This window comes from Pseudooctadecabacter jejudonensis, from assembly GCF_900172275.1.
Lineage (GTDB): Bacteria > Pseudomonadota > Alphaproteobacteria > Rhodobacterales > Rhodobacteraceae > Octadecabacter > Octadecabacter jejudonensis.
The window spans coordinates 509,194-736,831 of the sequence record NZ_FWFT01000002.1; the positions used below are offsets into that span (position 1 = coordinate 509,194).

Genomic DNA, 227,638 nt, shown 5'->3' on the forward strand with positions numbered 1-227,638 from the left:
GCATTTCCAAAAACATAGGGCCAAACCTCAGCCAGTTCTGTCGTCGTCTCCCCCCGAAAGAACGCCACGGGGTTTTCCAGATCGCGGTAAAAAGCGCGGTGATGCCGGACCATGGCGGACAAACCGGGAACCGTTGCGAACGCCGCTCCCTGACGGGTGAGTTGGACCTGTTTGCCACGCAGCTTCAACATCCCGATCGCCGCCCCGCCGCGCATCAGAATGTCAAACCTGTCCTCAGGGACATGGGCCTCCTGTGCCAGATCAGCGATGGGTCGCGGACCTGCCAACAGGGCCTCCGGCACGTTCAGCTCCGCCAGTGCCATCAAGATCTGCGAATGACAAAACCCTGCCATCACATCAAAGAGCGCCTGCCCCTCTCGGCGCACCAACGCCCGCGTAAATGGAAACCGCGCAGCCCACGTCTGAAACCGGTCGGACGCCATCAGACGGTTGCGCAGCCCTTTGGGTGCCGTTGCTGTCAAACCGGATGAAAACTGTGCGCCGTCGGCCATGTTATTCACCGGGCACGCGGTTGACCTTGCCTTCTGGGATCAGCTTTTTCGCCGTAGCCTGCACCAACTGCGCCAAGGCCGCTTCCCCGGGACAGGACGGAATCGATGCGATAGCGCCGCCCAAGATATCTTTCAGCCGCGTCACGGCCCCGTCCACGCCCAATTCGGTCACAGCGTTGGGTCGGTTGTGAATTTCGTCTTGGCCCACAGGTTTGCCCAATTCAGCCTCATCATAAAGGGCGTCGCGCAAATCATCCGCAACCTGAAACGCCTCCCCGATGCGGGCGCCAAGCTCTTCCCATGGTTCGGGGTCTTGGCCTGCAGCGATGGCCCCCATTTGGGTCGCCGCAATAAACAACGCGCCGGTTTTGGCGCGGTGATAGGCGCTTAGATTAATGCTGCTTTCGCTTTCCCACCCTTGCCCGGCACAGATGCCAAAGGGCGTGCCGGTGCGGGTGGCCAGATGCCGGATCAACGGCAAGGCGCGATCAGGGTCTTGCCGCGACAGCAGGTCAAACGCCAGCACGATCAGGCTGTCACCGGTCAACAACGCCAAAGGTTCGGAATACGCGACATGCACCGTGGGCTTGCCCCGCCGCACATCCGCATCATCAAAACATGGCATGTCATCATGGACCAAACTGGCGCAGTGGATGATCTCCAATGCCGCTGCCGCCGCATCTGATACTGCAGGCCGGTCATCACCGCACGCCATCGCAACGCTCAGAAGAATGGTGGGCCGGATGCGCGCGCCCCCGGGGGCCGCGGCATAGGACACAGCACCCGTCAAAAGTTCGGGCGGTGTGCCCTTCTGGGTCAGAGACATCGCGGCGGACATCGCTGTTTCAATCCGGTGACTGAACATTCGCAAGGGCATTGGACCTCCAGACTGTCTGTATTGTCAGACAGTTTATATGTAAATTATAGTGGACACATTAACAAAACGAGTCAACCAGAGGGTCGATGAACAAGAACCGACACATTATCGTGGTGGGCGCAGGCATAGGCGGTCTGGCGACAGCGCTGCGACTGCTGGCCACGGGCGCCCGCGTCACAGTGGTTGAGGCCGCCGCAGACGTTGGCGGCAAAATGCGCACGGTCCCGTCAGACGCGGGACCGGTGGACGCAGGCCCGACGGTTTTGACCATGCGCTGGGTGTTTGACGATCTATTCGCCGCCGTTGGCGAACGCCTGTCGGATCACGTGACATTGACGGCTGACCCCACCATCGCCCGCCATATTTGGTCCGACGGCACCACGCTTGATCTGATGGCCGACCCGAACATGTCCGTGGCGAATGTCGCTGACGTCTTTGGCGCCCGCGCCGCGTCCGAATTTCGCGCCTTTTCAGCCCGCGCCGAACGGCTCTTTGCCGCTTTTGATGGGCCCATGATGCGCGCCGCCCAGCCCAGCGCCATGGCATTGACCGCGACCGTGATGAAATCGCCGTCGCTTATCGGCGCTATGGCCCCGCACAAAACCCTCGCTTCGTTGTTGCGCGCATCCTTTACAGACCCCAAGTTGCGGCAGCTTTTCGGGCGCTACGCCACCTATGTCGGCGGGTCCCCCTATGCGTCACCTGCGCTTTTGTCCCTGATCTGGCACGCGGAAAGCACGGGCGTCTGGGCTGTAAAAGGCGGCATGCATGCCTTGGCACAGGCGGTGCATCGGTTGATCGTTACGCTGGGGGCAGAGGTCCGCCCAAACACCCCCGTGACCCAGATCAGGCCCACGGACAGCGGTGTGACCGTTCACACGGCCACCGAAACCCTCAGCGCCGATGCCGTGGTTTTCAACGGCGACCCACGTGCCTTGGCTGTGGGGCATCTTGGGCCAGAGGTCGCCAGTGCGGCCCCCCAAACCATCACCACCCCGCGCAGCCTCTCCGCTGATGTCATGGCCTTTGCCGCGGTGCCCCACGGCGTGCCGCTGGCCCATCACACCGTCTTTTTCGGCGACGATCCCCGCGATGAATTCGACCCCATCGCGCGGGGCGAAATCACGTGCGATCCAACCCTTTATGTCTGCGCCCAAGATCGGGGCGCAGGCCAAAGCCGAACCGGGCTTGAGCGGTTCGAGATCATCATGAACGCAGCCCCCTGCGCGCCCGACGCGCAGCTGTCCCAAGAAAGGGCACACCAATGTCAGACACGTATTCTGGACCGCCTGCAAAGCATGGGGCTGACGTTCTCCCCCGCGCCGGACGCCTCCGCCCTGACGCAGCCCGTGCAGTTCAACCGGATGTTTCCGGCCAGCCTCGGGTCGCTTTACGGGCAATCCCCGCATGGGATGACAGCGGGGCTGAAACGTCCGACGGCACGAACCCCGATCAAGGGCCTTTATCTGGCGGGGGGCGGGGCGCATCCGGGGGCGGGCGTGCCCATGGCGACCCTCTCCGGACAGCACGCGGCAGAGGCGATCATGCAGGACCTTGCTTTAACATCGCCGTCCCGCCAAATGGCTACGCCTGGTGGTACATCGACGGGATCAGTCATGACGGCACGCGCGCCGTCTCCGTCATCGCCTTCATAGGGTCCGTCTTTTCGCCGTGGTATAAATGGTCCGGCCGCCGTGACCCCGAAAACCACGTCTGCATCAATGTCGCGACCTATGGACCCGGCGGGCGGTTCACCATGACAGACCGGGGCCGCAGCGCCCTGCGTCAGACGAACGACACGTTCACCGTTGGACCGTCTTCGCTGCATTGGGACGGCACTGATCTGATCATCGACATCAATGAAATTTCGGCCCCTCCCATCATCAGCCGTGTCCGTGGACAGATCCGCGTGACGCCTCGGGCCATGACCGACATGGAACTCCTGCTGACGAATGACGGCGCCCATGTCTGGCGGCCCTTCGCGCCGATCTCTGACATCTGTGTCGATCTGGAGGCTGAGGGCTGGCAATGGGACGGCCACGGCTATTTCGACAGCAACTTTGGCACCCGCGCGTTGGAGGAAGATTTCAGCTTTTGGACCTGGGGCCGCTATCCGACATCTGACGGCGCAGTCTGCATCTATGACGCCGAACGCCGCGACGGCACGACGCTCGACAGCGCAATCGCCTTCACGCCCGACGGCGACATGGCCTATACAGACGCCCCGCCGCGCACGCGGTTCAAACGCTCCCTGTGGCAAGTGCGCCGCGAAACGCGGGCGGATGCTGGCACGATCCCGCGCCAAGTCCTCCCCATGCTCGATGCACCGTTCTATTCCCGTTCGGCGGTAGAGACGACATTGAACGGCGAACGGGTCACCGGCGTACATGAGGCGCTAGATCTGAACCGCTTCGCCTCACCCTTGTTGAAACCCATGCTTGCCTGTCGTGTCCCGCGCCGCGCGAAATGGCGCTTCTAGGGCTGATCCTGCAAGGCCACCGGTTCGACATTGGGGTTGCGCGCGGCAACGGATATGTTCAGCGCGCCTGCCACAGTGACCCATGCCAGATAGGGCACGAACGCAAGCCCCGCGAGCGTGTCGATTTGCCAATGGGTCACCATGCAGCCGGCCACAGCAACCCATAACAACGCCATGATCGGCACGGCCTGCTTCAGCCGCCGCAACCCGAAAAACACCGGCGTCCAGAGTGTGTTCAACGCAATTTGCGCCGCCCAAAACGCCATTGCAAATCCACTGCCGTCTACCCCCGCGACACGAGCACCGGCAAAGGACATCAACAGATAAAGCGATGTCCACGCCACCGGAAACATCCAATTGGGCGGCGTCCATGGGGGCTTTTCGAGGCGTTCATACCAATGCCCCGGCGGAAACATCGCACCCGTGGCCCCCGCTGCAAACGTCGCGCCAAGGAAAATGAGAAACACTAAAATATCCATCATAGGGCCCTTTCCGTCAGCCCTTTGACTTAGGCGGGGTTTGACGTCTGTCCAACGGTGCTGTCCTGACGTTGCAACTGCGCCAGCACATCCAAAAGGGCCGCCGTCCGCCCCTGCGGTTTGCCCTGATGGGACGCCGCATCAACCAAAAACGCGACCTCATCCAAAGGCCGCGCGTGCAGGACGGGCGATTGAGGCGTGATCAGGCTAACGCCCGTGCGCACAATCGCCTGACCCATCCAACCGAGCTTTTGTGCAGTCGACGTATGCGCCCGTGTGCTGATGCTGTCGTAACCTGCCCGCCGAACCTGAGTGCCAATCCCGCCATAGATGAATCGCGCCGCATAAATCCCCATGCGTGAGGGCCTTGGCAAAGCAGGCACGCCCGCCTCGGACCGCAGATAGAGCCTGTGCGCCTCAGCCAGCAAGCGCCGCGCCATGCGGCGCACATCAGGTGTGGCCTCAGGGGTGTGCAGGAAGGCATCGACATCCATCCCCGCCTCCTCCAACCAGTCAAGCGGCAGATAAATTCGCCCAGCGCGGGCGTCTTCCCCGATGTCGCGGGCAATATTTGTCAGCTGCATCGCGACGCCCAAATCACAGGCCCGCGCCAAGGCATCCGCATCGCGCACGCGCATCAGCACGCACATCATGACGCCCACAGCAGAGGCCACCCGCGCCGAATAGGACCGCACGCCGGACAAATCCGCATACCGTCGCTCCTGCGCATCCCACGCCAACCCTTCCAAAAGGGCATCGGGCAAGGCCTTCGGCATCTCAAATTCTTCCACAACAGAGGCAAACGCCCGATCCTCAGGCGCATCTTTGGGCTGGCCCGCATAGATCGCATCCAACCGCTGCTGCAAAGACAGCACAGCGCGACGTTTGTGATCGCCCTCGTCCACCTCATCATCAGCCAACCGGCAAAACGCATACAGCACCAACGCCGGGTCGCGCACCGCAGCGGGCAACAACCGTGACGCTGCGTGGAAGGAATACGACCCAGTGCGAATGGCCTCGCGGCAGTGGTCCAGATCAGCGGTCAGGATCATTCGGCGGCCATCCGTTCAGTGACAAAGGTTTCCGGCGCGTCGGGCACCAATTGCCCCAACACCTCAGCACTGGACACAACGCCCGGCAGGCCCGCGCCCGGATGCGTGCCCGCACCGACAAGATACAGCCCCTTGGCCTCTTCGCTGATGTTATGTGGCCGGAACCACGCCGATTGCAGGATGCGCGGTTCAATCGAAAACCCGCTGCCGTGGGGCGACAAATAGCGGTCGCGGAAGGTTTCGGGCGTGAACGTCTCGGACGCGCTCAGATGGTCACGGAACCCGGGGATCGTTTTTTCCAGCACCGCGGCGACCTTCTCTTGATAGATCGCAGCTTCGCTCGCCCAATCCACCCCATTGTCGTGACCCAAATGCGGGACGGGGGACAAAGCGTACCACGTGTCATCGCCCTTGGGCGCGACACTGGGGTCCGTCACAGACGGGCGGTGCAGATAAAGGCTCATGTCATCCGACAGTTTGCCCTTGATAAAAATATCGCGCAGCAGGCCTTCGTAGCGCGGCCCGCTGAGGATCGTGTGATGTCCCACGTCGGCCCATTTGTCCGCTGTATCCCGCGTTCCGAAATACCACACGAACAACCCCATGGACCAACGGCTGCGCTTCAGTTTTTGGCTGGTCCAACGTTTGCGCGTGTGATTGCGCAGCAGGCGGTCATAGGTGTGGCCCGCGTCCGCGTTGCTGACGATCACCGGCGCATCCAATTGCGCCCCATCAGCCATCGTCACGCCAACGGCGCGTCCTTGGTCGACGCGAATCTCGTCCACCTCAACGCCGTAACGGACCGATCCGCCCTGCGCCTCGATCACCCGCACCATCGCGTCGGCAATCGCCTGCACCCCGCCCATGGCGTAATGAACGCCGTATTCTTTCTCAAGATAGCTGACGAGGGCGTACATCGACGTCACGTGCATCGGATCACCGCCGATAAACAGCGGATGAAACGACAACGCCATGCGCAACCGCTCATCCTTCACATAGGCCCGCGCATGCCCGAGGATCGATCGATCCGCCCGCAGCTGCGCGAACTTCGGCAAAACCTTAACCGTCTCCCACAACTGATGCATGGAGCGCCGGCCCAGCCCCTCGAACCCGACTTTGTATCGGGCCTTGGCGCTTTTCAGGAACTTGTGAAATCCGGGCACGTCTGACGGAGACAGCTTGGCCACCTCAGCGACCATGCCATCGGTGCTTTGCTGGGCTTTGAACGAACTGCCGTCCTCCCACCGGATCTCATAAAACGGATCCATCGGGCGCAGATCAACGTCGCGGTGGAAATCACGCCCGCAGGCGGCCCACAGATCCTCAAACACCTCTGGCATGGTGACAATCGTTGGCCCCAGATCAAACCGGTGCCCGTTCTGGGTCACGGACGATCCACGCCCGCCTGCACGATCCAATTTATCCAGAACCTGCACGCGGTAACCCTTGGCCCCTAAACGCATGGCCGCAGAAAGCCCGCCCAGACCCGCACCAATAACCAAAGCGGCGTCGGGCGATTCGTATGAGGTGTCTTGTGTAAACATATCTTTACAGTAATCCGACGTAGTCTCTTTTACAACGCATCCTTTAATCGCTGTGTATGCGAAACCCTTCCCAAAGCAATAAAAATATGTAAATCTAAATTGACACCGCAAAGGGAACCACGCGTGTGAGCCAGATCGTCACCCTCAGCCTGTTCCGGTTTGACCGGACCCGCGACCGCCTATGGGCGTTTGCGATGATGGGGGCCGCGCGGCTGTCACTGCCGCGCACGCCTGACATCGGGTTTTGGAAACTCTGCGGGTCTGGCACAGGCGAAGGTTTTACGCCGATTCCCAATTTTGGCGTCTACGCCATCCTCGCCACATGGCCCGACCACGACACCGCCCGCGCGCGGATTGCCACGGCACCGATCTTTCGGAAATACCGCACCCGCGCGGCTGAGGATTGGACTGTGTTCCTCACCCCGACCTCCGCCAAGGGCGAATGGTCGGGCACCGCACCCTTCACCGTGGGGGATGCACCTGAAAACGGCCCCCTCGCCGCTCTCACACGGGCGACCGTCAAACCCAGCGTTGCGGCCCGGTTCTGGAAACGCGTGCCTGACATTTCAACCGTGATCGGCGCGGACCCGAACGTCGCCTTCAAAATTGGCATCGGAGAGGTGCCGCTGCTGCATCAGGTTACGTTCTCCATCTGGCCCGACGCCAAACGCATGGCGAACTTCGCCCGCACCGGCCACCATGCCGACGCGATCCGCGCGGTGCGGTCCGGCGGCTGGTTTCGTGAAGAACTCTACGCGCGGTTCGCCGTGACCTCTGACATGGGCACGTGGAACGGTGCCTCCCCCCTCGCTCATCTGGATATGCCATGAAACAGCCCTTCCCGTTTTCCGCCATCGTCGGCCAGGACGATATGAAACTGTCGATGATCCTGACGGCCATTGACCCGACCATTGGCGGCGTTCTGGTCTTTGGCGATCGCGGCACAGGCAAATCCACCGCCGTGCGCGCCCTTGCGGCCCTGCTACCGCAGATCCAACGTGTCGAAGGCTGCCCCGTGAATTCCGAGAAAGCCGAGGACGTGCCCGTCTGGGTCGAGATGGCCGACAAGAAAATCTCTGCCGCGCCGACCCCCGTGGTTGATCTGCCGCTTGGCGTGACCGAAGACCGCGTGACCGGCGCGCTGGACATAGAAAAGGCTCTATCCAATGGCGAAAAGGCGTTTCAGCCGGGCCTGCTGGCCCGTGCCAACCGCGGATATCTCTATATTGATGAGGTGAACCTGCTCGAAGATCACATCGTCGATCTTTTGTTGGACGTCGCCCAATCGGGCGAAAACGTCGTGGAGCGTGAAGGCTTGTCCATCCGCCATCCGTCCCGGTTTGTTCTGGTCGGGTCTGGCAATCCCGAAGAAGGCGAATTGCGGCCGCAGCTTCTTGACCGGTTCGGCCTGTCCGTTGATGTGACCTCCCCCACAACGATCGAAGACAGGGTTGAGGTGATCAAACGGCGCGATGCCTATGAAACCGATCATGAGGCATTCATGGTCCGCTGGAAGGCGGAAAATGCCCTTGTCCGGACCCAGATAGAAAGCGCAAGACAGTCTCTACATCACCTAAAAACCACCGATAGCGCCCTGACAGACATTGCCGCCCTTTGTCTGAAACTGGGGGCAGATGGGTTGCGCGGGGAACTCACCTTGCTCAAGGCCGCACGGGCCTTTGCCGCCTATCGTGATGATACGGCCATTGGCCGTGATCACATTCGCGCTGTGGCCCCGATGGCCCTGCGTCATCGCCTGCGCCGTGACCCGCTGGATGATGCGGGCAGCGGGGCGCGCGTGGCCCGCGTTGTCGAAGACGTCCTGGCCTAATGCCTTGGGATCGGGCCACCCTTGCGCTGACCCTTCTGGCGATTGACCCCACGGGGCTGGGCGGGGCGAATATTCGCGCCCGCACCGGTCCTGTCCGCGATGCGTTCCTTGAGGCTTTGGCCGTCTTGCCCAGCCCCGCATCCAAACTCCACCCCGCTATGGATGACGACAGTTTATTTGGCGGTCTTGACCTGACCCGCACCTTGCAAACCGGTACGTTGACCCAAAACAAGGGTCTATTGCGCCAGTATCCGACACATGTCCTGACTATGGCAGATCGCTGCGAACCCGACCTTGCGGCGCGGTTGGCCATGGCAATGGACGCCGGAACCTTGCAAACGCTGGTCACCCTCGATGAAGGGGCCGACGCGGATGAGGCCGCCCCCGCCGCCTTAACCGAACGGATGGCGTTTCATATCACCCTCGATCTTGCCACCCGCGACATCGGCCTCTTGCCCGACGAGGTCGAGATCACGCGCGCACAGCGTCTGCTGCCATCGCTGGCGACCCCTGATGATACAATCATGACCCTGTCGCAGATTTGCATCTCGCTTGGCATTGACAGCGCCCGCGCGCCCATCTTCGCCCTTCGTGCGGCACGCGCCCATGCGGCGTTGCGCGGCGACACGGCCATTGCACCGCAGGATATTGAAACAGCCGCGGCACTGACCCTCGCGCATCGCGCGACCATGCTGCCCCCAACCGACCTCCCCCCCGAAGAGCAGGAGGCCGACCCGGCGCCGCCACCCTCACCCCAAGACATCGGACAGCTCGAAGACCGCGTTCTTGAGGCGGTGATGACCCATCTTCCCGAAGGTCTGCTGGATCAGATCAAGGTGACAGGGCGTCTTGGGTCAGGATCCGGTGCGGGGGCCAAACATCGGGGCAATCGCCGCGGCCGGCCCAAACCTGCCCGCCCAGGGCGTTTTTCGGGGCGAAACAGGCTCGATCTTATGGCAACCTTGCGGACCGCCGCGCCGTGGCAAAAGCTGCGCGGGGGTGGGCAGGGCCACATCAAAGTCCAACCATCCGATTTCCGCATCAAGCAGTATGAAGACAAATCAGACCGCGTGTTGATCTTCACCGTTGATGCCTCTGGCAGCGCCGCGATGGCCCGTCTGGCCGAGGCAAAGGGGGCCGTCGAACTTCTGCTGGCAGACGCCTACGCCCGCCGGGATCACGTCGGCCTGATTGCCTTTCGGGGGGAGGCCGCAGACACACTGCTGCCCCCAACACGATCCCTTGTGCAGACCAAACGTCGACTGGCCGCGTTGCCCGGCGGTGGCGGAACGCCCCTTGCCGCCGGCCTGCTCGAGGCGATGGCCATGGCCGAAACCACCCGCAGGCAAGGCATGTCCCCCTGCATCGTGATTCTGACCGATGGCCGCGCCAATATCGCGCTGGACGGCACGGCAGACCGGCCCAAGGCCTGTAGTGATGCCGATGCTGTTTCAGCCCAAATCCGAACCAACGGGATCGATTCAATCGTCCTTGATCTTGGGAACCGCCCGTCCCGCTATTTGTCCGAGCTCGCGGCCCGTATGGACGGGATGTATATGCCCGTGCCCCGCGCGGATGCACACAAAATGTCAGGCGCGGTGTCTGCGGCGCTTAAGGATCAGACGTGAAGTGGCCAGAGGATGCGACGGGTTGGCCCATGGCCGATCATTCCCGCAAAGTTCTCTGCCGCCCCCACCGCTGGCATGTGCAAGAGGCGGGCACAGGGGACACGCTGCTGCTGATCCATGGCGCGGGCGGGGCGACACAAAGCTGGCGCGGTATCTTCCCGATCTTGCGCGAAACACATCACGTCGTTGCAGTTGATCTGCCCGGTCAGGGGTTTTCGGAAAACGGCGCGCGGGCCCGTTGTGGCCTGGCGCATATGGCCGAAGATTTGGCCGCATTGATCCAACAAGAGGGATGGACGCCAAACGCCCTGATCGGGCATTCCGCCGGTGCCGCGATCGCCCTTCAGATGGCGCGATCTGCCCCTTGTCATGTCATCGGGATCAACGCCGCCCTGTCGAATTTCAAAGGGGTCGCCGGGTGGCTTTTTCCGATGATGGCCAAGGCGCTGGCCCTCAATCCGATCTCTGCGGCTTTGTTTGCCAAAACGACCACTCCGGCTGGGGTCCGGAACCTTATCGCTGGAACAGGGTCGAAATTAAATGCGGAGGGGGAAGGCCTGTACCTGCGGTTGGCACAAGACAGCGGGCATGTGGATGCGACGTTGTCCATGATGGCGCAATGGTCCCTCGACGGGCTGACGGCCGCCCTGCCGGACATCCAGTCGCGCGTCGATCTGATCATCGCCAATGGGGACAAAGCCGTGCCCCCGTCATCAAGCCGAAACGCCGCCCATCGCCTGGCAGACGCGCACCTGCATGAGGTCACATCGCTTGGCCATCTCGCCCACGAAGAAGACCCCAAACAGATCGCTGATGTCATTTACGACGTGCTTTAGGCCGCGGCCCGCGCACCGATCATCCAGGCGTCCAACGTCGCGATCTCATCTTTCGACAACCGCAGCCCCAATTTGTTGCGCCGCCAAACCACATCTTCGGCGCGGCGGGCGTATTCCTTGTCCATCAACCAACGCACCTCGGCTTCGGTCAGGGTCGCCCCAAAGGCTTGGCCCAAATCGTCCAACGTCTTCGCCGCCCCCAAAACCAGGGCCGCATCGGTCCCGTAGGCCCGCACCAGCCGTTTGGCCCAAACGTGATCGACAAAGGGATAGCCCGCCTCAATCTCAGCGATCAACGCGTCCACACCGTCAACTGGAAAATCCCCACCGGGCAGGGCAACGCCGGCGGTCCAGTCGCCTGTCACGCCGTCAAAAAACGGGCTGATCTTTTCAAGCGCACTTTGCGCCAACCGCCGGTACGTCGTGATCTTGCCCCCAAAGATGTTCAGGATCGGTGCCCCACCGTTGGTGTCCACCTTCAGCGTGTAATCCCGTGTTGCGGCAGTCGCGCTTTGTGCGCCGTCATCATAGAGGGGCCGCACGCCCGAATAAGTCCAAACCACATCATCAGCTGTAATGTCCTGTTTGAAATATTCATTCGCAAAGGCCACCAGATAGTCCCGTTCCTCGACCGTGCAGACCGGCTTGGCATCCGGATCCTCATGTTCGGCGTCCGTCGTCCCGATCAGCGTGAAATCCGTTTCATAGGGAATGGCGAAAATGATGCGTCCGTCGGTGCCTTGGAAGAAATAACACTTGTCATGATCAAACAGCCGCTTGGTCACAATATGTGACCCACGCACCAATCGCACCCCTTCGGTGGAATTCAAACGCACCTTTTGCTGGATGATATCACCCACCCAAGGACCCGCCGCGTTGACCAACATCTTGGCCCGCACAGTCCGTTCTTTCCCCGTCTCAACATCCTGCAACTGCACCACCCAATGATCATCGTGACGCAAGGTCGACACCACTTTGGTCCGCACCATGATCTGTGCGCCGCGGTTTTGGGCATCCCGCGCGTTCAGCACCACCAAACGAGAATCCTCGATCCAGCAATCGGAATATTCATAGGCCTTTTCAAACCGGTCCTCGATTCCCGCCCCTTCAGGCGCGGTCCGCAAATCGACGGTCGTGGTGCCGGGCAAGATCTTACGCCCGCCCAGATTGTCATACAGGAACAGGCCCAGCCGGATCAGCCACGCAGGCCGGCGGCCCTTCATCCATGGCATCACAAAATTCAACAGCTTCGACGTGGGCGTCGATCCTTCGAACCGCATGTCCTTGTGGTAGGGCAGCACAAACCGCATCGGCCAGGAAATATGCGGCATCGCGCGCAGCAGGGTTTCGCGTTCGATCAACGCCTCGCGGACCAAACGAACCTCAAAATATTCCAGATACCGCAGCCCGCCGTGAAACAGCTTCGTCGACGCGCTGGACGTGGCAGAGGCCAGATCGTTCATCTCAGCCAGACCGACAGACAGCCCACGCCCCGACGCATCCCGCGCGATGCCACAGCCGTTGATGCCGCCGCCAATAATGAAAAGGTCAAAATCTGTCTCTACGTCCGCCATCGGGTCACCTGACTCGTCAAAATCTGATCGTCGCCTGATCTAGCGTACTCCCCATGAAAGAAAAAGAACGAAGTTTATTTATGTTCGTTTCTGGATAAAGCGAACATTCTTCATTATGCTCATGCCATGAATTTCAGACACACAAAAATCCTCGAACGGGCGCGCAGCCAAGGCAAAGTCACCGTCGAAGGGCTCGCTGCAGAATTCGATGTAACCTTGCAGACCATTCGTCGCGATCTGACAGATCTGGCGGAACAGGGTCGATTGGAACGGGTGCATGGCGGGGCTGTCCTGCCATCGGGCCAACGCAACATCCGCTACGAGGACCGCCGCCGCCTGAATGAGGCCGCCAAGGCACGCATTGGTTTGGCCTGCGCGAACGAGGTGTCGAACGGCGCGTCGATCTTTATTGGCATCGGCACCACCTGTGAGGCCGTGGCCCGCGCCCTTGTCCACCACGAAGGTCTGCGAGTGATGACAAACAACCTCAACGCCGTGCCCATCCTGTCCGCAAACAGCGCGAACAGTGTTCTGGTGACAGGCGGCACCTTGCGCGCGGCCGACGCAGGGCTGGTGGGGGCCCAAACCGCGCAAAGCGTGCGTCAGTTCAAATTTGATCTGGCGATCATCGGGTGTTCCGGCCTCGACCGTCGGGGCGATCTGTTCGATTATGACCTGGATGAGGTTGTCGTCAGCCAGACCGTCATCGAAAACAGCGCCGCCACGGCCCTTGTCGCCGATGCCACCAAATTTGCGCGCAAGGCCCCTGCGCGCATTGCACGGATGTCGGAGCTTTCGGTGTTCGTAACAGACACTAAACCGCCTGAATTGGCCCATACCCCACCCCGCACGATCATCGCGGGGCGCGGTTGATCACCACTCAAAGGCGTCGACGGTTTCGCGCTCACATAAGGTCATGATGTCCGACACATGGACCATCGGGGCAAGGTCCACGTCCGATTGCCCCTTGCGCACCAGATCCGCCATGCGGGCATAAAGCGCGGGATATTCGCCAAGCTCCGCCAATGATTGGTCTGCACCATCCACGATGCACCGGTTGCCGCCCTCTTTCAGCTGCACCGCCGTGCCATCGGTGGCGGTCAACGTCATCTCCCACAGCTGCTCACCCTGCTTCAGCCAATCGAATGACGCAGTGACACCGCCCGTGAACGACAGTTCCGCCGCGACGGGCGTCTGCCTGTTGCGGGGCACCTGCACTATCCCGCGACGCAGATGAACCGGCGCTGGCAGTATCTCTGTCAGGATCGACAGCGCGTTGATGCCAGGGTCCAGCACGCCCATGCCGCCTGGTTCCCACACCCAGTCCTGGCCTGGATGCCATTTGCGCACGTCTTCTTTCCAATCGATGTGCGCTGTCTCAATCGTCTTGCCCGTCAGCGCCGCTTTGGCCGCCGCCACGCCCTTGGCCATCCGGCTGTGCCATGTTGCAAACAGCACGACACCCGCCTCTTCCGCCATCGCCTGCAGGGCGTGGACCTCTGCCACTGTGGCACCGGGCGGTTTTTCCAGCATCACATGCCGCCCCGCGCGAATGCAGGCTGCCGCGTAATCAAACCGGGGCACAGGCGGCAGGCAAAGGCTCACGACATTGATATCGAGGTTTTCCGCCAGCATAGTGTCTATTTCAGTGTAGGATGTGACCCCGTCAACTGTGCCGGACCGGCTGACTGTAGCGTCCAAATCCCACTCATCCGATGCGGCAATCGACGGGACGTGCTGATCTACAGCGATCTTGCCAATGCCAACCAATGCAACCTTCATACCCGCCCCTCCTTAATGGGATTCACGGGCGACGTCGCTGCCACGGCGGCCCACCAGAAAATCGAAATCCGCCCCCTGATCGGCGCGGTTCACCTTGTCATGATACAGCTGTGCATAGCCGCTCGTGGGGCGCTCCACGGGGGGTGTCCACGCCTCCAATCGCCTTGCCAGCTCTTCGTCGGAAATATCCAGATGCACGCGGCGGCCTTCGACGTCCAATTCAATCATATCGCCGTTTTGCACAACGGCCAGCGGGCCACCGGCAGCGGCCTCAGGGGCGGTGTGCAGCACCACGGTGCCATAGGCCGTGCCCGACATCCGCGCGTCTGAAATGCGCACCATATCCCGCACGCCCTGTTTCAACAGCTTGGCGGGCAAAGCCATATCACCGACCTCCGCCATGCCGGGATAACCCTTGGGGCCGCAGTATTTCAGGACCATGACGCAGGTCTCATCAATATCCAGATCAGGCAGATCAATGCGCGCTTTATAGTCGTCGATGTCTTCGAACACGACAGCCCGCCCACGGTGCTGCATCAAGTCAGGTGAGGCGGCAGAGGGCTTCAAGATCGCACCATTGGGCGCCAGATTGCCCCGCAACACCGCGATGCCACCGGATTGGCGCAGCGCCTTTTCGGTCGGGACAATGACATCCTCGTTCCAGTTCTGAACGTCCTTGACCTCATCCCAAATGGGCCCGCCCGATACCGTCAGCGCATCCTTGTGCAGCAGCCCCATTTCACCCAGCCGTTTGAGGACGACAGGCAGGCCACCCGCGTAGAAGAACTCCTCCATCAACCATTTGCCCGACGGCAGCAGGTTCACGATCGTCGGCACGTCCTTGCCGCAGCGATCCCAATCTTCAAGCGTCAGATCGACCTCACACCGACCGGCCAGCGCCTGCAGATGCACCACCGCATTGGTCGATCCACCAATCGCGCCATTGGTGCGGATCGCGTTCTCAAAGGCATCCTTGGTCATGATGTCGGACGGCTTCAGATCATCCTTCACCATCTGCACGATGCGTCGTCCGGTCAGCTGGCTCATCATGCGGCGGCGGCTGTCGACGGCGGGAATCGCGGCATTGCCGGACAAGGCCATGCCCAGCGCTTCGGCCATGGACGCCATCGTGCTGGCCGTGCCCATGGTGTTGCATCCACCTGCAGACCGCGACATCGACCCTTCGGCCTCAACAAATTCGTCCGGCGTCATCTCACCGGCCTTCACGGCCTCATTGAACCGCCGGATGTGGGTGCCCGACCCCACACGTTCCCCCCGAAAATGCCCGTTCAACATCGGCCCGCCGGACACGACGATGGCAGGCAGATCAACAGAGGCCGCCCCCATCAACAACGCGGGCGTGGTCTTGTCACAGCCCGCCATTAGCACAACGCCATCAATCGGCTTGCCGCGTAGTGCCTCTTCGACGTCCATCGCACACAGGTTGCGGAACATCATCGCCGTGGGGCGCAGCGCGCTTTCCGACGGGCTGAACACCGGAAATTCCACCGGAAAACCGCCCGCCTCCCAAACACCGTTCTTCACCTTTTCGGCCAGTTCACGCAGATGCCCATTGCAGGGCGTCAGGTCAGACCAAGTGTTGCAAATGCCAATCACAGGCCGCCCGTCGAACAGATCGTCAGGGTAGCCTTGGTTCTTCATCCAGCCACGGTGATAAATCGCGTCCTTACTGGTGCCGCCGAACCATTCCTGCGACCGCAACTTGCGGGGCCAAGGGGCAGGTGTAAATGTCATGGCATCCTCCAGTCGTTGGGTTGGCTACGTTTCACCCCAGACCGCACCAGATGCAAGGGGCCGCGTCAGGGCGACCACAGGATCAGCCGTCTTGCAGGATCGCATCTTCCCATTCGCGGATGAAAATCGCGCGCTTCATTTGGTCCAGATAGGTCATCAAAGCCGGATCGAGGGAAATGATCGTGGGGTTGCGCTGGGCTGCGGTCAAAGACGGCAAAGGAAACCTCTCCGCGTCGCCCGACGCCTGAACCGCCAGCACATGCCGCACGAAAGCGTCCGCCAGATCCGGCGCACGCGTCTTGCCCGAGACCAAAACCGTCCGCATCATCGTGGTGGGAAACTCAGACGGCAGGATAACCAACAAAGCGTCCTCCTCTTCAGCCCGCGCCTCGGCGTAACTGCCCAAAACATTATAGGCGACGACCAAATCGCCGGAGACCAGATCATCAATCATTGCGCCTGAACAGCAGTACAAATGCGCACCCATCCGGCCCATAACCTCAATCAGGCGCCAATAGGTTTCAGACGCGCGCGCGTCTTGCGTGGCAAACAAATACCCCAGCCCAGATTGCCGCACATCATAGGTGCCCACGCGGCCCTCAAAAACCTGGCTGTGATCGCGCATCAGGGCGATCATGTCCTGCCGTGTCTGCGGCACAGGCAACGCCCCCAGCCCCCGCCGGTTGATCACAATCGCCGCCGGTTCAGCGGTGAAGGCAAACAGGCTGTCGCGCCACTTGGCCCAGGCGGGATGGCCCGTGTCTGACACCTGCGCGGCAAACCCGTCGTTGGCCAGTTTCAGCTGCAGGTCCATGGCGCTGGAAATGACCACATCGAACCCGTCGGGGGCCGCGCGAAAACGGGCGTCCAGATCGGCGGTGCCCGTCACCAGATATTCCACCGACACATCTGTGCGTCCGCGCAAGAAATCCTCAATGATCGGTGCAAAAAACGACGTATCCGTGCTCGACAAGATCCGCAGCGACACATCGCCCGCGCCAAAGACCTGTCGGTCCTCCCAGTCCTGCGCTGCCACCATCCAAGGCAGCAGCCATAGAATTAAAACTGCACCAATGCGCATGCGCCGCCTCCCTCACGGTTGCCAAGTGTCATCTGTCCGCCGTGCGCCTCTGTCACGGCCTGCGCGATGGTCAGCCCCAAACCAGACCCCACCTTATTGCCCGTATCACGTCCCCGCACAAACCGGCCCGACAACGTCTCAATCTCATCCAGATCAAAGCCGGGACCGTTATCCAAAACAGAGACAAACACGCCTGAATTGTCCCCAACTTCAATCTCCACCACGGTCTCGGCGGGGGCATATTTCAACGCGTTGTCGATCAGATTGCGAAACGCATTTTGCAACAAAATCGGATCACCCAGAAGATGCGCAGACCCTGATGCGCGCAACTCCAAACGAATGTCTTTCATGTCTGCAATCGGTGTCATCCGTTGCACCAATTCCGCCAGCAAGGCGGCGATATCAACCTCAACCCGCTCCAGATTCTCGGCCCGAAACGTCACCATCGCATGATCCAGCAACTGCCCCGCCGCGCGGCTGCTTTCATCAATCGCACGCACCATCGACAACAAGGCCGTGCGGTTGTCGGGGCGATCAACGCGCTGCAACGTGGCCTCCGCATGGGACCGAACGGTGGCCAGCGGCGTGCGAATGCGGTGGGCGGCCTCGGCGATGAAGTCTTCCGACTGGGTCAACGTATGATCCAACCGCGACATAAAGGTGTTCAATGATCCGACCAGCGGCACCATCTCGGATGGAACGGGCCGTGCCACAGGGCTCAGGTCTTGCGGGCCGCGCCGCGTCACCGATGTTGTCAGCCGACGCAACTGCGCGGACGTGTCTGATGCCGCCCAAGTGGCCAGCGCCGTGGCCAGCGCGAAAAACCCCAACCCCAAAACCGCGACATTGCGCGAAATGCCGTTCAACGTGTTCGACAAGGCGTCCTGCGTTTGCGCGACAGACACCGACACCGTGCGCTGCCCATCTGCGGCAATCAACCTGCGTGCGCCGGTCGCCACGCGCACGGGATCGCCGCCCATGACCGATGTCGTGAAAATCTGTCCTTCGGGCATGGCGTCGGGCACCTCCAGATCGCCATAGCCAGACAGCAACTGACCATCCTCACGGATCGCGTAAAACACACGATCATCCGCATCCGTCGTCAGCATCGACAAGGATGAATACGGAAAATCAAGCGACACTTGCCCGTCTCTGATCACGGCCGAATCCAGGATCGACGACATCGACGCGGCCAACACGTTGTCTTGCCCTTGCTGCGCGATTTGCGCCGACAGCGCGCGCACGGCCACATACAGGATCACCGCCAGAACCGCGGCGCCGCCCGTCAGGATCAACGCCAGCCGTGTGCGCAGTGATCCGCGCGCGTTCACCTCAGCCGTCATGGTCCAACCTATAGCCCAGCCCGCGTAACGTCTTGATTTGCACGTCGGACCCATCCAGATGTTTGCGCAGCCGCCCGATGTAGACCTCAACCGCGTTCTCGGACACATCGTCATCGTATGAGAACAGACGATCCACCAGCTTTTGCTTGGAAAACACCTGGCCTCGCGCGTTGATCAACAGCTCAAACAACCGCAGCTCCCTGTTGCGCAGCTCAACCGGTTGGCCCTTGACGTGCAGCTGCCCGCCCACCGCGTCAAATTCCACATCTCCCACCTGCAGAACCGACCGCGCCGATCCGTTCTTGCGCCGCAAAACCGCCCGACAGCGCGCCTCAAGTTCTGCGTGATCGAACGGCTTGGTCACGTAATCATCCGCCCCCAAATCCAACATACTGATTCGATCAGACACCTGACTGCGCGCGGTCAAAACGATGACCGGCGTGTCATTCATCGCCGCGCGATGCTGCTTTAGGAAGGTGCGCCCATCGCCATCCGGCAACATGATATCCAGCAGGATCAGGTCGTATTCCCCCGCCTGTGCAAACCCCACCGCATCTGCAATTTTGCTTGCATGATCAACGCTGTGCCCGTCCAGCCGCAACCGCGACGTGACCGCCTGGGCAAGTTCTGCGTTGTCCTCAACCAACAGGTATTTCATCGCGCATTCACCTTTTTGGGCACGTGACAGGTCTGTGTCAGGTTGCCGTGCTCATACTCTGCCACCAGCCATGAGGAGTGGCTACCAAAAGGGAGAGACCAATGAAAATGATGAAACTGGGCCGCCGCGCCCTCATGGCGACAGCTGTCGCGACATTCGGGTTTGGCACCGCTGCCATGGCAGACGGCCACCAGATCCTGGACGAAGTGCACTTCCTGATCCCAGGCGGCGCTGGCGGCGGCTGGGACGGCACCGCGCGCGGCACGGGTGAGGCGCTGACCGAAAGCGGCCTCGTCGGGTCCGCGTCTTACGAAAACATGTCCGGCGGCGGTGGCGGCACAGCCATCGGCTTCCTGATTGAAAACGCCGAAAGCAATTACGGCACGCTGATGGTCAATTCGACCCCCATCGTGATCCGGTCGCTGACGGGCGTCTTCCCCCACAACTTCCGTGACCTGACGCTCGTGTCCGGCACCATCGGTGATTACGCCGCCTTGGTCGTGCCCGCAGACAGCGACGTTTCCGACATGGAAGGGTTCCTTGCCATGTATGACGCCGATCCAAACGGCACACCCATCGGTGGCGGGTCCGTTCCGGGCGGCATGGACCACCTCGTCGCCGCAATGGTGATGGAGGCCTCTGGCCGTGACGCGCTGGGCGTGAACTACATCCCATACGACGCAGGCGGAACCGCTATGGCAGCCCTGCTGTCCGGTGAGATCAAGGCGCTGTCCACAGGCTTCTCCGAAGCGGTCGATCTGGCCAACCAAGGCGAAGTCAAAATCATCGGCGTGACCTCTGAGGACCGTGTGGATGCGGCCCCCGACGCCATGACCATGATGGAACAAGGCATCGACACCACCTTCGTCAACTGGCGTGGGTTCTTCGCAGCGCCCGGCCTGCCCGATGACCAGCTTGAGGCGTATAAGGCCGCCATCGCCGCCATGTATGACACCCCCGAATGGGAAGCCGTGCGCGCGCGCAATGGTTGGGTCAACATCCACAACCCCGGCGACGATTTCCTGACATTCCTTGAAGGTCAAGAACAGGTGATCGGTGATCTGATGACGAAGCTCGGCTTCCTCTAAGACATCGCAAACGCATATCGGGCGGGGCAGATCATGCCCCGCCTTTTCCTTTTGACACGCAGGAGACCGGCCATGGCCCTCGATCGCTGGATCGCACTCATTCTGTTGGGGATCTGCCTTATCTACGGCTACACCGCATGGTTCACGATGGACGAAAGCCTCGCCCCTTTCATGCGCCGCAACCCCATCTGGCCCAGCACCTTCCCCAAGGTCCTGTCCATCTTCGGCATCATCGCCTGTTTTGTCATCCTGTCGGGGCTTGAGAAAGGCGAACAAAAGATCGGTGATATCGACCATCGCCGCCTGACCGATTATTTCCTTGGCCAGGCGATCCTGTTGCTGGCCCTCATGGTGGTCTATGCGCTTTGCTTGCGCCCCCTTGGCTTCCTCGCCTCCACCAGCCTGTTTCTGATCCTCGGATCCTTCATCTTGGGCGAACGCAAGTTCCACATCATGATCCCCGTCGCCCTGATCGCGACCGTCGCCGTCTGGTACCTCGTGCAAGAGGTGTTGGGCATCTTCCTGCGCCCCCTCCCCTATTTTCTAGGAGCCTGACCCATGCTCGAAGGTATCCTGATCGGCCTGCAAACGGCCCTGTCCCTGCAAAACCTGATCGTCGTGATCGGTGGCTGCCTGATCGGCACATTCATCGGCATGCTGCCCGGCCTTGGGCCCATGTCCATCATTGCCATCATGATCCCCGTCGCCATCACCATGGGCGATCCGTCTGCCGCCCTGATCTTACTGGCCGGTGTCTACTACGGCGCAATCTTTGGCGGCTCGACCTCGTCGATCCTGCTGAATGCCCCGGGTGTGGCAGGCACCGTAGCATCGTCCTTTGACGGCTACCCGATGTCGCAACAGGGCAAGGCGGGCAAGGCGTTGACCATCGCCGCCATCGCCAGTTTCGCGGGCGGCACCATCGGGGCCATCCTGTTGATGATCTTCGCGCCCATGCTGTCCTCGGTCGCGCTGCTGTTCCATTCCCCCGAATATTTCGCCCTGATGGTCGTGGGCCTGTCCGCCATCGCGGCCTTCGCAGGCCCAGGCCAAGTGACAAAGGCGCTGTTGATGACGATCTTGGGCCTGATCATGGCCACCGTGGGCGAAGGCGCACTGTTCAACCTGCCACGTTTCACCGCCGGCATCATGGATCTGCAATCGGGCTTTGGGTTCATCACCCTCGCCATGGCCATGTTCGCCCTGCCAGAGGCCGTGTTCCTTGTCCTCAAACCCAAAAACCTCGGTGACGACGGAGGAGAGATCAAAGACCTGCGCATCACACGCGCCGAGGCCCGCGCCATTGCCCCCGTCATCGGCCGCCAATCCGTGCAGGGGTTCTTCATCGGTGTGCTGCCCGGTGCTGGCGCCACAATCGCGTCGTTCCTTGGTTATGCCGTCGAACGCAACATCGCGCCCAAGGCTGAACAGGACGAGTTCGGCAAAGGATCGATCAAAGGCCTCGCCGCGCCGGAAACCGCGAACAACGCGGCCTGCACCGGGTCGTTCGTGCCCCTGCTGACCCTCGGCATCCCAGGGTCTGGCACCACGGCGATCCTTCTTGGTGCCCTCATCGCGCTGAATGTCACCCCCGGCCCGCGCCTGATGGTGGATGAACCGCAAATCTTCTGGGCGGTCATCATGTCCATGTTCATCGGCAATCTGGTGCTGCTGATCCTGAACCTGCCCTTGATCCCCTACATCGCCAAACTGCTGGCGATCCCGCGCAATTACCTGATCCCGTTCATCCTGTTCTTCACCCTCATGGGCGCCTACATCGGCCAGAACAACGCGACTGAACTGCTGCTGCTTGTCTTCTTTGGCATCTGCGGCATCGCGCTGAAATTCGCGAATTATCCATTGCCGCCCCTTCTGATCGGCTTCATCCTTGGCGGCATGATGGAGGACAACTTCTCACGTTCGATGCAGCTTTATGGCGGGGTGAATTTCGTGTTTGAACGGCCCATGACGCTTGCCCTTTTGCTGATCGCGGCCGCCCTGATCATCCTGCCCATCGTCCGCGCCCGCAAAGCGCGCAAAGCGGCAGCATGATTGCCTATGTGACCATCGGGGCGGATGATCTGGACCGCGCACAGCGGTTCTATTCCGCCCTGCTGATCCCACTTGGCTACGGGCTGGAAATCGGGCCTGAGGGGCTCAGTTTCGCGCTGCCCGTCCCCCACGGCCAAACGCCCGTTCACCCGGAATTCTACGTCAAACCCACCTTCAACGGGGCCCCTGCCACGGCAGGCAATGGGTCCATGACCGCATTTGAGGCTTCCGATCAGGCGCAGGTCCGTACCCTTCACGCAGCCGCGCTCTCTGCGGGCGGGACAGACGAAGGCGCCCCTGGCTTTCGCCCCGATTACGGCCCTCGGTTCTACGTTGGCTATCTGCGCGACCCGCAAGGCAACAAGATCGCATTGTTTTCGTCCAATCCGAACGATCCATCACGGAACGATTGACCCAATGCAGTCTATCAAGGGGGCTGCGGGCCCAAGGTTTTGCGCCATGGCTTGGCACTGGCACAGGTTGATAGCTTCTTCCAAGTAATGATGGACGTCCCACCCGCACCCTATGCGTTAGGAGAACGGGTTTAGGCGGTGATCCAATGCTGCTGCGCTCTCGCCCACGCGGTCCGCTGATGTCGTCGGCTAAGGGGGGATCATGACAGAAAGGTCGATACCAAGCACATCAGTGTCATCATGAAAGCTTGGTAGAAGTGGTGCCGCTGAAGGGACTCGAACCCCCGACCCCATCATTACGAATGACGTGCTCTACCATCTGAGCTACAGCGGCCACGGCGCGGTCTTTAGCACCGCGCCATGACTTGGAAAAGCGTTATTTTTGCTCTTCGGTGTCGGGTATCTCTTCGACGATCTCGGCTTCGACAAAATCCGCGTCGTCCTCTTTTGGCGCCTCAATCTGTCCGACAATCAGCGGCAACATCTCAGCGCCCGCTGGCATGGAAACTTCGCCCATTGGCGGCTCGCGCCATGACAGCGTATCGAAGCCGCCGCAGTTGGAACACACCGGCTCCCATGCGCCATGGATGTGTTGGCAGTTGTCGCAAATCCACTGCGGTCCGCGCGGTGCCGTCAACGCCTTGGCCAGCCAACCGCGCACAACGGCATCGGCGGATCCTTCGCCCCGTTCAACGGCGGCCATGATCGTCAGGCTGCGGGCCGTCGGGGCCTCTGCCACCAGTTCGGTGATGTCACGTCGTGCCTGCGGGAAATCCTCCGCCGCGATGTGTAGTTCGGCCAGCAGCATCTTGGTCTCTGGATGATCAGGATGCTGCTTTGTCAGCACACGGAACCGTTTCAGACGCGCATTGGCATCCTCCTCCGGTTCGATCTTGGCAAAGGCCGCAGCCAGATCCGGATGGGGGGAGACCTCCCACGCCTTTTTGATCACCCGCGTTGCGGCCCGCTTGTTGTCCTTTTCCACGTAGGTCTCAGCGGCCATGACAGCGGCAGGGATCAGATCGGGCGACATGCGGTTGGCCTCAATCGCGGCCTCCTGTGCCTCAACCGTTTGCCCGTCCTGCAAAATGCCCTTCGCCTCGGACAGGGCCAAGACCGCATCGCGGCGTTTGTGGACATTCCGTGGCAATTGCCCCGTCTTCAACTTTGCCGTCAACGTCTTGCGGGCACCGGACCAATCCTCTTTCTCCGCCTGAAGGCGCAGCAAGGTGTCCTGTGTCTCCACATGCTTGGGCTTAATCGCAAACGCCTTTTCGGCCAGCGCCAACGCGGTATCTGTATCGCCGTCTTCCAACTTTTGTTTCATGATGCCACGCACACCCACGAACCGCGTGCGCTCATCTTCCAACAGCTTGCGATAGGTCTGTTCAGCCGTGCGGCGGTCACCCGCCAACTCAGCCGCCTGCGCGGTCAGCAAATTGGTCAACTCCGGCCGTTCCAGATACTTCTCCGCGCGGCTTGCCTTGGCCATCGCCAAACGCCCTTCGCCGGACGCCAGCGCCATCATCCCCTCTGACAAGGCCTCAAACCCTTTGCGTTCGCGGTTGCGTGAGAAATAGCGAGAAATCGCCGTTTCGTCGCCGTTCAAAAACTTGAACGTCGCGATCGCCAAGCCAATCAGTTTGAACGTCAGCCACACCAGCACCACCAAAACGATGAACGCGATAAACAGCTCCAACACAGACAGCGTCGCCGCCTGCCCGCCAATATCGAAGGTCGCGCTGCCTTCCATATCCATCAACATCGTCGCGCCAAAGGTCGCGGCCATGACAACCGCAACAAAGGCCAAAATCTTAATCAGGGACCACAGCATAAATAGGCAGCTTTCGTTTATTGATAGGTTTCAGACAGGGACGACAAAGCATCCAGAACATCGGATCGTGCCTGCGCGCGGGCCGTCCAGTCGGTCATCTCGGCGCGGGACACTTCGGGCAGCGCTTCGATCTCCGCCAGCGCATCCGCGATCCGGCCTTCCTTGACCGCAGCCTCAGCGCGCGACAGGACCGCATCAGGGCCAGGCCCCTCCTGGGGGGAGGTAGACCGCACATCAAACTGGCTGCGCAGGAACCCGCCAAGGCCCCCCTCGTCGCCCGACACACCCTCAGACCGTGCGGATGCCAGCGCCGCGCGGGCCACCGCAGGGAAATCCGCCACCAGTTCTGCAGTGGTCGCAACACCGATCTCCGCCGCCGCAGTCAACGCCGCAGGGGCCTCCCCGTCAAACGACGCCAAAGCATCGGCAAAGGACGCACCTGTATCAACAGCAGTTGCAATGCGGTTGATCGCGGCGCGCGCTTCAGCAGCCTCAGCCGCGGCCAATGCCTCTTGTTCCAATCTTTCCGCCTCCGCACGGGCTTCGGCCAGATCGGCCTCTGCCTGTGCTGCGGCTGTCATCACGGCACCTTGTTGGGTTTCCAACTCAGCCCTCAACGCGTCCAATTCCGCCTGATACGCGGCCAGCGCAGTGTCCGACAACGTGCCATCCGCATTGGGCTGACGTTCCACTTGCGCCAAACGCTCATCCAGTTGGGTGATCTGCGCCGTCAACGCCTCAACAGACGCAGCGACAGTCGCGTTGACCTCGGTTGCGACATCTTCAATCCGGGCCTCAACGCCTGACAAATCCACCGGCGGAAGATTATCCAAACGGTCCTGCAGGGCGGCAATCTGCTCCGCCTGTGCCGCAATCATCTCAGCACTGGTGTCCGTATTGGTGTAGGTCGCGATGCCATAGCCGATCGCACCAGCAGCCACACCACCCAAAAGCAGCATCAAAAACCCGCCACCCCCGTTTGACGGCGCAGGCTGGGGTTCAGGCGCAGGCTCTGGCAAAGTCTCAGGCGTGTCCTCAACAACGTCTCCGTCAATCGACACATCGTCTTCCACGGTCGCGTCTGACGTCACATCCTCGTCTTCCACGATCTCCGCATCTTCAACAGACGTCAGATCGTCCTGCGTCTCAGACACATCCTGATCCGGCTTTTCCTCAGTCTCACTGATCGGAGATTTGGCCACGTTCGCCACCCACTACCTGTTTATCTAACCATTCGACTGTACAGCGCACCTGACAGACCCTCAAGCGATCAAAGCAGCCACAGCCTGTGTCATAGACGCCAAATCAGGACGGTCAGCCACCGTGATATTTTGGGGCGACATCTGTTCCGCCGCCTGGGCCACCGCCGCACTTATGGCAACGATATGCATCCCCTTTGGTTCCAACGGCCAATCCAAAAATAAAGACACTGTTTCAGCGGAAAACGCGGGAAAAATGATATTCCGGTGCGCCCTCAACAGACCGCCCAATTCAGCAGGGGGCGGACACGCGATCTTGCGATAGTTCACCACCTCCGCACAGGTCACACCCGCAGCCGTCAGCCGCTGGCTGACGTCGCCGCGCGAAATTTCCCCGCGCAGGTGAACCAACCTTCCGCCCGTTTGTTCCGTGAGAATCAGGTCGATGAGTGTGTCCGCATCGCCCGCCGCACTGCGCGCCTCATACCCAGCGGCCCGCGCGGCCTGCGCCGTTGCGTCGCCCACACACCACGCAATCCGGCCCTCCCCTTCGGGCGCAAAGGCCACGCCAGCTTTCGACGTGAAAATCGCCTCGTCGAAACACGGGACAGAGCGCGCCACCTCTCCAATCTCAAAAACAGGCGCGATCACGGGTTCGAATGCGCCAGCATGCTGTCGCAGACCCTCAACAAAGGCCTCCGACGCCGCCCTCGGGCGCGTGACCAACACGATCGGATTGTCAAAGCGGACCATAGACGCCACCCCCAGCCATTGTGGCGATTGCGGGCAAGTGTTACCTGCAAGGCATCCAGACGCAAGCAATGGGCACACCATGTCCGCATCCCGCACCATCCTCGGCATCGAAAGCAGCTGTGACGACACCGCCGCAGCCCTCGTCCGTGGGTCGCCAACGGGCGCCGAAATCCTGTCGAATGTGGTCTACGGCCAAACGGACGCCCATGCCGCATTTGGTGGTGTCGTGCCTGAAATCGCCGCGCGGGCCCATGCTGAAAAAATCGATCTTGCGGTGAAACAGTGTCTATCTGACGCCGGATTGACCATCAAAGACATCGACGGCATCGCTATCACCGCCGGTCCTGGATTGATCGGGGGCGTCTTGTCGGGCGTCATGTGCGCCAAGGGCATCGCCGCCGCGACAGGCCTGCCCTTGATCGGGGTCAACCACCTCGCAGGTCATGCGCTGACCCCACAACTCACCGATCACATTGAATTTCCATATCTGATGTTGCTGGTCTCCGGCGGGCATTGTCAGTTTCTGCTGGTCGAAGGCCCGGATCGCTACACCCGTTTGGGCGGCACAATTGACGACGCCCCGGGGGAGGCGTTCGACAAAACCGCGCGCATCCTTGGCCTACCCCAACCCGGCGGCCCCTCGGTTGAGGCCACGGCCAAAACAGGTGATCCCAAAGCCATCAAACTGCCGCGTCCGCTTTTGAACCGTGATGATTGCAACATGTCGTTCTCCGGTCTCAAAACTGCAATCCTGCGTGCGCGTGATGATCTGGTCGCCCAACATGGGGGTCTGCGCATAGGGGACCGCGCCGATCTTTGCGCCAGCTTTCAAGCAGCGATCACGGATGTTCTGGCCCACAAAACCCGCCGTGCACTGGCGGTTGCCCGCGCGAAAAACCCCGCTGTTCACACCGTCGCGGTGGCGGGCGGCGTTGCCGCGAACTCTGCGATCCGCGCAGAACTTCAGGCGATTTGTGCTGAAACAGGCACTGATTTTGTCGCACCCCCCCTCGCTCTGTGTACCGACAACGCCGCGATGATTGCCTTTGTTGGCCTGCATCGTCTGGCATCGGGCGATATCGATGACATGTCTCTGTCGGCACGCCCCCGTTGGCCACTTGATCAGACCAGCCCAACACTTTTGGGCAGCGGCAAAAAGGGGGCCAAGGCATGAAAATCGCTGTCGCCGGAGCGGGCGCATTTGGAACCGGTCTTGCCATCGCTTTGGCGGCGAACGGTCCTGTCACGCTCTGGGCGCGTGACCCAAAGGCCAGCGCCGCCATGCAAGCGACCCGCATGAACGCCGCGCGGCTGGACGGCTACACCCTGCCGGAGTCTGTCACGGCAACCTCAGACCTCAACGCTGTGTTTCAGGCAGACACCATTCTCCTCGCCATTCCGACGCAAAAACTCGGCGCATGGCTGGGCGAGCATGCGGAAAAGTTGCGCGGCAAACGCCTTGTCGCCTGTTGCAAGGGCATTGATCAAACGACCCTGCGCGGCCCCGTCGCCCTGATCGAAGCGACCGTGCCCGACGCCATCGCTGCCATGCTCACCGGCCCCAGTTTTGCAGCCGACATCGCGGGCCAGCTTCCAACCGCGCTCACCCTCGCCTGCGCGGATGAAGGCGAAGGCCCCTACCTTCAAGGCTGCCTGTCCACGCCCACCTTGCGCCTCTACCTCAGCCCCGATGTGATCGGCGCGGAATTGGGCGGGGCGCTGAAAAACGTCATCGCGATTGCCTGTGGTGTGTGTATGGGCGCGGGCTACGGCGAAAGCGCGCGCGCCGCTGTGATCACACGTGGCTTTGCGGAAATGCGGCGCATTGGCAAAGCCCTGGGCGCGGATCCGGAAACTCTCACGGGGTTGTCGGGGTTCGGGGATCTGGCGCTGACCTGCACGTCCGACGGATCACGCAACTACCGGTTCGGCCAATCCATCGGGGCGGCGCAAGATTTCGATCCCACCACCACCGTCGAGGGCGCCGCAACAGCCATATCAGTGTCTAACCTTGCCAAAAAGCATGATCTTGACCTACCGATTTGCACAGTGGTCGCTGCGCTTTCGGATGGGTCGATCACGCCGGACACGGCCCTTGCCACCCTTCTCTCCCGTCCTCTTCGAAAGGAATAACCATGCGTTTTGCCATCATCACCCGCGACAAACCCGATGCCCTTCAAATCCGTCTCGACACCCGTGAGGCGCATATCGCCTACCTCAAAGACACCGGCGTTGTCGAAATGGCGGGCCCGTTTCTGGACGCCGATGGCACCATGTGCGGTTCTCTCATTATCCTCACCGTGGACAGTCTTCAGGCGGCGCAAGATTGGGCCGACAATGATCCCTACGCCAAGGCGGGTCTGTTCAAACATGTTCGTGTCGAGGAATGGAAAAAGGTCATCGGGTGATGCGCTATTGGCTTTTTAAATCCGAACCCTCCACCTGGGGCTGGGACCAGCAAACCGCCAAAGGCGACGCAGGCGAAGAATGGGACGGCGTGCGCAACTACCAAGCACGCAATTTCATGCGAGAGATGTCGGTGGGCGACCGCGGCTTCTTTTATCACTCCCAGAAAGAGCGCGCCGTCGTGGGCATTGTCGAGGTCTGCGCCGCCGCCCACCCCGACAGCACGACAGACGATGACCGATGGGATTGCGTTGATATCAAGGCCGTCCGCCCCTTCACCACGCCCGTCACATTGGATCAGATCAAGGCGGATGAACGTCTGTCCGATATGGTTCTCGTCAAGAACTCTCGCCTGTCCGTACAGCCAGTGACGGACGCGGAATGGGCCGTCATTTGCGCCTTGGGCGACACCGATCCGTAAAAAAGACTAGGCAGATCGCCCTTTGGCGGGCACACTTTGTGCAGCCAACAGAGGGACTAACTATGGGAATTCTAGCGATCGTCGTTGGGGCAGCCGTGACATTTGCGTTCGGCGCGTTTTGGTATGGGGTGTTTTCGGACGCCTGGAAAAGCAGCAGTCAGGTGCCGTTGGACGCGGAGGGGAACCCGCAAAACATGCGCAGCCCAGTGCCATATGTGACCTGCGCCATCGCGCTGATCCTTGTCGCGGGGATGATGCGGCACAGCTTTGCAACAGCTGGCATCGACACGTTCGGCAAAGGTATCATTTCGGGCGCTGGCGTGGGCCTGTTCTTTGTCACACCGTGGATTGCCCTGTTTCACGGGTATTCGATGCACTCACATCGGCTGACGCTGATCAACGGCGGCTACGCAACCATCGGCTGTGCGCTGATGGGGGCGGCTTTGACGGTGCTTTGAACGAATGAAAGGGCCCAGGCACCCCGCCTAGACCCTTTCTCTCACCACGTGCACTCCAAAAAGCCACCACACGTATGTCTGAAACTGATCTAGGCCATCCTGGCCAACGGGGTTTGGATACACAACTGTCGCAATTTCACCAAACAAATTGCCCGTAAAATTTGCCTCAAAACAAAAACGCCCGCCGATACAGGCGGGCGTTTTCATTGGACTATGTGCGGCTTAGCCGTAGACGGCTTCTTTGCCGAAATGCTTGGTCAGCATGTAATAGATCACAGCGCGGTACTTATTGCGCTCCGATTTACCATAGGTCTCGATGACAGAGTTGATCGCTTCCATCAGCTGCGGGCCATCCGCCAGACCCAGCTTTTTCATCAGAAAATTCTTTTTGACCGTCTCAAGCTCGGACTCTTGGCTTCCGGCCACGGTCGACGCATCTGCGTTGTAAATGGATGGACCGCACCCGATGGTGACTTTGGTCAACAGATCCATATCAGGCGTCATGCCGCACTTATTCTTCAGGTCATCCGCATATTTTGCGATCAAATCGTCACGTTTGCTCATGGTATTCTCCCACCTTTGGTCTCACCGTACATCGGCGCTGCACATAGGTTAATGGCAGATGGGCCCATCTCAAAGGGGAATTGCGCAGGAACGACAGCCCTATCCGACCACGGCGGAACTTGGACGTTCCGCACAAAAAACGCCCGGTGATCCTCTCACCGGGCGCCTTTTTTCGTCAATCGCGATTAGCTGATGACATAGTCCCCCTCGAGACCTTCCAGCTCACTTTCATCGATCTCCGGCATCGCTTCCAGCTCAGCTTCGGTCGCCTCATCAAGGATCAATTCACCGTCAATCATGGCAAAATTGCCCAGCGGCAATGCCACGGTGTATTCGCCCAGACCAAGGAAACCGCCAATGCCGATCACGGCCTTGTAGTCCATCCCGTCGGAGATCACATAATCGATCTCACCGACGTCCTCGCCATCGGCGCTCATGACATCAAGGCCCACAATCTGGTCAACGGTCATGCCGCTGAACTGGGAAATCTGCTCCAGTCCTTCGTCTTCCATGGCCATGTCGGCGTCGGCTGTCAGTGTGCCTTCGCTGTCCATGTCCGCCTCACCGTTCAGGGTCTCTGCGGTGACTGTCATGTCGTCTTCACCGTCACCGGCCAGCGTTGCATCATCTGCGGCATCGGCCGTCATCATGTCGCCGTCTTCACCTTCGACCTCGGTATCGACGTTGGCAAACGTCTCTTCCATTTCCACGTCCATTGCCGTGTCTTCAGTCTCTGTTTCGGCAAAAGACGGCGCTGTAAGCGCAATGGTCAGGGCAGTGGTCGTCATCAGTGTCTTAAACATTTTCAATCTCCTGTGTTGAGTTTGATATTGCCTGAAGAACACAAAAAACCCCGCAGCTGTTCCGCTGCGGGGTGTGAAATTTTGATCGGAACCAAACGCCTCAAACGGCGTTAACGGCGTATTTAGTAGCGGTAGTGCTCCGGCTTGAACGGCCCCTCAGGGGACACACCGATATAGGCGGCCTGATCTGGGTCCAGCTTGGACAGCTTCACGCCGATCCGGTCCAAATGCAGACGAGCGACCTTTTCGTCCAGATGCTTGGGCAGGATGTAAACACCCGGCTGATATTCGTCGCCCTTGGTCCACAATTCGATCTGCGCCAACACCTGGTTGGTGAACGACGCGGACATCACGAAGGACGGGTGGCCCGTTGCGTTGCCAAGGTTGAGCAAACGGCCCTCAGACAGCAGGATCAACCGGTTGCCGTTCGGCATCTCGATCATGTCCACCTGTTCTTTGATGTTCGTCCACTTGTGGTTCTTCAGGTTTGCCACCTGAATTTCGTTGTCGAAGTGGCCGATGTTGCCGACGATCGCCATATCCTTCATCTCGCGCATGTGCTCGATCCGGATGACGTCTTTGTTGCCGGTGGTGGTGATAAAGATGTCCGCCGTGCTCACAACCTCATCAAGCGTCGTCACCTGGAACCCGTCCATCGCGGCCTGCAGCGCGCAAATCGGGTCCACTTCCGTCACGATCACGCGCGCACCGGCACCGGCCAAGGACGCAGCAGACCCTTTGCCCACATCGCCATAGCCCATCACAACCGCGACCTTACCGGCCATCATCGTGTCCGTGGCGCGGCGAATGCCGTCGACCAGCGATTCCTTGCAGCCGTATTTGTTGTCGAACTTCGACTTGGTCACACTGTCGTTGACGTTGATCGCAGGGAACGGCAGCTGGCCTTTCTTGTGCAGATCGTACAGGCGATGTACGCCCGTTGTCGTTTCCTCGGACACGCCTTTGATCTGCTCGCGCATTTTGGTGAACCAACCGGGGCTGGCCTTCATCCGCTTTTCGATCTGCGCCTTGATCACGGCCTCTTCTTCGGACTGCGGCACGGCGATCACATCCTCACCGGCTTCCATCCGCGCGCCGAACAGGATGTACAGCGTCGCATCGCCCCCATCATCAAGGATCATGTTTGGCCCGTCGTCGAACAGGAACGACTTGTCCAGATAATCCCAGTGCTCCTCCAAGGATTGCCCCTTGATCGCAAAGACAGGCACACCAGCTTCGGCAATCGCGGCCGCCGCGTGGTCTTGCGTCGAGAAAATGTTGCACGACGCCCAGCGCACATCGGCGCCCAGCTCAACCAGCGTTTCAATCAGAACGGCGGTCTGGATTGTCATGTGCAAAGACCCGACGATCCGCGCACCCTTCAACGGCTTGCTTTCACCGTATTCCTCACGACAGGCCATCAGGCCCGGCATTTCGGTTTCGGCGATGTCCAGCTCACGGCGGCCAAACGCGGCCAGTTCAATGTCTTTGACGATGTAGTCTTTGGCCATCACGGCTCTCCTTGCATCCATGTTGCCGCGGTGACTATCACCCGCGCCCCCTCTCGACAATCGGCTAGTTTGCGCCTTAGGGTCGCGCTTTGGTCAAGGGGGCACAATGAAACAAACGCGCGCATGGCAAAGGATGCTGTCCGGCCGCAGGCTTGACCTGCTGGACCCGACGCCGATGGACATCGAAATTGAGGATATCGCCCATGGGCTGGCCTTCGTGGCGCGCTGGAATGGGCAGACGCGGGGTGACTACGCCTATTCCGTGGCCGAACATTCATTGCTCGTGGAACAGATTTTCGGCCAGATGAATCCCAATGCGCCGGTCAAATGGCACCTTGCCGCTTTGCTGCACGACGCCCCTGAATATGTCATCGGGGACATGATCAGCCCCGTGAAGGCCGCCGTTGGGCCGGGCTATGAAACGCTGGATGATCGGCTGATGGCGGCCATCCACATCCGTTTTGGCTTGCCCGCCCAAGTGCCCGCTGCGATCAAAAAGCAGATCAAAAAGGCCGACAAAATCAGCGCCTGGCTGGAGGCCGTTCAAATCGCCGGGTTCACCGAAGCCGAGGCTGATAAGTTCTTCGGAAAAATCGACCCTAACACGGCCCAAACTGCTGAAATTCGCCTGCGTCCCCCCGTGCAGGTCCGCACCGATTTCACCGCGCGCCATGCCCAACTGATGGACCAGTTATGACCCTCACCGCCCGTTCCATGACCGCAGCAGACATCCCCGCGTGTTGCGCCATCATCAACCACACGATCAGCCTTGGCGGCACCACCGCCTACGAAGATCCGTATTCCGAGGCCGATCTACAGGCGCATTATCTGCACGAGGCGCGCGTCTCAACCGTCGCCCTCGACGGGGATCGCATCGTGGGCTTTCAGGCCGCGTTTGAAATTGAACCGGGCGTCTTTTCAATTGGGTCCTTCACCGATCAGCAATCCCCCGTGCGCGGTGCAGGCGCCGTGATGATGGAGAAAACAAAATCCGACTGCCGCGCCGCTGGCGGCACCTCCATCATTGCGAAAATCACCTCCGACAACACGGGCGGCCTCGCCTATTATTCCAAAATGGGGTTCGTTGACGAAACCGTCCTCACCGGTGAATTCACCCGCAAGGACGGCACCGTGGTAGACCGCGTGATCAAACGGTTCATGCTTTAGGTCGGTTCAGGGAAACCGCCCCAATCACTACAATTGCCAGTACGGGCTCAGGACTGCGCGCACTCGAAGATCATTTTGGCCTGTCCCTGATGACCCGTGAGGGGCGCGGTATGGCCCTCACCGCCGACGGGCAACGTCTGGCCCTCGCCCTGACGGAGGCCTTCGGCACCATCGCCACCGCAAGCCGTGATTTGCTCGATCAGTCCAAAACCCGCGCGGTTCGTGTGGCGACAACCCCGCCTGATGGCCGCCGGTCATGTCGCCGTAGCCGCGCCATCCTATATCGGGGACAGGCCCGTGACCTGCCTTGGCGATTTAAAGGGCAGTCGCTGGGTCGTCGATGGGATGCGCTCGGAAGAGCGAATGTGGATCGCAGAAAACGGGATCGACCTAAACGAGGAAACCGTCACCCAATTCCCGACCAGCCAATTCAGTCGGGAGGCCGCGCTGTCCGGCCTCGGCATCACGGTGCTGCCCGCCCCGATTGCGGACCAGTTGGAACGCGACGGCAAAGTCATCAAACTGTGCGAAGAAGAAAACTCCGACATCGCCTACCACATCCTCACCAGACCCGAAATCGTGTCGCCCACGCGGGACGTTTTCGTGAAATGGTTAAGGGCGGCTGCCAGCCTCTGAGCCATACGGCTGCCATACGCAAGCCATACGCAAGCCATACCAGCAAAACATGGAAAAAACGCGAAGGTTAACGGGGGCTACGCTTCGCCAAAATCCGCTGCAACGTCCGGCGGTGCATGTTCAACCGACGGGCGGTTTCAGACACGTTCCGGTCGCACAATTCATACACCCTCTGGATATGTTCCCACCGCACCCGGTCCGCCGACATCGGGTTTTCCGGCGGCGGCGGAAGCTCATCATCCTTGGACAAAAGCGCGTTCATCACATCCGCCGCATCAGCGGGTTTCGACAGGTAATCAGTGGCCCCAATTTTCACCGCTGCCACCGCTGTGGCGATGGCGCCATAGCCCGTCAAAACAACGATTCGGCTTTCAGGCCGCCGTTCTCGCAAGGTCTCGACCACGTCCAGCCCCGTGCCGTCCTCAAGCCGCAGATCGACAACCGCATAGGCGGGCGGACGCGCCGTCGCAATGGCCTTACCCGCGGCAACACTGTCAGCGGTTTCCACTGCAAAACCACGTTTTTCCATAGCCTTAGCCAGCCGCCGCAAAAACGGCTCATCGTCATCCACCAACAGCAGGGAGGGGTCTTCGCCAATCGCGTTCTGTTCCATACCTTACCTCATCTTGTTGGTTCAGAGGTAGCGCCGACATACCAATCGGTCAAACCAACGCGTCAACTTGCCCGATCTGCAGCATCCACAAAGCACGCAAGGCTCTGTGCCATATCCTCTGGCGGCACGTCCCGGCGAAAGAATTCAACAAAACCATGATCGGGGAAAACAAGGTATGACAGCGACGTGTGATCCACGAGGTAGTAGTCATCATCGCTGTCTTGTTTGGCGTAATAGGTCCGATACGCCTGCGATGCAGCACGCACCTGTTCGGGAGACCCCGTGAGGCCGATCATGTCGTCGCTAAAGTTATCCGCAAAGTCCCGCACCACATCCACGGTGTCCCGTTCCGGATCAATCGAAATGAACACAGGGGTCACTGTGTCGCCCTGTTCTTCCTCCACGATTTCAACGGCTTGTGCATTGCGCAACACATCCAGCGGGCAGACGTCGGGGCAGAATGTATAGCCGAAGTAGATCAAGGTCGGCCCGGTGATCACATCTTGATCCGTCACGGTCACACCGTCATCGCGAACCAGTTCAAACGGGCCCCCAATCGCACCCCCGGCCGCTGTCGATGCGCGGCACTGGGCAAACACGTCATCAGATCCGTTGATCTGGGTGGCCGCGAACGTTCCACCCAAAAGGGCAACAACGACTGCTCCGGCGGCGATGGCATAAGTCTTGGACATTGGACCCCTTTATAAAAAGTCTCGCAGTTGACGTCTTCCTATGCGCACCATCTATCAGGGTGAAATCACAACAACGTAACAGGGCAAAATGGCGCAGATCGAAGCCGAGGTTTTTCAGAACGAAAATCGCAGCAACTGGCTGCGGATGCGCACACTTGTGGTGTTGCGGTGGTTTGCCATTGCGGGCCAGATCGGGGCGGTTCTCGCCGCCCTTTATATCTACAATCTCACGCTTGAGGTCGGCTTGATCGCGGTGGTGATCGGCGCGCCTATTCTTGTGAATCTGTTCTCGGTTTTCCTCTACCCTGAAAACCGCCGGCTGTCAGAAAGTGAGGCGGATCTCCTCATTGGGTTTGACCTCGTTCAGCTTGGGTTTTTGCTCTATCTGACGGGCGGTCTGAACAATCCCTTTGCGTTGTTGATCCTTGCCCCGATCACCGTCGCCTCAACGATCCTTCCCTTGCGCAGCAGCCTCATTCTCGGCGGTATGGCGCTGGTTGTCGTAACAGTCCTGCGGTTTTTCAACATCCCCATCATGACAGAGAACGGCGCGCCACTGTTGCTGCCGGAAATCTTTGTCTTCGGCTTTTGGCTTTCCCTTGTGATCGGGGTTGTTTTCGTGGGCATTTATGCGCGGCAGGTCACCCAGGAAACCCTCTCAATGGGGGAGGCTCTGGTCGCCACGCAAATGGCCCTTGCGCGGGAACAAAAGCTGACCGACCTGGGCGGGGTCGTCGCAGCAGCCGCCCATGAACTTGGGACACCGTTGGCCACCATCAAACTGGTCAGCAGTGAGCTGATGGATGAACTGGAAAGCGGAAGCGACCTTCAAGATGACGCAAAGCTGATCCGCGACCAAGCCGACAGGTGCCGTGACATTCTGCGATCCATGGGACGGGCCGGAAAAGAAGACCACCTTCTAAGGCAGGCCCCGATTGAAACCGTTGTACGTGAGGCAAGCGAACCCCATCTTGACCGCGGTAAAGTGGTGGATATTGAAACCCTTCCCCCAGAAAACGGCCCCGTCCGCCAACCGGATATCTTTCGACGGCCTGAGGTTATTCACGGTCTTCGGAACCTCGTTCAAAACGCCGTCGACTTTGCGCATGCCACTGTCCGGATTGAGATCAGTTGGTCAGACACCATCATCAGTGTCCGCATCAGCGACGACGGGTCGGGGTTTCCCCAGTCTGTCCTGGGCCGGATCGGGGATCCCTTTATGAGACGACGGCGTTTGTCCGAAACGCGATCACAACGGCCCGGCTACGAAGGGATGGGCCTTGGGTTGTTCATTGCCAAAACCCTCCTTGAAAGGTCGGGCGCAACATTGGGGTTCGCCAATGGTGGGGCACGGGCCTTGTCCGGCTTGCGCGGTGGTGCCATCGTCAGCGTTCAATGGCCGCGGCCCGCCATCGAAGCAGGGGCGGAAACAAGCCGTGGCGCATTGGGCCAGAATACTCCGATCACCTAAGCTTTAACGGCAAATTAACCTATTGAGAGCACCTTGAGATGACTGAGTCGGAGGCTGCTTATGGGTCAGGACATTTTGGGTGTGGTCGGCGCGCTCCTCATCGGGGGATGCTTCGCCACGGGCCTGATCTTTTATTGGATCAAATCCACATCAAGCGATTCCAAAACCCTGCGCACCTTGATGCATGAGGCGGAGGGGTCGATCACATTCCTCTTTGACGACACACTGCTGGTCGATGCGACGCCCCGGGCATACGAACTGTTGCGGGCGTCCAAAGACGACCGGTCAGATTGGGAAGCTTTCCTGACATTGCTGTCTGCGCGCTTTCCCTTGCTGCGGTCACAACTGTCTACCTTGGCGGAAAAGGGGCACATGAAAATTGCCCCGTCGGACAACCAAACAGGTTGGATTGATGCCGAATACTGGCGCGGTCTGGCACGCCTGACGCTCGTTCAAGATCGCGATCATCCGAACGAAACCGTTGATCCCCTGACGGCTGCCGCGATGGAACATGAACTTGAGACGTTGCGCGGGATCGGTGAAAACTCCCCCATGTTGATTTGGAAACGAGACGCCGAAGGTGTTCTGGTTTGGGCCAATCGTGCCTACATCGAACTCAGCGAAACCATATTTCCCCTCGACGACAATGAAATCCGCCCATGGCCTCCGAAAGAGATTTTCGTCGATGCGTCCAAGCCGGCGGGCACGGCCCCGATCATCGAAATGCATCGCATTGATTTTATGGACCATACCGCCCCCACCTATTTTGAAATCACCAGCCTGAAACGCGGCACAGACACAATCCACTTTGCCGTCGATTCAACGGCGGTCGTCACAGCCCAGGACGCCCAGCGCAACTTCGTGCAGACCCTGACAAAAACGTTCGCCCAACTGTCTGTCGGTCTGGCCATTTTTGATTCTGACCGCAGGCTGGTCATGTTCAACCCGGCGCTGCTGGATCTCACCGAACTTCCGTCTGACTTCCTGATCGCGCGCCCGACGCTCTTCGCGTTTCTGGACAGGCTGCGGGATCAACAAAGGATGCCTGAGCCCAAAAACTACTCCAACTGGCGCGACAACATGGTTGAGCTTGAAAATGCGGCCGAAGAGGGCAGCTATCACGAAAGATGGCTCTTGCCCAACGGGCAAACCTTCAGGGTTTCCGGAAAACCTCATCCTGATGGCGCAATCGCATTTCTGTTCGAAGACATAAGTGAGGAGATTTCGCTCACGCGGAAATTTCGCTCCCAGATCGACGTAAGCGCTGCTGTCTTTGATAACCTTGACGCGGCGATTGCCGTTTTTTCGTCTGCGGGATCCCTGATCATGTCCAACACAGCCTATCGCGCCCTTTGGGGTGGGGATGCAGACGGTATTTTGGCCAGCCGCGAATTTGAGGATGAATTGAAGGTCTGGCAGGGGATTGCGTCGCCCTCACCCGTCTGGGTCAAGTTAACCGAAGCCGTCAACCACGCCTCCAAAGATATGGTTTGGGATGACATCATTCGGGTGGGGCAGTCCCTCAAACTCACCTGCCAATATGCCGCTTTGCCCGATGGCAACCACCAGATCATGTTTTCGCGCCTCGAAGAGGCTGAACCCGAGGGCTTGGAATTTTCCAGCCACAACATCGCATTGTCCCGCAAGGCCTCTGGCTGATTGCTCTTGCGGGTGTCAGCCCAGACTTTAATGATGCGGCATGACCCTTCAAACGCTGGACATCCCGCTTTGCGACGCTGCTGCCACAGATGCCCTTGGTGAAAGGCTGTCAGCTGCTGCACAGATTGGCGATTGCATCCTCCTCAAGGGTCAAATTGGCGCCGGTAAATCAGCATTGGCCCGCGCGTTCATTCGCGCGCGCCTTGGCCCCGACACCGAAGTTCCGTCGCCAACCTTCACCCTCGTCCAAACGTATGAAACCGCCGACGGTGACATCTGGCATGCAGATCTTTACCGGCTTGGCGACACGCAAGAGGCTGTCGAACTTGGCCTAACGGAAGCCTTCGACACCGCCATCACTCTCATTGAATGGCCGGACATTTTGGGTGAGATGACGCCTACAGATGCTCTCATCGTTGAACTGTCAGTGCGTGAGGACGACCACCTCGCACATCTTGTTTTTTCGGACCGCTGGGCCCAACGCATCCAACAGATTGCAAACGATGCGTGACGCTGAAATTGCAGATTGGCTGGCCGCGTCGGATTGGTCCGACTGGAAAAGAACCGTTCTTGCGGGCGATGCGTCTGCCCGCCGATATGAACGTCTGTCAAAACAGGGGGAGACCGCCATTCTGATGAATGCGCCACCCCTACAGTGCGGCAGTCAGAAACCCTTCGTTGCAATCGCGGAACACCTCAGATCCCTGGGTTTGGCTGCGCCGCACATATTGGCATTCGATGAGGCCTTAGGTCTGATGATCCTCAGCGATCTGGGAACATCAGACGTGGCGCAACACCTGCGCATCCGCCCCCAAGATGAGGCACTGATCTACGAGGCCGCAACCGACGTTTTGGCGCATCTGTCCGCCTCACCGGCGCCAACCGGCTTGATGATCATGACACCACAGGTCGGGGCGGACATGTTGGACCCGGCGTTTGACTGGGCTTGTGTCGATCAAAGCACTGATCTGAAATCGGACATCAAGGCACAAATGGCAGATGTCTTGATGCAGGTGTCACCTGATCCCAAAACACTCTCTTTGCGTGATTTCCATGCGGAGAACCTGATCTGGAGGGCGGATAAATCGCATCCTGATCGCATCGGACTGCTTGATTTTCAGGACGCGTTTGTCACGCATCCGGCCTATGATCTCGCCTCTTTGATCCGTGACGCGCGACGGGACGTTTCCCCTGATCTTCTCCCGCGGCTTGTCGCAAGGCTGGCAAAAGACGTTGATGAAGACACGATGACCGCCGCATTCCACACGATGGCGGTTCAGCGCAATCTTCGCATTCTCGGGATTTTTCACAAACTCGCCAAACAGCAAGGCAAGCCGCGCTATCTGGATTTACTGCCTCGCGTCAAACACCACCTATGGACCGATCTGCAGGTGAACCACCTTGCAGACCTCCGCCCCCTTGCGCGTCGCGCTTTTGGATTGAACGACGGATGACACAGCCTCCCACCTCCATCCTCCTGTTCGCCGCAGGCCGTGGCACGCGCATGGCACCGCTGACCGACACCCAGCCAAAGCCCATGATCAAAGTCGCGGGCCGACCCTTGCTTGATCATGCCCTTCAGTTTTGCGGCGGCCTCAATCGTGTGGTGAATGTCCACTACCTCGCCCACCAGATTGAGGACCATCTGCGCGGCACTGACATCAAAATTTCCAACGAACGGGATAAACTGCTGGAAACGGGAGGGGGGTTAAAAAAGGCGCGTGATCTGCTGGGCCCTGACCCCGTTTTTGCCATGAACACCGATGCTGTTTGGGCAGGGCCGAACCCTCTCGACCTTCTGCAAACGGTATGGGACCCTGATCACATGGACGGGCTTTTGTTGATGATCCCGCGCCCGAACGCGACCGCGCATATCGGAACGGGCGATTTCAACATTGCCGAAGATGGCCGCATTTCGCGCGGGTCCGATTTTGTGTATTCCGGTGTCCAGATTATTCGGACGGACATCTTGGACACCATCGACGAAGACGCGTTTTCGATGTGGTCGCTCTGGACCCCGATGCTGACGGCGGGTCGCCTGTTCGGGGCCGTGTATACCGGTCAATGGTGCGATGTGGGCCGCCCCGAAAATATCGCAACGGCTGAACATATGTTGGGGGCGTCTCATGTTTGATCCAACATCAACCCCGCGGCTTTATGCGGTGCCCCTTGGCCACGACTTTTCGCTTGAGCTGTATCGCGGCCTCCGCAGCAGGTTCGCTGGAATGTCCCCCACGGACGTCGCGCGGGTCGAAATTTACGTCAACACCCGCCGCATGGCGCGCCGCCTCACCAGCTTGTTTCACCAAGGCGACGCCAGCCTTCTGCCCCGCATCAGGTTGGTCACCGATCTTGCCCATGATGTCATTTCCCACTCCATCCCGCCTGCGACTGCCCCCCTCAAACGAAAACTCGAAGTCGCGCAGCTGGTCAAAGGCCTGCTAGAGGTTGATCCGACTTTGGCGTCCCAAGATTCGGCTTTTGATTTGGCCGATAGCCTTGTGGCGCTGATGGCCGAAATGCAGGGCGAAGGCGTGGCACCGGGAGTTCTTTGGTCTCTCAACATTGCGGATCAATCCGGTCATTGGGATCGTGCGTTGAAGTTCGTAAACCTCGTCCAGAAGTTTTTTGTCGACGATCAGCTGGATGGCGAAGGCCGACAACGACGGGTGGTCGAAACGCTGATCGATCGGTGGACATCCAACCCACCAACCCATCCGATCATCGTCGCAGGGTCCACCGGATCGCGGGGCGCCACATCCCTTTTCATGCAGGCGGTCGCAGGTTTGCCGCAGGGGGGCATCGTTCTGCCGGGGTTTGACCGTGATATGCCCGCCGAGGTTTGGGATATGCTTGACCCTGACGAAGGTGGAGAAGATCACCCGCAGTTCCGGTTCAAAACCCTCTGCGCCTCACTTGGCGTTTCGCCACAACAGGTGCCCACTTGGGGTGACGAAGCAGTGTCTAATCCCGCGCGAACCGCGCTCATTTCCCTCTCTCTCCGCCCCGCGCCGGTCACGCACCAGTGGATCAAAGACGGCCCAGGTTTGAATGACCTGCAAGGGGCGACTGAAACAATGACGTTGATTGAGGCCCCGACCCCACGGGCCGAGGCTGACGCGATTGCCGCCCGCCTGCGTCAAGCGGTTGAAGACGGGCAGACATCCGCCCTCATTTCACCTGACCGGATGTTGACCCGTCAGGTGACCGCCGCGTTGGACAGATGGGGCATCACACCGGACGATTCCGCAGGTCAGCCCTTGCATCTGTCAGCCCCCGGGCGGTTTCTGCGTCATGTCGTTGATATCATGGCCGAGGGTTTGGATGCGGAACGTCTTCTGATTCTTCTGCGCCATCCGCTGACCAATTCTTCCGCCGCGCAAACCCGTCACGCGCTTCACACCAATGATTTGGAATTGCGCCTGCGCCGGTATGGCCCCGCCTTTCCTGACCGCGACAGCCTGCTGGAGTGGGCGAACAAAACCTCCGACAAGCACCCGGATCGCGTGGCTTGGGCGGCCTGGGTCAGTGAGTGTTTGACCCGCCCGGTCGCACAATCAGACGCGCCTCTCCCCGATCACATCGAAACACACCTCTCCATTGCGGGCACCCTTGCCAAAGGGCCGGATGGTGATGGAACGGGGGGCCTGTGGCTGAAAAAAGCGGGCAGTGAGGCAAAGCGCGTCATGTCTGATCTAAGCCACCACGCCGAACACGGTGGCACGATGTCCGTGCGGGAATACCGCCGCCTTGTTGGCAATATCCTAGCGGCGGGCGAAGTGCGTGACCGCGACGAAGGGCACCCGAACGTGTTGATCTGGGGCACGCTTGAGGCGCGGGTGCAATCCGCCGATCTGGTGATCCTGGCGGGTCTGAACGAAGGCACTTGGCCAGAGGCCGCGGCGCCTGACCCATGGCTCAACCGGCCTTTGCGCAAGGAAGCGGGGTTGCTCTTGCCCGAGCGCCGCATCGGGCTGAGCGCGCATGACTATCAGCAAGCCGTCTGCGCGAAAGAGGTCATCATCTCCCGTGCTGTTCGGTCGGATGAGGCGGAAACCGTTCCGTCCCGTTGGGTGAACCGTTTGATCAATCTGATGGGTGGCTTGATCGACCAAGGCGGCCCCGCCTGTCTGTCCGCGATGCGCAGCCGCGGTGATCATTGGCTTGCCTTGGCGGCAACCATTGCCGCCCCGACCACAAAAACACCGTCCGCCCCGCGTCCGTCCCCCCGTCCGCCAACCCATGCGCGGCCGGATCAGCTGTCTGTCACCCAGATCAAAACCCTGATCCGCGATCCCTATGCGATCTACGCGCGCAAGGTGCTGGGCCTCAATGCGCTTGACCCGCTGGCGCAGTCCGCCAGCGCGCCCTTGCGTGGGATCATCGTTCACAAAATCCTCGAGCGGTTCATCACGCAAGGCATTGACCCATCGGATACGGATGCCGAAACGCGGTTGATGGAGATCGCAGATGACGTTCTGCAAACGGAATGTCCGTGGCCCGCCACACGCGCCCTTTGGCGCGCGCGCATTCAAGGGTTTGCGGCCCATTTTCTGACCGAAGAAATCGACCGTCAGGCAAATGCCAAGACCATCGGCACGGAACTGTGGGGGGAACAACGGCTTTCATCCGTGGCCTTTACCCTGACAGGAACCGCCGACCGCATCGATCTGTCTGATGAGGGTGAGGCGCTGATTTACGACTACAAAACAGGCACTGTTCCAAGCGAAAAACAACAACTCCACTTCGACAAGCAACTTCTGCTTGAGGCGGCGATGGTCGAAAAAGGTGCGTTCAAAAAGGTGGGGTCTGTCCGCACCAAAGCCGCCGTTTATGTGGGCCTCGGCTCTGCCCTGAAAAACCAGGCGGCACCGCTGAAAAAATCGCCCGCACTGGAAACATGGGACCGGTTTGAGGGCTTGATCGGCAAATGGATGGACCCCGCGAAGGGCTACACCTCCCGCAGCGCCAATGAAACGACACGGTTCGAAGGCGCATATGACCATCTGGCGCGATACGGCGAATGGGACGAAACCGATGATCCATTGGTGGAGGACATGGAATGATCCCCGACGACGCCACCCGCCGCCAGATTGAGGCAGCAGATCCCGCGCGCTCCACATGGCTGAGTGCCAATGCGGGGTCTGGCAAGACGCGTGTTTTGACCGATCGTGTGGCACGGTTGCTGCTTGCGGGCACGCGGCCGGAGAACATCCTTTGCCTGACCTACACCAAAGCCGCCGCGTCCGAGATGCAGAACCGTCTGTTCCAACGACTGGGCGAATGGGCGATGATGCCAGCGGACAAACTGCGCGATGATCTGCGTGATCTTGGGATCAGCGATGCGTTGGACCCGAAATTTCTTGCCACCGCACGCACCCTGTTTGCCAGCGCCATTGAAACGCCGGGCGGTCTGAAAATTCAGACGATCCATTCGTTCTGCGCAGGCGTCTTGCGCCGCTTTCCGCTTGAGGCTGAGGTCAGCCCCCAGTTTAAGGAAATGGAAGACCGCGCCGCACAGCTGCTGCGCGAAGACGTGTTGGACGACATGGCGACAGGGCCGGACAAGCCCGCCCTCGACGCCTTCGCGACCTATTTTACCGGTGCTGATGTGGGCAAATTTTTGGCGGATGTTTCGGGGCGCAAAGCGGCCTTCGCCACCCCGCCCAGCGATGATCAACTGGCCGGGCGGCTGGGTCTGATCCACGGGATTGATCGCGATGCGGCGCTGAAAATTGCGTTCATCGGGGGCGAAGATGATCTTGCCAATGATCTGTCAGACGCGGCCCCCAATGCCTCCGCCTCCTACGTGAAGTTCGCGGCACGTTTATCGGGCCTGAACCTGAAATCACCTGATATGGCCGTGTTAGAGACGTTATTTGAGATGTTCCTCACAAATGGTCAGCGCCGCAAATGGCCCGCGTCCAACCATAAATCCGCGTGGGAGGCGTTTGAGGATATCCTTGATGATGTCTACGCGTTCATGGACCGTGTCGCAGCGGCTTGGGATTACCTCAACGCGATTTCGGCGTTTCACAAAACCCGCGCGCTTTATACCTTCGCGCAGCCCTTCATCACCCGGTACGAGCGTAAAAAGCTGGAACGAGGTGCCCTCGATTTCGATGATCTGATCGGTAAAGCAAAGGCGCTGTTAGAAGATCCAGCCGTCGCCCAATGGGTGCTGTTCCGGCTTGATGGCGGGGTGGACCATGTGTTGGTGGACGAAGCGCAGGATACTTCCCCCGATCAATGGGACATCGTGCGCCTGCTGACGCAGGAATTTTCCACCGGGCTTGGGGCCAACCCTGACCGTGACCGCACTGTGTTTGTGGTGGGCGACAAAAAACAATCGATCTATTCCTTTCAGGGCGCAGACCCGGAAGGCTTTGACCGAATGCGCGAATATTTCGCCGAAGAGTTGGAGAAGGTCCAAAAGCCGCTGCAAAAAACCGAACTCGAATACTCGTTCCGGTCTTCAGCGGCGGTGCTGCAATTCGTTGATCAGACGTTCAAAGGCGACATGGCCGAAGGTCTGGATGACCGGATCAATCATCTGGCGTTCAAAGATGATATGCCGGGCCGCGTAGACGTTTGGCCTGTCGTTGAACCCGTCACGACGAACGATGATCGCGAATGGGATGATCCTGTCGATCTGAAAGGCGACACCAATCACGACGTCGTCTTATCACGGACCATCGCTGCTGAAATCAAACGCATGATCGACCATGAAACCCTGCCGGTGAAGGCGAAGGGCGACAACGATTGGACCCGCCGCAAAATCACGCCCGGTGATATTCTGATCCTCGTTCAGCGACGGTCTGATCTGTTTGGTGAAATCATCGCCGCCTGCAAATCCGCAGGGCTTGATATTGCAGGCGCCGACCGGTTGAAGCTGGGCGGTGAGCTTGCCGTCAAAGACATCTCGGCCCTGCTGCAATTCCTTGCCTTGCAGGATGATGATTTGTCCCTTGCCGCCGCGCTGAAATCGCCGCTGTTCGGCTGGTCCGAACGCGATCTTTACGCCCTCGCCCAGCCGCGCAAAAAGGGTCAAACCCTGTGGGAGGCGCTCCGCACGTCGGGCAAGCACACCGCAACTGTCGATGTTCTGACAGACCTGCGCAACCAATCCGATTTTCTGCGCCCCTACGATCTGATCAACCGCGTGCTGATCCGCCATGACGGACGACGCAACCTGCTGGCGCGGCTGGGTCATGAGGCAGAAGATGGCATCGACGCCTTGCTGTCACAGGCGCTGGGCTACGAACAATCAGATGTGCCAAGCCTGACGGGTTTCCTCAGCTGGCTGCAGACCGAAGACGTGACCGTCAAACGCCAAATGGACACCGCAGGTGACCGTATCCGCGTAATGACGGTGCATGGGGCCAAGGGGCTTGAGGCCCCGATCGTCATTCTCCCGGACACGAGCACCCGCAAACGAGAGGTTAAAGGCGATTTCCTGATCGACGACGCAAATGTCTTTTGGAAACCGGCCTCGCCTGTCATGCCCGACGTTCTCGATGCTGTGAAACAAGACATGCTGACGGCACAGGATCGCGAACGCAGGCGGTTGCTCTACGTGGCGCTGACCCGCGCCGAAAGCTGGCTGATCATCGCCGCTGCGGGCAAAACAGGTGAGGATCGTGACGACAGCTGGCATGCAACCGCCCTGTCCTCCATGGCGCATCTGGATGCGGTTGATCTCATCACACCCTTGGGTGGTGGAAAACGGTTCAGCCGGTGGAACTGGGATGCCGGTGAGATAGCCGCGCACACCGCACCCGCTGCCAACTCCAACGCGACCCCCGGTTTCGGCGCAATGTTGCCCCCTGTTCCCGAACGCCCCAAAACGCTGTCGCCCTCGGATCTTGGCGGGGCCAAGATCATGCCCGGTGAAACCCATACCGATGACAGCGACCTGGCGCTGGCCTACGGACGCCTCATCCACCTGCTGCTTGAGGTTTTGCCGGATGTTCCCCCCGATCAACGACAGACCCTTGCGACATCGTTGATCCAGAACCAACCGGACGCAGGTGTGGTCGGTGACATCACGTCCCTCATTGCCGAAGCCCTCGCCGTGATTGAGGATCCGCACCTCGCATGGGTGTTCCAGAATGCCTTGGTTGAGGTTCCAATCTCCGCCGACCTGCCCCACCTTGGGCCGGATCGCACCTTCGGCCTCATCGACCGACTTATCGTCACCGAAACCGACGTCATCGCCGTCGACTACAAATCGAACCGCGCCACGCCCCCCACAGCCGAGGCCACACCCGATGGACTGATCCGTCAGATGGCCGCCTACCGCGATGCCCTGCGCCTGATTTACCCCAGCAGACGTATTCGCACCGTTCTGTTGTGGACCAAGACCCTCCAAACCACAGAATTGCCCGACGCTGTGCTTGACAGTGCTCTCAATGATGTGAGGTCGCCTTGACGGCCCTGCCCCCCGCTCTTAGGTTCCCACTCCAAACACATCTTCAGGAGCAAACAGATGGCCACCGTAGCAGTAACAGACGCAACCTTTGACGCCGAAGTGCGCCAGTCCGACATTCCCGTGGTCGTAGATTTCTGGGCTGAGTGGTGCGGCCCATGCAAACAGATCGGCCCTGCCCTTGAAGAACTGTCGTCCGAGATGGACGGCAAGGTGAAGATCGTCAAAGTGAACGTCGACGAAAACCCCAACTCTCCTGCCCAAATGGGCGTGCGCGGTATTCCTGCGCTGTTCATGTTCAAAAACGGCGAAGTCGTGTCCAACAAAACAGGTGCTGCCCCCAAGGCTGCCCTGCAGGGTTGGATCGAAGAAAGCATGTAAATCGCCCATGGCGATGGTTCAGGGGCGTCCCATCGGGGCGCCCTTTTTCGTTGGAACCTTGCAGGCACAGCCCAGCGCCGCCATATAAATCCGTGAATGACGAAAGGACGACCCATGGCAGACGACAGCTTTCCCAACTGGCACGGCACAACGATCATTGGCGTGCGCAAAGGCGGCAAAGTCGTCATTGCAGGTGACGGGCAGGTGTCCGTGGGGCAAACCGTTATGAAAGGCACAGCCCGCAAGGTGCGACGCCTTAGCCCTGGCGGAAATGACGTGATTTGCGGGTTTGCCGGATCGACCGCCGATGCTTTCACGCTGCTCGAACGGCTTGAGAAAAAGCTGGAGGCCACGCCAGGCCAACTGGCCCGCGCCTCCGTCGATCTGGCCAAAGACTGGCGGACCGATAAGTACCTGCAAAAGCTGGAGGCGATGCTGATCGTCAGCGACGGAACCGATCTGTTCGTTATCACCGGCGCGGGCGACGTGTTGGAACCCGAACATGACGTTACCGCCATCGGATCTGGTGGCAATTATGCGCTCGCCGCAGGGCGCGCCTTGATGGATCAGGATCTGGATGCAGAAGACATCGCGCGGCGCGCCATGGCCATCGCCGCTGACATCTGCGTCTACACGAACGGCAATCTGACCGTCGAAACCATCGCACCATAGACCCAGAGTTTCCTCGAAACTCTGCCAACAAAATCTCAATGAGATTTTGCCTCCGAAAGGATCAACATGACAGACCTAACCCCCCGCGAAATCGTCTCGGAACTGGACCGGTTCATCATCGGCCAAAAAGACGCGAAACGTGCCGTTGCGGTTGCCCTGCGCAACCGTTGGCGCCGCAAACAGCTGGGCGATGACCTGCGTGATGAGGTCTACCCCAAGAATATCCTGATGATCGGGCCCACCGGCGTCGGCAAAACCGAAATCTCCCGCCGCTTGGCAAAACTCGCCCGTGCGCCCTTCATCAAGGTTGAGGCGACGAAATTCACCGAGGTCGGCTACGTTGGCCGCGACGTGGAACAGATCGTCCGTGATCTGGTCGAAGCCGCCATCGTAGAAACCCGTGATTACATGCGCGAGGACGTGAAACAAAAGGCCCATGAGGCCGCCGAGGAACGTGTGATCACCGCCATTGCCGGCGACGACGCGCGGTCCGGCACCCGTGACATGTTCCGCAAAAAGCTCAAGACCGGTGAGTTGGACGATACGGTTATCGAACTTGAACTCACCGACACGTCGTCTCCTTTGGGCGGCATGGAAATCCCCGGTCAACCGCCCGGCATGGGGGGCATGGATCTGGGCGCGATGTTCGGCAAGGCCTTTGGCGGACGCACGGTGCGCAAGAAGGTGACCGTCGCACAATCCTATGATCTGCTGATCGCGGATGAGGCGGACAAACTTCTGGACGACGAAACCGTCACCAAGAAGGCGCTGGAGGCGGTTGAGCAGAACGGTATCGTCTTCCTGGATGAGATCGACAAAGTTTGTCGCAACGCCGACGCGCGTGGCGCGGATGTCAGCCGCGAAGGTGTGCAACGCGATCTGCTGCCCCTGATCGAAGGCACCACCGTCAGCACCAAACACGGGTCCGTCAAAACCGACCATATCCTGTTCATCGCATCAGGCGCATTCCACATCGCGAAACCGTCCGATCTTTTGCCCGAACTTCAGGGGCGTCTGCCGATCCGCGTCGAACTCCGCGCCCTGACGGAGGACGATTTTGTCCGCATCCTGACAGAGACCGACAACGCGCTGACACGTCAGTACACCGCCCTCATGGGCACCGAAGAGGTCACGGTGAATTTCACCGACGACGGCATCGCCGCCCTCGCCCGCATCGCGGCTGAGGTGAACGAAAGCGTCGAAAATATCGGCGCGCGGCGTCTTTACACGGTGATGGAACGCGTGTTCGAAGACCTCAGCTTCACAGCACCTGACCGGTCCGGCGACACAATCGACGTGAACGCCGCCTTTGTCGAAGAACACCTGGGCGAACTTGCCCGTTCAACAGATATCAGCCGCTACGTGCTTTAGGGCTTTCGCATATCCGCGAAGACGTCCAACAAGGACGGATGAGCGATAGCGGTTATCTGACCTTCATCAAACAAAACGCGCCCTTCCTTGCGACGGGCGCGCTTTTGTCGTTCCTCAGCAGTTTTGGGCAAACCTTCTTCATCTCGATCTTCGGCGGAGAGATCAGACAAAGCTATGGCCTGACCAACGGGGAATGGGGCGTGATCTATATGATCGGCACCGGCGCATCGGCCGCTGTGATGGTCTTTGCAGGCGGCCTTGCTGACAGGTTCCGTGTGCGGCAACTGGGCATCACGGTCATCCTTCTTCTCGGCCTGTCGTGTGTGTTGTTGGCCCTCAACCCCATCGCAGCCCTGCTGCCGCTTGTCGTGTTTTGCCTGCGGTTTTTCGGCCAAGGTATGACAACGCATGTGGCCACTGTCGCCATGTCCCGCTGGTTTGTCGCCACGCGCGGGCGCGCCTTGGCGGTTGCGGCCATGGGATTCATGCTGGGTGAGGCGACGTTGCCTTTGTTCATGGTCTGGCTGAAATCCCTCATAGATTGGCATCTGATCTGGATCGGCTGTGCCGTGTTTTGCGCGGCCATGGCACCCGTTCTGTTCTGGCTTTTGCGTCTTGAACGCACGCCCCAGTCGGTTGCGAATTCCCCGCAGGCCACTGGCCTGTTCGGCAAACACTGGACCCGTGCTGACGCCCTGCGCCATCCGCTGTTTTGGGCGATGGCCCCCGCTGTGATGTCCTTTTCCGGCTTTGGCACAGCATTCTGGTTTCACCAGGTCCATTTCGCTGAGATCAAAGGGTGGTCGCACCTGTCACTCGTTGCGGTGTTTCCCTTGGGCACGATCACCCTCTTCGCCTCTACCATCGGCTATGGCTGGTTGGTGGATCGCATCGGGGCCGTCCGCCTTTTGCCGTTGTATTTGATCCCATACATCGTGGCCTTCATCCTGCATTGGTACGCGCCCACATTAGGCTGGACGGCTTTGGCCGTGATCCTGATGGGGGCCGCGGGTGGCGGCCAGGCAACCTTGTTGAACGCTTGCTGGGCGGAGTTTTTCGGCACACAGCACTTGGGATCCATCAAAGCAGCCACGACCGCCCTCATGGTTCTTGGATCTGCCCTTGGGCCAGGGGTATCCGGTTGGTTGATAGATATCGGCGTCGGGTTTGAGGTTCAGATGCTGGGCTATGCCGCGACATTCGCCATCGCCGCTGCCCTGCTGATATACCCCGTCCGCCTTGCACGGGCGTCAGCGGCTGCGACGTAGATAAACATAATAGGCCCCGCCGCCCCCGTGGCGCACGTGCGCCTCACTCACCTGCAGGACCAAAGCAGACAATGGCGCCATCGCCAGCCATTGCGGCACCTGATGCCGTAAAACGCCGAACTTCGTGGGGATCGGCCCCCCATCATCGCGATGTTTACCCTTGCCCGTGATCACCAAAACCAGCCGATATCCCGCTTGCGCCGACCGCAGCACAAACCCCGTCAACGCCGGATGCGCCTGCGCCAAGGTCATGCCATGCAAATCAATCCGCGCCTCTGGTTTCAGCTTGCCGCGTTTCAGCCGCCCATACGCTTTGTTGTCCATCTGAACCGGGGCGGACCGCATCTGCTGCGCCAATGACGGCATCAAATCATGGTCCGCTGAATGATCCACCGATTGTCCGACCTTGAACGCAGGCATCTTGCGGGGGGCGACAGGGGCCGAAACAGCTGGCGCTTTGGGTGCGGGGCGGACGACCTTTGCCTTGGGCTTGTCCAACGGGTCCGCCCTTTGGGCGACCATATCCCACAGGGCTTTTTCCTCCGCCGACAGATGGCGCGGCTTTCTCATTCGATGACATCCGGCAAAAGCGCGTAGGCTGCCTGCAACGGCATCAACACCACCATGCGCCCACCGTCTTTGATCCGGCCAGCGTCACGCCCCGCGCGGTCGCCTGTCCCAAAGAAAATATCAGCCCGCTGCGATCCCTTGATCGCAGAACCGGTATCCTGCGCCACCATAAGGCGGTTCAACGGATCAGCGCCCTGCTTTTCGATCCAGACGGGCGCGCCCAAAGGCACATAAGCCGGATCAACCGCGACAGTGCGCATCGTTGTGACACTGCGGTTCATGGCACCAAGGGGCCCCTGATCTGCGGGGACTTCGTTCACTTCACGGAAGAACACAAAGCTTTCATTCGCCCACAACAGCTTTCGCCCCTCTTCCCCGTTGGAGCGAACCCAATTTCGGATCACATCAGCGGACACTTGGTGCGGCTGGTAAATGCCACGATCGACCAAGGCCAAGCCGACAGACGAATACTCCCGCCCGTTGGCCCCGCCATAACCCACGCGCAACCAACCGCCCGTGTCCAACCTGACGCGGCCCGATCCCTGCACTTGCAGGAAAAACACATCCACCGGGTCGTCAATCCAGGCGATTTCCAGTCCTTGATTGGCATACGCGCCCGTTTCTTCGATCTCACGTCGGGAATACTGGCCCGGGTTTGAGGGCAGCCGATACAAGGGGTACTGATACGGGCCGCCACGGGTCAAAGACCCGCGCAGCTCCGGTTCAAAATATCCCGTAAACAAGGCGTCTTGCCCATCATCGATCAGAACCGGCGTAAAGAAACGTTCGAAGAATCCGCGCGCTTCCTGGCCCTGCCGCGCGACATCACACAGGCCCTTCCAATCCGCACTGCGCATATCGCCACAGGTGTTCAAAAACACCTCCAACGCCGCTTGATGATCGTCCTCGGCCCAACCGGCCAGATCGTCAAACTGCAAAAGCTGATAGGTTGGTTGCGCCATTGCTGCCCCCGCCGACATCAGCGACAGCCCAAGGGCTGCCGCGCGCAGGATCATTCGCCCGTGGCGACGAGGAACCAGTTCGGATCGCCCGTGCCCATCTTGCGGCCGAACGTCCAGACGTCGCGTTGTTTCTTCACATCTGTGGGCGATCCTTCGATCAGATCACCACCTTTGTCGTAAACGGCAGATGTGCTTTCACTCAGGAATTTGACCGACACTTCGGCCTCTTTCGTTGCTTCGTTATATTCCGCATCCACGAGGGACGTCTCAGAAATGCCAACGAAGGTAAAATCGACGCTGAGCCCGTTTTTCTCCCGCGCGTCTACGACACCGGCAAAGGCCTCATACACGTCGTCGGACAGAAACGGTTTGATATCCGCCAGATCGCCATTTTCAAAGCCCGTCAAAATCATCTCATAGGCGCCACGCGACCCACGCAGAAATTCACGCACGTTGAACGACCGGTCATCCGCCTTCATCTTTGTCAGGGCGGCGGCGGCATCACTGCCTTCGTCCACATAATCTGTGATGTCGGGATCAGGCCCACCCTCGATCACGTCAAAATCCGGTTGGGCGCGACGTGATGGCTCGGGCGCCTGCACGCGTGGCTTTTCGAACCCTTCACGGGTGCCCAGTACGCTGCGCAGACGAAGGATCAAAAAGATCGCAATACCGGCAAGCACCAAAAGCTGAAGGATAGGCGAATTCATAAGCGTTTCTTTCCTATAAGTGGTAACAAGCTGTTTCGTTTCTTATGTAGGGTTCGGGCGGGTGCAAGTCCACCGCTGCCCCACGGATTCATAGCCAGGCGGAGGCCACATGTTACTCCTTTTGCTGTTTATCGGCATTCCCTTGTTGGAAATCACGCTGTTCATTCAGGTCGGCGGTGCCATCGGATTGGGCTGGACCCTTGCGATCGTGGTGCTGACGGCCTTTTTGGGCGCATGGATGGTGCGCAGTCAGGGCGCGCGGGCGATGTTGAACCTGCGGTCCTCCTTTTCCAGCCTGCAAGACCCGACAGAGCCTTTGGCCCACGGGGCGATGATCCTGTTTTCGGGCGCGCTGTTGCTGACACCTGGGTTTTTCACCGATTTCGTCGGCTTTGCGCTGTTGGTGCCTGCCGTCAGATCAGCGGTCTATCGACACCTGCGATCCCGCGTGAACGTGCAAAGTTTCCAAATGGGCCCCGATATGCGCACCCAACACAGACCCACCGGCCCCCGCGACCGCGTCATCGACGGTGAGTTTGAGGAGGTGGATCCTAAAAATCCGCCCCAAAACGGCCCATCCGGCTGGACCAAACATTGAGGCCCAGCGCCTGCCCTGATACACAAGCCCGAATTTATAGATATCCGGAGAGCCACATGGCCGAAGAGACAACACCCCCCGCAAACGGCGCAGCAGATGCCACCGCCACACCCCCCCAGATCAAACAGCGCATTCTGGCCCAGTTCGTCCGCGACCTGTCCTTTGAAAACGTCATGGCGCAAAAAGGCGTCGACGGTGAGGTAAAGCCTGAAATCAAGGTCGAAGTGAACCTTGATGCACGCAAACGCGGGGCGGACAACCAGTATGAAATCATAACCAAACTCAAGGTGACATCCACCAACGCCGGGTCTGACAAGACCTTGTTCCTGCTTGAGTTGGAATATTCCGGTGTCTTCGAAATCCAAGGCGTGCCAGAACAACAGCTGCACCCCTACCTGATGATCGAATGCCCGCGCATGACCTTCCCGTTCATCCGCCGCATCGTCAGTGATGTGACCCGCGACGGTGGCTTCCCGCCGCTGAACCTTGAACAGATTGATTTTGTCTCAATCTATCGTCAGCAGCTGGCCCTTCGTGCACAGCAGCAAGCAGCCGAGAAAAAGGCAGACGCCTAAATCTTGGACCAAAGGGCGTTTTCGCCCAGCTTTTCAATGAACGCGGCGTGGGCCTCTGCCTCCGCCGCGTTTATTTTTGACCCCAGCGGATTGGGCCGCGGCATGGGGCGCCATTCGGACCCGGCCGCTGTTGCCGTGCCGCCCGATGTTTGACCGGCCAGCGCAAAGTCAGGCTGCCGCCCACCGATCAATTCAAGATAGACCTCGGCCAGAATTTCACTGTCCAGCAAAGCGCCGTGCAACGTCCGGTTTGAATTGTCGATCCCGAACCGGCGACACAGCGCATCCAGGGACGCGGGCGAGCCTGGAAATTTCTTGCGCGCAATGGCCAAAGTATCCAACGCCTGATCCATGGGCAGCAAGGCGCGGTTCAGCCAGCCCAGCTCGGCGTTCAGGAATTTCATATCGAACGCCGCATTGTGGATCACCAGTTTGGCATCCCCCACAAAGTCAACAAAAGCTTGGGCAATGTCGGCAAAGACGGGCTTGTCTTTTAACGTGACCTCCCCCTTCTCGGCGGCGCGGGGTCCGGCCTCAAGGATGTCCGGGCCGATCCCGTGAATTTCAAACGCGCCAGCGGGCATGGACCGTTGCGGGTTGATGTACTGATGATAGGTGCGGCCCGTGGGCATATGATTGTGCAGCTCAATCGCGCCGATCTCGACGATGCGGTCACCCTCGCCCGGTTCAAAGCCAGTCGTTTCGGTATCAAGAACGATCTCACGCATTGGATGCACCTGCTTTGATTTGCTCAAGAATATTTGCCACGGACTGACGGGCCGCGTCCAGCGTCAGCGTTTCAATCACCCAATCGGCGCGCTTGCGTTTTTCGGCATCGGGCATTTGGCGGGACAAGATCATATCAAAATCGGCCTCAGACATCTCACCCCGCGCAAGAACGCGGGCGCGTTGCACGTCAGCGGGCACAGTGACCACCACAACCCCGTCACACATCGCATCGGTTCCCGTTTCAAACAAAAGCGGGACATCCAGAAGCGCGATAGGCGCCGTTGTGGCGTTAAGAAAGTCAGCCCGGTCTTGTGCCACCAAGGGGTGAACAACCTCCTGAATATGATCCAGAACAGCCGGATCCTCAGCAATCAGATCGCGCAGCTTGGCACGGTCAACGTGGCTATCTGTGATAACCGAAGGATAAAGGCGCGCCACCTCTACCGCAGCAGCGCCACCTTTGGCGTAAAGGTTTCGAACGGTGGCATCCGCATCCCAAACCGGCACGCCTGCATCTGCAAACATCTGCGCCGTTGTCGATTTCCCCATCCCGATTGAGCCTGTCAGGCCCAGAACGTAGGTCATCCCAACACCGCTGCACGCGCGTCGACGTCAACCTCGGGGCGGGTTCCGAACCACCTTTCAAACCCGGGAACAGCTTGATGCAAAAGCATGCCAAGCCCGTCCACGGTGACGCATCCTGCGGCCTCGGCCTCTTGTAGGAATCTGGTTTTCAATGGGGAATAAACCAAATCAGTGACAACCGTTCCCCGACGCAACCCATCCAGCGGCACCCGCAATTCGGGCTGTCCCGTCATCCCAAGGGAGGTGGTGTTGACCACCGTGGCGGAGTCCTCAAGAATATTTCCGGCCTGCACCCAATCCACCACCGTCACTTTGGTGCCGAAAGCAGATTGCAATGCCTCAGCTTTGGGACGCGTTCGGTTGCTGAGGAAAATTTCCTGCACGCCGACATCGATCAAGGACGCGATCACAGCACGCGCCGCACCACCTGCACCAAGAACAGCTGCTGGCCCAATCGAAGGCGCCCACCCTGGCGCACCTTGTTTCAGGTTGGCGATAAACCCATAACCGTCCGTGTTGTCTGCATGAATTTTGCCATCCCGCCTGAAAATCAACGTATTGGCAGCGCCAATCAATGTAGCCCGATCTGTCGCCAAATCCGCAATCTGCAGCACATCCACCTTATGGGGCAACGTCACATTACATCCGACAAACCCCATCTTGGGCAGGGACCGAATGACGCTTTCCAAATCACCCTCAGCGACATGCATGGGGACGTAAAAGCCGGGCCGGTTGTAGGTTTTCAACCAATGTCGGAACAGGTGCGGAGATTTGGAATGTGCGATGGGGTTTCCAATCACACCTGCCAATGGAATTTTGTGTTCAGTCATGTCGGCAGCGTCCCGCGCAAAGTAAGGTAAGACAAAAGCTCCAACAACGGCAGCCCTTGGATGGTAAAGGTATCGCCCTGCACCATGCGAAACAACCGGATGCCTTCTTCTTCGATTTTATACCCACCCACGGACCAACGGATGCTGTCCCAGTTTCGTTCAACATAATCCTCAAGATAGGCGTCGGAGAAATCGCTCATGGTCAGACGGGCGACGCCCACATGACGCCAGACCGGTTTCATGTCTTCGTAAATCACGGCCGCTGACAAAAGTTGATGCGTTTCACCCCGAAGCAAGCGCAACTGAGACATGGCATCTGCAACGTCTTCCGGTTTGGACAAAACCTGACCTTTGAACGACAACACCTGATCACAGCCAAGCACCAAACCCCCGCCCCCTTTTTCCGCGACCTTGCGCGCCTTCATCTCGGCCAAGGTATCGGCAATATCACGCGGTGGGGCATCCTCTGCCTGAAGTGCATCTTTAACCGAATCTTCATCAATTCGGGGTGGAGTGATTCCAACGCGTACACCGGCAGATCTGAGAAGTCTGGCCCGGCTTTCTGACGCAGAGGCCAGAATAAGGTCAAAAGACATGTGGATATCCTCGTGGGTTATCTGTTGGACATGTGATGGGATGGTTTGGGCGCAAAAACAAGAACCCTCCTCATCCTCGAATTCTATCCCGTCTGTCCCACACGCAGTCCCGTGTTATCCCCTTGGGACAAGGAAGAATCGGTGTTGTGGATAAATCTGGCGCGGACTCATAACATCCATCATTGCAATCTTCGTTTCATAGAAAAATGCGTGAATCTACAGTGAGAAACAGTGTTTCTTGAAGTGGGCGTATATAGTCTTTTGCGCAAATCAGCGTGGATAAGTCTTTGGGTATCAGAGCTGTCCACACTTATCCTCAGCACAACAACATCATCTTCCTTTTTAAAGATTCTTTTTAAGAAGAAGAAAAATTGAGGTCCGATCCAGCTGACCTCATGGAATTGACAGAGATGGTGGGACGTCCTAACAGTCTGTCATCCTTCGTCCGAAGGTGGTTTTCCAGAACTAAGAATGAAAAGGCTGCTTTCGTGGCCGGAGATGCTGATGTCGACTGAGATGACGTCCAACGACCGTTTGAACCTTGCTGATCTAAAGGCACAAAGCCCGAAAGATCTGTTGTCTCTCGCTGAAGAGCTGGAGATTGAGAACGCGTCGACCATGCGCAAGGGCGACATGATGTTCGCCATTCTCAAAGAACGGGCAGAAGAAGACTGGGTTATTGGTGGTGACGGCGTTCTTGAAGTGTTGCAGGACGGCTTTGGCTTTTTGCGGTCCCCTGAGGCAAATTATCTGCCCGGTCCGGATGACATTTATGTTTCTCCTGAAATGATCCGTCTTCATGCGCTTCGGACAGGTGACACGGTTGAAGGTGTCATGAAGGAGCCGTCGGACACGGAACGGTATTTCGCGCTGACAACTGTTGAGAAAATCAACTTCGAAGACCCAGAAAAGGCGCGTCACAAAGTGGCGTTCGACAACCTGACGCCTCTGTATCCCGATGAGCGTCTGAAGATGGAAACGGACGACCCAACCACCAAGGACAGGTCAGCGCGGATTATTGATCTGGTTGCCCCGATCGGGAAAGGCCAGCGATCTTTGATCGTGGCCCCGCCGAGGACTGGTAAAACGGTTCTCTTGCAGAACATCGCGCATTCAATCGCGGCAAATCACCCCGAGTGTTATCTGATCGTCTTGTTGATTGACGAACGCCCCGAAGAAGTCACGGACATGCAGCGATCTGTGAAGGGCGAAGTGGTGTCGTCCACGTTTGATGAGCCGCCGTCCCGTCACGTTGCCGTATCTGATATGGTCATTGAAAAGGCCAAACGGCTGGTCGAACACAAACGTGACGTGGTGATCCTTTTGGATTCGATCACGCGTTTGGGCCGCGCATTCAACACGACCGTTCCGTCGTCGGGTAAGGTGCTGACCGGTGGTGTGGACGCCAATGCCCTGCAACGTCCAAAACGGTTTTTTGGTGCAGCTCGGAATATTGAAGAAGGTGGATCCCTCACGATTATCGCAACAGCGTTGATTGATACGGGCAGCCGCATGGATGAGGTGATCTTTGAAGAGTTCAAAGGCACCGGTAACTCGGAAATTGTTTTGGATCGCAAAGTGGCGGACAAACGCGTGTTCCCAGCGATGGATATCTTGAAATCCGGGACCCGCAAAGAAGACCTCTTGGTGGACAAGGTGGATCTGCAGAAAACTTATGTCCTACGTCGTATTTTGAACCCAATGGGCACGACGGATGCAATCGAGTTCCTGATCTCAAAATTGAAACAAACGAAAACCAATTCTGATTTCTTCGACTCGATGAACACGTAACTTATTGTTTAAATACAATGGGTTGATGGTATGGATACTATTTTCGCTTTGGCGACGGCGACGGGAAAGGCGGGTGTTTCGGTCATCCGTGTTTCTGGTCCAGACGCACTGATGGTTGCGGCTAAAATGGGTGCGCATTTATCGGATCACGATCGCAAGTTAACGCGCTTGGTTGCGCAAGATGGTACCCTCATTGATGAAGCTTTTTCCTTAAGTTTCGCGCCGGGTCGGAGTTTTACCGGCGAACAAGTTGTTGAGTTTCAGACTCATGGATCGCCAGCAATCGTGTCTGCGGTTTTGGGAGAACTTCAGGCGTACGGATTAAGGATGGCGGAGCCAGGGGAATTTACCCGCCGAGCGATGGAAAGTGGTACCCTTGACCTTGCCCAGGTTGAAGGCCTCGCAGATCTCATTGATGCCGAAACAGAAGGCCAGAGACGTCAGGCATTGAGGGTGTTTCAGGGTGATCTTGGGGGTCTGGTTGACGGTTGGCGAACCAAATTGATCCGCGCAGCGGCTTTGCTTGAGGCGACAATTGATTTTGTGGACGAGGACGTACCGGTCGACGTCTACCCAGAGGTCAGCCAGCTTTTGAACTCCGTCTTAGTGGAAATCCAAAAAGAAGCTGATGGTGTATCCATACGAGAGCGAATTCGCGATGGATTTGAAGTTGCGTTGGTGGGGCCACCAAATGCAGGGAAATCCACACTGCTGAACAAATTAGCGGGTCGTGATGCCGCTATGACGTCAGACATTGCAGGGACAACCCGTGATGTCATTGAGGTAAAATTGGACCTCAATGGGTTGCCGGTCACTATTCTGGATACAGCGGGCCTTCGCACTGGTGCAGATACTTTGGAAGAAATGGGGATTGAACGCGGCCAAAAACGTGCTTCTCTGGCGGACATACGTGTCCATCTGTCCCCCAGTGGAGAGTTTGATGCAGTCCAACAGACTGAAGGCTTGGATCTTTTTGTCCAGTCAAAATCTGATCATGGGACTAAAGGTGGCGCCCTTTCTGTATCGTCGGTCACTGGTGAAGGGATAGATGAGCTTTTAGATAAGATCATATCCCACTTGGCTGGCCAGATGGCGCATGCGGGGGTAGCGACCCGTCAGAGGCATAAAGTGGCGCTTCAGGCGTCCCATGCAATGTTGCGTCGTACCGTTGCATCACTTGAGGATGATAACCTGCCTGTAGATTTGATTTCGGAGGATTTGCGTCAGGCCATTCGACGTCTTGATTCTTTGATTGGTCGCATTGATGTCGAGAATCTGTTAGACGAAATTTTCTCAAGTTTTTGCATCGGTAAATGAGGATTGTTTCACGTGAAACATGAGATGGACGTTGTTGTTGTGGGTGGTGGGCATGCAGGTTGCGAAGCAGCATGTGCTGCCGCGCGTATGGGGGCTACGGTTGCCTTAGTGACGCTAAAGAAAAACGATATCGGCGTTATGTCTTGCAACCCGGCAATCGGAGGGTTGGGAAAAGGACACCTCGTCCGCGAAATTGACGCGCTAGATGGTGTTATGGGTGTTGCGGCTGATCATGCCGGCATCCAATTTCGGTTACTCAACAGAAAGAAGGGCCCGGCGGTACAGGGACCTCGGACACAAGCCGATCGAAAATTGTACCGTAAGGCAATTCAAGACTTGGTTTGCTCTAACGAAAATCTAACAATTCTGGAAGGCGAAGTTGTCGACCTAATGATCGATAGAGGCGCCTGCAGAGGGGTTGTTTTGAAGGATGGATCGCAGATCAAAGCGTCTTCTGTGATCCTGACGTCAGGAACGTTTCTGCGGGGGGTCATTCACATCGGTGATAAGTCATCGCCTGGTGGTCGAATGGGCAATGATCCGTCGATTGCATTGGCCCAGAGATTGGACAATTTGGATGTTCAATTGGGTCGGTTGAAAACAGGTACGCCGCCTCGTCTTGATGGCCGGACGATCAATTGGTCAATTTTGGCATCGCAAGACGCGGACGACGATCCTGAGGTGTTTTCATTTTTGCACTCTGGCCCGATTGTGCGTCAAATCTCTTGCGGGATTACGCACACAAACCCGAAAACTCACAGAATTATTGCCGAAAATTTGGAGAAGTCTGCCATGTATGGCGGTCATATCGATGGGGTCGGTCCAAGGTACTGTCCGTCAATCGAAGACAAGATCGTCCGGTTTGGCGACAAAGACTCACATCAAGTCTTCCTGGAACCTGAGGGACTTGACGATCATACTGTTTATCCAAACGGGATATCGACGTCTTTGCCGATCGATGTTCAGCATGATTATGTTCACTCCATGGTTGGCTTGGAACACGCTAAAATCCTCCAGCCAGGTTATGCAATCGAATATGATTTTGTGGATCCTAGAAATCTAAGCATGTCCTTGGAGGTTAAAGCTTTGGCTGGGCTATATCTGGCGGGGCAGATCAACGGTACAACAGGATATGAAGAGGCTGCTGCCCAGGGCTTGGTTGCGGGTCTGAATGCAGCTGCTGCGTCTCAAGGAAAAGATCCGATCATTTTTGATCGTTCGACGTCCTACATCGGTGTGATGATTGATGATTTGACCGTCAGGGGTGTAACGGAGCCCTATCGGATGTTCACGTCGCGCGCAGAATTCCGACTTTCGCTGCGCGCAGATAATGCAGACCAAAGACTAACAGAGGCGGGTTGGCATTGGGGATGTGTGAGTGAAGATCGTTGGACGCTGTTTAAGCAGAAAGCTGACGCTTTGACGGCAGGTCGGTCATTGCTTATGTCGCATTCGGCATCATCTCGACAGTTGCATGAAATTGGGGTCAAGGTGGGTAAAGATGGTCCACAACGGACGCTCTATGATGCTCTTTCGATTGCTGGAACGACGATCAGTCAACTTGCTGAACTAAATGATGAGGTAGGTCGCATCGAGTCGCCAATTGGCGTGCAACTCGAAAGGGACGCACTCTACGCAAATTACATCGCGCGGCAGGCAAATGATGTGGACGCCCTGAAAAAGGATGCTGAGAAGCAAATTCCGAGAGACTTTGACTACAACCGTATCACGGGTCTCTCCAATGAGCTTAAGTCAAAATTAACGGTGGCGAAACCTGACAATATCGCACAGGCCGGCCGAGTGGATGGCGTAACCCCTGCGGCCTTGATGCTTATTCTGGCTGATCTGCGTCGGGGCGCGACGCCCAAGAAAGCCTCGTGATGTCAGCGCACAATTTGGATGTTTCACGTGAAACAAAAGAGAAGTTAGAAGAATACGTCCGACTGCTGGCCAAATGGAACAAGTCGATTAATCTAGTCGCCCCCGTTTCACTAAATGACGTATGGTCCCGTCATATTGAGGACAGCGCCCAAATCATGAGCTTCGCTGATTCAAATTGGGAGACCTGGATCGACATTGGAAGCGGAGGAGGTCTCCCTGGTCTGGTTATCGCGATTTTGGATGAGCAACATCGTCCAATTACGCTTGTCGAAAGTGATACCCGAAAATGTTCCTTTCTCCGAACAGTCAAGAGAGAGCTTAACCTGAACGTTGATGTTCAAAACCTCAGAATTGAACACTTTCGTGGCAGCGCGGCAGACATTTTGTCAGCACGCGCATTGGCCCCCCTAGATCAACTGCTTCAATTTGTGCCTCATCTGCTGAAGGCTGATGGAAAAGCGTTATTTTTAAAGGGAGAGACGCACCGCGATGAGATTGAGGTGGCCCAAGAAAATTGGCGCTTTGAACTTACAGTTCATCCAAGTAAGACTCATCCAGCAGCCGGAATTCTTGAAATTGCAGGATTGAAGCCCCGTGAATCTTAGTCGTACGACCAACCCAAAAATCTATGCAATTGCGAACCAGAAAGGCGGCGTGGGAAAGACCACCACAACCATTAATTTGGGGGCCGCTTTGGCAAAACAAGGCCAGCGTGTTCTCCTGATTGATCTCGATCCCCAAGGCAACGCGTCAACCGGCTTGGGCATAGATCCCAACGACCGTTCATTGACGACCTATGACCTCCTTTCAGGAGACGCCACGCCGAGTGAGATCGCACAAAAGACAACGATTGAAGGTTTGACAATCATTCCTGCGACAACCGACTTAAGCTCTGCTGACATGAACCTTATGGCGAATGAAAAACGAAGTTATATGCTGCATGACGCTATTCATCAGCCTGATATCGATCGCCTCGACCTCGACTATATCTTGATCGATTGCCCACCTTCCCTCAATATTTTGACGGTCAACGCGATGATTGCCGCAGATGCAGTCATTGTGCCGTTGCAAAGTGAGTTTTTTGCACTCGAAGGGTTGTCTCAGCTGATGCTCACCGTACGCGAGGTTCGCCAAACTGCGAATGCAAAATTACGGATCGAAGGCGTCGTTCTGACAATGTACGACAAGCGGAACAACCTGTCTCAGCAGGTTGAAGAGGACGCGCGCCAGAACCTTGGGGACATGGTGTTTCAAACCGTCATTCCAAGAAACGTCAGGTTGAGCGAGGCTCCCTCTTTTGCATTATCCGCGATCGACTATGATCCGACATCCAAAGGGTCGCTCGCCTATGTCAGTCTCGCCAAAGAAATCATGGAACGAACGCCCACTCAAAATCGGAGGTCAGGATGAGCAGCTCTAAACGCAACAACCGCGGGTTGGGCCGCGGTCTCTCTGCCCTCATGTCAGACGTTGCACCGAACGATCCGGATCCATCATCCGCCCCAACGTCTGCAGAACGTTTTATTGCCATAGATCAGATCTACCCAAACCCTGATCAACCGCGCCGAACCTTTGATGATCAAGCAATGGAGGATCTAACCGCCTCGATCGCTGAAAAGGGCGTGATTCAACCGCTGATCGTCCGTCGCAAAGATGGCCCAAAGGGCGCATATGAAATCGTCGCAGGCGAACGACGCTGGCGTGCATCGCAAAAGGCACAGCTCCACGAAGTCCCCGTCATCGTCAGAGAGTTCGACGATGTCGAAGTTCTCGAAGTCGCCATTATCGAGAACATCCAACGGTCAGATCTGAATGCCATCGATGAGGCTGCGGGGTATAAGCAGCTGATGGAAAAATTTGGTCGAACCCAGGAAGAAATGGGAAAGGCCCTTGGCAAAAGCCGAAGCCATATCGCAAACTCCGTCAGGCTCCTGACCTTGCCGGATTCAGTTCAAACCCTCTTGGCCGATGGTCGGTTATCCTCCGGGCATGCGCGGACGTTGGTGGGACACCCTGATGCAGACACTCTTGCGGCGGAAATCGTCAAAAAAGGCTTGTCGGTTCGGGATGCCGAAAAGCTCGCGAAGGCCGGAAAATCATCAAAGCAGAAAGCCAGCCAGCCCGCACCAAAGGCGAAAGATGCGGATACAGTTCAAGTCGAAAATGAACTTGCCGCACAGTTGGGCATGAAAGTCAGTGTCAATCACGCAGCGGGACGCGAAAATGGGCAACTGGTGCTTCATTACCGTGACTTGGAACAGCTTGATGATCTTCTGCGGCTCCTGTCTGGGGGCTAGCGCGCCAGAAGACGGTCCAGAATAGAATTAAGGACAGGGCGCCCCGCCGCTGAGACGCGAAGCGTTTCATTCTCCAGATGAATGAGGCCAAGATCATCTAAATATCTGATTTCATTCAATTTACTGTTGATCCAAGACGGCGGAAGCGTAATTCCATCAACCAGCCGCAAACCCATCATCACCTGTTCTTCAAGACAATCTGTCGAAGTCAGTGGCGTGTTCTCGACATCTCCATGACCTTGCGTTTTCACACGTTCCAACCAAGCAGCCGGTGCTTTTGCACCCACTGTCGCAAAACGCGTTCCATCCAAAGTCAAACGCCCATGCGCCCCGGGTCCAATTCCGGCCCAGTCGCCTGACGACCAATAGATCAGGTTATGGCGGCTTTCTTGGCCAGATTTGGCATGGTTAGACACTTCATAGGCCGGCAAACCGGCCTCAGAACACAATGATTGGGTCACATCCCACATGTCCGCAGCCAAATCTTCATCCGGCAAACCGCGCAGGGTGCCGCGCTTAAACCGATCTCCGAACGCGGTCCCGTCTTCAATGGTCAACTGATACAAGGACAGATGATCAGGATCGTACGACAGCGCTTGCCGCAACTCTGCGTCCCAGGCCTCAATGCTCTGATCCTGACGGGCATAGATCAGATCGAAACTCACCCGATCAAAGGTTGATCGCGCTACATCCACGGCACGCAAAGCGTCCTCAGCAGAATGCAATCGCCCGAGTTTCTTTAGATCAGGATCGTTCAACGCCTGAACACCGACAGAAACACGATTAACACCCGCTGCATGATATCCGGCAAACCGGTCTGCCTCGATGGACGTGGGGTTTGCCTCAAGCGTGACTTCAAGATCATTCGCCAAACGCCACCGCGCGCGAATCTTCTCCATGATCCGCTCTACCGTTGACACCGCCATAAGACTTGGCGTGCCGCCCCCAAAGAAAACCGAATTCAATAATCGGTCATCCGTCAGCTCAGCGATGCGGTCCAACTCCGCCTCGAACGCTTCCGCCCAGACGTCATCATCGACAGACCCCACAACGTGGGAATTGAAATCGCAGTAGGGACATTTAGCCTGACAAAAGGGCCAATGAAGATAGATGCCAAAGCCTTCAGGCAAAACAACCCTCAATCAGCTTCTTGAACGCATCCGCCCGATGGCTGATCTTGTTTTTCTCCCAACGGTCCATTTCCCCAAAGGTGACATCATAGCCGTCTGGTTGGAAAATCGGGTCATATCCGTGGCCTTGGTCGCCTCGCATGGGCCAAACCACTTGGCCGGGCATCACACCCTCGAACACCTCGTCATGCCCATCGGGCCAGGCCAAAACCAAACAACACCGAAATTGCGCGCCGCGGGGATAGGGCGCATCGACGGCCTCCAACTCGGACCACGTGCGCGTCATCGCCATATCGAAATCACGACCATCTGGCGTTTCCGCCCAATCCGCCGTGTAGACACCTGGCGCACCGCCCAAACCGTCCACGGTGATTCCGCTGTCATCTGACAACGCAGGAAGCCCCGTCGCCTTCACAGCAGCATGCGCCTTGATCCGTGCGTTTCCGGTAAACGTCGTTTCCGTTTCCTCTGGCTCAGGCAGGCCGTGATCTGCGTTCGAAGAGACCTTCACCCCGAAAGGAGACAGCAAATCCGCAATTTCCTCCAACTTGCCACGATTGTGCGTGGCAATCAGCAGATGATCCCCGTCAAACTTTCGCATCAGGATACGGCCGCCAGCTGCGCGGCAGACAAGTCCGCGATGCCTTTGTCTGCCAAATCCATCATCGCATTCATCTGGTCGCGGGTGAACGTCGATCCCTCTGCCGACATCTGGATCTCAATCAACTTCGATCCTGTCATCACAAAATTGCCGTCAACACCCGCCTCTGAATCCTCCGGATAATCCAAATCCAAAACTGATTGGCCCGCATAGACACCACACGACACGGCGGCGACCGGATCCACCAACGGGTCGCTGATCACATCGCCCGCTTTCATCAGCTTTTGCACAGCCAGCTTCAACGCAACCCAACCGCCGGTGATCGACGCGCACCGCGTGCCACCATCGGCCTGGATCACATCGCAATCCACGACGATCTGGCGCTCGCCTAATGCCACACGGTCCACTCCGGCCCGCAAGGACCGCCCGATCAGGCGCTGAATTTCCTGCGTCCGCCCGCTTTGCCCGTTCTTGGCCTCCCGCCGCATCCGCGTGTTCGTCGCACGGGGCAACATGCCGTATTCCGCTGTCACCCACCCAAGGCCGGAATTCTTCAGAAACGGCGGCACCCGTTCATCAATCGTTGCTGTGCACAACACATGGGTGTCGCCACATTTGATCAGACATGATCCCTCCGCATGGCGGGTCACCCCGACTTCGATTGAAATTGGCCGCATTTCATCTATCTGACGTCCAGAGGGGCGCATGGTGTATCCTTTCATGGTTTCCCACCGGATACGCGCCCTGCCCTTCAATTCCAACCCCGATTGACCTTTCGCATCGCTCGTTCATAAATGCCTTCGCCCAAGGGGACAGCGCCATGACCGATCAAACGCCCAGCCTCGATGATATGAACGCCCGCTCGCGTGAGGTGTTTCGCCGTGTTGTCGAAGGCTACCTCGAAACCGGCGCGCCGGTGGGGTCGCGCACGCTGACGCGCACCTTGTCCGAACAGGTCAGTGCCGCCACCATCCGCAATGTGATGCAAGACCTCGAATTTCTCGGCCTGCTGGACAGTCCACACGTCAGCGCCGGTCGCATCCCCACACAACAAGGCCTGCGAATGTTCGTCGATGGTTTGCTTGAGGTTGGCGATCTTGACGGCTCGGACCGCGCCAAGATTGATCAAACCATGGGCGGCAACAGCGATGATGTTGCAACACTGCTGGATCGTGTCGGCTCCGCCCTCTCCGGCGTCACCCAGGGCGCCAGCCTTGTCCTCGCGCCCAAGCACGAAGCCGAAATAAAACACATCGAATTTGTCAGCCTGGCCGCCGACCGCGCGTTGGTTGTTCTGGTCTTCGCCGATGGTCATGTGGAAAACCGCGTCTTCACCCCACCCCCGGGGCAAACCCCGTCGTCCATGCGTGAGGCCGCGAATTTCATCAATGCCCTCGCTGCCGGTCGCACCCTGTCTGAATTGGGCAAGGCGATCGAACGGGAAATGAAAACCCGACGGCAAGAGATTGATACGCTTGCCGCAGAACTCGTCTCCTCCGGTGCCGCAATCTGGGAAAACAAAGGCGAATCAACCGAACGGCTGATCGTGCGGGGCCGCGGAAATCTGCTGACCGAGGATGATCAGGCAGACCTCGCCCGCATCCGCACGCTCTTCGATGATCTTGAACGCAAGCGTGACATCGCCGAATTTCTTGATCTGACAGAGGCCGGCGACGGCGTGCGCATTTTCATTGGCTCTGAAAACAAACTTTTCTCACTTTCGGGTTCCTCTTTGGTGGTTTCCCCATATATGAACGCTGATCGAAAGATTGTGGGCGCAGTCGGGGTCATCGGGCCCACGCGTCTGAACTACGGGCGCATCGTGCCCATCGTGGATTACACCGCGCAACTGGTCGGAAAACTAATCTCCGATCGCGGATAAGAAGGTTAGGTCATGGCTGACAAAGACAACGAATTTCTGGACGACATCATGGCGGACGTGAACAGCGGCCCCGAAGATGAAATGACACTCGACGACCTCGCCAACGAAGAGGTGAATGAGGACATCGTCGATCTGCAGGCCGAAATCGCTGAATTGAAAGACGCTTACATGCGTGCCCTTGCGGATGCTGAAAACACCCGCAAACGCGCCGACCGTGACCGGCGTGAGGCTGAAAATTACGGCGGTTCCCGTCTCGCCCGTGACTTGCTGCCTGTTTATGACAACCTCGAACGTGCGCTGTCCAACGCGAAGGAAGACGGCAAAGAAGGCGACAAGGCCTTGCTTGAAGGCGTCGAACTCACCATGCGCGCCCTCGTCGAAGTTTTCAAAAAGCACGGTATCCAGCCTATTAAGCCTGAGGTTGGCGACGCCTTTGATCCTCAGCATCACGAAGCGATGTTTGAGGCCCCCGTGCCCGGCACCACCAAAGGTGACATTATTCAGGTTTCCGCAACCGGCTTCATGTTGCACGATCGTCTGTTGCGTCCCGCGCAGGTCGGCGTGTCCTCTACGCCGAAGTCTTGATCAGCCCGCGTAGCTCATAAATCAGATCCAACGCCTCTTTCGGCGACAGATCATCGGGCAAGACATCCTTCAACCGCGCCTCCACCTCGGACGGCGCGGTTTTTGCTGGGGCGGGCGCTGGTGTGGCACTAAACAACGGCAAATCATCGATAACGGCCTTTTGCTGCCCTTCCCGCTCGCCCTTCTCCAACGCTTCCAACACCACCTTCGCGCGGTCCACGACGGCGCTGGGCAATCCGGCCAACCGCGCCACCTGCACCCCGTAAGACCGATCCGCCGTGCCGCGTTTCACTTCATGCAGGAAAATCACATCGCCTTCCCATTCCTTCACGCTCACCGTCGCATTGGCCACCGCATCCAACTTGTCCGAAAGCTGCGTCATCTCATGGTAATGGGTCGCAAACAGCGCGCGGCACCGGTTTACATCGTGCAGATGTTCCAGCGTCGCCCAGGCAATCGACAACCCGTCATAGGTCGCCGTGCCCCGCCCGATTTCATCCAAGATCACCAAGGCCCGATCATCCGCTTGATTCAAAATCGCCGCTGTTTCGACCATTTCCACCATGAATGTGGATTGCCCCTTGCTCAGATCATCTGACGCGCCAACGCGACTGAAAATCTGGCTGACCACCCCGATTTCAGCCGCCGATGCAGGCACAAACGCCCCCATCTGCGCCAACACCGCGATCAGGGCGTTCTGCCGCAAATACGTCGACTTACCGGCCATGTTCGGCCCGGTCAGCAACCAGATGGATTCACCCGTCAGGTCACAATCATTCGCTACAAACGGTGTGCCCGACGGTTTCAACGACGCCTCAACCACCGGATGCCGCCCGTCTGTGATCACAAACTCTCGCCCCGATGTCATCACTGGCCGAACCCAGCTTTCTTCCCGCGCCAAACGGGCCAAACCGGCGCTCAGATCAAATTCCGCCAACGCCCGCGCCAGCGTAAACAACTGTGGCGCTTGCGCCAAAATCGCATCTCTCAGGCTGGAATAGAGACGTTTCTCAATCTCCAGACACTGCCCACCCGCATTCAAAATGCGCGTTTCCAGTTCGGACAGCTCAACGGTGGTGAACCGCACCTGATTGGCTGTTGTCTGACGGTGAATGAACGTTTCAGACAAGGGCGCGGCCAGCATTTTAGCCGAATGGGTCGCCGTCACCTCGATGAAATAGCCCAGCACGTTGTTGTGCTTGATTTTCAACGCGGCAATTTCAGTGTCCTCAGAATACCGTTGCTGCATCTGCGCGATCACCGATCGGCCTTCATCGCGCAGCGACCGAAATTCATCCAACTCGGCGTCATACCCAGACGCCACAAACCCGCCATCTCGTGCCAGCAATGGCGGCTCGGCCACCAATGCCGCATCCAGCAGATCCAACACTTCGCCCTGCCCCACCAAATCGCGGGCCGACTGTGCCAGAACCTCTGGCATGTCGTCAGGCAAAGCATCGGCAATCGCCTCGGCCTGCGCAATCGCGCCTCGGATCGCCGCCATGTCGCGTGGCCCGCCCCGATCCAGAGACAGCCGCGACAACGCACGGTCCAGATCAGGCACCTCACGCAACCGATCTTCCAATAACGCGGCCACATCGCCTCGATCCAGACACCAGGCCACCGCATCATGCCGCGCCCCGATCAGATCCAAATCCCGTGACGGTGACGCCAACCGCCGTTCCAACAAGCGCGCCCCACCAGACGTCAGCGTCTTGTCGATCACCGACAACAGCGATCCGGCGCGCCCACCTGCCATGCCATGTGTCAATTCCAACGATTTCCGTGTCGCGGCATCAATCTGCATCGCCGCGTCGCGCGCTTCCCGAACCGGCGGACGCAGCAGGGGTAATTTGCCCTTTTGGGTAATGTCCAGATATTCAACCACGGCAGACATCGCCGCAATCTCAGCCCGCGAAAACGCGCCAAATCCGTCGAGAGATTTGACAGAATAGACACTGTTCAGGCGTTTTTCGCCATTTGTGCTGTCAAATGCCGCGTTCCCCAATACCGTCAAAGCAGCGCCGCTGTCTTCGACAATCGTGCCAAAATCTGCCTCTACACTGTCGGCCAGCAACACTTCTTTCGGGGACAGCCGGGCCAATTCGGGCCCCAATCCCGCTGCATCACACGCCAGAACTGAAAACGCCCCCGTCGAAATATCAACCCAGGCCAACGCCCCGTCCCCGCGCACATCCGCAAAGGCCGCCAGAAAGTTGTGACGTCGCGCGTCCAGCAATGAATCCTCGGTCAACGTGCCCGGCGTCACCACCCGCGTGACGCCCCGTTTCACCACCGCCTTATATCCGCGCTTCTTCGCCTCAGCCGGTGTTTCCAACTGCTCACACACCGCCACGCGATGCCCTTTGCGGATCAACGTCAGCAAATACCCTTCGGCGGCATGAAACGGCACGCCGCACATGGCAATATCTTCGCCCAGATGCTTCCCACGTTTCGTCAGCGCAATGTCCAAGGCCTCTGCCGCCTTGACCGCATCGTCGAAGAACAGCTCATAAAAATCGCCCATGCGATAGAACAGCAAGGCGTCCGCATGGTCGGCTTTGATCTCTAGGTATTGCGCCATCATTGGCGTCACGGTGCTGCTCATCTGTCCCCCCGAACATTGCCTCGCCAACCTACCCAGCCAATGTTAGCGACGAAAGTGCTAAAACGGACGGTTGCCGCCCTGAAACCGGCCCCCTATCAATGCAAGACGCAAGGGAGGCGAACATGGCAAACAACAAGGTCACACGCGAGGACGCATTGGCGTTTCACCTGGAACCGACCCCCGGCAAATGGGAGATCAACGCAACCGTCCCAATGACCACCCAACGTGATTTGTCATTGGCCTATTCCCCCGGTGTCGCCGTGCCCTGCGAAGACATCGCAGCAAAGCCTGAACTGGCCTACGACTACACGAACAAGGGCAACCTCGTCGCGGTCATTTCCAACGGTACAGCCGTTCTGGGATTGGGCAATTTGGGTGCATTAGGGTCGAAACCGGTGATGGAGGGGAAGGCCGTTTTGTTCAAACGGTTTGCTGATGTAAACTCCATCGACATCGAACTCGATACCGAGGACGTGGACGCCTTTTGCAATGCCGTCAAACTCATGGGTCCGACCTTTGGTGGCATCAACCTTGAGGACATCAAGGCGCCCGAGTGTTTCATGATCGAACAGCGTCTCAAGGAAGAAATGGACATTCCGGTCTTTCATGATGACCAACACGGCACCGCCGTCATCTGCGCCGCTGGTTTGATCAATGCTCTGCACATTTCGGGCAAGAAAATCGAAGACGTCAAAATCGTTCTCAATGGCGCGGGCGCTGCGGGCATCGCCTGTATCGAACTTCTCAAGGCGATGGGCGCGCAGCACAACAACTGCATCGTCTGCGACACCAAAGGCGTGATTTTCCAAGGCCGGACCGAGGGCATGAACCAGTGGAAATCGGCCCATGCCATCACCACGGACCTGCGCACGCTTGAGGACGCGATGAAGGGTGCGGACGTGTTCCTTGGCGTTTCTGTCAAAGGCGCAGTGACACCTGAGATGGTGCAATCCATGGCCGACAACCCCGTCATTTTCGCGATGGCCAATCCAGATCCTGAGATCACCCCCGAAGAGGCGCATGAGGTGCGGGTGGACGCGATTGTCGCGACCGGTCGCAGCGACTACCCCAACCAGGTGAACAACGTCCTCGGGTTTCCCTATCTGTTCCGCGGCGCGCTCGATATCCATGCCCGCGCGATCAATGACGAGATGAAAATCGCCTGCGCCCACGCCCTTGCCCAGTTGGCGCGCGAGGATGTGCCTGATGAGGTCGCAATGGCCTACGGCAAGAAACTGACCTTCGGACGGGATTACATCATCCCCACGCCTTTTGATCCGCGACTGATCTATGTGGTGCCGCCGGCAGTCGCCCGCGCGGGCATGGACACTGGCGTCGCGCGTCGGCCGATTGTCGACATGGACAGTTACGAACTTGGCCTGAAAACGCGGATGGACCCGACCGCATCTATCCTGCGCGGCATCAACGCCCGCGCCCGCGCCAACCAAAACACGGTGGTCTTTGCCGAAGGAGACGACACCCGCGTCCTGCGCGCCGCGGTTCAATACCAACGCTCCGGTTTTGGTCGTGCGTTGGTTGTTGGCCGCACCGATGACGTGAAGCAAAAGCTGGAGGCCGAGGGCCTGGGCGATGCAGTGCGCGAACTCCGCGTCGTCAACGCTGCCAACACGGACCATTTGGAAACTTACAAGGAATTTCTCTACAACCGCCTGCAACGCAAAGGCCATGATCGGCAGGATATCCACCGCATGGCGTCGCGTGATCGTCATGTTTTTGCATCCCTGATGTTGGCCCATGGTCACGCCGACGGGATGGTGACCGGCGCCACCCGTAAATCTGCGCATGTGTTGGAACTGATCAATCACGTTTTCGACGCGGGCCCCCACGACGGTGCCGTAGGTGTCACCGCTGTCCTTCACAAAGGTCGCATCGTCCTCATCTCCGATACGCTTGTCCACGAATGGCCCGATGAAAACGATCTGGCTGACATCGCCGAACGCGGGGCCGAGGTTGCTCGCACCCTAGGGATGGAGCCCCGGGTTGCCTTTCTGTCCTTCTCAACCTTCGGCTATCCCGTCTCTGAACGGGCAGAGAAAATGCACATCGCGCCCAATGTCCTCGAAGCACGTGGCGTTGATTTCGAATTCGAAGGTGAGATGACAGTTGACGTTGCCCTCAACACCAAAGCGCAAGAGGCCTACCCGTTCCAACGTCTGACAGGTCCAGCCAACGTGCTGGTCGTGCCCGCGCGCCACTCTGCGTCGATCTCTGTGAAACTGATGCAGGAAATGGCGGGCGCGACGGTGATCGGCCCTATTCTGGCAGGCATCGATAGGCCCATTCAGATCTGTTCAACCGTCAGCACGGTGAACGATATCCTCAACATGGCGGTCCTCGCCTCAAGCACGGCTAAGTAAATGGCACTCTGGAACCTTGGCGGCATCAACGCCGATCACGTCTACGGCGTCCCGCATATTCCCGCCCCGGGGGAGACGTTGGATGGACAGTCCCACAGTCTCTATCTCGGCGGAAAAGGGGCCAATATGTCCGTTGCCGCCGCCCGCGCGGGCACCCACGTCCGCCACATTGGGGCCGTCGGCGAAGACGGCGCATGGGCGCGGGACCGGCTGATGGAATACGGCGTCGATACACGCGCGATCACAACCGTCGAGGCTGACACCGCTCATGCGATCATCTTCGTTGCTGAGGATGGTGAAAATGCGATCATGGTCTATCCCGGCGCCAACCGTGCCATCCCCGAAGACCACCTAAAACAGTCACTAACACAGGCCGAAACCGGTGATTGGTTCGTTTGTCAGAATGAGGTGAACCTCCAAGACGAAGCGGTAAAGCTCGCCGCTGACATGGGTCTGAACGTCGCCTATGCGGCCGCCCCTTTTGATGCAGATGTCACAAAACGTCTTTTGCCGTACCTCGATTTTCTGATCTTGAACGAGGTTGAGGCAGACCAGCTGAAACAGGCCACAGGCCAAGGCCCCGCTGATCTGCCCGTGCGCGACGTGGTTGTCACCTTGGGCGCAAAGGGCGCGCAATGGTTCGGGGAAAACGGTGTCGTCGATGTGGCACCCCACGTCGTGACCGCAGTGGATACAACTGGCGCGGGCGACACCTTCACGGGCTACGTCTTGGCGGGCCTCGATCGGGGGCAACCGATGGAACAGGCGCTAAAAACGGCGGCTAAGGCCTCCGCCCTTATGGTCACACGTCACGGCACCGCCGACGTCATCCCCGATCTGGCCGAGGTTCAGGCGTTCAGTGGGTGATGAACGGCGCGTTTGAACCCCAGATCGCCTCAACCCGTGCATCACGTCCACAGGCTTCGCGGTAGAACGCGTAAGCCTCATCTTGCCGCTTGGGGCCAGCCCGCGTCAGCAGCAACCGGCTGCCTTTGTAATAATCCTGATGGTAAGCTTCAGCTTCGTAAAACGGGGCCGCCTGCATGATCGGGGTCACGACGGTTTGTCCCAATTCGGCCTCCGCCGATGCCTTGGCGGCCCGCGCTGCGTCAAGTTGCGCTTGCGTCGAAACAAAAATCGCCGTGCGGTAGCTGTCACCGCGATCACAAAATTGCCCGCCTGCATCCAGCGGATCAATCGACCGGAAAAACAAATCATAGATCTGCCGTTCGCTGATCTGGCCGCGGTCAAATCGGATCTCAACCGCCTCATAATGGCCGCTGCCCGACATGGTGGCATAGGTCGGGTTCTCGGTCGTCCCGCCGGTATAGCCTGAAACAACCTCCGCGACGCCGCGCACCTTCTCAAAATCACTTTCGACGCACCAGAAACAGCCACCGGCCACGGTGATCGTTTGCATGTCGCGCGCGTCGGCTTTGCTTGCGTTCAGAAGGGTGGCAATTCCAATGCTCACCGCCAGGGCAAAGGTTTTCAAATTTGTCGTCAGATGTGTCATCGCAAACCTCAGGGTGTTGCACATAGCATCGCGCCAGACCTTGCCCGAAACAACCAGGCGCAACGCAATGTCACGCCCAGTTTACCGATTGCGATTAACCTTTGGTGCCAGCCTGGCTGCCATACGCAAGCCATACGCCTGCCATACGCGAGCCATACCAGCATTTACTGGGTTTTTCGCAAATGGTTAACGGCGCTGGGCGGCGTTATTTGACCCGACGATTCCGCGCCGCCAGCAATTTCAAACGCAGTGCATTCAGCTGAATAAAGCCCGCTGCATCCTTCTGGTCGTATGCGCCCGCGTCTTCTTCAAACGTCACATGCGCCTCGGAATAAAGGCTGTGATCAGACCATCGGCCCACGCAATTTACCGAACCTTTATAAAGCTTTAGCGCGACAGTCCCGCTGACGTGCTCTTGGCTTTTATCAATCGCCGCCTGCAGCATTTCGCGTTCGGGGGAGAACCAGAAGCCGTTGTAAATCAGCTCTGCGTAACGGGGCATTAAGCTGTCTTTAAGGTGGCCTGCGCCACTATCCAGCGTGATCTGTTCAATCCCGCGATGGGCCTCAAGCAACACTGTGCCACCCGGCGTTTCATAGATCCCGCGCGACTTCATCCCAACGAACCGGTTTTCCACGAAATCCAACCGGCCAATCCCGTGCTTTCCGCCCAGTTCATTCAACTTGGCCAGGATCGTTGCGGGCGACATCGCCTCACCATTGATGGCAGTGGCATCGCCCTTTTCGAACGTGATTTCAATCACTTCCGGCGTATCGGGTGCATCCTCAGGCGCGACGGTCCGCTGATAAACATAGTCAGGGGCAGCAACAGCGGGGTCTTCCAAAACCTTGCCCTCAGATGAGGTGTGCAGCAGGTTCGCATCTACAGAAAACGGCGCTTCGCCGCGTTTGTCCTTGGCAATCGGAATCTGATTTTTCTCAGCAAAATCAAGGAGTTTTGTCCGGCTGGACAGATCCCACTCCCGCCACGGTGCGATCACCTTGATGTCGGGGTTCAGCGCATAGGCACTCAGCTCAAACCGCACCTGATCGTTGCCCTTGCCCGTCGCCCCATGGGACACAGCATCCGCGCCCGTCTCAGCCGCAATCTCAACCAACCGCTTCGAAATCAAGGGCCGCGCGATGGAGGTGCCCAGCAAGTACAAACCCTCATACAGCGCATTGGCACGGAACATCGGAAAAACAAAGTCGCGCACGAATTCTTCGCGCACATCTTCGATAAAGATGTTCTCTTCCTTGATGCCCAGCGTCACAGCCTTCTCACGTGCAGGCTCCAACTCCTCCCCCTGGCCCAGATCGGCGGTAAAGGTCACAACCTCACACCCATATTCTGTTTGCAGCCATTTCAGAATGATCGACGTGTCCAGACCACCGGAATAGGCAAGGACGACTTTCTTCGGGGCGGACATGGGCGACTCCTAGATAATTGTTTGGCGCGGATTACGCCGATTTTGATGTCAGAGCAAGCTGGCCACAAAGGCTGCATCGCCTTCGTTCGTCAGCAGGGCAGGGGCCTCAACCATGGGAACCCAAATCGCGTGGTGTCCCTCTTCGGTGGGGGGGCCCATACGAAGGGTCGGTTGTGACCAATAAACCGTGCAAATCTTTTCGGCCCAAAGATCGTATTCAGGCATGAAAACAAAGCGTTTGAAAACGCCAAGGCGGCGGGGTTTGTCCATACGCCAGCCGGTTTCCTCCATCACCTCACGGTGCAGCGCGGGCAAGGTGTGTTCGCCTGCATCGATCCCACCGCCCGGCAGTTGCAATTCAGGCGCGTCGCCGTCCTGCACGGTCAGCAACACATCCGCCCCGCGTTGCAGTATCACATAGGCCCCTGGACGCGGCGTGTAGCGCATAGCAGGGTCAACGCGTTCGCCGTATCGTCTGATCATGGTCTTTTACCCTGCCTTGTGACACCTATATGGACGCGGTATGCCAATCCCTGACCTGTTAGGAAAGCCAAATGACCACTGCATCAACTATTGCGTGGGACGACACTGTTCTGCCATTTCAACTGGACGCATCGGACATCCGCGGGCGCGTGGCCCGTCTGGACGGGGTGTTGGATCAGGTTCTGTCACAGCATGATTACCCCCCCGCGGTTGAGGCTTTGGTGGCGGAAATGGCGCTGCTGACGGCCTTGATCGGTCAGACGATAAAATTGCGTTGGAAGCTGTCGTTGCAGGTGCGCGGCGATGGTCCTGCACGTCTGATTGCCACGGATTACTATGGCCCGACTGAGGACGGACAACCTGGCCGCATTCGGGCCTACGCCAGCTATGACAAGGATAAGATTGACCCGACAGGGCATCCGTTCAGCCAGATCGGCAAAGGCTACTTTGCGATCCTCATCGACCAAGGCGAAGGCACCACCCCCTATCAGGGTATCACGCCGATCGCGGGTGGCAGCCTGTCTGCCTGTGCTGAGGCGTACTTTGCCCAGTCTGAACAGCTGCCCACATCGTTCAAACTGACGTTTGGCAAATCCTCTGTTCCAGGCGGCACGGAAAGCTGGCGGGCGGGTGGCATTATGCTGCAAGCGATGCCCAAGGCGTCCCCCTCGGCCAACCCCGATGGTGTATCCGACGACGGGCTGACGGCCGCCGCTGATCTGATGGATGACGAAGAGGGTGAGGACTGGAACCGCGCCAACCATCTTTTGCAAACCGCAGAAGAGATGGAGATGATAGGCCCCTCCGTTCAACCGACAGAACTGTTGGTCCGTTTGTTCCACGAAGAACAACCGCGCGTGTTTGATCCGCAGCCGGTGCAATTCGGGTGTTCGTGCTCTGACGACAAAGTGCGTCAGTCCCTGTCGATCTACTCGGCAAAGGACATCGCCACAATGACAACGGACGAAGGCATTGTGACGGCCGATTGTCAGTTCTGCGGGGCGCACTACGAATTTGACCCCGCAACCTTGGGGTTTGAGGCCACGGAAGGCCCAGATGCAAAATCCTAATGCAAAGCCCTGAGGATCTCAAAAATGCCCTGCTCCGCGCGGTGGACCGCGTGGGGCAGGGCACGTCTGATTTCGATCTGAACCCCGAAGTGGTTTTGCCCAAGGGCCGTGTTTTGAAACAAGCGGGCGTCTTGATGGCCGTGACACATGACGCGCAGGTGATCCTGACCAAACGATCCGCTCATCTGAAAAACCACCCCGGACAGATCGCTTTTCCAGGTGGTCGGATGGACGACACCGATACCGATCTGGTGCAGACTGCCCTGCGTGAGGCGCAGGAGGAAATCGGCCTTGATCCGACATGCGTCGATGTTCTTGGCCCGCTGCCCAGTCATGAAACTGTCACCAGTTATACCGCCACCCCGATCGTCGCGCTGATCCCGTCCGGGCTGACCTTTACCCCTGAACCTGGCGAAGTGGCTGAGGTGTTCACCGTCCCCTTGTCTCACGTCACCACGATTGCGAATTTTGCTGTGCAGGGCCGCCGTTGGCGCGGGCAAAGACGCCAGTATTACACGGTGCCGTATGGACCTCATTACATCTGGGGGGCCACCGCCCGAATGTTGCGCAGCTTGGCAGAGGTGTGGGATGACTGAGGCGTCTCGCATCCTTTGGGGGCAAGACGGCACCTTGCGTTCCATCGGTCAGCCCGCTTGGTTGACGGACCCAGACCTTGCCCAACTGATGCAAGGGTTCGAAGACGCAGGCCAACAGATCTATGCCGTGGGTGGGTGTGTCCGCGATACCGTGATCGAGGCGGAACAGAACGTCCCGCCCAACGAACCGCGCGTGCGGGTGAACGATGTTGATCTGGCAACAGATGCTGTTCCCTCCCGCACTGTCGAAATCATCGAACGTCTTTCCGACATTCATGGCAAGCCGTGGAAAGCGGTCCCCACGGGAATTGACCATGGCACAATCAGCGCCATCGGCCCTCGGTCAGGGCAGGCGTTTGAGATCACGACGTTCCGCCGCGACGTCGACACGGACGGTCGCCATGCCACTGTCGCGTTTTCGGACACTGTCGCCGAAGACGCCCAGCGCCGTGATTTTACGATGAATGCCTTTTATGCGGACCGTCAGGGGAATGTCATTGATCCCGTGGGCGGCTCTGCTGACCTGAAGGCGCGGCATGTCCGATTTATCGGCGATCCCATGCAGCGCATTGAAGAGGATTACCTTCGGATCCTTCGGTTCTTTCGGTTTACAGGGTCGCACGGGCGGTCCGAAGATGGGATTGACGCCGATGGCCTTGCCGCCTGCGCGATGGGGGCAGATGGGCTGGATGGCGTATCGCGTGAACGCATCGGGGCTGAGGTCGTGCGCATCATGGGCCACCCCGATCCAGCGCCCACCATTGGGTCTATGGAAATGTCAGGTGTCTTGGCCCGGATTTTGCCGGGTGCAGGGTGTGCCTCGCTTGCCCGTCTTGTGGACCTCGAAGGAGCCTATCCGGCCGAGGACCCCATGTTGTCCCCCGCTGACGTTCCCACACGGTTGGCGTCTTTGGGGTGCGACGACATTGTGGACCGGTTGCGTTTGTCGAAAGACCAAGCCCGCAAAATTGCACTCGTCCGCCAAGAAGCAGGCGCGGCGACGCCACCGCACGAATTGTCATACCGCCACGGTTTTTGGCCGGCTGTGCAGTGCCTGTTGTTGCGCTGGGCGTCGTTGCTCAGCCCGTTTGATGCCACCGCAATCGCGGATTTGGAATTGGGGGCGCAAGCAACCTTTCCCATCACCGCCCGCGATCTGATGCCGGAGTATTCCGGCAAAGCATTAGGGGATCGGCTGGCAAAGCTTGAGGCCGCCTGGATTGCGTCAAAGTTCACCAAAACAAAAACAGATCTGATGAAGATGCCATGACGGCGCTGATTGGGTTTGTCTTCTTTGGCTTGTTCTCACCGGGGCCGAACGTCATTCTTCTGACAGCGTCTGGCGCACGGTTCGGGTTTCAGCGGACGTTGCCCCATTTGCTGGGTGTGGCGCTGGGCGTTGGTGTGATTGCGTTCGTCACGGGGCTGGGCCTTGGCACCTTGATCACCGCCTATCCGGCTTTGCGCATCGGTTTGATGATCATCGCCTCGCTGTGGATCTTATGGATGGCGTGGAAGTTGTGGCACGCCAAACCCGCCGCGGCAGAAGACAACGACCGGCCGTTTACCTTTGTGCAGGCGATTTTGTTCCAATGGATCAATCCTAAGATCTGGGCGGTCGCGACCTCGGCCTCTGCGCTGGTGTCTGGCCTTGCGCCGTTGGACCAAGGGTTGACCTTGGGCGTGACGTTTTCGCTGACGAACCTTGGTGTGTGCCTGTTCTGGACCTGCGCCGGCAGCCTTTTGAAAACCTTGTTGTCTGATCCGGCGAAGTGGCGCATTTTTATGCGGTGCATGGCCATAGCACTGGCCGTCTTTTCCGGTTTGGTTTTCCTTTAATCCGTTTCGGGTTAAGTCAGGGACGGAAAGGTACTGTTCCTGTGTTCCGTTTCTTTGAAAACCTTGTTGATCCGTATGAGCCCTACGCGCAGGTGGACGCCCCGCCCACGCGCCTTTGGCCGTTTCTGAAGACCTATGCGCGCCCGTTCAAACGGGTCTTCTGGGCGGCTGGTATCATGTCCGTCGTCGTCGCTGTCATTGAGATTTGGTTGATCGCCTACATGGGTCGATTGGTGGATCTGATCGCGCCCGGATCCGAGGGTACGGTGTGGTCCGACTACGGATGGGAATTCTTCGCTGTTGGTCTTTTTTTGCTGACCCTGCGTCCGCTTTTGCAGGTCATTGATGTCGCACTCCTCAACCAATCCATTGTGCCGAATTTCGGCACCATCGTGCGGTGGCGGGCGCATCGTCATGTCTTGCGTCAATCGGTTGGCTGGTTCGAAAACGACTTCGCCGGACGCATCGCCAACCGTATTATGCAAACCCCACCCGCTGCGGGGGAGGTTGCGTTTCAAGTCTTCGACGCCGTGACCTTTGCCCTGGCCTATATCGTGGGCGCTGCGGTTTTGCTGATGGGGGCGGACCCTCGATTGCTGATTCCCCTGCTGGTTTGGTTTGTTCTTTATGCAGCCTTGGTGCGCTGGACTGTGAAACGTGTGGGCCCCGCTGCGCAGGCGTCCTCTGATGCGCGGTCTGAGGTGACGGGCCGCGTCGTTGACAGCTACACCAACATTCATTCCGTCAAGATGTTCGCGCACCACGACCGAGAAATCGACTACGCCCGCGACGCCATCGAAAAGACCCGCACTGCGCTGCAACGCGAAATGCGGCTGTACACGATTATGGATGTGTCGCTGGTGGTGTTGAACGGCTTCCTCATCGTCTCTGTCGTTGGTTGGGCGCTGTGGCTGTGGTCCGGCGGGCTGGCTTCTGCGGGGATCGTTGCGGCCGCTGCGGCGCTGACATTGCGGCTCAATGCGATGACGGGCTGGATTATGTGGGCCGTGACAAATCTGTTCCAAAACCTTGGCGTTATCGCCGAAGGGATGGAAACCATCGCCCAGCCGATCACATTGGTCGATGACGAAACGGCGAAGCCCTTGGCCATCGAAGGAGGGGCGATTCGTATCGAGAGTCTGACCCATCACTACGGTCGCGATGCGGGTGGCATTGATGCATTGTCCCTTTCGATTGCGGCTGGGGAAAAGGTCGGGCTTGTTGGGCGCTCAGGGGCGGGTAAATCCACTTTGGTGAAACTGCTGTTGCGGTTCTATGACGCCGAAGGCGGCCGAATTTTGGTGGATGGGCAGGACATTCGCACCGCAACACAAGACAGTGTGCGGCACGCCATCGGGATGGTGCAGCAGGACAGCTCCCTCCTGCATCGGTCGGTGCGCGACAACATCCTTTATGGGGATCCCTCCGCGTCTGAAGAACAGATGATTGAGGCGGCCAAACGCGCCGAAGCCCATGACTTCATCCTCGATCTTGAGGATGGCGAGGGCCGGACAGGATACGATGCCCAAGTCGGCGAACGCGGCGTAAAGCTGTCGGGCGGCCAGCGGCAGCGCATATCGCTTGCACGGGTGATCCTAAAGGACGCCCCTATCTTGCTGCTGGATGAGGCGACATCAGCCCTCGATTCTGAGGTTGAGGCGACGATCCAATCGACCCTCACCAAATTGATGGACGGCAAAACCGTCATTGCCATCGCACACCGTTTGTCGACGATTTCGCAAATGGACCGGATTATCGTGATGGATGCGGGCCGCATTGTCGAAGATGGGACGCATGATGAACTCTTGGCGCAAGACGGGCAGTATGCCGGTTTCTGGCGTCGGCAGTCTGGCGGGTTCATCGGCACTGATCTGGACGCGGCCGAATGATCCTACAAACATGGCGGCGCATGGTGATTTGGGGCGTGCGCGCGTTGCGCAGCGAGGATCGCGCCGTGACACCCCCACCGCAAACACTGCTGAACTTTATACGCTGGTCGATTCGTGGTGCCGGCTGGGCCATTGCGCTGACCATCGGGTTATCCCTCGCCCATGGCGCGACAGAGGTTGCGACAGCATGGGCGCTAGGCCGCATTGTTGATGCTGTGGCCGATGGCGCGTTGTCCAGTGCGGGTTGGGTATTGGCGCTGGCGCTGTTCTTGTTGCTGATCGCGCGGCCCATTTTGTTCAGCGCGGGGGCATTTGTGCAGTCCATCGTTTTGGGGCCGGGTATTTTCACCCAAACACTGCAACGTCTTTACCGGCACAGTGTTGGCCAGGCGGTCAGCTTTTTCGATAATGACTTTGCGGGTCGTCTGGCACAAAAACAGATGCAAACAGCGGGTGCGATGGCGCAGGCCATCACCGAAAGCAGCGGGCCCATTTTGTTCGGATTGGCCAGCGTGCTGGGCGCGGTTGTCTTGGTCGCGACCATCGCGCCGGTTCTGGTTCTTGTCATGCTGGTCTGGTTTCTTGGGTATCTGGCATTTCTGCGCTTCACGATCCCGAAAGTCCGCTCTCGTGCAGGTGCGCGGGCTGAGGCGCGCAGCCAGGTGACTGGGCATGTTGTCGATACGGTCACGAACATCAAAACGGTCAAACTGTTCGCACGGGCGGATCACGAAGACGAACAAGCCATCCGCGCCATGCGGGTTCTGCACGAACGACAGGGCGATTTCGGCGAAATCTCCGTTCTGTTTCGGCTGGGGCTGACGTTTATTGCGGGGCTTTTGCCGATTGCACTTGTTGGGGTCGGGCTGATGCAGCCGGATGCCTCTGCCGGTGATATTGCGGCGATGGGTGCCGTGGCCATCCGCCTTAGCCAGATGACTGGGTTCATCAGTTTCACCCTTATGTCGATCTATGCCGATCTGGGTGAGATTGAGGATGGCATGAAGACATTGGCGGGTCGGCACACGCTGACGGACGCCAAGGGCGCTGGCGTTTTGTCTGTTGAGGGCGGCCAGATCGAATTTAAAAATGTCACCTTTGATTATGACGGCACGGGTGGTGGGATTCGCGACATCAACCTAACCGTCAAACCGGGGGAAAAACTGGGCATTGTCGGGGGATCAGGTGCGGGGAAATCGACCCTCGTGAACCTGCTGCTCCGGCTTTATGACGCCAAGGAAGGGCGTATCGAAATTGATGGCCAGAACATCGCAACGGTGACGCAAGACAGCCTGCGGCAAACCATTGGCGTGGTCACGCAGGAAACGGCGATGTTCAACCGATCTGTCCGCGCCAACGTGCTTTATGGTCGCCCAGATGCGACGGACGACGAGATGATGGATGCTATCAATCGTGCTGAGGCCCGCCAGTTCATCGAAGACCTGAAGGACACCAAGGGCCGCACGGCGTTTCAGGCCCATTTGGGTGAACGGGGGGTCAAACTGTCTGGCGGTCAGCGCCAACGCATCGCCCTTGCCCGCGCCATGTTGAAAGACGCTCCGATCTTGGTTCTGGATGAGGCGACAAGTGCCCTCGATAGTGAGGTTGAGGCCGCGATTCAAATCGCCCTGGATCGTGCGATGGAGGGGAAAACCGTCGTGGCCATCGCGCATCGTCTGTCTACAATTGCCCACATGGACCGCATTATTGTGCTTGAACAGGGTCGCATTGTGGAAGAAGGCAGCCACCAAGACCTGTTGGCGCAGGGTGGAACCTATGCGCGGTACTGGACACGACAGTCCGGCGGGTTTGATGTGGAAAACGCCGAGGCTTCGTAAATGACCCAGACTGTTGAAAAGATGACCCAAGCAGGCCTTGGCCAGTTGGCGGATGGGACGTTGCTGGATCGCGTTTTGCCAGGCGAAGAGGTTGACGTTCAGCCAGACGGATCCGCGCGGATCGTCACCCCCGTCGCTGATCGCGTCAAACCCCCTTGCCGTCATTTCAAAAGCTGTGGCGGCTGTGCGGTCCAGCACGCCTCAGACGGGTTTGTGGCAGATTGGAAAACCCAGATCGTTGCGCGGGCCCTGTCCGCACGTGATCTGGCATTCCCATTTCGTGCCTTGCATACCTCTCCCTCTCAAAGTCGGCGCCGCGCGCGGTTTTCAGGGCGGCGCACCAAAAAAGGCGCAATGGTCGGGTTTCATGCGAAGGCCTCTGACGCGCTGATTGATGTGCCTGATTGCCAGCTTTTGCTGCCGACTTTGCGGGCTGGCTTTCCCGCGTATGAAGCGTTGACGGTGATCGCCGCGTCCCGCAAATCTGAAATTAACCTGACCGTCACCGATACGTTGGGGGGGTTGGATGTGATGGTGACGACGGAAAAGCCCCTTGATGGGCCGCTGCGGATTGAATTGGCGGCATTGGCGGATGCGCATGATCTGGCCCGTTTGGCGTGGAATGACGACGTGGTCGTGACCCGTAAGTCCCCCGATCAGCAATTTGGCCCGGCCCGCGTTGGCCCGCCCGCCGGTTCGTTTTTGCAAGCGACCCGTGAAGGGGAGGCCGCCTTGGTCGATGCAGTGATGGGCACAGTGGGGGACGCCAAACGTATCGTTGATCTGTTTTCGGGGGCGGGCACGTTTAGTCTGCCTCTCGCCACACAGGCGGAAGTTCACGCCATTGAGGGAGAGGCTGAGATGCTTGATGCCCTTGATCGGGGCTGGCGCACCGCTGTGGGGTTGAAACGGGTGACGACCGAGGCCCGCGATCTTTTTCGCAGACCGTTGGAGCCGGACGAATTGGATCGCTTTGATCTGGCCGTTCTTGACCCGCCGCGGGCGGGGGCGGAGGCACAGATCAGAACCTTGGCGGCGTCCAAGTTGGCGGCAGTGACAATGGTGTCGTGCAATCCCATCACCTTCGCCCGCGACGCGGCCCACCTGACATCGGCAGGTTTTGTGATGGATTGGATCGACGTTGTCGACCAATTCCGGTGGTCCCCGCATGTCGAACTTGTGGCGGGTTTCACACGTTCGTGAGCGACGATTCGCCTGTGCTGCTAGGCAGATTGCGGCAAATGTCGTAAGACGATGAAAAACCTCTGTGGGCAGTACCGCAATGATGAATCGACGCACATTTACAAGTGCCGCAGCGCTGTTCGCGCTGACGGCATGTTCGAACAAATTTCGTGTTTATGCTGGCCCGCCGGTCACCAGCATCGTTGTGCAAAAAGAACGTCGGAAGATGTTCCTTTTGAATGAACAGGACGTCTTGAAAACCTACGACTTTGAACTGGGTTTTGCGCCCACAGGTCATAAGCAGGTTGAAGGCGACGGTCGGACGCCCGAGGGCGCCTACTACATCGATCGAAAAAACCCGAACAGTCGTTTCTATCTTTCGATTGGAATTTCATATCCAAACAACCGCGACCGCGCACGGGCAGCGGCCATGGGACAATCACCCGGGGGTGATATCTTCATTCACGGCACGCCAAAGCGGTTCCGGCGTGAGCCTGATTGGACATGGGGGTGTTTGGCTGTCAAAGACCGTGAGATGGAAGACATCTATGCCATGGTAAATATTGGCACGCCCATCTTCCTGTATCCTTAAATTACTGAATGGCCAGCGGATTGGCTTCTGCGACAGCGCCCGCGCGTGTGCGGTCTGCCAGAACAAGGGTCCACCAGATTTTGCCGTTCGCTTCCTGAAACCATGAAAAACCCATGTCGTTTGCAGCCGGATCAAGCAAAACAGCGCGCGTATTCGGGCGCTGCATCCATGCTGCCAGCGTTTCAAGCTCTGTCTCATAAGTCTCAGAGATCGTTTCACCGGTCAGTTGGCCTGCATAGCCAACACGGCGCAGACGGTCGATTGGGGACGACCCATCAGATCCGAAGTGCCATGGCCGATTCTGAACCGACATATCCCGCGAATGAGTCGCGGCGGCAGCATTCAGCTGCGCGTTCAGTTGGACAGGGCCAGCGCCTGCTGCTTGTCGCAGCGCATTTAGTCCGTCCACCATTCTGAACTGAATATCCGGTCCATCCTGTGCGGAAATCCGATAAATCTGCTGCGCAGGAAGGCCATCCGGGCCCACAGGTGCGGATGTGCTACAGGCGCTGAGCCCAAGACCGGCGATTCCCAAAAGAAATGAACGACGACGCATTGATGATCCCTTATCGGTTTTGTCCGCAATATCGCCTAAAACCGAGCTATTCAAACCTTCAGATGTGCAAAATGGTTCCCGCTGCATTCACATTCGTTTGTGAAACATGATGTACCAATCACACGTACAAATCGTTGAATTTGTTTAAGTTATTGAAATAAATATATGAATTTTGCGCCCTATGCTACGATGTGGCGACAATGTGACGGCGAAGTGTTGCTGATATGACGACAGGTGCGTCGGAATACTGCTACGATTGGCAATGTCTTTGCATTCTGATTGCATCCATGATTTGGGATAATCCGAGGAAAGTCTTGGGTGCCCATGGCGCAACCTCAATAAATTTGCCGTGGGCAAAAAACTGGAGAACGAAAATGAAAAAATTTGCACTTGCTGCTGCATTCGCTGGCGCTGCTTCCACTGCTTTCGCAGGTAACGTTGCTGCCCCGATCATCGAAATGGAACCTGTTGTAGTGATCGAAGAAACCGCTGGTTCTTCCTCCTCCGCAGGCCTGATCATTCCACTGATCCTGGTTGCTCTCATTGCTGCTGCAATGAACGACTAATCAATTCGACTGATTTAGAAGAAAGGCTGCCCGTTTGGGCAGCCTTTTTTTGTGAGTGGCGATGTCGGAACGGGCTGTTTCAGTCCAGCCAACCTTTGAGATTTCTTTGAACAATACCAGTCAAAGCGTCCATATGGGCGGCATCGTCGTTCAGGCAGGGGATGTACATGAACTCCTCGCCGCCGGCTTCTTCAAAGCTCTCTTTGATTTCTTCGTTGATCTCTTCCAACGTTTCGATGCAATCGGCTGAAAATGCAGGGGCACAGACTGCGATGTTCTTTTTGCCGTCTTCCTCAGCCAGACGGGCCACTTCCTCAACCGTGTAAGGTTTTAGCCATTCTTCGGGGCCAAAACGGCTTTGGAAGGTGGTGACGATTTGGGTGTCGTCCCAACCCAGTCTCTCTTTCAACAGGCGTGTCGTTTTCTGGCACTGACAATGATAGGGATCGCCTTCCATCAGGTAGCGCTGCGGCACCCCGTGGTAGGAACACACCAAAATCTCCGGCTTGGTTTCGGCGGCGGCATAGGCGCGTTCGATAGATTGGGCCAGTGCTTCGATGTAGGCAGTGTCTTCGAAATAAGGCTCAACCACACGTGCGATGGGCTGCCATTTTTCTTCCATCAGAGCGCGAAAGAACTGGTCGTTTGCCGTTGCCGATGTGGCGCCTGCGTAGTGTGGATACAGCGGGAAAAACAAGATCTTCTGGCACCCGGCTTCAATCATCTCCTGCACTTTGGACTTTGTGGATGGATTGCCGTAACGCATGCAAAAATCAACGACGACATCATCGCCATAGACCGCATGAAGACGTTCCTTCATCGCGGCGGTCTGTGCTTTGGTGATGGTCAACAGCGGGCTTTCATCCGCCTCTTCGTTCCAGATGCTTTTATAGGCGGCACCACTGGAAAACGGTCGTTTTGTCAGGATGATCAGCTGCAACAAGGGCTGCCAGACCCAAGCGGAATAATCGACAACACGTTTGTCGCTGAGAAATTCATTAAGGTACCTGCGCATAGACCAGTAGTCGGTCGCGTCAGGCGTGCCGAGGTTGGCCAACAAAATACCAACCTTTCCGGGCTTAACTTTGGGGTGATCCGCGGGGGCGTGCACCGGGCAGACAGCGACGTCGTGCATTGCGTCTTTTGATTTGGCGTCAAACATAGGGGCCTCGCGTGGATCAGCTGGGGTCATCGGGGTCAGATAACTGTATTACGGGCGTCGTCAATCTTTGGACCGTATTAAAGGCGTCTCGGTTGTGTTTAGCACATCGGCCAGACGATGGGTCGCAGACCCAGGCCGCAGGGGTTTGGGCTGGCTGTCTGCGGGGGCCCATCCGGTCAGGGTGACAATCTCGAACGTCGCGGGGATGCGGCCGTCTTCTGTTGCAAATGCGGCCTGATAGGTGGCCGCCGCCTGACCAATGACCTGTCGGGGCGTGAACGTCTTTCGCCGCGCGTCCATCGCATTCGCTTCGCCCATGGCGCGCAGATCACGCATCAGGTGCAACGCGGTTTCATAGCTTGCGGTCAGTGGCATCATATCAGCCACGGGAAGGGCAAAGCCCGCACGTTGGAGCAAGCCGCCCAGATCCCGGACCTCACCCATTGGCAAAATGCGGGGGGATAATCCGCCAGTCACCGCCGCCTCGGCCTCAGCCAATGCGGCGCGCAGTTCATGCAAAGTTTGGCCCGCGAATGTTGTGGCTATCAATAAACCATCCGGTTTGAGGGCGCGGCGACACTGCACCAGTTGTCCGATCGGGTCATCGGCCCAATGAAGCGAGAGCGCGTGGATAACCAAATCATGGGCGGCTTCGTCCAGTGATAAGACGTCCTCATCGGATACAATCTTGGCCTCTGGTATGCGGGCCCGCCAAAATTCTGGAAAACCCGTCACCACTGCGGGGGATGTAAAGGTTCTGTTAACCTCGATCAGTCTTTCTTGGACATCATCAGCCGCAGCCTCTTGCACGAACATTTCCGACGCGCGGGTTCTGTTGCGCATCAGGGCGGGGCGGTCGGTTAGGCGGGGTGGTGTCTCCATGCCCGTCAGATAGGGGGTTTGGTCCATGTTGCAAAGTCTGATCCAGACGATCTATCCGCCTCAGTGCGTCATGTGTGATGCGCGGACGGACGGAAACTTTGCCCTTTGCGGTGAATGCTGGCCCCTGACGCCGTTTATCGACGGTATGTGTTGTGACGCCTGTGGTCAGCCTTTGCCGGGTGCGGGCGCCCCTGATCCGACAATTTTATGTGATGATTGCATGACGATCGCGCGTCCATGGTCCAAGGGCCGCGCGGCGATGGTGTATAAGGATAAGGCACGCAGGCTGGTGCTGTCTTTGAAACACGGGGATCGGACGGATCTTGTGCGGGCGGCTGGGCCATGGCTTGCGCGGGGGGGGCGGGATGTTTTGATCGATGGTAGCCTTATCGTCCCTGTCCCTTTGCACAGATTTCGGCTGTTGAAGCGCAAATATAACCAAGCTGCATTGCTTGCAGGCCAATTGGGGCTTGTCACAGGGCTTGACGTTTTGCACGATGGCCTGCAGCGCCGCAAACATACCGCCCCACTTGAAGGCCATTCAAAAGATCAACGGTTTGCCGCCTTGACGGATGCGATAACACCCAACCCAAAACATGCGGATCAGATTAAGGGGCGTAAGGTCGTGATTGTTGATGACGTCATGACGTCGGGTGCGACTTTCGCCGCCGCGACGCAGGCCTGTTTTGCAGCAGGCGCGGATGACGTTTCCGTGCTTGCCCTAGCCCGCGTCGTCAAGGATGCGTAGATAGGGGCAAACCTTGAAAGGAATGCCAATGGCCACCGTTGAACTTTATACCACTCCGATTTGTGGTTTTTGCCACGCAGCGAAACGACTGCTAACGTCCAAGGGCGTCAGCTTTAGCGAGGTTGACGTGATGGCGGACCCGTCCCGTCGCGCTGAGATGACACAGCGTGCCAATGGGGGTCGCACCGTTCCGCAAATCTTCATCAACGGTCAACATATTGGTGGCAGTGACGATCTGCACGCATTGGATCGCGCCGGCAAACTGGACGCGCTTTTGTCCGCGTGAAGATTGCGCTTCTCCAGCTGACGTCCTCCGATCATCCACAAGAGAACTGCGCCGTCACATGCGATTTAATCGCACGGGCGGCCAAGGAGGGGGCCGCGTTTATCTGCACGCCCGAAGTCACGAATTGCGTCAGCATGGATCGCGCACATCAGGCGGAGGTTTTGCGACATCAAGATGATGACGCGACCTTGGCGGCATTTCGTGCTGCTGCGGCCAGCAACGATGTCTGGCTGTCTGTCGGGTCTTTGGCCCTAAAGGGTGGGGCTGATGGTCGGTTTGTGAACCGGTCATTTCTGATCGCGCCAAACGGCGACATTGCCGCTTGGTATGACAAAATCCATATGTTCGACGTCCGGGTGAGCGATACGGAAACCTATGCCGAATCCTCTGGCTATGCGCCCGGTGATCGCGCTGTGGTGTGCGACGCAGGCTTTGCCAAGATCGGGCTGACGGTGTGCTATGATCTGCGGTTCCCGCATTTGCATCGCGCGCTGGCGAAAGCGGGCGCAGATATTTTGCTGCTGCCGTCTGCCTTTTCACCTGTCACAGGCGCGGCACATTGGGAAACCTTGCTGCGGGCCCGTGCGATTGAAACGGGGTGCTATGTCATCGCCGCCGCACAAACGGGCACCCATGCCGCGCAAACAGGCAGGGACCGCCAGACGTACGGGCACTCTGTCGTGATCGCCCCATGGGGAGAGGTTTTGGCAGACGCTGGAACAGATCCCTGCATCCTTCACGTTGAAATTGATCTCTCAGAGGTGTCTAAAGCACGTAGGCGTATTCCTGCGCTGACCCATGACAGAGATTTCAGCGGCCCAGAAGTGTATGAGTTCCCAAACAGATAGCCTTGCCGTCGCGCTGTTCAGCGAGATTTTAACCGTTGATCAGTTGGCCCGTAACAACGTGGCCAAGGCGTTGCCGCGTGGCATGGTGCTGTCGCATTTTTCTGTGCTGAACCATCTGGCGCGGACGCAGTCCGAACGGTCTCCTGCACAACTGGCGCGGACGTTTCATCTGACCCGCGGTGCGATGACGAACACGCTGCGCAAGCTCGAAACCTCGGGGTATATTCATATCCGCCCCGATTGGGACGATGCCCGCCGAAAGATGGTGACGATCAGCCCAGCGGGCCGCAGCGCGCGTGATGCAGCATTGGCCGCCATTGCCCCCATCATCGCCGATGCAGTGGATCAGATCGGCGTCGATAAGGTGCGGGCTATCTTGCCGGTATTACGCGATTTACGCATTCAGCTGAGCGAAAGTGAGTGACCCTTAAGTCGCTTGAGATGCGAAGTGAGCTTTTGACCCTCACGGATATCTCCCATCTGACGTGGCACGACGGCTATGCCGTCCAACGCACTCCGAGTGAGCCGAATTTCTGGCATGGCAACCAAATCATCCTGCAGCATAACAAGTTTACCGCAGATGAAGCTTTCGCGATGTTCGAACGCGCCTTTCCGGATGCGTCTCATCGGTCTGTGGTTTGGGATATGCCCGAACTTGCCCGCGCCGACCTGCCCGATTTCACCCACCTTGGCGGCGTCGTGGACAGCACAGATGCCTTAACGCTGCAAAGCCAGATTGCCCCGGCGGATATTCCGGACGGAATTGATATTCGACCGATCGAAGGGGACGCCGATTGGGCGCAGGTGCTGGACCTGATGGATGAGGTCGGCATCGAGGAAGGATATCCCGCCGATACCCATCGGCCATTCCTTGAGAAACGAAACATCAACCGCCGTGCGTTGATCGCCAAAGACATGGGACAGTGGTTCGGCGCATTTGAGAGCGGCATGCTGGTGGGACACATGGGCCTGTTCCATGACGCGTCGGTGGCCCGTTATCAATGTGTTGAAACGAAGATGACCCACCGCAGGCGTGGCATTTGCGCCGTGCTCTTGCGGGTGTCGGCCCTATGGGCGCTGGGCCGTGCGCCCGATGCGACAGTCACAATTGTCGCCGAGACTGACAGCGATGCAGGCCGGTTGTACCGCCGTATGGGGTTTGCCTGGGCGGAAACGATCCATTGTGCCGTGAAGGCGGGCTATTGACCCTCGGGCTTCAACGCTGCCGTGACATAGTTCACGGAAAGATCACGATCTGAGATTGACCAGCTCCACCCTAGAAAATCAAATTTGAACCCTTTGCGATCCACAGGGTTCAGCCCCGCCTGTTCCATCAGATCGAACAGCTCATCGGGGGTGATAAATTTGTTCCATTCGTGGGTGCCCTTGGGCAGCCACCGCATCACGTATTCCGCGCCGACAATAGCCATGGCGAAACTTTTGGGATTGCGATTGATGGTGGAGCAGATGTGCAAGCCACCCGGTTTCAAAAGCTGCTGACAGGCTGTCAGGTAGGACAGGGGGTCCGCCACGTGTTCGACGACCTCCATGTTCAAAACGATATCGAATTGTTCACCTGCCGCTGCCATGTCCTCTGCCGTTGTGTGCCGATAATCGATGGTCAGGCCGGATTGTTCGGCGTGAACCATGGCGACCGGAATATTGCGTTCCGCCGCATCGGCGCCGACCACATCGGCCCCCAAACGCGCCATGGGTTCGCACAGCAGGCCACCGCCACACCCGATATCCAGAATCCGTAGACCAGCAAACGGGGCATCCGTTGTCAGATCTCGATCAAACTCTGCCGCGATCTGACTGGTGATGTAATCCAGCCGCGTCGGGTTGAGCATGTGGAGGGGTTTGAATTTACCTTCGAGATCCCACCACTCGGCCGCCATGGCCTCAAACTTGGCGATCTCGCCAGGGTCGACTGTTGTTTGTGCGTTTTGCATGGGTCTCTCCGAAAGTTTGGCCGAGGGGCGCGGCTTCATCTGGGCAATGTTTATACCGCGCTATATAGGTCGGCTATGGATAAGGTCTCAGGACAAAACCGCCCAGGCGTGCATCTTTTTCCACCTATCGATCCCTTTGATCAGCAAATGCTGGACGTGGGCGATGGGCACCGCGTCTATGTCGAACAATGCGGCAACCCACAAGGGCGGCCTGTCGTCGTGTTCCATGGCGGACCGGGGGGCGGATGCAGCCCCATGATGCGGCGGTATTTCGACCCTGCGATTTATCGGGTCATTCTGTTTGATCAACGCGGGTGCGGTCGGTCGCGGCCTCATGCCAGCGTAGAAAACAACACGACATGGCACTTAGTGGCAGACATCGAATTGATCCGCCGGACCCTCGATATTGAGAAGTGGATCGTCTTTGGGGGAAGCTGGGGCGCAACGCTCGCTTTGATTTATGCGCAGGCCCATCCAACGGCCGTCACCCATCTGATTTTGCGCGGAGTGTTCCTTGCCACACAGCGAGAGTTGGACTGGTTTTATGGTGGCGGTGCAGGGCAATTCTGGCCGGAGCTTTGGGCCCAATTCGAAGGGCTGATCCCACCTGACGAACGCGACGATATGATCGCAGCCTATTACCGGCGCTTGTTTTCTGGCGATACGATGATCGAAACCCGCTACGCCCGCGCATGGGCCGCGTGGGAAAACGCGCTTGCGTCCATCGACAGTGAGGGCGCTGGCGGGTCTGGTCCGGCTGAATATGCACGCGCCTTTGCCCGTCTTGAAAACCACTATTTTGCAAACAGTTGCTTTCTGGATGAAAGCACACAGATCCTGAACAACATGCGCAAGATCGACCATATTCCCGGGGTGATCGTGCAGGGCCGTTTTGACATGATCTGTCCGCCCGCGTCTGCCTATGCCTTGTCGCGCCTTTGGCCTGCCAGCCGTCTGAAGATGGTCGCAAAAGCAGGGCATGCGCTGTCAGAGCGCGGCATATCGGAGGAGCTGATCAGGACAATGAACACCATCGGAGTCTCAAAAATCGCGAAAATATAGGGGGTTGAAAGCTAAGTCCCAGCCGTTACGCTGAACCCCAAGGAAACTTGGGGACAAACGCTTGTCATCTCTTATACGGATTATTCTCCAACGTCTTGCTTTAGGCCTTTTGACGTTGTTCGTGGTCTCAATCGTCATCTTTGTTGCAGTGAACCTTTTGCCTGGTGACTTTGCCGAGGCGATTTTGGGGCAGGGTGCGACACCGGAATCGGTGGCGAAGATCCGGCAGGACCTTGGCCTCGATCAGCCGATGGTTGTCCGGTATTTCGACTGGCTGGTCGGCATGTTGACGTTTGATCTGGGCACCAGTTTCGCACAGCTGAACTTTGCGAATTTTGGTGGGGCAGGGTCCGTCACAGTGGCCGAACAGATTGCCCCGCGTTTGTCGAACACGATGTTCTTGGCGACCGTAACCGCCTGTATCGCGGTTCCTTTGGCAGTGACTTTGGGCATCCTTGCGGCGCTGTATCGCAATACGGCCTTCGACAAAGCGGCCAACATGTTCACGCTTAGCTCGATCTCCAGCCCTGAGTTCTTCATGGCCTACATCCTGATCCTGTTTTTGGCGGTGCTGAACCCGATCTTCCCAAGCCTGTCCAACATCTTTGAGGGCATGCCGTTTTCCGAACGGTTGGAAAAATCCATGTTGCCTGCGTTGACGCTGACCCTGGTTGTCACAGCGCACATGATGCGGATGACACGGGCGGCGATCATCAACCTGTTGGCCTCCCCCTATATTGAAATGGCGCGCCTGAAGGGCCTGAGCCCCATGCGGGTGATCGTCAAACACGCGCTGCCCAATGCGCTGGCGCCGATTATCAACGTGATTGCACTGAACCTTGCTTACCTCATCACCGGTGTGGTCGTGGTCGAGGTTGTGTTTGTTTATCCTGGCATTGGTCAGCTGTTCGTCGACAGCGTGAAAATTCGCGATATCCCTGTGGTGCAAGCCTGCTGCCTGATCTTTGCCGCCGCATACATCCTTTTGAACCTGACCGCTGACATCTTGTCGATTGTGTCCAACCCACGTCTGAGGCACCCGAAATGAGCGGTCTGATGTTCTTCGCTATCGTCTTAATTGGTCTGTTGATCGGGGCCTACGTCTTCCGGTTGGGCGGGCAAGCTGTCACAGGCAACGCGCCCAAGTTCCGCGATATGAGTTTTGGGGAGGCGTTCGGCTTCGTCTTTGGCGCGGCCCTTTTGGTTTGGGCGCTTTACTACTATTTCCAGCCCAAGGTTCTGGACACCGGTGTTCCAAATGCGGGCGTGGTCTTCTTCCGTTGGGCGGTGCAAGGCTTTATCATCGCGGCCATCGCTGCGTTTGTGTTCCGCTTTTTGGGGCGAATGGTTGGCACCGAAGGCACCAAAAAGCTGTTTCGGTCCATGCCGCTGACTGCTGCTTTCGGGATCCTCGTGATTATAATCTATGCTGTCGTCGCCGTTTTTGCCGGTGTGATTGCGCCTTATGGTCAGGCTGAAATCCTGGGTGCGGCCAACGTTATGGCCGGTGGTGACCCGGCGCTGGGCGGCAACCCTGATTATCCGCTGGGCACGGATCAGATCGGCCGCGACATCCTCAGCCGTCTGATTTTTGGCGCGCAGAATACGGTGGGCATCGCGTTCATCACCACCTGTCTGGCGTTCTTCATTGGCGGGTCGCTCGGTTTTCTTGCGGCGACGTTACAGGGATGGCTGGATCAACTGCTGTCGCGTGGCGTCGATGTGCTGATGGCCATTCCATCGCTGATCTTCGCCCTGCTGTTGATGACGATTGCCAGCGTTTGGGCCAATGAATTGGGCATCCCGCTGACGATCTTCATGGTGCTGATCATCGCCGTGATCGACAGCACGCGCGTCTACCGTCTGGCCCGCGCCGTGGGCCTGAACATCGTCGTCATGGATTATATCGAGGCCGCCAAGCTGCGCGGTGAGGGGCTTGGTTATCTGGTGTTCAAGGAAATCCTACCAAACGCCATGGCGCCGCTGCTGGCAGAATTTGGCCTGCGCTTTTGCTTTGTGTTCCTTACGATTGCGGCCTTGTCGTTTCTGGGTGTGGGTATTCAGCCGCCTTTGGCCGACTGGGGCACCATGGTCCGTGACCTTGCCCCGTTCATCAACTTTGCGGCGTTCGCGCCGACCGCAGCTGTCACGCCGCTTTTGGCAGCGGGTGCCATCGCGTTGCTGACCGTGGCTGTGAACTTCGTGGTCGACTGGATGTTGCACAAATCATCGGGGCTAAAAGAATGAGCCGTTTGCTAACCATCAAGGGCCTCAAGATTGAAGGGCGGTCAGATGAGACGTGGAACCCGATCATCAATGGCGTCGATCTTGAACTGAACAAGGGTGAGGTATTGGGCCTCATTGGGGAATCCGGTGCGGGCAAATCAACCATTGGTCTGGCATCGATGGGCTACACCCGCGACGGGGTCCGCATTTCAGACGGCACTGTGGAGTTTGATGGGATTGATCTTGTCAAAGCCTCCGCTGCGACAAAACGCAGTTTGTTGGGCAAACGGATCGCTTACGTGGCGCAGTCTGCTGCGGCGTCCTTCAACCCCGCGCATAAGTTGATTGATCAGCACACGGAGGGGCCCACACAACATAACGTCGCGGGTCGGTCTGAAAGCGTGCAGGACGGGATTGAGCTTTACCGTAAATTGCGTCTGCCAAACCCCGACGAAATCGGGTTTCGCTACCCGCATCAGGTCTCCGGTGGCCAGCTGCAGCGCGCAATGACGGCAATGGCCATGTCGTGCCGCCCGGATCTGATCATCTTTGATGAGCCGACAACAGCGCTCGATGTGACCACGCAGATCGAAGTCCTCGCCGCGATCCGTGAGATTGTTGAGGAGTTTGACACCGCCGCGATCTATATCACCCATGACCTTGCCGTGGTGGCGCAGATGGCCGACAAGATCAAAGTGCTGCTGCGCGGCGATGAGGTCGAAGAGGCCGACACGCGGACCATGTTGTCCGCGCCGAAAGAGGATTACACCAAATCGCTTTGGGCGGTCCGTGAATTTCAGCGCCCCCAGCAACCCTCGCCCCCTGCGGATGCGACGCCGGTGGTGTCCGTGCGCAACATCACCGCCGCCTATGGCACGACAGACGTTTTGCATGATGTCAGTTTTGACATCCACGCAGGTCGTACAGTGGCCGTGGTGGGTGAATCTGGGTCCGGCAAATCCACGACGGCACGTTGCATCACGGGTCTTTTGCCACCGCGAATGGGTGAAATTGCATTCGATGGCAAAGTTCTGCCCGCCGATTACCGCAAGCGCACCAAGGATCAGTTGCGTCAGGCGCAGATGATTTACCAAATGGCCGACACTGCGCTGAACCCGCGCAAAACGATTGGTGAGATTATCGGTCGCCCTGTGCAGTTCTACGGTGGCCTCACTGGGGCGAAGCGACGCGAACGCGTCAATGAGCTCCTCGATCAGATCGAGTTGGAGCCGTCACAATATTATAATCGCCTCCCCTCTGAGCTGTCGGGCGGTCAGAAACAACGTGTCGGGATCGCGCGGGCTTTGGCGGCCGATCCCAAGTTTATCATTTGCGATGAGGTCACATCGGCCCTCGATCAGTTGGTCGCCGAAGGCATCCTGCGGCTATTGGCCGATCTTCAGGACAATTTGGGCCTCTCGTATATGTTTATCACCCACGATCTGGCGACGGTAAAATCCATCGCAGATGAGGTCGTGGTGATGAAGGATGGCAAAGTGGTGGAGCAAGGTCCAAAGACCGAGATGTTTACGCCACCACATCATGCCTACACAGATTTGCTTCTCAGTTCGGTTCCAGAAATGGACCCGGATTGGCTGTCAGATCTGTTGAAAGAACGGGGCGTGGACAACATCGGTGATGCCGCTGTTGATAAAATGTGACCGAATCAGCGTAGAGTAAGCGTCATACAAAGAAGAAAACTTCAGGGAGACTAACACATGTATGGAATTAGCAGACGTGGATTGCTTCAGACCGGTGCAGCCGCCGGTGTTCTGGCAGCAACCGGAATGCCCCTTCGCGCCCAAACGCGCGGCGGTAAACTGACGGCGGGTCTGGGTGGTGCAAACACATCCGACAGCTGGGATGCGCGGACACACTCCGACATTTTCATGATCGCGGCATGCCACGGCACCGTGTTCGATTGCTTGACAGAAGTGGCGGCCGACGGGTCCTTGCAGGGCGAATTGGCCGAAAGCTGGGAGGCTTCTGCAGACGCCAAAACCTGGACGTTCACTTTGCGCTCTGGCGTTACGTTCCACAACGGCAAGCCATTTGGCGCGGACGACGTAATTGAATCGCTGCAGATGCATGTGGGCGAAGATTCCAAGTCCGCCGCGAAGCCAATCGTCGAAGCCATCTCCGAGATGAACAAGCTGTCTGACACTCAAGTGGAATTCGTTCTTGCCTCCGGCAACGCTGACTTCCCCTATCTGATGTCCGACTATCACATCGTCATGTATCCAGCTGGTCAGATCGAAGAGGCCATCGCACAGGGTATCGGTACGGGTCTGTATCAGGTTCAGTCCTTCGATCCCGGTGTGCGCATGACGGCGACACGCTATGCTGACCACTACAAAGGTGACAGCGCTGGCTTCTTTGATGAGATCGAATACATCGCCATCAACGACAACACCGCCCGTATGAACGCGCTGATGACCGGTCAGGTGGACACGATCAACCGGATCGACTTCAAAACCGAAAGCCTGCTGCGCGCTAACCCTGCGCTGCGCATTCAGGAAGTGACCGGTAACCAGCATTACTCCATGCCGATGCTGACTGACGTGTCGCCTTACGACAACGTCAATGTCCGTAAGGCGCTGAAGTACGGCATCGACCGTCAGGAACTGGTCGACAAGATCCTGCTGGGTCACGGTGCGATCGGCAACGATACACCAATCGGGCCTGCAAACCAGTACTACCACGCTGAGATGGAACAGTTGGAATACGATCCCGATCAGGCGAAATTCTACCTGCAGCAGGCCGGCATGGACAGCCTCGACATCGAATTCTCCGCATCCAATGCGGCGTTCGAAGGTGCGGTTGATGCGGGTCAGTTGTTCCAGGCCTCCGCTGCGGCGGCGGGCATCAACATCAACGTGGTGCAGGAACCAGCTGATGGTTACTGGTCCAACGTTTGGCTGAACAAGCCGTTCTGCGCCTGCTACTGGTCTGGCCGTGCGACAGAAGACTGGATGTTCTCCACCGCCTATGAGGCCGGTGTGCCTTGGAACGACAGCCAGTGGGACAGCGATGACAGCGCCCGTTTCCAGGAATTGCTGTTGGCCGCACGTGCAGAACTCGACACGGACGTACGCCAGAGCCAGTACTTCGAAATGCAGCAAATCCTGCGCGACGAAGGCGGCGTGCTGATCCCAATGTTCGCCAACTACGTTCAGGCTGTGAACAACCGGATCTACAGCCCTGACACTGTTGGTAACCTCTGGCAGATGGACAACGCCCGCATGGCGGAGCGTTGGTCCGTGGCGTAAGCCAGAGCGACACCAGACAAACGAAAGCCCCGCCCGTTTGGCGGGGCTTTTTTACGTCAGGCCTTTTGTTCGGAATCGTCCGATAGAAAAACGGCTACTTTGTTCAAGCTTGGCACATTATCTGCCACAGCCTTGATGATGACCAAGAACGGCACGGCGATGATGATGCCCGGCACGCCCCAAAGCCAGCCCCAGACGAAGACTGTCAAAATCACCGAAACAGCGTTGATCTTCATGCGGCGCCCAACCAGCGAAGGCGTCACAAACTGTCCCTCAATGCTGCTGAGGGTCATGTAAATCACGGGCGCCAAGGCCGCATGGGCAAGCGTATCAAACTGGATGATTGCAATCGCAAACACGGCAATTGATCCAAGCACCGCCCCCAAAAAGGGGATGAAGTTCAACAAAAACGCGATGATGCCCCAGATCCATGCGTTGTTTAGGCCCAAGGCCCACAGGCTAAGCCCGACGCAAAGACCAAGGCCTGCGTTGATGGCCGTGATGGCAAGCAGGTATCGGGATATCCCTTTTTCCACATCATGGATCGCGCCAATCGCGGCGTGTCGCTGTTCTGCCGTATCTGCCATCCGTGACAGCTTGCGCACGATCAGATCGTTTGAGGCAAGGAAGAACAGGGCCAGGACCAGAGAGATCGCCATCGTCGTGGCCACCGTCGCAACACCAGATGCCGCAGACGTAAGAAACTGGGGTTGATCCACAGCCACCCGCTGAACGGGCTGATCGCCCTCGGTGGCTTCTTCAGCGATATCCTCGACTTGTTCGGCGACGTCGCGAACGGCCTCTACACTCGATGACAGTCCGGATATCTTGGCGCGGATTTCGGCCTCCAGCTGTGGTAGATCCGTCAACCAATTCGACACCGGCGCCGCAACAAGCACAACGACCAGCGACAGGGCCGTGCCAAGGCTTATGACAATCGCAAAGGCAGACACTGCCTGAGGGATTCTGTTTCGGGTCAAAAGCCGCACCAATGGGCTGAAGGTCAGCGCAATAATGATCCCAATCATGATCGGCAAAACCAGTTCTCGGGTGAAGTAAACGGCGGCAAAGATATGAAGCAACAACAGGCAGATCAGAACGCTTTTGATGGTTCTCAAGTTGTGCACGGTTCATCCTTTCCTGATCTGGCGTAAACACGCGATAGGGTCGTTTGGTTCCGATCAGCGGGCCGCATCGACTGTCTCAGAGAGGCGTGTATTTCGCCCCCCCTTGCGTCTTGGCCCACGGTTGCGTATACGATGCCCAACAGCGGCGCTTCGGCCTCCACCCCCGAAGCCCACCGGATACGATAACGGGCCGCGGGCCCGTTTTTTTGTGCCCGCCGCCCAGACCAGACAGAGGACAGCATGTCAGACCTGATCGCCCGCGCGGCCATGGATCGCCGCATCACTGAAATCATCACCCCCGTCATCGAAGACATGGGGTATGAGGTCGTGCGCGTGCGTCTGATGACGGGCAAGGAATCGATCTTGCAGATCATGGCCCAGAAACCTGATGGCACGATTGAGGTCGACGATTGCGCGCAGATCAGCACGGCGGTGTCTGCGGTTTTGGATGTGGAAGACCCGATCTTGGACGCCTACACGCTTGAGGTCAGCAGCCCCGGTATCGATCGGCCCCTGACGCGGCTGAAGGATTTTGACCAATGGGACGGGTTTGAGGCCAAGATCGAAACCGAACAGCTGATCGATGGCCGCCGTCGGTTCAAAGGCACATTGCAAGGCACCGAAGGGTCCGAAGTTCTGATCGAGATCGAAGAGAACGGTGAACCGATTACCATCGGTTTGCAGTTTGACTGGTTGACCGATGCGAAACTTGTTCTGACGGATGAGTTGATCCGCGATGTTTTGCGCGGCCGTAAGGACGCAGGCCAGATCGACGAGACACAATTTGACGAAGTTGAGACCGTGTTGGACGGCTCGGAAGAGGAGAAAGACTGATGGCGATTACATCTGCCAACCAGCTTGAACTGCTGCAAACCGCTGAGGCCGTGGCCCGCGAGAAGATGATCGACCCAGGTTTGGTTGTCGAAGCTATGGAAGAAAGCCTCGCCCGGGCGGCAAAGTCCCGCTACGGCGCTGAGATGGATATCCGTGTCCACATTGACCGTAAAACCGGTCGTGCCACGTTTACCCGCGTGCGGTCTGTCGTCGACCCCGAAGAGTTGGAAAACTATCAGGCGGAGTTCACGCCTGAGCAGGCGAAGCCCTATTTCGAACCCACGAAGGCCGGATCCCAATGGATGCGCGAAGACACCGAAATCATGGATTTCGCTGGTGGCCCGCAGATTGGTGATCGATTTGAAGAGGTCGTACCGCCTGTCGAAATGGGTCGGATTGCCGCGCAATCGGCCAAGCAAGTGATCTTGCAAAAGGTCCGCGAGGCCGAGCGTGACAAGCAGTACGAAGATTTCAAAGACCGCGCCGGCACTATCATCAACGCGCAGGTCAAACGCGAGGAATATGGCAACGTCATCGTTGACGTAGGCACGGGTGAGGCCATCCTGCGTCGCAACGAAAAGATCGGCCGCGAAAGCTATCGCCCGAACGATCGGATCCGGTGTTTCATCAAGGACGTGCGCCGCGAACAGCGCGGCCCTCAGATTTTCTTGAGCCGGACCGCACCTGAATTCATGGCAGAGCTGTTCAAGATGGAAGTGCCAGAGATTTACGAAGGCATCATTGAGATCAAATCCGTAGCACGTGATCCCGGTTCGCGCGCGAAGATTGCCGTGATTTCCTATGACAATTCCATCGACCCCGTGGGTGCCTGCGTTGGTATGCGCGGCAGCCGTGTGCAGGCCGTCGTGAATGAATTGCAGGGCGAAAAGATCGACATCATCCCATGGAACGAAGATATGCCGACGTTCCTTGTGAACGCGCTGCAGCCCGCCGAGGTCTCCAAGGTTGTTTTCGACGAAGACGCTGAGCGGATCGAAGTTGTCGTGCCCGAAGAGCAGCTGAGCCTCGCCATCGGTCGTCGTGGTCAAAACGTGCGTTTGGCGTCTCAGCTGACCGGCCTCGATATCGATATCCTCACCGAAGAGGAAGAATCGAAGCGCCGTCAGGCCGAATTTGAGGTGCGCACCAAGCTGTTTATGGAAACGCTCGATCTGGATGAATTCTTCGCCCAGTTGCTGGTGTCGGAAGGGTTCACCAACCTTGAAGAAGTCGCCTACGTCGAGGTGGACGAGCTGTTGGTCATCGATGGTGTCGACGAAGACACCGCCGCCGAATTGCAGGCCCGTGCCCGTGACGTGATCGAAGCCCAGAACGCCAAGGCGCTTGAGAACGCCCGTGCCTTGGGTGTCGAAGACAGCCTGGTTGCATTTGAGGGGCTGACACCCCAAATGATTGAAGCACTGGCCAACGATGGTGTTATGACCCTCGAAGATTTCGCGACCTGCGCGGATTGGGAACTGGCCGGTGGATGGACCGTTGTTGATGGTGAACGCACCAAAGACGATGGATCGTTGGAACCGTTTGATATCAGCCTTGAGGAAGCACAGGACATGATTATGACCGCGCGTGTGATGCTGGGTTGGGTCGACCCCGATGATCTGGTGTCCGACGACGCGCCCGCCGACGAAGAGGAGCAGGAGGCCTGATCTCAGGCCTCCGGGTAACCTGATGGGTCGCGGCGGGCGAACCAAGGACCGTGATGTCCCCGAACGCCGGTGCATTGTCACCGGTGAGGTCAGCCCCAAGGCGGGGCTGATCCGCTTTGTGGTCGGGCCGGATGGCACAGTGGTGCCAGACGTTTTGGAAAAACTACCCGGACGCGGTATGTGGGTCACAGCGACACGTGACGCGTTGGCCAAAGCCGGTAAGGGACAGTTTTCACGGTCCGCCAAGGCGGCAGTGACGGTGCCGGATGGTTTGGCCGACGAGGTTGAACGGCAGTTGGCGCGCCGTGTCGTGGACTTGATCGCGTTGGCCCGCAAAGCCGGGTTGGCGGTCTGCGGGTTTGAAAAGGTCAAAGGCTGGCTGGCAGGGGGCGCGCGTGTGCGGGCCCTGATGCAGGCCTCTGACGGGTCGGAACGCGGAAAGACGAAGCTGTGGACGCCTGAGGGCGCACGTTATTTTGGATGCCTGACTGCACAAGAGTTGGGTTTGGCATTCGGGCGGGAGACTGTGATACATGGGGCGCTTGCCTCTGGTGGACTCAGCGACCGTGTTGTAAAGGAAGCCTCAAAGCTGAGAAGCATGCGAGAGATAATCGACGGTGAGGGCACCGTCGGGAAGGATAGTAAAGCTACATGAGCGATTCAGACGGCAAAAAACCACTTGGAATTGCACGGCCCGGACAGGTGAAGCAAAGCTTCAGCCACGGACGGACCAAAAGCGTTGTCGTAGAGACAAAGCGCAAGCGCGTTGTCGTGCCCAAGCCAGGTGCGGCCAAGCCCGCAGCAGGCGGGTCTGGCAGGGCGACCCCTTTGGGGGGCGATCCATCCAAGCGTCCCGCTGGTATTTCTGAGGCTGAACTTGAACGTCGCATGAAGGCGCTTCAGGCAGCTAAGGCCCGCGAGGCCGAAGATGCCGCCAAACGTGAGGCTGAGGAAAAGGCCCGCGCTGAGGAGCGTGCGAAACGTCGTGCCGAACAGGAAGCCAAAGAGCGGGCCGAGAAGGAACGCGAAGAGGCAGTGAAGGCCAAGCAAGAAGAGGAAGAGCGCAAGAAGCGTGAGGCCGAAGCTGCCGCGCAAGCCGCCGCTGCCCCTGCTGCTGTGGATCCGGCTGTGGCGCCGGCCCAACGTCGCACACCCGGCGGTGCGGCCCCCGCTGCGGCGCCTCGCAAGAAAGAGAACGACCGTGAACAGCGTGGCAAGGGCAAGGGTGATGATGGTCGCCGGTCCGGCAAACTGACGCTGAGCCAGGCAACCTCTGGCCGCGATGGTGGACGTCAGCTGTCCATGGCGCAGATGAAACGCAAACAGGAACGCGCACGCCAAAAGGCGATGGGCCAGAATGTTGAGCGTGAAAAGGTCATCCGCGACGTTCAGCTGCCAGAGGCCATTGTGGTATCCGAGCTTGCAAACCGGATGTCCGAAAAGGTCTCTGACGTTGTGAAGGCACTGATGACCAACGGCATCATGGCGACGCAAACGCAGACCATTGATGCGGATACGGCCGAACTGATCATCGACGAATTTGGCCACAACGTGGTGCGCGTTTCTGATGCGGACGTCGAAGACGTGATCAAAACGGACGACGATAAACCTGAAGATCTGAAAGGCCGTCCGCCGGTCATCACGATCATGGGTCACGTTGACCATGGTAAAACATCCTTGCTGGATGCCATCCGCAACGCGCGCGTTGTGGCCGGTGAGGCAGGCGGGATCACGCAGCACATCGGCGCCTATCAGGTGACAACCGAAGGCGGCGCGGTGCTGACGTTCCTTGATACCCCTGGTCACGCGGCGTTTACGTCCATGCGGGCCCGTGGTGCGCAGGTCACGGATATCGTGGTCTTGGTGGTCGCGGCGGACGACGCTGTGATGCCGCAAACGATTGAGGCGATCAACCACGCCAAGGCGGCCAACGTGCCGATGATTGTGGCGATCAACAAGTGCGACAAGCCTGCCGCCAACCCCGACAAGGTGCGGACGGATCTCTTGCAGCACGAAGTCATCGTAGAGAAAATGTCGGGTGAGGTTCAGGACGTCGAAGTCTCCGCAACAACCGGTCAGGGGCTCGATGATCTTCTTGAGGCGATTGCGCTGCAGTCCGAAATTCTTGAACTGAAAGCCAATCCTGAGAAAGCCGCACAAGGTGCGGTGATTGAGGCTCAGCTGGATGTGGGCCGCGGCCCTGTCGCGACTGTGCTGGTGGAAACCGGCACGCTCAAGCAGGGTGATATCTTCGTCGTGGGTGAGCAGTGGGGTAAAGTCCGCGCGCTGATCGACGACAAAGGCGACCGTGTTAAGGAAGCGGGGCCGTCTGTTCCGGTTGAGGTGTTGGGCCTGAACGGCACACCTGAGGCGGGTGACGTGCTGAACGTGACCTCTACCGAAGCTCAAGCTCGTGAGATTGCCGACTACCGTGCGCAAGCCGCCAAAGACAAACGTGCCGCTGCCGGTGCTGCTGTGACGCTGGACCAGATGATGGCCAACGCCAAGGCGGACGAAAACGTCAGCGAACTGCCCATTCTGGTCAAAGCTGACGTGCAGGGTTCTGCCGAAGCGATTGTTCAGGCGATGGAAAAGATCGGCAACGACGAAGTGCGCGTTCGCGTTCTGCATTCCGGTGTTGGTGCGATTACCGAATCCGACGTTGGTTTGGCCGAAGCATCGAACGCGCCTGTGATGGGTTTCAACGTGCGCGCCAATGCGTCTGCCCGGAACACGGCAAACCAGAAGGGCGTGGAGATCCGGTATTATTCGGTGATCTATGACCTCGTGGATGATGTAAAAGCAGCAGCCTCCGGTCTGTTGTCTGCCGAAGTCCGCGAAAAGTTCATCGGTTACGCGTCGATCAAAGAGGTCTTCAAGGTCACAGGCGTCGGCAAGGTTGCCGGTTGTCTTGTCACCGAAGGCGTTGCTCGCCGGTCGGCTGGTGTGCGTTTGTTGCGTGACGATGTGGTGATCCACGAAGGCACGTTGAAGACGCTCAAACGCTTCAAGGATGAAGTGGCCGAGGTTCAGTCAGGTCAGGAATGCGGTATGGCGTTCGAGAATTATGACGATATCCGCCCGGATGACGTGATCGAAATCTTCGAACGCGAAGAGGTTGAGCGGTCCTTGTAAGGACTACCACCACCCCAAACAAAAAAAGGGACGCCAGTTTGGCGTCCCTTTTTGCTTTATCAAATCGATTTAATTGGTCCGGCGCTGAACCGGTTGGCCTTCGTATTTACGATCACCGACCGAAATAACAAGACGACCGTTTGCAAGTGTCTTAACCAATAGACCCTGAATTTGAATGTGGTTTCCCACAGTGATTGTACGCAGCATAACATCCTCCCCAGGTGATGCGTGAACAGGATCTGAAACGCGATCCGAACTGGATAACAATGAAACAAAATTAGCAGTGATTGGGTATTAGGCAAGAAATAATAAACAATCTGTTTACAGCCAATCCCTCAAGATCGGGATAAGCGGCACATCTGCGGCTGGCATCGGGTAATCGCGCAGGTCTTTGGCGTGGGCCCATGCCAGCGTTTGGCCCTCACGTGGTTGCGGTGTGCCGTCCCACTTGCGGCAGGCGAACAATGGCATCAACAGGTGGAAATCATCGTAGCTGTGGCTGGCGAAGGTCAGCGGCGCAAGGCAGGAATTCCATGTCTGTATGCCCAGTTCTTCGTCAAGCTCACGGATCAGAGCGGCCTCAGGCGTCTCGCCCTGTTCAACCTTGCCACCTGGAAATTCCCAAAGGCCAGCCATGGATTTTCCTTCGGGACGTTGGGCCAAAAGAATACGCCCGTCGATGTCGATCAGCGCGACGGCGGAGACGAGAATTGTTTTCACGATCGGTAGTCCGCGTTGATGGTGATGTAATCGTGGGTCAAATCGCAGGTCCAAACGGTGCCAAGACCACCGGCAATCCCAAGATCCACACTGATGACGATGGTTTCGTTTTTCATATATGCGGCCCCAGCCTCTTCGGTATAGCTGTCGGCAACCCAACCGTTTTCGGCAACCAGCACATCCCCAAAGTGGATCGTCAGCCTGTCCCGATCGGCCTGTGCTCCAGACTTGCCGATGGCCATGACGATACGCCCCCAATTCGGATCCTCCCCCGCAACCGCCGTCTTCACAAGGGGTGAATTGGCGATGGACAGGCCAACCTGACGGGCCTCTGCGTCGGAGGCGGCACCGGTCACACGGACCTCAACGAACTTCGTCGCCCCTTCGCCATCGCGCACAACCTGATGCGCAAGATCAAGCATCACACCGTGAAGGGCCTGCGTGAAGCCCGCGCTTTCGGATACATCAACGCCAGAGGCACCGGTGGCTGCCAACATCAATGTGTCAGAGGTCGACGTGTCGCCATCTACCGTAATACAATTGAATGTCGCTTCCGTCAGCGCACCCAGCAAAACCTGAAGTGGGAAATGTTCGATTTTGGCGTCGGTAAAGATGTAGACCAGCATCGTCGCCATATCCGGCGCGATCATGCCGGAGCCTTTGGCGATCCCCGCGATGGTGACCAAAGTGCCGTCAATATCAACAGTTGCGCTTGCACCTTTAGCGTAGGTGTCCGTGGTCATGATCGCTTGGGCGGCGCTTTCGATACCGGTTTCTGACAGATTATCCACCAGCCCACCCATGACAGCGGTGATTTTGTCATGGGGCAGACGTTCCCCAATCACACCGGTCGAGGCGGTGAAGACACGGTTGCTGTCAACCCCGGTCAAGGACGCGACAGCATTGCAGATCGCCTCAACCGACTTTTCGCCGGCTGATCCTGTGAACGCGTTGGAATTGCCCGAGTTTACAACAATGGCCGCAGGTCCAGCCGCATCGCCCCCGATCTTGGCCTGACAATCCAGCACATTGGCCGACCGAGTGGACGAGCGCGTGAACACCCCCGCCACGGATGTGCCTGCAACCAGTTCGGCCAACATCACATCCGGGCGGTCTTGGTATTTTACCCCCGCTGCGGCGGATGCGAACCTGACGCCCTTGATGACAGGCAGATCAGGAAAGGACGCAGGCGCAAGGGGGGAGGTCTTCATGTTACTGATCCAGCAGGTCGAGGTTCTGGATCAACGCCGGATCAAACGCACCGTCTTCGGGCAGGGTGATTTCGGCCGCATCTGTCAGAGACGTGATAAGATCGTTTAGCTTTGCCTGCTGAATCTCAGACGTCAGTTCCGCGCGCATCTCATCCAATGTGGGCAATGCCGTCTCACGTGTGTCGTTTAGTTTCACGACATGCCAGCCGAACTGCGTTTGCACGGGCGCGGACACTTCCTCAACCTCCAGTGTCGCGACGGCCTCTTCAAAGGGGGCGACCATCATGCCGGGGCCAAACCAGCCCAGATTGCCACCATTGGGGCCCGAGGGACCGGTGGATTTTTCTTGCGCTGTGGTCGCAAAATCCGCGCCGTCCTCGATCATTGCGATGACTTCAAGGGCTTCTTCCTCTGTCTCTACCAGAATGTGAGAGGCGTTGTATTCCGTACCGGGTTCTTGATCGGCAAACCGCGCATCATAGGCCGCCTGCAAATCGGCCTCGCTTATCTCTTCTTCCGTCAGCGCATTTACGACCTCACCGGCCAACAAGGACCGGCGTTCGTTTTCCAGCGTCATTTCCACGCGGGCGGGCACATCCTCAAGGGAGTTCGCCAAAAGCTGCTGATTGATGAGCTGTTCGACAAGGCCGTTGAACACAACATCATCGGGCAGTTGTTGATACTGCGCGGGCAGTTGTGACCGCAGCATGATCAATTGACCTAGTGTTATGTTGGCGCCGTCGACAGAGGCCACGACAGTGTCGGCCTTTGGCCCTTCGTGGCCATCTGCATGGGCCAGACCCGCCGAAAGTACAACGGCAGCCGCAGCGGCCAGATATTTGGTGCGATTAAGCATGTTAACAGTCCCTTGATGAGCCGCGACAGGCCGCAGCGTTGACACCTATGTAGCGGCCCCTTACATCGCATAAAGGTCCCGAGGGGGCCGGTCTTGGCCACATATCTATGGGGCGCGCCGGACAGGCACAACCAACCTCCTCACACTTTGATGTCAGAGACGCGGGTTGCCGCGCTTGGAGAGAATATGCTCGGTCTTGGAACACTTACGAAAAAGGTCTTTGGATCGCCGAATGACCGTAAGGTAAAAGCGACACGCCCGATCGTGGACAAGATCAACGCGCTTGAGCCTGAGTTCGAGAAGCTGACTGACGAAGGCATCAAACAAAAGACCGAAGAATTGGCCCAACGTGCCATGGGCGGCGAAAGTCTGGATGCGATCCTGCCCGAGGCCTTCGCCAACTGCCGTGAGGCCGCCAAACGTAGTCTTGGCCTGCGCGCCTTTGATACACAGCTGATGGGCGGGATTTTCCTGCATCAGGGCAATATCTCCGAGATGAAAACCGGTGAGGGTAAAACCCTTGTCGCAACATTTCCCGCCTATCTGAATGCGCTGACCGGCAAGGGCGTGCATGTGGTCACGGTGAACGACTATTTGGCGAAACGTGACGCCGAATGGATGAGTCAGGTATACGGTGCGCTGGGTTTGACGACGGGCGTGATCTATCCCCAACAGCCCGAAGACGAAAAACACGCCGCCTACCGGTGCGACGTCACTTACGCCACCAACAATGAGTTGGGTTTTGATTATCTGCGCGACAATATGAAGGCAGAGCTGAGCCAGATGGCCCAGCGGGACCACAACTATGCCATTGTGGATGAGGTCGATTCCATTCTGGTCGACGAGGCACGAACGCCGCTGATTATTTCCGGCCCCGCGCAGGACCGGACGGACCTGTATCTGGCCATTGATAAGTTGATCCCTGAAATTCAGGATGACCATTTCACGTTGGACGAAAAGACCCGCAGCGTGAACTACACCGATGAGGGCAACGATTTTCTTGAGGAGCGTCTGGGCGCCGCGGGCCTGATCCCCGAAGGCCAAACGCTCTATGATCCTGAAAGCACGACCTTGGTGCACCACGTCAATCAAGGCCTGCGTGCACATAAGCTGTTTACAAAGGACAAGGATTACATCGTCCGCGACGGCGAGGTTGTTCTGATCGACGAATTCACCGGCCGTATGATGGCAGGTCGCCGTCTGTCCGAAGGCCTGCATCAGGCGATCGAGGCCAAGGAGGGCTGCAAAATTCAGCCTGAAAACGTGACCTTGGCGTCTGTGACATTCCAGAACTACTTCCGTCTGTATAACAAACTGGGTGGCATGACTGGCACCGCCCTGACAGAGGCCGAGGAGTTTCAAGAGATTTACGGTCTCGGCGTCGTTGAGGTTCCGACAAACCGGCCGGTCGCCCGTGTCGATGACAACGATCAGGTCTACCGCACCGCGAAAGAAAAATTCGATGGCGTGGTTGAGGCGATCAAGAAGGCCCATGAAAAGGGCCAACCAACCTTGGTGGGCACCACGTCCATCGAAAAGTCTGAATTTCTCAGCCAGCTTCTGACGGCGCAAAACGTGCCTCATAACGTGCTGAACGCGCGCCAGCATGAACAGGAGGCGCAGATCGTCGCCGATGCCGGTAAGCTGGGCGCTGTGACGATTGCCACCAACATGGCAGGACGCGGCACGGACATTAAACTCGGTGGAAACGTCGAATTCAAAATTATGGAAGCCATCAGCGCCGACCCAGAGGCTGACCCCGATGAGATCCGTGCGCGGATCGAAGAGGCGCACAAGGCAGATGAACAAGCGGTCAAGGATGCGGGCGGTTTGTTCGTGCTGGCCACAGAACGCCATGAAAGCCGCCGGATTGATAATCAGCTGCGCGGGCGGTCTGGCCGTCAGGGTGACCCTGGGCGGTCCTCCTTCTTCTTGTCACTCGAAGACGACCTGATGCGCATTTTTGGATCCGAACGTCTGGATAAGGTGCTGTCGTCTCTCGGCATGAAAGAAGGCGAGGCCATCGTGCACCCTTGGGTGAACAAATCGCTCGAACGTGCGCAAGCAAAGGTCGAAGGCCGCAACTTTGACATCCGTAAGCAGTTGTTGAAATTCGACGACGTGATGAACGACCAACGAAAGGTCATCTTCGGTCAACGGCGCGAAATTATGGAAGCCGAGGACCTGTCAGAGATCACGGCAGATATGCGTTCTCAGGTGATTGACGATCTGGTTGATCAGTATATCCCCGCAAAATCCTATGCGGATCAGTGGGACACCGAAGGGCTTTACGCGCAAGTGATTGCGCAGCTTGGCATTGATGTGCCCGTCATTGAATGGGCCAATGAAGAAGGCGTTGACGACGAAGACCTGCGGGAACGTCTGGAAGAGGCCGCCGACAAACACATGGCCGCTAAAGAAGAGGCCTTCGGCGTTGAGGTCATGCGCAACATTGAAAAGCAGATCATCCTTCAGACCATTGATGCGAAATGGCGTGAACATCTGCTGACATTGGAACACTTGCGATCAGTCGTTGGTTTCCGTGGATATGCGCAACGTGATCCGCTGAATGAATACAAAACAGAATCCTTCCAGTTGTTCGAAAGCCTACTTGACGGGCTTCGGTCTGATGTCACCCAAAAGCTGGCCCAAATCCGCCCGATGACGCAAGAAGAACAGCAGGCGATGATTGCACAGGCGCAAGAACAACAACGTCAGGCCATGGCTGCGGCAGCTTCTGCCGGTGCTGCAACGGCTGCGGCAACATCGGCGGACGCAAAACCTGGCTTTGTTGAGGATGACCCTTCGACATGGGGCAACCCTGGCCGAAATGATCAGTGCCCATGTGGATCTGGCAAAAAATTCAAACACTGCCACGGCCAATTGTCCTAATCGTCTCAAGATTAAGTCAAACCCTCACCAAACGCCGTTTTTCCGCCCCATTGCGGTCGGAAAGACTCCGCATCAGCGCCCTTCTATCGTCACGGGTGTAGGGCATTACCGACTCTGACCCTTGCGGGAAGGAGTGAAGGAAATGGCCCAACTCAAGAAAATCGGCATGGCCGCCGGGACGTTCAGCGTCGCGCTGGGCATCGGGTTTGTTATGCAAAACGGTGACGCCTTAGCGAGTCGGTTTGGAACCGGTGAAACGGCTGACGTCCGTCCGTTTACGGTCGAGGACGAAACACCGGTTCAGGTGGTTCAAGCCAGCCTGACCTCTGATGTTGATCTCACCTCAGACGCCCCAACAAACGCGGAGATCGTTGCCGTGGCCTCAACCAATCCAATGGAAGAGGCTGCCATAGCAGATGTAGCGGAAACGGATATTGCCGATGAAGCCCCCGCATTGATGGAACCGGATCTGGTCAATCAGATTGCTGTGACGGTACCAGCCGATATGCGCGTCCCTGATTTGGGTGAAACACCTCTGCAGTTGGCAAGCATTGAAAGGGATCCCGCCCCTCTTTTGTCCGAACTGGGCGTAGCGGAAACTGCAACAGTTGAGGTTGATTGCGTGCCGGAAATGATGGCCGCCCCTCTCGCCGGTGCAATGGTTGAAATCGCTGTGGTGGCCCCATGTCATACGGACGCCTCGTTTACGATTCATCATCAAGGCATGATGTTCAACGCCATGACAACGGAAACGGGCACAGCAAAGATTACTGTCCCTGCCCTGTCTGCCACCGCTGTGATCATCGCCGCATTCGACAATGGTGATGGTGCGGTGGCCACCGCACAAGTGCCTGACTTTGCTGCATTCGACCGCGCAGTGTTGCAGTGGCAAGGGGCAGCAGACGTTTCGCTGAGCGCCTATGAGGGTGGCGCCGCTTTTGGTGACGCGAACCACATTCACGGTGACAATCCCGGCGACATGGATCGGTTAACAGCTTCCGAAGGTGGCTATCTGATGCGTTTGGGCGATGCGACGGTTGAGAACGGCCTGATGGCCGAAGTCTATACATTCCCGACCGGAACCGTAGTCGGTGACATGGATGTCTTGCTGGTGGCCGAGGCTGCGATCACGGATCAAAACTGTGGAAATGAACTCAGCGCGCAAAGCATTCAGGTCGGACCCGATGGCGTGGCATCCGCCCTTGACCTAACGATGGTCATGCCAGATTGCGATGCCGTCGGTGATTTTCTGATCTTGCAAAACATGTTTGAGGACCTGACACTCGCCGCAAGATGACTTGGGCGCGACTGATAAGATCAATTAGATTACGAAAACTGTGTGCGGCGATTTTCGCCGCACTCGTCGTTTGTGCGGGCCCCGTTTTGGCGGAGGATGTGACCTTTCGCAGTGACGATAACGCAGTCGTCGTCACTGGCCGATTTGTGGCTTTTGACGGTGCAGTTGTAACTGTCGCAACGCCAACAGGGCCGTTGTCCTTTCGTGCCAATGGGATGGAGTGCGAGGGCGCAGGCTGCCCTGATCTCGACGATTATGTCCCAAACCTGCGGATGGTCGGCGCGGCGCGGATCGCGGACGTTTTGATGCCGTCCCTCATCGACGCATATGCCCGCGAAAAGGGCTGGACCGTCCGCGAAGATACATCTGGTTTCGCCCTCAGCCGCCAAGATGGCACGATAAGCCTAGAAATAGCACTGAACGTTGCGCCCGCAGAGGCTGCCTTTGATCTTTTTGTCGACCAATTTGCTGATGTCCTTCTGTCCGTTCGAGAGTTGACTACGGATGAGGTCTCTCTGGCGCGTGCCCGTGGTTTGGGCCGGTTGGATACTGCACGTCAGGCGCGGATTCTTGCGCTTGATGCGCTTGTTCCTGTGACCAAAGCATCGGTGGGCAATCTTTCAATCGACATGGGCGCATTGGCTGAAGCCTTTGCCGGTGCGAATGCCACGTATTCCGTCGTGACGTCAGCAGACATCGCTGCCCAGATGTCTGGGTTCGAGGACCGAATGATGCGGCCTTTCGGGCTGTCCTTGACCCAAGACATTCAGGCATTTGAAACGGTCGAGGATGTAACTGATTTTGTGTCTACGACGGCTGATCGGCTGGCGCTTGTTCCGTATGGCTTGACCCGCAACGCACAGCCACTGGCCCTTAAGGGTGCTTGCGGGCTTGAGGCGCGGGCTGCATTCTTGCCGTTGAAGACCGAAGATTATCCCCTGACATTCCCGATGTTCTTGTATTTGCCGCAGCGTGAACGACATCCTCGCATCGATGCATTTCTGGATTGGCTCAGGTCGCCCTCGGCCCAGCTTGTGATCCGACGGGCTGGTTTTGTCGATCAAGCAGCCGTGCCCATCCCATTGGCGGATCAGGGAGACAGATTGGCGAACGCCATTGTCAGTGCGGGGGTGGAGGTGCCGTTGGGCGAATTGCAGCGCATGATCCGTGTTTTGGCCCCGCAGGTGCGAATGTCGAGCACCTTTCGCTTTGAACCGGGGTCCACACGGCTGGACGGACAGTCTCGGTCAAATGTGATGCAGTTGGCGCAAGCAATCAGGGACGGGCGCTTTGGCAATCGTCAGCTTATGTTTGTGGGTTTCAGCGATGGCCGCGGCCCAGCAGACGCCAATCGCGATTTGTCTGCCGCCCGCGCAGATGCCGTGCGCCGTGCGGTCGAGGCTGCTTTGGGCAGTCGTTTGCCAAACAACGTGACCCTAGACATCGACGCCTTTGGTGAGGCTTTGCCCATGGCGTGTGACGATACGATCTGGGGTCAACAGATCAACCGGCGGGTTGAATTGTGGGTCTCCGACGCAGGCTAAATCAATCCTTGCGATTTGAAGCTCAGTTCGCGGGACCGCCCGATGATCAAGTGATCGTGCAACGTGATCGACAGGGCCTGGGCGGCTGATGCGATCTGATGGGTCATCGCAATATCTTCGTCAGACGGGGTCGGGTCGCCCGATGGGTGGTTATGTACGAGGATCAGAGCGGATGCGTTGAGCTCAAGTGCCCGTTTCACGACCTCTCGCGGGTAGACCGGCACATGATCAACTGTCCCTTCCCCCTGCTGCTCATCCGCAATCAGTACGTTTTTGCGGTCCAGAAACAGGACGCGGAATTGCTCAGTGTCACGGTGGGCCATCACGGTATGACAATAATCCAAAAGCGCGTCCCATGAGCTGACAACATGGCGCTGCATTATTTTTGCACGGGCCATGCGGTGTGTCACAGTTTCCATCACCTTGAGTTCAAGGGCCACCGCGGGGCCAACACCATCCACCTTCTCAAGCCGCGCAATCGGGGCTGACAGGACACCGTTCAGATCGCCAAAAGCCTCGATCAACCGTCGGGCCAAAGGTTTTACATCCTGGCGCGGAATGCAGCGAAACAGGGTGAGTTCGAGGATTTCATAGTCGGGCATCGCAGCAGCCCCACCCGTCAGAAAACGGTGCCGCAAACGTTTGCGATGATCGGCCAAATAAGACGGCACCTTGGGCTTTTTGCCCGCTATGCTTTTGGGAGGACTGGTCTGAGGGACAGCAATCGGCGCAGGTTGAGGAGGATCAAAAGGTTCAATGACTTGAACCTCATCCTCATCGAAAAACCCAGCCTGCGGGCGTTCAGCAAAAAGGGGCGCGTTATCCATGCGCCCCTTTGTCAGATGATTCCATTGCCGAAAGGTTAATGTCAGCCTTTCATGCTTTCCCAAAACGATTTGACCGAATTGAAAAAGCTGGAGCTTTGCGGATTGTTTTCGGCAGAAAGCTCTTCGAACTCACGCAGAAGCTCTTTCTGGCGTGACGTCAGGTTGACAGGTGTCTCCACAGCCATTTCGATGAACATATCGCCAGGGCCGCCGCCGCGCAGGGCAGGCATGCCCTTGGCCCGCAAACGCATTTGACGCCCGGATTGGGACCCAGCCGGAATTTTTACGCGGGACCGGCCGCCATCAATGGTTGGCACTTCGATATCGCCGCCCATCGCTGCGGTCGCCATGGACACAGGGACCCGACAAAATAGGTGGTTGCCTTCGCGTTCAAAAAGGTCGTGCTCGCGAACCTCGATAAAGATATAAAGATCACCTGTTGGCCCGCCACGCATGCCTGCTTCGCCTTCGCCTGCCAAGCGGATGCGAGTGCCGGTTTCGACGCCAGCAGGGATGTTGACCGACAGTGATTTTTCTTTCTCGACCCGGCCTGCACCGTGGCAAGTTTGGCAAGGGTCCTTAATTGTTTGGCCCATGCCGTTGCAGGTCGGACAGGTGCGTTCGACCGTGAAAAAGCCCTGCTGCGCGCGGACTTTGCCCATGCCGGAACATGTGGGGCATGTTTGTGGTTCAGACCCGCCTTCGGCCCCTGTGCCGTTGCAAGACCCACATCCAACCGAAGTAGGGACCGTGATTGTTTTCTGGAGGCCGGCGAAGGCTTCTTCCAATGTCACCCGCAGATTATAACGCAGGTCATTGCCGCGTTGGGCGCGGTTTTGGCCACCACCGCGTGCACCGCCCATATTACCGAACAAATCGTCGAAGATATCGGAGAAGGCAGAGCCGAAATCGCCACCACCCATGCCACCAGGTCCGCGTCCACCGCCGCCCATGCCGCCTTCGAAGGCTGCATGACCATAACGGTCGTACGCCGCCTTTTTGTCGGCGTCCTTCAGGACGTCATAGGCTTCGCCCACTTCTTTGAATTGGGCTTCGGCGTTGGGGTTGTCTGAATTGCGATCGGGGTGAAGTTCTTTCACCTTGGTGCGGTAGGCTTTCTTGATTTCATCCGCGCTGGCGCCCTTGGACAGGCCCATCACTTCGTAATAATCGCGTTTTGCCATGAAATGTCCCCTTATCTGGGATGCATAAAACCGGCCCGGATCACCCAAGCCGGTTTTATTGCGTCACACCGTTTAGGCGCGTTTGTCGTCGTCCAGATCTTCAAAGTCGGCGTCAACGATATCGTCGTCGGCCCCGCCTTCGTCTGCACCGGGCATATCGGGTTCGGCTTCACCAGCCTCTTCCTGTGCGGCTTTGTAAATCGCCTCACCCAGTTTCATGGCGGATTCCGTCACGTTCTGGATGCCGGACTTGATCTTGCCCGCGTCGTCGCCCTCAAGGTCATCTTTGAGCGCCGCGATGGCCAGCTCAATAGCTTCGATTGTGGTCGGGTCGACCTTGTCGGAATGCTCTTCCATCGACTTCTCGGTCGAATGGATGAGGCTTTCCGCCTGGTTCTTCGCCTCAACCAGTTCCTTGCGGTCCTTGTCGGCCTCAGCGTTTTCTTCGGCGTCGCGTACCATCGCTTCGATGTCGTCGTCAGACAAACCACCGGAGGCCTGGATCGTGATCTTCTGTTCCTTGCCTGTGCCTTTATCGGACGCGCCCACTGACACGATGCCGTTGGCGTCAATGTCGAAGGTCACTTCGATCTGGGGCATGCCGCGCGGGGCGGGTGGGATTTCCTCAAGGTTGAACTGACCGAGCATTTTGTTGTCGGCGGCCATTTCACGTTCACCCTGGAACACGCGGATTGTCACGGCGTTCTGGTTGTCTTCGGCGGTCGAGAAGATCTGCGACTTCTTCGTCGGGATCGTTGTGTTGCGATCGATCAAGCGCGTGAACACGCCGCCCAGGGTTTCGATACCCAAGGACAATGGTGTCACGTCCAGCAGCACCACGTCTTTGACGTCGCCCTGCAGAACACCGGCCTGAATGGCGGCGCCCATGGCGACAACCTCATCAGGGTTCACACCCTTGTGGGGTTCTTTGCCAAAGAATTTGGACACTTCTTCAATGACCTTCGGCATACGGGTCATACCACCAACCAATACGACTTCGTCGATGTCGTCGGTTTTCAGACCTGCGTCCTTCAACGCAGCCGCGCATGGCTTCATGGACGCCTTGATCAGATCACCCACAAGGCTTTCCAGCTTTGCACGGGTCAGTTTGACCACCATGTGCAACGGCGTGCCGTCGGACCCCATGGAAATAAACGGTTGGTTGATTTCGGTGGACGACGCGCTGGACAGCTCAATCTTGGCTTTTTCAGCAGCTTCTTTCAGACGCTGCAGGGCCATCTTGTCCTTCGTCAGGTCGACGCCGTTCTCTTTTTTGAACTCATCCGCAAGGTAGTTGACGATGCGCATGTCGAAGTCTTCGCCGCCAAGGAACGTGTCACCGTTGGTGGATTTCACTTCGAACAGGCCGTCGTCGATCTCAAGAATGGTGACATCGAATGTACCACCGCCAAGGTCATAGACCGCAATCGTCTGCGTTTCTTTCTTGTCGAGGCCATAGGCCAACGCCGCCGCTGTCGGCTCGTTGATGATGCGCAGAACCTCAAGACCGGCAATCTTACCGGCGTCTTTGGTGGCCTGACGCTGGGCGTCGTTGAAGTAGGCGGGTACAGTGATAACGGCCTGATCCACCGCTTCGCCCAGATAGCTTTCGGCGGTTTCTTTCATCTTTTGCAGGATGACAGCGGAGACCTGAGCAGGGGAGTATTTCTCACCCTTGGCTTCCACCCAAGCATCGCCGTTGCCGCCGTTGATAACGGCGAACGGCATATTCTTTTTGTCTTTGGCCAGATCAGCGTCATCAAACCGGCGGCCAATCAGACGCTTGACGCCAAAGATGGTGTTTTCGGGGTTCGTGACAGCCTGACGTTTTGCAGGCTGACCCACCAGACGTTCGTCGTCGGTAAAGGCCACGATAGAGGGGGTCGTGCGCGCGCCTTCGGCGTTTTCGATAACGCGAGGCTGCGAGCCGTCCATGATTGCGACGCAGGAGTTCGTTGTCCCGAGGTCGATGCCAATGACTTTTGCCATGTTCAAATCCCTTTCCTAGGCGATGTGAGGCGGCACGGACCCGTTCCGGCACCCGTGCCCAATGGTTAATTGATTGAAAGGGGCAGGCCCTTTCCGGATCGAACGGTATATAGGTGTGCGAAATGGGGCCTGCAACCTATGGAAGGGTGCTGAGATGGGCAAAAATGACAATCAAGGCATGGATGCGCGGCCAACGGTGATTTTGCGCGGGGTTCAGGTGTTTCAAGGCCTGCTGAATCGCGCCGCGCAAGAGGCCATGGTTCGGGAGATTCGCGATATCGTTGCGGCCGCCCCGCTGTTCTCGCCCATGACGCCCTACGGCAAGCCGATGACGGTGCGCATGACCAGTGCGGGGCGGTTCGGGTGGGTGTCGGACAGGTCAGGGTACCGATATGTGGAACACCACCCGAATGGGCAGGCGTGGCCCCCCATCCCGTCTTCGGTTCAGGCCGTTTGGGACGCGGTTTCGGGGTCCGCACATGCGCCGGAATGCTGTCTGGTGAACCTCTACCGAGACACTGCAAAGATGGGATTGCACCAAGACCGGGATGAGGCGGATTTTGCGCATCCGGTCGTATCCGTTTCCTTGGGCGATGATGGGTTGTTTCGCATCGGTGGGACAACGCGTGGCGGGCCGACCGAATCGATCTGGTTGAAATCAGGGGATGTGCTGGTCATGGGCGGCGATGCGCGCCTGGCCTATCACGGCATCGACAAGACTCGGGCCGGATCCTCGACAGTGCTGGATGGGGGCGGACGGTTGAACCTGACACTGCGGGTCGTGACATGAACCCTATTGAATCGTACAGCATCCTTTGTGGACGAAGTTGCCATCGGGGGCCGATGTGAACAACAACGCAGACATTCCGTATTGGCGGTCTGACATCCCGTCCGAACACACCCCCGCCTTGACGATAAGGGTGCGGGTCATTGTTGGACCTTCCCGCGCCTCAACCAGGTACCCGTCGGGCGCTGTTTCTTCGTGAATGACGGTCAGATCACGACGTTCAAGCCCCAGTTCAGTGTAGTCCGCCCCACGGGGATAAAACCCGATATCCCAAAACGGCTCAGTTCCGCTGCACACCAAGGGGCGTGGGATTTCATTGGCGGGGATCGGATTGGGCCGCAAAAACCGCATTGAAACCCAACCCGTGCTTTCCGAGGTGGGGATCAGCGCCCAACCATCCTGTTGATCCAGCACCTCAACATTCAGGGTAAAGGGCTCAAGCTCACCCGTTTTGTCGAAAGAGGCGCCGGGCCCGTTGCGGATGTTCAATACGTCATCCTCGGCTACGCCGGTGACGGAAAACCGTTCAGGCAGCGTTTGGGCGGCGCCAGTGGTGGCCCACATCAGCAGAATGACAAAGACACGTATCACTTGCCCGCGGCCCAACTGGTCGACACGCGGCGTCGCGTGTAAAATTCAAGCATAAGACCAATCATCAAAAGGGTCACACCCACCTTCAATGGATATTCAATGGAACTGAAGTGCGGGTTGTAATTGATAAAGGCGAACCCGCGGGCCTGATCGATGGCATGAAACAACGGGTTCCAATCAAACATCACAAGCATCGACGACGGCAACGTGTTGGCCACAAACATCTTACCTGACGCGATCATATTGGCCCTCATATAGATCAGTTGAATGACTGATACGACTTCGGGGGCCCAGGGTTTGATGGCCAAAAAGACAACACCCGCCGCAACGCCGGTAAACCAAGCAACCAACAGCATGGCAAACGCACCGATCGGCTGGTGGATGGTGATCGGTTCAAGGATCGCATGGTAGAGATATAGAACAGTCGAAAGCGACAGAACCTGAATATACAGCGATGACAGCGCCGAGGAGGCAATCGCGATAATGGTGTTCATGGGGGCGTGCAGCATCATCGCGGACGTCGGCCCTTCGGATCCGGCAACAGCACCCACCGCCTTGATGTGGGTGATATACATGAAAATGCCGGTCATAATGTAGACGAGGAAATCCCCCCGAATGGCAATCTTACGCACCCCTAGAATCGTGAACATGGTGTAGAATGCGGCGACAAGGATCATCGCCTGCAACATATTCAGGATCAGCCCGACCAGCGCATTGCGATGGGAGCTTCGGATGTTTCGGACGATGGAGTGGTAGATCAACTCAAGAATATTGAGGGCGGATCTGGACCGTGTTGTCGGGCGCCGTGCTTCGAACATTATACTGCCTGCCAGTTCTGAACGTATCGGTTGGATGCCTTATTGGCACGAATTTCTTGCCGAACCTTTAGCGTCACACCATAAGGGCGATCAGGGCTGCAATCAATGAAAACAGCCCAAAATTGAAGTGATGAGAGGGCAAGATGGATTACGACAAGCTGACAGAAGTGATGCGGAGGCTTTCGCTCGAGGCGGGCGATATCATCATGGATATTTACAACGCCGACGATTTTGAGGTGAAATCCAAGAGTGACGACAGCCCCGTCACGGCCGCAGACGAAGCAGCAGATGCCCACATCGCGGCCGGTCTACGTGCGGCGTTTCCGGATGTGACGTTGATCACCGAAGAACAGGCCGACAGCCATGCGCTGTCCGCGACCACGTTCTTGATCGTGGATCCTCTGGATGGCACCAAAGAGTTTATCCACCGGCGCGGCGATTTCACGGTCAACATCGCCTATGTCGAAGAGGGCGCACCGCGGCGCGGCGTCGTCTATGCGCCTGCAAAGGGCCGTCTGTTTTACACCAATGCGGCCGGTGTCTCCGTTGAAGAAGTGGGCGATCTGGATAAGGACGCCACCGGAACCACCATTCCGATCTCTGTCAGCACGCCCGACAACACCGGCCTTATGGTTGTTGCCTCCAAATCGCACCGTGATCAGGCGACTGATGATTACATCAATAAATATGCCGTCAACGATATGAAAAGCGCGGGCTCCTCTCTGAAGTTCTGCTTGGTTGCGACAGGTGAGGCTGATCTTTATCCACGTGTGGGGCGCACGATGGAATGGGACACTGCTGCGGGGCACGCCGTCCTGACCGGAGCGGGGGGCCATGTTGTCCGGTTCGATGATCATATGCCGCTGTCCTATGGCAAAGAGGATTTCGCCAACCCCTTCTTCATCGCCTACGCGCCGGGTGTTGAACTGAAGATGCCTTAACCCAACATGAAGCCCTAACGGCGTATGCACCCCCAAACGCCGTTGCCATTTCGTGAAAACTGATGCCGGAACACCCACTTTCCCCTCTTTTGCGCAGAAAATTTCGGATTATCAGTAGAAATGGATGGCAAAAGTGTTGAACAAACGGCCATAAGACTGGGTAAAAAAGGGCATCACATGAGAAAGAGCGTCACAAAAGCGATCTTCCCTGTCGCAGGGTTGGGGACACGGTTTCTTCCGGCGACCAAATCGGTTCCGAAAGAGATCATGACCTTGGTGGATCGCCCGTTGATTCAATATGCAATCGACGAAGCCCGTGCCGCCGGCATCAAGGAATTCATCTTTGTCACCTCACGCGGGAAATCCGCGTTGGAGGATTATTTTGACAACGCGCCAGAGTTGGAAAGTACCCTGCGCAAGAAGGGCAAAACGGACCTTCTGGATGAGCTGAAATCAACCAACATGGACAGCGGCGCGATTGCCTATATCCGTCAACACCGTGCGTTGGGCCTTGGTCACGCGGTGTGGTGCGCACGTCGTTTGGTGCATAATGAACCCTTTGCCGTGATTTTGCCCGATGACGTGATTGCCGCGGAAAAGCCCTGTTTGCAGCAGATGGTTGAGACACATGCAGAAACCGGCGGGTGCATGGTCGCCGCGATGGAGGTCCCTGCGGACAAGGCGTCGTCTTACGGGATCATCGACGTCAAGGAAGACAAGGGATCCGTGGTATCGGTGCAAGGTCTCGTGGAAAAACCAGCAGCGGATGAGGCCCCATCGAACCTCGCCGTCATTGGCCGCTATATCCTGACGCCTCAGATCATGCGGAACCTCAACAAGATCAAAAGCGGATCGGGCGGTGAAATTCAGCTGACCGACGCCATTGACGCAGAGATGCGCGAAGGCCGTGATGTCTATGGTTATCGGTTCCGGGGGCAACGGTTTGATTGCGGATCCAAGGCTGGGTTTTTGCAGGCGACTGTGGCCTTTGGTCTGGCGCGGCCTGATCTGCAGGGTGAATTCGACACCTACCTGCGAGAGTTGATGTCAATGCAGCAAGCCGCCCAATAGCGGCGGGCGCAGGTGTTTCCTGTCCACCCGTCAGGTGAACGCCCGACGTCCGGGGCCTTGTTTGCCTATCGGATGCGATGGAAACGGCGGCGATTGCTGTACCGTGCCTGGAAACGTCGGGGTGAGGTGTCTGCGGTTCAACAGCGTGATATCCCCCCGTCCGGCGTTTTGGTCTTTGCCACGATGCGCAACGAAATGTTGCGGTTGCCGTTTTGGCTGGCCCATTACCGACAGCTCGGCGTGACGCATTTCCTGATTGTCGACAACGGATCGGATGATGGCGGTGCTGCGTATTTGGCCGAACAGCCGGACGTGTCTTTGTGGACGACTGACGCCAGCTATAAGGCGTCTCGGTTTGGGGTGGATTGGCTGACGAATCTGCAACGCGCCTATGGCGTCGGGCGCTGGTGCCTGACTGTCGATGCAGATGAACTTCTGGTCTATCCCGATCATCAAACGCGCAGTCTTGATGCGCTGACCGCCCATCTCGATGCGCAGGGCCGAGAGGCGTTGGGCGCGCTGATGTTGGATATGTACCCCAAAGGCTCCGTCGGGGCCGTGTCGTATGCGCGGGGCGAGGATCCGACACATGTGTTGAACTGGTTCGATGCCACGGGATACCGCGCCAAACTGCATCCAGTATTTGGCAATCTGTGGATCCAAGGCGGCGTGCGCGACAGGTTGTTCTTTGGAAGCAAACCGGACCGCGCCCCGACGTTGAACAAAACGCCTTTGGTCAAATGGCGGCGCGGCTATGCCTATGTGACATCGACCCATCAAATCCTGCCACGCAAAGTAAATGATGTGTTTGAGACTGGCACCGGAGACCGAGTGTCAGGCGTGTTGCTGCACACGAAATTCCTGCCCAACATCGCGTCAAAGTCGCAAGAAGAACTGTCGCGCGGGCAGCATTTCGAAAACAGCGACCTTTATACCCCCTACTACCACGCCCTGATGGAGGAACCCGATTTATGGTTTGACGGGTCCGTTCAATATGAAGACGCTGCACAGCTTGAGGCATTGGGCCTGATGTCTCGCGGTCACTGGTAGCCTCATCGTGACGTCAGGGCGGTTGCCTAATCCTGCCCTTTGTTTATTGAATGGAAACAAAGAGATGCTTTTGCGCGTATTTTCAATAAACTGTTAACCGTAAAACGATTACGAACAGAAGAATGCGAGTAGGCAAAACGAAAGGACAGGTTTGGGAGCCTTAACGTCATATCGGCTGCGTCTTCAGCGCAAGCGGTGGCACCTTCGTGCGCGCCGCAAAAGTCGTGAACTGACGTCAGTGATCGACCGGACTGACAAGATCAAGCCAGGCGATATTCTGGTCTTCTCGACCTTTCGGAACGAAGACATCCGCCTTCCCTACTTCCTGAAATATTACCGCGATTTGGGGGCCGATCATTTCATCATGATCGACAACATGAGTGAGGATGACGGCGCCGATTTCGTGGCCAACCAGCCCGACGTGTCGCTATGGCGCGCCAATGGCAGTTATCGGCGGTCCCGGTTCGGGGTGGATTGGTTGAACCATTTGCAACGCAAGTATGCCGATGGCCACTGGACACTCGTCGTCGATCCAGATGAGTTTTTTGTCTATCCGTTCTGTGACACGCGGCCCATCCGCGCGCTGACGGACTGGCTGGACGCATCCGACATTCGCAGTTTTGGCGCGATGTTGCTGGATATGTATCCAAAGGGGCGGATGGATGCGGTGCCCTACCAACGCGGCCAAAATCCGATGGAGATTGCCACGTGGTTCGATAGCGGCAACTATACGATCTCAAAGAACCACCTGTACTATAACCTGTGGATCCAAGGCGGCCCGCGGGCGCGAATGTTCTTTCGCGATGAACCATGGCGTGCGCCCGCGTTGAACAAGACACCGCTGATTAAATGGGACCGTCGCTATGCCTATGTCAGCTCAACCCACATGGTGCTGCCGCGGGGCCTGAACCTCGTCTACGATGAATGGGGCGGTGAGAAGGCATCGGGTATTTTGCTGCATGCCAAATTCCTCGATACGTTCGGAGAAAAGGCAAAGGAAGAATTGAGCCGTAACGAGCATTACGCCAATTCCCACGAATATCGCGCCTATGCGCAAGGCATCGCAGACCACCCCGATTTGTGGTGCAAATGGTCCGAAAAATACATCAACTGGCGCCAGCTTGAGATTTTGGGCCTCATGTCGAAAGGCAATTGGGCATGAGTGTTGGCGTCGTCATGTTGGTGCATACGGCATTGCACCGTGCCGAACAGGTGATCCGCCATTGGTCGGCGGCGGGCTGTCCTGTTGTCATCCATGTCGACAAGAATGTCGGGCGTAAAACCTACGATGAATTTGTCGCCAGTCTGTCCGATCTGGATGACGTGATCTTTTCCAAGCGGCACCGGTGTGAATGGGGCACTTGGGGGATTGTGGCGGCGTCCCAGTCGGCATCCGCCTTGATGTTGAAAAAATTTCCGGCTGTGCGGCATGTCTATTTGGCGTCAGGGTCATGCCTGCCCCTGCGTCCCATCGGGGATCTGAAGGATTATCTGGCCAAACGTCCCCGCACAGACTTTATCGAAAGCGCGACAACAGCGGACGTGCCATGGACGCAAGGCGGGCTTGATTTTGAACGTTTCACCCTGCGGTTCCCGTTTTCATGGCGCAAACAGCGGTTCCTGTTTGATCGCTATGTCGAATTGCAGCGCCGGCTGAAGATGCATCGCCGGTTGCCAGACGGCATCATCCCGCACATGGGGTCGCAGTGGTGGTGCCTGACACGACAAACACTGTCCGCAATTTTGGAAGACCCGGAACGATCCGTCTACGACACCTATTTCAAACGGGTCTGGATACCGGACGAAAGCTATTTCCAGACGTTGGTGCGTCTGTATTCGCAAAACATCGAAAGCCGGTCTTTGACACTTTCGAAGTTCGACTATCAGGGCAAACCGCACATTTTCTATGACGACCACCTGCAACTGCTTCGTCGGTCTGACTGTTTTGTGGCACGAAAAATCTGGCCCCACGCGGATCAGCTGTATGATCACTTCCTGAATGAGGAAAACCCCCTGAAAGGGGCGGAGCCGAACCCCGGAAAGATCGATCGCATCTTTTCCAAGGCGGTGGAACGTCGGACCCGTGGTCGGGCCGGTTTGTTCATGCAAAGCCGTCTGCCTCGTCCCGGGCATGAGAACGGATTCACCTCCGCCCCCTATTCCGTGTTCGAAGGGTTCACCGAACTGTTTGAGGATTTCGAGCCCTGGTTGGCGCGGATGACGGGCACACGGGTTCACGGCCACCTGTACGCCACGGACCGCGTGCATTTCGAAGGCAATCAGACGACGTTCAGCGGCGCGCTGTGCGACAATGCCAAACTGCGCGATCACCATGCGCAGTTGTTTCTGATCAACCTGATTTGGAACACCCGTGGCGAACGGCAGTGTTTTCAGTTTGGCCCCACCGACACCCAGTTTGCCAGCTGGGATCTGGCCAAAGACCCGAATGCGCAGATCAGCGTGATTTCCGGAGCCTGGGCCATTCCGCTGTTCCAGTCCAATCGCAACTTTTCCGATATTCGGGCCAACGCCGCGGAATTGCAGCGCATTGAAAGCGAACACATCAGTGCCCTAAGGTCGAGCCACGCCAAGGCACGGGTGCGCGTCTGGACGTTGGCGGACTTCATCGAAACCCCGATGGAGGCGTTGCAGACGGTGCTCGATGAAATGGGGGCCAAGAACCTCCGCCGTGTGACGGAGGCGCCAAAGATGGCGGATTTGACGGGCTTCGGTCAGTTCTTGCAGAACCTCAAGAACCAAGGGATGCATCCTTATTTGATGGGCGATTTCCCCGCCGACAATGCGCCTGCGCCCGCCCGCCCGACGCGGCGCAAACCCTATCTGGTGCGGTGATCCATGACGCAGTTTGACACGTTCGTGGTGTTTGCTGAAATGCGAACAGGGTCCAATTTTCTTGAGGCCAACCTGAATGCGCTGGATGGGGTGACCTGCCATGGGGAGGCATTCAACCTTAATTTCATCAGCTATCCCAGCCGCAAACGTACGTTTGAAATGTCGTTGGAGGACCGCGATGCCAACCCCGAAGGCCTGTTGCACAGGATCGCGGCCGCTGATGGCATGAACGGGTTTCGCTATTTCAGCGATCATGATCCGCGGGTGTTCGACGCCATCGTCAAAAACCGCCACTGCGCCAAGATCGTGCTGACACGCAATCCGGCTGAAAGTTATGTGTCCTACAAGATCGCCAAGGCGACCAAGCAGTGGAAGTTGAATGACGTCAAACGGCGTCGAGAAGATACAATCGTGTTTGATCCCGACCAGTTCGAGGCACACATCACGCGGCTGCAAGGCTTTCAGGTCAAGTTGCTGAATGCGCTGCAGGTGACAGGGCAGTCTGCGTTCTATGTGGATTATGAAGATCTGCAGAATGTCGATGTGATGAATGGCTTGGCCGCCTATTTGGGCGTGCCCTCACGGCTGAAGGCGCTCGATGATACGTTCAAAAAACAGAACCCAGCATCTCTGGCAGACAAAGTCGAAAACTTCGAAGAGATGGAGGCGGCGTTGGCCCGCGCGGACCGGTTCAATCTGACGCGCACGCCGAATTTCGAACCCCGCAGAGGCCCATCGGTGCCGGGCTACATTGCCGCGCCTGTTTCGCCGCTGATGTATTTGCCGATCCGGGGTGGCCCGATCGACGCGGTGTCCGATTGGTTGGCCGGTTTGGATGATGTGGACGTGGATGATCTGTTGAGGAAATTCACGCAGAACAGCCTGAAGCACTGGAAGGCAGACCATCCAGGCCACCGGACCTTTACCGTGGTGCGGCATCCCGTTGCGCGGGCCCATGCGGTGTTTTGTGATCGGATTTTGAACAGCGGGGAGGGCGGATTTACGGACATCCGCGCCGTACTGCGCCAACACTTCAAACTGCCGATCCCCGCGCGCTATCCTGATGCAAAGTATGGCACGGCAGACCACAAAACCGCGTTCTTGGCGTTCTTGAAATTTCTGAAAGCGAACCTGGCCAATCAAACCGCGATCCGCGTTGATCCACATTGGGCCACTCAGGCACAAACGGTTGAGGGGTTCGCTGAATTTGCCTCACCCGATTTGATCCTTCGGGAGGACGCCCTCGAAGAAAGCCTTGCGATTGCCGCGGCCCAAGTGGGGCTGACAACGATGCCGCAAGTGGCAGACGTGACGGACACGAACGCTGAAATGCTGGATGAGATTTACGACGAAACGGTTGAGGCCACTGTCGCGGATGTCTACCAGCGCGACTACGTCACCTTCGGGTTTGGGCCATACAAAGGCTAGGCCGCTTGGGCCGCACTCGCCTCTGTCAGGATGGTGTAAATCGTGGCAGGGTCTTCGTTGGCACGCAGCTTGGTACAGATGTTTTCATCCCGCAGCGTCCGCGACACCAGCGCCAGCGCCTTTAGATGTTCAACACCGGCATCTTCAGGCGCAAACAGCGCAAAGGCCAGATCGACGGGTTGGCGATCGACGCTGTCAAAGTCGATCGCCTTTTTCAGACGCAAGAACAGACCGCAGACCTTTGTCAAACCTGGAAGGCGCGCATGGGGCAGGGCAACCCCGTGCCCCACACCCGTTGGGCCAAGGCCCTCGCGTTCCATCAGGGCATCGACGACCATCGAATGATCAAGGCTAAAAGACGCCTCAGCCATGTCGCCCAAATCGTGCAACATACGTTTTTTGCTGGAGGCCCCTGCAATAACCTTAATGCCCGTTGCCGGAAGGATGTCCTGAATGGTCATGTCTGTTCCTGAACGGCGTATCGGCCGTTCTAGCCTGCGTTGCGTGGATCAACCCAACCGATGTTGCCGTCTTCGCGGCGGTACACCACGTTGATCCCACTGTGTCCTTCATTCCGAAAAACAAGAACCGGCGCGTCTGCGAGTTCCATTTGCATAACCGCCTCCCCGACGGACAGAGATGGAATCTTGGTCTCCATCTCAGCTACAATCATGGAACTGACGCCGTCCGGTTCATTCTCTTCCGACTCAGTATTTGAAGCGAGGATATAGGACCCAGCGTCGGAGAGTTCAACAGGGTTGACGCGTTCCTTATGGTGGTCCTTCAGGCGCCGTTTATACCGCCTGAGTTGCTTTTCCATTTTCTCGGACGCGCTGTCAAAGGCGGCATAGATTTCTGCACTCTTTCCAGTTGCTTGCGCGGTCAGACCTGTCGAAAGATGCACCACTGTTTCGCAAACGTGTTCATGCCCGCTTTTTGAAAACACGATATTGGCGTCGGTCGGCCGGCCTGCATATTTGCTAAAAATGCCACCCATTTCGGTTTCAACGTGGGTTTGCAGGGCTTCGCCAATGTCGATTTGCTTTCCAGTGATTTGATAGCGCATCTTGTCTCCTTCATTTCTGATACAGGCAATACGGGCGTGCGAACCTTTAAAGTTCGGTTAAGTCACGCCGTGATTGTCAGGATGGATGGCAGTGTTTGGGTTGTATCAAACCGGCGCCCGTAAGGCGTGTCCCCGATTTCATGTGATACCAAAGCTGTCATCCTCCCCATTGGGCGACAGAATGGGGCCGTCTGTCAATGGGGGACGATGACACGATCAGGTGACGCGGAACGAATTGCCCAAATAGACGCGGCGGACGTTTTCGTCTTCAACCACCTCTTTGGTGGTGCCAGACATCAGGATTTTTCCGTCATGCAATATGTAGGCGCGGTCGACGATTTGTAGGGTTTCCTGCACGTTGTGGTCGGTGATCAGCACGCCGATGCCACGGTTTTTCAGATCCGCTGTCAGGGTCCGGATTTCCCCCACAGCAATGGGATCGACACCCGCAAAGGGTTCATCAAGGAGGACATATTTCGGATCCGCCGCCAGACAGCGCGCGATTTCGGCGCGGCGACGCTCCCCGCCAGAGAGGGCCATGGCAGGGGCGCGGCGGATGTGACCGATGTTGAAATCTGCCAACAATTCCTCAAGCCGTTCGCGGCGGCGCGTGCGGTCGGGTTCAGCGATTTCGAGGATGGAGAGGATGTTTTCCTCAACATTCAGGCCACGAAAGATCGACATTTCCTGGGGAAGATAGCCGATGCCCCGTTTGGCGCGCCGATACATGGGCAGGGCGGTGACGTCGCGCCCGTCGACAATGACATTGCCTCCCTCAGGCGTCACAAGGCCTGCGATGGAATAAAAACAGGTCGTTTTGCCGGACCCGTTTGGCCCCAGAAGCGCCACGACTTCGCCGCGGCCAAGTTCCATCGACACGTCTCGGATGACCAGCCGTTTGCGATAGCTTTTGCGCAGATTGACGACCTTTAGGCCCACATCGCCATCGGTGACGGTCAGGTCCGGCATCAGTTGCCGCCTTGGTTCAGGATGGTGCGCACGCGGCCCTCCATTTGAGCGGACCCCGTGGTGAGGTTGATGCGCATGGTGTCGGCGGAAATGGCGCTGGGCCCTTGGGTCAGCAAAACATCGCCGCGCATGACCAGTGTACCGGCATCCAGATTGTAATCCGCTGACGCGGCCTCGGCTGCTTCGGTGTCGGTGACAAATGTGACGCCGCCGCTGGCGCTCAGCCGGCTGATGTTTCCGGCTGCCCCGTCATATACGACCTGCACGCGGGCCGCAGACAGGCGCAACTGGCCCTGGCCCAACACGACATTGCCTTCGAAAACCGCAGTGCCGCTGTCTTGATCCACGCTGAGGTTATCTGCGGTGATTTCGACCGGGGCGGTTGGATCTGCGGACAGGCCACCAAGGTTGACGTTGGTTTGGGCAGACACGCCGGACGCGATCAACATCGACACAGTCACCAGCAGAGATTTCAAAAACGTCATGGCGCAGATTCCTATTGTTGCGGTGTGTATACCAGCCGAACCCCATTTTGGAACAGCATCACTTGTCCTGTGGCGTTTTCGGGGGTCTCGATGACAAGCTGTCCAGCAGTCAAAGCGCCGTAGGGGGCCTGCACCTCAAGCGCGCCGTCGCTGATGATGCGGCCCGTGGTGAGGTTTGCGGTGAGGCCCATGGTTTCCATTTCGTACCCGTTGGAGGTTTCCAAATGGGTCAGGCCAGACAGGCGGGCTGTGTTGCCTGCTGTATCGATCTCACCCGCGCCTGCGCGGATGTCGATGGTGGTGCCGTTCGCGGCCTCGATGTTTGCGATCATGGCCTCAACCGAAATGACGTCACCTTGGGGGCGGGCGGTGCGGGCGGAAAAGGTGATGACTGATCCATCGTCAGCCACGCCGGACAGCTGCGGGCCGGACAGGCGCGGTTCCTGCGCGATCTCCTCGATCTCGGCATAGGGGATGGTGGTGTCCTGACTGGGGGCGCGGGCAAACAGAAAGACGGTGGACATCAGCGCCAAGGCAGCCAGCGGCAGCGTGACCTTCAGCAAGGTCACAAACTGCGAATAGCTTTCGTCGCGGAACATATCAGACGACGCCGGCGCGCAGACAGTCGTGAATGTGAAGAATACCGGTGACGTCTTGTGATCCGTCGGGATCGACGACGAACAAACAGGTGATTTTGCTGTCTTGCATCAGATGAACGGCCTCTTCGGCCAGCGCATCGGGCCCGATGGTGCGCGGGCTGCGTGTCATCACTTGCCCCGCGGTCAGGTCCAGCAAACCGGCCATGTTCCGACGCAAATCGCCGTCGGTCACGATGCCCGAAAGATAGCCCGCTTTGTCGAGGACACCAACAACGCCGAACCCCTTTTGGCTGATCATCAGCAGGGTATCGCTCATGGGGGTGGATTGGGTCACCAGCGGCAGGGCGTCGCCTGCGTGCATCAGGTCGCCCACGCGGGCCAGCTGTGCGCCCAGTTTGCCGCCAGGGTGAAAGTCGCGGAAGTTCTCGGCAGAGAAATCGCGCTGTTCCATCAGCGCCACGGCCAGCGCATCGCCCAAAGCCAGCGTCATGGTGGTGGAGGTGGTGGGGACAACGCCAGTGCCACATGCCTCTGCCAGCTTGGGCATGGCGAGGATGATGTCGCTGTGCCGCGCAAGCGTGCTGGCGGGTTTGCTCGTGATCCCGATGAGCGGGATATCGAACCTTTGGGTGTAGGCCAGAAGGTTGGCCAGCTCCGGCGCCTCACCGGAGTTGGAGATCGCGAGGACGACGTCTTGTCTGGTGACCATGCCGAGGTCCCCGTGCGATGCCTCAGCCGGGTGAACAAATTGCGCAGGCGTGCCTGTGCTGGCCAAGGTCGCGGCGATTTTGCGGGCGATGTGGCCGGATTTTCCAATGCCGGACACAATGACACGGCCCTGCGCCTTGAGGATGGTATCAACTGCGTCTGTCAGCGTGCCGTCAAGCTCATCCGCCAGACGCCTGAGGGCCTCTGCTTCTTCGCGGATGACGCGGCGCGCGGTGTCGAGAAACCGTCCCATCAGTGAGAGAAGATGTCCTGTTCTGGCCAGCCTGCCAGATCCAGCGTGGCGCGCATGGGCAGGAAGTTAAAACAGGCCTGCGCCATGTCTGTGCGGCCTTCGCGGGCCAGACGTTCGTTCAGCTTGTCGCGCAGCGCATGGAGGTAGAGCACGTCAGAGGCCGCGTAGTTCAGCTGACCTTCGCTGAGGTCTTCTGCGCCCCAGTCAGATTGCTGTTGGAACTTGGAAATATCGACGCCGAGGAGCTCTTGTAGCAGATTTTTCAGCCCGTGACGGTCGGTGTATGTCCGCACCAGCTTGCTGGCGATCTTGGTGCAGTAGACAGGGGCCGCAGTCGTTCCAAAGGCGTGCGCCATTGCCGCAATATCAAAGCGGCCAAAGTGAAAGAGTTTCAGCACATTGGGATCGGCCAACATACGGCACAGGTTTGGTGCCTCTGTCTGGCCCATTTCGACCTGCACTAGGTGACAGTCCCCATCGCCGCCGGACATCTGGATGAGACACAGACGGTCACGGTGGGGGTTCAGGCCCATCGTTTCACAGTCAATCGCCACAACAGGACCAAGATCGAGGCCGTCGGGCAGGTCTTTTTTGTAAAGGTGATTTGCCATGATGATCCCTTTCTATCATGTGGAAGGGATGGTGCCCAGAAGAGGACTCGAACCTCCACGTCCATACAGACACCAGCACCTGAAGCTGGCGCGTCTACCAATTCCGCCATCTGGGCACAGATCACGTGAGATGGGCGTTTAAGGGGCAGCGCGGGGGGTGTCAACGGGATTCGACAGCGATTTTAGGCAGATCGTGGATTTGAGTTTTTCTGGTCAGATGAAGACAGGGACCTGCGCCAAGATGCGCCTTGTTTATCAAGGGGTCTGGCGGTAGATCAGGGCAACACTCGGCCCAGGGAACCATCGCGAGGAATTGAACCATGTCCAAACTTGTCACTATTTATGGCGGGTCCGGTTTTGTCGGACGGTATATCGCGCGGCGTCTGGCCAAGGATGGCTGGCGGATCCGTGTGGCGGTGCGCAACCCTAACGAGGCAATGTTTGTAAAGCCGTATGGTGCGGTGGGACAGGTTGAACCTGTGTTCTGCAACATTCGTGATGATGCGTCTGTGCGGTCTGTCATGGTCGGGTCCGATGCGGTGGTGAACTGCGTCGGTGTGCTGGACGAGGTTGGCAAGAACACGTTTGAGGCCACGCAGGCGGACGGCGCGGAACGCGTGGCGCGGATCGCTGCGGAGATGGGTGTGGCGCATATGGTGCAACTGTCTGCGATTGGCGCGGATGCTGACGCGGACAGTGAATATGCCCGCACGAAGGCTGCGGGTGAGGCGGGTGTTCTTAAACATATGCCGCATGCAATGATCCTGCGTCCGTCGATTGTTTTTGGTATGGAAGACGGGTTCTTCAACCGGTTTGCCGGTATGGCGCGGTTTGGGCCGGTGTTGCCCGTCGTCGGGGCTGAGACCAAGTTTCAGCCGGTCTATGTCGATGACGTGGCGGCTGCGGCTGTGATGGGTGTGAATGGAGAGGCCAGCGGGGTTTATGAGCTCGGCGGGCCGGACGTGCACAGCTTCCGCGAATTGATGCAACAGATGTTGCAGATTATCCGCCGTCGACGGTTGGTGATGAACATTCCGTTCTGGGCGGCACGGGTTATGGCGTTCGGGTTTTCGGTTGTCCGGTTCGTGACGCTTGGTTTGGTGCGCGGGCCTGTGACGGCGGATCAGGTGAAGAATTTGGCCGTAGACAACGTGGTGTCTGAGGGTGCCAAGGGGTTTGATGATCTTGGGCTGCAGCCCACCGCGATGGAAGCGATTTTGCCGGATTATCTGTGGCGGTTCCGTCCGTCGGGCCAGTATGACGCGATCAAGGAAAGCGCCAAGAACCTTAAGGCGTAGGTGTTTCTTCGAACCCCCCGGATCGAGGAAAGCGCCAGAAATCTGAAGGTTTAGGTGTAGGCCACCCACAGCAGGATCAAGCCGAGGATGACTCGGTAGATCACGTAGGGGGTGAAGCTGACGGTGCGCAGCAAGCGCATCATCAACGACAAAGCGGCCAGGGCTGCGAGGAAGGCCAGAGCTGCGGCGATGGCCCCGTCGCGGGCGGCCTGGGCGTCGGCTGTCAGGGCGACTTCGGCGCCAAGCAGAACGCCGGATGCGGTGATGGTGGGGATCGACATGAGCATGGCCAGTTTCGCGCCGTCCTCGCGGGCGTAGCCCAGTTGCCGAGCGGCGGTGATGGTGATGCCGCTGCGTGACGTGCCAGGGATCAGTGAGATGGCTTGCCACAGGCCCATCGTGAAGGCGTGCTTTAGCGACCATTGGTTCGCGGTGCGTGTCGTGGGGCCGGTTTGGTCGGCCCAGTAGAGCACGAGGCCGAAGATCAACATGGTCCAGCCGATGACAGCGACGGACCGCAGCATGTCATCCAGTCCGGTGAGTTTCAGGATCAGTCCGAAGATCACAACGGGGATCGTTGCGATAATAAGGCAGAGCGCCAGGAACGCCCCCTGCGTGTCGATTTTGCCACGAGCCAGACGTGCCAGACCGAACAATGCGGCGCGGACATCGGACCAGAAATAGAGGATCACAGCAAAGAGGGTGCCGACGTGGACGGCCACATCAATGACCTGTCCCTGATCGTCCATACCGGTCAGTTGGGGCAATAAAATAAGGTGGCCCGAAGAAGAGACCGGAAGAAATTCCGTGATGCCCTGAATGAGGGCCACAAGGACGAGGGTGAGTAGGGGCATGGTCTGTCCGCACGATTCGTTTTGACCTTTGTAAACGGTGCGGAGTCGAGGGGAAGGGGGCCATTAGGACCGGATCGGACCTAAAAAATGCACAACATGCGAAAAGTTTGCTTGCGAAGTGGGCCATTTCTCGTAATTAGGTCACACATACTGACTTTTCTTTCGCGAAGACCCCGATTAGAGAGACGGTTCAGAATTTGGTTTGGAGGCGTTGCGGTGGCTGGTCAAAAGATGCTGAAGTTCGTGGATGTAAAACGGGATATGCCGGAGAAGCGGCCCCCCAATTTACGGTCCGAAGATTTCAAAGAGATTTATGCAGAGTACGCCACGGCCAAGGCCGAGGAGCAGGCCAGCCGGTGCAGCCAGTGTGGTGTGCCTTATTGCCAGTCGCACTGCCCGCTGCACAACAACATTCCCGACTGGTTGCGCATGACGGCCGAAGGCCGCCTGCAGGAGGCCTATGAGATCAGCCAGGCCACCAACACCTTCCCCGAGATTTGCGGCCGCATCTGCCCGCAGGACCGGTTGTGTGAGGGCAATTGTGTGATCGAACAGTCCGGCCACGGGACTGTCACCATTGGCTCCGTCGAGAAATACATCACCGACACCGCGTTTGAGGAAGGCTGGGTGAAGCCCATCCGCCCGGCGACCGAACGCCCCGAAAGCGTCGGCATCATTGGCGCGGGCCCTGGTGGTCTGGCGGCGGCGGATATGCTGCGGCGTCAAGGCGTGCAGGTGACTGTGTATGATCGCTATGATCGCGGGGGCGGCCTGCTGACCTATGGCATCCCCGGGTTCAAGCTGGAGAAAGACGTCGTGATGAAGCGCATGGCGCAGCTGGAAGACGGCGGCGTTGAGTTTGTGCTGAATTGCAACGTGGGCGAAGACATTTCGTTCGATGCCATTCGCGGTAAACATGAGGCCGTGCTGATCGCCACGGGCGTCTATAAAACAAGGGCTTTGGAGGCCCCAGGCGTTGAGAACGACGGCATCGTGCGCGCCATTGATTATCTGACGGCCAGCAACCGCAAGAGCTTTGGCGATGATGTGGAAGAGTTCGACAGCGGGGAGCTGAACGCCGAGGGCAAACGTGTTGTTGTCATCGGGGGTGGCGACACCGCGATGGACTGCGTGCGCACGGCCATTCGTCAGGGTGCGGAGAGCGTGAAGTGTCTGTACCGTCGGGACCGGGTGAACATGCCGGGATCCCAACGAGAGGTGCAGAACGCCGAGGAAGAAGGCGTCGAATTTGTCTGGTTGAGCGCGCCCAACGGCTTTGCCGGCGGCGCCGATGGCCCTGCCCGTGCGGTTGAGATGGCCAATTCCGTGACGGGTGTGAAGGTGCAGAAAATGCGCCTTGGCGCGCCGGATGCTACGGGCCGCCAGATGCCTGAATTGATCGAAGGATCCGACTATGTTGAGGACGCCGATCTGGTGGTTCAGGCGCTGGGCTTTGAGCCGGAGGACCTGCCGAAGTTGTGGGGCGTTGATGGCCTTGAGGTGACCCGTTGGGGCACCGTGAAGGCGGAATTTACGACCGGTCAGACCAGCCTGGATGGTGTGTTTGCCGCCGGTGATATCGTGCGTGGTGCGTCCCTCGTGGTTTGGGCCATCAAGGACGGTCGCGATGCGGCTGAGGCGATCATGGAATACCTGTCGCAAGGTGCGTCTGTGGCCGCCGAATAGGGGCCAAAATCGGGGGCTGGCACGCGTATGGCTTGCGTATGGCTCGCGTATGGCAGGGCTGCCAACGTCCCTGAAGCGATAGGTCAGACAGACTGACATGGAGAATGAACAGATGATGAAGACGACGACCCTTGCCGCTTTGATCGCCAGTGCGCTGGCTGTTCCTTCTGTTGTGGCGCAAGACGCGCAGCAGTTTTCCCTGCCACAAGGGTGTGAGGCCTATCTGACAATCCAGACGTCTTCATGTTCGGTGTCGCATCATTTCACCTGTGATTTCGATGCGGCGGGTGAACAGCGCCGTGCGACCCTGGATGAAGAGGGGTTGAGCTACATTGGCAAGATCAATTCCGAGGCGGAGTGGGTCGAGAGTTTTCATCTGCGGTCCGGCCATACCGAACAGCTGTCGTTTTCGGCGGACCGGATGATGATGACGGATCTGCTGGCCGGTGACGTGGACACATGGGATTTCACGACCTCCAGCGATGAGATTGGCGAGACGCAATATGTGGGCTTTGATCAGCTGACCGGAGAGGCCGTGACGATTGATGGTGTTGACCTGCTGCGCACGGAATACGCGCTGACGGCGTTTGATGAGGACGGCACCGAGATCTGGCGCGCCGAGGGCCGTGAGTTTGTGAACGCCGAGTGGCGCATGTTTATCGGTGGCGTCAGTTCGTACACCACGTCCGAGGGCACATTTGACAGCGACGACACGCCTGTTGAATTCATTTTTCCGGGTGAGGAGGGGTTCCTGTCCCAAAACCCAAAACATGGCTGCGGGGTGGAGTTGTCTTCCGCCGAGCTGAACAGCCTGATCACCGCCACCAAATACTGAATTTACCGCCTTTGAGAGCGATCAAAGGCCGGACCGAGGAGACCTGAGATGACCAAATATGATGCAGCATGGGCCGAGGCCGAACGCCAGAAACGTGAGTGGATGGCCGAGAACGGGTTGTATGACCACGGCGACGAGAAGGCCAACTGTGGCGTCGGGCTGGTTGTGGCCATTGACGGTGAGAAAAGCCGGTCGGTCGTGGAAAACGGCATCGCGGCGCTGAAGGCGATTTGGCACCGTGGCGCTGTTGATGCCGATGGCAAGACGGGCGATGGCGCGGGCATTCACGTGCAGATCCCGTTCAAGTTCTTCGGTGAACAGGTGGAGCGCACGGGCCATGAGCTGCGCGAGGGCGAGATGTTGGCCGTGGGTCAGGTGTTCTTGCCGCGCACGGATTTCGGCGCGCAGGAAACCTGTCGGACCATCGTGGAAACCGAAGTTCTGCGGATGGGGTATTACATCTATGGCTGGCGCCATGTGCCCGTGAATATTGAGTGTCTGGGCGAAAAGGCCAACGCGACACGGCCCGAGATTGAGCAGATCCTGATTTCCAATTCCAAGGGCGTCGACGAAGAGACGTTTGAGCGGGAGCTTTATGTGATCCGTCGCCGGATTGAAAAGGCGGCTGCGAGCGCGGGCGTGCGGGAGTTGTATCTGGCGTCGCTGTCGTGCCGGTCGATCATCTACAAGGGCATGATGCTGGCCGAGCAGGTGGCGGAGTTTTATCCCGATCTGCTGGATGAGCGGTTCATCTCCGCCTTTGCGATTTATCACCAGCGGTATTCGACGAACACCTTCCCGCAGTGGTGGTTGGCGCAGCCGTTCCGCATGTTGGCCCACAACGGGGAAATCAACACGCTGAAGGGCAACCTGAACTGGATGAAATCCCATGAGATCCGCATGGCGTCGGGCACGTTTGGGGACATGGCCGAGGACATCAAGCCGATTGTGGCGGGCGGGTCGTCTGATTCGGCGGCGTTGGACGCGGTGTTTGAGGTTCTGGTGCGCGCGGGCCGGTCCGCGCCGATGGCGAAGACGATGCTGGTCCCCGAAAGCTGGTCCAAGCAGGCAACAGAGCTGCCGAAGAACTGGCGCGACATGTATTCCTATTGCAACGCGGTGATGGAGCCGTGGGATGGCCCCGCCGCCTTGGCGATGACCGATGGGCGTTGGGTCTGTGCGGGCCTCGACCGCAACGGGCTGCGGCCCATGCGCTATGTCGTGACCGGTGACGGCCTGCTGATCGCTGGGTCCGAGGCGGGTATGGTGCCCATTGACGAGGCCGGTGTTGTTGAGAAAGGCGCGCTGGGCCCCGGTCAGATGATCGGGGTGCATATGGGCAAGGGGGCGCTGTATCACGATGAAGAGCTGAAGGATAAAATGTCAGCCGCTTTGCCGTTTGGCGAATGGGTCGGCAAGATCAACGAGCTGGACGAGACCCTTGGCGCGGTCACGGAAAGCCCGCTGTATCAAGGGGCGGAGCTGCGCAAGCGTCAGATCGCGGCGGGCTACACCATTGAGGAGCTGGAGAACATCCTCGCCCCGATGGCTGAAGACGCCAAAGAGGCGCTGGCGTCGATGGGCGATGACACGCCGTCTGCTGTGTTGTCGGAAAAGTACCGTCCGCTCAGCCATTTCTTCCGCCAGAACTTTTCCCAGGTGACGAACCCTCCGATTGACAGCTTGCGCGAATTCCGTGTGATGTCTTTGAAAACGCGGTTCGGCAACCTCAAGAACGTGTTGGATGAGGACAGCAGCCAGACGGAGATTCTGGTTCTGGACAGCCCGTTCGTGGGCAACGCGCAATGGGATGCGCTGCAGGCTGCGTTCAATGCACCCTGCGTTGAGATCGATTGTACCTTCCCTGCGGATGCCGGTGCCGGTGCATTGAATGAGGCGCTGGGCCGGATTCGGGCGGAGGCCGAGGATGCGGTTCGGTCTGGCGCAGGCCATCTGACGTTGACGGATCAGCATCAGGGTGAGGGCAAGGTGCCCATGCCGATGATCCTGGCCACGTCTGCTGTTCACAGCTGGCTGACGCGCAAGGGGCTGCGGACGTTTACGTCGCTGAACGTGCGGTCGGCGGAATGCATTGATCCGCATTATTTTGCCGTTCTGATTGGCTGTGGTGCGACCGTGGTGAACGCCTATCTGGCCGAGGATTCTTTGGACGACCGGATTGAACGCGGGCTGCTGGATTGCACGTTGACCGAGGCAGTGGCGCGGTATCGCAATGCGATTGACCAAGGTCTGTTGAAGATCATGGCGAAGATGGGGATTTCGGTGATTTCCTCCTATCGGGGAGGTCTGAATTTTGAGGCCGTGGGCCTGAGCCGCGCGATGGTGGCGGAATATTTCCCCGGCATGCAAAGCCGGATTTCCGGTATCGGCGTGACCGGTATTCAGCGCAAGGTTGAGGACGTGCACCGTGCCGGTTGGCAGGGGGGCCGCGATGTGTTGCCCATTGGCGGGTTCTACAAAGCGCGCCGTCAGGGTGAAAAGCACGCTTGGGAAGCGCAGACAATGCACCTGATGCAGCAGGCCTGTAACCGCGCGTCTTATGAATTGTGGAAGCAGTATTCGACCGCGATGCAATCCAACCCGCCCATTCACTTGCGCGATTTGCTGGCGATCAAGCCCTTGGGCAAGAAGGTGCCTTTGGAAGAGGTCGAATCCATCACGTCGATCCGCAAGCGGTTCGTGACGCCGGGCATGTCCCTGGGCGCGCTGTCGCCTGAGGCGCACAAGACGCTCAATGTGGCGATGAACCGGATCGGGGCGAAGTCCGATTCCGGCGAGGGCGGCGAAGATCCGGCGCATTTTGTACCGGAACCAAACGGTGACAACCCGTCTGCGAAGATCAAGCAGGTGGCGTCGGGCCGTTTTGGTGTGACGGCTGAATATCTGAACCAGTGTGAAGAGCTTGAGATCAAGGTGGCGCAGGGCGCCAAGCCCGGTGAGGGGGGTCAGCTGCCCGGCATGAAGGTCACCGACCTGATCGCGCGGCTGCGCCATTCGACCAAGGGTGTGACGTTGATTTCGCCGCCGCCGCACCACGATATTTATTCGATCGAGGATCTGGCGCAGCTGATCTACGACCTGAAACAGATCAATCCGCGCTGTAAGGTGACGGTGAAGTTGGTTGCGTCTAGCGGCGTTGGTACGATTGCGGCCGGTGTGGCGAAGGCCAAGGCTGACGTGATCCTGATTTCTGGTCACAACGGCGGCACCGGTGCGTCGCCTGCCACATCGATCAAATACGCGGGCCTGCCGTGGGAGATGGGCCTGACCGAGGCGCATCAGGTTCTGGCGATGAACAACCTGCGCGACCGTGTGACCCTGCGGACCGATGGGGGCCTGCGCACGGGGCGTGACATTGTCATGGCTGCGATGCTGGGCGCTGAGGAATACGGGATCGGCACGGCGGCGTTGATCGCCATGGGCTGCATCATGGTGCGTCAGTGCCAGTCGAACACATGCCCCGTGGGCGTGTGTACGCAGGATGAGGCCTTGCGCGACAAGTTCACCGGCAATGCCGACAAGGTTGTGAACCTGATCACGTTCTATGCGACCGAGGTGCGCGAAATTCTGGCTGAGATCGGCGCGCGGTCCTTGGATGAGGTGATCGGCCGTGCGGACCTGCTGGATCAGGTGTCGCGTGGGTCGGCGCATCTGGATGATCTGGACATGAACCCCATGTTGATCACCGTCGATAGCGCGAATGAGATCGTGTATGACCGGAACAAGCCACGCAATGCGGTGCCGGATACGCTGGACGCACAGATCGTGCAGGATGCCGCGCGATTCCTGAACGATGGCGAAAAGATGCAGCTGGAATATGCGGTGCAGAACACGTTGCGGACGATTGGCACGCGGACGTCTTCGCACATCGTGCAGAACTTCGGCATGCGCAACAGCCTGCAGCCGGATCATCTGACGGTGAAGTTGAAAGGGTCTGCCGGGCAGTCTTTGGGGGCCTTTGCGGCGCCGGGGCTGAAGTTGGAGGTGTCGGGTGATGCCAACGATTATGTCGGTAAGGGTCTGTCGGGGGGGACGATTGTTGTGCGTCCGCCCATGGCGAGCCCACTGGTGGCCGCCGATAACACGATTATCGGCAACACGGTGCTTTACGGTGCGACCGATGGCTATCTGTTCGCGGCTGGGCGTGCGGGGGAACGGTTTGCCGTTCGGAACTCCGGTGCGAAAGTGGTGATTGAGGGCTGCGGGTCCAACGGGTGTGAATACATGACCGGGGGTGTTGCGGTGATCCTTGGGTCCATTGGCGCGAACTTTGGCGCGGGGATGACGGGCGGTATGGCCTATCTGTATGACCCCAAGCGGGAGGCCGATGCCCTGATCAACATGGAGACCTTGGTGACCTGTGGTGTGACGGTGGACCATTGGCATGCGCAGTTGCGCGGGTTGGTGGAACGGCATCATGCGGAAACTGGCAGTGCCAAAGCGGCGCAGATCCTGCAGCATTGGGACAGTGAGGTTGCCAACTTTGTGCAGGTCTGCCCGAAAGAGATGTTGGTGCATTTGCCCGCACCCTTGGGCATCGAAGAGACAGCGGTCCCTGCCGAGTAATTCGGTCAGACACTGATGAAGGACGCCGCGACATCAGACTGTCGCGGCGTTTTTCGTTGGCGGGCATCGTTTTGCCGCATTTGGCGCAGGTTGGGCTGCATTGTGCTTGAATTGGAAACGATCGGTCAGGTGATGGGTTTTCTTATATCAACAAGGGGTGTGGTTGCGTTTTGAGCCGCTAGTGTTGTGCCGAAAACTCCAATTTTTATCCTTAATTGTTTCTAAAAATGCACCAATTCGGGTGCGACCTTACCGGTGTTTAGACCAGTGAGGTGATGTTTTGCCGACAACGTATACAGACCAGTTTTTCACATTTGATCCTGCAAATCCGCCGGGTGGCGGGACGCCCGTGTCGTTTGTGACGCGCACCTTGACCGACCAGAATGACGACGGCGACGTGGACCGGTTCAACGGTGATGCCATTGGCGGAGTGGATATTTCAGCGTCCTACCCGGGCGATACCGTCACCATCTCCGTGGTCGGTGTGGGCAATGTGACTTATACGGGCATCACGTTTTATCTGGCCGACGGGGGCCGCGTCTTTACGCCCACGGATGGGCAAGTTTTGCAGAACGGCACCTTTGTCGGTTCAACATTTGAGCTACCCCAAGGGCCGTTGGATGTGGGCGGCCTGGGACCGCCCTGTTTTGTGGCGGGTACGCTGATCGAGACGGAAGACGGGCCTGTCGCTGTTGAAGACATCAAGGTTGGGCAAAACGTCCGCACTGCGGATCACGGGTTGCAGCCGGTGCGCTGGCATGGGTCGTGGCGTGTTGTGGGCCATGGCACCCATGCGCCGATCCGGTTTGCCACGGGCGCCATTGGCAACGCGCGACCGTTGCTTTTGTCACCCCAGCACATGGTTCTTTTGTCCGGTTGGCGGGCGGAGCTGTTGTTCGGTGAAGATGAGGTTCTGGTGGCGGCCTGTCATTTGGTCAACCACGACACCATCGCACGGGCTCCCGCCCGCGATGTGGTTTATCATCATCTGATGTTCGAAACACATGAGGTGATCTTTTCCCAAGGCGTGCCGACCGAAAGCTTCTGTCCTGGATCGTATATTCTGGGGGATGATGATGTGAGGGCCGAGATTGAGGCATTAATGCCGGAACAATTCTGCGACGTCGCAGGGGAATGGCACACGGCCCGGCCAGTTGTGGGACGGGCAGAGGCAACGGTGCTTTGCGGTGACAGATGGGTCGGCGCAGGGCCAAACATGGGTGCAAGAGCTTGACCGGCCCTACCTGCATAGGGTGAATGGCGGCCATGGCACGGGCATCTTCCAAGACACCAAAATCGAAGGTCAAACTTCGCGATCGGCCCAAGTGGCTGGTCCGGGTGATTTTGCGATATGTCCTGAGGGGGATTTTGATTGTGATAGCTTTAGCCGTGGTGGCGACGTTGACGTTTTCGGCCATTAACCCGCCAACGACACCTTATATGTTTTCCGAAGGACGCCGGGTGGGTGGTGTGAACCAGACGTGGGTGCCGATGGAGGACATCGCACCGGTGATGGCGCGATCTGCGGTCGCTGCTGAGGATGCGAATTTTTGCACCCATTGGGGGCTGGACCTGACAGCGATCCGCGCTGCATTGGAGGCAGGCGGTGGCCGTGGCGGATCTACGATTTCCCAGCAGGTGGTGAAGAACGTCTATTTGTGGCACGGGCGGTCTTGGCTGCGCAAATCCCTTGAGGCCTTGATGACGCCGTTGGTTGAGGCCGTGTGGTCCAAGGAGCGTATCCTTGAGGTTTATCTGAACGTCGCAGAATTCGATGAAGGTGTGTTCGGGGTTGAGGCTGCTGCGGTGCATTATTTTGGCGTGACGGCGGCGGATCTGACGCCCACGCAAGCGGCACGGTTGGCCGCTGTTTTGCCGGCGCCACAATCGCGGTCCGCGTCGCAGCCGACGTCATTTGTGCGCAGCCGTGCGGCCAGTATCATGGACGGAGCCGCGACGATTGCGGCGGACGGCCGCGCGGGATGCTTTGAATAGCCCCGCGCGGGATTGTCTTGGGGCCAGCCATAAGGCATTGAAGGGGAACACCTGATTTGGGGTCCTCATGAACCGTTTGTATCATTATCCGCTGTCTCCATTTTCGCGCAAAGTGCGGTTGTCGCTGGCCGAAAAGCGGATTGAGGTCGAGTTGGTCGAAGAACGGTATTGGGAACGGGACGCTGATTTTCTGCGCCGCAACCCTGCCGGTAAGGTGCCCGTGTTGAAGATGAACAACCGCGTGATGGCGGACAGCACCGCCATTTGTGAGTATCTGGAAGAGACGCACCCCACGCCTGCCTTGCTGCCCAAGGACGCCGAGACCCGTTATGAAGTGCGCCGGTTGGTCGCGTGGTTTGACGACAAGTTCAACGAAGAGGTCACCACCAAGTTGATGGGCGAACGGGTGTTTCGCAAGGTGATGGGCACCGGATATCCCGACAGTGCCAACGTCAAGGCCGGAGCGAAGGCGATCAAGTATCATCTGGATTACATGGCGTGGTTGCTGGATCAGCGCCGTTGGCTGGCGGGCAATGACATGACCTTGGCGGATTTCGCCGCGGCGGCCCATTTGTCCTGTCTGGATTATGTATCGGACGTGGATTGGAACCGAAGTGAGATTGTGAAGGACTGGTATGCCAAGATCAAATCGCGTCCGGCGTTCCGATCTATTCTGGCAGATCAGATTTCCGGATTTCCGCAGCCCGGGCATTATGCTGATCTGGATTTTTGATTTGGTTCGAATTGGCGGGGCCAATCCGACCGGCTGGGGGTTTCACCCCCAGACCCCTAAGGTATTTGTGACCCAAAGAAGCGGATACGCCTTGTGTCTGAGGATCTGAAAGACCGTTTGAAGGCGCGGGCCTTTGAGGAAGGGTTCGCGGGGTTTGGTGTCTGCAGGCCCGATGCGGTGCCCCAGATTGCCGAACGGTTGGCGCGTTTTGTCGAGGAGGGGCGCCACGGGCAGATGGCCTGGATGGGCGAGCGGATGGCCTGGCGTGGTAATCCGACGGCCTTGTGGCCTGAGGCGAAATCTGTGGTGATGTTGGCGGAGCCCTATACGCCAGAGCATGATCCTTTGGCGGTGTTGGAGCAGAGGGACCGCGCGGCGATTTCCGTTTATGCGCAGAACCGAGATTATCATGATCTGGTGAAGAAGCGGCTGAAGCGGGTGGGACGCTGGTTGGTTGACGCCGCGAGCTGCGAGATCAAGGTGTTTGTGGACACGGCGCCCGTGATGGAGAAACCCTTGGCTGCGGCCGCCGGTTTGGGTTGGCAGGGCAAGCACACCAATCTGTTGAGCCGCGCGTTGGGGAACTGGTTTTTTCTGGGCGCGATTTTCACGACCGTAGAGTTGCCGGTGGACCGACGCGGGGAGGAGCGGTGCGGGTCGTGTCGTGCCTGTTTGGATGCCTGCCCCACGGATGCGTTTCCGGCGCCGTTTCAGTTGGATGCGCGGCGGTGCATTTCCTATCTGACGATCGAACATAAGGGGCCGGTGCCCGAGGATTTGCGCGGTTTGATGGGCAACCGTATTTACGGTTGCGACGATTGTTTGGCTGTCTGCCCATGGAACAAGTTTGCCGCTGAGGCCCGTGAGGTGCGCTATGCCGCGCGTGCCGATTTGCTGGCGCCGCCGCTGCGGGAGCTGGCCGCGCTGGACGACGCGGCGTTTCGCTCCATGTTTTCGGGCAGCCCGATCAAGAGGATCGGCCGGGATCGGTTTGTACGAAATGTGCTGTATGCCATCGGCAATTCGGCGGATGCGAGCCTGTTTTTGGTGGCTCAAGGGTTGGTGGAAGACCCAGCGCCTGAGGTCGCAGATGCGGCGCGCTGGGCCTGTGGCCAGCTAAGGGAGACGATATGATGTGGCGATATGTGATGTGTTTTCTGCCAGTGATGGCGGCGGCTGAGGTTGAGCAGGGACCAAAGAACGCGGATTTTGTGCCGGCGTTTGACGGTCAGACGCGGGCGGCGGAGTTGCCGACCACGGACCTTGACGTCAGCGTGTTTGCGAGTGGGTTGGATTTCCCGTGGGGGATTGCGCCCCTGCCGGAGGGAGGCTTTCTCGTCAGTGAGCGGGGTGGCGCACTGCAGCGGGTTGATGCGGATGGACGTTTGATCGGTGCCGTCAGCGGGTTGCCTGAGATTGAGGCGATCCGTCAGGGTGGGTTGCTGGATGTTGCTGTGTCGCCAGAATTCGCCACAGATGGATTGGTGTATTGGACCTATTCAAAGCCTGTGCGTGGCGGCGTGGCTTTGGCAGCGGCGCGGGGGCGGTTGGATGGGGATGCCTTGGTCGAGGTTGAGGACATCTTTGTTCAGGCACCCGCGACCTCTGCCGGGCAGCATTTTGGAAGCCGGATTATACCTGTGGATGGTGGGGTATGGATCACGACTGGTGATCGCGGAACGCCGGATCTTGCCCAGGGGAACAACACGGTCGGCAAGGTGCTGTGGTATGATGGGGCTGATGTGTCGGTTTGGTCGACGGGGCACCGGAACATTCAGGGGGCCATCTTGCGGGATGGCACGCTGTGGACGGTGGAGCATGGGCCACGCGGTGGGGATGAATTGAATCGTCCTGAACAGGGGCTGAACTACGGGTGGCCGATTATTTCTTATGGGATTAATTATAATGGTCGCGACATCACCGGCGGTGAAGCTGTTGCAGATGGGCTGGAGCAGCCCGTCTATTACTGGGATCCGGTGATCGCACCAGGTGGCATGGGCGCCTATCCCTCTGACGCGGATTTTGTCCCGTGGCGTGGCGACCTTTTGGTGTCATCGTTGCGCCCGGGCGGCGTGATGCGGTTGCAGATCGACGCGGGCCGTGTTGTGGGTGAGGAACGTCTTTTGGCAGATGTGGGCCGCGTGCGCGACGTGGAGGTTTTGGCAAACGGTGATCTGTTGGTTCTCATCGATGCGCCCGATGCCGATATTTTGCGGGTGCGGCCTGTGGGTGGCGCTGGCGGCTGATCAGGCGTAGGCAGGGGCATGTCTTTTGCCCCAGCCACCCAAATCAACGTCACGCGCGGCATCTTTTTGATGCTGTCGGCCATCACAGTGTTCACTGTGATGAGTGCGTTCATCAAGGCCGCCGACCGCGTGCCTGCAGGGGAGGCAATGTTCTTTCGGTCCGTCATGGCGATGCCGGTGATTCTGGTGTGGTTGGTGACCCATGGCGGCATCATGCAGGGCATCCGCACCCAATCGGTGCGCAATCACGCGGTGCGCGGCATCGTAGGATCCTGTGCGATGGGTCTGGGGTTTGCGGGCTTGAAATTCCTGCCCCTGCCCGAAGTCACGGCGATCCGGTTTGTCACGCCCATCGCAATGGTCGTGCTGGCCGCGATCATTCTGGGGGAGAGGTTTCGGTTTGTCCGTATTGCGGCAGTGGCCTTGGGGTTTATCGGGGTCGTGATCATTGTGGCGCCACGGCTGTCTGTAGGCCTTGGATCAACCGAGGCGCTGGGCGTGGTGTTGACCTTGGGTTCGGCCTGTCTGGCCGCGCTGGCTCAGGTGTTCGTAAAGGGCATGGCGGGGCAAGAAAGCACAACGGCGATTGTGTTCTGGTTTTCGGCCACCGCCACCGTGTTGTCCCTGACGACTGTGCCCTTTGGCTGGGTCCGGCCGACGCCGTACGAATTGTCCCTTCTTGTTGGTGCGGGCCTTGTCGGGGGCTTGGGTCAAATTCTGCTGACAGCCAGTTATAAGTATGCAGAGGCAGGCGTATTGGCCCCGTTCACCTATGTGTCCATGTTATGGTCGGTTCTGATCGGTTGGATCTGGTTCAGTGAGGTTCCAACAGCGCAGATGTTGATCGGTTCTGCTTTTGTGATCGCGGCAGGCATCATCATTGTGCTGCGTGAACGCGCGCTGGGCCAAGATGCCACGGCCCGCCGCAAGGTAAAGGCCAAAGGGCTGCAATAGGCCCGCACGGCCCCGCCGTCTGACGACGAGCGCGCCCGCCCTGCGTGCCCACGAAAAAACGCGACGTTGGGTGCCCCGCGCCGCGTCTCATCTTCATCTGACCAGAAAAACTCCGGGGGAGTCCGCAGGACGGGGGCAGCGCCCCCTGCCCGGCCCCTTTATGTGCGCACCAGTTTCTCGTAGTCGTCGGCCACGCCACGGGTCAGGGCGCCGACCTCGAACGTATAATCGCCGATCTGGCCCACGGGGGTTACTTCGGCGGCCGTGCCGGTGAGCCAGCATTGTTCGAACCCTTCGAGTTCTTCGGGCATGATCACCCGTTCGTGGACCTTGATCTGCCGTTCCGCCAATCGGCTGATGATGGTTTGGCGCGTTAGCCCGTTGAGGAAGACATCGGCCTTTGGAGTGTGGACCTCACCGTCTTTGACAAAGAAGATGTTGGCGCCGGTGCATTCGGCGACGTAGCCGCGGTAATCCATGAACAGCGCGTCAGAGCAGCCCTTGGCTTCGGCGGCGTGTTTGGAGGTCGTGCAGATCATGTAAAGACCAGCGGCCTTGGCATGCACGGGGATCGTTTCGGGGCTGGGGCGTTTCCATTTGGCGATGTCGATTTTCGCGCCCTTGGTTTTCGCGTCGCCGTAGTAGCTGCCCCATTCCCAGGCGGCGATGGCCAGATGCACGGGGTTCTTTTGGGACGCGACGCCCATGTCTTCACCGGCCCCGCGCCAGGCCACGGCGCGCACGTAGGCGTCGGTCAGATTGTTGGCACGCAGGACCTCGGCTTTGGCGGCTTCGATTTCGTCCACGGTGTAGGGGATTTGGAAATCCAGCTCTCCGGCGGAGAAATGCAGACGTTCGGAGTGTTCGCGACTCAGGAAGATTTTGCCGTTATAGGCTCGCTCGCCTTCGAACACCGAAGAGGCGTAGTGCATGGCGTGGCTGAGGATGTGCACATTGGCAGACCGCCAGTCCACCAGCTGGCCGTCCATCCAGATTTTGCCATCACGATCATCATATGCACCGGCCATTACGTCCTCCATCGGTTTTGCATTTATTACGTCGTTAGGTCCGATGCGGTCATTTTATTGCGTCAAACCTGCGATTCGATACCTTTGGGTGCTTGGAATGTCAACAAAGCTGACGTATTGTGTCGGGGAATGTGAAGGAGGCCGCCGATGGACACAGGCGCGCGAGAGGGCGGCAACGCGCTGCTGTTTTTGACGGATGAGCAGTTGCGCAAGGGCATTGAGGCGATGTTCTTTGCCTATCAGGGCTTCACCGCGGATCCGGACCGGATTTTGGCCGATCTGGCCTATGGTCGGGCGCATCACAGGGCCATTCATTTCATCAATCGCAGCCCCGGCACCACCGTGAACAACCTGTTGGCGATCCTTGGGGTCACCAAGCAATCGCTGAACCGTGTGTTGCGTGCTTTGGTTGAGGATGGTTTGGTGAAAAGCGAAGTCGGTCAACGCGACAAGCGGGAGAGGCATTTGTTTTTGACGGATGCGGGCATTGCGTTGGAACGGCGGCTGTCGGACGCCCAACGGGACCGGATGCGCGCGGCTTACCGTGCGGCAGGGCCAGAGGCCGTGGCGGGATTCCGTCAGGTTCTTGAGGCAATGATGGATGATAAAAGTGCAGCCCGCTACGCGGCGCTGAAGGAATTGAAAGGGTAGGGGCATGCTGAACGACCAACCACATTTGTTGATCGTCGATGATGACGAACGGATCCGTGTGCTTTTGCAGAAATTTCTGGTGCGCAACGGGTTTTTGGTCACCGCTGCGCGGGAGGCCGCCCATGCGCGGCGTATCCTGTCGGGCCTTGATTTCGATATGATCATTCTGGACGTGATGATGCCCGGCGAAGACGGTGTGACATTGTGTGCGGATTTGCGAAATGACCGTGAGACGCCAATTCTGCTGTTGACCGCCAAAGGGGAAACCGAGGATCGGATCACGGGGCTTGAGGCGGGGGCGGATGATTATCTGGCCAAACCGTTTGAGCCGAAGGAATTGTTGCTGCGGATCAATTCGATCCTGCGCCGCGTGCCGCCGTCTGAGGCGGAACGGGAGGTGCCCAAGGTGCTGCATTTAGGGCCGTTGCGATATGACATGGAACGCGGCGAGCTGTGGCAGGACGAAGATCTGGTGCGATTGACCGCAACAGAGGTGCAGTTGATGAAGATTTTTTCAGCCACACCAGCGGAGGCCTTGAGCCGCACGGAATTGGTCGAGAAGTTGGGGCGGGCTGGCGGACAGGCGCAAGAACGGGCGGTTGATGTGCAGATTACGCGGTTGCGTCGTAAGTTGGAGGCGGACCCCAAGCAGCCACGGTACCTGCAGACGGTGCGCGGGGCTGGATACATGCTGGCCCCGGATTGATCCGGAGCGATGTGTCACGGGGCAACAAAATTCCGGAATTTTGTTGTCTGCTTCGCGAGAGTTTTTTTGGTCAGATGAAGGAGGTGCCCAATGGCAACGGCATTGGTGACCCATAAGGCGGGATATGATCATGTGACGCCGCCGGGACATCCAGAGCAGGTCGCGCGGCTGGATGCGGTTTTGGGGGCTTTGGAGGGGATGGATTTGACCCCTGTAGAGGCGCCTTTGGCCGCCGACGATGACATTCTGCGTTGTCATCCCAAGGCCCATATTGAGGCGATCCGCGCGGCTGCGCCTAGCGATGGGTGGCGGTCGTTGGATGCGGATACCCATATGTCTGTGGGCACGCTAGAGGCTGCGTTTCGGGCCGCAGGTGGGGGCCTGAGGGCTGTTGACCTGGTCATGGCGGGGGATGCGTCCAATGCGTTTGTGGCGATGCGCCCCCCTGGGCATCACGCGGAGCGGGAAACGGCCATGGGGTTTTGTTTCTTTGGCAACGTGGCGATTGCGGCGAAACATGCTTTGGAGTTCCATGGGCTGTCGCGTGTGGCCATCGTGGATTTCGATGTGCATCACGGCAATGGCACCCAAGATCTGGTAGAGGAGGACGCACGGATTTTGTTTTGTTCGTCCCATCAGATGCCATTGTATCCGGGCACGGGTGCGGCGCATGAAACGGGTGTCGGCAATGTTTTGAATGTGCCTTTGGCCGATGGGGCCGGATCCGCTGCGTTTCGGGCGGCGTGGGAGGATCAGGTCATTCCACGGCTTGAGGCGTTCAAACCTGAACTTCTGATCATATCCGCCGGATTTGATGCACATGCGGATGATCCCTTGGCGGGCATGATGTTGAAGGATGATGATTTTGCCTGGGTGACGGGGCGGTTGTGCGATGTGGCGGATGCCCTGTGTGGCGGTCGGGTGGTGTCCTGTCTTGAGGGGGGGTATGACTTGGACGCGTTGGGCCGGTCGGCCCGCGCACATGTTGAGATATTGAAGGAGCGGGGCGCATGAGTGTGGATGTCAGCGAAATGAGTTTCGAAGAGGCCTTGCGCGAGTTGGAGCAGGTCGTTGGCCAGTTGGAGCGCGGTGAGGTGCCCTTGGATCAGTCGATTGCATTGTACGAACGGGGTGCTGCGCTGAAAAAGCGGTGTGAGGCGAAGCTGAAGGAGGCCGAAGAGAAGGTCGCCAAGCTGACGTTGGATGGGGATGGCAACCCTGTGGGCACGGCGCCTCTCGATGGCTGAGTTCAAGGCGGCGCTGGCGGCGGATGCTGCGGCCATTACAGACTTTCTGGTGCCAAAGCTTGCCGTGCCCCAGCGGGGAATTTTGGGCGAGGCGATGGCCTATGCTGTGCAGGGTGGCAAGATGCTGCGCGGGTTCTTTGTTCTTGAAACTGCGCGGTTGCATGGGGTTTCGCCTGATGGGGCGATGCATGCGGCGGGGGCGATTGAATGTGTGCATGCCTATTCGCTGGTCCACGATGATTTGCCCTGCATGGATGACGATGATCTGCGGCGCGGCCAGCCTACGGTGCATCGTAGGTGGGACGAGGCCATCGCAGTGCTGGCCGGAGATGCGTTGCAGGCACAGGCGTTTGCCTTGATTGGAACGGCAGATCTTTCGGATGCTGTGCAGGCGCAGTTGATGGTGTCCCTTGCGGACCGAGGCGGGGCTGACGGCATGGTCGGCGGGCAAGTGGCAGATATCGCGGCGGAGAGCGCGGGGGGCGCGCTTACACTTGATGAGATTACGGCGTTGCAGGCCGGTAAGACCGGGGCCTTGTTGATTTGGTCGACGATGGCGGGGGCTGTTATGGCTGAGGCCGATGCCGCGCCTTTGCGCCGTTATGGTGAGGCGATTGGTCTGGCGTTTCAGATTGCCGATGATGTGCTTGATGTCGAAGGCGATGAAGCCGCTGTTGGCAAGGCTGTGCGCAAGGATGACGCGGCAGGCAAGGCGACCTTTGTGTCGCTTCTGGGCTTGGATGGGGCGAAACGCCGCGCGGCGGAGTTGGTGGATGAGGCGTGCGATGCGCTAAATGGCTACGGAGACGCCGCCGCAACCTTGAAAGATGCGGCACGATTTGTGATTGAGCGGTCGCACTGACAGAAAGGCCGGCACTATGGCTGACAGACCCCATACACCGAATTTGGATCAGATTGATCTGCCGTCTGACCTGAAGGGCCTGAACGATGCGCAATTGCGCAAGGTTGCGGATGAGTTGCGGGCCGAGACAATTTCGGCGGTGTCCGAGACGGGCGGCCATTTGGGCGCGGGGCTTGGTGTGGTTGAAATGACCGTGGCATTGCACGCGGTGTTTGAGGCGCCCAAAGACAAGATCATTTGGGATGTGAGCCACCAGTGTTATCCGCACAAGATCCTGACGGGCCGCCGTGACCGGATCCGCACGTTACGTCAGAAGGACGGGCTGAGCGGGTTCACCAAACGGTCTGAGAGCCCATATGACCCGTTTGGGGCCGCGCATTCGTCAACGTCGATTTCGGCGGCGTTGGGATTTGCCGTCGCGCGCGATTTGGGCGGTGAGGGCGGTGATGCGATTGCTGTGATTGGCGATGGGTCGATGTCGGCGGGTATGGCCTATGAGGCGATGAACAACGCGGGCCATTTGAAGAAACGGCTTATCGTGATCCTGAATGACAACGAGATGTCGATTGCTCCGCCCGTGGGGGCGATGTCGTCTTATTTGTCGCGGTTGTATGCCGGCGCGCCCTTTCAGGAGTTTAAGGCCGCCGCCAAGGGGGCGGTGTCGTTTTTGCCGGAGCCGTTTCAGGAGGGCGCGCGGCGGGCCAAGGAGATGCTGAAGGGCATGACCGTGGGCGGGACCCTGTTTGAGGAATTGGGGTTCTCCTACCTTGGGCCGATTGACGGGCACGATATGGATCAACTGTTGTCGGTGCTGCGCACGGTGAAAGACCGCGCGACGGGGCCGATTTTGATTCATGCGATCACCAAAAAGGGCAAAGGCTATGCCGAGGATCGCGCGGACCGTGGCCACGCAACGGCCAAATTTGATGTCGCCACCGGTGAGCAGAAAAAGGCGCCCAGCAACGCGCCGTCCTACACCTCCGTTTTTGCGCAGAGCTTGATCAAGGAAGCGACGAAGGATGACAAGATTGTTGCGGTGACGGCGGCGATGCCGGATGGGACCGGGCTGGACCGGTTCATGAGCCGGTTTGCCTCGCGGTGTTTTGACGTGGGCATCGCGGAGCAACATGCGGTGACGTTTTGTGCGGGGCTCGCTGCGGGCGGGATGAAGCCGTTTTGCGCGTTGTATTCCACGTTCTTGCAGCGTGGGTATGATCAGGTGGTGCATGATGTTGCGATCCAGCGGTTGCCCGTGCGCTTTGCCATTGATCGCGCTGGATTGGTGGGTGCCGATGGGGCAACCCATGCAGGGTCATTTGACGTGGCCTATTTGGCGAACTTGCCCGGATTTGTCGTGATGGCAGCCGCAGATGAAGCCGAATTGGCGCGGATGGTGGCCACGGCGGTGGCCCATGATGACGGGCCGATTGCGTTCCGGTTCCCCCGGGGTGAAGGCGTCGGTGTTGAAATCCCCGAAGAGGCCACGCCACTGGAGATCGGCAAGGGCCGCATGGTGCGCGAGGGATCGCGGGTTGCGATTTTGTCGTTTGGGACACGGTTGCAAGAGGTCGAGGCCGCAGCCGAAGCGTTGGAGGCGCGGGGGATTACCCCGACGGTGGCGGACGCACGGTTTGCCAAGCCGTTGGACCGCGACATGATCTTGTCCCTTGCGGCGGATCATGAGGCGCTGATCACGGTGGAAGAGGGTGCCGTCGGCGGGTTTGGATCGCACGTGGCGCAGCTGTTGGCGGAGCAAGGCGTGTTTGATCGCGGGTTGAAATATCGCAGCATGGTGTTGCCGGATATTTTCATTGATCAGGCCGGACCACGTGAGATGTATGCGGTGGCTGGCATGTGTGCCGAGCATATTGAGGCGAAGGTTCTGGATGTGCTTGGCATTGAGGTTTTGAGTCAACGCGCGTGAATTTTGCGTGACGGGGCCGTCGCTGTTTGGCTGCGCCAAATGCGCCCCGCCCGCCGTCCCGCGGCCTCCGGCGGGAGTTTTCGGGTCAGATGAAGGTTAGTCGTTCTTGGGCAGACGTTTTTCGATGGCCTCAAGCCGTTTGAGGACTTCGTCGCGGTAGGTGTCTGTGGCAGCGTTTGATTCTTCCGCGTGGGCGTCCTGCATCGAGTTCACGATCAGACCGACCAGAAGGTTTACCACCGCAAATGTTGTGACCATGATGAAGGGCACGAAGAATGCCCACGCGTATGGAAATTGTTCCATGACGGGGCGGACGATGCCCATGGACCAGCTTTCGAGTGTCATGATTTGGAACAGGCTATAGGCGGAGGCACCGAGGTCACCGAACCATTCGGGGAAGGCGTCGCCAAAGAGTTTCGTGGCCATGACCGAGCCAATGTAGAAGATCAGGGACATCAGCATGAAGACGCTGCCCATGCCGGGCAGGGCTGTTAGGAAGCCTTCGACAACGCGGCGCAGGGACGGGGTGGCGGAGATGACGCGGAGCACGCGCAGGATCCGCAGGGCGCGCAGGACGGAGAAGCCTTGTGCAGCGGGGACTAGGGCGATGCCGACGATGGCGAAATCAAAGATGTTCCAGCCGGAGCGGAAGAAGGCGAAGCGGTAGGCGATGAGTTTGAGGACGATTTCGGCCACAAAGATGTAGAGGCAAATCGTGTCGAGCAGAAGGATCAGCCTACCTGCCGCTGCCATGACAGTGTCTGACGTTTCCAGCCCAAGTAAGACGGCGTTGAAGATGATGACCCCGATGATGGTCCGCTGAAAAGCTGGGTTTTCGACAAAACGTGCGATCGTTTCACGGGGCGTCATGCTGGTTTCCTTTTGTTTGCGTCGATATGCCTATTCGTGAGGGTTGAAACAAGTGGGGGAAACCGGATGGCGCGTGGTGTTCTGATATTTCGGTGGGCTGTGTTCTTGCTGGCGGCTGGGTATTGCATTCGCACGATATTTTTCGGGTCGTATGAGGGGTTTGGAGGGCCGTTCCGGTATTTGACGATTTGGGCGCTGTTTTTGTCGTTTTTTGCGGCCAGCCGGATGTTGGCGTTGAGCGAGGGGCGATCGACACGGCGTTGGGATGCGTTTGTGTCGATGACGGCTGTGATCAATGCGATGGTTTTGATTTTGTATTGGCGGCTGTATTTCGCGGACCCGACATCCGTGACACGGGACGGGCAGTTGGGGGACCTGTGGCTTGAGCTTTATTTGCACGGTGTGGGGCCTGTGCTGCAGTGGATTGATGCAACGTTTATCCACCGTGCGTTCCGGCGGGTGGGGCAGTCTCTGTTGCTGCTGATTGGGGTGATTTTTGCCTATGTTGTCTGGGCGGAGGGTGTTGTGGGGCCGATGAACGACACGCCGATTGGTGCAGTGACAAGTGGGCTGCCCTATCCGTTTTTGAACGATCTCGATTTGGCGGGGCGTGCCATATTCTACGGTGCGAATTTAGCGGTGGCTGTTGTGGTTCTGTTGGTTTTTGTCGCGATCAGCTTTGTTGTGCGGCGTCTGTTTCCGCGGCAAGAAGTGCTTTGAGGCCGCTGCGGTAATCAGGATAGAGAAGGCGCACGCCGAGGTCGTCTTTAATCCGGTCGTTCCGGACTTTCTTGCTTTCCGCATAAAAGCTGCGGGCCATGGGGGTCATGTCTGCGTCTTCGAATGCGATGGCCGGTGGGATTGGCAGGTTTAGCAACTCGGCCGCGTGGGCGATGACGTCTTGTGGAGGGGCGGGGTCATCGTCGCACAGGTTGTAGACGGCCCCGGGATTAGGTTGCGCGATGGAGGCGGCGAGGACTTGGGCGATGTCGTCCACATGGATGCGGCTGAAGACCTGACCTTGTTTGATGATGCGCCGTGCCGTGCCATTGCGCACCTTGGAAAACGGGCCGCGCCCCGGGCCGTAGATGCCCGCAAGACGGAAGATGTGCAGGGGCAGGCCCATGGTCTGCCAATCGGCCTCTGCGTCGATGCGCAATTGGCCCCGTTTGGTGGAGGCGGACAGGGGCGTATCCTCATCCACCCAGCCACCGTCGTGATCGCCGTAGACGCCGGTGGTGGACAGATAGCCGACCCATTGAAATTGGTCGCGGCGTGCGGCGATTTCGTCTCTAACCTTGCCCAAAACGGGATCTCCATCTTCGGTTGGTCCGGCGGAGATCAGCAGGTGGGTTGCGGCGTTCAGGGCGGGCGTGAGGTCTGCGCCGGGCCAGATGCGGGGCTCTACCCCCTCGGCCATGAGGGACGTTGCCTTGTCCTCGGACCGTGTGGTGCCGATGACCCGCCAAGTGTCATCCAACAGTTTCGTCAGGGCGCGGGCGGAATAGCCGTGGCCAAAGGAGAGAAGTGTTTTGGTCATGCGGCACGTTCGCCCAGTGCGCTGGGGGGTGCAAGGTGTGATCGCACGGCAAGGCGGGTTGTTTGATGGGCGCGGATCGCATTAAGTCGTCTGTATGAAACAGATTTTGCTTTTGAATGGCCCGAACCTGAACATGTTGGGCACCCGCCAGCCCGAGGTTTACGGGCATACGACACTGGCCGATGTGGAACGGGATGCGCAGGCGCTGGGCGCTGAGTTGGGCGTGGGCGTTGTGTGCAAGCAATCCAATTATGAGGGCGAGCTGGTCACCTGGATCCAGGAGGCGCGCGGCGATATGGCGGGGATTGTGATCAATCCGGGCGCCTATACGCATACGTCTGTGGCGATTTTGGATGCGTTGAACGTGTTTGAGGGGCCTGTGGTGGAAATCCATATCTCGGACATACATGCCCGCGAAGAATTCCGGCACCATTCCTACGTGGCCTATCGTGCCGATGCGTCGGTGATTGGGCAGGGCGTTGAGGGGTATCAAATTGCCCTGCGTGACGTGGTCAGCCGCCTTTAGCGGCCTTTCCACACCGGATCGCGTTTTTCCGCAAAGGCGCGTGCCCCTTCGAGTTGATCTTCGCTGGAATAGAGACGATCCACGGTGGCGAGCTGTCTGTTGGTGATGCGATTCATGGCGTCTTGAAATTTGCTGTCTTCGGCGTCGCGCACGACCTCTTTGATGGCGGCGTAGACGAGGGGCGGACCGGAGGCCAAAAGCCGCGCCATATCCCAGGCTTGGTTCATCAGATCGGCGGCGGGGTGGACGTGGTTGATGAGGCCCCAGTTCAGCGCCTCGGTCGTGTCAAACCACCGACCTGTCAGCAGCAGTTCCATCGCGATGTGGTAGGGGATGCGTTTGGGGAGCTTGACAGACGCCGCATCGGCCACGGTGCCGGAGCGGATTTCAGGCAGCGCGAACGTGGCGTGATCGGCGGCGAGGATGATGTCCGCGCTGAGCGCGAGTTCAAGGCCCCCACCGCAGGCGATGCCATTGACAGCCGCGATGACAGGTTTGTTCATGTCGCGCAATTCTTGCAATCCGCCGAACCCGCCGACGCCGTAGTCGCCATCGACCGCATCGCCGTCTGCCGCCGCCTTGAGATCCCAGCCCGGGCAAAAGAATTTCTCGCCCGCGCCGGTCAGGATCGCGACGCGCAGGTCCGGATCATCACGAAAGCTTGCGAAGATCTCCCCCATGATGCGTGATGTCGCGAGATCGATCGCATTGGCTTTGGGGCGGTCCAGCGTGATTTCGAGGATGGCCCCCTCGCGGCGTGTGGTGATCGGGCTAGTCATGGCGTTTCCTTATGAGGGCGTCTGCGGCGATGGCGGAAGAGGGGGTGACGATGAGGGGATTAATCTCAACCTCTTCAATCGTGTTCTGATGTGTGATCACAAAGTTTTGGACCGCGTCGATGGTATCGATCAGGCTCTCGATGTTGGCAGCGGGACTGTTGCGATAGCCGATCAATCGCGGATAGGTTTTCAGCTGTGTTAGACACTGCTTTATGCGGTCCCGCGTCGCGGGGACAAGACAAGAGGCAGTGTCTTGGAGGAGTTCGGTGTATATGCCGCCCGCGCCCAAGGTGAGGACAAATCCATGGGCAGGGTCTTTGATCACGCCCACCAAAAGCTCTGCGATTGGATCGGTGATCATGGTTTCGAGCAGTAAAGTCTGCGACCCCATCTTCGAGGCAGCCGTGCGAATGTCGTCTTCTGTTCGGAGGTTGAGCACCACGCCACCTGCGTCACTTTTGTGACTGAGGCCGGTGGTCTTCAGCACGAATGGGCCGGCAATCGTTCGCGTTTGGGCAAGAATGGTGTCTAAATCGCCGTCCCATGTTTGGGGAACTGGCATGCCGTGGGTGTTCAGAGCCGCTTTGGCGGCCGCCTCCGTCAGCACGGGGGCGTCGGTGTTGGGGGTCGGATCGATGATGTCCAAGGGCGATGGCAGGCGGTGCTGGGCGGCGGTGACCGCGCCCAAGGCTTCTGACACTCCGTTCATAGGAATGATGCCGCCCGTCATCAAAGTCGCGGCTACATCTTCGGGCATAAGTTCAGGCAGGGTAGACACCATGGCGATTGTGCCGCCGGTCTCGGCCTTTGTGCGGATCGCGGCCTTGATCACACACTCCCAATCGGACGGGTCGCAGATATCCGCGCGCGGGAAATCGACGATGAGGAACGTCAGCGCAATTTCAGGGTCTATTATTGCGGAAAACGCCTGTGTCATCGCATCTGTGTCGCGCCAAATATAGGTATGATAATCCAGCGGATTGGCCAGTGCGACCTTGGGGCCGAGGGCTGTGGCGAGGTCGGTTTTCTGGCGGTCGTTCAAGGGCGGAAAGGTCAGGGGCGTCGGGTCCGCCATGTCGGCGATCAGGCTGGCCTCACCCCCCGAACAGCTGACCGAGGCGATTTTGGTCGATGTTAAAGGCCCCGTGCAGTGCAGAAGTTTGAGGGTTTCGATGAACGTCGGCAGGTCGTGCACACGGGCAATGCCCAGATGGTCGAGAACGGCCGCAGCGCCAGCATCACTGCCTGCAAGGGACGCGGTATGTGACACTGTTGCGGCCTGTGCCTCTGCCGAGGCGCCGACCTTGAGGGCGACGAGGGGGATGTTTTTGGCCGCTGCGGCACGGGCCAACGATTGCCACCCCGGAAGGTCTTTGAAGCCTTCGATGTGGAACCCGATGGCGGTGACGCGCGGATCATCCAGAAGGGCGTGGGCGGCGTTTGCCATCGTAAGCTGGGCCTGATTTCCGCATGTGATCACATACCCGATGGGCAGGCCGCGTTTCTGCATGGTCAGGTTGATCGCGATGTTGGAGCTTTGCGTTAGGATGGCGACGCCGGTGTCCACGGGTCGGCAGCCATGTTGATCGGGCCAAAGCGATGCCCCGTCGAGGGCGTTGATCATGCCATAGCAGTTCGGACCCAAAATCGGCATGTTTTGTGCCGCTTTGAGAAGGCGGGCATTGGCGTCGTGTCCGTCATTTGTTTCGCCAAATCCGCTTGCGAAACAGACAGCGCCGCCTGCCCCCATGCGCCCGAGACGTTCAACGGCGCCGATGGTCGCCTCTTTGTTGATACCTACGAAGGTGGCGTCGGGCACGCCGGGCAAATCAATCGCGGTGGGATAGGCGGGCAGGCCGCAGATGTCTTCGGCGCGGGGGTGGACGGGCCAGATATCGCCTGCGAATTCGGATTTGATCAGTTGTTCGGTCACGGATTTGCACCACGCACCACCGCCGATGACCGCGATGCTTTTGGGGCGAAACAGTCTCGATAAATCCGTTCTCATGCGCCCAAAGCCCGCAGCAATTCGCGGCTGATGATGTGACGCTGGATTTCGGATGTGCCGTCCCAGATGCGTTCAACGCGCGCGTCGCGCCAGAACCGTTCAAGGGGGTAATCATCCATCAGGCCCATGCCGCCGTGGATCTGGATGGCGGCGTCCGTGACGCGGGCCAGACATTCAGAGGCGAAGAGTTTCGCGCTGGCGATTTCACGATTGGCGGGCAGGCCTTTATCGAGGCGGTCCGCGCAGGCGAGGGTGAGCAAATCGGCGGCGTCGATTTCGGTGATCATGTCGGCCAGCTGAAAGCTGACGCCCTGAAACTTACCGATCTTTTGACCGAACTGTTCGCGTTCGGCGGCATAGTCCAGCGCGTAATCAAACACGCGGCGCGCGCGGCCCACGGACATCGCGGCGACGGTGATCCGCGTGGCATAAAGCCATTCGTTCATGACAGCGAACCCGCCGTCGACCTCTCCCAGGACAGCCCCGTCAGGCAGGCGGCAATCGTCAAAATCGAGGATCATATTCTTGTAGCCGCGGTGACTGACGGATTTGTAGCCGTCGCGGATCGTGAAGCCGGGGTGGCCGCGATCAACTAGGAAGGTTGTGATGCGCTTTTTGGGGCCACGGGGGGTGTCATCTTCGCCCGTTGCAACAAAGACGATGAGAAAATCGGCGTGATCCGCGCCGGAGATGAAGTGCTTGGTGCCGTTGAGGACCCAATCGCCCCCATCGCGCACGGCGGTGCATTTCATCCCCCGCACGTCGGACCCGGCACCTGGCTCTGTCATCGCCAGCGCGTCCATCCTCTCCCCTCGAATGGCCGGGTCGCGGTAGCGTTCGATCTGTTCGCCTTCGCAGGCCATGAGGATGTTTTGGGGCCGCCCGAAAAAGTGCGTCAGCGCCATCGACCCGCGCCCGAGTTCACGTTCGACGAGCGAAAATTCAACATGATTGAGGCCCGCGCCCCCTGCACTTTCAGGGAAATTACAGGCGTAAAAGCCAAGGTCGATGGTCTTTTGTTTGATCTGCTGGGCAAGGTCCGGGGGGACCTCTCCGGTGCGTTCAACGAGATCTTCGTGGGGGTAGATTTCGTTTTCAACAAAGCTGCGGACGGTGTCCGCGATCATGGTGTGTTCGTCTGTCAGGCCGTAGGTCGTCATGCTGGAGTCCGTTCAAAAAGGGAAAAAGAGGCTGGGTTAGAGCCTGTTTTCACCCCGGACGACGGGTGCTTGTCCAAACGGTAAGGTCGTCGTGGAACCGTTTAGCTGGCATAGGTTGACCCTTCTTCATCCAAGATTGCCTTGAGTTCGGAGAGGTGGCGTTCGTCTTGGTCTGGATAGTCTTCGAGTTCTTGCGCGGTTTTTTCTGCGATGTCATCGGGAATGACGCGCAAGGGTTGGCCAGTTTGCAGGGCGCGGATGTAGGTTTCGGCGGCGCGTTCGAAATAATAGAGACGGTTGAAGGTCTCTGCGACCGATGTCCCGATGATCATGATGCCGTGGTTGCCCATGATCATGACCTTCTTCTTTGGATCGATCAGGAGGGCGGCGCAGCGTTCGCCCTCTTCCTCAAACGCGAGGCCGCCGTAGCTGTCATCAATCACGTAGCGGTTGAAAAAGGTCGCGCAGTTCTGGTCGATCGGGGGCAGACGGCTGTCGGCAAGGCTGGCCAGAACGGTCGCGTGGATGGAATGGACATGCATGGCGCAGCGGGCGTGGGGGCAGTGGCGGTGGATGCCGCCGTGCAGGCCCCATGCGGTGGGATCGGGGGCGTTGGGGCCGGACAGGGTTTCGGGATCGTTGGCGTCGACCACAATCATGTCGGAGGCTTTGATCCGGCTGAAGTGCATCTGGTTGGGGTTCATCAGGAATCGTGTACCGTCGTCATTGATGGCGAGGCTGAAATGGTTGGCGACGCCTTCGTGCATGTTCAGCCGCGCCGTCCATCGAAAGGCGGCGGCCAGATCGACGCGATCCTGCCAGTGATCCATATTTGGTCGCGTGTGTGTGACTGTCATCCCGGACCTCCCTTGGCGGATAGGCTGTCAGGTCATCGGGGCTGTGACAAGTCTGTGCGCGTCACGGCAGGTCATCAGCGCGACAGCAGATGAAGGAGCGCAGTTTCTGACTGACGCAGGTCGGCTGTGGTGTTTGACGGATCGATAAGCGCGGCGCGATCCTCGGCTGGCATATCGGTCAGCGCGATGACGTCAGGGTGGATGTAGCTGTTTCGTGCGATGGTGGGTGTGTTGGCGAGGCGGCTTGCGGCGGCGTCTGCCATGGATTTGATCGTGAGGTCAGGGTCGCGCAGGGCGACATCAAATGCGGCGACCGTGCCCGCCCATGTGCGAAAGGTTTTGGCGGTCAGGCGGTCGTCGTCGGTGATGTCATAAAGCGTGGCGTTGATGGCGTCGGCGGTGATGCTGTGGGCGGCACCGGTATCATCGACCCACGAGACGAGTTCCGCTCCCGGAAGGTCTTGCAGACGGTTGAGGGCACGGTTCAACGTTTGATCGCGCAGTCGCTTGCGGATCTTTTTGCCGCCTTTTCCAGTGTAGGAGAGACGAATTTCGCCGTCTTTCAGATTAAGGTGGCGGGGTTTGAGGGTCGTCGCGCCGTAGGTGCCGTTCTCTGCGGCATAATCGGCCGTGCCGACACGAATGGCCGCCCGATCCAGCAGGGCCAGAAGGGCGGCAATTGCGTAGTCTTTGGTGCCCACGTCTTCTTTCAGGTCGCGCCGCACGCGGCGCCGGATCCGCGGCAGCATAGCCCCGAAATCGGCCAGTGCATCGAATTTTGTGAGCGCGCGAAAGGCCGTCCAATCTGCGTGGTAGCGATATTGCTTGCGCTGTCGCACGTCACGGCCTGTGGCCTGCAGGTGGCCATTCACCTTTGGGCTGATCCAGACGTTTTCATAGGCGGGGGGCACGGCGAGGGCGTTGATCCGTTTGCGTTCGCGCGCGCAGTTGATGCGGGTGCCGTCCGGCGCGATGTAGCTGAACCCGCGCCCTCGTCTTTCACGACGGATGCCGGGTTGGTCGTCGGCATAATGAATGAGATCTGGCGCCTGCGTCATGTGGGGGTAACGCGGCGTTTGGGCGAGGGTTCCGGCATGAGATGGCTGTTCTGGGTCTTGCGTGCCCCTTATGTCTGGGGCATGAGAGTGCATGTTACGCACTTTTCACACCGTCCGATCCGCCGCAGTTTGCCCTGCGGCGTTTTTTGTATTTATCCTGTCCAGCACCATGAAAAGGGAGGTCCGCCCATGACACCGTTTGAAGCCCACTTGCCTGTGGTGTCCCCTGATGTGCCCGCAGCAGAGGAATTCCGCGACCCCAAGGCCGCGGTTGCCCGCTTGCAGGAGTTGTACCAGATCGCGGTGGATTTTTTGACGCAGACCTTTGCGGACAACGTGACAGGCGCGCGGCCGGACACACGGTTTCGCGCGTTCTACCCCGAAATCCGCATCAGGACGTCGACCTTTGCGCAAACAGATTCGCGCCTGTCGTTTGGACATGTTGCAGGGCCGGGCGTCTATTCCACGACCATCACGCGGCCAGATTTGTTCGAAGGCTATTTGACCCAGCAGATCGGTCTGTTGATCGAAAACCACGATGAACCGGTGTTGATTGGTGTGTCGGCCACGCCCATGCCTGTTCATTTTGCGGTGTCTGGTGAGGTGGAGGTGCCACAGGAGGGCACCTTGCAGTTCACCTTACGCGATGTGTTTGATGTGCCCGATCTGGCCACGACCAACGACGATATCGTCAATGGCATGGGGTTTTTGCATGCCGACGGGTCCAGCCCTTTGGCGCCTTTTACCGCCCAGCGGATCGATTATTCCCTGGCGCGGTTGCAGCATTACACCGCCACCAAGGCAGAGCATTTCCAGAACCACGTTCTGTTCACGAACTACCAGTTTTATGTGGAAGAGTTTGAGGCTTACGCCCGCAAGATGTTGATGGACCCTGACAGTGGCTATACGTCGTTTGTGTCTACGGGCAATCAGGTCATCACCAGCGCGGCGGAGGCGGTGACCCAGCCAGAAAAGATGCCGCAGATGCCGACGTATCATCTGTGCCGCGAAGACGGATCGGGGATCACGTTGGTGAACATCGGGGTTGGGCCATCCAACGCCAAGACGGCAACCGATCATATTGCGGTGCTGCGGCCCCATGCGTGGCTGATGGTGGGCCATTGCGCGGGTTTGCGGAATTCACAGCGGTTGGGTGATTTTGTTCTGGCGCATGGCTATCTGCGTGAAGACCATGTGTTGGATGATGATCTGCCCGTGTGGATGCCGATCCCCGCGCTGGCTGAAATTCAGATCGCTTTGGAAGAGGCGGTGGCGAGTGTCACCGAATTGGAAGGGTTTGAGTTGAAGCGGATCATGCGGACGGGCACCGTCGCCACGATCGACAACCGCAACTGGGAATTGCGCGACCAAGACGGGCCGGTGCAGCGGCTGTCGCAATCGCGGGCCATCGGGTTGGACATGGAAAGTGCAACGATCGCGGCCAACGGGTTCCGGTTCCGCGTGCCTTATGGGACGTTGTTGTGTGTATCTGACAAACCGCTCCATGGTGAATTGAAGCTGCCCGGCATGGCGTCTGATTTCTACAAAACCCAGGTGTCGCGGCATTTGATGATTGGAATTCGTGCGATGGAGAAGCTGCGGGATATGCCGCTTGAGCGGATTCACAGCCGGAAATTGCGGTCATTTGAGGAGACCGCGTTCCTTTGATCGGCTGTTTGTGCCCCTTTGACTCGGGGGAAAGTGTGAAAAACGCCCACAATATGCGGTTTTTCCCTTGTAATGGTGCACAAACAGTTGTGGAACATAGGCACATACAGTTTACTGACTGAGCAATAAGCCCCAGCCAAAGGGGCAAACGAGGAGATGAACAATGGCGACGAAACCAATGACCAAAACGCAGCTGGTTGCTGCATTGGCCGAAAAAATGGACACAGATAAGAAATCTGCATCCGCAGCACTGGACGCGATCACCGGTCTGATCACTGACGAAGTATCCGCAGGCGGCGCTGTGACCCTGCCTGGCGTTGGCAAAATCTACTGCCGTGAGCGCCCCGAGCGTATGGTGCGCAACCCTGCCACCGGTGAGCAGATCAAGAAAGAAGCCGACAAGGTTGTCAAAATGACAATCGCGAAGGCACTGAAGGACAGCGTGAACGGCTAACGTTCCCATCTTTCACATGTTAGAGGGTCGCCCTGTGATTGAGTTCAGGGGCGGCCCTTTTTCGTGGCGGAGGCAGGCATGAAGATTGACGGCAAAGCGATTTTGATGGGCGTGGTGTTTGGCATCATCTGGGCGTCGGCGTTCACCTCTGCACGGGTGATCGTGCAATATGCCCCGCCGCTTTATGCGCTGACATTCCGGTTTTTGTGTTCGGGGATCATCGCTGTCGTGATCGCGCGGGCGCTGGGCCAATCGTGGCATTTGACACGGGGCCAATGGGCGGCCGTTGTGGTGTTCGGATTGTGCCAGAATGCGCTGTATTTGGGTCTGAATTTCGTGGCGATGCAAACGGTAGAGGCCTCTTTGGCGTCGATCATCGCGTCGACGATGCCATTGTTGGTGGCGCTGGCCACCTGGGCCTTTTTGGGGGAACGGTTGCCCCCATTGGGCATCGCGGGATTGGCCGCTGGCATGGTGGGTGTGGCGCTGATCATGGGGGCGCGACTACAGGGCGAGGTTGATGTGTTCGGGGTGGGCCTGTGCGTGATTTCTGTCATCTCGCTGACTGTGGCGACGTTGATGATGCGGGGGGCCTCATCGGGCGGAAATTTCCTGATGATCGTGGGCTTGCAGATGTTTGTGGGGGCGGCGGCGTTGGCGGTGCCAGCTGTTGTGTTTGAGACGTTTACCGTCGATCTGACGTGGCAGCTGGGCGTTGCGTTCTTGTACACGCTGATCTTTCCAGGCGTGATTGCGACGTTGATCTGGTTTTTGCTGGTGGACCGGATCGGGGCGACGCCTGCGGCTGTCTTTCACTTCCTCACACCATTTTTCGGGGTCAGCATCGCGGCGGTGCTGCTGGGTGAGGAGCTGGGATCGCTTGATATCGTCGGCGTGCTGATCATCACGGTCGGCATTCTGGCGGTGCAGCTGAGCAAACAGAAGGCCTAGCCGATCTGCCCCCGTACCCCGCCGGTTTGGCCACGATCCAGCAGGATGTGATCAAGGATCACGGCGGCCATCATCGCCTCACCCACGGGAACGGCGCGGATGCCGACGCAGGGGTCGTGGCGGCCTTTGGTCACGACCTCGGTCGGGGTGCCGTCCATGCGGATGGATTTTCGGGGGGACAGGATGGATGACGTGGGTTTGACGGCAAAGCGCACGACGATGTCCTGGCCGGTGCTGATGCCGCCCAGGATGCCGCCTGCATGGTTGCTGGAATATTCTGGCCCGTTCGGACCCATGAAAATCTCATCCGCGTTGGCCCGGCCTGTGAGGCCTGCGGCGGCCATGCCTTCACCCACTTCGACGCCTTTGACGGCATTGATGGACATCATGGCGGCGGCCAAATCAGTGTCTAATTTGGCATAAACGGGGGCGCCGATGCCTGAGGGTACGTTGCGGGCCACGACCTCAATCATCGCGCCAACGGAGTTATGATCATCCTTGCGCAGCCAGTTGAGGTAATCTGTCCAATCGTCCACAGCGCCCGCATCGGGGCACCAGAAATCGTTGCCATCAATCGCGTTCCAATCGAAGCGGTCCCGGTCGATGTGTTTTTCGCCCATCTGCACCATGTAGCCTTTGATTTGCACGCCAGGTGCGATGGCTTTGATCGCCTCACGCGCGACGCCCCCTGCGGCCACGCGGGCCGCGGTTTCGCGGGCTGAACTGCGCCCGCCGCCACGATAATCACGGATCCCGTATTTCTGGTGATAGGTGATGTCGGCGTGGCCGGGGCGGAAGGTATTGGCGATATCGCCGTAGTCTTTCGAACGCTGATCGGTGTTGCGGATCATCAGCTGGATGGGGGTGCCGGTGGTCGTGTCCTCAAACACACCGGACAGGATTTCGACCGCATCGGGTTCATTCCGCTGGGTTGTCATCTTGGACACGCCGGGGCGGCGTTTGTCGAGCCAGTGTTGCAACATCGGGGCCGTCAGCGCGACGCCGGGGGGGCAGCCATCCACTGTCGCGCCCAAGGCGGGCCCGTGGCTTTCGCCCCATGTGGTCACGCGGAAGAGGTGTCCGTAGCTGTTCATCGACATGTGAAGGCTCCTTTGGCGTGTGGATAGCCGCGCTGTGCGCCCTTGCCAAGCCTGTCCGCGCCGCTTACGTTCCGGCGTACCTCGGGGGGCTTTGTTATGAAGCTGAGATGCCACAGTGGCGGACCCGTTGAACCTGAACCGGTTAAGACCGGCGGAGGGAAGGTAACGGGTTCTGATACCCAATGCCCCCACCGTTCGGCGCATTGAGAGGAAAGAACCGATGAAAAAGACCCTACTCACTGTCGCAGGACTGTTTGCTGCTACGGCTGCCCATGCAGACGGCCATGCGAACACGTTGACAGTTTACGCCCCCGATTATTTCGGATCCGAATGGGGCCCCGGCCCGTCGATTGAGGCCGCGTTCGAGGAACGTTGCGGCTGTGATCTGGTGTATCAGACCGGCGACCTGCTGCCGCGTCTGTTGCTTGAAGGTGAGGCCACCGAAGCGGACGTTGCCATTGGCTTTAACTCCGATGTCAGCAAGCGCGCACGCGAAAGCGGCTTGTTCTCGCCGCACGGGCTGGACCTGTCGCCCCTGACCCTGCCGTTGGAGTGGACTGACGATACATTCCTGCCGTTCAACTACGGGCATACGGCCTTCATCTACGACAACACCAAACTTGACGGTTTCGACAGTTTTGAGGCTCTGCTGGATGCGCCGGATGATGTGCGTATTGTGATCCAGGATCCGCGGTCTTCGATCTCTGGTCTGGCGTTGGTGCTGTGGGTGAATGCAGTTTACGGCGATGAGGCCGAGGCCGCCTGGGCCCGTATGGCGCCGAAAATTGTGACGGTGACGCAGGGCTGGTCTGAAAGCTATGGCCTGTTCACTGATGGGGAAGCGGATGTTGTGCTGTCCTATACCACGTCGCCTGCCTATCACATCATTGCAGAAGAAGACCTGACGAAGTCTGCCGCTATCTTTGAGGAAGGCCATTATTTCATGGTTGAGACGGCTGCAAAGCTGGCAGGCACCGACAACGAAGATCTGGCCGATCAGTTCATGGCATTCATTCTGACGGAAGACTTCCAGACGATGATCCCGACGACGAACTGGTCCTTCCCCGCCGCACTGGAGGAAGACAAGTGGCCCGAAGGGTTCCAGGAGCTGCCGATGCCTGAAACGGTTTTGTTCTATTCCGAGGATGAGGCCGCGGCCCTACGCGACACTGCGATTGAGGCATGGCGCAGCGCGCTGTCTCAGTAATCGCAGCACTTTTTGTTGCGGGGCTGGTCGTAGGCCCCGTTGCAGCTGTGTTGTGGCGGGGCGGTGGATTCACCGCCCTGTCTACCGCTGATCTGGACGCGCTGCAGTTTACCGTGTGGCAGGCGTTCTGGTCCGCAGCGATCAGTGTCGGATTGGCGGTGCCTGTGGCGCGGGCTTTGGCGCGACGTCAGTTTTGGGGCCGTGGGGCCCTTATTTCAATCATGGGTGCGCCGTTCATTTTGCCGGTGGTTGTGGCGGTGTTGGGCCTGATCTCGGTGTTTGGCGGGCGCGGGTTTCTGAACGCGGTGTTGGGTCCATTGGGCCTGCCGCGGCTGGATGTTTACGGGGCCCATGGCGTGATTTTGGCACATGTGTTTTTCAACCTGCCCTTGGCGGTGCGCCTGATCCTGCAAGGCTGGCTTGCCATCCCGTCAGAGAGGTTTCAGGTCGCGGCATCCTTGGGTGCGCCTGTGTTTTGGCTGTTGGAATGGCCGATGTTGAAACGCATTGTGCCGGGCGCTTTTGCGGTGATTTTTGTGATCTGTCTGGGGTCCTTTGCGGTGGCGTTGACGTTGGGTGGCGGGCCGCGTGCGACGACGGTGGAGCTGGCCATTTATCAGGCGTTCAAGTTTGATTTTGACCTTTCGAAGGCTGCGTCCTTGGCTGTTGTGCAACTGGCGTTGGGGCTGGGGGCGGGGCTCGTGGCGCTGTTCCTCGCACGGGGGGATATGCTGGGCGCTGGTCTGGACCGTGTGGTGCGCCGGTGGGACGGATCGCGGGTGATGGACGCGATGTGGATCGGGGCGGCCGCGTTGTTTTTGTTGGCCCCGCTGTGCGCGCTGGTGATTGCAGGCGTGCCCGGGTTAGGTGATTTGCCGGGCAGCATCTGGGCCGCGACAGGACGATCCGTGGCGATTTCCTTGGGTGCCGTTGTGTTGACGATGATGTTGGCTTTGCCCTTGGCGACCCGCGCGGGGGAGGCGGCATCGCTGTTGGGGATTTCGGTGTCCGGTCTGGTTTTGGGGACCGGTTTGTTCATTCTGTTGCAACCCTACGTGCGGCCCTCTTCTGTCGCGCTTCCGGTGACTTTGTTGGTGAATGTGTTGATGTCCTTGCCGTTCGTGCTGCGTATTTTGCGGACAGGCGTTGAGGGGGCGAAGGCGGATTACGGACGTTTGGGGGCGTCGCTGGGATTGCGCGGCTGGGCGTTGTGGCGGATCGCCTATTTGCCACGGCTGAGGCGCCCGATGGGGTTTTCGGCGGGCCTGACGGCGGCCTTGGCGATGGGGGACCTTGGGGTGATCACGTTGTTCTCAAGGCCCGGTCAGGGCACGTTGCCTTTGGCGATGTATGAATTGATGGGCCGGTATCAGATGGGGGCAGCCTATGCGGCGGCGCTGGTGCTGGTTGCGGTTTCGTTGGCCCTGTTTTGGGTGTTTGACCGAGGAGGGCGCGTGAATGCTGACGTTTGAAGGTGCGGTGTTTCAGCAAGGATCGTTCATAGTGTCCGCTGATTTCGCGGTGTCTGAGGGGGGTGTGACAGCTGTCATCGGGCCGTCGGGTGCGGGCAAATCGACCCTGTTGCATGGGGTTGCGGGATTTGTGCCGCAAGTCGCGGGGCGGACGCGGGTTCAGGGCCGCGACGTGACGCGGGCTGCGCCGCAGCACCGGCCTGTTTCAATGCTGTTTCAGGACAACAACCTGTTTCCCCATCTGACAGTGATGCAAAACGTTGCCCTTGCACTTGGCCCGCGTTTGCGTCCCGCGCGGGATGTGCGGGACAGGGTCGAAGAGATGTTGGACCATGTGGGGTTGTCAGGGCTATCGGATCGTAAGCCCGCTGGTCTTTCGGGAGGACAGCAGAGCCGCGTGGCGTTGGCACGGGCGTTGTTGCAGGACCGCCCTGTGGTGTTGATGGACGAGCCGTTTTCGGCGCTGGGGCCCGCCTTGAAGGATGAGATGCTGGATTTGTCGGTGTCGCTGGCACAAGGACGGACCGTGGTGATGATCACCCATGATCCGGCAGACGCGGGGCGGATTGCCGATGCGGTGATCGGTGTGGTGCCGGGCCGGGCGTTGCCGCCTGTGCCCACGCAAACCTTCCTGACGGATCCACCGGATGAAATGCGGGATTATTTCAGCCTGTTATAACGCAAAAGGCCCGCCAGATTGGCGGGCCTTCGTTTTGAGGTCGAAAGACATTTAGTCTTTCTTTTTATGCGGCGCCCAGATGCGCTTGTTTGTCAGGTACAGCAGCACCGACAGCACCGTCAGGAAGATGACGCCTGTCAGGCCAGCCTGTTTGCGGGCCATCATTTTCGGTTCTGCTGTCCACATCAGGAAGGCTGCGACGTCCATCGACACGCTTTCCAGATCAGTGGCTGCGCCATCTTCGTAGAACACGTCATCCCCATAAAGAGGGGGCGCCATGGAAATCCAGCTGCCCGGATACTTGTGGGAGCCGTCTTCGTAGGTGCATTCCTCAGGGTAGCCACCAGCCGCGAATGCGGTGTTGTAGTAGCCGTCCATCGGGATTTCCATGTTGGCGGCGCATTCGGGTTCGTCTGCGTAGCCGGTCAACAGGGAGGTGATGTATTCAGGGCCGCCCATGCCGTTCACAAACTGGCTGATCCCAGTGCCGTAGGGGCCGTGGAAGCCAGCGCGCGCTTTGGCCATAAGGCTGAGGTCAGGTGCGTTGCTGAGAGAGCTTTCGGGGAACTTGTCGGCAGGTGTCGCGGGGCGGAAGTCGCCTTCGCCATCAAACAGAAGTGGGTCGAACACTTCGTAGAATTCCGCGTAGGCCCGCATCTGATCTTCGGGCAGCATGGGGCCGCCTTCGTCAGACAGGTTGCGGAAGGCCACGAATTTGAGGCCGTGACACGCGGAGCAAATCTCAGTGTAGACTTGCAGACCGCGCTGCAGCTGGTTCGTGTCGTAGGAGCCGAATGGACCTTCGAACGAGAAGTCGTAGTTGATGACTTCGCTGTCGCCTGCGGCGTGGGCCGTGCCTGCAGCCATGCCGAGGGCGACGGCTGCAGTGAGGGTGAGTTTACGGAACATCAGTCTTTGTCCTTTCTCACTCGGCCGGGGTTGCGACGGTATCACCGGACGCAGCCTTGGAGCCGTAGTGGGCGTTGAAGTCGTCCTCGATCGTGGCGGGGGGAGTCGTCGGCTTTTCGATGACGCCCAGCAGCGGCAGGATTACGAGGAAATAGGCGAACCAGTACGTCGAACCAATCAAGGCTATGATCGGGTAGATGCCTTCGGCTGGCATTGCGCCGACCCACATCAGGACGATGAAGTCCACGACGAGGATGGCAAACCACCACTTGAACATCGGCCGATACCGACCGGAGCGCACCGACGATGTGTCGAGCCATGGGGCCAGAGCCATAACAACGATCGCACCGAACATGGCCAACACGCCGAAGAACTTTGCGTCGATGATGCCGAAGGACACCCACTCGGCAATGATCACAACCCAGACGGTGTTATCGAAGGCCCGCAGGATCGCGTAGAATGGCAAGAAGTACCATTCGGGCACGATGTGCGCTGGCGTCGCCAGTGGGTTCGCCTCGATGTAGTTGTCGGGGTGGCCAAGGTAGTTGGGCATGAAGCCGACCACAGCCATGAACACAGCGAGGATCACGGCCAGCGCGAACAGGTCCTTGATCACGAAGTAGGGCCAGAAGGGCAGCGTGTCTTTCTCGGCGTCTGCTTTGGATGTGCGGCGCACTTCGACGCCGGTTGGGTTGTTGTTGCCCGTGGTGTGGAAGGCCCAGATGTGAACGATGACGAGGCCAAGGATCACAAACGGCAGCAGATAGTGCAGCGAGAAGAAGCGGTTCAGCGCGGGCTGGCCCACAGCGGACGCGCCCAAGAGCCATGTCTGCAGGCTTTCACCCACGAACGGCACAGCACCAAAGAGGCCGGTGATCACGGCTGTCCCGTGGAAGGACATCTGACCCCATGGCAGCACATAACCCATAAAGGCAGTGCCCATCATCAACAGGAAGATCAGCATACCGATGATCCATGTCACCTCACGCGGGGCTTTGTAGGACCCGTAGTAGAGGGAGCGGAACATGTGGGCATAGACGGCCACGAAGAACAGCGATGCACCGTTCATGTGGAAGTAGCGGATCATGTGGCCACCGTTTACGTCGCGCATGATGTGTTCGACAGAAGCGAAGGCCAGATCGACGTGTGGGGTGTAGTGCATGACCAGCACAACGCCGGTGATGATCTGCAGGAACAGTGTGAATGTCAGCACGATGCCCCAGATCCACATCCAGTTCAGGTTCTTGGGCGTGGGGATCATCAGTGTGTCATAGGCGAGACCCAGGATCGGCAGGCGGCTGTGCAGCCACTTTTCGCCGTTTGACTTGGGCTCGTAATGGTCGTGGGGAATTCCGGACATAGGTCGTTCTCCTTAACCGAGTTGAATGGTTGTTTCGTCCACGAAGGACGCTTCGGGGATGGGCAGGTTGCGGGGTGCGGGGCCTTTGCGGATGCGCCCAGCGGTGTCGTAGTGCGACCCGTGGCAAGGGCAGAACCAACCGCCAAATTCGCCTGCGCCGTCACCAACTGGCACACAGCCAAGGTGGGTGCAGACGCCGGATTGCACGAGCCATTCGCCCGCTTCGTCCAGTGCGCGGTTTTCGTCTGTCGCCGGATCGCTGTCAGCGAGGTTGGCGTTGTTTGCCTCACGGTCGATGAGGTCTGCGACGTCTACGGCGCGGGCTTCTGCGATTTCTTCCTCGGTGCGGCGTCGAATGAACACCGGCTTACCTTGGAACAAAACCGTCATCTGCGTGCCGGGATCAATTGCGCTGACGTCAACGCGAATCGATGCAAGCGCCAGAACGTCGGCGGAAGGGTTCATTTGGTTGACGAGCGGCCAGACCGCTGCGCCTGTGACGACTGCACCTGCACCCGCTGTCGCGTAGTAGATGAAATCGCGGCGTGTGCCTTGATGGTCTTCTGGGTTTGACACGTGTCCATCTCCGAAGTTGGTGGGCGGAATGCCCTGCGAAATAGGTCAAGGACCCCAAAAATGGAGTCCTTTCAGCGGGCTACTTAGCGGCAAGACCCTAATAGGTCCAGTATGATTGAGGGCAGACTTGCAGACTGCGGCGATTGGCCCCTAGGCCGGATCGGTATCAATCATGGAGGGACGTGCGGCAAATTCCCCATGCCATTTGGCGAGCGCGTCATTTCCGGCCTGCCAGTTGCGGTGACCATGGCGAAAGTCGACATAAGACAAGGCACAGGCGACGGCGATTTGTGCGGCGTTCAGCGGGCCTGTTAGGTGCGACATCCATCGGGCATTAATGGCAGCTATCGCGCGGTCTGCTTTGCCCCACTGCGCCTCAAGCCATTCGGGGCTTTGCTGGGCTTCGGGACGCAGGCGCGTTTCATAGACCATGCCGACGGTGGCATCCATGATGGCATCTGCCGTCGCCTCAAGCGTCAAAACCTCATAGAGGGCGTGCGAAGGATACAGCCCCGCGTCTGCCTGATCGTCCAGATACCGCGTAATCACGCGGCTGTCGTAGAGGGCGGGACCATCGGCCCGCACGAGGGCGGGAATTTTACCGGTGGGATTCGCGGCAAGGATTTCAGCGGCCGATTTCAATGGGCTTGAGGTGACCTGTACCTCCTCCACGCGGTCAATCAGACCCGTTTCGCGCAGCATGATGCGGGCTTTGCGGGCGTAGGGAGAGGGGGGCGACATGATCAGGTGCATGGGATTACTCCGGTGGGGTGCGCATGAGGGCGGCGAGGGTTGCTGTGTCTGTTCCGATGCCAGAGGTTTCTATCCCGTCGGCGGCGAGGCGCGCCACGTCGGGTTTGGGTGCATGGGCTCGGTCCTTCAAGGGAACAGGACCACGTCGTCACCGTCTTTCCAAGGGGTGTATTTCGTCATGATCGCGGCGAAGCGGTCTGACGCTTTGAACGCGGCGAGCCAGCGTTGCGCGTGTTCAAATGGCTGGGCGGTCCACCAGTCCAGATCGGTATGGGCGAACTGGCGAACGAAGGGGAGGATTGCCAGATCAGCCAGACCTGCGCGATCCCCGCCCAACCATGGCTGACCGTTCAAGATAGTGTCCAGTTTTGCGATGAACTCTGCCGCCTTGGCGCGGCTTTGCTGGGCGTCCAGATCTGGATAGCGGACGGCGTATTTGGTTTGATCGAGGGCGGTTTTGAATGGGCCATCGTTGAGCTGAATGAGGGCCGCGATCTCATCGGGCATCGCGTTGATCAGACCTTCGGGGTCATTGCGACGAAGCGCCCAGTGCATGATGTCGAGGGATTCGTCGATGACGCCCTTTTCGGTGATGAGAACGGGCACTGTGCCTTTGGGCGATGCATCGAGCATCGCTTGTGGTTTGTCGCGCAGGACGATTTCACGCAACTGGACCTGCTGGCCGCTGCTGGCCAACGCGAGACGGGCGCGCATGGCGTAGGGGCAGCGGCGGAAACTATAGAGGATGGGCGTGTGCGGCATATCGGCCCTCCGGGGGGAGTTTTTCTAGTCAGATGAAGCCAGAAGCTGCGTGTCCGTCTGGCCGGTGATTCTGGCGGTGACGATCTGGGATTCAGGTTGGTCGCTGTCGAAGGTGACTTCGGTGAACTGTTCCGTGCGGCCCATGCGGGGGTTTTCCATGAGGATCTGGTGCGTGCGGCCCTGTTGGACGGTCAAATGTTCAGCCACGGCGGCGTCACCGGCGGCGCGCAGGCGGGCGGCGCGGGCTTTGATGTCTTTGCCATTCACGGCGGGCATGCGGGCTGCGGGCGTGCCTTGGCGCGGGGAGTAGGGGAAAACGTGCAGCCATGTCAGGGCGCAATCCTCGACGAGTTTAAGGGAGTTTTCGAAATGCGCCTCAGTCTCGGTCGGGAAGCCCGCGATGATGTCGGCGCCGAAGGTCATGTCGGGGCGGAGTTTGCGGGCGTCTTCGGAAAAGCGGATGGCGTCATCGCGCAGGTGACGACGTTTCATGCGTTTGAGGATCAGGTCGTCGCCGTGTTGGAGGCTGAGATGCAGATGCGGCATGAGGCGGGGTTCCGTGGCGATGGCCTGCATAAGGTTTTCGTCGACCTCAATGCTGTCGATGCTGCTGATCCGCAGGCGCGGCAGGTCGGGCACCAGTTTTAGGATGCGCATCACCAGATCGCCGAGCTTTGGCGCGGCGGGCAGATCGGCACCCCAAGACGTCAGATCAACGCCGGTCAAGACGACCTCGTTGTATCCTTTGTCCACCAGCCGTTTGATTTGGTCGACAACGACGCCCGCAGGCACGGAACGGGAGTTGCCGCGGCCGTAGGGGATGATGCAAAACGTGCAGCGGTGGTCGCAGCCGTTTTGGACCTGCACATAGGCGCGGGACCGCGTGCCGAAGCCGTCGATCAGGTGGCCTGCGGTTTCGGTCACCGACATGATGTCGTCGACTTGCACGGGTTCCGTGGTGCCGATGAGATCTGGCGCCATGCCGGCCCAGGTCGAGGCCTGCATCTTTTCGGTGTTCCCGATGACCTTGGTCACCTCCGGCATCGAGATGAATGTCTCAGGTTCTGTCTGTGCGGCGCATCCTGTGACGATCAGGGGCGCGTCGGGGTTTTCGCGGCGCAGTTTGCGGATTTCTTTTTTGGCCTTGCGCACGGCCTCTGCGGTGACGGCGCAGGTGTTGACGACCATGGCATCACGCACGCCTGCGGCCTCGGCCAGTTCTTTCATGGCTTCGGTTTCGTAGGCATTCAGGCGACAGCCGAGGGTGGTGAATTTCGGGGCGTTCATGGGTGCCAGACGCCAGTGAAGACATGGGCAGTGGGGCCGGTCATCCAGACGCCATCGTCGCGCCAATCGATGTGAATCGTGCCGCCGTCCAGATCGATGCGCACGGTGCGGCCTGTCAGACCTTTGCGTTGGGCGGCCACTGCCGTGGCGCAGGAGGAGGAGCCGGAGGCCAGCGTGACACCCACGCCGCGTTCCCACACCCGCATACGCAGGTGGTTTTCACCCACCACATGGGCGAATTGCACGTTGGTGCGTTGCGGGTAGAGCGGGTGATGTTCGATGGCCGCGCCGCGCGTGTCCAGATCAACCGCGTCGGCGTTGTCGACAAAGAAGGTGCAGTGGGGGTTGCCCATGCCGGTGGCCAGCGGGGCGCCGTCAATCGGCAGGGCGTCGATGTCCACGTCGCGGGCCAGCGGAATGTCGCGCCAATCGAGTTGCGGCGGACCCATGTTGATCGAGGTCAGGCCATCGCCCGCGTCTTGTGCGTAGAGCGTGCCGTGATCCGTTGTAAGCGTCAGCGAGGACTGTCCTGATTCCCCCATCAGGTGCCGTGCGATGCAGCGTGTCGCATTGCCGCAGGCGCCCGAAGTGCTGCCGTCGGAATTGTAAAAGGTCAGGTGCACATCGGCCTGGTCGGTCGCGCCCAGCACCGCCAATTGGTCATACCCCACGCCGCGATGACGGTCCGCCATCGCCATAACAAGGCTGTTTGACACGCGCTTTACCCCATCGCGTTCGTCAATGACGACGAAATCATTGCCAAGCCCATGCATTTTCATAAAGGGCACGCCGGTATTGGGGTCTTGTGTCATGGGCGGCATATAGGGGAGGCGCGAAAATGAATCCAGAGCATTGGTCTGATTTGGGGTTGACGGTCTGGGCTGTGGTTTCTAAATGCAGCGCCAGTGGGCCGTTAGCTCAGTTGGTAGAGCAACTGACTTTTAATCAGTAGGTCGTTGGTTCGAACCCAACACGGCTCACCACTTTCCCTCTCGTTGAACGACATTTGGGTGTCGAGGCTGCCATGACCAGTTTTGACGTTCGCCAGATTTCATTGGGAGGTGGCCTGTAGCGCGATCCGAGATGCGCCGGGTCATCCAATGCTTTGGCCAGGGTCGTTTTCGTTTGATGTTTGTCTTGGACGTGCGCAGGTTCTGCCCCTTTCGGAGACATGCTATAGTCAGGCCGACTATGGGGTCGTCTGGACTGTCGCTATTGTATCGGCCAGAAGGCGCGCGATTGTTGCGGATCCCTTGAGGGAGGGGTGGATTCGATCCTCATCATAGAATGAGATATCCATCGGATCGATAACCTCATCGACGGACAAGAAGGTCACATTCGGGATCTGGGCCACCCGCGTTGCCAAGGTTTCGAAATAGGGCACACACCCGCTGAATTCGTTTCCCCCAACGGGTGGTTTTGCATAGCCAAGAAAGACGACATGCGTGCCATCGGTGGTGACGTCGTTCAGGAACTGACCAAGTTCTCCGCCACCGCTCTCGGTTATCAATACCTCAACCTCTTGCGCGCATGTCTGCGCGCACCCGCACGCTTCCCCAAGGTCATTCCCACCACCTGTCATAACCAGAATATCGGGCCGGTCGGCTCCAAGTTGCTTGCGGATATCAAAGCCCCGCAATCCGCCCCAGAACCCGGTGCTGACCTCTGCGCCAGAAACAGCCCTGTTCTCCACCGGACGGTTCAATTCGCGTGACAGAATTGCTGGAATGGATGCGTCTTCATTCCACGCCAGAATGCTGTCACCGACCGCAATTATGGATTGCGCCGCACCATGTGACGGCAAGATGAGAGAGAGGCAGGTGAGGATGCTTCTCAAAAACACAATGTCCTCCGGTCTTGGTGTTGGGGCCTACGCTGCTGCGGTTGCGGCGGCGTACCCAAAGTAGTTCAGGACTGTGACGACACCCCAAAACGTGCCAAAGACGATGCCCACATTGCGGCCGTGCCGTGTCACTCTGGGATGATGCCCCAGCCCCGAAAGACCGGCATGATTGGCGTTCACCAGCACAAAGAGGGCTGCCATGATCCCGAGTATGACATGCAAGGTATGGCGATCAGCCAATGGCAACGTCAGCCCATAGAGGATGCCAGCGGCCAGAGAAATAAAGGCCAGTGCGCCCTGACGTTGTTCGAACAGCATCACGAAAATATAGTTGGCGCCTGCTGGGGTCTTGTCTGCGGGCGCGGCTGCGATTGCGGCGTCCAGCATGGCGATTTCGTCATCATGGGTCAGCAGCTTGGACGGGCGCGGCAAACCGGGCCCGAAAAACGGCAGAACCCAGTTGACCACCCAACGGGCCCAAAGTGGGCGGTAGACTTCGACGGCATGAACAAAGGCCGGAGCAATACAAAGCAAGAGGCCCAGGGTTGAGATCAGGGTATTAGACATAGGCGGAGGCGTTCTTTCTGTTGGGATGTAAATTAGCAGGTTCCGGTTAAGATTGAGGTCGCCGAACGGGGCGGGTTTACTCTGGGGTCAGGTGCGCGATGGCGCCTGTCCAGTCCTCTAGGTGGCAGGGCTTGGAGATCCGCCTGCCCTCACTTCTGGCCGCAGTGCTGACACCCGTTCTTTGCGTCTTTGGCATGGAGCCCCCCCGCTTGCACGATTTGTTACTGAGTGGTACGAATAAGAAATACACTTCGTCAAGATAAAAATACCACCCAGTAACAAAATGAATGATGACTCTCCCAAACCCGCGCGCGGTCGACCGCGGAAAATGAATTCCGACGACGTGCTGGATGTCGCCATGACAGCCTATTGGCGCACCGACCCTGCGGATGTGTCGGTCAACGCGATTTGCCAGATGGCGGGCATCTCCAAACCCTCGCTGTACCGCACATTTGGCAACGAGGACGGACTGATGCGCGCGGCTCTCGACAGCTATGCAGAGGGTGTGGTTGCGGACATCTTCGAGATACTGAACGGCGGACGGGGGCTGCGCGGCACGCTTGACGGTCTTGTCGACTTTGCCTGTGTTGACCCGCGCATGGAAACCGGCTGCCTCTTTTACAAAATGCGGACGGGCAAGCACCGTCTTGGGCCGGAAACACGGGCGCGGGTGGAGGAACTCGACGCGGCGGCGCAGGCCGCATACTTAGCTTTCTTGCAGTCCTGTCGTGATACCGGAGACTGGACCGACGACTTGTCAATCCAAGCTGGCGCAAAATACCTCAGCGAGCAAATCGCGCTTGCCATCACCCAACGGGCCTCTGGCGAGGACCCGGCGCGCATTCGTGAAATGCTGGGCTTCGCATTGTCCGTGTTCAGTCGGCCTAGATAGCTGTCACGCAAGGCGCATCCGATCCCCGATGGGTGACCATGAGACTCTGGAATTCTATGCAGCTTTCCCAGGCGCGACTGTTTAGCCGAATTGCCAAAGCGTGCCCCGTCAACCTTCGGTCGGTTTACAAATAGGTGTCATAGTACTCAGCGAATGCGTCGGCCTGAAAGGCCATTGCATCCTTTGAGATCGGTGCCTTGGGTGCAACAGTTTCGAACCCGTGAAAACCACCTTCGTAGAGTTTGAATTTCGTCGGTACACCGGCACGGTCCAATGCATTGATGTAGGCGATCGTCTCATCTTTGAAAGGTTCCATGTCACCGACAAAGCTGATGGTCGGTGGGTGCCCTGTCAGGTCTTCGCGCAATGCTGGTGATGCGTGATCCGGAACGTTTCCGTTCAGATGGCCTAAGTAATTAGTCCACGCCAAAGCGTTGGAGCGACGGTCCCATACAGCGCTTCCGATCATTTCACGGCCCGATTTGGTTTCCATGCGATGGTCAAGCATCGGATAGATTGGCATCTGAAACGCGATGTGGGCCGCTTTGGCGTCGAGGGTCTTGAGTGTCAAAGCCGCCGCCATGCCGCCGCCGCCGCTATGCCCGCCGACAATGAACGCATCATCTCGGATGCCCAGATCAGCCGCGTTGTCCTTCATATACATCAAGGTATCGAAGCAATCGTTCAAGCCATGCGGATATGGGTGACCGTCCAGTGAGAGACGGTAGGCCGGCGCCACGATAACGACATCGCGTCGCGCGATGAGGTCCTGAAAGAAAGGATGCGCTTGTTCCGGCACGCCAACCTGATAACCGCCGCCATGGGCATAGATCATTGCAGGCAGAGGGCCTGTCACGCCTTTGGGTTTGTAGACGCGGGCGCGAATTTTATGGCCGGGCGTCGGGACGCTTGGAATGAAGATTTCGTCATTGGCCAGACCTTTGATTTGATTGCCAACCATGGGCTTCATCCCAAACCGTTGCATCATGCGCAGGCCCCAGTTCCGCCTGGCGATCCACGTCACGATCCGCCCCGCGAAATAAGCTGACTGCAAGTCCTTGTGATACATTGCGCGTCTGAGGCGGGTCATGGTGGGGATGCTCCTGTCATGTGAATTTGCTAGGGGCAAATCTAGAAAGGATGTGGCGGTTTCTCACTCGCGCGATGTGCCAATGTGCCCGCCGTCAGTGCCAATTCCCGATTTATGGGGCTGCATCCGTGTCTGGTTGCGCCAGTGTTCTGGCGATGCGCCCTCCCATCGTCTGAAGGCGCGGTAGAACGAGTTGGGATCTTCGAAGCCCAGCAGAAAACTGATCTGCGTTGCGCCGAAGTCAGTTGTTGTAAGGTAGTGCTTGGCAAGGGCTTCACGCGCGTCGTTCAGCGCTTCGAGCCAAGTTGTGCCGTCCTCAGCCAGCCGTCGCTGTAGGGTGCGTTTGCTCATCGCAAGTTCGCGCGCGACATCTTCGACACTCGCCCGTCCGCTCGGCAAAAATTCGTTTAGGCAATGGGCAACACGCGCGCGCGTCGTTAGCGGGGACTTGCGGGATATCGGGCTATCCCTGCGCAGTTGAGGTTCAAAAAGCGCCCATATTTCGTCGTTATGTGTCACGAAGGGCAGGGCCGCATCCTGAGCGTGCACTGTGACGGTTGCCGCCGATTTGCGTAAAATGACACATCCGAAATGCGCCTCATAAGCCGCGAGGTCCGGTGGGTTGAATGGAAAGGCGACGGAGTTTGGCACGATCCGCTGGCGTGTGGCACGTCGCATGAAATTCACTAGAAAAACGATTTCGGTCAAAGACTGCGTCGGATGAAGGGCATGGCCGCCCGCTGCGCGAAAGACGATTGTCGTGTCGCGATCCCCCGTGCGCACATCAAGTCGGAACGGGCTGACCCGCCGCTTGTAGTCCGCCATACGCTGCGCCGCGACATTCATATTCGGCGAACACATCGCGGCAAAGAAGGCGGGATCAAAATAGTCGATCCCGCTTGCATCGCCCAACTTCAGCGCAAGATGCGGATCATCGGCTTCGTCGGTCACAGCCGTCAGAAGTCGGTAATACGCGTCCAAAGATATCCGGCTGCCGTCGCCTTGCAACAGCCCCGACGGAAGATCGGCCCGTTTCAGGATGGTCAGAGGATCGATCCCAAGTTCGTCAATCAGCACCGATGCGGCCTTGCCGACATGGATTTTGGGATTGTTCGGATCGGACACGGGAGAGCCTTGAGTAAAGTCAAACAGGGCGTAGGTTAGCCTGTCTTGTGAAACGAGCCTACTCCCGTTCATGCCATTTCACTTACTTTATACGCCAAATAACGGGTGCCGAATTTCTACGCCCGAAGCAACGAAAAGGCGATATGACCGTGCAGTATAGGCCGGTTGCAGCAGTGCGAATGCTGTCGTTTCAAAACCTGTACCCTTATGGTCCAGCGACGCCAGCTGACGCCTTACCGTTCGAACATGGTGGGGTTACGGTAGTTCAATGACGCCAACGCGTGCGCCAAGTTGCCAGACGCCTGCCCATTCGTTTGAGGCCTGAATGTCTGCCCAGCAGGCGGCCATCTCATCTGAGAAATTGATGTCGTCAAACAGGATGAGTGCGCCGGATTTTGCGTGCTGGCGTGCGAGGTCCAGTTGGGCCGTCACGAAGTCCCGCGTGTGAATGGCGTCGATCAGAACGATGGAGGCCGGGGCTTTGATGCGGTCTGCGGTGTCCTCAAACGTGCCGAGGGTCAGAACGTGGCGCGGGGCGATCAGATCGAAGTTTTCCTTCGCAATGGGATGCCAGTCTGCGTTGGGTTCAAAGCTGTAGAGCGTGCCGGTGTCGGCCAGCTTTAGCCCTGCCAGCCAATACATCCCACTGGCCCCGAAGGCGGCGCCGACCTCAATAATCGCATCGGGGGCAAGGGTCGCGGCGAGCCACGCGTAAAACCTGCAAAAGTTTGCCTTGGTGCGCACATCATTCATGCGACGTTGAGGATTGGCCCCCATCGGTTTGCGGCCGTAGTTCTTCACGTTGGTGTATTCGGACCAAAGCGGCATATGCCCCAGACCATCCGTGGCCGCGATTGCACCCTCAATCGCGCCAAACAAAGGGCGGCACTGGGCATCAAAATCAGGCTGTTCGTCTGGGTAGCGGGCGAAAATGTCGGCCGCTTTGCTTGCGTCTGTGGTTTTGAGTGTCTCAATCCGGATCGGCATGGGCGGCCCCTTTCGTCTGAATAAGATGCTGAGAGATCGACCAGGTGTTGTCCAGCCTCATCGCAGGGCCGTGTCTTCGAATTCCAATTCTGCCGCGGCTTTGATGGATCTGCGGACGGCGGCCTGTGCTGTGCGGGCAAACAGGAACGTCCCCTTTACCTGTGGTGATTTGGGGAAATGCCATTGGCCGGTGATGCGGGTGGCGGTGGCGTTGATTTGGCCTGTGTAGACGGGGTTATCGTCAGCCTCGAAATCCGTATAGGTTTTGGTGAATTGAACGCGCGCACCCGTGCGGTCCCCCACCAGAACGGCCAATAATGTATCCGTGGATTGCGACCGGAATGTATTGGGTTCAACGATTTCGCCCCGTAAGACCCCCGCGGTTTCCGTCAGGACCGCGTCAAAGGACACCGGGCTGCCAAAGGCGATGTTGTCGTAGTCATATCGACCTGTCCAACTTCCGCTCAGGCTGTCCGAAGCACCCATAATCAACCCTTCCGCAGGGTATCACCGAAGGTGAGCGTGGGTTCCAGTTCGACGACCTGACCTTCGTCCGCCGCCCCTTCTGCATTGCGCGCCGCAATGATCCGGGCCGCCGTCTGGCCGATTTCAAACCGGCAGGCATCCATCGTTGCCAACTGGTGGCTGAGACCATCCAGAAGATCGACCCCGTTGAACCCCGCAAGGCCGATCGAGCCGGGAATGTCGATGCCTCGGTCTTGCAGACACATCAGACCGCCTGCACCGATCATGTCGTTTGAGTAGTATAGAAAATCGAGGTCAGGAGTGCGGTTGAGCATCGCATCCGTCATCTCTCGGCCTTTGGCAAGGGCGGAGCCGCCGGAATAGAATTCCTGATCGGCAATCTCAATTCCGCCTTTCGCAAGGGTCTGAGTGAAGCCTTCGAACCGTTTACGGGCGCGGTGGTCGAGGGGCATTTTCGTGCCCATGAAGCCGATCCGTTTGTATCCTGCAGCCAGGATCGCTTCCGCCATGACACGACCAGCGCGGCGGTGGGAAATGCCCACAGCGGTGTCGATCGGCTCCCCGTCGGTGTCCATAATTTCAACCACTGGAATGCCGGACTGCATCAGCATCGCACGCGACGCGTCGGAGTGTTCCAAGCCCGCAACGATCACCCCTGACGGACGCCACGACAGCATCTCAAACAGGACTTTTTCCTCTTTCTCGGGTTGGTAGTCCGTGACGCCAACCACGGGCTGTAGGCCAGTGTCGTCCAATTCTTCGCTGATACCGGACAGAACCTCTGGAAAGACCATGTTCTTGAGGCTGGGGATCACGACGGCCACGAGGTTCACCCGTTGCGATGCCAAAGCGCCGGCGATCTTGTTGGGCACGTATCCAAGCATGCGGGCGGCGTCTTTGACTTTTTCGCGGGTCGCTGCGCTGACATCGCCTTTGTTGCGCAAAACGCGGCTGACGGTCATTTCGCTGACGCCCGATGCCTCAGAGACATCGCGAAGGGTCAGGGGGCGTTTGGATCGGGTCTGCACTGTGCCTGTCCTGATAGTGTTTCTTTCTCTTACCGCCCAACGCCGTGGAAGTCCAAGGTCTTGCGCGACGCGGCGAAGAGAGGCACAGAGGAGAGGGCGCGGCCCCGTGGCTCAACTGGATAGAGCAGCCCCCTCCTAAGGGGCAGGTTGCAGGTTCGAATCCTGCCGGGGTCGCCATTTCTTTTCGATTGCTTTGCGGGACACGCGCAGGATTTTCGGGGCTTGTATTGATAACGGCGTGGCCGCACAAAACCTGTTCAAAAAGGGAGGATGCCCATGGTCCGCGCGTTGGTTTGGAATGAAAACGTACATGAGCAAGAGAACGCGGTGGTGCGAGATATTTATCCGGAGGGCATTCATGGATGCATCGCTCGGGCTTTGTCTCAGCACGATGATATTTCTGTGGACACGGCGGTTTTACAGGATCCTGACCATGGGTTGACCCAAGATCGTCTGGATCAGACGGATGTTCTGGTGTGGTGGGGGCATGCCGCCCATGGGGATGTGGCAGATGAGGTGTGCGAACGTGTGTGTGATGCGGTGCTGGGGGGCATGGGCATCATCTTTTTGCATTCGTCGCATTTTGCAAAACCGTTCAAGCGACTGATGGGGACGTCCTGCAATCTGTCTTGGCGTGAGGCGGGGGAGAAAGAACGCCTGTGGGTGACCACGCCATCGCATCCGATTGCGGCAAACTTGCCGCCTCATTTCGAGTTGGAAAACGAGGAGATGTATGGCGAACCCTTCGGTGTGCCCGCGCCCTTGGAAACCGTGTTCCTGAGCTGGTTTGAGGGCGGCGAGGCGTTTCGGTCTGGCCTGACCTATCGGCGCGGGGCGGGCAACGTGTTTTACTTCCGCCCAGGCCATGAGACCTATCCCACGTACCATCAACCCGTCATCCAGCAGGTGTTGGCAAACGCTGTGCGCTGGGCGCATAATCCTGCGCCCCGTATGACGGACGTGCATGATGCGCCGAATGTTCCTATTGAAGACGCGCTTGAACCCTTGACGCAAAAGGGCGCGCGTTTGCACAAGGATGGTGAAGATGGGTTCCGCTGAACCGCGGGTTCGGGTTTTGATCCTTGGGACAGGTGGGATGGCCCATACCCATGCCAAGGCCTTCGTCGCCCATCACAAGGCGGAGCTTGTGGCGGCTGTTGAACTGGATGCCGACCGGTTGGCGGAGTTTGCGGACACCTACGAGATTGAGACGCGGTTCACCTCCCTTACTGACGCGATTGAGTGGGGGGATTTTGATGCGGTGTCGAATGTCACGCCGGATGGTGTGCATTTTGCGACCACAAAAGACCTGATCGCAGCGGGCAAGGACGTGTTGTGTGAAAAGCCCCTTGCAACCAACCAACTCGAGGCCGCGACGCTGGCCTCTTTGGCGGGTGAGGCGGGCATCGTGAATATGGTCAACCTCAGCTACCGCAATGTGCCTGCGTTGCAAGAGGCCGCCCGTTTGGTGGCGGGCGGAGAGATCGGGGCGGTTCGGCATTTTGAGGCATCGTATCTGCAAAGTTGGTTGACGCAGGATGCGTGGGGCGATTGGAAAACCAGCCCCGTGTGGTTGTGGCGCTTGTCGACGGGTCACGGGTCGAAGGGTGTGTTGGGGGATGTGGGGATACACATCCTTGATTTTCTGACCTTCGTGGCAGGCAGTGATGCGGCCGACGTGTCCTGCCGGTTGCGCACATTTGACAAGGCCCCCGACGGGCGGATCGGGGAGTATTCCTTGGACGCCAACGACAGCTGCGCCATGACGGTCACGTTGCAAAATGGCGCGATGGGCGTGGTGAGTGCGTCGCGCTTTGCTTCAGGTCATCATAATGACTTGCGGTTGCGACTGTACGGAGACGAAGGCGGGCTTGAGGTTGCGTTTGAGAACGGTGAGGGCCGGTTGCGCACTTGCACCGGCGGTGACCTGACAAACGCCAGTTGGGTCGAACGCAACGTGCCGTCTGGTGATGATATTTTTGACCGGTTTTTGACTGCGGTGCAGTCTCGTCAGATGCCAGAGCCCAGCTTTGCGACGGGCGCGCGGCTTCAGGCGGTTTTGGATGCGGCAGAGGCATCGGATGCGCAGCAAGGCGCGGCGGTTCTGATCTAGGCGCTTAGTCTGGTTTCGTGGCCCAACGGGGTGGCGTTTTGTTGAGGAACGCATCCAGCCCATGGGCGGCCTCCTCCCCCTCCCAAATATGGGTCAGGGCCTCAACCGTTTCATCGATGGTTGCGCGGTCAATGACGGCACCCAAGGAACGGGCGAGGGCTTTGGCCGCCCCGACCGCACCGGGGGCGACCTGCAGATAGGGGGCGACCTCCGCCTCAATCGCGGTGTCCAGATCGGCGGCGGGCAGGGCGCGGGCGACAATGCCAAGCTCCTTCGCTTCATCCGCGCCGAAGACGCGCGAGGACATGAAGACCCGCCGCGCCCGGCCTTCGCCCATGCGGGCGATGACATAGGGGCCAATGGTGGCGGGGATCAGACCAAGACGTGTCTCCGTCAGGCCGAACAGGGCGGCATCATCGGCGATGGCCACGTCGCAGACACAGGCAAGGCCCACGCCACCGCCCATGGCGGCCCCGTGGATGCGCGCTATCAGGGGGGTGGGCATGTCGTTGAGCGCGCCCAACATATCGGCAAGGCGTCCTGCCTCGGCCACGCGGGTGGCACGGTTGGCTGTGATCTGGTCGCGCATCCAGCCCAGATCGCCGCCCGCGCAGAACACGGATCCCGCGCCCTGAAGAACGATGGCGCGGATGGTGGTGTCCGCACCCATCGTTTGGGCCATTTCGGTCAGGTCATCCATCATCTGCGCCGAGAGGGCATTGCGTTTTTCGGGCCGGTTGAGTGTGACAGTGGCCACATCGCGCGGATCGACTGTGACCTTGAGGGTTTTGAATTGCATCGTCATGTCCTTATGTCCTCAGACTTTGGGCGAAAACCGCCGCTTGGCTTAGCCGTTCGGGGTCAATACCGGTGGTAAAACCGTTGGCGTGCAGCATGTTGACCACCGCCTCAGTTGCGACATTTCCGGCGGCACCGGGGGCGTAGGGGCATCCGCCCAAGCCACCGGCCGCGCTGTCAAAGCTGCGCAGTCCCCGATCAAGACCGACCTTTATGTTGTCCAACGCATGGCCTTTGGTGTCGTGGAAATGTCCGGCAAGGCGGGACGCGGGGATGCGGTGCAGGAGGGTGTCCAGAACCCGCGCCACGGTTTTGGGTGTGCCGTGCCCGATGGTGTCGCCAAGGCTGATTTCATAGCACCCCATATCGATGAGGTCCGACGCGACCCGCGCCACGTTGTCCGGCGGGGTGGGCCCATCGTAAGGGCAATCGGTGATGCAGGATACATATCCGCGCAGGGGCACCCCCGCCGATTCTGCGGCCTTTGCGACGGGGCGGTAGCGATTAAGGCTTTCTTCGATTGTGCAGTTCAAGTTGGCTTTGCTGAACCCTTCGGAGGCAGAGGCGAACACCGCAACCTCATCCGCGCCTGCTGTGATCGCGGCGTCAAACCCACGCGTGTTCGGTGTTAACGCACTGTAGAGGACGCCTTGCGTTCGGGTGAGGCCTGCCATGACGTCGGCGGCGTCAGCCATTTGCGGGACCCATTTGGGGCTGACAAAACTGGTGGCTTCGATCTTGGTCAGGCCCGTGGCGCTGAGAAGGTCGATCAGCCGGATTTTGTCAGCGGTCGGGATGTGTCCGCTTTCATTTTGCAGCCCATCGCGGGGGGCCATTTCAAAGAGGGTCACATGATCAGTCATCGCGCGCCTCCAGCCGGATCAGGGTTTGCCCGTCCGCGACTTGATCACCTTGCGCGCAAAGGACTTCGGCCACGATGCCATCGCGTGGTGCGCGGAGGCTGTGTTCCATCTTCATCGCCTCGACAATCAGAAGGGGTGCATCTTTGGTGATGTGGTCGCCTGCGGCGCAGGTCAGGGTGCTGACAAGGCCGGGCATGGGCGCCACGATGACATCCGCGTCACCGTGGCTGACGTCGGTGAGGGCCAGAGGATCGGGATGGTGGAACCTGCGGGTCGTGCCACGGTAAAACACTGTGATCTCTCGTCCGTGGGTGATTACGTTGGCTTGCGTCGCGGTCCCTTGGGTCTCGACGATCCAGCCTGCCTTGGCCGGTTGGAGCCGAAGATCGTTGCCGTTCACCGTGAACGTATCGTGGCCCAGCAGTGTGACGTGATGTTGGCGCGCCTCACCTGCCTCCTCAAGCGTCAGTGCATGGGTTGGCTGCCCCCATGTCCGAAAGCCCTGAAGGTGCGCCCAGGGGTCTGAGTCTGCGGAGGGCAGAAGCCCAAGAGCCGCCAGTGCCGCGAGGGTTGAGGGCGCTTCACTCCTTTGCATATCAGACGTCAGGCTTTGTAGATCGCGGGCGATCAAACCCGTGTCGACCGCGCCGTCCCGGAACCCGGCGTGCCGGACCAAACGGGACAAAAAGGGCGTGTTGGTCACACAGCCAGCGATTTCGCATGCGTCCAAGGCCGACGCCAGTCGGGCAGCGGCCGCGGCGCGGGTTTTGGCGTGGACGATGACCTTGGCAATCATCGGGTCGTAGTGGGATGTTACGGCATCCCCCTGATCAACCGCGCTGTCGATCCGCAGGCTGCCTTGTTCGAATGCAACTGCCCTTGGCCATGAGAGATGATGCAGCGTTCCGGTCGCTGGCAAAAAGCTGTTGGCCGCGTCCTCTGCATAGATCCGCGCCTCCATCGCCCAGCCGTTTATGGACAGATCTTGCTGCGTTACGGGCAGGGCCTCCCCCGCTGCGACGCGCAGTTGCAGTTCCACAAAATCGAGGCCGGTGATCGCCTCGGACACGGGATGTTCGACCTGTAGGCGGGTGTTCATTTCCATGAACCAGAAGCCGTCGGTGCGAAGGGGGCCAGACCCGTCCACGATGAATTCAACAGTGCCCGCGCCGGTGTATCCGATTGCCTTAGCCGCATTCACGGCGGCCTGACCCATCGCGTCGCGCACAGCTTGCGGCATGTCGGGGGCGGGGGCCTCTTCGATGACTTTTTGATGTCGTCGCTGAAGGGAGCAATCCCGTTCGAACAGGTGCACGATGTTGCCGTGCCTGTCGCCGAAGACCTGAATTTCGATGTGCCGCGGCTGGGTGATGTATTTTTCGATCAGACAGGCCGGATCGCCAAAGCTGGCTTGACCTTCGCGTTGGGCTGCTGCCAGCGCATCGGAGAAATGCGCGGGGTCCTCAACCAGGCGCATGCCTTTGCCACCGCCGCCAGCGCGGGCCTTGATCAGTACCGGATAACCGATGGTTTCAGCCTCCGCCGCCAGCGTGTCGGGGTCTTGCGCAGGGCCATGATAGCCAGGCACCACAGGGACGCCTGCCTGTTCCATCCGTGATTTTGCTGTGTCTTTAAGGCCCATTGCCTTGATTGCGCTGGCTGAGGGCCCGATGAACGTGAGGCCTGCGGACTCTATCGCGGTGACAAAATCGGGGTTTTCGGACAAAAAGCCGTAGCCGGGATGAATGGCCTGTGCGCCGGTGGCCTGTGCAGCGGCGATGATGGCTGCGATGTTCAGATAGCTGTTTGCGGCATCTGCCGGGCCGATGCGCACCGCCTCATCCGCCATCCGCACATGTTTGGCGTGCGCGTCCGCATCGGAATAGACCGCCACTGTGGCGACCCCGAGACGTTGGGCTGTGGCCATAACGCGGCAGGCGATTTCGCCCCGGTTGGCGATAAGGATTTTGTCAAACATGGCCTGCCCTACATCCGAAACACGCCAAACCGCGTGTCTTCGATTGGGGTGTTCAGGCTTGCCCGCAGGGACAAGGCCAGAACATCACGGGAGGTGCGGGGATCAATGATGCCGTCGTCCCAAAGCCGGGCTGAGGCATAGAGAGGATGGCTTTGTTCGGTGAACATATCGATGGTGGGTTGTTTGAATGTGGCTTCCTCTTTGGCGGACCACGATTTGCCCTGACGCTCCAGCGCTGTGCGTTTGACCGTGGCCAGAACGCCTGCCGCCTGTTCGCCGCCCATCACGCCGATCCGGCTGTTGGGCCATGTCCACAAAAAACGCGGGTCATAGGCCCGTCCGCACATCCCGTAATTGCCTGCCCCAAAGGATCCGCCGACCAGCATGGTGATTTTCGGAACAGAGGTTGTGGCCACGGCGGTCACCAATTTGGCGCCATCCTTGGCGATGCCGCCGGCCTCATATTGTTGGCCCACCATGAAACCGGTGATGTTTTGCAGAAACACGAGGGGGATTTTCCGCTGTGAGCAAAGCTGCACAAAATGCGCGCCTTTGAGTGCGCTTTCGGAAAACAGCACACCGTTGTTGGCGATGATCCCCACGGGCATTCCCATCACATGGGCAAACCCGCATACCAATGTTGTGCCATAAAGTGCCTTGAATTCGTCAAAGCGCGACCCGTCCACAAGCCGGGCGATGACCTCACGGATATCATAAGGTGTTTTGAGGTCAGCAGGGACAACGCCCAAGATCTCTGCCGGATCATATGCGGGGTCTTCGGGCGGTTGCAGATCAATGTGGGCGCTGCGGGCTGCACCAAGGTTGCGCACCGCATCCCGCGCCAAAGCAAGGGCGTGCGCGTCATCTTCGGCCAGATAATCGGCCACGCCGGACAGGCGGGTGTGAACATCTCCGCCGCCCAGATCCTCGGCGGTGACGATTTCGCCTGTTGCCGCCTGAACAAGGGGCGGGCCCGCCAGAAAGATCGTGCCTTGTTCCTTCACGATGATGGTCACGTCCGACATCGCGGGCACATAGGCACCGCCCGCGGTGCAGGAACCCATAACCACGGCGATCTGTGCAATGCCCTTGGCCGACATGCGGGCTTGATTGAAAAAGATGCGCCCGAAATGGTCACGGTCGGGAAACACCTCGTCCTGATTGGGCAGGTTCGCGCCGCCACTGTCGACAAGGTAGATGCAGGGCAGATTGTTTTGTTCCGCGATGTCTTGGGCGCGCAGATGTTTCTTCACCGTCATGGGAAAGTAGGTGCCGCCCTTAACCGTCGCGTCGTTGCACAGGATCATCACATCACGGCCCTGTACACGACCCACGCCGGCAATGATCCCCGCAGACGGGGACGCGTTGTCATACATCCCATGCGCCCCGAACAGTCCGATTTCAAGAAACGGTGCGCCGGGATCCAGAAGGGCTGCGATGCGGTCACGGGGCAGTAATTTGCCACGGTCTTTATGACGGGTGCGGGCGGCGTCACCGCCGCCCGCCATGGCCCTATCGGCGGCATTTCGGATCGTGTTCAGCGCGTCATGATGGGCGGCCTCGTTCGCCTTGAAGGCCTCAGACGTGGGCGAGATGTTTGACGTCAGAACAGCCATCAGCGCATCGACCCCATCAATTCGCGCCCGATCAACATACGGCGGATTTCGGATGTGCCCGCGCCAATCTCCATCAGCTTTGCATCGCGGAAGATGCGGGCGACCGGTGCATCGTTCATAAACCCTGCGCCGCCCATGGCCTGCACGGCCTGATGGGCCACGGTCATCGCTTCCTCGGACGCATAAAGGACGCAGGCGGCGGCGTCCTGACGGGTCACGTCGCCCCGATCACAGGCCTTCGCGACCTCATAGATATAGGCGCGGGCGCTGTTCAGTTTCGTGTAGATGTCGGCAATCTTGCCCTGCATCAGCTGGAAATCCCCGATGGGTTTTCCGAATTGAGTGCGCTGGGCTAGGTAGGGCATGATCTCATCGAGGCAGGCGGCCATGATGCCGGTGCCGATGCCAGACAAAACCACGCGTTCGTAATCCAGACCGGACATCAAAACCTGCACGCCGCGGCCGACTTCGCCCAAGACGTTGTCCATTGGGACTTCGACGTCGTTGAACACCAGTTCAACCGTGTTCGATCCGCGCATGCCGAGCTTGTCGAAGTGTGGCGATTGGCTGAACCCCGCCATGGATTTTTCAATCAGAAAGGCAGTGATGCCTTTTGATCCGGCATCGGGGTCTGTCTTGGCATAGACGACCAGCGTGTTGGCCTCACCGCCGTTGGTGATCCAGTATTTGTTGCCGTTGAGGATGAAGCGGTCGTTCGTCTTATCCGCCCGCAAGGACATGCTGACCACGTCAGACCCGGCCCCGGCCTCAGACATGGCGAGGGCCCCGACGGAGGCTCCGCTGATCAGATCAGGCAGGTAGCGTGCTTTTTGAGCGGCAGTGCCATTCAGGCCGATCTGATTGACGCACAAATTGGAATGCGCCCCGTAGCTGAGGGCAACACTTGCGCTGGCCCGCGCGATTTCTTCCACAGCGACAACATGGGCGAGGTATCCCATACCTGCGCCGCCGTCGGCCTCGGGGATGGTGATCCCAAGAAGGCCGAGTGCGCCCATCTCTTCCCACAGCCCTGCGGGGAAAAGGTTGTCTGTGTCTGCTTGCGCGGCAAGGGGTTTGACGCGGTCTTGCGCCCAACGATGCACCATGTCGCGCAGGGCATTGACCTCGCCGCCTAGATCAAATGTCATTGAGGCGTTAAACATCGTTTGGCCTTTTTGTTGGGGGAGAATAGGGCGCGCCCACACTTTGCAGGGCGGCGCGCACGTAGCATTCGGTTATGTCGGCCGGGCTTTGCGGGCCGGTTTGGCGATACCAGACGGTGATGCCGCCCAGCATGGACAGGATGGCACGGGCCTGAATGGCCGGATCCGTCAGGAGAAACGCACCGCTGTCATGGCCTGCCTGGAGAATGCTGCGCAGGGCGCTTTCATAGGTATCCCGTTTCGACATGACGGCCTGGGCGCCGTCCCCTTCAAGGCTGCGCAATTCCATGTAGGCGATAAAAATATCGTCGGGGTTTTCGATGTTGTGATGGATGTGGCCGCGAACAAACGCCTCAAGGTTCTGTAGGGGCGTTGCATCAGGATCAATGGGTGCAATCGCGGCCTTGTGGGCGCGTTCAAGGTTTTCCACCATCAGATCGACAAGGATCGCCTGCTTTGATGCAAAGTGATTATACAGCCCGCCCGGTTGCTTGCCGATGGACTGTGCGATGTCACGCATGGCGACCGCGTTGTATCCCTTTTCGGCAAACAGGCGGCGGGCTGCGTTTCGGATGAATTGCTTGGTGCGGTGTTCTTGGGTCATGGCAAAAATGAATGTACGTTCATTCCTTTCTAGCAAGGCCATATTGATCTGTCCAGCGGGCAAGCGGTCTTGACCCTTGACGGCGGAGGCAGCGCTGTGAAACCTGCGCGCCAAAGAGGGGCACGCCCCTCCATCGCGTTTGCACGTTTTCAGAAAGGCTGCCTGTCATGACTTTGTCCCTCAAAAACCCCGCCCTTCTCCGCGAAGCTGCCCTTGTTGGGTCCCGTTGGATTGACGCGGACGGGGCGGGCATTGCCGTCACCAATCCGGCGACGGGTGATGTGATCGGCCATGTGCCGGATCTTGGTGCAGATGAGACGCAAGAGGCCATTTCGGCGGCTGAGGTGGCGCAAAAAGACTGGGCCAAAAAGACAGCAAAGCAGCGGGCGGATGTGCTGCGCTGCTGGTTTGACCTGATGATGGCCAACCAAGAAGACTTGGCCCAGATCCTCACGGCCGAACAGGGTAAGCCACTGGCAGAAGCCCGCGGTGAAATCGGCTATGGCGCGTCTTTTCTCGAATGGTTCGCAGAAGAGGCGCGTCGGGCTTACGGCGATGTCACACCGACCAACACACCGGACAAACGGATTGTGTGCATCAAGCAGCCCGTGGGCGTCACGGCAGCTATCACGCCATGGAACTTCCCCAACGCGATGATCACGCGCAAGGCGGCCCCTGCCTTTGCTGCGGGCTGTGCGATGGTGCTGAAGCCGTCCGAACTGACACCTTTTTCGGCTATCGCGATGGGCGTTTTGGCGGAAGAAGCCGGGCTGCCTGCGGGGCTGTTTTCGATTGTGACAGGTGATGCGGCGACCATCGGCGGCGTGATGACCGCCAGCCCTGTGGTCCGCAAGATCACCTTTACCGGCTCCACTCGTGTGGGCGCGATGCTGTATGAACAATCGGCCAAGACGATCAAGAAACTGGGGCTGGAGTTGGGCGGCAACGCGCCATTTATCGTGTTCGATGACGCCGATCTGGATGCGGCTGTTGACGGTGCGATCCTGTCCAAGTTCCGCAACAACGGCCAGACCTGCGTTTGCGCCAACCGCATTTATGTGCAGGCCGGCGTTTATGAGGCCTTTGCCGAAAAGCTGGCCGAAAAGGTCTCTGGCCTGAAGGTCGGCAATGGCGCTGAGGACGGCACTGTCTTTGGCCCGCTGATCAACGATGCGGCGGTGAAAAAGGTCTCTGGTCATATTCAAGACGCGACGTCCAAAGGGGCGCAGGTCGTGCTGGGTGGCAACGCGCATGAGATGGGCGGGACATTTTATCAGCCAACCATTTTGACGGGCGTGACATCCGACATGGCCGTCGCGACCGAGGAAACCTTCGGCCCCGTCGCGCCGCTGTTCAAATTTACTGAAGAGGCCGAAGCGATTGAGGCGGCCAATGCCACGGAGTTCGGCCTTGCGTCCTACTTCTACAGCCGCGACATCGCGCGGGCCTGGCGCGTGTCGGAGGCGCTGGATTATGGCATGGTCGGCGTGAACACCGGCCACGTTTCCACGACGGAGGCGCCTTTTGGCGGGGTCAAGTCATCAGGGCTGGGCCGCGAGGGCGGGCGTCAGGGCCTCGATGATTTCATGGAAACGAAATACATCTGCATGGGCGGGATCGACTAAACCGTCTGATTAGCGTCAATCGCGTCAGGGGCGGGGGAGGGATCTTCCGCCTTTTGCACATCTTCGTCATCCTCCCACGCGTCTTTCATCAGGTCACGCGCGGATTGCTTGAGACGCACGTACGCCGATTGGGCGCCCGGGATTGCACGGCTTTGATAGATTGGATCGACCGCAGCAGCGGTGCCCGCCACGGGGGAGGCAATGATATTGCGCCGCATCAGATCCTGCATAACTGCATCCGCTTGCGCGGGGCCGATGTTCAGCCATTTTTGAATGAGGGCGGGGGATGCTTTGGCGTGGGTGCGGGCAAAGAGGGCCGCCCAATCCAACGTGGCTTGTCGGATTGGGGCGGCAGCTACTGGGATAGCCGCTGCGGGCAAAGGCAAAACTGGGATGATCGCAGTTGCCCCGGCAGATCGGAGAAAGTCTCGTCTCTTCATGACAGTGATATGGGGTGCGCGGGGCGTGCCTTAACGGGGAAAGCGGCTTGACCGTTCCCCCACCGGATCACACCATGCGAATAACGTCTTTATCGATGGCCAGCATATAGCCACGTCGGGCGATGTTGCGCACCAGCAGTTCAGAAATCATCTGGTTGCCCAAGGTGTCGCGCAGCCGTTTGATGCGGGTGGCGCCTGCGGCCTCTTCGCAATCGGCGGCGGACCGGCCCGAGATCACGCCCTCGATTTCGGCCCCTGACAGGACCTCATCGTCCATGCGGGCTTCTGCCAGCACGCTGAGGGTTTCAATGGCTGCATCTGTCAGTTTGAATTCAAAGTTGTTGAGGTAGACCATATTCTGGTCGCGGCTGATCAGAAGGGAATTGACCTCAATCCCCTTGCGTTCGATCTGACCCATGCGCCGGTTCATCGCGATGAGCATCACAAGAAACGCGACTGCGGCGATCAAAAGCGCGGTCGCAAAAACCAGGAGTACAAAGATCACAAACCGGTAGCTGTCCAAGGTCGCCGAAAAGGCGGTTCCGGATTGGGCGAGGATTTCCAGAAGTTTAATTTCAGCCTGACCGGTCAGCGACGCGTTTTCCACAAACAGCTGTTCCACCCGCGCGTTGAACGCGTTTGCGTCGGGGAGGTTCAAAAACAGCAATACCGCTGCGGTGCCAAGGATCAGCACGATGGCGGCGATCCCTGCGATGACGATGCGGTTGCCGGTCTGGCGGGCCTCAATAGCGGAGGTAGTTTTCGCCTGCACTCTCTTCTCTCTCCTCTAGTCCCGCCTCATCGAAGACGCTTTCGATGCTTAGCAACTGCCAGTCATCTTGCGCCAGTCGTGGGGCCAACTGGGCGGCGGCTGCGTCGACCGTACAGTCGCCTGTGATTTCGGCCACACCGTAGTGCAACCGCAACGGATCGTCACGTTTGGCTTTGTAGTCGGCAAAACACGCGGCATGCGCTGTGCTGGACACGGCCATCAACGTGACAGTTATTAGAAGAGTGCGTTTCATGAGAGGAGCATGGCTGTGGTGCCCGTGTTATTCAATATCGTCGACCAACTTTCCTGTGCCATCCCATAACATCTCCGCGCTATTGAGAGGCAAAGGGCCCTGCGCCCATCGTTGATCCAGTTCAGCCGACATGCCCGTCGGCGACCCACACACAAAGGATCATCGATATGTTTACAAAAACACTGACGGCAGGCGTTCTGGCCGTATCCCTCGCCCTGACAAGCCTGTCCCCCACCCAAGCGCAGGCGTCCTTTTCCGAAGAAGACGCTGTGGTTGGCATTCTGACGCTGCTGTTGCTGGGGGCCGCCATTCACAACAGCCGCGACAATGGTAACGACCGCCCGCGGGTCGACCCCAATGCGTGGAAGGTGTTGCCCGATCAGTGCCTGCGTCAGACCACCCGTCGCAATGGCAATTCCATCCGGTTCTTCGGCCAGCGGTGCATGAACAACAATTACGCCTATGTGTCCCGTCTTCCACAGGCGTGTCACGTCCGGTTCCGCAATGAAAACGGCCAACGTCGCCAAGGCTGGCGCGCGCGGTGCCTGCGCAACGAAGGGTTCCGCTTTAACCGGCACTAAGGCCGCAGCGGACAAAGGCGGCCCGCCAAAGAAGGCCGCCCAAACGGAGGCAGGGGGGAGGACATGGCCCCCTGCCTCTTTCGTTTGTTCCATGCAATTTGTGCAGATCGGGGATGCGGCTTTGGGGCTAACTGGGTCAGAATTGCTGACTATATTGTTTGTTGTAACCAGAGTGAGAGACAAGATGATTCAGGATCGACTGACCGCAAAATTTCAATCTGCGAAACCAGCCCAGCGCCGTGTCACCAAACCACAGCCGCGTCCGGCGCCGAAATCTGCGAAATCCCCTGCGACGGACAGCTACACCAAAGGCCGCCGCCTTTCGGGGTCTTTCTGGATCTGATTCAGTTGCACTCTCGCACAGGGTCTGATTGACCCTGTGCCATGAAAACCCTGCCCGATTATACATTCGAAACCGATCTGCGCGCGCAGGGACATCTGCGCATCGCAGGTGTTGATGAAGTCGGGCGCGGCCCTTTGGCTGGTCCTGTGACGGCAGCAGCGGTCATTCTGGACCCTGCCAACATCCCTGACGGTCTGAACGACAGCAAAACCCTCACCGCCAAACGCCGTGCCGCGTTGGAGCCGCTTATTTTTGACGCGGCCGAGGTGTGCATCGCCCATGCATCGGTGGCCGAGATTGACGAGCTGAATATCTTGCGCGCGTCCCATCTGGCCATGGAACGGGCCGTGGCGGGGTTGGGCGCTGTTGATCACGCACTGATTGATGGAAATATGATCCCGCGCAATCTGGCAGTCCCTGCAACGACCGTTGTGAAGGGCGACAGTCGATCTTTGTCCATTGCTGCGGCCTCAATTGTGGCCAAAATATGTCGCGACCGGATCATGGTTGAATTGGCGCAACAGTTCCCCGGTTATGGATGGGAGACGAACGCAGGATATGGATCGAAAAGCCACATATCTGCGCTTCAAAATTTGGGTGTGACCCCACACCATAGACGGTCTTTCAAACCGGTCCACAATATGTTGTGACAAGAAAAAATCGTAAGCTGTTGATTCAATAAAGTTTTTGACTGCGAATCGCCTTCGTTCCACATTGGGATCAACCAATGAGCGGAAAAATCCGCCGGGACAGAGGCAGACGATGACAAAGAAAAAGACCGCAGGTGGTGCGTCCGCACTGCCGCTGAACACGATCATTGATGGGGATTGTATTGAGGTCATGAACAGCCTGCCTGAAGGCAGTGTTGACCTGATCTTTGCGGACCCGCCCTACAACCTTCAACTGAAGGGTGATCTGCATCGACCGGACAATTCCAAGGTCGACGCAGTGGATAACGATTGGGATCAATTCGACAGCTTTCGTGTCTACGATGATTTCACCCGCGCATGGCTGAGTGCTGCGCGGCGGATCCTGAAACCGGATGGTGCGATCTGGGTTATCGGCAGCTATCACAATGTCTTCCGCATGGGGGCAGAGTTGCAGAACCAAGGGTTCTGGATCCTCAACGATGTGGTCTGGCGCAAGTCCAATCCGATGCCGAATTTCCGCGGCAAACGTCTGACGAATGCGCATGAGACGCTGATCTGGGCGTCCAAGGCCGAAAAATCGAAACCAACATTTAACTATGAGGCGCTAAAGGCGTTGAACGAAGGCACACAGATGCGCAGCGACTGGGTGCTTCCGATTTGTACAGGACATGAGCGGTTGAAAAACGAAGCTGGCGAGAAAGCCCACCCCACACAAAAACCCGAAAGCTTGCTGCACCGTGTGCTGCTGGGCACGACCAATCCCGGCGACGTGGTGTTGGACCCTTTCTTTGGAACGGGCACCACGGGCGCTGTCGCCAAGATGCTGGGCCGCGATTACATCGGCATCGAACGCGAGGCTGAGTATCGCGCAGTGGCTGAAAAACGCCTTAAGAAGATCCGAAAGTTCGACAGTGACGCGCTTGAGGTCAGCCAGTCCAAACGCGCCGAACCCCGCGTGCCGTTCGGTCAGGTCGTCGAACGTGGCATGTTGCGCCCGGGCGAAGAGCTGTGGTCCATGAATGGTCGCCATAAGGCCAAAGTCCGCGCTGATGGCACGTTGATCGCCGCTGACAGCAAAGGGTCCATCCATCAGGTTGGGGCAGCCTGCGAAAACGCACCCAGCTGCAACGGTTGGACATATTGGCACTTCCGCCGCGATGGCAAAAAAGTTCCGATTGATCTTTTGCGCCAGCAGATCCGCTCTGAGATGCGGGCGAACTGAGCCGAACCCCCTTTAGAATTTACGATTACCGCCTGTGCCTGCGGCCTCCAGCCGTGGCACCACTCTCACCCTCTGTCGGTTCCCAAGACCTGACAGGGGGTTTTTTCTGTTTTGCCGACCGCCAATTCCGGCCATAAGTCTTTCGAAACGACAGGACAGATCATGGCAAAAATTCTGCTGACAGGCGGCGCAGGTTATATTGGGTCACACACCTATCTGGCACTTGTTGAGGCCGGGTTTGAGGTTGTGATTTTCGACAACTTTTCAAACGCCAAACAGGACGTGCCGGCACGGCTGCAGGATATCACTGGTGGATTGGTCCATGTGTTCGAAGGCGATGTTCTGAACCCTGAGGATATGCGTGCCGTTTTTGATGCCCATGATTTCGAAGGTGTGGTTCATTTCGCGGCGAAAAAGGCTGTGGGCGAAAGCGTCGAAAAGCCTCTCGATTACATGCACACGAACGTGGGGGGGTTGCTGACGTTGCTGGCTGAGATGGACCGCGCAGATGTCCGCCGCATCGTGTTTTCCTCGTCGGCCACGGTTTATGGTGACACGGATATCCAGCCCATTCCGGAAGATCACGGGCGCACGCACACCTCCCCTTATGCGTTCACAAAGATCGCGGGGGAGCAGATATTGGAACAGCTGGATGACCGTTGGGCCGTGGGCATTCTGCGGTATTTCAACCCAGTCGGGGCCCATCGGTCCGCCATGATTGGTGAGGATCCGGCAGATATACCGAACAATCTGGTGCCTTATATCGCCAAGGTCGCAACGGGTGAGTTGGATCAACTGTCGGTGTTCGGCGACGACTATGACACCCCAGATGGCACCGGCGTGCGCGACTATATCCATGTCGAAGATCTGGCAGAGGGGCATGTGTTGTCGATCAAGACATTGATCGACACAGGCGACAGCCACACCGTCAATCTTGGCACGGGTGACGGGTCGTCTGTGCTGGATGTGGTCCATGCCTATTCAAAGGCCTGCGGGGCCGATCTGGATTACCAAATCGCGCCACGCCGCGACGGGGACGTTGCCGTTTTGACCGCACGACCAGATCGCGCAAAGGCCCTGCTGGGGTTTGAGGCAAAACGCACCTTGGCCGACATGTGTCGGTCAAGCTGGGCGTGGGTCAGCGGCCAACGCCGCAACGATAAAGGTTAGCGCGGCATTGGATTGGTGGCGGCCTTATAGGGCGCCCAATCCTCAATCTCTGGGTAGTATTGTTTGCGCCATGCGCGCACCCGCGGGTTCATCACGCGCCGCCAGACCGGCGGCATCATCGCGGCCATGGTCATGATGGGGTAGCCGTATGGCAGCTGCGGCGCTTCGTTCTGGTCATAGGTTTGCAGCAGCGGAAAGCGCCGGTCTGGTTTGTAGTGATGATCGCTGTGACGTTGCAGGTTGATCAGCAGCCAGTTGGACGCCAGCTGGCTGGCGTTCCACGAATGATGTGGTTTGACGTGTTCGTATTTGCCGTCGCCAAGATGTTTGCGGGTCAGGCCGTAATGTTCGACGTAGTTCACCAGCTCAAGCTGCCAGATGGCGATGAAGGCCTGCCAGGCGAACAGGCCAAGCCCGATCCAGCCGCCGATCAGCACCGCCAAGGTCAGCATGCCCAACTGCAGCGCGGCATATTTCCAAAACGGGTTGCTGCGGTCGTGCCATGGGAGTTTTTTGCGGGCCAGCATCGCGGCCTCTGCCTTGAACGCCGACACCGGCTGTTGGCGGAGAACACGGGGGAAATATCGGTGGAAGCCTTCGTTGTAGCGCGCGGTCACCGGATCACGCGGCGTGGCGACATAGCGGTGATGCACCAGAAGGTGTTCACTGCGGAAGTGTGAATAAAGAACCATCGCCAAAAGAATATCGCCCATCCAGCGTTCCAGTTTCGGGCGCTGATGGCACAATTCATGCGCATAGGTGATGCCAATGGTGCCGGAGATGACACCGATGCCAAAGAACAGGCCGAACATCTCAAGGCCGGACAAATGGCCGGAGGCGGTAACGTACCACAAGATCCCGAACAGCGTGATGAACTGCAGCGGCGCCCAGACGATTGTGATGGCGCGATACCAAAACAGGTCTTCTTCCGGGGTCTCAAGATCTGCATTTTCTTCATATGTGCCGGCGAGGGCATCAATGGCCGAAAACAAATACCATGTTGCCACCGGCAACAGCAGGACAGTCCAACCGCCCACAATCGCCCCGAACCACGCCAGCGGGATCAGTGCGGCGGACAGCCAAAACGGGGCCGCACGGCTGATGTGGGCCATTTTGGATTGGGATACGATCGGAAATGATGTCATCGGCGTCGTCCTTAAGCTGGGGTGTAGCATACGGACGGCGGGCCTATTCTCAAACCTGCCGTAGCGTCGCAGCCGCCAGATTGTAGGCCTTTTGCATCACCGTGGGCAGCGCAGAGGGGGTAAAGTCGGCCTCAGGAATGAATGCCCCACGATTTGGGGCGGTGTTTTGGGGCACTTTGGCCGTCTGGACAGACAGAATCAGATGAAAGTGCGTGAATGTATGGCGGGCCGGTTCGTTCAACGTGTCCCATGTGGCGTCCATGGGCGGTGCAGGATCTGGCGTGTCTGACCAATCGGTTGTGGGCCAGCCCAGCATGCCGCCCAAAAGGCCCTTGTCCGGTCGCGTCTCCAGCAGCCACGCGCCATCCGCGCGGCGGGCGATATAGGCGGTGCCATACCGCGTCGGTTTCGGTTTTTTGGGTGTTTTCCTCGGCAATTCCAGCTGCGTGCCTGCGGTCTGGGCGTCGCAGTTTGGCCGCACAGGGCAAATGCCGCAGGCAGGGGATTTCGGGGTGCAGATCGTGGCCCCCAGATCCATCACGGCCTGCGCATAATCGCCAGGTCTACTGTGCGATGTATGCTGTTCTGCATAGGACATCAGCACCGGTTTGGCCGCGGGCAAGGGGGTGTGTTCGTCGTAAAGCCGCGCCATGACCCGTTCGACATTGCCATCCAGGACAGTCGCAGGCACATCAAAGGCGATCGAGGCGATCGCCGCGGCGGTATAGGGCCCGATTCCAGGCAGGGCGATCAAACCTTCGTAGGTTTGTGGAAAGGCACCCCCATGATCGGCCACCACCGCCCGCGCGCATTTCAGGAGATTGCGGGCGCGGGCGTAGTAGCCAAGGCCCGCCCAGGCCGCCATGACGTCCGCGTCCTCAGCTGCCGCCAAATCTGCCACAGTGGGCCAAATGCCTGTGAATTTGCGGTGGTAGTCGCGTACAGCAGCGACGGTTGTTTGCTGCAACATGACCTCTGACAGCCAGACGGCATAGGGGTCTGGCCGCACGCCCGCGCGTTTGTCCGCAGGCATTACGCGCCATGGCATTTCGCGGGCATGGACGTCGTACCAATCCAGTAACGCGGAAGTGACCGATGTTTTCCCCAAGTTATCGTTCCTTTGGCTGCGGTTTCACTGGCGCTGATCTGCCTAACCTTTAAAATAAAGCGCAACGATGAAACAGCCACGTTCCTATAGCACCAAGCGGGGATTCTCTCGCGCAGCGTCCCTGATGCAGAAAAGCATTCGGGGCGCGACGGAGACCCGTGGCTTTGCGCAGACCCGCGTTTTGACCCACTGGGCCGAGATCGTGGGGGAGGCCACGGCCAAGATCGCCCATCCCGTTGATGTCAGTTATGCCAAGGGCGGGTTCGGAGCCACGCTGACGGTTCTGACTTCAGGCGCGCAGGCCCCGATGCTTGAGATGCAAAAGGAACAGATCCGCGAAAAGGTGAACGCCTGCTATGGCTACAATGCCATCGCGCGGATCCGTATTACCCAAACCGCGCGGACCGGTTTTGCAGAAGGCCAGCTGGCCTTCGATCATGGCCCAACGCGCGCCAAAGGCCCCGCGCCTGAGGCGCGGGCCAAGGCGCAACATGTCGCCGCACCCGTTGAAAATGAAGAATTGCGTCTTGCGCTTGAGGCGCTGGGGGCCAATGTCATCACCAAACGTCCAACTGACACCTGAGGGGTCCCAATGAATAAATCTGTACTTGCGTCTGTGGCGGTGGTTGCCGTCGTTGCCATCGCCGGCGGTGCCTATTTTATGAACCAGCCGTCTGCGGCCTCTGATGTTGTAGCGGATGCCGAGCGCCCGCAGTTTGACGTGGTCGATATGGCGCAGGGCAATCCCGATGCGCCGGTGACTGTCATTGAATACGCGTCCTACACCTGCCCGCATTGTGCATCGTTTCATGCCAATCAGTACCAGCAGATTAAGGAAAACTACATCGACACGGATCAGATCCAATTCATCTACCGTGAGGTGTATTTCGACCAACCCGGCCTGTGGGCGTCCATGGTGGCACGGTGTGGCGGTGAGATGCGGTTCTTCGGGATCTCCAACATTCTGTATGAAACCCAACAGGAATGGGCCCGTCAGGAAAGCGGTGAGGCGATTGCGGCTTCCTTGCGCAATATCGGGAAAATTGCGGGACTCAGCGACGAAGAACTCGACGCCTGCATGAGCGATGGTGACACCGCGCAAGAGCTGATGGCCTGGTATCGGTCTAACGCTGAACTGGATGATGTGACGAGTACGCCAACATTCATCATCAACGGTGAAAAGTATTCGAACATGAATTACGCGGATTTTGCAGCCGTTCTGGATGAAAAGATCGCCGAAGCGAACTGATCATCTGAAGACGTGGACGTTGATCAATCGCGGCGCCTAAGCAGTGCCGCGATTTTTGTATCCAGGGGGTCCCAGTCTTCGACCATCAGGCGCACGGGGATGGTTGTCACTTTGGTTCGAAAGGTGGCGGGCAGACGCACGGCGTCTTTCTCGGTCGTGACCATGTGCAGGCCACGGGCCTTCGCCTCGACCTCCAGCCGGTTCAGCAGCGTGTCGGTCAGCGGTTGATGATCATCGAGGGCCTCGCCCCGAACAACGTTGGCCCCCATAGCTTTCAAGGTGGCAAAGAACTTCTCTGGGTGGCCGATGCCAGCGAAGGCCAGCACCGGTAATCCGTCAAGCGGCATACCCGTCGGCAACGGGTCGAGTTGCCCATTGAGACGCGGACACGTGGCGGGCAGGTCAGGCTGAAACCTGTCGCGGGCGTGCTTTGGGCCAATGACCAACAGGGCATCAGCGCGCGCAAGACCCACGGCCGCCGGTTCACGCAAAGGTCCGGCGGGCAACACGCGGCCGTTGCCGAACCCTTTGACAGCATCGACCACAACGAGGTTCAAGTCTTTATGAACCGACGGGTTCTGAAACCCGTCATCCAGCAAAATGACATCCGCGCCTGCGCGTTCGGCGGCCTGCACCCCCGCCGCGCGGTCTTTGGCGACATGGGTTGGGGCAAAGGCCGCCAGCAACAACGGCTCATCCCCCACCTGGTCTGCGTCGTGTGTTCTGGGGTCCACCGCCACAGGGCCCTCTAGGCTGCCACCGTATCCACGGCTGACCACGTGAACCGCAAACCCTTGTTCGGTCAGGCGCTGACATAGGGCGATTGTGGTGGGTGTTTTTCCAGTCCCGCCCGCATTGATGTTGCCGACACAAATAACCGGCACCTTCGCGCGATAATCGGGCCGCTTTTTCACCCGTGCCGCTGTGGCGCGTGCATAAAGGGCCGCCAAGGGTTGCAGCATCAAGGCCCGAAGGCTGCGGGGTTTATACCAAAACAGCGGAGGCTTCATCGTTGGCGTCCTTGTGCAGTGTCGGCGTGGGTGATCGCCGCCTCAATCAGGCCGTTGATCAAGTCTGAGGATTTTGTGATTTCCTCCCACCCTGCAAACGCCATGCGCGCTGTTTGTTCCGGTGACAGCAGCGACCCGACCGCGATCCCAAGTTCTGAAGCGGTGCGGATTTCCCGCGAGGCTTCGACGCTGCTGAGGCGATCAAACCGGGCGACGTGAGGGGATTTGTGTGGGCCATGAACGACTGCCGATCCCAAAATGATCTGCTCAAAAGGAGAGGCGGCGGGGCCGTGGCCGTTCAAAGTGCCTCCAATGAAGGTGAGCGGCGCGACGCGGGACCATAGGCCGATCTCTCCCTCCAGATCGGTAACATAGGCTTGCATGTCCATATCGGGGTCGTCCCCATCTGACCTCAGGCCGGTTTTCAGGCCAGCCTCTCGAAGGGTGGTGGCAACCTCTGGTCCACTGTCTAAATCACGCGGGGTGAGCACCAGCAACATCCGGTGGCTCTTGCGGCTGGCGGCCAGGTGGGCGGCGGCCATATCTTTGACTTCGGATCCGGTGACATGAGACGCGTGCCACAGGGGGCGCGACTGCATCGCCTCAACCATGACCGTGAACTCATTGGCGTCGTATGTCAGGGGTATCGGATCTTCGAGGATCGGACCCGTCGCGCGGACCTTTTCAGGCGCAACACCGCCTCGCCGCAGACGCGTGGCCGTTGCGCCGTCCGCCGTTAAAATCAGGTCGAACGCCTGAACAGCGGCCTTGGCCGCGCCGGGGATCCAGCGGGACGTGCCTGCAATGATCCCGTCCACTTGCGCATTGATCAGTGTTGCTGGAATGGCCGCGGCCGCGACACTGCGCAAAAGGGCGGGGCGCAAGGGGCCCCCGTTCCAGATCAAAGACCGAGGTTCGTTTGCATCCAGAAAGGCCCGCGCCCGTGTGGGGCTGTCGGCTGGCAGGTCTTGCAGTGTCACCGAGCCGGGCAGATCCGTCAGCGTCGCCAGAAAATCCATTGCGCCCGTCAGCAAGATTTCGACGCCATCGGATTGATCGACAAGACGTTGAACCAGCGACACCGTCGAAGGTGTGGCCGCAGCGTCGCCGCAATGAACCCAGATCAACGGTCCGTGCCTGACTTAGCCCAGTTCTTCGGTGGACGACGCGGGCTGTTCTTCATCCCGCAGACGGTGGATGTGGGCGATGAAATAGCGCATGTGCGCATTATCAACCGTGCGCTGGGCTTCGGCCTTCCATGCGTTGAACGCGGCTTCATAGTTGGGGAACATGCCAACGATATGGATGTCATCGACGTCCTTGAAGGCGTTCTTGGTTGGATCAATGAGTTCGCCGCCGAACACAAGATGAAGACGCTGCTGGGACATGGGGGCACCTTTGGCTAATGGGTTTGGCCCGACTTTAGGGCTTTGCGGATGGGGGGTAAAGGAAGGTCGCGCGCGGGCCCGCTAGGCCAAGGCGGCGATGATTTGATCATGGATCCCGCCTGCGGCGACCATGCCGTTGATCTGCGGGTGGTCGTTGTTGAACTGTGGCGCGTGCCCGTCTTTGGTTGTGGCTTTGCCGCCTGCTTCGTCCACAATTAGGGCACCCGCTGCCACGTCCCACTCCCATGTGGGCCGGAATGTCAGCATGCCGTCAAAACGCCCTTCGGCCACAAGCGCCAGACGAAACGCCAAGGACGACCGGAAGGTCCGTTTGAACGGGGGCACGCCCGCGCGCCAGTGTTTTGGATCAACGGTGGGTTTGGTGGTTAGCAACGTGGCATCGGACATCGGTTTGTCCGATTGGGCGGTCAAGGTGACGCCGTTCAAGGTCGCCCCTTCACCCAAGGCCGCCGCATAAAGCGCATCCCGAATGGGCAAATAGACCACAGCCGCGACTGGACGTCCGTTTTCGACAACGGCGAGGGAGTGCGCCCAGTCGCGGCTGCCCTCGATAAAGGCGCGGGTGCCGTCAATGGGGTCTACGATGAACTGACGGTCTGTCTTTTGTCGTGCTTTGCCGTCCTCTGTTTCCTCGGACAGCCAGCCATAGTCTGGGCGGGCAGCTTGCAAATCTGCCTCCAACTGGCGGTTCACGTGCAAATCCGCCTCGGTCACGGGGCCTTGGCCGCCCGACTTTTCCCAAACCTCGGGTGCGGCGTTGAAATAGCGTTTTGCGATGTCACCCGCTGTTCGGGCGGCATCGATCAAAAGGTCAAGATCACGCACCAGCCAGCGTCATCCCGTCAATCATCAGGCTTGGCACCACGCGGCTGAGGTGTGCGCGCGCATCGTTTGCGGGCACGATCCGGCCCAGCATATCCAGCAGATTGCCCGCGACGGTACATTCATTCACAGGGTAGGCAATTTCACCATTTTCTACCCAAAAACCAGAGGCCCCGCGTGAATAGTCGCCTGTGTTGGGGTTGATCGTCGACCCGATCATCGATGTGATCAACAGACCCGTCCCCATATCGCGCAACAGATCAGCCTGCGACTGCCGCCCTTGGGTCAGTGCCACGTGGGTGATGGACGGCGACGGCGGGCCGGAGGTTCCGCGCGCCGCGTTGCCGGTGCTTTGCAGCCCCAGTTTACGTGCTGTCGCCAAATCCAATGTCCAGCCGGTCAACACGCCTTTTTCGATGATCATCCGATCTGTTGTGGGCAGGCCTTCACCGTCAAACAAACGGGACCCGTAGGTGCGGGCACGGTGCGGTGTTTCGATCAGGTCAATGCCATCGGGCAAGATGCGTTCGCCGACCTTGTCCAGCAACCAAGAGGATCCGCGCGCGACGGCCGCCCCATTGCTGGCGGCCAGAACATGCCCAATTAACGACGACGAAATACGTTCATCAAAAACCACGGGGTAAGTGCCAGTTTGCGGTTTTCGCGCGCCCTGAAGGCGCACAGCCCGCTCGCCTGCGGTGCGGCCAATGTCGGCAGCGGCGCGACGATCTGCAAGATGGATGCGGCTGTCGTAATCGTAGTCACGTTCCATGCCCGCGCCACTGCCCGAAATCGCCACACAGCTGAGTGTCGATGCCGTCACTTCATACCCGCCAGAAAACCCGTTCGTTGCGGCAAGGTGGATTTTGCGGCGGCCATAGGCGGCGGTCGTGGAATCCATTTGCGCGACGCCATTGACGGACATCGCGGCGGCCTCGGCTTCGCGGGCTTGGTCTTCCATCCATGCGGGATCTGGTTCGGCTCTATCGTCCACCAGATCAAGCATGCCGGCGTCGATGTCCGTGGCAAGCTGGGCAGCATCGGCAATGCCCGCATGCGGATCATCGGGCGCTTCTTTTGCCATGGCGACGGCACGGGCAGCCATTTCTTCGATGGTCCGGTCAGATGTGTCAGAGGCGGAGACGTTGGCAGACTTCTGACCAACAAAGACCCGCAGGCCAATGTCCGTCGCTTCGGACCGTTTGGCTTCTTCCAGAACGGAATTGCGCACATCAATGGAAATAGATGTCCCATCGACAGCCAGCGCATCGGCGGCATCGGCGCCTGCAGATGTGGCGGCTGTGATAAGACGGTGGGTGAGATCGGCAAGCGATTGGGTCATGGAACTTCCTTTGCTTGCCAGCTGAGGTAGTCCGAGTTGCGGCGGCCCGCAAGGGTGGGCCGCCGCAAAGGTTGGTTATTGAAGCCGTTGACCGTTGGCCAGAACGTGACCTTGCTCGTTCACTTCGATCACAGTTTCAAGCATGTCATCTCCCACAGGGGTGGCAAACATACCCATCATCATGCGCGGCATCATTAGCTCCTCGGCGGGGATCACGCCCATTTGGACAAGCGTATCCATCAACTGGTTTGCCCCGTTGATGTTGATTTTCACGGCGCCTTCGGGCCGTGGCACGCCGGGGATTGTTTGGAAATCGGTCCAGTCCAGGGTCATTGAGCCTTGCGCTGAGGCCTCCGCACCCAAGGCCGCGATGCGCAGGTTTTCGATCGTCACCTGATCGACCTCAATCGGGGGTGGGCCTGCCATCTGACCCAAGGCCGCGAAATCCAGAAGGTCGATGCCCGACGTGCCGGTGCCTGTCAGATCAAACGTGATCTCGGCCGGATCGCGGGGGAGCAGACCGGCGGGGTCAAACAGGTTCCAGATCGTATCTGCCATTGTGACTCCGTTCAGCGAGGTCGCAACACGGAAGTCCTGTTCTTCGTCGGACGCATTTAACGGGAGGTCGTAGTTCGCGGAAATTCCGGCCATCGCAAATTCAAGATCACCGGGGAAGATCAGCGGGTCGTTCATCAGGAAGTCAAAGTTTGAGGCATCGACATCGATTTTGAACCCGTCTTCGCCCAGAGACATCGCAAAGGTCTGTTCGCCTGTGGATGTCTCCTGCCGGTTCAGTGTGTCACCGTTCAGGCTGGTCAACGACGTTTGGGTTGTGCCCTGTCCCACGCTTTCAATCGCTACATTCAGACCGTCGCGCATCGCTTGGCTCAGGTTCATGACGTTGGATCCACCAACGGGCAGGCTTGCCGTGATATTGGTCTGCGTTGGACGCGTGATCTGGGTTGACGTGGACGATACATTGTCGGCGATGAACGTGAAATCGGCGTTGCTTTCGCCCGTCATCGACTGCGCCACGTAAGAGATCAGGTTGCCTTCGGTGATGCGGCTGTCGTTGGCAAATTCCGCCATTTCGAGGAAGCCGGTCATGTCGAAGTTTTCGGGACCATTGCCATCGACTGTCAGGTTGGTGACCTCAACCCGCAGGGTCTCACCGCGTGTTTCATAGGCGATGTCGCCTCGCTCGCCGGTGGCTGTCGCGGTATAGCTGTCGTGGGTGAGAACCATCGTCGCCGTAAATGAGCCTTCGCCGGCGGCACCGCCGGAAATCGTGAAATTCATGGGCGACGGATAGGAAATGGTGACGGACCCGTCGGCATTGTCCGTCATAGAGATCGCATCAGCGGTCAGCTGCATGCTTCCCGCGCCCTGTGGCAGAATGAAGTTCAATTCCGGCGCGACGGACCCATCTGACAGATCACCACTCAGCGTGCCGCCCGCGGCGCTGATCAGGGCTTGCTGGTTGGCCCAGACATCCGCTGCGGTCACGTCGGCCAAGGCGGGGCTTGCGAGAACGGTGCCCAGTGCTGTGCCAAGGGCAAACAAGGATGTGGATAATGTACGGTTCATAAAACGTCTCCTGATGACTTGATCGGCCCGCCGAAGCGGGCCGTTTAAAATACATTTGAGGCAGAGGTTAACGCAGTCGCTGGCCATTGGCGAGGACATGACCTTGGGCATTTACGCCAATCGTCGACGTCAGCATATCATCGCCGACGGGGGTGGCGAACATGCCCAACATCATCCGTGGCATCATTGCCTGATCCTGCGGGATCAGACCCATGGTGATCAGGTTGTCGATCAGGCCATTGATGCCATTGATGGTGAAGTTGGCTTCCCCTTGCGGGCGCGGAAAGCCTGGGAATGTGGTCAAATCACTGTTGTCGAAGGTGAAGGCTCCGTCGCCCGTGATTTCAGCCCCGCCGCCGCGCAGCGTCAGGTCTGTGATGTTGATGGAATTCAATTCGCCGGGCACGTCGGTCATCATCATGGCGTCCTGCTGGGCGGGGTCCAACAGATCAAAGAAGGGTGTGACCTTCGCATCGAGGGTCAAGGCAATGGTCACAGGATCACGCGGCAAAACGGAGGCCGGATCGGCCAGGTTCCAGATCGTATCGCTGACCGCCAGATCGGTAAAGTTGAACGCCATGCGCGCATCGCGGGCGTCCCCCTCGCCTTGGCTGAGCGGGATTTGAAAGTCGAACCCGTATTCGCGCAACGACGCCTCAATCGGGAAGGGGAGTTCCTGAGGCAGCGACATGCTGATCGAAATGCCATCAGCACCGCCGGCATAGGACATCGCGTCATAGCCGAACGCAAAGCCCATTTCGCCGCCCTCAACGCCTGCATTCATAATGGCACCTTCGCCATCGGCCACAAAATCAAGGTCGTAGTTCACCGCGCCAAAGGTGTATCCCCCCTCGATGGCCAATCCTTCATCAAAGGGGGGCACATCGGCGTCCATGTCCATATCGAGGGGCATGGCGATGGTGGCCGCCATCGCCAGATCCGCCATTGAGGCGACACCCTTGAACCGGTTCGCGCCACCAGCTTCGGAGATATTGGCATTCAGATTCAGGCCCCCGAGGCTGAATTCGTAATTTACCGTCGTCAGATCATCGGTCACGACGGCATAATTGCCCGCCATGTCAGACATCACCAGTTCCGCGACCTCCAGCTGCACCTCTTCGGCGGCCGCGCCTTCGATCGTATCGAGGGTAAAGGAATAGGTGTCGGCGGACAGATCGTACACCATCGTATCGGGGTCACCGGAAACGATGATTTCCATGCCGTCTTGCGCGACAGTGACGTTCAGGATGGTCGGTTGAGTTGATGGGGCCTCAGTCACGCTGATGGTCAACGGATAACTGGACGCCATGGTCATGCTCACCGTGCCGTCACCCTGTTCTGTCAGGATCAGGTCACCCACGTCGGCCACAATGCTGGCCTCGTCATCGGTCATTTCAATGCGCACATCCGACACGGTCAGTGTGTCGCCCGTCTGGGTCACGTCCCCGGTGGTGAACCCCTCACCGTAGATCCCCATCTGGGCGCTCCAATTGTCCCAGACCTGCTGGGCTGTCACATCGGCGGAGGCGGTCGTGCTGCACACGATGGCGGCGAGGATGGGGGTACATGTCAGGACGGAGAAACGGCGCATAGAACTTCCTTACAGGTTTTTAATGGGCAGAGCTTTTCAAGTCGCGCCTCAAGGGTCAAGGTCAGGAAAACGTGAAACTGCGCCAGACTTCGGGCGCATTTGTGCAGAATTTCAGGAAGGATTTGCGCATGGATATGACGGGAAAGGTTGTTTTGATCACTGGGGCCAGCCGCGGGATTGGGGCCGCAACCGCGCAGGCCTTTGCGCAGGCGAGCGCCAAAGTGGCCTTGGTCGCGCGATCGTCGGATGCGATTTCTGAACTGGCGGCAGACATTGGCAGCGCGGCCATCGCCATTCCATGTGACGTGTCCGATTATGCCGCAGTGGTGGCAGCGATCCAGACAACCGAAGACACCTTTGGCCCACTGGATGTGGTCATCGGCAACGCGGGCCTCCTTGATCCAATCAACCATCTGGCAGAGGCCGACCCAGAGGCTTGGGGCACAACCATCGACGTGAACCTCAAGGGCGTGTTCAACGGCATGCGCGCGGCAATGCCCGGCATGATTGAACGAGGTGCCGGCACAATCATCACCGTCTCCTCCGGCGCGGCCCATGGCCCGGTTGAGGCGTGGTCGTCCTACTGCGCATCCAAAGCGGGGGCCTATATGTTGACACGGTGCGCCGACAAAGAGGCCCGCGACAAGGGTTTGCGCATCATGGGCCTGTCCCCCGGAACCGTCGCTACGGACATGCAGCGTGATATCAAGGCGTCGGGCATCAACCCCGTCAGCCAGCTTGAGTGGTCCGATCATATTCCGCCCGAATGGCCCGCCCGCGCATTGCTGTGGATGTGCACGTCTGAGGCAGACGCCCATCTGGGCGACGACGTGTCTTTGCGCGACGAAGACATCCGCAGGCAGGTTGGCCTGATATGATCGACGTCACTGACGGCGGCAACCAATGCACCCTGCGCATCAATCGCCCCGATAAGGCAGGCGCCCTGACTGAGGCGATGTTGGCTAAAATGGCGGATGCGGTCGAACAAAGCGACGCGCGCGTGCTGGTGTTGACGGGCACAGGTCCGGTGTTCAGTGCAGGTGCGGATTTGGACGATGTGCACGGTGGCACTCTGGCCACGTCGCCAGAATGGGAAAGGTTGTCAGGTGCCGTGGCCGCGTTTCGCGGGTTGAGCATTGCGTCGCTGAACGGGACATGCGCAGGCGGGGCGTTAGGCATGATGCTGGCGTGTGATTTGCGCATTGCGGTGCTAGCAGCGAAATTTTTCTATCCGGTCATCAAGGTCGGCGTTTTGCCACAACCGTCCGATCCCGCGCGGATGCGGGCGCTTGTCGGGCCATCCGTCACCAAACGCATGTTGCTGGCCGCCGCGAAACTCGATGCGGCGGAGGCGCTGTCGGTCGGTTTGATTGACCAGATCAGCCATGGCGACTTGGCGCAGGACACGAACACACTTGTCAAACATGCCCTAACGGCCGATCCGGGACAGGTTGCAGGCATCAAGGCGTTGATTGGGCCCTGACGACAGGCTAACAGGCAAAAAACATCGGGGGTTTGCGTGGAAAACATTCTGGAGACCGCACAGGGCTATGCGACGTCCGCCTTTGACGTTGCCTTCGCGTGGCTGATTAATCCCGCGAATTGGAGCCAGTTTGCCCTGTTGGTCGTGGCCTATCTGGCGGCTGTCTATATCACGCGCAAAATCAGCCCTCGGCTGGTGGCGGCCCTGACGCCCGCGACGGACAGTCAGACGGTTCTGTCAAAGGTCCGCCGGTTTGTTCTCATTTTCCTGCCGCTGTTGATGCCGCTTTTGGCGTTTGGGCTGACCGCCATTGGTGAACAGGTCACGCGATCGATCTTCGGCTCGGGTGAGGTGATCGCCTTTGGCAAACGGGTGTTCCTGTTCCTTGCGGTGCGGGCGTTCGTCCGTGACATGCTGACGGATCCGATGCTGAAGGCGCTGGGCAAGATGGTGCTCATCCCGTTGGCGGCCATCTATGCGCTGGGCTTTCTGGACCCAGTGCTTGCGTGGATGGAGACGACGATCATCCCGCTGGGGAATATGTCGTTTTCGCTGTTGGGACTGTTGCGGTTTCTGGTCGTAGCATCGGTTATGTTCTGGCTGGGCCGGTGGTCGAACGACCAGTCCAACGCGCTGATCGACAAGCAGGAAATGCGTCCCGCCACACGCCAGTTGGCGGCCAAAGCAGCAGAGATCGCGATTTTCGGCGCGGCCTTTCTGATTGCCATGAATATTGCGGGCATACCGCTGACGTCCTTGGCGGTGCTGACCGGTGCTTTGGGTGTTGGTATCGGTTTCGGCTTACAGAAAATCGCATCCAACTTTGTGTCCGGCGTGATCTTGCTCCTTGAGGGGCAGGCGACTGTTGGCGATTACGTCGAACTCGACGGAGGTGAGGCAGGGACGATTGTCAGAATGACCGCCCGCGCCGCGATCCTTGAGACATATGACGGCAAATGGATCGTCGTGCCCAACGAAGATTTCATTGTCACGCGCGTTGTGAATTATTCGGATTCTGGGTCTGCGAACCGCTATAGCGTGGACTTTTCCGTCAGCTATGACACGGACATCAACCGCATCCCGGACATTGTGGGGCCCGCTGTGGCAGCACTGGATTTTGTGTTGGATCAACCCGAAAATCCCGATGTTGAGCTGGACGGGTTCGGCGACAGTGGCGTTGATTTCGTGGTGGAATTCTGGGTCAACGGGATCGATGACGGCAAAAACAAATACCGCAGCCATGTTCGCTTTGCCGTTTGGAACGCCTTGAAAGACGCAGGCATCGAAATTCCGTTCCCGCAACGTGTGGTCGAAATTAAGGGCAGTCTGCCCCAGCAACCTGCGTGACAGACGCGTTGATCATTGGGGGCGGTCCCGCAGGCCTTATGGCGGCTGACGTCATTTCTGCGGCGGGCTATGACGTTGTCGTGGCCGACCAGATGCCGACGGTCGGACGCAAGTTTTTGATGGCAGGCAAATCGGGGCTGAACCTGACCAAAGCTGAACCGAAGACGCAGTTTCATCAGGCCTATGGTGCTGCAAAAGACGCCCTGTCGCCCGCCTTGTCCGCGTTTGGCCCTGATCAGGTCTGCGACTGGGCCGAGGGGTTGGGCCAGACGGTATTTACGGGCACCACCAAACGTGTCTTTCCGACTGTGATGAAGGCCTCTCCGCTTTTGCGGGCGTGGCTGGCACGGTTGAATGCGCAAGGCGTTCAGATCAAAACACGTTGGCGCTGGACGGGGTGGGACGACGGGGCCTGCTTTGATACCCCAGACGGCCCCGCGACGATCAAAGCGACGACAACCGTGTTGGCGCTGGGGGGGGGCAGCTGGGCGCGGCTGGGCTCGGACGGGGCGTGGGCGCAGACGCTGCCCGATGCCACAAACCCATTCAAACCTGCCAATATGGGGTTTGAGGTCACGTGGTCGCCACACATGGCCCCGCATTTTGGTGCCGCCGTCAAAGGGTGCGCTTTGTCCGCGGGCGATATGGTCAGTCGGGGTGAATTTGTCGTCTCTGCCAAGGGGATCGAAGGCGGCGGAGTTTATGCGGTCTCCGCTGCGGTGCGCGATGGGGCACGCCTCATTGTGGACCTGTTGCCGGATATGTCGCTGGACGAGGTCCGCGCGCGGATGTCATCGGGCAAAGCCAAGCAATCCACCGCGAATATGCTGCGCAAGACGCTGAAACTCGACCCCGTGAAACGCGCGCTGTTCAATGAATTTGGGCGCAATGCGCAAGATATGGCGGCCACCCTCAAAGGGTTGGCGTTTCCCTATTTGTCGCCGCGTCCAATGGATGAGGCGATCTCAACCGCGGGAGGGGTGCGGTTTGATGTTCTGACACCAGACCTCGAACTCATGTCAAATCGAGGCGTGTTCTGCGCGGGCGAGATGCTGGACTGGGAGGCGCCGACGGGCGGCTATCTGATCACCGGCTGTCTGGCGACAGGGCGTCACGCAGGGCTCGCGGCGGTGCGTCGCCTTCAGATCTCGTAGTAGTCGCGGTACCAATTGACAAAGGCCTTCACGCCCGTCTCAACATCCGTCTTGGGTGTATATCCGGTGAGGGATCTGAGCAGTGTGCCGTCAGCCCAGGTGGCCGGCACATCGCCGGGTTGCATGTCCATGAAATTCTTGGTCGCGGTTTGGCCCAATGCCTTTTCGATCGCTTCGATGAACGCCATGAGCTGCACCGGCTCACCGTTGCCGATGTTGACGATGCGGTGGGGGGCGACGGGGGACAGGCTGTCGCCCTCGGGGATGTCATCCAACCGCCGGGGCACCGCGTCCAGAAGCAGATGAATGCCGTGCACAAGGTCTTCGACATAGGTGAAATCGCGGGACATGTCGCCGTGGTTGTAAACGTCGATGGCGTCCCCGTTCAGCACCGCCTTGGTGAACTTGAACAGCGCCATATCGGGCCGTCCCCAGGGGCCATAGACCGTAAAGAACCGAAACATGGTCGTGGGAATATCGTACAGGTGGGCATAGCTGTGTGCCATGACCTCATTCGCCTTTTTGGTGGCCGCATAGAATGACATCTGCGTGTCGGCCTTGTCGGTCTCGGTGTAGGGCATCCGCGTGTTCGCGCCATAGGCCGAGGAGGTCGAGGCGAGCAGCAGGTGTTTGACCGGTGTGGCGCGCACAGCCTCAAGCAAATTGAAGGTGCCGATGATATTTGCATCCACATAAGATCGCGGTTCTTCGATGGAATAGCGCACGCCCGCTTGGCCCGCCAAGTGGATGACGTAATCGGGGCGTTCCTGCGCCACCAGATCGTGCAGCACCCCATCGGCTTCAAGCCGCTCATTTACCGCCCGAAACCCCTGCGATTGCAGCAAATCCGCCTGCCTGCGTTCTTTCAGGCGCACATCGTAATAGTCCGTCATGGCGTCAAACCCGACGACATCAAACCCCTGCGCAAGCAGCAGCTTTGACAGGTGATAACCGATAAATCCGGCAGAACCGGTGATCAGGGCCTTGGGCATTGGGGTGTCCTATTCACAGCTTGGATCAAGCGGTGTCCGCCCGATGGAGACATAGGCCGCAAATCCTGCGCGTTTGGCATCCTTGATCGAATAAATGTTGCGCAGATCGGCCATGTGCGGCGTGGCCATGTGTTTGGCGATGCGTTTCAGATCAAGACCGCGGAATTCGTTCCATTCGGTCAGGATCACCAGAAGATCGGCGTTGCGTGCAGCCTTATACGGGTCGTCCATCCATTTGACGCCAGGCAACAGCGCCTCGCCCTCGTGCATGCCCTGCGGATCAACCGTGCGCACCTTTGCGCCACCGCCGACCATGGCCGGAACAATCGTCAAAGCGGGCGCATCGCGCATGTCGTCCGTGTTGGGTTTGAACGTCACGCCCAACACGGCAATTGTCTTGCCGTTGAAACTGCCGCCACACAGATCAAGCAACTTGTCGATCATGCGGCGTTTGACCTCTTCGTTAACCTTGATGACGGTTTCGGTGATCTGCATCGGCACAGCATGTTCCTGACCGATACGGGCCAAGGCCTTAGTGTCTTTGGGAAAACAGGATCCACCATAGCCGGGCCCTGCGTGCAGGAATTTGTTGCCGATGCGTCCGTCCAGCCCCATGCCCTTGCTGACCTGTTTGATGTCCGCGCCAGTGCGTTCGCACAGGGCCGCGATTTCATTGATGAACGTGATCTTGGTCGCCAGAAAGGCGTTTGCGGCGTATTTGATCATCTCGGCGCTTTCCAGATCGGTGGTCACAATGGGAAAGTCCCGCAGGAACAGCGGGCGATACACATCCGCCATGACTTGGCCCGCACGGTCCGTTTGTACGCCGACAACCACGCGATCCGGGCGCATGAAATCATCGATCGCCGCCCCTTCGCGCAAAAATTCAGGGTTTGAGGCGACGTCAAAGTCCAGTTCAGGATTGGCCTTGTGAACCGTCTGTTTGACCTTGCGATTGGTCCCCACTGGGACTGTCGATTTGGTGACGATGACGGTGTAGTCTTTGGCCGCATGTGCGATTTCTTCGGCCACGGCCATGACAAACGTCAGGTCGGCGTGGCCATCGCCACGGCGGGTTGGCGTGCCTACGGCGATGAACACGGCTTCGGCCCCGTCGATGGCAGACGGCAGATCCATCGTAAAGGTCAAACGGCCGGCCTCGACATTCTTGGCCATAAGGTCTTCAAGGCCCGGCTCATAGATGGGGACCTGTCCGGCCTCCAACATCTCAATCTTTGCGGGATCCTTGTCGACGCAGACGACATCATGGCCAAAGTCCGAAAAGCATACGCCTGACACAAGGCCCACGTAGCCGGTTCCGATCACTGCAATTTTCATGGCGCTGCCTCACTTATTTTGAAGTGTCATAGCGCGTTGCGGCGCTGGCGGGCCAGACTAAAATCTGCCTGTCTGTGTCCAGACATGTGCCTGTTGTCTTATCGCCCCAGCACCCGCATCAGTGTGCGCCACAAGATCACCACATCAAAACAGACCGATGCCTGTCGGGCGTATATCAGATCAAGGGTCGCTTTGCGCGGGATGCACCGACGCACGTAGATGCGTTCCGTTTCCTCGGCGGAGGAGGCAGCGGCGATCAGACGTTCTTCGTGTCGGTGAAAATAAAGCGTCGCCAGCCCCGTGATCCCCGGACGGCACCGCAACACGCGACCGTACAGATCGGGGAAAGCATCGGTGTATTGACGCAACGGCGGGCGAGGGCCAACCATGCTCATGTCGCCGCGCAGAACGTTGATCGCCTGTGGCAATTCATCCAGCCGAAAACGGCGCAGCGTGCGCCCGATGGGTGTGATGCGGCCCGTTTTGTCAGCACCAGTCACACCCGCATTTTCAGCCGCGTCAACCACGGTCATCGTCCGAAACTTGATCAGCGCAAAGGACTGGGACGGGGTGCGCATGCGTTCGGCAATATAAAACACAGGGCCCCTGTCCGACCGTTTGATCAGAACTGCGATGACAATCATGGCAGGCGCAAAAAGCGTCAGGATCAAAGCGGCGCAAACAATATCAAACAGTCGTTTCATAGCGCGTGGTCCTGCGCCACTTGGCCCGCCATTTCGGCCGGATAATCTGCGTCCCATGGCAAAGAAACCACCCTTTGCAGGGCGTCGGTCGACAGCACGACGCGCGGGGGCACGCCGGTTGGCGTGGGGGCGTCGTCCCATTTAAGGTCAGGGAAAACATGATCGCGATAGGCCACCAACACGCGGTCCAGCGGCACGGGCGTCGGTGCCGCGATATTGAGTATCCGCAGCGGTTCAGCAGGTCGTGGGACAAGGGTGCGAATGACGTCAAACAGGTCCGCAGGCCCAATGTAGGACCGCACGGGTACGGACCCGTCGGGGTATCTGTGCAGCGTCATCGGCGACCCCTTGCCATGGTGTGTGGCCGCGATCCGGGTCAATGCATCGGCGCCCGCAACATTCCCGATCCGCAGAATTGTGACCGCAGGGCAATCTGCGGTGTCGGTCAAACCGCGCGCCACATCCTCCATCCGTGCTTTGCTGATGCCGTAGGGCGTAAGGGGCGACAGCGCGGCGCTCTCCTCAAAATCCGCCCCATCGCCCGCACCGTAGACTGCAACTGACGAGGCCAAGATGACATGCGCGACCCCGGCGGACGCGCAGTGTTTCAGCAGGCTTTCCACAAACGTCACATTGATGGCGGTCAGCGCCGCCGTATCGCCATTGGCGGAGCCGATCATATTGATCACGGTGCTGTCTTTCGCCGCGATCAGGCCCGTCTCCGCCGCGTCGAAATCACCTGACCACACAATATCGGCGCCTGCGCTGCGGCCTTGCGACACCCAGCCTGCTTGAGCACGCCGCGCATGCCGGATCAGTGATCCGCCCAATTTGCCCTGTGCCCCAAGCACGATTGTCGCCATGGTCACCCTCCGACACAGCTGTGCGTTTGTTCGCGTTATGGCATAAATCCCCCAACTCGGAACTACTTTGTCGTCAGGAAAAATTGACCTTGCGGAACCAAAGGCGAGAATGCGAAACGGTTTCTATGAACAGTTCAAAACACCTTGTAGGGCTGTCTGCCCTCGCCCTGACGACGATTTTGTCAACGCCCGCCGTGGCGGACGACGATTGGCGCGCGACGTATTCGCTGTATGGGACACCGGGAATCATCGATATTCCGACGGCGGTGGCCCCCAAAGACGGGGAAATCTCGGCGACTTTGGGTGGGTTTGGCGACACGCAAAGGGCGACATTTTCGTTCCAGCTTTTGCCGCGTTTGTCTGCGAACTTCCGGTACTCATGGATTGATACCTTCGATCGCAGCTTTGATGCGCAGTACCAACTGGCCTACGAGGGTGAGTACCGGCCCGCGATTGCCATCGGCCTTCGGGATTTTCTGGGCACGGGGCGCTACAGCAGTGAATATATCGTCGCCACGAAAACGCTTGGGTCGAATGTCCGTGTGACGGGTGGTCTCGGCTGGGGGCGTTTGGGCACAATTGGTGGATTTACGAACCCGTTGGGCGTGATCGACGAAGGATTTGAAACGCGCCCTGACGACAGTGTTGAAACCGGCGGAACCGTCTTGGCCGGCCAGTTTTTCCGCGGGGACGCGGCTTTCTTCGGGGGCGTGGAATGGCGCCTGAACGACGAATGGACGGTGCTGGCGGAATATTCCTCCGACGCCTATGAGCGCGAAATCGAACTAACCGGGTTCGAACGTAAATCGCCCCTCAATTTCGGTATCACATGGGAGCCGAACGACTCAGTCCAGCTGGGTGGTTATTACGCCTACGGCAACGAAATCGGCCTGTCCGCTACGATCATTGTTGATCCGACGACGCGCAGCGCGCCAAGCGGGTTGGACAGCCCACCCTTGCCTGTGGCCATTCGGGGCGAAAACGTCATCGCAGCCGCGTCTTGGGCGACGCCGCAAGACCAAGCTGTCGGTGTTGATATTCTAGGTCAGGTCCTGGCCACCGACGGGTTCCGCCTGCTGGGTGCTGAGGTTGTTGGGACCGCGCTTCGGGTGCGCTACGAAAACACCTCATTTCGTGCCGAGGCCCAAGGCTTGGGCCGTGTCGCGCGCATTTTGACGAATGCAGCCCCGCAGAACATCGAGACCTTTGTTCTTGAACCGTCGCGTCGGGGGATTGCCCTGTCGTCCGTTACATTGCGCCGCAGTGATCTGGAGCGGTTGGAAAACACCGCTGGCGCATCCGACCGCATTTATGAACGTGCCTTGTTTGCGGATGCCGCGGGGCCTGCACCGGCGATTGAGTTTGAAACTGACAACGCCGCGTTCCTGTGGGGTGTCTATCCCTATTTGGAACTGTCCTTGTTTGATGGTGATAAACCCGTCCGCGGGGATGTCGGGATTGAGGCGACGTTCCAGTACGAATTTCGACCCAACCTTTTGTTGGCAGGCACCTTCCGTCAGCGTCTTGCTGGCAACCGCGATGAGGTGGGTGCGATTGCAGCCTCGACTTTGCCGGACGTGCGGCGGTCTGTTTTACGCTATGGGGCCGAAACCGGCAACGGGATCGAGAACCTCTTTGTAGCCTGGTACGGCCGTCCTGGCCGTGACCTTTATAGCCGCGTTTCGGTGGGCTATCTGGAACGTCAGTTCGGCGGAATTTCAACAGAATTGCTGTGGAAACCCACCACAAGCCGCCTCGCACTCGGGGCTGAGCTAAACTACACCCTGCTACGCGATTTTGATCTTGGGTTCGGGTTCCGCCCCACCTGTATCGACGAAGACTGCACCATCCGTGGCGATGGTGACTATGATGTCGTGACCGGGCACCTTTCGGCCTATTACGACTTTGAAAATGGATATCAGGCGCAGGTGGATGTCGGTCGGTATTTGGCCGGGGACTGGGGCGCGACGTTCAGTCTGGATCGCGAATTCGACAATGGCTGGAAAGTCGGCGCTTATTTCACCCTGACCGACGTCCCGTTTGAAGATTTCGGCGAAGGATCGTTCGACAAAGGCATCCGGCTGGAAATTCCGTTGGATTGGGCTGTCGGTACGCCAACACGGGACACCAGTGCTGCGAATTTGCAGTCTCTGGCCCGCGACGGTGGCGCGCGGTTGGAGGTCGATGGCCGTCTGTACAATGTGGTGCGCAATGGGCATGCCTCACAAATGCAAGACAACTGGGGACGGTTCTGGCGATGACATTGAAAACACTCTGTGCGGCATCTGCCCTCGCCGTTCTCGCGTCCTGCGGGCCGCTGGGACAAGGCGTTACGACGTCCACGTTCACATCGGTTGCGGCCCCATTGTTCGGGACGTCCGACAATGAGGTTGAGGTTGCGGCCCCTCAGGCACAGTTGACCCGCGCGGCGATTGAAGCCTCTGATGCTGAGTTGATGTTGGTCAGCTTGGTGTCCCGTGCGTCTGTCGATGTCATGACGCGCATCTCAACGTCATCGCGATCCGACACATGGATCAGCACCGACGGTGTTTCTGTGACACTGGTCGATGGGATGATCGTAGCATCGCGCGGGACCGGATTTGACCTGATGGGGGCCGATACGGCAGCGGCGCGCCAGTCTTTGCGGCGCGGCGGGAGCCATACGCGAACCTACGATTTTCTCGATAGCCTCGACCAGATCGTGACTGAACAGTTCAACTGCGAAATGACCTTTCTTGAGGCCGATGTCATCACCATCGTCGAAAGGACCTATAGCACTAGAAAATGGCGTGAAGACTGCGCCGGATCCGGCGTTCGGTTTGCGAATCTCTATTGGGTTGGCCCGTCGGGACAGATTGTTCAATCACGTCAGTACCTGTCGACAGGCATTGGCTACATCGTTTTTCAGCCTCTTTGACGGTAATTTAGGCGGAATATTGGGCCCTACGGCGTGAAATAGACAAAAAAGTGGCAATCTGGCACTCATCTTGCGTCTGGCCGAAAAAAAACCGTGCGTTTTGGAAAAGGGCCAATTATATCTGTGTCAAAGCAATCAATACGTGTGCTGTGCGCATTAACCGATCAGGAGTTTCCATGTTCAAGAAGACACTTATCACCGCAACTGCAGTTGCAGCCCTGTCCACCACAGCATTCGCTGGTGACATTTCCCCAGCCGGTACAGACGATGATGAAATCATCCTGATCCCAACAGTTCCAGTTGGTTCCAGCGCTGGTATCCTCGGCTCTGCTGGTGGTGCAGCTGTTCCTGCGATCCTCGGCGCGGCCCTGTTGGCTGCTGCAATTGCTGCAGGCGGTTCTTCCTAAGAATTGCGTCACATTGTGACACCAAAGGGCGGTCCAGTCGGGCCGCCCTTTTTGTTTGTTGAGTTGAGTGTTTTGGGTAGGCTGTCTAACTGCCGCGCCGACGACCCAACATCGCCAAGCGAATAAACATGCGTTCCACCAACGCGCGATCCGGTGCCGTGCTGGCCGACCGCAACGTCAAATCTGTTTCTGTAATCGCGCTGAGCGCTTCCTCCAACTTTGGGCGCCCCCATCCGCTGGCCTGCCGTACCATGCGATCACGGCGCGGGCCAAAGATAGGGGGCTTCAGCCGTCCAATGCCAGAGGCCGCCCCACCGGGATCAGAGGCAGCGGTATGAAGCTGTCGGAAATGGCGCATCGCCGCGATGCATAGCGCCACAGGCTGTGTGCCTTGGGCGTAAAGCCGTGCCAGAACGGGGCCAATCTCGGCAGCCTTCAGTTCTGCCACTGCGTTCAGCAGATCATCCAAGCCGGCCTCGTTGGACTGCGGCGCGCAGGCTTCGACATCTGCAACGGTGGCTTCGGTTGGATCGCCCAGCTTAAACAGGCCCAGCTTTTCAATAGTTTGCCGCAGGTCGCCCGGCGGCATGTCGCGCGCATAGGCCCCGATTAAGTCCATCGCATCACGGCTGATATTGGCGACGCCCGCATCACGCAGATGGCCCTCGATCTCATCGCGAGAGGGGGGATCATCGTAGACACCGGCAGCATAGGCGCGCGGATGACTTTCAAAGAGCTTTCGCAACGTGGACCGCGCGGCCAGTTGCCCCGCCGTCACGATGATCTGGGCATCCCCGTCTGCCCAATCGGCCAAAGCAGGGGTGATCGCTTTGGCGACACTGTCGCCTGCTTCCTCGACGAAGGCGACGCGCGGCCCTGGAAAAAAACCTTGTGCCTTGATTGCATCGCCCAGCATCGCGGGGTCTTTGCGCAATTCGGCACCTGTCATACGGGTCAGGCGCATTTCCTCTTCGCCGTCTGGCCCCACAAGGGCCTTGATCACCTCTTGCCGTTTCAAGGCCACGCGCATGGCGTCTGAGCCGTAAATCAGGATACCTGCGGCATTCGGATCAGGTTTGCGGAAATAGGCGGCCGCGTCGCGGGCAGTCAGTTTCATAGCCCGCCAGTGGCCTCGACGATGATGTCCGTCACAATCAGATCTGCCAGCGCGATCGCAAGCCGGTCACGGGCGTCGTCCTGCGCCTCTTGCGAGGCGACGGTCGTGCCAAAGGCGGAATACGCGGTGAAGGTTTCGGCCACCCCGCTGGCCAATGGGCTATCACGGCCGTCTTCGGTCAACGTCCACGTCGCTTTGCCGGGCAGATTAAACCGGTTGATGTCTTGCGAAGAACTGATGACGACGGCGACTTCTTCAATCTCAAGATCGATCGTCAGCAGGTAGTCCCCTTGCTCCACCCGGCCCAACCGGTCTTCAAGACGTGTCCGCAGCCGAAACCCCTCAGGCGTGTTTGGCGCGCGGTAGGCGATGCGCCCCCGCAGGGACCGGCCCGAACTGGTCGGGCCATACACAGGTTGAAACCCGCATCCAGCCAGCGACAACGCCCCAAAAGACGTAAGGATTTGACGTCGGTTAAATGACAACATTCACGATCCGGCCTGGCACAACGATCAGCTTTTTGGGCGACCCGCCGTCCAAAGCCTTGATCACAGCGTCGTCTGCTAGCGCCAGCTTTTCAACCTCTTCTTTCGGCATGTCCTTGGGTACGGCGATTTCCGACTTACGTTTGCCGTTGATCTGGATGGGCATCGTCACGGTGTCTTCGACCAACATCGCCTCGTCTGCTGTTGGCCAAGGTGCATTCGCAATCAGGCCCTCACCCCCCAGCATCGACCAGATGTCTTCGGCCAAATGCGGTGTCATGGGGGCCATCAATTGGGCCAGCGCTTTCATCGCTGTCCGCTTGGCGTCGGTGCCCGCCTTCGATTTCTGGATCGCAGCGGTGAACCCATAGAGCTTTGCGATGGACGCGTTAAATCCGAATGATTCCACACCTGATGTGACGTCCTGAATAGCCTTGTGCATATCCCGCAACAGCGCCTCATCCGCCTCATTCGAGGCGTGTTCACCTGCGGCAATGTCCGTGGCGATGCGGTGCACGCGCGACAAATGTTTGAATGCCGCCTCAGCGCCAGAGGCTGTCCATTCCACATCCCGTTCGGGCGGGCTGTCGGACAGCACAAACCACCGCGCGGTGTCGGCGCCATATTGCTGGATGATCGCCACGGGATCGACAACGTTGTTCTTGGATTTGGACATCTTGGCGGAGGGCACGATTGTCACCTCTGTCCCGTCTTTCAGGAAACCACCGCCATCACGTAGATCAACCTCTTCGGGGTAGTGATACACTGGGCGGCCATCGGCACCGTCTGTTTTATAGATCGCGTGGGTCACCATACCTTGGGTGAACAAGGCATCAAACGGCTCAATCGCGCTAGCAGGCAAATGGCCCGTTTTATGCATCGCGCGGGCGAAGAAGCGCGAATACAGCAGGTGCAAAATCGCGTGCTCAATCCCGCCGATGTATTGATCCACGTTCATCCAATAGTCGGCGTCAGCTTTTTCGGTCGGCGTCCTCGCATGGGGCGCTGTGAAGCGGGCGAAGTACCAGCTGCTGTCAACAAACGTGTCCATCGTGTCTGTCTCGCGTTGGGCGGGCTTGCCGCAGGCGGGGCAGGGCACATCGCGCCACGTGGGATGACGATCCAGCGGGTTGCCCGGGATGTCGAAGCTGACATCGTAGGGCAATTCAACAGGCAGGTTCTCTTTCTTTTCGGGCACGACACCGCAACTGTCGCAATGGACAACAGGAATCGGCGCGCCCCAATACCGCTGGCGGCTCAAACCCCAATCGCGCAGACGGAACTTCGTCACGCCTTGGCCCACGCCATTGGCCTCACAGAAATCGACGGCGGCATCGATCGCTTCATTTCCGGTCTGTTCGGTCTCACCTGCAAAGCCGCGCACATAGATGACCTTTTCGGTCTTGGTGGGCACGTAGGCGTCGCCGCCGTCTTCTGGCATGGTGCTGCCGTCGTCCGTGGCGGGGGCGTAGGTGGACACCACGGGCAGGTCGTATTTACGGGCGAAATCAAGGTCGCGCTGGTCGTGGGCTGGGCAGCCGAAAATGGCGCCGGTGCCGTAGTCCATCAGGATGAAGTTGGCCACATACACGGGCAGTTCCCACGACGTATCGAACGGATGGCGCACGCGCAGCCCCGTGTCAAAGCCCATCTTTTCGGCCTTTTCCAAGGCCTCTTCTGTGGTGCCGCCCTTGCGGCATTCGGCGTTGAACGCAGCCAGATCAGCGTTGCCCGCCTCAAGCTCCTTCGCCAGCGGATGATCGGGGGAGATCCCAACGAAGGACGCGCCGAGCAATGTATCGGGGCGGGTTGTATAAACCTCAACCCGGTCATGACTGCCCGCGGGTTCGGTGAGGGAAAACGCGAATTGCAGACCACGCGATTTGCCGATCCAGTTTTCCTGCATCAGCCGGACCTTGGCGGGCCAATCGTCCAGACCGTCCAGCGCCTCCAACAGCTCATCCGCCATGTCGGAGATTTTGAAGAACCACTGGGTCAGCTCTTTGCGTTCAACCTCAGCACCCGAACGCCAGCCCTTGCCGTCGATGACCTGTTCGTTGGCCAGAACGGTCATGTCCACCGGATCCCAGTTGACGGTGGCGTTCTTGCGGTCGATCAGACCGGCGTCCAGCATGTCGATGAACAGCGCCTGTTGCTGGCCGTAGTATTCGGGATCGCAGGTGGCAAACATGCGTGACCAGTCGATGCCAAGGCCCAGCGGTTTCATCTGGGCGACCATCTCGTCAATGTTGTTGTACGTCCAATCCTTGGGGTGGCCGCCCGTGGCCATGGCGGCGTTTTCGGCAGGCATCCCGAAGGCATCGAACCCCATGGGGTGCAGCACGTTGTGACCGGTG

General features: G+C 58.6%; 219 protein-coding genes, 4 tRNA genes and 1 riboswitch (2 of these 224 running past the window's edge). Of the genes, 118 read left to right on the forward strand and 105 right to left on the reverse strand.

The features are described from left to right. Both PSJ8397_RS07610 and PSJ8397_RS07615 read right to left on the reverse strand, forming a co-directional pair. Window positions 1-512: the 5' portion of a methyltransferase gene (locus tag PSJ8397_RS07610; protein WP_085863985.1), read on the reverse strand. The gene continues 622 nt to the left of window position 1, outside the view; 512 of the gene's 1,134 nt are visible here — the first part of the coding sequence; its start codon is at window positions 510-512; its stop codon lies beyond the left edge, outside the window. Window position 513: 1 nt separating this feature from the next. Continuing rightward, window positions 514-1,350, reverse strand: a complete 837-nt coding sequence (locus tag PSJ8397_RS07615; protein ID WP_085864289.1) for a polyprenyl synthetase family protein — start codon at window positions 1,348-1,350, stop codon at window positions 514-516. Window positions 1,351-1,475: 125 nt separating this feature from the next. Here PSJ8397_RS07615 and crtD point away from each other — a divergent pair, with 125 nt between their 5' ends. Together crtD and crtC are read left to right on the forward strand one after the other, a co-directional pair. Continuing rightward, window positions 1,476-3,044, forward strand: coding sequence for a 1-hydroxycarotenoid 3,4-desaturase CrtD (gene crtD, locus PSJ8397_RS07620; RefSeq protein WP_085863986.1), 1,569 nt, complete (start codon window positions 1,476-1,478; stop codon window positions 3,042-3,044). Continuing rightward, window positions 2,999-3,868: a carotenoid 1,2-hydratase gene (crtC, locus tag PSJ8397_RS07625; RefSeq protein WP_085864290.1), complete on the forward strand. Its 870-nt coding sequence runs from the start codon at window positions 2,999-3,001 to the stop codon at window positions 3,866-3,868. The genes crtD and crtC overlap by 46 nt, the downstream gene beginning before the upstream one ends. On the opposite strand, the gene tspO is transcribed toward crtC, so the two are convergent. Genes tspO through PSJ8397_RS07640 form a run of 3 tightly spaced genes read right to left on the reverse strand, consistent with a single transcriptional unit; the run spans window position 3,865 to window position 6,943 of the window. After that, window positions 3,865-4,347, reverse strand: coding sequence for a tryptophan-rich sensory protein TspO (tspO, locus tag PSJ8397_RS07630; RefSeq protein ID WP_085863987.1), 483 nt, complete (start codon window positions 4,345-4,347; stop codon window positions 3,865-3,867). The two genes, crtC and tspO, sit on opposite strands and share 4 nt — an antisense overlap. 29 nt (window positions 4,348-4,376) lie before the next feature. Then, the gene (gene crtB / locus PSJ8397_RS07635; protein WP_085863988.1) at window positions 4,377-5,399 is read right to left on the reverse strand and encodes a 15-cis-phytoene synthase; all 1,023 of its coding nucleotides are present in this window, start codon (window positions 5,397-5,399) and stop codon (window positions 4,377-4,379) included. Then, window positions 5,396-6,943: a phytoene desaturase gene (locus tag PSJ8397_RS07640; RefSeq protein WP_085863989.1), complete on the reverse strand. Its 1,548-nt coding sequence runs from the start codon at window positions 6,941-6,943 to the stop codon at window positions 5,396-5,398. Before PSJ8397_RS07640 ends, crtB begins: the two co-directional genes overlap by 4 nt. Before the next feature lie 125 nt (window positions 6,944-7,068). Between PSJ8397_RS07640 and crtA the strand changes: the two genes are divergently transcribed. From crtA to bchO, 4 genes are read left to right on the forward strand one after another with little or no spacing between them, the layout of a single operon-like run. After that, a complete protein-coding gene (gene crtA, locus PSJ8397_RS07645) occupies window positions 7,069-7,773 on the forward strand; it encodes a spheroidene monooxygenase (RefSeq protein WP_085863990.1) in 705 nt (234 codons plus the stop codon). Continuing rightward, complete coding sequence (gene bchI, locus PSJ8397_RS07650) at window positions 7,770-8,774, forward strand: magnesium chelatase ATPase subunit I (RefSeq protein ID WP_085863991.1); 1,005 nt, start codon at window positions 7,770-7,772, stop codon at window positions 8,772-8,774. The genes crtA and bchI overlap by 4 nt, the downstream gene beginning before the upstream one ends. Then, window positions 8,774-10,402: a magnesium chelatase subunit D gene (locus PSJ8397_RS07655; protein ID WP_085863992.1), complete on the forward strand. Its 1,629-nt coding sequence runs from the start codon at window positions 8,774-8,776 to the stop codon at window positions 10,400-10,402. Before bchI ends, PSJ8397_RS07655 begins: the two co-directional genes overlap by 1 nt. Then, window positions 10,399-11,238 carry an alpha/beta fold hydrolase BchO gene (bchO, locus tag PSJ8397_RS07660; RefSeq protein WP_085863993.1) on the forward strand — a complete coding sequence of 280 codons (840 nt, stop codon included), beginning with the start codon at window positions 10,399-10,401 and terminating at the stop codon, window positions 11,236-11,238. The genes PSJ8397_RS07655 and bchO overlap by 4 nt, the downstream gene beginning before the upstream one ends. On the opposite strand, the gene glpD is transcribed toward bchO, so the two are convergent. Beyond that, window positions 11,235-12,812, reverse strand: a complete 1,578-nt coding sequence (gene glpD, locus PSJ8397_RS07665) for a glycerol-3-phosphate dehydrogenase (RefSeq protein WP_085863994.1) — start codon at window positions 12,810-12,812, stop codon at window positions 11,235-11,237. The genes bchO and glpD overlap by 4 nt on opposite strands. A 126-nt stretch (window positions 12,813-12,938) precedes the next feature. Between glpD and PSJ8397_RS07670 the strand changes: the two genes are divergently transcribed. Continuing rightward, window positions 12,939-13,685 (forward strand): DeoR/GlpR family DNA-binding transcription regulator, encoded by a 747-nt coding sequence (locus PSJ8397_RS07670; protein WP_085863995.1) that lies wholly within the window; start codon window positions 12,939-12,941, stop codon window positions 13,683-13,685. On the opposite strand, the gene PSJ8397_RS07675 is transcribed toward PSJ8397_RS07670, so the two are convergent. From PSJ8397_RS07675 to PSJ8397_RS07695, 5 genes are all read right to left on the reverse strand, one after another. Then, entirely contained in the window at window positions 13,686-14,594 is a 909-nt protein-coding gene (locus PSJ8397_RS07675) for a Gfo/Idh/MocA family protein (RefSeq protein WP_085863996.1), read from the reverse strand. 12 nt (window positions 14,595-14,606) lie between these two features. Next, the gene (gene araD / locus PSJ8397_RS07680; RefSeq protein WP_085863997.1) at window positions 14,607-16,349 is read right to left on the reverse strand and encodes an L-arabinonate dehydratase; all 1,743 of its coding nucleotides are present in this window, start codon (window positions 16,347-16,349) and stop codon (window positions 14,607-14,609) included. 82 nt (window positions 16,350-16,431) lie between these two features. Then, complete coding sequence (locus PSJ8397_RS07685; protein WP_085863998.1) at window positions 16,432-17,430, reverse strand: ABC transporter substrate-binding protein; 999 nt, start codon at window positions 17,428-17,430, stop codon at window positions 16,432-16,434. Next, on the reverse strand, window positions 17,409-18,773 hold the full coding sequence (locus PSJ8397_RS07690) for a sensor histidine kinase (RefSeq protein ID WP_085863999.1): 1,365 nt from the start codon (window positions 18,771-18,773) through the stop codon (window positions 17,409-17,411). The genes PSJ8397_RS07685 and PSJ8397_RS07690 overlap by 22 nt, the downstream gene beginning before the upstream one ends. Continuing rightward, window positions 18,763-19,431: a response regulator transcription factor gene (locus PSJ8397_RS07695; RefSeq protein WP_085864000.1), complete on the reverse strand. Its 669-nt coding sequence runs from the start codon at window positions 19,429-19,431 to the stop codon at window positions 18,763-18,765. The genes PSJ8397_RS07690 and PSJ8397_RS07695 overlap by 11 nt, the downstream gene beginning before the upstream one ends. Before the next feature lie 101 nt (window positions 19,432-19,532). On the opposite strand from PSJ8397_RS07695, the gene PSJ8397_RS07700 reads away from it, so the two are divergent. From PSJ8397_RS07700 to PSJ8397_RS07715, 4 genes are all read left to right on the forward strand, one after another. Further along, complete coding sequence (locus PSJ8397_RS07700) at window positions 19,533-20,519, forward strand: Bug family tripartite tricarboxylate transporter substrate binding protein (RefSeq protein WP_085864001.1); 987 nt, start codon at window positions 19,533-19,535, stop codon at window positions 20,517-20,519. Window positions 20,520-20,591: 72 nt separating this feature from the next. Beyond that, the gene (locus PSJ8397_RS07705; RefSeq protein ID WP_085864002.1) at window positions 20,592-21,074 is read left to right on the forward strand and encodes a tripartite tricarboxylate transporter TctB family protein; all 483 of its coding nucleotides are present in this window, start codon (window positions 20,592-20,594) and stop codon (window positions 21,072-21,074) included. 3 nt (window positions 21,075-21,077) lie between these two features. Then, a complete protein-coding gene (locus tag PSJ8397_RS07710) occupies window positions 21,078-22,571 on the forward strand; it encodes a tripartite tricarboxylate transporter permease (protein WP_085864003.1) in 1,494 nt (497 codons plus the stop codon). Beyond that, window positions 22,568-22,984 carry a VOC family protein gene (locus PSJ8397_RS07715; protein WP_085864004.1) on the forward strand — a complete coding sequence of 139 codons (417 nt, stop codon included), beginning with the start codon at window positions 22,568-22,570 and terminating at the stop codon, window positions 22,982-22,984. Before PSJ8397_RS07710 ends, PSJ8397_RS07715 begins: the two co-directional genes overlap by 4 nt. Window positions 22,985-23,242: 258 nt before the next feature. On the opposite strand, the gene PSJ8397_RS07720 is transcribed toward PSJ8397_RS07715, so the two are convergent. The 4 genes from PSJ8397_RS07720 to PSJ8397_RS07735 form a co-directional block, all read right to left on the reverse strand. Next, window positions 23,243-23,318 (reverse strand) — tRNA-Thr (locus PSJ8397_RS07720). A gap of 42 nt (window positions 23,319-23,360) precedes the next feature. Continuing rightward, window positions 23,361-24,818: a heme biosynthesis protein HemY gene (locus tag PSJ8397_RS07725; RefSeq protein WP_085864005.1), complete on the reverse strand. Its 1,458-nt coding sequence runs from the start codon at window positions 24,816-24,818 to the stop codon at window positions 23,361-23,363. 17 nt (window positions 24,819-24,835) lie between these two features. Continuing rightward, complete coding sequence (locus tag PSJ8397_RS07730; protein ID WP_159453107.1) at window positions 24,836-26,020, reverse strand: COG4223 family protein; 1,185 nt, start codon at window positions 26,018-26,020, stop codon at window positions 24,836-24,838. 60 nt (window positions 26,021-26,080) lie between these two features. Beyond that, window positions 26,081-26,770 carry a uroporphyrinogen-III synthase gene (locus tag PSJ8397_RS07735; protein ID WP_085864007.1) on the reverse strand — a complete coding sequence of 230 codons (690 nt, stop codon included), beginning with the start codon at window positions 26,768-26,770 and terminating at the stop codon, window positions 26,081-26,083. Between the two features lie 79 nt (window positions 26,771-26,849). On the opposite strand from PSJ8397_RS07735, the gene tsaD reads away from it, so the two are divergent. The 5 genes from tsaD (at window position 26,850) to PSJ8397_RS07760 (ending at window position 30,055) form a co-directional block, all read left to right on the forward strand. After that, entirely contained in the window at window positions 26,850-27,944 is a 1,095-nt protein-coding gene (gene tsaD / locus PSJ8397_RS07740; protein WP_085864008.1) for a tRNA (adenosine(37)-N6)-threonylcarbamoyltransferase complex transferase subunit TsaD, read from the forward strand. Further along, window positions 27,941-28,903 carry an NAD(P)H-dependent glycerol-3-phosphate dehydrogenase gene (locus PSJ8397_RS07745; RefSeq protein WP_085864009.1) on the forward strand — a complete coding sequence of 321 codons (963 nt, stop codon included), beginning with the start codon at window positions 27,941-27,943 and terminating at the stop codon, window positions 28,901-28,903. Before tsaD ends, PSJ8397_RS07745 begins: the two co-directional genes overlap by 4 nt. Window positions 28,904-28,905: 2 nt before the next feature. After that, window positions 28,906-29,178 carry a YciI family protein gene (locus PSJ8397_RS07750; RefSeq protein WP_085864010.1) on the forward strand — a complete coding sequence of 91 codons (273 nt, stop codon included), beginning with the start codon at window positions 28,906-28,908 and terminating at the stop codon, window positions 29,176-29,178. Beyond that, window positions 29,178-29,597 (forward strand): EVE domain-containing protein, encoded by a 420-nt coding sequence (locus tag PSJ8397_RS07755; protein ID WP_085864011.1) that lies wholly within the window; start codon window positions 29,178-29,180, stop codon window positions 29,595-29,597. Before PSJ8397_RS07750 ends, PSJ8397_RS07755 begins: the two co-directional genes overlap by 1 nt. Before the next feature lie 62 nt (window positions 29,598-29,659). Further along, window positions 29,660-30,055: a DUF1761 domain-containing protein gene (locus PSJ8397_RS07760; protein WP_159453108.1), complete on the forward strand. Its 396-nt coding sequence runs from the start codon at window positions 29,660-29,662 to the stop codon at window positions 30,053-30,055. Window positions 30,056-30,277: 222 nt separating this feature from the next. On the opposite strand, the gene PSJ8397_RS07770 is transcribed toward PSJ8397_RS07760, so the two are convergent. The 3 genes from PSJ8397_RS07770 to ahcY form a co-directional block, all read right to left on the reverse strand. Then, complete coding sequence (locus PSJ8397_RS07770) at window positions 30,278-30,619, reverse strand: DUF2853 family protein (RefSeq protein WP_085864014.1); 342 nt, start codon at window positions 30,617-30,619, stop codon at window positions 30,278-30,280. A gap of 185 nt (window positions 30,620-30,804) precedes the next feature. Beyond that, complete coding sequence (locus PSJ8397_RS07775) at window positions 30,805-31,422, reverse strand: PRC-barrel domain-containing protein (protein ID WP_085864015.1); 618 nt, start codon at window positions 31,420-31,422, stop codon at window positions 30,805-30,807. 122 nt (window positions 31,423-31,544) lie between these two features. Continuing rightward, a complete protein-coding gene (gene ahcY / locus PSJ8397_RS07780) occupies window positions 31,545-32,933 on the reverse strand; it encodes an adenosylhomocysteinase (RefSeq protein WP_085864016.1) in 1,389 nt (462 codons plus the stop codon). 106 nt (window positions 32,934-33,039) lie between these two features. Between ahcY and PSJ8397_RS07785 the strand changes: the two genes are divergently transcribed. The 3 genes from PSJ8397_RS07785 to PSJ8397_RS07795 all read left to right on the forward strand — a co-directional run bounded on the left by PSJ8397_RS07785 (window position 33,040) and on the right by PSJ8397_RS07795 (window position 34,736). After that, complete coding sequence (locus tag PSJ8397_RS07785; RefSeq protein ID WP_085864017.1) at window positions 33,040-33,630, forward strand: HD domain-containing protein; 591 nt, start codon at window positions 33,040-33,042, stop codon at window positions 33,628-33,630. After that, complete coding sequence (locus PSJ8397_RS07790) at window positions 33,627-34,100, forward strand: GNAT family N-acetyltransferase (protein ID WP_085864018.1); 474 nt, start codon at window positions 33,627-33,629, stop codon at window positions 34,098-34,100. Before PSJ8397_RS07785 ends, PSJ8397_RS07790 begins: the two co-directional genes overlap by 4 nt. 222 nt (window positions 34,101-34,322) lie before the next feature. Beyond that, on the forward strand, window positions 34,323-34,736 hold the full coding sequence (locus PSJ8397_RS07795; protein ID WP_235000621.1) for a LysR substrate-binding domain-containing protein: 414 nt from the start codon (window positions 34,323-34,325) through the stop codon (window positions 34,734-34,736). 67 nt (window positions 34,737-34,803) lie between these two features. Here the strand turns inward: PSJ8397_RS07795 and PSJ8397_RS07800 are convergent, their stop codons facing one another. Next, on the reverse strand, window positions 34,804-35,349 hold the full coding sequence (locus tag PSJ8397_RS07800) for an ActR/PrrA/RegA family redox response regulator transcription factor (protein WP_085864019.1): 546 nt from the start codon (window positions 35,347-35,349) through the stop codon (window positions 34,804-34,806). Window positions 35,350-35,411: 62 nt separating this feature from the next. Then, window positions 35,412-36,041, reverse strand: a complete 630-nt coding sequence (locus PSJ8397_RS07805) for an SCO family protein (RefSeq protein ID WP_085864020.1) — start codon at window positions 36,039-36,041, stop codon at window positions 35,412-35,414. 88 nt (window positions 36,042-36,129) lie between these two features. Between PSJ8397_RS07805 and regB the strand changes: the two genes are divergently transcribed. From regB to PSJ8397_RS07860, 11 genes are all read left to right on the forward strand, one after another. Beyond that, window positions 36,130-37,512 (forward strand): sensor histidine kinase RegB, encoded by a 1,383-nt coding sequence (gene regB / locus PSJ8397_RS07810; protein WP_085864021.1) that lies wholly within the window; start codon window positions 36,130-36,132, stop codon window positions 37,510-37,512. A gap of 60 nt (window positions 37,513-37,572) precedes the next feature. Then, window positions 37,573-39,171, forward strand: a complete 1,599-nt coding sequence (locus PSJ8397_RS07815) for a PAS-domain containing protein (protein ID WP_085864022.1) — start codon at window positions 37,573-37,575, stop codon at window positions 39,169-39,171. Between the two features lie 40 nt (window positions 39,172-39,211). Further along, window positions 39,212-39,682, forward strand: a complete 471-nt coding sequence (tsaE, locus tag PSJ8397_RS07820) for a tRNA (adenosine(37)-N6)-threonylcarbamoyltransferase complex ATPase subunit type 1 TsaE (RefSeq protein WP_085864023.1) — start codon at window positions 39,212-39,214, stop codon at window positions 39,680-39,682. Beyond that, complete coding sequence (locus PSJ8397_RS07825) at window positions 39,675-40,625, forward strand: aminoglycoside phosphotransferase family protein (RefSeq protein ID WP_085864024.1); 951 nt, start codon at window positions 39,675-39,677, stop codon at window positions 40,623-40,625. The genes tsaE and PSJ8397_RS07825 overlap by 8 nt, the downstream gene beginning before the upstream one ends. Further along, a complete protein-coding gene (locus tag PSJ8397_RS07830; RefSeq protein ID WP_085864025.1) occupies window positions 40,622-41,305 on the forward strand; it encodes a nucleotidyltransferase family protein in 684 nt (227 codons plus the stop codon). The genes PSJ8397_RS07825 and PSJ8397_RS07830 overlap by 4 nt, the downstream gene beginning before the upstream one ends. Continuing rightward, on the forward strand, window positions 41,298-44,237 hold the full coding sequence (addB, locus tag PSJ8397_RS07835) for a double-strand break repair protein AddB (RefSeq protein WP_085864026.1): 2,940 nt from the start codon (window positions 41,298-41,300) through the stop codon (window positions 44,235-44,237). The genes PSJ8397_RS07830 and addB overlap by 8 nt, the downstream gene beginning before the upstream one ends. After that, window positions 44,234-47,602 (forward strand): double-strand break repair helicase AddA, encoded by a 3,369-nt coding sequence (gene addA / locus PSJ8397_RS07840; protein WP_085864027.1) that lies wholly within the window; start codon window positions 44,234-44,236, stop codon window positions 47,600-47,602. Before addB ends, addA begins: the two co-directional genes overlap by 4 nt. Window positions 47,603-47,659: 57 nt before the next feature. Beyond that, entirely contained in the window at window positions 47,660-47,980 is a 321-nt protein-coding gene (gene trxA, locus PSJ8397_RS07845; RefSeq protein ID WP_085864028.1) for a thioredoxin, read from the forward strand. A 114-nt stretch (window positions 47,981-48,094) separates the two neighbouring features. Beyond that, window positions 48,095-48,652: an ATP-dependent protease subunit HslV gene (hslV, locus tag PSJ8397_RS07850; RefSeq protein ID WP_085864029.1), complete on the forward strand. Its 558-nt coding sequence runs from the start codon at window positions 48,095-48,097 to the stop codon at window positions 48,650-48,652. Window positions 48,653-48,718: 66 nt separating this feature from the next. Then, window positions 48,719-50,023, forward strand: a complete 1,305-nt coding sequence (gene hslU / locus PSJ8397_RS07855; RefSeq protein ID WP_085864030.1) for an ATP-dependent protease ATPase subunit HslU — start codon at window positions 48,719-48,721, stop codon at window positions 50,021-50,023. A gap of 38 nt (window positions 50,024-50,061) precedes the next feature. Continuing rightward, complete coding sequence (locus PSJ8397_RS07860) at window positions 50,062-51,291, forward strand: MFS transporter (protein ID WP_085864031.1); 1,230 nt, start codon at window positions 50,062-50,064, stop codon at window positions 51,289-51,291. Here the strand turns inward: PSJ8397_RS07860 and PSJ8397_RS07865 are convergent. Genes PSJ8397_RS07865 through PSJ8397_RS07875 form a run of 3 tightly spaced genes read right to left on the reverse strand, consistent with a single transcriptional unit; the run spans window position 51,274 to window position 53,533 of the window. Beyond that, window positions 51,274-51,861 (reverse strand): Smr/MutS family protein, encoded by a 588-nt coding sequence (locus PSJ8397_RS07865; protein ID WP_085864032.1) that lies wholly within the window; start codon window positions 51,859-51,861, stop codon window positions 51,274-51,276. The genes PSJ8397_RS07860 and PSJ8397_RS07865 overlap by 18 nt on opposite strands. Next, window positions 51,858-52,877 carry a murein transglycosylase A gene (gene mltA, locus PSJ8397_RS07870; RefSeq protein ID WP_407691740.1) on the reverse strand — a complete coding sequence of 340 codons (1,020 nt, stop codon included), beginning with the start codon at window positions 52,875-52,877 and terminating at the stop codon, window positions 51,858-51,860. Before mltA ends, PSJ8397_RS07865 begins: the two co-directional genes overlap by 4 nt. Beyond that, a complete protein-coding gene (locus PSJ8397_RS07875) occupies window positions 52,874-53,533 on the reverse strand; it encodes a Tim44/TimA family putative adaptor protein (protein ID WP_085864033.1) in 660 nt (219 codons plus the stop codon). The genes mltA and PSJ8397_RS07875 overlap by 4 nt, the downstream gene beginning before the upstream one ends. 109 nt (window positions 53,534-53,642) lie before the next feature. Here PSJ8397_RS07875 and PSJ8397_RS07880 point away from each other — a divergent pair, with 109 nt between their 5' ends. Further along, window positions 53,643-54,131, forward strand: coding sequence for an FxsA family protein (locus PSJ8397_RS07880; RefSeq protein WP_085864034.1), 489 nt, complete (start codon window positions 53,643-53,645; stop codon window positions 54,129-54,131). A gap of 56 nt (window positions 54,132-54,187) precedes the next feature. Then, the gene (secB, locus tag PSJ8397_RS07885; protein WP_085864035.1) at window positions 54,188-54,706 is read left to right on the forward strand and encodes a protein-export chaperone SecB; all 519 of its coding nucleotides are present in this window, start codon (window positions 54,188-54,190) and stop codon (window positions 54,704-54,706) included. On the opposite strand, the gene dnaQ is transcribed toward secB, so the two are convergent. Genes dnaQ through PSJ8397_RS07905 form a run of 4 tightly spaced genes read right to left on the reverse strand, consistent with a single transcriptional unit; the run spans window position 54,703 to window position 57,446 of the window. Next, the gene (gene dnaQ / locus PSJ8397_RS07890; RefSeq protein ID WP_085864036.1) at window positions 54,703-55,434 is read right to left on the reverse strand and encodes a DNA polymerase III subunit epsilon; all 732 of its coding nucleotides are present in this window, start codon (window positions 55,432-55,434) and stop codon (window positions 54,703-54,705) included. The genes secB and dnaQ overlap by 4 nt on opposite strands. Next, window positions 55,427-56,020: a dephospho-CoA kinase gene (gene coaE, locus PSJ8397_RS07895; protein ID WP_085864037.1), complete on the reverse strand. Its 594-nt coding sequence runs from the start codon at window positions 56,018-56,020 to the stop codon at window positions 55,427-55,429. Before coaE ends, dnaQ begins: the two co-directional genes overlap by 8 nt. Beyond that, window positions 56,017-56,850: a shikimate dehydrogenase gene (locus PSJ8397_RS07900; protein WP_085864038.1), complete on the reverse strand. Its 834-nt coding sequence runs from the start codon at window positions 56,848-56,850 to the stop codon at window positions 56,017-56,019. Before PSJ8397_RS07900 ends, coaE begins: the two co-directional genes overlap by 4 nt. Then, window positions 56,847-57,446 (reverse strand): Maf family protein, encoded by a 600-nt coding sequence (locus PSJ8397_RS07905; protein ID WP_085864039.1) that lies wholly within the window; start codon window positions 57,444-57,446, stop codon window positions 56,847-56,849. The genes PSJ8397_RS07900 and PSJ8397_RS07905 overlap by 4 nt, the downstream gene beginning before the upstream one ends. Before the next feature lie 516 nt (window positions 57,447-57,962). Between PSJ8397_RS07905 and rho the strand changes: the two genes are divergently transcribed. From rho to PSJ8397_RS07935, 6 genes are read left to right on the forward strand one after another with little or no spacing between them, the layout of a single operon-like run. Then, a complete protein-coding gene (gene rho, locus PSJ8397_RS07910) occupies window positions 57,963-59,237 on the forward strand; it encodes a transcription termination factor Rho (RefSeq protein WP_085864292.1) in 1,275 nt (424 codons plus the stop codon). A gap of 30 nt (window positions 59,238-59,267) precedes the next feature. Continuing rightward, entirely contained in the window at window positions 59,268-60,554 is a 1,287-nt protein-coding gene (gene mnmE / locus PSJ8397_RS07915) for a tRNA uridine-5-carboxymethylaminomethyl(34) synthesis GTPase MnmE (protein WP_085864040.1), read from the forward strand. 3 nt (window positions 60,555-60,557) lie between these two features. Beyond that, window positions 60,558-62,435: a tRNA uridine-5-carboxymethylaminomethyl(34) synthesis enzyme MnmG gene (gene mnmG, locus PSJ8397_RS07920; protein WP_085864041.1), complete on the forward strand. Its 1,878-nt coding sequence runs from the start codon at window positions 60,558-60,560 to the stop codon at window positions 62,433-62,435. Further along, the gene (gene rsmG / locus PSJ8397_RS07925) at window positions 62,435-63,040 is read left to right on the forward strand and encodes a 16S rRNA (guanine(527)-N(7))-methyltransferase RsmG (RefSeq protein ID WP_085864042.1); all 606 of its coding nucleotides are present in this window, start codon (window positions 62,435-62,437) and stop codon (window positions 63,038-63,040) included. Before mnmG ends, rsmG begins: the two co-directional genes overlap by 1 nt. Next, window positions 63,030-63,845 carry a ParA family protein gene (locus PSJ8397_RS07930; RefSeq protein ID WP_085864043.1) on the forward strand — a complete coding sequence of 272 codons (816 nt, stop codon included), beginning with the start codon at window positions 63,030-63,032 and terminating at the stop codon, window positions 63,843-63,845. Before rsmG ends, PSJ8397_RS07930 begins: the two co-directional genes overlap by 11 nt. Next, window positions 63,842-64,732, forward strand: coding sequence for a ParB/RepB/Spo0J family partition protein (locus tag PSJ8397_RS07935; RefSeq protein ID WP_085864044.1), 891 nt, complete (start codon window positions 63,842-63,844; stop codon window positions 64,730-64,732). Before PSJ8397_RS07930 ends, PSJ8397_RS07935 begins: the two co-directional genes overlap by 4 nt. Here PSJ8397_RS07935 and hemW read toward each other — a convergent pair. The 3 genes from hemW to rph are packed head-to-tail and all read right to left on the reverse strand — an operon-like array spanning window position 64,729 to window position 67,170. Further along, window positions 64,729-65,862 (reverse strand): radical SAM family heme chaperone HemW, encoded by a 1,134-nt coding sequence (hemW, locus tag PSJ8397_RS07940; protein ID WP_085864045.1) that lies wholly within the window; start codon window positions 65,860-65,862, stop codon window positions 64,729-64,731. The genes PSJ8397_RS07935 and hemW overlap by 4 nt on opposite strands. Next, entirely contained in the window at window positions 65,855-66,463 is a 609-nt protein-coding gene (rdgB, locus tag PSJ8397_RS07945) for an RdgB/HAM1 family non-canonical purine NTP pyrophosphatase (RefSeq protein WP_085864046.1), read from the reverse strand. Before rdgB ends, hemW begins: the two co-directional genes overlap by 8 nt. Further along, window positions 66,463-67,170 carry a ribonuclease PH gene (gene rph, locus PSJ8397_RS07950; protein WP_085864047.1) on the reverse strand — a complete coding sequence of 236 codons (708 nt, stop codon included), beginning with the start codon at window positions 67,168-67,170 and terminating at the stop codon, window positions 66,463-66,465. Before rph ends, rdgB begins: the two co-directional genes overlap by 1 nt. Window positions 67,171-67,283: 113 nt before the next feature. Here rph and hrcA point away from each other — a divergent pair, with 113 nt between their 5' ends. Next, a complete protein-coding gene (gene hrcA, locus PSJ8397_RS07955) occupies window positions 67,284-68,345 on the forward strand; it encodes a heat-inducible transcriptional repressor HrcA (protein ID WP_085864048.1) in 1,062 nt (353 codons plus the stop codon). A 12-nt stretch (window positions 68,346-68,357) separates the two neighbouring features. Continuing rightward, window positions 68,358-68,930, forward strand: a complete 573-nt coding sequence (locus PSJ8397_RS07960) for a nucleotide exchange factor GrpE (protein WP_085864049.1) — start codon at window positions 68,358-68,360, stop codon at window positions 68,928-68,930. Here the strand turns inward: PSJ8397_RS07960 and mutS are convergent. Continuing rightward, entirely contained in the window at window positions 68,914-71,538 is a 2,625-nt protein-coding gene (gene mutS / locus PSJ8397_RS07965) for a DNA mismatch repair protein MutS (protein ID WP_085864050.1), read from the reverse strand. The two genes, PSJ8397_RS07960 and mutS, sit on opposite strands and share 17 nt — an antisense overlap. Before the next feature lie 122 nt (window positions 71,539-71,660). Here mutS and PSJ8397_RS07970 point away from each other — a divergent pair, with 122 nt between their 5' ends. Together PSJ8397_RS07970 and PSJ8397_RS07975 are read left to right on the forward strand one after the other, a co-directional pair. Further along, window positions 71,661-73,916: an NADP-dependent malic enzyme gene (locus PSJ8397_RS07970; protein ID WP_085864051.1), complete on the forward strand. Its 2,256-nt coding sequence runs from the start codon at window positions 71,661-71,663 to the stop codon at window positions 73,914-73,916. Further along, window positions 73,917-74,783 carry a ribokinase gene (locus PSJ8397_RS07975; protein WP_085864052.1) on the forward strand — a complete coding sequence of 289 codons (867 nt, stop codon included), beginning with the start codon at window positions 73,917-73,919 and terminating at the stop codon, window positions 74,781-74,783. On the opposite strand, the gene msrA is transcribed toward PSJ8397_RS07975, so the two are convergent. From msrA to PSJ8397_RS07990, 3 genes are all read right to left on the reverse strand, one after another. Next, complete coding sequence (msrA, locus tag PSJ8397_RS07980) at window positions 74,773-75,432, reverse strand: peptide-methionine (S)-S-oxide reductase MsrA (protein WP_085864293.1); 660 nt, start codon at window positions 75,430-75,432, stop codon at window positions 74,773-74,775. The two genes, PSJ8397_RS07975 and msrA, sit on opposite strands and share 11 nt — an antisense overlap. A 205-nt stretch (window positions 75,433-75,637) precedes the next feature. Beyond that, the gene (locus PSJ8397_RS07985; protein ID WP_085864053.1) at window positions 75,638-76,861 is read right to left on the reverse strand and encodes an argininosuccinate synthase; all 1,224 of its coding nucleotides are present in this window, start codon (window positions 76,859-76,861) and stop codon (window positions 75,638-75,640) included. 48 nt (window positions 76,862-76,909) lie between these two features. Beyond that, complete coding sequence (locus tag PSJ8397_RS07990) at window positions 76,910-77,344, reverse strand: NUDIX domain-containing protein (RefSeq protein WP_085864054.1); 435 nt, start codon at window positions 77,342-77,344, stop codon at window positions 76,910-76,912. Between the two features lie 71 nt (window positions 77,345-77,415). On the opposite strand from PSJ8397_RS07990, the gene hslO reads away from it, so the two are divergent. The 8 genes from hslO (at window position 77,416) to PSJ8397_RS08030 (ending at window position 86,350) form a co-directional block, all read left to right on the forward strand. Further along, entirely contained in the window at window positions 77,416-78,414 is a 999-nt protein-coding gene (gene hslO, locus PSJ8397_RS07995) for an Hsp33 family molecular chaperone HslO (RefSeq protein WP_085864055.1), read from the forward strand. Further along, a complete protein-coding gene (locus tag PSJ8397_RS08000; protein ID WP_085864056.1) occupies window positions 78,414-79,010 on the forward strand; it encodes a CoA pyrophosphatase in 597 nt (198 codons plus the stop codon). The genes hslO and PSJ8397_RS08000 overlap by 1 nt, the downstream gene beginning before the upstream one ends. After that, a complete protein-coding gene (locus PSJ8397_RS08005; protein WP_235000623.1) occupies window positions 79,003-80,280 on the forward strand; it encodes a CCA tRNA nucleotidyltransferase in 1,278 nt (425 codons plus the stop codon). The genes PSJ8397_RS08000 and PSJ8397_RS08005 overlap by 8 nt, the downstream gene beginning before the upstream one ends. After that, window positions 80,277-80,849, forward strand: a complete 573-nt coding sequence (locus PSJ8397_RS08010) for a LysE family translocator (RefSeq protein WP_085864057.1) — start codon at window positions 80,277-80,279, stop codon at window positions 80,847-80,849. The genes PSJ8397_RS08005 and PSJ8397_RS08010 overlap by 4 nt, the downstream gene beginning before the upstream one ends. Before the next feature lie 41 nt (window positions 80,850-80,890). Then, window positions 80,891-82,738, forward strand: coding sequence for an ABC transporter ATP-binding protein (locus PSJ8397_RS08015; protein ID WP_085864058.1), 1,848 nt, complete (start codon window positions 80,891-80,893; stop codon window positions 82,736-82,738). Continuing rightward, a complete protein-coding gene (locus PSJ8397_RS08020; RefSeq protein WP_085864059.1) occupies window positions 82,735-84,576 on the forward strand; it encodes an ABC transporter ATP-binding protein in 1,842 nt (613 codons plus the stop codon). The genes PSJ8397_RS08015 and PSJ8397_RS08020 overlap by 4 nt, the downstream gene beginning before the upstream one ends. Then, complete coding sequence (locus PSJ8397_RS08025; RefSeq protein WP_085864060.1) at window positions 84,577-85,779, forward strand: class I SAM-dependent RNA methyltransferase; 1,203 nt, start codon at window positions 84,577-84,579, stop codon at window positions 85,777-85,779. Between the two features lie 82 nt (window positions 85,780-85,861). Then, window positions 85,862-86,350 (forward strand): L,D-transpeptidase family protein, encoded by a 489-nt coding sequence (locus PSJ8397_RS08030; RefSeq protein WP_085864295.1) that lies wholly within the window; start codon window positions 85,862-85,864, stop codon window positions 86,348-86,350. Window position 86,351: 1 nt separating this feature from the next. On the opposite strand, the gene dalA is transcribed toward PSJ8397_RS08030, so the two are convergent. After that, a complete protein-coding gene (dalA, locus tag PSJ8397_RS08035) occupies window positions 86,352-86,906 on the reverse strand; it encodes a divisome-associated lipoprotein DalA (RefSeq protein WP_085864061.1) in 555 nt (184 codons plus the stop codon). A gap of 374 nt (window positions 86,907-87,280) precedes the next feature. On the opposite strand from dalA, the gene PSJ8397_RS08040 reads away from it, so the two are divergent. Further along, complete coding sequence (locus tag PSJ8397_RS08040; RefSeq protein ID WP_085864062.1) at window positions 87,281-87,472, forward strand: ferrochelatase; 192 nt, start codon at window positions 87,281-87,283, stop codon at window positions 87,470-87,472. 79 nt (window positions 87,473-87,551) lie between these two features. Here the strand turns inward: PSJ8397_RS08040 and hemH are convergent, their stop codons facing one another. Further along, on the reverse strand, window positions 87,552-88,634 hold the full coding sequence (gene hemH, locus PSJ8397_RS08045; protein WP_085864063.1) for a ferrochelatase: 1,083 nt from the start codon (window positions 88,632-88,634) through the stop codon (window positions 87,552-87,554). 60 nt (window positions 88,635-88,694) lie between these two features. Continuing rightward, window positions 88,695-89,516, reverse strand: coding sequence for a methyltransferase domain-containing protein (locus PSJ8397_RS08050; RefSeq protein ID WP_085864296.1), 822 nt, complete (start codon window positions 89,514-89,516; stop codon window positions 88,695-88,697). Window positions 89,517-89,541: 25 nt separating this feature from the next. On the opposite strand from PSJ8397_RS08050, the gene PSJ8397_RS08055 reads away from it, so the two are divergent. The 5 genes from PSJ8397_RS08055 to PSJ8397_RS08075 are packed head-to-tail and all read left to right on the forward strand — an operon-like array spanning window position 89,542 to window position 92,604. After that, the gene (locus tag PSJ8397_RS08055) at window positions 89,542-90,264 is read left to right on the forward strand and encodes a ComF family protein (protein WP_085864064.1); all 723 of its coding nucleotides are present in this window, start codon (window positions 89,542-89,544) and stop codon (window positions 90,262-90,264) included. A gap of 28 nt (window positions 90,265-90,292) precedes the next feature. Further along, the gene (grxC, locus tag PSJ8397_RS08060) at window positions 90,293-90,550 is read left to right on the forward strand and encodes a glutaredoxin 3 (RefSeq protein ID WP_085864065.1); all 258 of its coding nucleotides are present in this window, start codon (window positions 90,293-90,295) and stop codon (window positions 90,548-90,550) included. Beyond that, complete coding sequence (locus PSJ8397_RS08065) at window positions 90,547-91,398, forward strand: carbon-nitrogen hydrolase family protein (RefSeq protein WP_085864066.1); 852 nt, start codon at window positions 90,547-90,549, stop codon at window positions 91,396-91,398. The genes grxC and PSJ8397_RS08065 overlap by 4 nt, the downstream gene beginning before the upstream one ends. Further along, window positions 91,379-91,822 (forward strand): MarR family winged helix-turn-helix transcriptional regulator, encoded by a 444-nt coding sequence (locus PSJ8397_RS08070; RefSeq protein ID WP_085864067.1) that lies wholly within the window; start codon window positions 91,379-91,381, stop codon window positions 91,820-91,822. The genes PSJ8397_RS08065 and PSJ8397_RS08070 overlap by 20 nt, the downstream gene beginning before the upstream one ends. Continuing rightward, window positions 91,819-92,604: a GNAT family N-acetyltransferase gene (locus tag PSJ8397_RS08075; protein WP_143515397.1), complete on the forward strand. Its 786-nt coding sequence runs from the start codon at window positions 91,819-91,821 to the stop codon at window positions 92,602-92,604. The genes PSJ8397_RS08070 and PSJ8397_RS08075 overlap by 4 nt, the downstream gene beginning before the upstream one ends. Here PSJ8397_RS08075 and ubiG read toward each other — a convergent pair. Next, on the reverse strand, window positions 92,598-93,350 hold the full coding sequence (gene ubiG, locus PSJ8397_RS08080; RefSeq protein ID WP_085864069.1) for a bifunctional 2-polyprenyl-6-hydroxyphenol methylase/3-demethylubiquinol 3-O-methyltransferase UbiG: 753 nt from the start codon (window positions 93,348-93,350) through the stop codon (window positions 92,598-92,600). The genes PSJ8397_RS08075 and ubiG overlap by 7 nt on opposite strands. A gap of 75 nt (window positions 93,351-93,425) precedes the next feature. Between ubiG and pip the strand changes: the two genes are divergently transcribed. The 5 genes from pip (at window position 93,426) to PSJ8397_RS08105 (ending at window position 99,907) form a co-directional block, all read left to right on the forward strand. After that, entirely contained in the window at window positions 93,426-94,412 is a 987-nt protein-coding gene (pip, locus tag PSJ8397_RS08085) for a prolyl aminopeptidase (RefSeq protein ID WP_085864070.1), read from the forward strand. A 61-nt stretch (window positions 94,413-94,473) separates the two neighbouring features. Then, window positions 94,474-95,460, forward strand: coding sequence for an ABC transporter permease (locus PSJ8397_RS08090; RefSeq protein WP_085864071.1), 987 nt, complete (start codon window positions 94,474-94,476; stop codon window positions 95,458-95,460). Then, window positions 95,457-96,659: an ABC transporter permease gene (locus tag PSJ8397_RS08095; RefSeq protein WP_200811293.1), complete on the forward strand. Its 1,203-nt coding sequence runs from the start codon at window positions 95,457-95,459 to the stop codon at window positions 96,657-96,659. Before PSJ8397_RS08090 ends, PSJ8397_RS08095 begins: the two co-directional genes overlap by 4 nt. Then, window positions 96,656-98,299, forward strand: coding sequence for an ABC transporter ATP-binding protein (locus PSJ8397_RS08100; protein ID WP_085864072.1), 1,644 nt, complete (start codon window positions 96,656-96,658; stop codon window positions 98,297-98,299). The genes PSJ8397_RS08095 and PSJ8397_RS08100 overlap by 4 nt, the downstream gene beginning before the upstream one ends. 57 nt (window positions 98,300-98,356) lie before the next feature. Then, a complete protein-coding gene (locus PSJ8397_RS08105) occupies window positions 98,357-99,907 on the forward strand; it encodes an ABC transporter substrate-binding protein (protein WP_085864073.1) in 1,551 nt (516 codons plus the stop codon). Window positions 99,908-99,963: 56 nt separating this feature from the next. On the opposite strand, the gene PSJ8397_RS08110 is transcribed toward PSJ8397_RS08105, so the two are convergent. Then, entirely contained in the window at window positions 99,964-101,034 is a 1,071-nt protein-coding gene (locus PSJ8397_RS08110; protein WP_085864074.1) for an AI-2E family transporter, read from the reverse strand. A gap of 240 nt (window positions 101,035-101,274) precedes the next feature. Between PSJ8397_RS08110 and rimP the strand changes: the two genes are divergently transcribed. Genes rimP through infB form a run of 4 tightly spaced genes read left to right on the forward strand, consistent with a single transcriptional unit; the run spans window position 101,275 to window position 106,670 of the window. Beyond that, window positions 101,275-101,868, forward strand: coding sequence for a ribosome maturation factor RimP (gene rimP, locus PSJ8397_RS08115; RefSeq protein WP_085864075.1), 594 nt, complete (start codon window positions 101,275-101,277; stop codon window positions 101,866-101,868). Continuing rightward, window positions 101,868-103,535, forward strand: a complete 1,668-nt coding sequence (gene nusA / locus PSJ8397_RS08120; RefSeq protein ID WP_085864076.1) for a transcription termination factor NusA — start codon at window positions 101,868-101,870, stop codon at window positions 103,533-103,535. The genes rimP and nusA overlap by 1 nt, the downstream gene beginning before the upstream one ends. Window positions 103,536-103,557: 22 nt before the next feature. After that, window positions 103,558-104,190, forward strand: coding sequence for an RNA-binding protein (locus PSJ8397_RS08125; protein ID WP_085864077.1), 633 nt, complete (start codon window positions 103,558-103,560; stop codon window positions 104,188-104,190). Further along, window positions 104,187-106,670 (forward strand): translation initiation factor IF-2, encoded by a 2,484-nt coding sequence (gene infB, locus PSJ8397_RS08130; RefSeq protein WP_085864078.1) that lies wholly within the window; start codon window positions 104,187-104,189, stop codon window positions 106,668-106,670. Before PSJ8397_RS08125 ends, infB begins: the two co-directional genes overlap by 4 nt. 321 nt (window positions 106,671-106,991) lie before the next feature. On the opposite strand, the gene mutT is transcribed toward infB, so the two are convergent. Genes mutT through PSJ8397_RS08145 form a run of 3 tightly spaced genes read right to left on the reverse strand, consistent with a single transcriptional unit; the run spans window position 106,992 to window position 109,457 of the window. After that, entirely contained in the window at window positions 106,992-107,390 is a 399-nt protein-coding gene (mutT, locus tag PSJ8397_RS08135; RefSeq protein ID WP_085864079.1) for an 8-oxo-dGTP diphosphatase MutT, read from the reverse strand. Then, window positions 107,387-108,601, reverse strand: coding sequence for a bifunctional glutamate N-acetyltransferase/amino-acid acetyltransferase ArgJ (gene argJ, locus PSJ8397_RS08140; protein WP_085864080.1), 1,215 nt, complete (start codon window positions 108,599-108,601; stop codon window positions 107,387-107,389). The genes mutT and argJ overlap by 4 nt, the downstream gene beginning before the upstream one ends. A gap of 1 nt (window position 108,602) precedes the next feature. Next, window positions 108,603-109,457 (reverse strand): peptidylprolyl isomerase, encoded by an 855-nt coding sequence (locus PSJ8397_RS08145; RefSeq protein WP_085864081.1) that lies wholly within the window; start codon window positions 109,455-109,457, stop codon window positions 108,603-108,605. A 186-nt stretch (window positions 109,458-109,643) separates the two neighbouring features. Between PSJ8397_RS08145 and secA the strand changes: the two genes are divergently transcribed. From secA to PSJ8397_RS08160, 3 genes are all read left to right on the forward strand, one after another. Beyond that, entirely contained in the window at window positions 109,644-112,349 is a 2,706-nt protein-coding gene (gene secA, locus PSJ8397_RS08150) for a preprotein translocase subunit SecA (protein ID WP_085864298.1), read from the forward strand. A gap of 142 nt (window positions 112,350-112,491) precedes the next feature. Then, window positions 112,492-113,646, forward strand: coding sequence for a hypothetical protein (locus tag PSJ8397_RS08155; RefSeq protein ID WP_085864082.1), 1,155 nt, complete (start codon window positions 112,492-112,494; stop codon window positions 113,644-113,646). Continuing rightward, complete coding sequence (locus tag PSJ8397_RS08160; RefSeq protein ID WP_085864083.1) at window positions 113,643-115,190, forward strand: OmpA family protein; 1,548 nt, start codon at window positions 113,643-113,645, stop codon at window positions 115,188-115,190. Before PSJ8397_RS08155 ends, PSJ8397_RS08160 begins: the two co-directional genes overlap by 4 nt. Here PSJ8397_RS08160 and radC read toward each other — a convergent pair. From radC to dnaK, 3 genes are all read right to left on the reverse strand, one after another. Beyond that, window positions 115,187-116,017, reverse strand: coding sequence for a RadC family protein (radC, locus tag PSJ8397_RS08165; RefSeq protein ID WP_143515398.1), 831 nt, complete (start codon window positions 116,015-116,017; stop codon window positions 115,187-115,189). The genes PSJ8397_RS08160 and radC overlap by 4 nt on opposite strands. A 41-nt stretch (window positions 116,018-116,058) precedes the next feature. After that, a complete protein-coding gene (dnaJ, locus tag PSJ8397_RS08170) occupies window positions 116,059-117,201 on the reverse strand; it encodes a molecular chaperone DnaJ (RefSeq protein ID WP_085864084.1) in 1,143 nt (380 codons plus the stop codon). Window positions 117,202-117,273: 72 nt separating this feature from the next. Beyond that, the gene (dnaK, locus tag PSJ8397_RS08175) at window positions 117,274-119,190 is read right to left on the reverse strand and encodes a molecular chaperone DnaK (protein WP_085864085.1); all 1,917 of its coding nucleotides are present in this window, start codon (window positions 119,188-119,190) and stop codon (window positions 117,274-117,276) included. 154 nt (window positions 119,191-119,344) lie between these two features. On the opposite strand from dnaK, the gene PSJ8397_RS08180 reads away from it, so the two are divergent. Further along, on the forward strand, window positions 119,345-119,980 hold the full coding sequence (locus PSJ8397_RS08180; RefSeq protein WP_235000626.1) for an alpha-ketoglutarate-dependent dioxygenase AlkB family protein: 636 nt from the start codon (window positions 119,345-119,347) through the stop codon (window positions 119,978-119,980). A gap of 3 nt (window positions 119,981-119,983) precedes the next feature. Here the strand turns inward: PSJ8397_RS08180 and PSJ8397_RS08185 are convergent, their stop codons facing one another. After that, window positions 119,984-120,541, reverse strand: coding sequence for a COG3650 family protein (locus PSJ8397_RS08185; protein WP_159453109.1), 558 nt, complete (start codon window positions 120,539-120,541; stop codon window positions 119,984-119,986). A gap of 23 nt (window positions 120,542-120,564) precedes the next feature. Then, the gene (locus tag PSJ8397_RS08190; protein WP_085864087.1) at window positions 120,565-121,386 is read right to left on the reverse strand and encodes an ABC transporter permease; all 822 of its coding nucleotides are present in this window, start codon (window positions 121,384-121,386) and stop codon (window positions 120,565-120,567) included. Between the two features lie 143 nt (window positions 121,387-121,529). Here PSJ8397_RS08190 and cysQ point away from each other — a divergent pair, with 143 nt between their 5' ends. The 6 genes from cysQ to PSJ8397_RS08220 all read left to right on the forward strand — a co-directional run bounded on the left by cysQ (window position 121,530) and on the right by PSJ8397_RS08220 (window position 128,729). Then, entirely contained in the window at window positions 121,530-122,327 is a 798-nt protein-coding gene (gene cysQ / locus PSJ8397_RS08195; RefSeq protein ID WP_085864088.1) for a 3'(2'),5'-bisphosphate nucleotidase CysQ, read from the forward strand. A gap of 177 nt (window positions 122,328-122,504) precedes the next feature. Further along, window positions 122,505-123,398, forward strand: a complete 894-nt coding sequence (gene galU / locus PSJ8397_RS08200; RefSeq protein ID WP_085864089.1) for a UTP--glucose-1-phosphate uridylyltransferase GalU — start codon at window positions 122,505-122,507, stop codon at window positions 123,396-123,398. Between the two features lie 72 nt (window positions 123,399-123,470). After that, window positions 123,471-124,448, forward strand: coding sequence for a glycosyltransferase family 2 protein (locus tag PSJ8397_RS08205; protein WP_085864301.1), 978 nt, complete (start codon window positions 123,471-123,473; stop codon window positions 124,446-124,448). A gap of 151 nt (window positions 124,449-124,599) precedes the next feature. Then, on the forward strand, window positions 124,600-125,610 hold the full coding sequence (locus PSJ8397_RS08210; protein ID WP_200811294.1) for a glycosyltransferase family 2 protein: 1,011 nt from the start codon (window positions 124,600-124,602) through the stop codon (window positions 125,608-125,610). After that, on the forward strand, window positions 125,607-127,301 hold the full coding sequence (locus tag PSJ8397_RS08215) for a DUF5927 domain-containing protein (RefSeq protein ID WP_085864090.1): 1,695 nt from the start codon (window positions 125,607-125,609) through the stop codon (window positions 127,299-127,301). Before PSJ8397_RS08210 ends, PSJ8397_RS08215 begins: the two co-directional genes overlap by 4 nt. A gap of 3 nt (window positions 127,302-127,304) precedes the next feature. After that, window positions 127,305-128,729, forward strand: a complete 1,425-nt coding sequence (locus tag PSJ8397_RS08220) for a sulfotransferase family 2 domain-containing protein (protein ID WP_085864091.1) — start codon at window positions 127,305-127,307, stop codon at window positions 128,727-128,729. Here PSJ8397_RS08220 and PSJ8397_RS08225 read toward each other — a convergent pair. The 8 genes from PSJ8397_RS08225 to PSJ8397_RS08260 form a co-directional block, all read right to left on the reverse strand. Continuing rightward, complete coding sequence (locus tag PSJ8397_RS08225) at window positions 128,726-129,190, reverse strand: PTS sugar transporter subunit IIA (protein WP_085864092.1); 465 nt, start codon at window positions 129,188-129,190, stop codon at window positions 128,726-128,728. The two genes, PSJ8397_RS08220 and PSJ8397_RS08225, sit on opposite strands and share 4 nt — an antisense overlap. A 29-nt stretch (window positions 129,191-129,219) precedes the next feature. Beyond that, the gene (gene hpf / locus PSJ8397_RS08230; RefSeq protein ID WP_085864093.1) at window positions 129,220-129,795 is read right to left on the reverse strand and encodes a ribosome hibernation-promoting factor, HPF/YfiA family; all 576 of its coding nucleotides are present in this window, start codon (window positions 129,793-129,795) and stop codon (window positions 129,220-129,222) included. 216 nt (window positions 129,796-130,011) lie between these two features. Beyond that, entirely contained in the window at window positions 130,012-130,764 is a 753-nt protein-coding gene (gene lptB / locus PSJ8397_RS08235) for an LPS export ABC transporter ATP-binding protein (protein ID WP_085864094.1), read from the reverse strand. Next, window positions 130,764-131,249: an LptA/OstA family protein gene (locus PSJ8397_RS08240; RefSeq protein ID WP_085864095.1), complete on the reverse strand. Its 486-nt coding sequence runs from the start codon at window positions 131,247-131,249 to the stop codon at window positions 130,764-130,766. Before PSJ8397_RS08240 ends, lptB begins: the two co-directional genes overlap by 1 nt. Window positions 131,250-131,260: 11 nt before the next feature. Beyond that, window positions 131,261-131,848 carry a hypothetical protein gene (locus PSJ8397_RS08245; protein WP_085864096.1) on the reverse strand — a complete coding sequence of 196 codons (588 nt, stop codon included), beginning with the start codon at window positions 131,846-131,848 and terminating at the stop codon, window positions 131,261-131,263. Between the two features lies 1 nt (window position 131,849). Beyond that, a complete protein-coding gene (locus PSJ8397_RS08250) occupies window positions 131,850-132,809 on the reverse strand; it encodes a KpsF/GutQ family sugar-phosphate isomerase (RefSeq protein WP_085864097.1) in 960 nt (319 codons plus the stop codon). Then, window positions 132,809-133,420, reverse strand: coding sequence for a ribonuclease D (locus PSJ8397_RS08255; protein WP_085864098.1), 612 nt, complete (start codon window positions 133,418-133,420; stop codon window positions 132,809-132,811). Before PSJ8397_RS08255 ends, PSJ8397_RS08250 begins: the two co-directional genes overlap by 1 nt. Before the next feature lie 29 nt (window positions 133,421-133,449). Beyond that, a tRNA-Leu gene (locus tag PSJ8397_RS08260) sits at window positions 133,450-133,536 on the reverse strand. 204 nt (window positions 133,537-133,740) lie between these two features. Between PSJ8397_RS08260 and PSJ8397_RS08265 the strand changes: the two genes are divergently transcribed. Next, window positions 133,741-134,718 carry a complex I NDUFA9 subunit family protein gene (locus PSJ8397_RS08265; RefSeq protein WP_085864099.1) on the forward strand — a complete coding sequence of 326 codons (978 nt, stop codon included), beginning with the start codon at window positions 133,741-133,743 and terminating at the stop codon, window positions 134,716-134,718. 50 nt (window positions 134,719-134,768) lie between these two features. Here PSJ8397_RS08265 and PSJ8397_RS08270 read toward each other — a convergent pair whose 3' ends face one another. Continuing rightward, window positions 134,769-135,572 (reverse strand): undecaprenyl-diphosphate phosphatase, encoded by an 804-nt coding sequence (locus PSJ8397_RS08270; protein WP_085864100.1) that lies wholly within the window; start codon window positions 135,570-135,572, stop codon window positions 134,769-134,771. A gap of 216 nt (window positions 135,573-135,788) precedes the next feature. Here PSJ8397_RS08270 and PSJ8397_RS08275 point away from each other — a divergent pair, with 216 nt between their 5' ends. From PSJ8397_RS08275 to PSJ8397_RS08315, 9 genes are all read left to right on the forward strand, one after another. Further along, window positions 135,789-137,258 (forward strand): NAD(P)-dependent oxidoreductase, encoded by a 1,470-nt coding sequence (locus PSJ8397_RS08275; RefSeq protein ID WP_085864101.1) that lies wholly within the window; start codon window positions 135,789-135,791, stop codon window positions 137,256-137,258. Between the two features lie 112 nt (window positions 137,259-137,370). After that, the gene (locus tag PSJ8397_RS08280) at window positions 137,371-138,093 is read left to right on the forward strand and encodes a hypothetical protein (protein ID WP_085864303.1); all 723 of its coding nucleotides are present in this window, start codon (window positions 137,371-137,373) and stop codon (window positions 138,091-138,093) included. Window positions 138,094-138,141: 48 nt separating this feature from the next. After that, window positions 138,142-142,680, forward strand: a complete 4,539-nt coding sequence (gltB, locus tag PSJ8397_RS08285; RefSeq protein ID WP_085864102.1) for a glutamate synthase large subunit — start codon at window positions 138,142-138,144, stop codon at window positions 142,678-142,680. A 349-nt stretch (window positions 142,681-143,029) separates the two neighbouring features. Then, entirely contained in the window at window positions 143,030-143,914 is an 885-nt protein-coding gene (locus tag PSJ8397_RS08290; protein WP_159453110.1) for a Hint domain-containing protein, read from the forward strand. 23 nt (window positions 143,915-143,937) lie between these two features. Continuing rightward, window positions 143,938-144,675 carry a monofunctional biosynthetic peptidoglycan transglycosylase gene (gene mtgA / locus PSJ8397_RS08295; RefSeq protein WP_085864104.1) on the forward strand — a complete coding sequence of 246 codons (738 nt, stop codon included), beginning with the start codon at window positions 143,938-143,940 and terminating at the stop codon, window positions 144,673-144,675. Between the two features lie 67 nt (window positions 144,676-144,742). Beyond that, window positions 144,743-145,408 (forward strand): FtsZ-binding protein FzlA, encoded by a 666-nt coding sequence (gene fzlA / locus PSJ8397_RS08300; protein WP_085864105.1) that lies wholly within the window; start codon window positions 144,743-144,745, stop codon window positions 145,406-145,408. A 93-nt stretch (window positions 145,409-145,501) separates the two neighbouring features. Beyond that, a complete protein-coding gene (gene queG / locus PSJ8397_RS08305; protein WP_143515400.1) occupies window positions 145,502-146,542 on the forward strand; it encodes a tRNA epoxyqueuosine(34) reductase QueG in 1,041 nt (346 codons plus the stop codon). Continuing rightward, entirely contained in the window at window positions 146,539-147,654 is a 1,116-nt protein-coding gene (locus PSJ8397_RS08310) for a PQQ-dependent sugar dehydrogenase (protein WP_085864106.1), read from the forward strand. The genes queG and PSJ8397_RS08310 overlap by 4 nt, the downstream gene beginning before the upstream one ends. An 18-nt stretch (window positions 147,655-147,672) precedes the next feature. After that, window positions 147,673-148,608, forward strand: coding sequence for a DMT family transporter (locus PSJ8397_RS08315; protein WP_085864107.1), 936 nt, complete (start codon window positions 147,673-147,675; stop codon window positions 148,606-148,608). 158 nt (window positions 148,609-148,766) lie between these two features. Here PSJ8397_RS08315 and PSJ8397_RS08320 read toward each other — a convergent pair whose 3' ends face one another. Then, complete coding sequence (locus PSJ8397_RS08320) at window positions 148,767-149,636, reverse strand: branched-chain amino acid aminotransferase (RefSeq protein WP_085864305.1); 870 nt, start codon at window positions 149,634-149,636, stop codon at window positions 148,767-148,769. A 147-nt stretch (window positions 149,637-149,783) separates the two neighbouring features. Here PSJ8397_RS08320 and PSJ8397_RS08325 point away from each other — a divergent pair, with 147 nt between their 5' ends. The 6 genes from PSJ8397_RS08325 (at window position 149,784) to dxs (ending at window position 155,026) form a co-directional block, all read left to right on the forward strand. Beyond that, the gene (locus PSJ8397_RS08325) at window positions 149,784-150,287 is read left to right on the forward strand and encodes a MarR family winged helix-turn-helix transcriptional regulator (RefSeq protein ID WP_085864108.1); all 504 of its coding nucleotides are present in this window, start codon (window positions 149,784-149,786) and stop codon (window positions 150,285-150,287) included. Between the two features lie 4 nt (window positions 150,288-150,291). After that, the gene (locus PSJ8397_RS08330) at window positions 150,292-150,993 is read left to right on the forward strand and encodes a response regulator (protein ID WP_085864109.1); all 702 of its coding nucleotides are present in this window, start codon (window positions 150,292-150,294) and stop codon (window positions 150,991-150,993) included. 90 nt (window positions 150,994-151,083) lie between these two features. Continuing rightward, the gene (locus PSJ8397_RS08335) at window positions 151,084-152,007 is read left to right on the forward strand and encodes a histone deacetylase family protein (RefSeq protein WP_085864110.1); all 924 of its coding nucleotides are present in this window, start codon (window positions 151,084-151,086) and stop codon (window positions 152,005-152,007) included. Continuing rightward, the gene (locus PSJ8397_RS08340) at window positions 152,004-152,240 is read left to right on the forward strand and encodes an exodeoxyribonuclease VII small subunit (RefSeq protein ID WP_085864111.1); all 237 of its coding nucleotides are present in this window, start codon (window positions 152,004-152,006) and stop codon (window positions 152,238-152,240) included. Before PSJ8397_RS08335 ends, PSJ8397_RS08340 begins: the two co-directional genes overlap by 4 nt. After that, window positions 152,233-153,102, forward strand: a complete 870-nt coding sequence (locus PSJ8397_RS08345) for a polyprenyl synthetase family protein (protein WP_143515401.1) — start codon at window positions 152,233-152,235, stop codon at window positions 153,100-153,102. The genes PSJ8397_RS08340 and PSJ8397_RS08345 overlap by 8 nt, the downstream gene beginning before the upstream one ends. Before the next feature lie 16 nt (window positions 153,103-153,118). Next, window positions 153,119-155,026: a 1-deoxy-D-xylulose-5-phosphate synthase gene (gene dxs / locus PSJ8397_RS08350; RefSeq protein WP_085864112.1), complete on the forward strand. Its 1,908-nt coding sequence runs from the start codon at window positions 153,119-153,121 to the stop codon at window positions 155,024-155,026. 96 nt (window positions 155,027-155,122) lie between these two features. Here the strand turns inward: dxs and PSJ8397_RS08355 are convergent, their stop codons facing one another. Continuing rightward, window positions 155,123-155,896: an ion transporter gene (locus PSJ8397_RS08355; RefSeq protein ID WP_085864113.1), complete on the reverse strand. Its 774-nt coding sequence runs from the start codon at window positions 155,894-155,896 to the stop codon at window positions 155,123-155,125. A 66-nt stretch (window positions 155,897-155,962) separates the two neighbouring features. Between PSJ8397_RS08355 and PSJ8397_RS08360 the strand changes: the two genes are divergently transcribed. Continuing rightward, window positions 155,963-156,616 carry an androgen-induced gene 1 family protein gene (locus PSJ8397_RS08360; RefSeq protein WP_085864114.1) on the forward strand — a complete coding sequence of 218 codons (654 nt, stop codon included), beginning with the start codon at window positions 155,963-155,965 and terminating at the stop codon, window positions 156,614-156,616. On the opposite strand, the gene PSJ8397_RS08365 is transcribed toward PSJ8397_RS08360, so the two are convergent. Beyond that, window positions 156,570-157,436, reverse strand: coding sequence for an SDR family oxidoreductase (locus PSJ8397_RS08365; protein WP_085864115.1), 867 nt, complete (start codon window positions 157,434-157,436; stop codon window positions 156,570-156,572). The genes PSJ8397_RS08360 and PSJ8397_RS08365 overlap by 47 nt on opposite strands. Window positions 157,437-157,530: 94 nt before the next feature. Between PSJ8397_RS08365 and aroQ the strand changes: the two genes are divergently transcribed. Beyond that, complete coding sequence (aroQ, locus tag PSJ8397_RS08370) at window positions 157,531-157,962, forward strand: type II 3-dehydroquinate dehydratase (protein ID WP_085864116.1); 432 nt, start codon at window positions 157,531-157,533, stop codon at window positions 157,960-157,962. Here aroQ and PSJ8397_RS08375 read toward each other — a convergent pair. The 5 genes from PSJ8397_RS08375 to PSJ8397_RS08395 form a co-directional block, all read right to left on the reverse strand. Then, complete coding sequence (locus tag PSJ8397_RS08375; protein WP_085864117.1) at window positions 157,959-158,741, reverse strand: carnitinyl-CoA dehydratase; 783 nt, start codon at window positions 158,739-158,741, stop codon at window positions 157,959-157,961. The two genes, aroQ and PSJ8397_RS08375, sit on opposite strands and share 4 nt — an antisense overlap. Further along, window positions 158,734-160,749, reverse strand: coding sequence for an acetate--CoA ligase family protein (locus PSJ8397_RS08380; RefSeq protein WP_085864118.1), 2,016 nt, complete (start codon window positions 160,747-160,749; stop codon window positions 158,734-158,736). Before PSJ8397_RS08380 ends, PSJ8397_RS08375 begins: the two co-directional genes overlap by 8 nt. Next, window positions 160,746-161,909 (reverse strand): acyl-CoA dehydrogenase family protein, encoded by a 1,164-nt coding sequence (locus tag PSJ8397_RS08385; RefSeq protein ID WP_085864119.1) that lies wholly within the window; start codon window positions 161,907-161,909, stop codon window positions 160,746-160,748. The genes PSJ8397_RS08380 and PSJ8397_RS08385 overlap by 4 nt, the downstream gene beginning before the upstream one ends. A 101-nt stretch (window positions 161,910-162,010) precedes the next feature. Then, entirely contained in the window at window positions 162,011-162,766 is a 756-nt protein-coding gene (locus tag PSJ8397_RS08390) for a class II aldolase and adducin N-terminal domain-containing protein (RefSeq protein WP_085864120.1), read from the reverse strand. A 74-nt stretch (window positions 162,767-162,840) separates the two neighbouring features. Beyond that, window positions 162,841-163,824 carry a DNA topoisomerase IB gene (locus PSJ8397_RS08395; protein WP_085864121.1) on the reverse strand — a complete coding sequence of 328 codons (984 nt, stop codon included), beginning with the start codon at window positions 163,822-163,824 and terminating at the stop codon, window positions 162,841-162,843. Between the two features lie 189 nt (window positions 163,825-164,013). Between PSJ8397_RS08395 and PSJ8397_RS08400 the strand changes: the two genes are divergently transcribed. The 3 genes from PSJ8397_RS08400 (at window position 164,014) to PSJ8397_RS08410 (ending at window position 166,897) form a co-directional block, all read left to right on the forward strand. Continuing rightward, complete coding sequence (locus tag PSJ8397_RS08400; protein WP_085864122.1) at window positions 164,014-165,492, forward strand: AMP nucleosidase; 1,479 nt, start codon at window positions 164,014-164,016, stop codon at window positions 165,490-165,492. A 163-nt stretch (window positions 165,493-165,655) separates the two neighbouring features. Then, window positions 165,656-165,946, forward strand: a complete 291-nt coding sequence (locus PSJ8397_RS08405) for an HU family DNA-binding protein (protein ID WP_085864123.1) — start codon at window positions 165,656-165,658, stop codon at window positions 165,944-165,946. 84 nt (window positions 165,947-166,030) lie between these two features. Further along, window positions 166,031-166,897, forward strand: a complete 867-nt coding sequence (locus tag PSJ8397_RS08410; protein ID WP_085864307.1) for a DMT family transporter — start codon at window positions 166,031-166,033, stop codon at window positions 166,895-166,897. On the opposite strand, the gene aroC is transcribed toward PSJ8397_RS08410, so the two are convergent. Continuing rightward, entirely contained in the window at window positions 166,894-167,997 is a 1,104-nt protein-coding gene (gene aroC / locus PSJ8397_RS08415) for a chorismate synthase (protein ID WP_085864124.1), read from the reverse strand. The two genes, PSJ8397_RS08410 and aroC, sit on opposite strands and share 4 nt — an antisense overlap. A 72-nt stretch (window positions 167,998-168,069) precedes the next feature. Beyond that, window positions 168,070-168,174: riboswitch (TPP riboswitch) on the forward strand. A gap of 43 nt (window positions 168,175-168,217) precedes the next feature. On the opposite strand from aroC, the gene PSJ8397_RS08420 reads away from it, so the two are divergent. The 3 genes from PSJ8397_RS08420 to PSJ8397_RS08430 are packed head-to-tail and all read left to right on the forward strand — an operon-like array spanning window position 168,218 to window position 171,355. Further along, the gene (locus PSJ8397_RS08420) at window positions 168,218-169,204 is read left to right on the forward strand and encodes a thiamine ABC transporter substrate-binding protein (protein ID WP_085864125.1); all 987 of its coding nucleotides are present in this window, start codon (window positions 168,218-168,220) and stop codon (window positions 169,202-169,204) included. Beyond that, window positions 169,180-170,676 (forward strand): ABC transporter permease family protein, encoded by a 1,497-nt coding sequence (locus tag PSJ8397_RS08425; RefSeq protein ID WP_085864126.1) that lies wholly within the window; start codon window positions 169,180-169,182, stop codon window positions 170,674-170,676. Before PSJ8397_RS08420 ends, PSJ8397_RS08425 begins: the two co-directional genes overlap by 25 nt. Beyond that, window positions 170,663-171,355, forward strand: a complete 693-nt coding sequence (locus PSJ8397_RS08430; RefSeq protein ID WP_085864127.1) for a thiamine ABC transporter ATP-binding protein — start codon at window positions 170,663-170,665, stop codon at window positions 171,353-171,355. The genes PSJ8397_RS08425 and PSJ8397_RS08430 overlap by 14 nt, the downstream gene beginning before the upstream one ends. 51 nt (window positions 171,356-171,406) lie before the next feature. On the opposite strand, the gene PSJ8397_RS08435 is transcribed toward PSJ8397_RS08430, so the two are convergent. The 8 genes from PSJ8397_RS08435 to dapF all read right to left on the reverse strand — a co-directional run bounded on the left by PSJ8397_RS08435 (window position 171,407) and on the right by dapF (window position 177,823). Next, entirely contained in the window at window positions 171,407-172,264 is an 858-nt protein-coding gene (locus PSJ8397_RS08435) for a cytochrome c1 (protein ID WP_085864128.1), read from the reverse strand. 16 nt (window positions 172,265-172,280) lie between these two features. Then, window positions 172,281-173,624, reverse strand: coding sequence for a cytochrome b (locus PSJ8397_RS08440; RefSeq protein WP_085864129.1), 1,344 nt, complete (start codon window positions 173,622-173,624; stop codon window positions 172,281-172,283). Between the two features lie 12 nt (window positions 173,625-173,636). Then, window positions 173,637-174,200 (reverse strand): ubiquinol-cytochrome c reductase iron-sulfur subunit, encoded by a 564-nt coding sequence (petA, locus tag PSJ8397_RS08445; RefSeq protein WP_085864130.1) that lies wholly within the window; start codon window positions 174,198-174,200, stop codon window positions 173,637-173,639. 150 nt (window positions 174,201-174,350) lie between these two features. Beyond that, window positions 174,351-174,953: a glutathione S-transferase gene (locus PSJ8397_RS08450; protein WP_085864131.1), complete on the reverse strand. Its 603-nt coding sequence runs from the start codon at window positions 174,951-174,953 to the stop codon at window positions 174,351-174,353. A gap of 4 nt (window positions 174,954-174,957) precedes the next feature. Beyond that, complete coding sequence (locus PSJ8397_RS17355) at window positions 174,958-175,083, reverse strand: hypothetical protein (protein WP_268794665.1); 126 nt, start codon at window positions 175,081-175,083, stop codon at window positions 174,958-174,960. Continuing rightward, window positions 175,080-175,715: a glutathione S-transferase gene (locus PSJ8397_RS08455; RefSeq protein ID WP_085864132.1), complete on the reverse strand. Its 636-nt coding sequence runs from the start codon at window positions 175,713-175,715 to the stop codon at window positions 175,080-175,082. The genes PSJ8397_RS17355 and PSJ8397_RS08455 overlap by 4 nt, the downstream gene beginning before the upstream one ends. Window positions 175,716-175,739: 24 nt before the next feature. Beyond that, window positions 175,740-177,002 carry a tRNA (N(6)-L-threonylcarbamoyladenosine(37)-C(2))-methylthiotransferase MtaB gene (gene mtaB, locus PSJ8397_RS08460; RefSeq protein ID WP_085864133.1) on the reverse strand — a complete coding sequence of 421 codons (1,263 nt, stop codon included), beginning with the start codon at window positions 177,000-177,002 and terminating at the stop codon, window positions 175,740-175,742. Further along, window positions 176,999-177,823, reverse strand: a complete 825-nt coding sequence (dapF, locus tag PSJ8397_RS08465) for a diaminopimelate epimerase (RefSeq protein WP_085864134.1) — start codon at window positions 177,821-177,823, stop codon at window positions 176,999-177,001. The genes mtaB and dapF overlap by 4 nt, the downstream gene beginning before the upstream one ends. Before the next feature lie 86 nt (window positions 177,824-177,909). Here dapF and PSJ8397_RS08470 point away from each other — a divergent pair. Beyond that, window positions 177,910-177,985, forward strand: a tRNA-Lys gene (locus tag PSJ8397_RS08470). 206 nt (window positions 177,986-178,191) lie between these two features. Here PSJ8397_RS08470 and PSJ8397_RS08475 read toward each other — a convergent pair. Continuing rightward, window positions 178,192-178,845, reverse strand: coding sequence for an SGNH/GDSL hydrolase family protein (locus tag PSJ8397_RS08475; RefSeq protein WP_159453111.1), 654 nt, complete (start codon window positions 178,843-178,845; stop codon window positions 178,192-178,194). A 27-nt stretch (window positions 178,846-178,872) separates the two neighbouring features. Beyond that, window positions 178,873-179,412: a hypothetical protein gene (locus PSJ8397_RS08480; RefSeq protein ID WP_085864136.1), complete on the reverse strand. Its 540-nt coding sequence runs from the start codon at window positions 179,410-179,412 to the stop codon at window positions 178,873-178,875. A gap of 328 nt (window positions 179,413-179,740) precedes the next feature. Here PSJ8397_RS08480 and PSJ8397_RS08485 point away from each other — a divergent pair, with 328 nt between their 5' ends. After that, window positions 179,741-180,304, forward strand: a complete 564-nt coding sequence (locus PSJ8397_RS08485) for a TetR/AcrR family transcriptional regulator (RefSeq protein WP_159453112.1) — start codon at window positions 179,741-179,743, stop codon at window positions 180,302-180,304. Between the two features lie 124 nt (window positions 180,305-180,428). On the opposite strand, the gene PSJ8397_RS08490 is transcribed toward PSJ8397_RS08485, so the two are convergent. The 5 genes from PSJ8397_RS08490 to PSJ8397_RS08510 form a co-directional block, all read right to left on the reverse strand. After that, window positions 180,429-181,394: an alpha/beta hydrolase gene (locus tag PSJ8397_RS08490; protein ID WP_085864138.1), complete on the reverse strand. Its 966-nt coding sequence runs from the start codon at window positions 181,392-181,394 to the stop codon at window positions 180,429-180,431. A 63-nt stretch (window positions 181,395-181,457) separates the two neighbouring features. Continuing rightward, entirely contained in the window at window positions 181,458-182,519 is a 1,062-nt protein-coding gene (locus PSJ8397_RS08495) for an AraC family transcriptional regulator (RefSeq protein ID WP_159453113.1), read from the reverse strand. Window positions 182,520-182,774: 255 nt separating this feature from the next. Continuing rightward, window positions 182,775-183,506: an O-methyltransferase gene (locus tag PSJ8397_RS08500; RefSeq protein WP_085864140.1), complete on the reverse strand. Its 732-nt coding sequence runs from the start codon at window positions 183,504-183,506 to the stop codon at window positions 182,775-182,777. A gap of 57 nt (window positions 183,507-183,563) precedes the next feature. Continuing rightward, complete coding sequence (locus tag PSJ8397_RS08505; protein ID WP_085864141.1) at window positions 183,564-183,992, reverse strand: hypothetical protein; 429 nt, start codon at window positions 183,990-183,992, stop codon at window positions 183,564-183,566. 2 nt (window positions 183,993-183,994) lie between these two features. Next, on the reverse strand, window positions 183,995-185,020 hold the full coding sequence (locus PSJ8397_RS08510; RefSeq protein WP_085864142.1) for a LacI family DNA-binding transcriptional regulator: 1,026 nt from the start codon (window positions 185,018-185,020) through the stop codon (window positions 183,995-183,997). Between the two features lie 100 nt (window positions 185,021-185,120). Here PSJ8397_RS08510 and PSJ8397_RS08515 point away from each other — a divergent pair. The 3 genes from PSJ8397_RS08515 (at window position 185,121) to PSJ8397_RS08525 (ending at window position 187,133) form a co-directional block, all read left to right on the forward strand. Continuing rightward, window positions 185,121-185,197 (forward strand) — tRNA-Arg (locus PSJ8397_RS08515). A gap of 99 nt (window positions 185,198-185,296) precedes the next feature. Beyond that, entirely contained in the window at window positions 185,297-186,079 is a 783-nt protein-coding gene (locus PSJ8397_RS08520) for a ThuA domain-containing protein (RefSeq protein ID WP_235000628.1), read from the forward strand. Continuing rightward, window positions 186,066-187,133 (forward strand): Gfo/Idh/MocA family protein, encoded by a 1,068-nt coding sequence (locus PSJ8397_RS08525; RefSeq protein WP_085864308.1) that lies wholly within the window; start codon window positions 186,066-186,068, stop codon window positions 187,131-187,133. The genes PSJ8397_RS08520 and PSJ8397_RS08525 overlap by 14 nt, the downstream gene beginning before the upstream one ends. A gap of 4 nt (window positions 187,134-187,137) precedes the next feature. Here the strand turns inward: PSJ8397_RS08525 and PSJ8397_RS08530 are convergent, their stop codons facing one another. Genes PSJ8397_RS08530 through PSJ8397_RS08555 form a run of 6 tightly spaced genes read right to left on the reverse strand, consistent with a single transcriptional unit; the run spans window position 187,138 to window position 194,155 of the window. Beyond that, the gene (locus tag PSJ8397_RS08530; RefSeq protein WP_085864144.1) at window positions 187,138-187,932 is read right to left on the reverse strand and encodes a crotonase/enoyl-CoA hydratase family protein; all 795 of its coding nucleotides are present in this window, start codon (window positions 187,930-187,932) and stop codon (window positions 187,138-187,140) included. Between the two features lie 10 nt (window positions 187,933-187,942). Further along, window positions 187,943-188,794 carry a hydroxymethylglutaryl-CoA lyase gene (locus tag PSJ8397_RS08535; protein ID WP_085864145.1) on the reverse strand — a complete coding sequence of 284 codons (852 nt, stop codon included), beginning with the start codon at window positions 188,792-188,794 and terminating at the stop codon, window positions 187,943-187,945. Then, complete coding sequence (locus tag PSJ8397_RS08540; RefSeq protein ID WP_085864146.1) at window positions 188,787-190,772, reverse strand: acetyl-CoA carboxylase biotin carboxylase subunit; 1,986 nt, start codon at window positions 190,770-190,772, stop codon at window positions 188,787-188,789. The genes PSJ8397_RS08535 and PSJ8397_RS08540 overlap by 8 nt, the downstream gene beginning before the upstream one ends. An 8-nt stretch (window positions 190,773-190,780) precedes the next feature. Then, window positions 190,781-192,388: a carboxyl transferase domain-containing protein gene (locus PSJ8397_RS08545; RefSeq protein WP_085864147.1), complete on the reverse strand. Its 1,608-nt coding sequence runs from the start codon at window positions 192,386-192,388 to the stop codon at window positions 190,781-190,783. Continuing rightward, window positions 192,388-193,551: an acyl-CoA dehydrogenase family protein gene (locus tag PSJ8397_RS08550; protein ID WP_085864148.1), complete on the reverse strand. Its 1,164-nt coding sequence runs from the start codon at window positions 193,549-193,551 to the stop codon at window positions 192,388-192,390. The genes PSJ8397_RS08545 and PSJ8397_RS08550 overlap by 1 nt, the downstream gene beginning before the upstream one ends. Further along, window positions 193,544-194,155 carry a TetR/AcrR family transcriptional regulator gene (locus PSJ8397_RS08555; RefSeq protein ID WP_159453114.1) on the reverse strand — a complete coding sequence of 204 codons (612 nt, stop codon included), beginning with the start codon at window positions 194,153-194,155 and terminating at the stop codon, window positions 193,544-193,546. The genes PSJ8397_RS08550 and PSJ8397_RS08555 overlap by 8 nt, the downstream gene beginning before the upstream one ends. 167 nt (window positions 194,156-194,322) lie before the next feature. Between PSJ8397_RS08555 and PSJ8397_RS08560 the strand changes: the two genes are divergently transcribed. Next, complete coding sequence (locus PSJ8397_RS08560) at window positions 194,323-195,780, forward strand: NAD-dependent succinate-semialdehyde dehydrogenase (RefSeq protein ID WP_200811296.1); 1,458 nt, start codon at window positions 194,323-194,325, stop codon at window positions 195,778-195,780. Here the strand turns inward: PSJ8397_RS08560 and PSJ8397_RS08565 are convergent. The 3 genes from PSJ8397_RS08565 to PSJ8397_RS08575 all read right to left on the reverse strand — a co-directional run bounded on the left by PSJ8397_RS08565 (window position 195,777) and on the right by PSJ8397_RS08575 (window position 197,245). Continuing rightward, complete coding sequence (locus tag PSJ8397_RS08565) at window positions 195,777-196,220, reverse strand: hypothetical protein (protein WP_143515403.1); 444 nt, start codon at window positions 196,218-196,220, stop codon at window positions 195,777-195,779. The genes PSJ8397_RS08560 and PSJ8397_RS08565 overlap by 4 nt on opposite strands. Before the next feature lie 67 nt (window positions 196,221-196,287). Then, window positions 196,288-196,992: a winged helix-turn-helix domain-containing protein gene (locus PSJ8397_RS08570; RefSeq protein ID WP_200811297.1), complete on the reverse strand. Its 705-nt coding sequence runs from the start codon at window positions 196,990-196,992 to the stop codon at window positions 196,288-196,290. Next, window positions 196,964-197,245, reverse strand: a complete 282-nt coding sequence (locus tag PSJ8397_RS08575; RefSeq protein ID WP_085864151.1) for a hypothetical protein — start codon at window positions 197,243-197,245, stop codon at window positions 196,964-196,966. Before PSJ8397_RS08575 ends, PSJ8397_RS08570 begins: the two co-directional genes overlap by 29 nt. Before the next feature lie 167 nt (window positions 197,246-197,412). Between PSJ8397_RS08575 and PSJ8397_RS08580 the strand changes: the two genes are divergently transcribed. The 4 genes from PSJ8397_RS08580 to galE all read left to right on the forward strand — a co-directional run bounded on the left by PSJ8397_RS08580 (window position 197,413) and on the right by galE (window position 201,211). Further along, complete coding sequence (locus PSJ8397_RS08580) at window positions 197,413-197,826, forward strand: hypothetical protein (RefSeq protein WP_085864152.1); 414 nt, start codon at window positions 197,413-197,415, stop codon at window positions 197,824-197,826. A 384-nt stretch (window positions 197,827-198,210) separates the two neighbouring features. Next, window positions 198,211-198,819 (forward strand): ribonuclease HII, encoded by a 609-nt coding sequence (locus PSJ8397_RS08585; protein WP_085864153.1) that lies wholly within the window; start codon window positions 198,211-198,213, stop codon window positions 198,817-198,819. A 112-nt stretch (window positions 198,820-198,931) separates the two neighbouring features. Next, window positions 198,932-200,041 carry a site-specific DNA-methyltransferase gene (locus PSJ8397_RS08590; RefSeq protein WP_085864154.1) on the forward strand — a complete coding sequence of 370 codons (1,110 nt, stop codon included), beginning with the start codon at window positions 198,932-198,934 and terminating at the stop codon, window positions 200,039-200,041. A 162-nt stretch (window positions 200,042-200,203) separates the two neighbouring features. Further along, on the forward strand, window positions 200,204-201,211 hold the full coding sequence (gene galE, locus PSJ8397_RS08595) for a UDP-glucose 4-epimerase GalE (RefSeq protein ID WP_085864155.1): 1,008 nt from the start codon (window positions 200,204-200,206) through the stop codon (window positions 201,209-201,211). On the opposite strand, the gene PSJ8397_RS08600 is transcribed toward galE, so the two are convergent. Both PSJ8397_RS08600 and mutY read right to left on the reverse strand, forming a co-directional pair. After that, window positions 201,208-202,356 carry an alkane 1-monooxygenase gene (locus PSJ8397_RS08600; RefSeq protein WP_085864156.1) on the reverse strand — a complete coding sequence of 383 codons (1,149 nt, stop codon included), beginning with the start codon at window positions 202,354-202,356 and terminating at the stop codon, window positions 201,208-201,210. The genes galE and PSJ8397_RS08600 overlap by 4 nt on opposite strands. A 49-nt stretch (window positions 202,357-202,405) precedes the next feature. Beyond that, window positions 202,406-203,464 (reverse strand): A/G-specific adenine glycosylase, encoded by a 1,059-nt coding sequence (gene mutY, locus PSJ8397_RS08605; RefSeq protein WP_143515404.1) that lies wholly within the window; start codon window positions 203,462-203,464, stop codon window positions 202,406-202,408. A gap of 67 nt (window positions 203,465-203,531) precedes the next feature. On the opposite strand from mutY, the gene PSJ8397_RS08610 reads away from it, so the two are divergent. After that, on the forward strand, window positions 203,532-204,047 hold the full coding sequence (locus PSJ8397_RS08610; protein ID WP_085864157.1) for a DUF721 domain-containing protein: 516 nt from the start codon (window positions 203,532-203,534) through the stop codon (window positions 204,045-204,047). A 9-nt stretch (window positions 204,048-204,056) separates the two neighbouring features. Further along, a complete protein-coding gene (locus PSJ8397_RS08615; protein WP_085864158.1) occupies window positions 204,057-204,713 on the forward strand; it encodes a DsbA family protein in 657 nt (218 codons plus the stop codon). 23 nt (window positions 204,714-204,736) lie between these two features. On the opposite strand, the gene lpxK is transcribed toward PSJ8397_RS08615, so the two are convergent. From lpxK to PSJ8397_RS08650, 7 genes are all read right to left on the reverse strand, one after another. After that, a complete protein-coding gene (gene lpxK, locus PSJ8397_RS08620) occupies window positions 204,737-205,723 on the reverse strand; it encodes a tetraacyldisaccharide 4'-kinase (protein WP_085864159.1) in 987 nt (328 codons plus the stop codon). Continuing rightward, window positions 205,720-206,850: a 3-deoxy-D-manno-octulosonic acid transferase gene (locus PSJ8397_RS08625; RefSeq protein WP_085864160.1), complete on the reverse strand. Its 1,131-nt coding sequence runs from the start codon at window positions 206,848-206,850 to the stop codon at window positions 205,720-205,722. Before PSJ8397_RS08625 ends, lpxK begins: the two co-directional genes overlap by 4 nt. Window positions 206,851-206,865: 15 nt before the next feature. After that, the gene (locus PSJ8397_RS08630; RefSeq protein WP_085864161.1) at window positions 206,866-207,111 is read right to left on the reverse strand and encodes a DUF4170 domain-containing protein; all 246 of its coding nucleotides are present in this window, start codon (window positions 207,109-207,111) and stop codon (window positions 206,866-206,868) included. An 81-nt stretch (window positions 207,112-207,192) separates the two neighbouring features. Beyond that, the gene (locus PSJ8397_RS08635) at window positions 207,193-207,957 is read right to left on the reverse strand and encodes a 3'(2'),5'-bisphosphate nucleotidase CysQ (RefSeq protein WP_235000630.1); all 765 of its coding nucleotides are present in this window, start codon (window positions 207,955-207,957) and stop codon (window positions 207,193-207,195) included. Then, window positions 207,950-209,296 carry a TldD/PmbA family protein gene (locus PSJ8397_RS08640; protein WP_085864162.1) on the reverse strand — a complete coding sequence of 449 codons (1,347 nt, stop codon included), beginning with the start codon at window positions 209,294-209,296 and terminating at the stop codon, window positions 207,950-207,952. Before PSJ8397_RS08640 ends, PSJ8397_RS08635 begins: the two co-directional genes overlap by 8 nt. Window positions 209,297-209,371: 75 nt before the next feature. Further along, window positions 209,372-210,883, reverse strand: a complete 1,512-nt coding sequence (locus tag PSJ8397_RS08645) for a DUF2125 domain-containing protein (RefSeq protein ID WP_085864163.1) — start codon at window positions 210,881-210,883, stop codon at window positions 209,372-209,374. A gap of 67 nt (window positions 210,884-210,950) precedes the next feature. After that, window positions 210,951-212,474 carry a DUF2125 domain-containing protein gene (locus tag PSJ8397_RS08650; RefSeq protein WP_085864164.1) on the reverse strand — a complete coding sequence of 508 codons (1,524 nt, stop codon included), beginning with the start codon at window positions 212,472-212,474 and terminating at the stop codon, window positions 210,951-210,953. A 128-nt stretch (window positions 212,475-212,602) separates the two neighbouring features. Between PSJ8397_RS08650 and PSJ8397_RS08655 the strand changes: the two genes are divergently transcribed. From PSJ8397_RS08655 to PSJ8397_RS08670, 4 genes are read left to right on the forward strand one after another with little or no spacing between them, the layout of a single operon-like run. After that, window positions 212,603-213,352, forward strand: a complete 750-nt coding sequence (locus PSJ8397_RS08655) for an SDR family oxidoreductase (RefSeq protein WP_085864165.1) — start codon at window positions 212,603-212,605, stop codon at window positions 213,350-213,352. Beyond that, window positions 213,349-213,957 carry an enoyl-CoA hydratase/isomerase family protein gene (locus PSJ8397_RS08660; protein ID WP_085864166.1) on the forward strand — a complete coding sequence of 203 codons (609 nt, stop codon included), beginning with the start codon at window positions 213,349-213,351 and terminating at the stop codon, window positions 213,955-213,957. Before PSJ8397_RS08655 ends, PSJ8397_RS08660 begins: the two co-directional genes overlap by 4 nt. 36 nt (window positions 213,958-213,993) lie before the next feature. Then, window positions 213,994-215,304 (forward strand): mechanosensitive ion channel family protein, encoded by a 1,311-nt coding sequence (locus PSJ8397_RS08665; protein ID WP_085864167.1) that lies wholly within the window; start codon window positions 213,994-213,996, stop codon window positions 215,302-215,304. Next, window positions 215,301-216,458 carry a TIGR03862 family flavoprotein gene (locus PSJ8397_RS08670; RefSeq protein WP_085864168.1) on the forward strand — a complete coding sequence of 386 codons (1,158 nt, stop codon included), beginning with the start codon at window positions 215,301-215,303 and terminating at the stop codon, window positions 216,456-216,458. The genes PSJ8397_RS08665 and PSJ8397_RS08670 overlap by 4 nt, the downstream gene beginning before the upstream one ends. Here the strand turns inward: PSJ8397_RS08670 and PSJ8397_RS08675 are convergent. The 4 genes from PSJ8397_RS08675 to PSJ8397_RS08690 all read right to left on the reverse strand — a co-directional run bounded on the left by PSJ8397_RS08675 (window position 216,446) and on the right by PSJ8397_RS08690 (window position 220,355). Further along, complete coding sequence (locus PSJ8397_RS08675) at window positions 216,446-217,450, reverse strand: NAD-dependent epimerase/dehydratase family protein (RefSeq protein WP_085864169.1); 1,005 nt, start codon at window positions 217,448-217,450, stop codon at window positions 216,446-216,448. The genes PSJ8397_RS08670 and PSJ8397_RS08675 overlap by 13 nt on opposite strands. Before the next feature lie 9 nt (window positions 217,451-217,459). Next, entirely contained in the window at window positions 217,460-218,788 is a 1,329-nt protein-coding gene (locus tag PSJ8397_RS08680; RefSeq protein WP_085864170.1) for a UDP-glucose dehydrogenase family protein, read from the reverse strand. A gap of 98 nt (window positions 218,789-218,886) precedes the next feature. Then, complete coding sequence (locus tag PSJ8397_RS08685; protein WP_085864171.1) at window positions 218,887-219,492, reverse strand: sugar transferase; 606 nt, start codon at window positions 219,490-219,492, stop codon at window positions 218,887-218,889. Next, entirely contained in the window at window positions 219,489-220,355 is an 867-nt protein-coding gene (locus tag PSJ8397_RS08690) for an NAD-dependent epimerase/dehydratase family protein (protein ID WP_085864172.1), read from the reverse strand. The genes PSJ8397_RS08685 and PSJ8397_RS08690 overlap by 4 nt, the downstream gene beginning before the upstream one ends. A 125-nt stretch (window positions 220,356-220,480) precedes the next feature. Between PSJ8397_RS08690 and PSJ8397_RS08695 the strand changes: the two genes are divergently transcribed. From PSJ8397_RS08695 to PSJ8397_RS08705, 3 genes are all read left to right on the forward strand, one after another. Next, entirely contained in the window at window positions 220,481-222,616 is a 2,136-nt protein-coding gene (locus PSJ8397_RS08695; protein ID WP_085864173.1) for a YjbH domain-containing protein, read from the forward strand. Next, on the forward strand, window positions 222,613-223,272 hold the full coding sequence (locus PSJ8397_RS08700) for a YjbF family lipoprotein (protein ID WP_085864174.1): 660 nt from the start codon (window positions 222,613-222,615) through the stop codon (window positions 223,270-223,272). The genes PSJ8397_RS08695 and PSJ8397_RS08700 overlap by 4 nt, the downstream gene beginning before the upstream one ends. Before the next feature lie 176 nt (window positions 223,273-223,448). Then, a complete protein-coding gene (locus PSJ8397_RS08705; protein ID WP_085864175.1) occupies window positions 223,449-223,679 on the forward strand; it encodes a hypothetical protein in 231 nt (76 codons plus the stop codon). A gap of 85 nt (window positions 223,680-223,764) precedes the next feature. On the opposite strand, the gene holA is transcribed toward PSJ8397_RS08705, so the two are convergent. The 3 genes in view from holA to leuS are tightly spaced (each overlapping or abutting the next) and all read right to left on the reverse strand, a layout consistent with a single transcriptional unit that may run on beyond the window. Next, window positions 223,765-224,796, reverse strand: a complete 1,032-nt coding sequence (holA, locus tag PSJ8397_RS08710) for a DNA polymerase III subunit delta (protein ID WP_085864176.1) — start codon at window positions 224,794-224,796, stop codon at window positions 223,765-223,767. Next, complete coding sequence (gene lptE / locus PSJ8397_RS08715; RefSeq protein WP_085864177.1) at window positions 224,793-225,284, reverse strand: LPS assembly lipoprotein LptE; 492 nt, start codon at window positions 225,282-225,284, stop codon at window positions 224,793-224,795. The genes holA and lptE overlap by 4 nt, the downstream gene beginning before the upstream one ends. Further along, on the reverse strand, window positions 225,271-227,638 hold the 3' portion of the coding sequence (gene leuS / locus PSJ8397_RS08720; RefSeq protein WP_085864178.1) for a leucine--tRNA ligase. It continues 197 nt past the right edge of the window; the window shows 2,368 of its 2,565 coding nt (coding positions 198-2,565); its start codon lies off the right edge, out of view — the gene reads right to left on this strand; the stop codon is at window positions 225,271-225,273. Before leuS ends, lptE begins: the two co-directional genes overlap by 14 nt.

Coding starts and splice junctions, on each gene's coding strand:
- PSJ8397_RS08010 (WP_085864057.1), top strand. CDS start 80,277: ATGACGGCGCTGATTGGGTTTGTCTTCTTTGGCTTGTTCTCACCGGGG.
- PSJ8397_RS08270 (WP_085864100.1), bottom strand. CDS start 135,572: ATGCCCCTACTCACCCTCGTCCTTGTGGCCCTCATTCAGGGCATCACG.
- addA (WP_085864027.1), top strand. CDS start 44,234: ATGATCCCCGACGACGCCACCCGCCGCCAGATTGAGGCAGCAGATCCC.
- aroC (WP_085864124.1), bottom strand. CDS start 167,997: ATGTCGATGAACAGCTACGGACACCTCTTCCGCGTGACCACATGGGGC.
- PSJ8397_RS08105 (WP_085864073.1), top strand. CDS start 98,357: ATGTATGGAATTAGCAGACGTGGATTGCTTCAGACCGGTGCAGCCGCC.
- PSJ8397_RS08695 (WP_085864173.1), top strand. CDS start 220,481: ATGAACAGTTCAAAACACCTTGTAGGGCTGTCTGCCCTCGCCCTGACG.
- PSJ8397_RS08530 (WP_085864144.1), bottom strand. CDS start 187,932: ATGCAATTCAAAACCCTCAAGGTCACAGTCGATCCGCGCGATGTGGCC.
- PSJ8397_RS08650 (WP_085864164.1), bottom strand. CDS start 212,474: ATGCGCCGTTTCTCCGTCCTGACATGTACCCCCATCCTCGCCGCCATC.
- PSJ8397_RS08030 (WP_085864295.1), top strand. CDS start 85,862: ATGAATCGACGCACATTTACAAGTGCCGCAGCGCTGTTCGCGCTGACG.
- PSJ8397_RS08000 (WP_085864056.1), top strand. CDS start 78,414: ATGCAAAGCCCTGAGGATCTCAAAAATGCCCTGCTCCGCGCGGTGGAC.
- PSJ8397_RS07900 (WP_085864038.1), bottom strand. CDS start 56,850: ATGACTGAACACAAAATTCCATTGGCAGGTGTGATTGGAAACCCCATC.
- PSJ8397_RS07745 (WP_085864009.1), top strand. CDS start 27,941: ATGAAAATCGCTGTCGCCGGAGCGGGCGCATTTGGAACCGGTCTTGCC.
- PSJ8397_RS08390 (WP_085864120.1), bottom strand. CDS start 162,766: ATGACAGTCACACACACGCGACCAAATATGGATCACTGGCAGGATCGC.
- PSJ8397_RS07800 (WP_085864019.1), bottom strand. CDS start 35,349: ATGGAACAGAACGCGATTGGCGAAGACCCCTCCCTGCTGTTGGTGGAT.
- PSJ8397_RS08675 (WP_085864169.1), bottom strand. CDS start 217,450: ATGCCCAAGGCCCTGATCACCGGTTCTGCCGGATTTATCGGTTATCAC.
- mltA (WP_407691740.1), bottom strand. CDS start 52,877: ATGATCCTGCGCGCGGCAGCCCTTGGGCTGTCGCTGATGTCGGCGGGG.
- PSJ8397_RS08360 (WP_085864114.1), top strand. CDS start 155,963: ATGGCGCGTGGTGTTCTGATATTTCGGTGGGCTGTGTTCTTGCTGGCG.
- PSJ8397_RS07755 (WP_085864011.1), top strand. CDS start 29,178: ATGCGCTATTGGCTTTTTAAATCCGAACCCTCCACCTGGGGCTGGGAC.
- tsaD (WP_085864008.1), top strand. CDS start 26,850: ATGTCCGCATCCCGCACCATCCTCGGCATCGAAAGCAGCTGTGACGAC.
- lpxK (WP_085864159.1), bottom strand. CDS start 205,723: ATGAAGCCTCCGCTGTTTTGGTATAAACCCCGCAGCCTTCGGGCCTTG.
- cysQ (WP_085864088.1), top strand. CDS start 121,530: ATGGATTACGACAAGCTGACAGAAGTGATGCGGAGGCTTTCGCTCGAG.
- hrcA (WP_085864048.1), top strand. CDS start 67,284: ATGACCGATCAAACGCCCAGCCTCGATGATATGAACGCCCGCTCGCGT.
- PSJ8397_RS07715 (WP_085864004.1), top strand. CDS start 22,568: ATGATTGCCTATGTGACCATCGGGGCGGATGATCTGGACCGCGCACAG.
- galU (WP_085864089.1), top strand. CDS start 122,505: ATGAGAAAGAGCGTCACAAAAGCGATCTTCCCTGTCGCAGGGTTGGGG.
- PSJ8397_RS08645 (WP_085864163.1), bottom strand. CDS start 210,883: ATGAACCGTACATTATCCACATCCTTGTTTGCCCTTGGCACAGCACTG.
- PSJ8397_RS08600 (WP_085864156.1), bottom strand. CDS start 202,356: ATGACATCATTTCCGATCGTATCCCAATCCAAAATGGCCCACATCAGC.
- gltB (WP_085864102.1), top strand. CDS start 138,142: ATGACCAAATATGATGCAGCATGGGCCGAGGCCGAACGCCAGAAACGT.
- PSJ8397_RS08320 (WP_085864305.1), bottom strand. CDS start 149,636: ATGGCCGGTGCATATGATGATCGTGATGGCAAAATCTGGATGGACGGC.
- ahcY (WP_085864016.1), bottom strand. CDS start 32,933: ATGGCCAAAGACTACATCGTCAAAGACATTGAACTGGCCGCGTTTGGC.
- PSJ8397_RS08575 (WP_085864151.1), bottom strand. CDS start 197,245: ATGAAACGCACTCTTCTAATAACTGTCACGTTGATGGCCGTGTCCAGC.
- dxs (WP_085864112.1), top strand. CDS start 153,119: ATGGCTGACAGACCCCATACACCGAATTTGGATCAGATTGATCTGCCG.
- PSJ8397_RS07695 (WP_085864000.1), bottom strand. CDS start 19,431: ATGAAATACCTGTTGGTTGAGGACAACGCAGAACTTGCCCAGGCGGTC.
- PSJ8397_RS08660 (WP_085864166.1), top strand. CDS start 213,349: ATGATCGACGTCACTGACGGCGGCAACCAATGCACCCTGCGCATCAAT.
- PSJ8397_RS08450 (WP_085864131.1), bottom strand. CDS start 174,953: ATGCACCTGATCATGTCGCCCCCCTCTCCCTACGCCCGCAAAGCCCGC.
- aroQ (WP_085864116.1), top strand. CDS start 157,531: ATGAAACAGATTTTGCTTTTGAATGGCCCGAACCTGAACATGTTGGGC.
- PSJ8397_RS08425 (WP_085864126.1), top strand. CDS start 169,180: ATGGCGCAGCGCGCTGTCTCAGTAATCGCAGCACTTTTTGTTGCGGGG.
- PSJ8397_RS08420 (WP_085864125.1), top strand. CDS start 168,218: ATGAAAAAGACCCTACTCACTGTCGCAGGACTGTTTGCTGCTACGGCT.
- PSJ8397_RS08455 (WP_085864132.1), bottom strand. CDS start 175,715: ATGCCGCACACGCCCATCCTCTATAGTTTCCGCCGCTGCCCCTACGCC.
- PSJ8397_RS07710 (WP_085864003.1), top strand. CDS start 21,078: ATGCTCGAAGGTATCCTGATCGGCCTGCAAACGGCCCTGTCCCTGCAA.
- PSJ8397_RS08190 (WP_085864087.1), bottom strand. CDS start 121,386: ATGTTCGAAGCACGGCGCCCGACAACACGGTCCAGATCCGCCCTCAAT.
- dnaJ (WP_085864084.1), bottom strand. CDS start 117,201: ATGGCAAAACGCGATTATTACGAAGTGATGGGCCTGTCCAAGGGCGCC.
- tsaE (WP_085864023.1), top strand. CDS start 39,212: ATGACCCTTCAAACGCTGGACATCCCGCTTTGCGACGCTGCTGCCACA.
- pip (WP_085864070.1), top strand. CDS start 93,426: ATGGATAAGGTCTCAGGACAAAACCGCCCAGGCGTGCATCTTTTTCCA.
- PSJ8397_RS08265 (WP_085864099.1), top strand. CDS start 133,741: ATGTCCAAACTTGTCACTATTTATGGCGGGTCCGGTTTTGTCGGACGG.
- PSJ8397_RS08545 (WP_085864147.1), bottom strand. CDS start 192,388: ATGGCTGTTCTGACGTCAAACATCTCGCCCACGTCTGAGGCCTTCAAG.
- PSJ8397_RS07690 (WP_085863999.1), bottom strand. CDS start 18,773: ATGACGGCTGAGGTGAACGCGCGCGGATCACTGCGCACACGGCTGGCG.
- rsmG (WP_085864042.1), top strand. CDS start 62,435: ATGTCAGCGCACAATTTGGATGTTTCACGTGAAACAAAAGAGAAGTTA.
- PSJ8397_RS07655 (WP_085863992.1), top strand. CDS start 8,774: ATGCCTTGGGATCGGGCCACCCTTGCGCTGACCCTTCTGGCGATTGAC.
- PSJ8397_RS07615 (WP_085864289.1), bottom strand. CDS start 1,350: ATGTCCGCCGCGATGTCTCTGACCCAGAAGGGCACACCGCCCGAACTT.
- PSJ8397_RS08255 (WP_085864098.1), bottom strand. CDS start 133,420: ATGGCAAATCACCTTTACAAAAAAGACCTGCCCGACGGCCTCGATCTT.
- PSJ8397_RS07640 (WP_085863989.1), bottom strand. CDS start 6,943: ATGTTTACACAAGACACCTCATACGAATCGCCCGACGCCGCTTTGGTT.
- dnaK (WP_085864085.1), bottom strand. CDS start 119,190: ATGGCAAAAGTCATTGGCATCGACCTCGGGACAACGAACTCCTGCGTC.
- PSJ8397_RS07705 (WP_085864002.1), top strand. CDS start 20,592: ATGGCCCTCGATCGCTGGATCGCACTCATTCTGTTGGGGATCTGCCTT.
- hslV (WP_085864029.1), top strand. CDS start 48,095: ATGGCAGACGACAGCTTTCCCAACTGGCACGGCACAACGATCATTGGC.
- PSJ8397_RS07735 (WP_085864007.1), bottom strand. CDS start 26,770: ATGGTCCGCTTTGACAATCCGATCGTGTTGGTCACGCGCCCGAGGGCG.
- PSJ8397_RS08680 (WP_085864170.1), bottom strand. CDS start 218,788: ATGAAAATTGCAGTGATCGGAACCGGCTACGTGGGCCTTGTGTCAGGC.
- mtaB (WP_085864133.1), bottom strand. CDS start 177,002: ATGAACGCCCCGAAATTCACCACCCTCGGCTGTCGCCTGAATGCCTAC.
- PSJ8397_RS08340 (WP_085864111.1), top strand. CDS start 152,004: ATGAGTGTGGATGTCAGCGAAATGAGTTTCGAAGAGGCCTTGCGCGAG.
- PSJ8397_RS08220 (WP_085864091.1), top strand. CDS start 127,305: ATGACGCAGTTTGACACGTTCGTGGTGTTTGCTGAAATGCGAACAGGG.
- PSJ8397_RS08310 (WP_085864106.1), top strand. CDS start 146,539: ATGATGTGGCGATATGTGATGTGTTTTCTGCCAGTGATGGCGGCGGCT.
- PSJ8397_RS07960 (WP_085864049.1), top strand. CDS start 68,358: ATGGCTGACAAAGACAACGAATTTCTGGACGACATCATGGCGGACGTG.
- PSJ8397_RS08125 (WP_085864077.1), top strand. CDS start 103,558: ATGGGTCGCGGCGGGCGAACCAAGGACCGTGATGTCCCCGAACGCCGG.
- PSJ8397_RS08440 (WP_085864129.1), bottom strand. CDS start 173,624: ATGTCCGGAATTCCCCACGACCATTACGAGCCCAAGTCAAACGGCGAA.
- PSJ8397_RS07985 (WP_085864053.1), bottom strand. CDS start 76,861: ATGTCCGCCCCGAAGAAAGTCGTCCTTGCCTATTCCGGTGGTCTGGAC.
- PSJ8397_RS08215 (WP_085864090.1), top strand. CDS start 125,607: ATGAGTGTTGGCGTCGTCATGTTGGTGCATACGGCATTGCACCGTGCC.
- bchI (WP_085863991.1), top strand. CDS start 7,770: ATGAAACAGCCCTTCCCGTTTTCCGCCATCGTCGGCCAGGACGATATG.
- fzlA (WP_085864105.1), top strand. CDS start 144,743: ATGAACCGTTTGTATCATTATCCGCTGTCTCCATTTTCGCGCAAAGTG.
- galE (WP_085864155.1), top strand. CDS start 200,204: ATGGCAAAAATTCTGCTGACAGGCGGCGCAGGTTATATTGGGTCACAC.
- PSJ8397_RS07770 (WP_085864014.1), bottom strand. CDS start 30,619: ATGAGCAAACGTGACGATTTGATCGCAAAATATGCGGATGACCTGAAG.
- PSJ8397_RS08630 (WP_085864161.1), bottom strand. CDS start 207,111: ATGTCCCAGCAGCGTCTTCATCTTGTGTTCGGCGGCGAACTCATTGAT.
- crtB (WP_085863988.1), bottom strand. CDS start 5,399: ATGATCCTGACCGCTGATCTGGACCACTGCCGCGAGGCCATTCGCACT.
- PSJ8397_RS08205 (WP_085864301.1), top strand. CDS start 123,471: ATGCGATGGAAACGGCGGCGATTGCTGTACCGTGCCTGGAAACGTCGG.
- PSJ8397_RS07805 (WP_085864020.1), bottom strand. CDS start 36,041: ATGTCCAAGACTTATGCCATCGCCGCCGGAGCAGTCGTTGTTGCCCTT.
- PSJ8397_RS08025 (WP_085864060.1), top strand. CDS start 84,577: ATGACCCAGACTGTTGAAAAGATGACCCAAGCAGGCCTTGGCCAGTTG.
- PSJ8397_RS08225 (WP_085864092.1), bottom strand. CDS start 129,190: ATGACCATTCAGGACATCCTTCCGGCAACGGGCATTAAGGTTATTGCA.
- mnmE (WP_085864040.1), top strand. CDS start 59,268: ATGGATACTATTTTCGCTTTGGCGACGGCGACGGGAAAGGCGGGTGTT.
- hpf (WP_085864093.1), bottom strand. CDS start 129,795: ATGCGCTATCAAATCACTGGAAAGCAAATCGACATTGGCGAAGCCCTG.
- PSJ8397_RS08640 (WP_085864162.1), bottom strand. CDS start 209,296: ATGACCCAATCGCTTGCCGATCTCACCCACCGTCTTATCACAGCCGCC.
- PSJ8397_RS08385 (WP_085864119.1), bottom strand. CDS start 161,909: ATGACGACCTACGGCCTGACAGACGAACACACCATGATCGCGGACACC.
- PSJ8397_RS08240 (WP_085864095.1), bottom strand. CDS start 131,249: ATGACGTTTTTGAAATCTCTGCTGGTGACTGTGTCGATGTTGATCGCG.
- msrA (WP_085864293.1), bottom strand. CDS start 75,432: ATGACACATCTGACGACAAATTTGAAAACCTTTGCCCTGGCGGTGAGC.
- PSJ8397_RS07875 (WP_085864033.1), bottom strand. CDS start 53,533: ATGAATTCGCCTATCCTTCAGCTTTTGGTGCTTGCCGGTATTGCGATC.
- PSJ8397_RS08435 (WP_085864128.1), bottom strand. CDS start 172,264: ATGTTCCGTAAACTCACCCTCACTGCAGCCGTCGCCCTCGGCATGGCT.
- PSJ8397_RS08560 (WP_200811296.1), top strand. CDS start 194,323: ATGACTTTGTCCCTCAAAAACCCCGCCCTTCTCCGCGAAGCTGCCCTT.
- PSJ8397_RS07785 (WP_085864017.1), top strand. CDS start 33,040: ATGAAACAAACGCGCGCATGGCAAAGGATGCTGTCCGGCCGCAGGCTT.
- PSJ8397_RS07975 (WP_085864052.1), top strand. CDS start 73,917: ATGGCACTCTGGAACCTTGGCGGCATCAACGCCGATCACGTCTACGGC.
- PSJ8397_RS08705 (WP_085864175.1), top strand. CDS start 223,449: ATGTTCAAGAAGACACTTATCACCGCAACTGCAGTTGCAGCCCTGTCC.
- PSJ8397_RS08610 (WP_085864157.1), top strand. CDS start 203,532: ATGAAACAGCCACGTTCCTATAGCACCAAGCGGGGATTCTCTCGCGCA.
- lptB (WP_085864094.1), bottom strand. CDS start 130,764: ATGCCGGACCTGACCGTCACCGATGGCGATGTGGGCCTAAAGGTCGTC.
- PSJ8397_RS08500 (WP_085864140.1), bottom strand. CDS start 183,506: ATGCCGATCCGGATTGAGACACTCAAAACCACAGACGCAAGCAAAGCG.
- PSJ8397_RS08050 (WP_085864296.1), bottom strand. CDS start 89,516: ATGGAGACACCACCCCGCCTAACCGACCGCCCCGCCCTGATGCGCAAC.
- PSJ8397_RS08365 (WP_085864115.1), bottom strand. CDS start 157,436: ATGACCAAAACACTTCTCTCCTTTGGCCACGGCTATTCCGCCCGCGCC.
- PSJ8397_RS08535 (WP_085864145.1), bottom strand. CDS start 188,794: ATGACTGATCATGTGACCCTCTTTGAAATGGCCCCCCGCGATGGGCTG.
- PSJ8397_RS08245 (WP_085864096.1), bottom strand. CDS start 131,848: ATGTTCCGCGACGAAAGCTATTCGCAGTTTGTGACCTTGCTGAAGGTC.
- PSJ8397_RS08430 (WP_085864127.1), top strand. CDS start 170,663: ATGCTGACGTTTGAAGGTGCGGTGTTTCAGCAAGGATCGTTCATAGTG.
- PSJ8397_RS07790 (WP_085864018.1), top strand. CDS start 33,627: ATGACCCTCACCGCCCGTTCCATGACCGCAGCAGACATCCCCGCGTGT.
- crtD (WP_085863986.1), top strand. CDS start 1,476: ATGAACAAGAACCGACACATTATCGTGGTGGGCGCAGGCATAGGCGGT.
- holA (WP_085864176.1), bottom strand. CDS start 224,796: ATGAAACTGACTGCCCGCGACGCGGCCGCCTATTTCCGCAAACCTGAT.
- ubiG (WP_085864069.1), bottom strand. CDS start 93,350: ATGCAAAACGCACAAACAACAGTCGACCCTGGCGAGATCGCCAAGTTT.
- hslO (WP_085864055.1), top strand. CDS start 77,416: ATGACCACTGCATCAACTATTGCGTGGGACGACACTGTTCTGCCATTT.
- addB (WP_085864026.1), top strand. CDS start 41,298: ATGTTTGATCCAACATCAACCCCGCGGCTTTATGCGGTGCCCCTTGGC.
- PSJ8397_RS08490 (WP_085864138.1), bottom strand. CDS start 181,394: ATGACCCGCCTCAGACGCGCAATGTATCACAAGGACTTGCAGTCAGCT.
- PSJ8397_RS08095 (WP_200811293.1), top strand. CDS start 95,457: ATGAGCGGTCTGATGTTCTTCGCTATCGTCTTAATTGGTCTGTTGATC.
- PSJ8397_RS08070 (WP_085864067.1), top strand. CDS start 91,379: ATGAGTTCCCAAACAGATAGCCTTGCCGTCGCGCTGTTCAGCGAGATT.
- PSJ8397_RS08505 (WP_085864141.1), bottom strand. CDS start 183,992: ATGGGTGCTTCGGACAGCCTGAGCGGAAGTTGGACAGGTCGATATGAC.
- regB (WP_085864021.1), top strand. CDS start 36,130: ATGGCGCAGATCGAAGCCGAGGTTTTTCAGAACGAAAATCGCAGCAAC.
- rimP (WP_085864075.1), top strand. CDS start 101,275: ATGTCAGACCTGATCGCCCGCGCGGCCATGGATCGCCGCATCACTGAA.
- PSJ8397_RS08540 (WP_085864146.1), bottom strand. CDS start 190,772: ATGTTTGACAAAATCCTTATCGCCAACCGGGGCGAAATCGCCTGCCGC.
- PSJ8397_RS08520 (WP_235000628.1), top strand. CDS start 185,297: ATGGTCCGCGCGTTGGTTTGGAATGAAAACGTACATGAGCAAGAGAAC.
- PSJ8397_RS08160 (WP_085864083.1), top strand. CDS start 113,643: ATGACTTGGGCGCGACTGATAAGATCAATTAGATTACGAAAACTGTGT.
- secB (WP_085864035.1), top strand. CDS start 54,188: ATGGCCGAAGAGACAACACCCCCCGCAAACGGCGCAGCAGATGCCACC.
- PSJ8397_RS08690 (WP_085864172.1), bottom strand. CDS start 220,355: ATGGCGACAATCGTGCTTGGGGCACAGGGCAAATTGGGCGGATCACTG.
- PSJ8397_RS07880 (WP_085864034.1), top strand. CDS start 53,643: ATGTTACTCCTTTTGCTGTTTATCGGCATTCCCTTGTTGGAAATCACG.
- hslU (WP_085864030.1), top strand. CDS start 48,719: ATGACAGACCTAACCCCCCGCGAAATCGTCTCGGAACTGGACCGGTTC.
- argJ (WP_085864080.1), bottom strand. CDS start 108,601: ATGAAGACCTCCCCCCTTGCGCCTGCGTCCTTTCCTGATCTGCCTGTC.
- mutS (WP_085864050.1), bottom strand. CDS start 71,538: ATGAGCAGCACCGTGACGCCAATGATGGCGCAATACCTAGAGATCAAA.
- coaE (WP_085864037.1), bottom strand. CDS start 56,020: ATGACCTACGTTCTGGGCCTGACAGGCTCAATCGGGATGGGGAAATCG.
- PSJ8397_RS08700 (WP_085864174.1), top strand. CDS start 222,613: ATGACATTGAAAACACTCTGTGCGGCATCTGCCCTCGCCGTTCTCGCG.
- PSJ8397_RS07970 (WP_085864051.1), top strand. CDS start 71,661: ATGGCAAACAACAAGGTCACACGCGAGGACGCATTGGCGTTTCACCTG.
- rho (WP_085864292.1), top strand. CDS start 57,963: ATGACGTCCAACGACCGTTTGAACCTTGCTGATCTAAAGGCACAAAGC.
- PSJ8397_RS08375 (WP_085864117.1), bottom strand. CDS start 158,741: ATGACTAGCCCGATCACCACACGCCGCGAGGGGGCCATCCTCGAAATC.
- PSJ8397_RS08550 (WP_085864148.1), bottom strand. CDS start 193,551: ATGTTTAACGCCTCAATGACATTTGATCTAGGCGGCGAGGTCAATGCC.
- PSJ8397_RS08335 (WP_085864110.1), top strand. CDS start 151,084: ATGGCAACGGCATTGGTGACCCATAAGGCGGGATATGATCATGTGACG.
- PSJ8397_RS07725 (WP_085864005.1), bottom strand. CDS start 24,818: ATGCTGTGGTCCCTGATTAAGATTTTGGCCTTTGTTGCGGTTGTCATG.
- PSJ8397_RS08020 (WP_085864059.1), top strand. CDS start 82,735: ATGATCCTACAAACATGGCGGCGCATGGTGATTTGGGGCGTGCGCGCG.
- PSJ8397_RS08005 (WP_235000623.1), top strand. CDS start 79,003: ATGACTGAGGCGTCTCGCATCCTTTGGGGGCAAGACGGCACCTTGCGT.
- PSJ8397_RS08480 (WP_085864136.1), bottom strand. CDS start 179,412: ATGTCTAATACCCTGATCTCAACCCTGGGCCTCTTGCTTTGTATTGCT.
- PSJ8397_RS08315 (WP_085864107.1), top strand. CDS start 147,673: ATGTCTTTTGCCCCAGCCACCCAAATCAACGTCACGCGCGGCATCTTT.
- glpD (WP_085863994.1), bottom strand. CDS start 12,812: ATGGCGGACGTAGAGACAGATTTTGACCTTTTCATTATTGGCGGCGGC.
- PSJ8397_RS08395 (WP_085864121.1), bottom strand. CDS start 163,824: ATGACGCAGGCGCCAGATCTCATTCATTATGCCGACGACCAACCCGGC.
- PSJ8397_RS08405 (WP_085864123.1), top strand. CDS start 165,656: ATGGCGACGAAACCAATGACCAAAACGCAGCTGGTTGCTGCATTGGCC.
- PSJ8397_RS07670 (WP_085863995.1), top strand. CDS start 12,939: ATGAATTTCAGACACACAAAAATCCTCGAACGGGCGCGCAGCCAAGGC.
- PSJ8397_RS08355 (WP_085864113.1), bottom strand. CDS start 155,896: ATGACGCCCCGTGAAACGATCGCACGTTTTGTCGAAAACCCAGCTTTT.
- PSJ8397_RS08280 (WP_085864303.1), top strand. CDS start 137,371: ATGATGAAGACGACGACCCTTGCCGCTTTGATCGCCAGTGCGCTGGCT.
- PSJ8397_RS07815 (WP_085864022.1), top strand. CDS start 37,573: ATGGGTCAGGACATTTTGGGTGTGGTCGGCGCGCTCCTCATCGGGGGA.
- rdgB (WP_085864046.1), bottom strand. CDS start 66,463: ATGCGAAAGTTTGACGGGGATCATCTGCTGATTGCCACGCACAATCGT.
- PSJ8397_RS08040 (WP_085864062.1), top strand. CDS start 87,281: ATGAAAAAATTTGCACTTGCTGCTGCATTCGCTGGCGCTGCTTCCACT.
- PSJ8397_RS08180 (WP_235000626.1), top strand. CDS start 119,345: ATGGGCAAAAATGACAATCAAGGCATGGATGCGCGGCCAACGGTGATT.
- PSJ8397_RS08345 (WP_143515401.1), top strand. CDS start 152,233: ATGGCTGAGTTCAAGGCGGCGCTGGCGGCGGATGCTGCGGCCATTACA.
- infB (WP_085864078.1), top strand. CDS start 104,187: ATGAGCGATTCAGACGGCAAAAAACCACTTGGAATTGCACGGCCCGGA.
- PSJ8397_RS08325 (WP_085864108.1), top strand. CDS start 149,784: ATGGACACAGGCGCGCGAGAGGGCGGCAACGCGCTGCTGTTTTTGACG.
- grxC (WP_085864065.1), top strand. CDS start 90,293: ATGGCCACCGTTGAACTTTATACCACTCCGATTTGTGGTTTTTGCCAC.
- PSJ8397_RS07760 (WP_159453108.1), top strand. CDS start 29,660: ATGGGAATTCTAGCGATCGTCGTTGGGGCAGCCGTGACATTTGCGTTC.
- dnaQ (WP_085864036.1), bottom strand. CDS start 55,434: ATGCGTGAGATCGTTCTTGATACCGAAACGACTGGCTTTGAACCGGGC.
- PSJ8397_RS08525 (WP_085864308.1), top strand. CDS start 186,066: ATGGGTTCCGCTGAACCGCGGGTTCGGGTTTTGATCCTTGGGACAGGT.
- PSJ8397_RS08185 (WP_159453109.1), bottom strand. CDS start 120,541: ATGTGGGCCACCACTGGCGCCGCCCAAACGCTGCCTGAACGGTTTTCC.
- PSJ8397_RS08615 (WP_085864158.1), top strand. CDS start 204,057: ATGAATAAATCTGTACTTGCGTCTGTGGCGGTGGTTGCCGTCGTTGCC.
- araD (WP_085863997.1), bottom strand. CDS start 16,349: ATGACATTTACACCTGCCCCTTGGCCCCGCAAGTTGCGGTCGCAGGAA.
- mtgA (WP_085864104.1), top strand. CDS start 143,938: ATGGCGGCCATGGCACGGGCATCTTCCAAGACACCAAAATCGAAGGTC.
- trxA (WP_085864028.1), top strand. CDS start 47,660: ATGGCCACCGTAGCAGTAACAGACGCAACCTTTGACGCCGAAGTGCGC.
- PSJ8397_RS07775 (WP_085864015.1), bottom strand. CDS start 31,422: ATGTTTAAGACACTGATGACGACCACTGCCCTGACCATTGCGCTTACA.
- PSJ8397_RS07935 (WP_085864044.1), top strand. CDS start 63,842: ATGAGCAGCTCTAAACGCAACAACCGCGGGTTGGGCCGCGGTCTCTCT.
- PSJ8397_RS08055 (WP_085864064.1), top strand. CDS start 89,542: ATGTTGCAAAGTCTGATCCAGACGATCTATCCGCCTCAGTGCGTCATG.
- PSJ8397_RS07750 (WP_085864010.1), top strand. CDS start 28,906: ATGCGTTTTGCCATCATCACCCGCGACAAACCCGATGCCCTTCAAATC.
- PSJ8397_RS08145 (WP_085864081.1), bottom strand. CDS start 109,457: ATGCTTAATCGCACCAAATATCTGGCCGCTGCGGCTGCCGTTGTACTT.
- nusA (WP_085864076.1), top strand. CDS start 101,868: ATGGCGATTACATCTGCCAACCAGCTTGAACTGCTGCAAACCGCTGAG.
- hemH (WP_085864063.1), bottom strand. CDS start 88,634: ATGTTTGACGCCAAATCAAAAGACGCAATGCACGACGTCGCTGTCTGC.
- PSJ8397_RS08330 (WP_085864109.1), top strand. CDS start 150,292: ATGCTGAACGACCAACCACATTTGTTGATCGTCGATGATGACGAACGG.
- lptE (WP_085864177.1), bottom strand. CDS start 225,284: ATGTTGTCATTTAACCGACGTCAAATCCTTACGTCTTTTGGGGCGTTG.
- PSJ8397_RS08155 (WP_085864082.1), top strand. CDS start 112,492: ATGGCCCAACTCAAGAAAATCGGCATGGCCGCCGGGACGTTCAGCGTC.
- tspO (WP_085863987.1), bottom strand. CDS start 4,347: ATGGATATTTTAGTGTTTCTCATTTTCCTTGGCGCGACGTTTGCAGCG.
- PSJ8397_RS08565 (WP_143515403.1), bottom strand. CDS start 196,220: ATGAAGAGACGAGACTTTCTCCGATCTGCCGGGGCAACTGCGATCATC.
- PSJ8397_RS07990 (WP_085864054.1), bottom strand. CDS start 77,344: ATGATCAGACGATACGGCGAACGCGTTGACCCTGCTATGCGCTACACG.
- PSJ8397_RS08585 (WP_085864153.1), top strand. CDS start 198,211: ATGAAAACCCTGCCCGATTATACATTCGAAACCGATCTGCGCGCGCAG.
- PSJ8397_RS07700 (WP_085864001.1), top strand. CDS start 19,533: ATGAAAATGATGAAACTGGGCCGCCGCGCCCTCATGGCGACAGCTGTC.
- PSJ8397_RS07675 (WP_085863996.1), bottom strand. CDS start 14,594: ATGAAGGTTGCATTGGTTGGCATTGGCAAGATCGCTGTAGATCAGCAC.
- PSJ8397_RS08380 (WP_085864118.1), bottom strand. CDS start 160,749: ATGAGAACGGATTTATCGAGACTGTTTCGCCCCAAAAGCATCGCGGTC.
- PSJ8397_RS08100 (WP_085864072.1), top strand. CDS start 96,656: ATGAGCCGTTTGCTAACCATCAAGGGCCTCAAGATTGAAGGGCGGTCA.
- PSJ8397_RS07865 (WP_085864032.1), bottom strand. CDS start 51,861: ATGAGAAAGCCGCGCCATCTGTCGGCGGAGGAAAAAGCCCTGTGGGAT.
- PSJ8397_RS08685 (WP_085864171.1), bottom strand. CDS start 219,492: ATGAAACGACTGTTTGATATTGTTTGCGCCGCTTTGATCCTGACGCTT.
- dapF (WP_085864134.1), bottom strand. CDS start 177,823: ATGCCGCCCATGACACAAGACCCCAATACCGGCGTGCCCTTTATGAAA.
- PSJ8397_RS08555 (WP_159453114.1), bottom strand. CDS start 194,155: ATGACCCAAGAACACCGCACCAAGCAATTCATCCGAAACGCAGCCCGC.
- dalA (WP_085864061.1), bottom strand. CDS start 86,906: ATGCGTCGTCGTTCATTTCTTTTGGGAATCGCCGGTCTTGGGCTCAGC.
- PSJ8397_RS08485 (WP_159453112.1), top strand. CDS start 179,741: ATGAATTCCGACGACGTGCTGGATGTCGCCATGACAGCCTATTGGCGC.
- PSJ8397_RS07905 (WP_085864039.1), bottom strand. CDS start 57,446: ATGTCTTTTGACCTTATTCTGGCCTCTGCGTCAGAAAGCCGGGCCAGA.
- PSJ8397_RS07685 (WP_085863998.1), bottom strand. CDS start 17,430: ATGCGCATTGGTGCAGTTTTAATTCTATGGCTGCTGCCTTGGATGGTG.
- PSJ8397_RS08590 (WP_085864154.1), top strand. CDS start 198,932: ATGACAAAGAAAAAGACCGCAGGTGGTGCGTCCGCACTGCCGCTGAAC.
- secA (WP_085864298.1), top strand. CDS start 109,644: ATGCTCGGTCTTGGAACACTTACGAAAAAGGTCTTTGGATCGCCGAAT.
- PSJ8397_RS08250 (WP_085864097.1), bottom strand. CDS start 132,809: ATGGGACGGTTTCTCGACACCGCGCGCCGCGTCATCCGCGAAGAAGCA.
- radC (WP_143515398.1), bottom strand. CDS start 116,017: ATGGATAACGCGCCCCTTTTTGCTGAACGCCCGCAGGCTGGGTTTTTC.
- PSJ8397_RS07830 (WP_085864025.1), top strand. CDS start 40,622: ATGACACAGCCTCCCACCTCCATCCTCCTGTTCGCCGCAGGCCGTGGC.
- PSJ8397_RS07825 (WP_085864024.1), top strand. CDS start 39,675: ATGCGTGACGCTGAAATTGCAGATTGGCTGGCCGCGTCGGATTGGTCC.
- PSJ8397_RS08400 (WP_085864122.1), top strand. CDS start 164,014: ATGACACCGTTTGAAGCCCACTTGCCTGTGGTGTCCCCTGATGTGCCC.
- rph (WP_085864047.1), bottom strand. CDS start 67,170: ATGCGCCCCTCTGGACGTCAGATAGATGAAATGCGGCCAATTTCAATC.
- PSJ8397_RS07860 (WP_085864031.1), top strand. CDS start 50,062: ATGAGCGATAGCGGTTATCTGACCTTCATCAAACAAAACGCGCCCTTC.
- PSJ8397_RS08580 (WP_085864152.1), top strand. CDS start 197,413: ATGTTTACAAAAACACTGACGGCAGGCGTTCTGGCCGTATCCCTCGCC.
- PSJ8397_RS08655 (WP_085864165.1), top strand. CDS start 212,603: ATGGATATGACGGGAAAGGTTGTTTTGATCACTGGGGCCAGCCGCGGG.